Source organism: Streptomyces sp. TLI_55 (assembly GCF_900206255.1).
Lineage (GTDB): Bacteria > Actinomycetota > Actinomycetes > Streptomycetales > Streptomycetaceae > Streptomyces > Streptomyces aquilus.
The window spans coordinates 1,938,329-2,165,509 of record NZ_OAOJ01000001.1 but is presented as its reverse complement, the minus strand read 5'-3'; the positions used below and the strand labels follow the sequence as shown (position 1 = coordinate 2,165,509).

Below are 227,181 nucleotides of genomic sequence, written 5' to 3'. Positions count from 1 at the left end.
CCGCCGTCGCCTGGGCGGCCTCGCCCTCCTGGGAGCGGGAGGCCGGTGAGCACCGCGAGATCCTGCGGCTCGCCCTCGACGGTGACGCCGACGGCGCCGCCCGCGCCCTCCACGCGCACATCGCCTCGTTCGTGCAACGGGCCTTCCCGGACGCCGAGTCCGAGGTCCAGGGAGAGGACGGTCCGGCATGACGACGACGTTCGAGACCCAGCGGGCCGCCCTGGCCGACGTGGTCGCGATCCCGGTGACCCCCTTCGCCGAGGACGGCTCCGTCGATCAGGACGCCCATCGGGCCCTGCTGCGTCGTCTGTTGGATGGAGGGATCGGGACGCTCACCCCCAACGGGAACACCGGCGAGTTCTATGCCTTGGCCCCGGAAGAGCGGCGGCTTGTCACCGAGATGACGATCGACGAGGCCGGTGAGCGTGCCGTGATCCTCGTCGGTGTCGGTCATGACGTGCCCACTGCTGTCGCCTCCGCTCGTCATGCCCGGGAGCTGGGCGCTGCCATGGTGATGGTCCATCAGCCCGTCCATCCGTATGTCTCCCAGGGCGGCTGGGTCGACTATCACCGCGCCATCGCCGAGGCCGTGCCCGAGCTGGGGGTCGTGCCGTACATCCGTAATGCCCAGCTGAGTGGGGTGCGGTTGGCCGAGCTGGCCGACTGCTGTCCGAACGTCATCGGGGTGAAGTACGCCGTTCCGGACGCTTCCAGGTTCGCCGGCTTCGCGCGGGACGCGGGGCTCGATCGATTCGTATGGGTCGCGGGGCTTGCCGAGCCGTATGCGCCTTCCTATTTCTCGGCGGGTGCCACCGGGTTCACCTCGGGGCTGGTGAATGTCGCCCCGGCCGTTTCGCTGAACATGATCGAAGCGCTTCGATCCGGTGACTATCCGGGGGCGATGAAGGTCTGGGAGCAGATCCGGCGCTTCGAGGAGCTGCGTGCGGCGAATGGGTCCGCCAACAACGTCACCGTCGTCAAGGAGGCCCTTGCCTCTCTGGGGTTGTGTCGGCGCGATGTCCGGCCGCCGAGCAAGTTGCTGTCCGAGGACGAGCGGGACGAGGTCGCCGCCATCGCCGCCGGGTGGTCGATATGACGGAGGGCAGAGAGCGGTTGAGCGCGGAGCAACTCCGCAGCCATCAGTGGTACGGCACCGAAGGGCAGTTGCGCACCTGGTCGCACAACGCCCGGATGCGGCAGCTCGGTTACGAGGCGGAGGAGTACCGGGGACGTCCGGTCATCGCCGTTCTCAACACCTGGTCCGATATCAATCCCTGCCATGTGCATCTGCGCGAACGCGCCGAGGCGGTCAAGCGGGGGGTGTGGCAGGCCGGGGGGTTCCCGCTCGAATTCCCGGTCGCCACCCTGTCGGAGACCTATCAGAAGCCGACCCCGATGCTCTATCGCAACCTGCTCGCGATGGAGACCGAGGAGCTGCTGCGGTCCTATCCGATCGACGCCGCTGTGCTGCTTGGTGGTTGTGACAAGTCGACGCCGGCTCTGCTCATGGGGGCTACCTCGGCTGACGTGCCGTCACTCTTTGTTCCTGCCGGGCCCATGCTGCCCGGGCACTGGCGCGGGGAGACGCTCGGGTCCGGTACCGACATGTGGAAGTACTGGGACGAGCACCGTGCGGGCAATCTGACGGACTGTGAACTCCGGGAACTCCAAGGGGGGTTGGCGCGGTCTCCCGGTCACTGCATGACCATGGGTACGGCGTCCACCATGACCGCGGCCGCCGAGGCCCTCGGGATGACACTGCCCGGTGCCTCCTCGATCCCGGCCGTCGACTCCGCGCACGAGCGGATGGCCGCCGCCTCCGGGCGCCGGGCCGTGGAGCTCGCCTGGACCGCGCTGAAGCCGTCCGAGATCCTCAGCCCTGCGGCCTTCGAGGACGCCGTCACCACCGTGCTCGGGCTGGGCGGCTCCACCAACGCCGTGATCCACCTCATCGCGATGGCGGGCCGGGCCGGCGTCGAGCTCACCCTCGACGACTTCGACCGCATCGCCCGTACCGTCCCGGTGCTGGCCGACGTGCGGCCCGGTGGCCGGACGTACCTCATGGAGGACTTCTACTTCGCCGGCGGCCTGCCCGGCTTCCTGTCGCGGATCACCGACCTGCTCCACCTGGACCGGCCGACCGTCAACGGCACGCTGGGGGAGCAGTTGGAGGGCGCGGTCGTCCACAACGACGATGTCATTCGTGGCCGGGAGAACCCGGTCGCGGATGAGGGCGGGGTCGCCGTGCTCCGCGGCAACCTCTGTCCGGACGGTGCCGTCATCAAGCACATCTCCGCCGAGCCGCACCTGCTCAAGCACACCGGTCCCGCGGTCGTCTTCGACGACTACAAGACCATGCAGCGGACGATCAACGACCCGTCGCTCGGCATCACCGCCGACAGTGTGCTCGTGCTGCGCAACTCCGGGCCCAAGGGCGGGCCCGGCATGCCCGAGTACGGCATGCTGCCCCTCCCCGACCACCTGCTCAAGCAGGGCGTGCGGGACATGGTCCGGATCTCCGACGCCCGGATGAGCGGCACGAGTTACGGCGCCTGCGTGCTGCACGTGGCGCCCGAGTCGTACGTCGGCGGACCGCTCGCCCTCGTGCGCGGCGGCGACCTGATCACGCTGGACGTCGAGGCGCGTTCCCTCCATCTCCATGTGGAGGAAGGGGAGTTGGCGCGTCGGCGAGCCGAGTGGACGCCGCCGCCCGTGCGTGACGAGCGGGGCTACGGCGCCCTCTACAACGAGCAGATCACGCAGGCCGACACCGGCTGCGACTTCGAGTTCCTCGCCCGGAAGGGCATCGTGCAGGACCCCTACGCGAGCTGATCCCGAGCACCACGGGCCTTCTTCTTCCTGGCCTTCGCATCACTCTGCACCTGGAGAAAGCGCTTCCCGCACCGCGTACCGAACCGATCGGAGAACAGTCATGGCCCAAGCCGCAGCCGTGGCGAAACCGCCCGCGCCACCCCGGCGGCGCCGTGCCTCCGCCACCCCGCGCAGGCTTCCTTACCTGTTGATCGCACCGGCCGCCCTGCTCATGCTGGGCTTCATCGCCTACCCGGTGATCAGCGTCTTCTACTACAGCCTGCAGCACTACAACCCGACCAAGCCGTGGCGCAACGGCTACGCGGGCTTCGACAACTTCACGAAGATCTTCACCGACGACCCGGCCTTCTGGGACACCCTGACCTTCAGCGCCAAGTGGGTCTTCGTCGAGGTCGGCCTCCAGCTGCTGTTCGGGCTCGCGCTGGCGCTCATCGTCAACCAGACCTTCGTCGGGCGGGGGCTCGGCCGGGCGATGGTCTTCTCGCCGTGGGCCGTCTCCGGCGTGCTGACCTCCGCGATCTGGGTGCTGCTCTACAACTCCCAGACCGGGATCACCCGTTACCTCGCCGACCTGGGCATCGGGTCGTACGGCACGAGCTGGCTGTCGGACACCTCGACCGTGTTCCCGGCGGCGATCGTCGCCGACCTGTGGCGCGGGGTCCCCTTCTTCGCGATCCTCATCCTCGCCGACCTCCAGTCCGTCTCCAAGGACCTGTACGAGGCCGCCGAGGTCGACGGGGCGAGCCGCCTCAAGCAGTTCTGGCACATCACGCTGCCGCACCTGAAGGACGCGATCGTGCTGTCCACGCTGCTGCGCGCGGTCTGGGAGTTCAACAACGTCGACCTGCTCTACACCCTCACCGGCGGCGGCCCGGCCGGTGAGACGACGACCCTGCCGCTCTACATCGCCAACACCTCGGTCGACGCCCACAACTTCGGCTACGCGTCCGCCCTGACCACGGTGGCGTTCGTGATTCTTCTCTTCTGCTCGATGGTCTATCTGCGCCTGAGCAAGTTCGGAGGCGAGGACAAGTGAGCGTCAAGGAAGCCACCCCGGTCGTGTCCGCGGCCCGCACGGCTCCGCCGCCGCCCCGCCCCAAGGCCGGGCAGCGCGCCTGGGACGACGTGCCCCGCTGGCAGATCTACCTCCCGCTGTCGATCTACCTGCTCTTCACCCTGATCCCGTTCTACTGGATCCTGCTCTTCGCGCTCCGCCCGACCGGGTCCACCTCGCTGGTGCCCTGGCCCATGACCTTCGACCACTTCGAGAAAGTGTGGACCGACCGCGAGTTCGGCACCTACTTCCAGAACAGTGTCCTCGTCGGTGTCGCCACCCTGGTCATGACGACCCTGGTCGCGCTGGCCGGTGGCTACGCCCTCGCGCGGTTCGACTTCAAGATCAAGCGGGCGTTCATGCTGGGGCTGCTGTGCTCCCAGTTCGTGCCGGGCGCGTTGCTGCTGGTGCCGCTGTTCGAGATCTTCGCCAAGATCCAGATGATCAACTCGCTGGGCAGCGTGATCATCGCCGAGACGGTCTTCCAGCTGCCGCTGTCGATCATCCTGATCAGCAACTTCATCAAGAACGTGCCCCCTTCCCTGGAAGAGGCGGCCTGGGTGGACGGCTGCAACCGCCTCACCGCGTTCCGGATCGTCGTGCTGCCGCTGCTGCGGCCCGGTCTGATCGCCGTCGGCTCCTTCGCCTTCGTGCACTCCTGGAACCATTTCCTGTTCGCCCTGATGTTCCTCAACAACCCCGAGAAGCAGACCATCCCGGTCGGCCTCAACACCCTGATGGGCGCGGACAGCGTCGACCTCGGCGCGCTCGCCGCGGGCGGCATCATCGCGGCCGTACCGGTGGTCCTCGTCTTCGCCTTCATCCAGAAGTGGCTGATCACCGGCTTCAGCGCGGGGGCGGTGAAGGGATGATGAGGATCCGTCAGATGTGCGTCGGCGCGGGGGCGTCGGGGCTGCCGGGTGTGCCCGCGCACGCCGACGCCGGGGACATCGGCCGAGACGCCCTTTCCGCGAACGACGGCCGGGCCTCGGAAGGCACGGGCATCACCGGTGGCTCCGCTGTTGCTGCCGACCCCGCCTACGGCGGCCACCTGAGCCGCGCCGACCACGCGACGGACGGCTACGACGGCGACACGTACCTCGCCACCCATGACCCCCGCGCCTGGGGTTCCGCGGCCGGCCGGACGCCTACTCTGCACGCAAAGATCGACAACGCCGACGCGGCCCACCGACCGGTGGCGCGCGGCGCGGGCGCGGGGAGGCTTCCATGAGCACCGTAGACATCGTCCTGGCGGGCGCGCGCGGCCATGGCCGCTGGCATCTGGAGAACATCCGCCGGCTCCAGGACAAGGGGATCGTGCGGCTCGCGGGCATCTGCGAGCTGACCCCGCTGGAGGCCACGGAGGTCCCGGAGGGGCTCGGCACGCCCGAGCAGTCCGCCGACTTCGGTGCCCTGCTCGACTCCACCGGCGCCCGGATCGCGGTGATCTGCACGCCGATCCCGACCCACACGGACCTGGCGCTGGAAGCGGCCCGGCGGGGTGTGCACCTCCTGCTGGAGAAGCCGCCGGCGCCGTCGTACGCGGAGTTCCGGCGGATGGCCGACGGGGTCGCCGCGGCCGGGGTCGTCTGCCAGATCGGCTTCCAGTCGCTCGGCTCGCACGCCGTGCCCGCGATCCGGCGGCTGATCGCCGAAGGCGCGATCGGGGAGATCTCCGGGATCGGCGGCGCGGGCGCCTGGGCCCGCCCGGAGTCCTACTACCGGCGCGCCCCCTGGGCCGGCAAGCGGCGCCTGAACGGCGTCGACGTCGTCGACGGCGCGCTCACCAACCCCCTCGCGCACGCCGTCGCCACCGGGCTCGCCCTGAACGGCTCCACGCGCGCCGAGGACGTCACCGACATCCGGACCGAGCTGCTGCGCGCCAACGACATCGAGTCCGACGACACCTCGTGCGTCCGCGTCACCACGGCACAGGGCCGCCCGGTCACCGTCGCGGCGACGCTGTGCGCCGAGCACCCGGGCGACCCGTACGTCCTCGTGCACGGCAGCCGCGGCCGGATCACGTTCTGGTACAAGCAGGACCGCGTCCTGCTCCAGCGCGCGGGCCACGGGCCCGAGGAGTACGAGTACGGCAGCACCGACCTGCTGGAGAACCTCGTCGACCATCTCACCGACGGCACCGACCTGCTCGTCCCCCCGGACGAGACCGGTGCCTTCATGAAGGTCGTCGAGGCCATCCGCACCGCCCCCGACCCGGCCCCGCTGCCCCGCGCCGCCTGGCACCTGGTGGCCGACCGCCGGGTCGTCCCCGGCGTCGACGGCCTGGTCGCGGCCTCCGCCGACACCCTCGCCCTGTTCTCCGAGCTGGGCGCCCCCTGGGCGCCACCGAGAGAGGTGAGCACCTGATGACGGCCAACGACACCCCGGTCCTGCGCGTCGCGGGCCGCCCGGTCGGCCGCTGTGTCACCCGGCCCGAGCTGTCCCCCCGGCTCTCGCCGCGCCCCTACCTCCACCCGGTCACCACCCTGGCCGGCACGGCGGTCACCGAGCTCAGCCCCGCCGACCATCCGCACCACCTCGGCGTCGGTGTCGCCGTTCCCGACGTCGAGGGGCACAACTTCTGGGGCGGCCGCACCTACGTCCGCGACCAGGGTCCCACCGAGCTCGACAACCACGGCGCCCAGCGGCACACCGCGTTCCCGCTGCGCGACCCGGACGGCTTCGTGGAGGAGCTGCGCTGGGTCGCCGCGGGCGGCGAGCTGCTGCGCGAGCGCCGGACCGTGACGGCCACCGAACTCACCGACACCGCCTGGGCGTTGGACTTCGCCTTCGCGCTCACCAACGTCACCGACCGCCCCCTCTCGATCGGCAGCCCGGCCACCAACGGCCGCCCCGGAGCCGCGTACGGCGGCTTCTTCTGGCGGGCCCGCAAGGAGGAGCGGGCGCCGGACGTCTTCACCGCCGACACCGAGGGCGAACCCGAGGTGCACGGCCGGAGCGCCGACTGGCTCGCCCTCGCCGGCTCCACCTGGACGCTGGTCCTCGCCGGGGCCACCGAGCGGACCCGCCGCGACCCGTGGTTCGTGCGCACCGCCGAATACCCGGGCGTGGGCTCGTCGTTGGCGCACACCGAGCGGGTGCCGATCGCCGCCGGTGACACCCTCGTACGCCGGATCGTCACCGTCGTCGCCGACGGCCGCCTCGACCGGCACGGCGCCGCCGCGCTCGTCCGCAAGGCGGTGAGCCGGTGACCGCGACCTACACCAACCCGATCCTCGACGCCGACTGGTCCGACCCGGACGTCCTCCGCGTCGGCGACGACTTCTACCTCATCGCCTCCAGCTTCGGCCGCGCTCCCGGCCTGCCGCTGCTGCACTCCCGCGACCTCGTCCACTGGACCCTGGTCGGCCACGCCCTCGAACGCCTGGTGCCGGAAGCCGAATTCAGGACGCCGCGGCACGACTGCGGCGTCTGGGCACCGTCCTTGAGGTATCACGACGAACGCTTCTGGATCTTCTGGGGCGACCCCGACCAGGGCATCTTCCAGATCAACGCCCCCGAGATCAGGGGCCCTTGGACCCGCCCGCACCTGCTGAAGGAGGGCAAGGGCCTCATCGACGCCTGCCCGCTGTGGGACGAGGAGACCGGCGAGGCCTACCTCGTGCACGGCTGGGCCAAGTCCCGCTCCGGCGTCAAGAACCGCCTCACCGGCCACCGTATGTGCCCCGACGGCACCGAACTCCTCGACGAGGGCAAGGTGATCGTCGACGGCGACCGGATACCCGGCTGGTTCACCCTGGAAGGCCCCAAGCTCTACAAACACGACGGCTGGTTCTGGATCCTCGCCCCCGCCGGGGGAGTGGAGACCGGCTGGCAGGGCGCCTTCCGCTCGCGCGGGTTCTTCGGGCCGTACGAGGAGCGCGTCGTCCTGGAGCAGAAGGACACCGACGTCAACGGCCCGCACCAGGGCGGCTGGGTGCGCACGCCGTCCGGTGAGGACTGGTTCCTGCACTTCCAGCAGCGCGGCGCCTACGGCAGGGTCGTCCACCTCCAGCCGATGCGCTGGGATGCGGACGGCTGGCCGGTCCTCGGCGACGAGGGCGCCCCCGTCGCCGTACACCGCAGGCCGGATCTGCCGCCGCAGCCGTCCGCCGCGCCCGCCACCGACGACGACTTCCCCGGCGGACGCTTCGGCCGCCAGTGGAGCTGGACCGCCAAACCCGAGGACGGCTGGGCCACCCAGCACTCCGGCGACGGCCTCCGGCTGACCTGCGTCCGCTCGGCCGACGCGCACGACCTGCGCACACTGCCGAACGTCCTCACCCAGCGACTGCCGGGCACACCGTCCGCCGTCGAGGTCGAACTCCGCCTCGACAGCGAGGAACCGGGCGCGCGGGCCGGGCTGGTGGTGCTCGGGGACGCGTTCAGCTGGATCGGCCTGGAACGAGGCTCCGACGGCTCGGTCCAGGTCGTGCACCGGTTCGCCGAGGGCGTCGCCGAGCGCGAACGCGACGCCGCCCACCCGCGTCCCGCCCCCGAGGGACGGGTGGGGCTGCGGATCGAGATCGGCGCGGGCGCCCGCTGCCGCTTCTTCTACGACACCGGCGCCGGCCCGCACCCCTCGGGCCCCGTCTTCGCCGCCACCCCCTGGCGCTGGGTGGGTGCCCTGCTCGGCCTCGTCGCCCTCGCGCCGACCGGGCACGGGCCCGCGGGCACGGCAACGTTCACGCGGTTCAGGATCACCTCCCTGTAACTCACCTCGTACGCACGCCTCCATGACGCACCTCCAAGGCAAGCGCTTGCCGAGACCGGAAGTCCCGGTCGAAGAAGTGTCTGATCCAGCAGAAGAGAGCCGACCCATGAAGATCAACATCCGCAGAAGCAGGCGCGCCGCCGTGGCCGTCGCCCTTGGTTCCGTCCTCGCCCTGACCGCCACCGCCTGCGGTGACGACGGCAGCGGCACCGGCGGTGACAAGGGCGACGAGGGCAGCGGCAAGGGCAAGATCGTCTTCTGGGACAACAACGGCGGTGTCCGCACCGACGCCTGGAAGGCGATCATCGCCGACTTCGAGAAGGCCAACCCGGACATCGACGTCGAGTACGTCGGCATCCCCTCCGCGGACTACCAGTCCAAGGTCGAGACGGCCATCCAGGGCGGCGGTCTGCCGGACGTCGGCGGTGTCGGCGCGGCGATGATCGCCAGCTTCTCCGCGCAGAAGGTGCTGGAACCGGTCGACGACCGGCTCGCCAAGTCCTCCCTCGACGGCAAGCTCAACGAGGACATGCTCACCTCGCTGAAGGCGGCCGGCGGCGTCGACGACACGCTGTACTCGGTGCCGACCTCCGCGAACAACGGTGTGCTGTACTACCGCACCGACCTGTTCAAGAAGGCGGGCCTGGACGAGCCGACGACCTGGGACAAGTTCTACGAGGCCGCGGGGAAACTGACCAACGCCAAGAAGAACGAGTTCGGTTACACCATCCGCGGCGGCGCCGGCTCCATCGCCCAGGCACTGGACGCGATGTACGGGCAGAGCGGCATCACGTCCTTCTGGGACGGCGACAAGACCACCGTCAACGACCCGAAGAACGTCGAGGCGCTGGAGAAGTACGCCGCGCTCTACAAGAAGGACACCCCGTCCGCGGACCTCAACAACGACTTCACCAAGATGGTCGCCCAGTGGGATTCCGGCACGATCGGAATGCTCAACCACAACCTGGGTTCGTACCAGGACCATGTGAAGTCGCTCGGCGTCGGCAAGTTCCGCGGAATTCCGCAGCCGATCGGCCCCTCCGGCAAGCGTGTGCAGGTGTCCAACCCCGTCGACGGCATCGGCCTGTTCAAGAGCTCCAAGAACAAGGAAGCGGCCTGGAAGTTCATCGAGTTCGCGGTCTCGCACGCGGCGAACTCGAAGTTCAACGAGTCCGCGGGGCAGGTCCCGGCGAACAACGAGGCCGCCGAGGACGCGTGGATCTCGAAGGCCGAGCCCACGAAGCTGGCCGCCGCCGCGCTGACCGACGGGTCGACCACCATCGTTCAGCTGCCGTACTACCTGCCCGACTGGGGGACCATCTCCAAGGCCGACAACGAGCCGAACTTCCAGAAGGTGCTGCTCGGGAAGATGAGCGCGAAGGACTTCCTGGACACGCTGGCCGACCAGTTGAACGACGCCCAGGCGGAGTGGAATGCGCAGAAGGGCTGATCAGTGAGGTCGTTTCGGTACGAAGGGCATCGCATGTCAATTTCGCGCCGTCGGGTCACGGCGGCAGCTCTTGCCGCCGTTCCTCTCGCCCTCGCGGCCACCGGTACCGCTCAGGCCGCCTCCCGTCATCGCACTCTCTACATCGCCGGTGACTCCACCGCCGCACAGAAATACGCCGACGCCGCTCCCGAGACCGGGTGGGGCATGGCCCTTCCCTTCTTTCTGCACAAGGACCGGCCCGTCGCCAACCACGCGGTGAACGGGCGGAGTTCGAAGAGTTTCGTGGACGAGGGCCGACTCGACGTGATCCTCGCGGCCCTTCGGCCCGGGGACTTCCTCCTCGTCCAGTTCGGGCACAACGACGAGAAGTCCGCCGACCCGACCCGGTACACCGAGCCGTGGACGACGTACCAGGACCATCTGCGGCTGTACGTCGACGGTGCCCGCGCCCAGGGTGCGCGGCCCGTCCTCGCCACCCCCGTCGAGCGGCGGAAGTTCGACGCGGCCGGCAAGGCCCTGCCGACCCACGGCGACTACCCGGCGGCAATGCGCGCGCTGGCCCGGGAGGAGGGCGTGGCGCTGCTCGACATCCAGGCGCTGTCCCTCGCCCTGTGGCAGCGGCTCGGGGTCGAGGAGACCAAGACGTACTTCAACTGGACCGCGACCGAACAGGACAACACGCACTTCAACCCGCCGGGCGCGATCGCCGTGGCGCGGCTGGTGGTGCGGGAGCTGCTGCGGACGCGGGTGCTGCGTCCGCAGGACGTCCGCCGCCTGGACGACGAGATCCCCACGTCCTGGATCACCTGGCCCGAAGCCGCCGGGTAACCGGCCCCACCACTTGAGAAAAGAGAGCCGCACCATGAACACACAGAAATGGCATGGGCATGTCACAGTGACGTCGGTCGCGCGCGCTGCCGCCGCCGTGGTCGGCTGCACGGCCCTCGTCCTCGTCCTCGCCGTCACCGGCCCCGGTGCCCAGGCACAGGGACGGGACCTCGCCCGGCAGACCCTGCCGGCCGACGACGGCTGGGCCTCGTACGGCACCGGCACCACCGGCGGCGCCAAGGCCGACGCCGACCACGTGCACACCGTCTCCACCTGGGCCGAGTTCAAGGCCGCCCTCGCCGCCGACGGTGACGCGCCGAAGATCATCAAGGTCAGGGGGACCATCGACGCCGTCTCCGAGGGCTGTGACTCCTTCGCCGCCGAGGGGTACGACTTCGACGCCTACCTCGCCAAGTACTCACCGGAGGCCTGGGGCCTCGACACCGACCTGTCGGCCGAACCCACCGACAGTCCGGAAGGGCTGCGGGCGGCTTCCGCCGCCAATCAGAACAAGGTCATCAAGGCCGCCGTCCCCGCCAACACCACCATCGTCGGCATCGGCAGGAACGCCGGCTTCAAGGGCGCCAGCCTCCAGATCACCGGCGTCGACAACGTCATCGTCCGCAACCTGACCTTCGAGAGCCCCGTCGACTGCTTCCCGCAGTGGGACCCGACCGACGGCGACAAGGGCAACTGGAACTCCGAGTACGACACCGCCGTCGTCTACGGCTCCACCCACGTGTGGATCGACCACAACACCTTCACCGACGGCTCCCACCCCGACAGCGCCGCGCCCACCTACTTCGGCATGCTCTACCAGCAGCACGACGGTGAGCTGGACATCGTCAAGGGCGCCGACTACGTCACCGCCTCCTGGAACGTCTTCGCCGACCACGACAAGACGATCCTCATCGGCAACAGCGACAGCGCCGCCACCGCGGCGATCGACCGGGGCCACCTGAAGGTGACGTTCCATCACAACCTGTTCTCGAACCTGGTCGAGCGCGCGCCGCGCGTCCGCTTCGGGCAGGTCGACTCGTACAACAACCACTTCGTGGCGAACGGCGACTACGTCTACAGCTTCGGCATCGGCAAGGAGTCCCAACTCGTCACCGAGCACAACGCGTTCACCCTGCCGGACGGGATCAGCGCGGCCAAGGTGCTCAAGCGGTGGAACGCGTCGCCGCTGACCGCCGCCGACAACACCGTGAACGGCCGGGTCACCGACCTGATCGCCGTCCACAACGCGGAGCTCCCGGCCGAGACCCTGGAGTCCGGCGCCGGCTGGACGCCGACCCTGCGCACCAAGGTCGACCCGGTCAGGGCCGTCCCGGCGATCGTCGACCACCGCGCGGGCGCGGGCAACGCCTGCTGACGTCTGCCGGCTGCTCGCCACCTGAACGGCCGGGGCGGACCGCGTCGTGCTCACATCCCGAGCGCGTCCGCCCCGGCACCCCCCACGCGAGGAAACCCCCTGCCGAGCCGCACTCGCCCTCCCAAGGAGCACCCGCATGTCCTCGCCCCACGCTCAACTCCCCCTGTCCAGAAGGGGATTCCTGCTGGCGGGCACCGGCGCGACCGCCGCCCTCGCCCTCGCCCCCACCCCCGCCCCCGCCCTCGCGGGCCCCCGCCCCTTCGGCCGCTTCGGCTCCCCGGCCAGACGCCTGACCCCGCGCACGCTCTACGTCGACACCCGGGGCCGCGGCGACCACACCACCGTCCAGGCCGCTGTCGACGCCACCACCGGCAGCGGCTGGACCCTGGTCATCGCGCCGGGCACCTACCGGGAGACCGTCAGCCTCGACGCCACTCGCACCGAGACCACCTGGATCGGCGCCTCGGAGGACGCCCGCGACGTCGTCATCGTGTACGACAACGCGGCCGGCACCCTGAAACCCGACGGCTCGGGAACGTACGGCACGACCGGCTCGGCCACCACCACCCTCCGGGCCGACGGCTTCACCGCGCGATGGATCACCTTCGCCAACGACTGGCTGCGCGCCGACCACCCCGACATCACTGGCACCCAGGCGGTCGCCCTCAAGGTCATGGGCGACCGCTCCGCCTTCCACCACTGCCGCTTCCTCGGCCACCAGGACACCCTGTACGCCGACTCCCTCGCCCTGACCGTCTTCGCCCGCCAGTACTTCTCCCACTGCTACGCCGAGGGGGACGTCGACTTCGTCTTCGGCCGGGCCACCGCGGTCTACGAGCACTGCCACTTCCGCACCCTGGACCGCGCCGACCTGGCCGCCGCCCCGTACGGCTTCGTCTTCGCGCCCTCCACGGCCCGCGCCAACCCCTACGGCTACCTGGTCACGGGGAGCCGTGTCAGCAGCGAGGCCCCGGACGCGTGCTACAAACTGGCCCGCCCCTGGGTGCCGAGCTCCGACGCCACCGCTCGGCCCGGCCTCACCGTCCGGAACACCCACCTGGGTGCCGGCATCGACGCGGTCGCGCCCTACACGAACATGTCCGACTCCTCTCCGTGGCAGAACCAGCGCTTCGCCGAGTACCGCAACGCCGGCCCCGGCGCCGAGATCACCGTCCCCGAGAACCGGCCCCAACTCACCGACGAGCAGGCCGAGTCGGCGACCCGCGAGGCCTGTCTCGGCGACTGGCGGCCCTGGAAGGAGGCGTGCTGACATGCGTCGACGCACCCTGCTGACGGGCCTGACCGCGGGCCTCCTGGGGGTCGGCTCCGCCGACGCCCTCGCGGCCGGCCGACGCGTCCTGCACGTCCGGCCCGGTGACTCCGTGCAGGCCGCGGTGGACGCGGTGACCGGCCCCGGCCGGACGATCGTCGTGCACCCGGGGACGTACCGCGAGGTCGTCGACGTACCCGCCGACAAGGCCGAGTTGACGATCCGCGGTGCCTCGCGCGACCCGCGCGACGCCGTCATCGTGTACGACAACGCCAACGGCACGAAGAAGCCCGACGGGACGACCTACGGCACCGCGGGCTCCGCCACCTTCACCTCGGCGGCCCCCGGCCTCACCGTCCGCGACCTCACCCTCGCCAACGACTGGCTGCGCGCCGACCACCCCGAGATCACCGGCACCCAGGCGGTCGCGGCCTGCACCTACGGCGACCGCACCCACTTCGAGAACGTCCGGCTCCTCGCTCACCAGGACACCCTCTTCGTCGACACGACCGCGCTGACCTCCTTCGACCGGCAGTACTTCCACCGCTGCCACATCGAGGGCGACGTCGACTTCGTCTTCGGCCGGGCCACCGCCGTCTTCGAGGACTGCCACTTCCACACCCTGCAACGGGAGGTCACCTTCACCCCGAAGGGCATGGTCTTCGCCCCCTCCACCGCCCGGGCCAACCCGTACGGCATCCTCGCCGTCCGCTCCCGCATCACCTCCGGTGCCGAGGACGCGGCGTACAAGCTCGCGCGACCCTGGGTACCGTCGTACGAGACCACCGCCTGGCCGTCCCTCGTCGTCCGGGACACCCGCATCGGCCCCGGCATCGACCCGGTCACTCCGTACACCAACATGCGGGAGCAGTACCCCTGGCAGACCATGCGCTTTCGGGAGTACCGCAACTCCGGCCCGGGCGCGGTGATCACGGTCCCGGAGAACCGGCCTCAACTCTCATCGGACGAAGCCGAGTCGCACACCAAGGAGGCCTACCTCGGCGACTGGCGTCCCAGGAGGCCGTATGGGCACTCCTGACCGTCTCTACGAGGACCTGAAGAAACACCTCGACTTCCCCCTGGCCTGGGGGACTTCGCCGATCAGTGACTTCCGGGAGTGGCGGCGGACGGCCCGCGCGACGGTCGAGGCGCACCTGCTCGTGGAGCGGCAGGACGAGACGCCGTACGCACCCGAGTACGGCGACCGGGCTCAAACCGACGCCTACACACAGGAGTTGGTCACCCTCTCCCTCACCCGGCACGAACGCGTCCGTGGCGCCCTGCTCACCCCGCACGGCCCCGGTCCGTTCCGTGCGGTGCTGCTCCTGCACGATCACGGGGCCAGGTTCGACATCGGCAAGGAGAAACTCGTCCGGCCCTGGTACGACGGCACCCGGCTCGCCGCCGCACAGGCCTGGGCCGACCAGTACTTCAGCGGACGCTTCGTGGGCGACGAACTCGCCCGGCGCGGCTGCACGGTCCTCTGTCTCGACGCGCCGGGCTGGGGCGACCGCGGCCCGATCACTTACGAGGGCCAGCAGGCCCTCGCCTCCACCTACTACCACCTCGGCTGCTCCCTCGCCGGACTCATGGCCCGCGAGGACGCCCGCGCCGCCGGCTTCCTGGCGGGCCTGAACCGCGGGCGCGGTGTCGCCGCCGTCGGCTTCTCCATGGGTGCCTTCCGCGCCTGGCAGACCGCCGCGCTCAGCGACGCCGTCTCCGCGACGGCCGCCGTCTGCTGGATGACCGGCCTCAAGGACCTGCTGGTGCCCGGCAACAACACGCTGCGCGGGCAGTCGTCGTACTACATGCTCCACCCCGGGCTGCCCCGGTTCCTCGACTTCCCCGACGTGGCGAGCATCGCCGCACCCAGGCCGATGCTCTTCTTCGACGGCGGGCTCGACCCGCTGTTCCCCGCCGACGGCGTCCGGATCGCGTACGACAAGCTGCGCGCCGTCTGGCACTCCCGCCACGCCGAGGAGCGGTTGCACCTCAGGACCTGGCCCGAGCTCGGCCATGTCTTCGCCGACCGCATGCAGGACGAGGTCTTCGACTGGCTCGACCACGTCCTGTGATCCCCCCATCCCCGCAGTACGAGAAAGGACCCGCACTCCATGTCTCGTCGTACCGCTCTCCTCGCGACGGCCGCCCTCGCCCTCGGCTCCGGCATCGCCGTCCTGCCCACCCAGGCACAGGCCGCGACGGTGGTCGTCGCCAACTCCACCGACCTGTCCAACGCCCTCAAGAACGCCACCGCCGGCACCGTCATCCAGGTCCGCGGCGGCACCTACTACCCGACCGCGACCCTCCAGTCCACCGCCAACGGCACGTCGTCGAGCCCGATCCAGCTCACCGCCTACGGCAGCGAGACCGTGAAGATCGACGGGTCCTCGCTGCCCGACGGCGACTGGATCTTCAAGCTGACCGCGGACTACTGGAACGTCTCCAACCTCACCTTCCAGAACTCCCCGGACAGCGCGGTCGTCTGCCAGTCCTGCACGGGGACCAACTGGAACAACATCAAGACCATCAACGGCGGCGACTCCGGCTTCACGCTCACCGGCGACGGCACCGTGAACAACACCGTCAAGAACATCGACTCCTACGGCAACTACGACGCCGCCAACCATGGCGAGAACGCCGACGGCGTCGCCGTGAAGTTCGGGTCCGGCACCGGCAACCTGATCACCGGCGCCCGCCTCTACAACAACAGCGACGACGGCATCGACCTCTGGTCCTTCTCCTCGCCCGTCACCATCGAGCACACCTGGTCCTTCGGCAACGGCGTCAACCGCTGGTCCGACTCCGCGTTCGCGGGCGACGGCAACGGCTACAAACTGGGCGGCGACGGCGAGGTCGTCGCGCACGTCGTCAACAACTCGGCCGCCTGGGGCAACGCCGGCAACGGCTTCACCGAGAACTCCAACACCGGCGCGATCGTCATCAACCGCACCACCGCCTACGCCAACAGCAAGTGGGGCTACTACTTCGCCACCGGCTCCGCGAAGCTCGGCAAGAACCTCGCGGTGAGCAACGGCAGCGGCCGGGTCAGCAAGGGCTCCTCGGTGACCTCGGCCGGCAACAACTGGGACTCCGGGGTCCCGACCCCGTCCTTCCTCTCCACCGACGCGTCGACGACGTACAACGCCCGTAGTGCGAGCGGCACTCTGCCCGCGACGACGTTCCTCACGACCGGCTCGACGTCCATCGGCGCCACGATGAACTGACGGCCCTTTCCCACGACCGGGGCGCTTGACCCGTTTTTTGCCCGGGGATGAGGTATCGATCGGGCAACGGGTCTCGCGCCCGCCGTGGTGACGCGCGTAGAACTTTGTCATGCATAAGCCACTGCGTATCGCGGCCATCGCCGCCGCGTGTGCCGTCGCCGGCGCCGGCCTCTACGGGGCCGGTGCGGCCACCGCCGGTCAGTCGACGGCGAACAGCACCCACGAGCCCTACAACATCGGGCTCCTGGTCAAGGACATCGACACCTACTACGGCACCGCGCTCGACGCCAATGGTGTCTACCAGGCGTCCCCGGACAGCCAGTACGCCAAGGACCTCGCGGCTCTCGACAAGTCCGCGCGCAAGTACATAGACCAGGCGGCCCGCAAGGCCCACCACAAGGGCGAGAAGCCCGCGGTCGTCTTCGACATCGACGACACGCTGCTGCTCAGCCTCGACTACGAGAAGCGTTACAACTACACGTACAACTCGGCCACGTGGGCCGACTACGTGAACAAGGCCGACCGCCCGGGTGTCTTCGGCAGCGCCGAGCTGGTCCAGTACGCCGCGTCCAAGGGCGTCGAGGTCTTCTACAACTCCGGTCTCTCCGAGGCGCAGCGCACCGCGGCCGTGGCGAACCTGAAGAAGATCGGCGCCGATGTGAACCTCGACACCGACCACGTGTTCCTCAAGGACAAGGCGAACCCGCCGGCCTACCTGAGCGCGTGCGCCACGCCGGGCACCTGGACCTGCACGACCGTGCAGTACAAGGGCGGCACCCGCAAGCACATCGAGGACGACCTCGGGTACGAGATCATCGCCAACTTCGGCGACCAGTACTCGGACCTGGACGGCGGCTACGCCGACCGCACCTACAAGCTGCCGAACCCGACGTACTTCGTCAGCTGATCCCCGGGTCGGAAACGCCCCCGTCAGTCGTCACTGACGGGGGCGTTCGCGTCGCCGGCCGAGGGGGGCTCTGCCGGCGGCTGCTGACCGAGGGGGGCTCAGGTCAGCAGGTCTGTGTACTGCTTTTGACGTTGAAAGCGACCGAAAGGTTGTTCCCTCTGCATGAATCAGATGATCCTTGCGCCTTCTGGTCGCCACGGGTGGCGAAAAGGTTGCCGCGTCTTTGGGATTTTTTGCGAACCCCTGCGCGGCGGGGCCTACGAGCTGCCGTTGTCCGCCGTGAAGTCGCCCTTCACCGCGAGCTGTGCGCCGCCGGCCGTACCGGTCGCCGTGTAGGCGTCGTCGCCCGCGTCCCGGCCGTCGCGCCCCTTGTTGTACTGGCCCGCGAACACCCACTCGCCCTGGGGGACCTTGCGGCCCTCCTTGAGCGTCCAGGTGTAGACGAGGAAGCCGTCCTGCTCCTCGGTGGTGAGGGTGAAGTCGTCCTCCGGCAGCGTGCGCCAGGCGCCCGTCGAGGCCACCCCGCCGGTCTGCGCGATCTTCAACCGCACGGTGAGCGCGGTCAGTTCCTCGGAGGTCTTCAGGGTGAGGTTGCTCTGCGCCCAGAAGTCGTTGCTGTGCGGGTCGACCGCACCGTCCGACCACAGGGGGCCGTCCTCCGCGCCGGGGGCGGTGACCGGCGGCTTCGCGGTCGCGGAGGGCGCCTTCGCGGTGGGGGTCGTACGCGGCTTCTCGGTCCTCCGGGTCTCGCCCGGCTGCGAGGCCGACGGATGGATCGGTGCCCGGGTCGTCGCGTCCGGGGACGGCTCGGGCGTGGCCGTGGTCGCGACCGTCTGCTCCGGGGCGTCGTCCTTCACGGCCGAGGCGACCGCGTAGCCCCCGAGGCCGAGCACACAGGCGACCGCGGCCGTCGCGGAGACCACCCGCACCCAGCCGAGCGCCGGCGGCCGGGTGGCCCGGTGGTCGGGCTGGGTCTGCCCGGCCATGCCGCGCTCGACCCGCGCCAGGATGCGCGCCCGGTCCGGCTCGTGCTGCCCGGCCGCCTCCTGCAGTCGGGCGCGCAGTTCGTCGTGCACGTCCTGCTGCCTCATCGGTTCCGTCCTACGCTCTCGCCGCCGCGCGCCATCGCCACGTGCGCCTTCCGGGGTGCGTCCGCGGAGCCGAGCAACCGCTGGAGTTCGGCCATGCCCTTGGACGTCTGGGACTTAACCGTACCCACGGAAACACCCAGGGCGAGAGCGGTCTCCTTCTCCGACAGGTCGAACGCGTGCCGGAGCACCACGCAGGCCCGTTTGCGGAACGGGAGCCGGCGCAACGCCTCCTGGACGTCCACGACTCCCGCTATGTCCGGGTTCTCGGTTCTCTCCTCGCGCTGGGACCAGAACAGGGCGATCCGCCGCCGCTCCCGCACGGTGCCGCGGATGCGGGTGCGGGCCAGATTGGCGACGACGCCACGGGCGTAGGCCACCGGTCGGTCGGCGGCGCGCACCCGGTCCCAGCGGTTCCAGAGCGCGAGCAGGGCGTCGGCCGCCAGGTCGTCGGCGGCGTCCGACTCCCCGGTCAACAGATGGGCGAGACGCGACAGTTCGGCGTAGTGGCGTTCGAAGAAGGCATGGAACTCCGCGGAGGCTGCGTCGTCGACGACCGTGCCCACGGGCGAAACCTCCCTGTGCCTGCCATGTGAATGACATGTGATCATCCGGAGGTGCCCGGATGAGATCCGGAAGCGTAGCAGTGGTGACCAGCGTGATTCGTACGGGGCTTCGAACGCAGTCTGGCGGGCCGACCCCGATTCCGTAACACGGTGAAAACCTGAAACGGGTTCAACGCGGGAACAATCCAGCCTGCATCCGCGCACCGAACATTCAGGCAACAAGGAGCACAGTCATGTCCGAGACGAAGCAGGCGACTGACCGGCCAACCGCCCCACCGCAGGGAGCGAACGGCGTCGACCGGTACTTCAGGATCTCCGAGCGGGGGTCCACCTTCGGCCGGGAGATACGCGGCGGCTTCGCCACGTTCTTCACGATGGCCTACATCCTTGTCCTGAACCCCATCATCCTGGGCAGCGCGAAGGACAAGTTCGGCCACCACCTCGACGCCGTCCAACTCACCACCGCCACCGCCCTGGTGGCCGCGGTGATGACGATCATCATGGGCGTCGGCGGCAACCTGCCGCTCGCGCTCGCCGCCGGCCTCGGGCTGAACGCGGTCGTCGCCTTCCAGATCGCCCCGCTGATGAGCTGGGACGACGCGATGGGCCTGGTCGTCCTGGAGGGCCTGCTCATCTGCGTATTGGTGGTCACCGGGCTGCGCGAGGCCGTGATGCACGCGATCCCGCAGCCGCTCAAGCAGGCGATCAGCGTCGGCATCGGCCTCTTCATCGCGTTCATCGGCTTCGTCGACGCCGGGTTCGTCAGCCGCATCCCGGACGCCGCGAACACCACGGTTCCGGTGCAGCTGGGCGGTACCGGCTCGCTCACCGGGTGGCCCGTCCTGGTCTTCTGCCTCGGCGTGCTGCTGACCATCGGACTCCTCGCCCGCAAGGTCAAGGGCGCGATCCTCATCAGCATCGTGACGATGACGATCCTCGCGATGATCATCAACTCGGCCGCGGACGTGAAGAGCTGGGGGCTGACCACGCCGGAGTGGCCGGACAAGCTGGTCGACACCCCCGACTTCGGACTGATCGGCCACTTCAGCCTGTTCGGCGCGTTCGACGCGGCGGGGGTCGGCATCGTCACCGTCGTCCTGCTGATCTTCACCCTCGTGCTGTCCGACTTCTTCGACACCATGGGCACGGTCGTCGGCATCAGCGCGGAGGCGGGCCTGCTCGACGAGGAGGGCAAGGTCCCGAACCTCGGCCGCGTGCTGCTCATCGACGGGGCGGCGGCGGTCGCGGGCGGCGCGGCGTCCTCCTCCTCCGCGACGTCCTACATCGAGTCGGCGGCGGGCGTGGGCGAAGGCTCGCGCACCGGCTTCTCGAACCTGATCACCGGCGGGCTGTTCGGGCTCGCGCTGTTCCTGACCCCGCTGCTGACCATCGTGCCGCTCCAGGCCGCCGCGCCCGCGCTCGTGGCCGTCGGGTTCCTGATGATGACCCAGGTCAAGAACATCGACTGGGACAAGTACGACATCGCGATCCCGGCGTTCCTGACGATCGCGGTGATGCCGTTCACGTACTCGATCACCAACGGGATCGGCGCCGGGTTCCTGGCGTACGTGGTGATCAAGGTCGTGCTCGGGAAGGCGAAGGAGATCCACTGGCTGCTGTGGGGGGTTTCGGCCTTGTTCCTCGTCTACTTCGCCATTGACCCCATTGAGCAGGTTCTCGGGGCCAAGTAAGCAACGGGACGTCTCAGTTCTTGACGGCCGCCTCCATCATGGCCTTGGCCACGGGGGCGGCCAAGCCGTTTCCGCTCACCTCCGAGCGGGCCGCGTTCGACTGCTCCACCAGCACCGCCACCGCGACCTCCTTGTCCCCGTTCTTGGCGTACGAGGTGAACCAGGCGTACGGCGTCTCGCTGTTGTTCTCGCCGTGCTGGGCCGTGCCCGTCTTGCCGCCCACCGTCACGCCGGCGATCCGCGCGTTCGTGCCCGTGCCGTCCTCGACGACCGTCTGCATCGCCGACTGGAGCTGCTCGGCGGTGCCGGAGCTGACGACCTGCTCGGTGGACGTGTCGTCGTCGTAGTCCTTCAGCATGTCGCCGCCGCTGTTGGTGAGCTGCGAGACCATGTGCGGCGAGACCAGCTTGCCGCCGTTGGCGATGGCCGCGGAGACCATGGCCATCTGGAGCGGGGTCGCGGTGACGTCGAACTGGCCGATGCCGGTGAGGGCCGTGGACGACTCGTTCATGTCCGAGGGGTAGACGCTGGTGTAGGCGCGGACGGGTACGTCCTGCTCCTTGTCGTTGAAGCCGAACTTCTCCGCCATCGCCCGCAGCTTGTCCTGCCCGAGGTCGTGCGCCATCTTCGCGAACACGTTGTTGCAGGAGTACCGCAGCGCCGTGCGGATCGAGGCGTCCTCGCAGGGCGCCGACCTGTTCTCGTTCTCCAGCTTGGTGACCGTGCCCGGCAGGGTGTACGGGTCGGGGCTGTCGGTGTGCTGGTCCACCGACGAGTACAGGCCGTCCTCCAGCGCCGCCGCCGCGACGACCAGCTTGAACGTCGAACCCGGCGCCACCGGCTGCCGCAGCGCGCGGTTGGTGAGCGGTTTGTCGGAGTCCTTGTTCAGCTTCTTCCACGCCGATCCGGCGGTGTTGGCGTCGGTCAGCGAGGACGGGTCGTACGACGGCGTGGACACCACCGCGAGGATCTGGCCGGTCTTCGGGTCGATCGCGACGGCCGCGCCCTTCTTGTCGCCGAGCGCGTCATAGGCGGCCTTCTGCACGGCCGGGTCGATCGTGGTGACCACGTTGCCCGGCTCGGCGCGCTGGTTGGTGAGGGTGTCCATGACGCTCTTCAGCCGACTGTCCGTGCCGTTGAGGAGGTCGGCGTAGATGCCCTCCAGCTGGGTCGGCGCGTACGCCTGCGAGGCATAGCCGGTCACCGCCGCGTACAGCTCGCCGTCCTTGTACGTGCGCTTGTACTTGAGGTCGCTCCCTGTCGTCCTCGCGGAACCGGTGATCGACTTACCGGCCACGATGATGTTCCCCAGCGGAGACGAGTACGTCTCGATCGCGTTCCGCCGGTTGTCGCTGTCGTCCGCCAGCGCCTGGCCCTCGTAGAACTGCACCCAGGTCGCCCGCAGCAGCAGAGCGAACACCAGCAGCAGCGCGAAGACCGACGCGCGCCTGATCGTCTTGTTCATCCCGCACTGGTAGACGAGCGGGCCGGAGCGAATCGTTCCCTTGCGTCCGGGTTTCTCATCGGACGTTCATCTGCGGCGCCCTCAGGCGTCCAGCCGCAGCACGACCTCGTCGATCTCCTCGCCGCGGGCGTGCGCGAAGCCCCGGTCGTGCGCCGACAGCCGGAAACCGCACTTCTCCAGCACCCGCCGCGACCCGGCGTTGTCCGCCGCCGCACGGGCGTACAGCGGGCGTTCGGTGATCTCGGCGAGCAGCGCCCCGAGGGCGGCCGTGGCGATCCCGCGTCCCCAGTACGCGCGGTCGATCCAGTAGGTGACCTCACGCTCACCGGGCTCCCCGTACACCGCCGCGCTGCCCACCACGTCACCGTCGACGAGGACGGTGCGGTTGACGGCGTCGGAGGCGAGGACCCGTTTCCAGTGGGCGTCGAACGCCTCGCGGTCGGCCGGGTCCCTCGGGACGAAGGCGGCCATGTGCAGGGACTCGGGATCGTTCATCTGCCGGAAGAAGACCGGCAGATCACTGTCGTGGACCTCTCGGAGCGCGATCTGCATGCCTCAGAGCCTACGGGTGGCCAGTGTCAGCCGGTCCCGGGCGTCGAACAGCGCGTCCTTGACCATCTGCTCATGGGCCGGCGTCAGCCGTGCCACCGGCACCGAGCAGCTGATCGCGTCCCGGGCCGGGGTGCGGTAGGGGATGGCCACGCCGAAGCAGCGCAGGCCCAGGGTGTTCTCCTCGCGGTCCACGGCGAAGCCCTGCTCACGGACCTGGTGCAGCTCCTCGATGAGCTTCTCCCGGTCGGTGATGGTGTTCTCGGTGAGCGCCGGGAGGGTCTCCGGGAGCATCTTGCGGACCTGTTCGTCCGAGTACGTGCTCAGCAGCGCCTTGCCGAGAGAGGTGGAGTGCGCGGGGAGGCGGCGGCCGACCCGGGTGAACGGGCGCAGATAGTGCTGGGACTGGCGGGTGGCGAGGTAGACGACGTTGGTGCCGTCGAGCCGCGCGAGGTGGATGGTCTCGGTGGTGTCGTCCGACAGCCGGTCCAGCGTGGGGCGCGCCGCCGCGACCACCTCGTCGCCGTCGATGTAGGAGGTGCCGACCAGCAGGGCGCGGACGCCGATGCCGTACCGCGTGCCCGTCGCGTCGGTCTCCACCCAGCCCAGCTCGACCAGGGTGCGCAGCAGCATGTAGAGGCTGGACTTCGGATATCCGACGGCCTCCTGGACCGCCGCGAGGGAGTGCATACCGGGGCGTCCGGCGAAGTACTCGAGCAGTTCAACCGTCCGTACAGCGGACTTGACCTGCGCGCCGCCCCCCGTCTCGCCAGCCGACATCGCCCTTGACCCCTTCGTTCGGCGGGAAATAGTCTCCAACAGCATATTCACCATCAGGGACAGCGTTCAGTATATCGAACAACCCTGGTGGATGACCAAGGAACTCTGTGGAGGGACCCGCGGTGGCAGCAGCACCAGTCTGGAGTGTCGACCCCCGAACCGGGAAGCAGCGTGAACAGGTTGCGGTGGAGGCCACAGCCCAGGAGGTGGACGCCACCGTCCGCGCCGCGCACGACGCCCGCGCCTCCCTCGCCGACCGCACGGTCCGCGCCGCGTTCCTGCGCACCGCCGCCGACAAGCTGGAGGCCGCCAAGGACCAGCTCGTCGAGGCCGCGGACGCCGAGACCGCGCTCGGCCCGGTCCGCCTCACCGGCGAACTCGCCCGCACCTGCTACCAGTTGCGCGCCTTCGCGGGCATCGTCGACGAGGGCGCCTTCCTCGACGTCGTGATCAACCACCCCGACGACACCGCGACCCCGCCGATCCCGGACCTGCGCCGTTACAAGGTGCCCCTCGGCGTCGTTGCCGTGTACTCGGCCTCCAACTTCCCCTTCGCCTTCTCCGTCGCCGGCGGCGACACCGCGAGCGCGCTCGGCGCCGGCTGCCCGGTCGTCGTCAAGGCCCACCCCGACCACCCCGGCCTGTCCGAGCTGGTCGCTGCGGTGCTGCGCTCGGCGGCCGCCGAGCACGGCATCCCGGCCGGCGTCGTCGGTCTCGTCCACGGCTTCGAGGCGGGCGTCGAGCTGGTCAAGCACCCGCTGGTCGCGGCGGCCGGCTTCACCGGTTCCATCCGCGGTGGCCGCGCGCTGTTCGACGCGGCGGCGGCCCGCCCGGTCCCGATCCCCTTCCACGGCGAGCTGGGCTCCCTGAACCCCGTGGTCATCACCGAGGCCGCCGCCGCCGAGCGCGCGGAGGCCATCGGCGCCGGCCTCGCCGGCTCGATGACGCTGGGCGTCGGCCAGTTCTGCGTGAAGCCGGGCCTGGTGCTGGTGCCGGCCGGCGCCGCGGGCGACGGCCTGGTCAAGTCCCTCACCGACGCCGTCAGCGACACCGACGCCGGGGTCCTGCTCGACCACCGCATGCGGGACAACTTCATCGCGGGCGTCGCCGAGCGCGTCGAGCTGCCCGACGTCGAGTCGCCGGTGACGCCGGGCGCGGGCGGCGAGCACACCGTCAGCGCGGGCTTCCTCACGGTCGCCGCCGACAAGCTGACCGAGGAGGGCGCCTACGACCTGCTCCTGGAGGAGTGCTTCGGCCCGGTGACGGTCGTCGCCCGCTACGAGGACGACGACCAGGCCCGTGCCGTGCTCTCCCGGCTGCCGGGCAACCTCACGGCGACGGTTCATCTGTCGACCGAGGAGGCCGCCGGCGAGGGCCGCGGCGCGGAGATCCTGGCGGAGCTGACGCCGCTGGCCGGCCGCGTGCTGGTGAACGGCTGGCCGACGGGCGTGGCCGTGGCAGCGGCCCAGCATCACGGCGGCCCCTATCCGGCCACGACGTCCACGTCGACTTCCGTGGGCGGTACGGCCATTGAGCGGTGGATGCGGCCTGTGGCCTACCAGGGCGCGCCGGAGGCGCTGCTTCCGCCGGAGCTGCGGGACGACAACCCGCTGGGGCTTCCCCGCCGTTTCAACAACCACCTCGAACGCTGAACCCCCGGGGCCGCACGGAGAAAGGGAAGCTGGGAAACTCTGAGCATGGACGTGGAACTTCCTGAACTTCCTTTCTCTCTCCGGACTTACGGCCCCGACGGCCACTGGTCGTACGAGGACAGAGTCCTCACCGGTTGGGCGGGCGCGCGGCAGGACCGCTTCGTCCCGCCCACCGACGAGGCCCTCGACCCCGCCTCCGACGCTCCGCGTCTTCTCGGCGCGCCGGAAGGGGACTTCCAGCTCATAGCCCGGGTCACCGTCGGGTTCGGCGCGTCCTTCGACGCTGGGGTGCTCTACGTCCATGTCGGGGACCGGGCCTGGGCCAAGCTCTGCCTGGAGTACTCCCCGGACGTGCCCACCGTCTGCACGGTGGTCACCCGGGGGCACTCCGACGACGCCAACTCCTTCACGGTGGAAGGCAGTTCGGTCTGGCTGAGAGTGAGCCGGACCGGGCGGGCGTTCGCCTTTCACGCCTCCCGGGACGGCAAGCGGTGGACCTTCGTCCGGCTCTTCACCCTCGGCGAGGAGAAGGAGACCGGCGCAGCCCTCGTCGGCTTCATGACCCAGTCGCCGATGGGGGAGGGGTGCGTGGTGACGTACGACCACCTGGAGTTCCGCCCCAACTGGATGCAGGACCTGCGAGACGGAAGCTGAACAGCCAGGTCACCGCGAACAGCGCGGCGCCGATCCCCAGGCTCATCCGCATCCCCGCGACGAACCCGCCCGACACCAGCGCCCCGAACACGGCGATCCCCAGCCCGCCGCCCACCTGCCGCGCCGAGTTGAGGACCCCGGCCGCGAGACCGGCCCGCTCGGCCGGCACCGCCTCCATCATCACGGCGGTCAGCGGCGGGACCGTCAGGGCGCAGCCGAGCGCCATCGGTACGAGGAGCAGGGCCACCAGCACCGGAGGAGTGTCCGCCCCGACCGACAGCAGAAGCAGCAGCCCAACGACCGCCACGCCCTGCCCGATCAGCATCGGCAGCCGTGGCCCGTACCGGCCCGCCAGCTTGCCGGAGACCACGTTCGTCGCCCCGATCAGCGCGCTCATCGGCAGGAACAGCAGCCCGGCGTAGAGCGCGGAGCGGCCCTGGACCTGCTGGAAGAAGAGCGAGAAGACGAACACCACGCCGTAGAAGGCCACGCTGCACGCCGTTCCCGCCGCGACCGCCACGGAGATGTTCCGGCTGCGGAAGAGTCCGAGCGGGACGACGGGATGAGGCTGGCGCCGCTCGATCCGCAGGAAGAGCAGACCGGCCACCACGGCAACCACCAGCGCCACGAGCCCGGTTGCGCCGCCCTCGATCACCGCGAACGTCAGCGCGGTCAGCGTCACCACCGCCGCCACCTGCCCCGGCAGATCGAGGGGCGCGGGCCGCGGCCGTGAGCGGGGCGCCCGGACCAGCAGCGCCAACGCCACCGCGCCCAGCGGCAGGTTGACGAAGAAGATGCCCCGCCAGTCCCAGGCCGTCGTCAGCGCACCGCCCGCCACCGGGCCGAGGGCCACCGCGACCGAGCCGCCCGCCGCCCAGACGGCCACCGCCCGCGCCCGTCGCGCGGGGTCGTCGTACGCCTGCCGCACGAGAGCCAGCGACGCCGGCAGCACGACCGCCGCCGCGACGCCCTGCACCACCCGCGCGCCGATCAGGGCCGCCAGGTTCGGGGCCAGCCCGCAGGCCGCCGAGGCGAGGCTGAAGAGGGCGATACCGAGCGCGTACGCCCGACTCGCCCCGACGCGGTCCGCGAAGGCGCCCGTGGAGAGCATCAGGGCGGCGAAGGCGAGGGTGTAGGCGTCGACGACCCACTGGAGCCCGGTCATGCCGCCGCCCAGCGAGGAGCCGACGGCGGGGAGGGCCACGTTCACCACGGACGCGTCCAGGGTGATCAGCGCGAAGCCGAGGAGGGCGGCGGTGAGGGCGAGGGTGGGCGCGGGCTTCATGGGAGGCGGGTCCCCCGGCCGCGCGGGGAGGTGATGTTGCTTGGCCGGATGATGGCTCGACTGTTGACTCGGCATGACCTCATGCTGCGGATCTTCGCCGTCGTACAGTAGTGGCCTGAATGCCATGCACCCGGAGGTTCTGGCCATGCCGCAGCCGCAGTCGTGGGCACCGCACCGCATCGTCGTCATCGCGCCGTCGCCGGTGTCGATGTTCAACCTCGCCATCCCGGAGCTGCTGTTCGCGAAGGTGGAGATCGACGGGGCGCCCGGCTACGAGGTCACCGTCTGCACCCCGGACCCCGGCCCCGTCACCACCACCGGCGGCCTCGACCTGCACGTCGCCCGTGGCCTCGACGCCGTGGAGTCCGCCGACACCGTCCTGGTCGCCGGTACCGGGGTGCAGGACACCCCGGACGCCCGCACGGTCGCCGCGGTCCGCGCCGCTGCCGCCGCCGGCCGGCGGGTCACCTCCATCTGCAGCGGCGCCTTCGTGCTGGCCGAGGCGGGCCTGCTGGCGGGCCGCAGCGCGACGACGTACTGGCAGCTGGCGGACGAGCTGCGGGACCGCTACCCGGCGCTCGACCTCAAGGGCGACGTCCTCTATGTGCAGGACGGCCAGATCCTCACGTCCTCCGGCTACGCGGCGGGCATCGACATGTGCCTGCACATGATCCGCACCGACTACGGCGCGGCCGTCGCCAACGAGGTGGCGCGCCTGGCCCTGGTGGCCCCCGTACGCCCCGGAGGCCAGACCCAGTTCACCCAGACCCCCCTCCCGCCCGAACGCGGCACGGCCTGCGCCGACACCCGGGGCTGGGCCATGCGCAACCTGGACAAGCCCCTCACCCTCACGGACCTGGCCCGCCACGCGGGCGTGTCGGTGCGCACCCTCACCCGCCGCTTCCACGCCGAGAGCGGTGTCAGCCCCCTCCAGTGGCTCCTCCACCAGCGCATCGAGCGGGCCAAGGAACTCCTGGAGACCACCACCCTCCCCATGGACCGCATCGCCCAGTCCTCAGGTCTCGGTACCGCGGACTCCCTCCGCACCCACCTGGTCCGCCGCACCGGCCTGACCCCGACGGCGTACCGCACACAGTTCAGCCGCCTGGGAGCCGACGTAGTCGCCCAGGGGGCCCGGGAATGAACCTCGCTGCTTGAATGTTCACCCATTAACCGGAGGAAGTCTCCGCACCCCGCCCCCCGACCTGGAGAGAGCCGAGAACATGCGCGTCGAGATCTGGAGCGACATCGCCTGCCCGTGGTGCTACGTGGGCAAGGCCCGCTTCGAGAAGGCGCTGGAGGCCTTCCCGCACCGTGACGGCGTCGAGGTGGTGCACCGCTCCTTCGAGCTGGACCCCGGGCGCGCCAAGGGCGACGTCCAGCCCGTGATCAAGATGCTCACCAAGAAGTACGGCATGAGCGAGGCCCAGGCCCAGGCCGGCGAGGAGAACCTCGGCGCCCAGGCCGCCGCCGAGGGGCTGGAGTACCGCACCCGCGACCGCGACCACGGCAACACCTTCGACATGCACCGCCTGCTCCACCTCGCCAAGGAGCACGGCAAGCAGGACGACCTCATCCAGGCCTTCTACCGGGCCAACTTCGCCGAGGAGCGCTCCGTCTTCAGCGAGGGCGACGAGCGCCTCGTGGACCTGGCCGTCGGCGCCGGTCTCGACGAGGCCGACGTCCGCAAGGTCCTCGCCGACCCCACCGCGTACGCCGACGACGTCCGCGCCGACGAGCGCGAGGCCGCCGAGCTCGGCGCGAACGGCGTGCCCTTCTTCGTCCTCGACCGCAAGTACGGCGTCTCCGGCGCCCAGCCCGCCGAGGTCTTCGCCCAGGCGCTGACCCAGGCCTGGGGCGAGCGCTCCCCGCTCCAGCTCCTCGACCAGGGCGACGCTGAGGCGTGCGGCCCCGACGGCTGCGCGGTCCCGCAGCGGTAAGAACCGCAGGTCGGGGGCGATCTATAAGCAGCGCTTGGCGAAACCACGTAGAAATCGGCAATGGACGGGGAGTTCCCGGAGTCCCACAGTGGACGCATGGAGACCTTCGAGAGCCTCGTCCGTGCCGAGTTCGCCCCGAAGAACACCTACCTCAACACCGCGAGCACCGGCCTGCTCCCGGCCCGCACCGTGACCGCGATGCGCGTCGCCGTGGAGTCGGCCGCCGCCGGCGACCCCACCGACATGTTCGGGGACGTCGAGGCGAGCCGCACCGCGTACGCGCGCCTCGTCGGCGTGCCGGACAGCCGCGTCGCGGCCGGCGCCTCGGCCGCCGTCTACAGCGGCCTGATCGCCGCCTCCCTCACCGAGGGCGCCGAGGTCCTCACCGCCGAGGGCGACTTCAGCTCACTCGTGAACCCCTTCCACGTCCGCCCCGACCTCAAGGTCCGCAGCGTCCCCCTGGAACGGCTCGCCGAGTCCGTCCGCCCCGGCACCGCCCTGGTCGCGGTCAGCGCCGCGCAGTCCGCCGACGGCCGGATCGCCGACCTGGCCGCGATCCGCGAGGCCGCGCGGCGGCACGGCGCCCGCACCTACGTCGACGCCTCCCAGGCCACCGGCTGGCTGGACTTCGACGCGGACGCCCACGACTACTCCGTCTCCGTCGGCTTCAAGTGGCTCCTCTGCCCGCGGGGCGTGGCCTTCCTCGTCGTACCGGCGGACCTCGGCGGACTCACCCCGCTGTTCGCCGGCTGGGTGGCGGGGGAGCGGCCCTGGGACGCGTGTTACGGCCCCATCGCCGAACTCGCCCACTCCGCACGCCGGTTCGACGAGAGCCCGGCCCTGTTCTCCTACGCGGGCGCCCGGCGCTCCCTCGAACTCCTGGCGGAACTCGGCGTGGACACCGTCCGCGCCCACGACCTCGCCCTCGCCGACCGCTTCCGCACCGGCCTCGCCGCACTGGGCCACATCCCCGTGTCGTCCCCGGGCTCACCGATCGTCTCCGTGCCCGGACTCGGCCACCGCCAAGGCGAGTTGAGCGCGGCCGGGATCGAACTCTCCGACCGGGCGGGCAACTTGCGGACGGCGTTCCACCTGTACAACACGACCGACGACGTCGACCGGCTGCTGGACGCCCTGGCGTCCTGAAACGCCGACGACGCGGCCCTCGTACGCAAGGTACTGGCCGCGTCGCCGGCGTGGCGGTGACTGCGATGGGGGAGGTCAGCGCACCGGGGTGAAGTCCCTGGCGCCAATGAACTCCGGCCGTCGTACCGGTGCCGCGAACGGCTCCACGGCCGCGTTCTCCACGCTGTTGAACACGATGAAGACGTTGCTGCGCGGGAACGGCGTGATGTTGTCGCCGGAGCCGTGCATGCAGTTGCAGTCGAACCAGGTCGCCGAACCGGCCTTGCCCGTGAAGAGCTTGATGCCGTACTCGCTCGCCATCTTGGTCAGCGCCTCGTCCGACGGCGTGCCTGCGTCCTGCATCTGCAGCGACTTCTTGTAGTTGTCCGTCGGCGTGGCCCCCGCGCACCCGAGGAAGGTCCGGTGCGAACCGGGCATGATCATGAGCCCGCCGTTGGTGTCGTAGTTCTCGGTCAGCGCGATCGAGACGGACACCGTCCGCATGTTCGGCAGACCGTCCTCGGCGTGCCAGGTCTCGAAGTCCGAGTGCCAGTAGAAGCCGCTGGCCCCGAAGCCCGGCTTGACGTTGATCCGCGACTGGTGGACGTAGACGTCCGAGCCGAGGATCTGCCGGGCCCGGCCGACGACCCGCTCGTCCCGCACCAGCTTCGCGAACACCTCGCTGATCCGGTGCACCTCGAAGACCGAACGGATCTCCTTGGACTTCGGCTCGACGATCGAGCGTTCGTCCTCCCGGATCGCCGGGTCGTTGACCAGCCGCTCCAACTCCTGCCGGTAGACGGCGACCTCGTCCTCGGTGATCAGTTCCTCGATGGCGAGGAAGCCGTCCCGCTCGTACGACTGGAGGCCGAGGGAGGTGATCGGGCCGGGGGTGTCCGGGGCGCCCCAGACGACGGGGTCCTGGCGCGGGACGGTGACCTCGGCGGCGCCTCGGCTCGGGTACAGATCGGTGATGGTGGTCATCGGGCTCAGCCCTCCTCGGTCAGCAACGGGTACACCCCGTTCTCGTCGTGGTCCTCCCGGCCGGTCACGGGCGGGTTGAACACACAGATGCAGCGGAAGTCCTCCTTGATCCGCATCGTGTGCCGCTCGTGACCGTCGAGGAGGTACATGGTCCCGGGCGTGATCGTGTACGTCCGCCCGGTCTCGTCGTCGGTCAGCTCGGCCTCGCCCTCGACGCAGACGACGGCCTCGATGTGGTTCGCGTACCACATCGACGTCTCCGTACCCGCGTAGAGGATCGTCTCGTGGAGGGAGAACCCGACCTTCTCCTTGGCGAGGACGATGCGTTTGCTCTCCCAGGTGCCGGACGCCGACTTCACATGGCGGTCGGTGCCTTCGATGTCCTTGAACGATCGGACGATCACGTGCTGAACAGCTCCTCTTCTCGGGCGGTTTCGGGCAGGGATTCTCAGGCGGTCTCGCGCACGGCGCGGGCGAGGATGCTCAGGCCCTCGTCCAGCTCGTCCGGGGTGATGGTGAGCGCCGGGAGCAGCTTGACGACCTCGCTCTCCGGCCCCGACGTCTCGATGAGCAGCCCGAGTTCGAAGGCGCGCGCGGCGACCCGTCCGGCCCGCGCCTTGTCATGGAACTCCAGGCCCCACACCAGACCCCGGCCCCGGTACTCGCGCACATCGGCGAGGTTCTCCTCCGTGATGGAGATGAGCCCCTGCTCGACCTGCTCGCCGCGCGTCCGGGTCTGCTTCTCCATCGCCGACCCGTCGGCCCAGTACGTCTCCAGGGCCGCGGTCGCGGTGACGAACGCGGGGTTGTTGCCGCGGAACGTGCCGTTGTGCTCGCCGGGCTCCCAGATGTCCAGTTCGGGCGTGAACAGGCACAGCGACATCGGCAGCCCGTAGCCGCTGATGGACTTGGAGACGGTGACGATGTCGGGCGTGATGCCGGCCTCCTCGAAGGAGAAGAACGCGCCGGTGCGCCCGCAGCCCATCTGGATGTCGTCGACGATGAGCAGCATGTCCTGCCGCTCGCACAACTCCTTGAGCGCGCGCAGCCATTCGGGCCTGGCGACGTTGATGCCGCCCTCGCCCTGCACGGTCTCCACGATCACCGCGGCGGGCTTGTTGAGCCCGGAGCCCTGGTCCTCCAGGAGCCGCTCGAACCACAGGAAGTCGGGCACGGTCCCGTCGAAGTAGTTGTCGAACGGCATGGGCGTGCCGTGGACCAGCGGTATCCCGGCCCCGGCCCGCTTGAAGGCGTTGCCGGTCACGGCCAGGGACCCGAGGGACATCCCGTGGAAGGCGTTGGTGAACGACACGATCGCCTCGCGCCCCTTCACCTTCCGCGCCAGCTTGAGCGCGGCCTCCACGGCGTTGGTGCCCGTCGGACCCGGGAACATGACCTTGTACGGCAGATCGCGCGGCCGCAGCACCAGGTCCTGGAAGGTCTGCAGGAAGGAACGCTTGGCGGTGGTCGACATGTCGAGCCCGTGCGTGACGCCGTCCCGCTCCAGGTAGTCGATCAACGCCCGTTTCAGGACGGGGTTGTTGTGGCCGTAGTTCAGCGAACCGGCGCCGGCGAAGAAGTCCAGGTACTCGTGGCCGTCCTCGTCGTACATGCGGCTGCCGCGCGCGCGGTCGAAGACGGTGGGCCAGCCGCGGCAGTAGCTGCGCACCTCGGACTCGAGGGTCTCGAAGACGCTGAGGTCGGGCTGGGTGATGGTCACGACGAATCGCTCCTCGATAGGCGTGGGGGGAGTGCGGGGGGTCGGCAACGGTGGGGTCAGGGGGAGAGGGGACCGATGCGGTAGAGGACTTCGGGGTCGTGCGGCCCGTCGGGGAACAGCCGGGTGTCGAAGAGGACCTCGCGCTCCACCGTCGCGCCGTGCCGCTCGGCGAACGCGGCGAAGAGCCGCTCGGAGGCGGTGTTGCCCGGCGTGATGGTGGTCTCGAGGGAGGTGATCCGGTGCGCGGCGGTGGTCCGCGCGACCAGCCCGTCGAGCAGCGTGCCCGCGAGCCCGCGTCCGCGGTGCGACGCGTCCACGGCCACCTGCCAGATGAGCAGGGTGCGCGGACGGTCGGGCCGCACATAGCCGGTGACGAACCCGACCGGCTCCCCGCGCCCGTCCCGTGCGACGGCCGACGTGGCGGCGAAGTCACGGCACCACAGCAGATAGCTGTACGACGAGTTCAGGTCGAGGGCCTTCGAGTCCCTCGCTATCCGCCACAATGCGGCGCCGTCCGTCACGGACGGGCGGTCGATTTGTAGTTCGGTCTGCGGGTCGGCTTGCAGGTCTGCTGGTGAGGCAGTCATGCGAATTGAATTTACCGAGGGAAATTAAAAAATGCATGGCCGGGAGGGGTTACATGGCGCGCCCTGATGTGTTATCGCGCGGGCGCGTGCGGTTGCGCGAGGGCGGTGTTGTATGCCCCGATATGACCGGCATGAAATGCGCAAAACGGTCGTGCTGTGTAACGCGTCACAGCCATGTAACCCCCGCGAGATCTGCCCGAATTACCCCTCTTGTCGTTCGCGAAATCTTTGCGTTTAGGTCGGAGGAGAGCGGGCAGAAGAATACGGGAAGCTACCCTGAAATGAATTCCCGAATTAGTGAGGAATTAGGCGCCGGTTACCCCGTCGATACGTTCCCGCAAAAGGTCCGCGTGCCCGTTGTGCCGGGCGTACTCCTCGATCATGTGGAGGAGCACCCACCGCAGACTGACCTCGGTGCCGGTGAAGGGCGCCTCCACCATCCGTCCGGTGTCGTCGAGCGACCATCCGACGTACAGCTCCCGCCCGCGCCCGATCGCACTTCAGCGCGAGCGTGGCCCGGTGGAAGTCCAACCAGCTTTCCAGCATGGGCAGTTCGGGCCCGGTCATGAGGGGGACGGGCCGGCCGTCGGGGGGGGTGTGGGGGGGTGTCGGTGGTCATGCGGGCGGCATGGCACGGGGGTCTGACACCTCAGCCCGCGTCATGCTGCCCGTCGTCCGAGGAGGAGGCCCGCCTGCCGCCGCCCCCTACCGCCACTCACCCTCCACCGCCCGCAACGCCCCCTCCGCATCCACACCCAGCCCCCGCTCGGCCAGCGCGGCGCCGAGCGCCGCCAGGCTCGCCCGTACCGCCCCCGGCGTGGCGTCCGCCCCGTAGTGGTTCACCCGGATCATCTCCTTGGCCAGCGCACCCCCGCCCGCGGCCAGCGGCAACGCCGGGTCCGAGGCCAGCGCCCGGGCCACCAGCTCCGACGCCACCACCCCGGCCGGCGCCCGCAGCGTCGTGGCCACCGGCGCTGCGTCCCGGGCCTCGTACACGTACGGCTCAAGCCCGCCACCCAGCGCCACGGCCCCCGCCCGGGTCGCCGCCGCGGCCGAGGCGTGCCGGGCCATCACCGCGTCAAGGCCGACCTCCTCGATCCGCTCGACACACGCCTCGAGCGCCAGCATCTCCAGCTGCGCGGGCGCGTGCAGGAGCGCCTTGCGGCCGCCGTCGACCCACCGCTCCTTCCAGTCCAGCAGCGACAGGTACGACCGCCGCGGCGCCCGCGGGTTCGCCGCCATCCGCGCCCACGCCCGCTCGCTCACCGAGACCGCCGACACCCCGGCGGGCCCGCCCATCGCCTTCTGCGCCCCGATCACGCACAGGTCGACGCCCCACGCGTCCGGCAGCACCGGCTCCGCGCCGATCGAGGCGACCGCGTCCAGGTAGAACAGCGCACCGTGTTCCCGTACGACCTCGCCGATCTCCGCGACCGGGTTGGTGTTGCCGGTCGCCGCCTCCGCGTGCACCAGCGACACGAAGTCGATCGACGGGTGCTCGGCGAAGGCCTCCCGGATCTGCTCGGCCGTGACGGCGGTGTGGAACGGCACCGCGAGGTCGATCACCGTCGCCCCGCAGTCCCGCAGCCAGTCCCCGAAGGTCTGCCCGTAGGGGCCGGTGATGACATTCAGCGCGACGGTCCCCGGACCCGCCGTCGCCCGGATCGCCCCCTCCAGGGGCAGCAGCGCCTCGCCCTGCATGATCACGACGTCCTGCCCGGTGTCCAGCAGCCGCGCCACGCGGTCCTCGATCGACGCGAAGTGCGCGGCGCTCAGCGGGGCCAGGTCAAGGAACGGATGCGTCACAGCGGTGCTCTTTCGCTCACTGGGGTAGAGGTGATCGAGGGTAACCGCCCCACGCCGACCCCCGCTGACCACCGCCGACCGGTGCTTCTTAGGCTGAACGGCCTCGGAACCATCGCTTTGATTTGAGAGACCCAAACCTTTCCTTATAATCGGAACCCACAGTTCCCTCACAGGAGGCTCCCCCGTGAAGACGATCCTCGGGCGCCGGACCCGCATCCTGGCCGCCACCACCGCGACGGCCGGGCTCCTGCTCGTGGCCGGCTGCTCCTCGGACGACGACGGAGGCAGCGGCACCAAGACCGCCGCCGGTGGCGTCGAGCTCGTCAAGGCGGGGCAGCTCACCACCTGCACCCACCTGCCCTACCCGCCCTTCCAGTCGGAGATCGACGGCAAGGTGCAGGGCTTCGACGTCTCGCTGATCGACCTGGTCGCCGACGACCTCGGCGTGAAGCAGGAGATCCTCGACACCCCCTTCGAGAACTTCAAGACGGGCGCCTTCCTCAACTCCGGCGCGTGCGACCTCGCCGCGGCCGGCATGACCATCACCGAGGAGCGCAAGAAGAACGTCGACTTCTCCGACCCGTACTTCGACGCCACCCAGGCCCTGCTCGTCGACAAGGACAGCGGGATCACCTCGCTCGCCGACGCCAAGGCCAAGAAGGTCAAGCTCGGCGCCCAGGCGCAGACCACCGGCGAGGACTACGCCAAGAAGCAGGGCTTCGACCCGGTCTCCTTCGAGTCCTCCGACGCCGTCCTCAACGGCATGCGCTCCGGCCAGGTCAAGGCCGTCATCATCGACTACCCGGTCGTCCAGGGCTGGCTGAAGGACAAGGCCAACTCCGACGCCTTCAAGGTCGCCGAGCAGCTCAACACCGGTGAGCAGTACGGCTTCACGGTGAAGAAGGGCAACACCAAGCTCCTCGCCGCCATCAACAAGGCCCTCGCCGACGCCAAGGCCGACGGCACGTACAAGAAGCTGTACGAGAAGTGGATCGGCCCGTACGACGCCTCGGCGGCCTCCGCCTCCCCGTCCGCGTCGGCATCCTGACCCCATGGCCGATACAGACGTACCACTCCAGCCCAGGAAGAAGGGCCTGACCCGGCGTCAGAAGCGCAGCCTCTCGCGCGGCGCGCAGTACGTCGTGTTCGTCGGCGCCGTGATCGCCTTCGCGGTGTCGGCGGACTGGGACCGGCTGAAGAACCAGTTCGCCCAGTGGGACATCGCGCAGCAGATGTTCCCGGACGTCATCACGCTGGCGCTCAAGAACACCGTGCTGTACACGCTGTCCGGGTTCGCCTTCGGACTCGTGCTCGGCATGGTCATAGCGCTCATGCGGCTGTCGTCGGTGGGCCCGTACCGCTGGTTCGCCGGTGTCTACATCGAGATCTTCCGCGGCCTGCCCGCCCTGCTGATCTTCATCTTCATCGGCGTGGCCGTACCGCTCGCCTTCCCGGGGACCGAGATCCCCGGCGGCACCTACGGCAAGGTCGCGCTCGCGCTCGGCCTGGTCGCGGCGGCCTACATGGCGGAGACGATCCGCGCCGGCATCCAGGCGGTGCCCAAGGGGCAGCTGGAGGCGGCCCGTTCACTGGGCTTCTCGCCCGCGCGGGCCATGGTCTGGATCATCATCCCGCAGGCGTTCCGCATCATCCTGCCGCCGCTCACCAACGAACTCGTCCTGCTCTTCAAGGACTCCTCGCTGGTGCTGTTCCTCGGTGTCACCCTGGAGGAACGCGAACTGTCCAAGTACGGCCGCGATCTGGCCAGCCAGACCGCCAACTCCACGCCGATCCTCGTCGCCGGCCTGTGCTATCTGCTGGTGACGATCCCGCTCGGCTTCGTCGTCCGCCGTATGGAGGCCAAGGCCCAGGAGGCGGTCAAGTGACGAGCACGGCAGAGATCCAAGTCCGGGGCCTGCACAAGTCGTTCGGCGACAACGAGGTCCTCAAGGGCATCGACCTGGAGATTGGGCGCGGCGAGGTCGTCTGCGTCATCGGCCCGTCCGGCTCCGGCAAGTCCACGCTGCTGCGCTGCGTGAACCTCCTCGAAGAGCCCACCCAGGGCCGGGTCTTCGTCGGCGGCACCGAACTCACCGACCCGGACGTCGACATCGACGCCGTACGCCGCCGGATCGGCATGGTCTTCCAGCAGTTCAACCTCTTCCCGCACCTCACCGTCACCGAGAACCTCACGCTGCCGCAGCGCCGGGTCCTCAGGCGCGGCAAGGCGGAGGCGGCGAAGGTGGCCGCCGAGAACCTGGAACGCGTCGGCCTGTCGGAGAAGGCGGACGCCTACCCGGCCTCCCTCTCCGGCGGCCAGCAGCAGCGCGTCGCCATCGCGCGGTCGCTGTCCATGGGCCCCGAGGTGATGCTCTTCGACGAGCCGACCTCCGCGCTCGACCCCGAACTCGTCGGCGACGTCCTCGCGGTGATGCGCATGCTCGCCGACGAGGGCATGACCATGATGGTCGTCACCCACGAGATGACCTTCGCCCGCGAGGTCGCCGACCGGGTCGTCTTCATGGACGGCGGAGTGATCGTCGAGGACGGCGTCCCCGCCCAGGTCATCGGCAACCCGAGCCACGAACGCACCCGCCACTTCCTGTCCCGCCTCCTCGACCCGGCGATGGCGGACGTGGAGGAGGAGAGGTCCGACCAGGTGGGCGGCAAGACCGACTGAAGAGGGCCGCCGCTAAGGTGCGAGGCATGAACGATCGCGCGGTGCTGCACGTCAAGGGACGGATCCTGGTCGGACCCGAGGAGGTCCGCGACGAGTTGTGGATCATCGACGGCCGGATCTCCTACGACCGTCCCGCTGGCGCCCGTGACATCCGCTCCGTCGTCGGCTGGGCCCTGCCGGGCCTGGTCGACGCGCACTGCCATGTCGGCCTCGGCCCGCACGGCCCGGTCCCGCAGGACGTCGCCGAGAAGCAGGCGCTCACCGACCGCGAGGCCGGCACCCTGCTGATCCGGGACGCCGGTTCGCCGTCCGACACCCGCTGGATCGACGACCGCGAGGACCTCCCGAAGATCATCCGCGCCGGCCGGCACATCGCCCGCACCCGCCGCTACATCCGCGGCTACGCCCACGAGATCGAGCCGGACGACCTGGTCGCGTACGTCGCCCAGGAGGCCCGGCGCGGCGACGGCTGGGTCAAGCTGGTCGGCGACTGGATCGACCGCGAGCTCGGCGACCTGTCCGCCCTCTGGCCGCGGGACGCCCTGGACGCGGCCATCGCCGAGGCCCACCGCCTCGGCGCCCGGGTCACCGCCCACTGCTTCTCCGCGGACTCCCTGCCGGACCTGGTCGGCGCCGGCATCGACTGCGTCGAGCACGCCACCGGGCTGACCGAGGAACTGATCCCGCTCTTCGTCGAGCACGGCGTGGCGATCGTCCCCACCCTGGTCAACATCGCCACCTTCCCGCAGCTCGCGGCGGGCGGCGAGGCCAAGTTCCCGCGCTGGTCGGCGCACATGCGGCGACTGCACGAGCGGCGCTACGACACCGTGCGCTGCGCCTACGACGCCGGCATCCCGGTGTACGTCGGCACCGACGCCGGCGGCACCCTGCCGCACGGCCTGGTCGCGGCCGAGGTCGCGGAACTCGTCACCGCCGGCATCCCGCCGGTCGAGGCCCTCGCGGCGACCACCTGGAAGGCCCGGACCTGGCTCGGCCGCCCCGGCCTGGAGGAGGGCGCCCCGGCCGACCTCGTGGTCTACGCGTCCGATCCGCGCGCCGACGTACGCGTGCTGGCGGACCCGCAGCGGGTCGTCCTCGACGGCCGGGTCACCGCCTGAGCCGCGTTGACGGAGCGTAACCGGCGAGCGGCCTGGCTCGTTCTGCACTCCCGCTCACGCGCCGCCCCGTCAACGCACGCGCTCGCACAGAAGGGGGTACGGGGGTGACTTCGAGGAACACCCGTGCCGCATGAATCGAAAAGGTTCACGGGAACACCACGTTGGGGTGAACTCCCGTCGGACCGCTGACTGTTCACTCTCAGTGCGTAATTCTTGCCGAGTCCCGAGCAAGTCTCCTCTGAGGGGTCCCCACCTTGAACGGCAAGAACTTCCGTATGCCCGCACGCCGTCTCGCGACCGTCGCGACGGCCACCGCCCTGGCCGCCGGTCCCGCGGCCCTGGCGGGCGCGGGTTCCGCCCACGCCACCGGCGACGAGGGCCGCGCGAGCGCCGTCGTCCTGCGCACCGGGCTCGACGTGTCCCTGCTCAACAAGACCGTGAACGTCCCGCTCGCGGTCTCCCTGAACGAAGTGCAGGCGCCGCAGAGCGCCGAGAAGACCGCGCTGACCGCCGAGTTGAACGGCGTGAACAACGGCCAGGCCTTCAGCGTGCTGAACGCCGAGGTGGCGTCGGCGAAGGCGGACGTCACCGCGACCAAGGCCGAGGCCTCGACCCACCTCGCCCACGCCAGGCTCCACGTCCCCGGCCTGCCGCTGCTCTCGGTCGTCGAGCTCGGCACGGTCAGGTCCGAGGCGGTCTGCGAGGCCGGGAAGCCGCCGGTCGCCCGGTCCAACGTGCTCGGTGACGTCACCGTGCTCGGCAAGAAGGTCACGCTGAGCGCGGGCGGACCGACCGAGGTGAAGGTCCCGGGCGTGGGCGAGGTCCGCCTCGACCTGTCCAAGCGCGAGACCACCTCGCGCACGGCCGCCGCCACCGCCCTCGAACTCACCGTCTCCGTCAACCCGTTGAAGCTCAACGTGGCCGAGGTCGAGGGCACCCTGACCCTGGCGAAGGCCACCTGCGAGGCCCCGGCGGCACCCGCCGCCACAGCGCCCTCCGAGGACCCGGCCGGCGGCGACGTGAAGCCCCAAGGCGCCCCCGCCGAGGCCGGGTTGGCCGAGACCGGCGGCAACTCCATGACCCCGTACATCGCGGGCGGCGCGATCGCCCTGATGGTCGCGGGCGGGGGAGCGGTCGCGGTGGCGCGGCGCGGCAGGAACTGAGCGACGGCGACCGACAGATGTGTGGCGCCGGCGCGTTCTGCTCGCGCCGGCGCCGCCGCTCAGTGCTGTGACAGCACCATCGCCTGGTCCAGCGCCTGGAGGAACGAGTTGACCGTCGTCCGGTCCCGCACCGCGAGCCGCAGCCACTCCTCGTCCAGGCCGGGGAACGTGTCCCCGCGCCGCACCGCGAAACCGAGGTCGCGCAGATGCCGGCGCACGGCGGCGGCCCGGGGCAGACGTACGAGGACGAAGGGGCCCTGAGCCGGTTCGGCCACCGTGAGTCCGTCCGGGGCGAACTCCCGCAGCCCGGCGACGAGATGGGCCCGGTCGGCGGCGATCCGGTGCGCCGCGTGGGCCGCCTCGGCCAGGGCCTGCGGCTGCACGCAGGCCCGCGCCGCCGCGAGCGCCGGGGTGGACACCGGCCACAGCGGCTGGGCCCGCTCCAGTTCCTCGATGGTCTCCGGCGCGGCGAGGACGTACCCGATGCGCAGTCCGGCCAGCCCCCAGGTCTTGGTCAGGCTGCGCAGGACGACGAGCCCGGGGACGTCGGTGCGTCCCGCCAGCGCCTCCCGCTCGCCCGGCACCGCGTCCATGAACGCCTCGTCCACCACCAACGTCCGCCCGGGACGGGCGAGTCGGGCGATCGTGCCCGCCGGGTGCAGGACCGACGTCGGGTTCGTCGGGTTGCCGATCACCACCAGGTCGGCGTCCTCGGGGACGGCCGCCGGGTCGAGCCGGAAGCCGTCCTCCGCGCGCAACAGCAGCCGGTCGACGGTGTGCCCCGCGTCCCGCAGCGCCGCCTCCGGCTCCGTGAACTGCGGGTGCACGACCAGCGCACGACGGGGCTCCAGGGCGCGGGCGAGCAGCACGAAGGCCTCCGCCGCACCGGCGGTGAGCAGCACCCGCTCCGCGGGCAGACCGTGCCGGGCCGCGACCGCCTCCCGCGCCTCGCGGCCGTCCGGGTAGGCGGCCAGCCCGGTCAGCGACTCGGCGATCCGCTCCCGCAGCCACCTCGGAGGCGTGTCCGCGCGGACGTTCACGGCGAGGTCGGTGAGCCGCGCCCCGTCGTCCCGAACCTCCGCGTCACCGTGGTGCCGCAGGTCGTGGCTGCCGGTGTCCTGTCTGTCAGTGTGCATGGGAGTGGGAGCCGTGGTGGTGGTGTCCGTGGCCGTGGTGATGGTGGCCGTCGTCGTCGGGGTGGAAGTGCGGCTGCTGCGGCAGGCCCACCTTGTCCTCGAAGCCGGGCAGCGCGATGCGGTACACGCACGAGTCGCAGTTCATCCGCAGATCGCCCTTGATCGCCTCCTCGTACCGCTCCATCACCAGGTCGAGCAGCTCCGGCTCAGGACCGATGACGTCCGCCGAGCGCACCTCGACCTCCGGGTGGGCGGCGGCCCAGCCCTCGGTCTGCTGCCGGACGCGGTCCGGGAGGATGCCGGTGAACAGGAAGTACGGCAGGACGACGATCCGCCGCGCGCCCAGCTTCACACACCGGTCCAGGCCGCTCGGCACGTCCGGAGCGGCCAGCGACACGAACGCCGTCTCCACGCCCGCGTACCCGCGCCCCTCCCACAGCAGCCGGGCCGCCTTGTGCACCTCGGCGTTGGCGTCCGGGTCGGTGGAACCGCGCCCGACGAGCAGCACGGTCACGTCGGCGAGGTCGCCGGGCGCGCGCCCCTCGGTGCCGAGCGCCTCCTCCAGCCGTCGCTCCAGGACGTTCAGCAGCGACGGGTGCGGGCCCAGCGGACGCCCGTAGGTGTACGAGATCCCCGGGTGCCGTTCCTTCTCGCGGGCCAGCGCCGCCGGGATGTCGCCCTTGGCGTGCCCGGCGGAGACCAGCATCAGCGGCACGGCGGCGAACCGTCGTACGCCTCTGTCCACCAGCTCGGTGACGGCCTCACCCAGCGGCGGCGGGGACAGTTCGATGAAGCCGCCCGCGACGGGCAGTTCGGGGTGGCGGCGCCCCAACTCCCGTACGAAGGCGCGGAACGCCTCGGCCCCGGCCTCGTCCCGGGTGCCGTGGCCGGCGATGAGCAGAGCGGGCTTGGGGGCGGTCACGATGTCTCCTCGGAATGCGAAACAGGGTGGTACAGGAGGGCGTTGAGCGCGGCCGACGCGACGGCCGACCCGCCCTTCTCGGACACGTTGCTCACGGCGGGCAGCCCGCTCTCGCGCAGCGCGGCCTTGGACTCGACCGCGCCGACGAAGCCGACGGGCAGACCGATGACGAGCGCCGGGGCGGCGTCCAGGGTGAGCAGTTCCTCCAGCGCGGTCGGCGCGTTGCCGATCACCCACAGGGCGCCGGGGCCGACCTGCTCGTAGGCGAGCCGGATCGCGTGCGCGGAGCGGGTCAGCCCCGGCCCGGCCACGGCATCGCGCAGCCGGCAGACGGTCTCGCGCCGGGTGATGCCGGCCGCGACCATCTCGACGTCCACGACGACCGGCGCCCCACCGTGCAGCGCGGCATGCGCCTTCTCCAACTCGCCCTCGTCCATGACGAGATCGTCGGCGTACGCCAGGTCGGCGGCCGAGTGGATGACCCGCTCGACCACCGCCCGGGTCAGCGGCGGGAAGTGCGAGGTGTCCAGGCGGGCCCGCAGCCGCCGGTAGGACTCCTCCTCGATGGGGTGGACCTCTCGGATCACTTGGCGCCCTCCTCTGCGGTCTGCCAGCGGTAGCCGCGCGGCGTCACCATGCGCCCCGCGATGTCCCGGGTCGCCGTGTTGCCGACGGTCACGACCGTCATCATGTCGACCGTCGCCGGATCCAGGGACCCCAGTGTCGTGAGCCGACTGGACTCGTCCGGCCGCGAGGCGTTCCGCACGACCCCGACCGGCGTGGCCGGCTCCCGGTGCTCGGCGAGGATCGCCAGCGCCTTCGGCAGCTGCCAGTCACGGCCCCGGGAACGCGGGTTGTAGAAGGTGACCACGATGTCCGCCGCGGCCGCCGCCCGCACCCGCCGCTCGATGACCTCCCACGGAGTGTGCAGGTCGGACAGGCTGATGGACACATGGTCGTGGCCCAGCGGCGCGCCCAGGATCGCGGCGGCGGCGAGCGCGGCGGTCACCCCGGGCACCCCGACGACCTCGATGTCGTCGGAGGCCTCGGCGAGCGCGGGGGAGGCCATGGCGTACACGCCCGCGTCCCCGCTGCCGATCAGCGCGACGGCCCGCCCCTTGCGGGCCTCCGCCACGGCTGTCCGGGCCCGCTCCTCCTCGGCCCCGAGCCCCGACTCCAGGATCCGGGTGCCGGGCCGCAGCAGGTCGCGGATCTGGTCGACGTACTGGTCGAGACCGACCAGCACGGCGGCGCTTTGGAGTTCGGCCTTCGCGCGGGGCGTGAGTAGATCCCGGGCGCCGGGCCCGAGCCCGACCACCGCGAGCCGGCCGCGCGCGGGACGCCGTACGACGGCACAGGTCGCCATCGAGGCGTGGCCGTCCGCCCGCGAGGACTTCCGCTTGGGGACGAGGAGTTCACCGCCCCCGACGAGCGCGGCGGCCTCGGCGACCGAGGGCGTGCCCACGGCGGCCAGCGGAGCGTCGGAGGGGTTGGGCACCTCGACGGCCGCGAGGTCCGCGGCGGCGTGGGTGACCAGCGGGACGCCCAGTGCGCGGGCGGCCTCGACGATCCCCGGCTCCTCGGCCTTGGCGTCCACGGTGGCGAGTTCGGCGAGGGACGCCTCTGACAGCCCGGCGTCCCGCAGCGCGTCCCGCACCAGCTCCAGCACCTCGTCCACCGGCGCCCCCTTCGAGGCGCCGACCCCGACGACGAGGGACGGCGGCCGCAGCACGACCTCCCGCTCGGCGGCGTCGACGAGCCGGTCGGTGACCCGCACGACATGGGAGCCGTCCTCGGTGACCTTCAGCGCGGGCAGTGGCCACGCCAACTCCGCCTTCAGGGCGACCGGTTCACCATCGAGGAGCGCCCGCGACACGGCGGCGACATCGCCCTCGACGGGGAAGCCGAGCGTGTCGAGCCCCGGCAGCCCCACCGCGTCCGTCGCGGTCGTGATCACCGGCTCCGCGCCCAGCAACTCCCCGACCTCACGGGCCAGTTCATTGGCGCCGCCGCCATGTCCGCCGACCAGCGACACGGCGAACCGCCCCGCCTCGTCGACGCACACCACACCCGGGTCGGACGTCTTGTCGCCGAGCAGCGGCGCGACGAGCCGCACCACGGCCCCCGTGGCGAGGAAGCACACCAGCTGCTCGCACTCCGCGAACGCGGCCCGTACGGCGTCCCCGACGGGACCTTCGTACACGCGCGTCCGCTCCGGCCACGCCGCGGCCAGCCGGTCGCGCGCAGCCGCGCCCGCCGCGGTGGCGGAAATGAGGCCGATCACAGGGCAACTCCCTCATGAGACACGGGGGTTCGGTACCCCCACAGCAGAAAAACAGGGTTGGTCGCCGCGAGCCGGGTCACGTCCCCGGGCAGCGGCGCCAGCCGCGACGACTGCAACAGCACGCCGTCGCAGGAGAACCCGGCGCCGGTGAGCGCCTCGCGCACGGCCGGCACCCGGTCGAGCGCGGCCATCGCCACGACGACCGTCCGCCGGGCGCGCCGCGCGCACGCGGTGACGATCGCGGGCAGCTCGCGCCCGCCGCCGCCGACGAACACGGCGTCGGGGTCTTCGAGATCGGACAGCACCGCGGGCGCGGCCCCGTGCACGGCCCGCACGTCGACCCCGTGCGCGACCGCGTTGGCGCGCACCCGCTCGACGCCGTCCGGGGTCTTCTCGACGGCGGTGACGGCGGCACCGAGCCGCGCGCACTCCACGGCGACGGAACCGGAGCCCGCCCCGATGTCCCAGACATGGTCGCCGAGTCGTGGGCCGAGCCGGGCCAGCGCGAGGGCCCGTACCTCGAACTTGGTGATCATCGAGTCGCGGTGCGTGAACTCGTCCTCGTCCAGCGCCCATCGGCCGGGGCCGACGTCGGCCCCGGCGACCGTGCGCGCGGCGGCGCCCAGCAGCCGCGTCTCGTCCAGGCACAGCACCACGCTGACCGACGTCCCCCAGTCACGGGCGGCGGCCTCGGCAGGCGTCACCCGCTCGACGCGCTCCTCGGCGGAGCCCAGCGCGGAGGCGACGACCAGGACCCGGGCGTCGGCCCGCAGCGCGGCCCCCAGCTCGTTGGGCCCGGCACCCGGCCCGGTCAGCACGGCGACCTTGGGCCGCGCCCGGCACACGTGGACGGCCGTCCGCAACTCCCGCCCGTGTGCGCTGACCACGACCGCGTCGTCCCATGTCAGCCCGAGCCGCGCGAACGCGGCGGCGACGGACGACACCCCTGGCCGTACGTCCAACCGCTCGGAGCCGAACCGCTCGGCCAGCGCCCGCACGATCCCGAAGAACCCGGGATCACCCGAGGCGAGCACGACCACCGGGCTCTCCGCCTTCAGATGCCGCTCGATGACGTCCAGCGCGGGCGCGAGCGGCCCGAGGACGACCTGCTCGGCGTCGTCGGGCACGGGCGCGGACGCCAGATGACGCCGGCCGCCCACCACCAGCCGGGCCCCGGCCAGCACGTCGGCGGGAACCGGCGCCCCCGTCCCCGTACCGAAGACCGTGATCACGTACTCGCACCCCGCGCGCGCAGGGCCCGGCGGGCCTCCGGGTCGGCCTTGCGGTAGCCGTGGAAGTGACCGGGGTGGTACAGGTGCGAGCGGGTGCCCTCGGCGTCGAGCGCGGGCCCGACCAGGAAGAGGGTGTGCTTCCAGAGCTTGTGCTCCTTCACCGTCTCCTCCAGCGTCTCGATCGTGCACCGCACGACGAGCTCCTCGGGCCAGGTGGCCTGATAGGCGACGACCACCGGCGTTGACGTCGGATAGCCGCCCTCCAGCAGCTCCCGCACCAGCTGACCGCTGCGCGCCGCCGACAGGAAGATCGCCATGGTGGTGCCGTGCTTGGCGAACTCCCGCACTTCCTCGCCGGGCGGCATCGGCGTCTTGCCGCCACCGAGACGCGTGAGCACCACGGACTGCGCGACCTCGGGAATGGTCAGCTCGCGCTGCGCGAGCGCGGCCACGGCGGAGAACGCGGAGACACCGGGGACCACTTCGGTCGCGATGCCGATCCGCGCACACCGGTCGAGCTGCTCCTGCGTACCGCCCCACAGGGCGGGGTCGCCGGAGTGGATACGGGCGACCTTCAACGCGTGCTGATGTGCCCGCTCGTACACGGCCACGACGTCCTCCAGCGACATCGTCGCCGAGTCGAGGATCTCCGCGCCCTCCCGGGCATGCTCCAGGACCTCGGCCTGGACCAGGCTCGCCGCCCAGATCACGACGTCGGCCTCGGCGATGGCACGCGCGGCACGGAACGTCAGCAGGTCGGCGGCGCCGGGTCCGGCACCGACGAAGGTCACCTTGCCGGTGGGGGCGTCGGCCATGGGTTCGGGTCCTCTCGTACGAAGAATCACTGGGGGAGCTGGTGGCACCGCTGGTGCCGGATGTGCGTGAACGGGCCTTCATCGGATACGAAGGGCCCATGGCGGTGTTCGTCGCGCTCGGCGCGTTCCTGATGACACTGGCCGGCGGCTGGACGGCGCAGCGGGTGACCGACCGCCGTCACCTGGTCCTCGGCCTGGCCGGCGGCCTGATGCTGGGCGTGGTCGGCCTGGACCTGCTGCCGGAGGCGCTGGAGGCGGCGGGCACCGAGGTGTTCGGCGTCCCGGCGGCCCTTCTGCTGTTCGTGGCGGGCTTCCTGGCGGCCCATCTGGTGGAACGTCTGCTGGCGGTACGGCAGGCAGCGCACGGCGCCGAGGAACACAACGGCAGGGTCCCCGAGGTGGGCCTGACGGCCGCGGCGGCGATGGTCGGCCACAGCGCCATGGACGGTGTGGCGATCGGCGCGGCCTTCCAGGTGGGCGGCGGCATGGGCACCGCGGTGGCCCTCGCGGTCATCGCCCATGACTTCGCGGACGGCTTCAACACGTACACGATCACGAGCCTGTACGGGAACGCCCGCCGCCGGGCGATGGCGATGCTGGTCGCGGACGCGGCGGCACCGGTCGTGGGCGCGGCGTCGACCCTCCTCTTCACCATCCCGGAGAAGCTGCTCGGCGGGTATCTCGGCTTCTTCGGCGGCGCGCTCCTCTATCTGGCGGCCGCCGAGATCCTCCCCGAGGCCCACCACGAACACCCCGCCCGCTCGACCCTGCTGTGCACGGTCGCGGGCGTGGCGTTCATCTGGCTGGTGGTGGGCATCGCCGACTGACGCCCCGAGGGGCGAGGTCACAGCTTGCCGCCCCGCCCGCCGTCACGCCGGGCGGGCGCGATGAGCGTGGAGAGGTAGGGGAGCGGGGCGCCGTCGAGCTCGGCCGCCGGCCGCACGGACTCCTCCGGCAGCCCGAGCGCCGACCCCCACACGGCGTCGTCGAGCCGCCCGGTCTCCCGCAGCGCCTCGGCGACCTCCTGGGCCTGCCGCCCGAACTTGTACGCCACGACCGTCCCCGGCCCGGCGAGGGCGTCCTTGAGCGCCTGGGCACCGGCGGTGACGGGCACCAGCGTCAGCGGCTCGGTGCCCTCGGTGAGGACGGCCCCCGACCGCGCGGCGAGATCCTGCATGGCGGTGATGCCGGGCACGGTCTCCACGAGGGTCCCCGGCACCAGCTCGGCGATGGTCTGCGCGAGATAGGTGAAGGTGGAGTAGACGTTCGGATCGCCGATGGTGGCGAAGGCGACGGTGCCGTGCGCACCGAGCAGCTCGGCTACCCGCGCCCCGGCGGCGTCCCAGGCGGCCTCCCGCCGCCCCCGGTCGGTCCGCTCGTTCAGCGCGAACACCACCCGGACGACCTTCTCCTGCCCGACGTAGTGCAGCACGGTGGCCTCGGCCCGCCCGCGTTCCCCCGTGTCCATCACGGGTACGACGACCACATCGGCGGCACGCAGCGCGTTGACGCCCTTGACGGTCACCAGCTCCGGATCGCCGGGACCGACCCCGACTCCGATCAACCTGCTGCTGCTCATGACGTCCGGCACCTCTCCACGAACCTACGGGCCACATCGGGCTGCGACGCCCAGTGCGTGTGCAGATAACTCGCGTGCACACCTTGTTGTACGAAACCTTCGACGCGCCGGGCAGGGGCGCGCACCCCCCATGCGGGAGCCGCCCCGGCACCGGGCTCCACGACGGTCCGATGGAACTCGTGCCCCCGCATCCGGGTCCCGGCGACGGCGAGGGAACTGTCGCCGACGGCCACCGCGTCCCGGTACCCGAGCGTGAGCCGCTCGCTCATCCGCGCGGACGCGTCGAGCACGCCGCACATGGGAAGCCCGTCGAGCTCACGACAGAGGTAGAGCAGCCCGGCACATTCGGCGGCGACGGGGGCGCCACTGAGGGCGAGCTCACCGACGGCCTTGCGCAGGGGTTCGTTGGCGGACAGCTCGGAGGCGTACACCTCGGGAAAGCCACCGCCGATGACCAAGCCGCGGGTGCCGGGGGGCAGTTCCTCGTCACGCAGGGGATCGAAGGTGACGACCTCGGCGCCGGCGGCGGTGAGGAGCTCGGTGTGCTCGGCGTAGGAGAAGGTGAAGGCGGGGCCACCGGCGACGGCGACGACGGGACTTGGCCTTTCGACCAACCGAGACGGGTGGTGGGTGGGCGAGGTGGGGGTCCAGGGGGCGGAGCCCCCTGGTACGGGACCGGCAGCGCGGGCAAGCGCCTCCAACGCGTCCAGATCGCATCCTTGAGCAACCTGCGCACCCATAGCCGCCACAGCCTCAAGCGCCGCCCCCCGCCGCTCGGCAACGGGCACCAACCCCAGATGCCGGGAAGGCGTATCCACCTGAGCCGCCCGCCGCAACACCCCCAGCACCGGCACCCCGGCCGACTCCAACGCCTCCCGCAGCAGCTCCTCATGCCGGTCGGACGCGACCTTGTTGAGGATCACACCCCCGACCCGCACCTCCGGATCCCACGAGACGAACCCGTGCACCAGCGCAGCCACCGACCGCGACTGCGAAGAGGCGTCGACGACAAGAACCACCGGCGCCCGCAACAGCTTCGCGACATGAGCGGTGGACGCCAGTTCACCCTCCCCCGCGGCCCCGTCGTACAGCCCCATCACACCCTCGACGACGGCGATGTCACACCCGCGCGCCCCGTGCGCGAACAAGGGCCCGATCAACTCCGGCCCGCACAGGTACGCGTCGAGATTCCGCCCCACCCGCCCCGTGGCGAGCGAGTGATACCCGGGGTCGATGTAGTCCGGCCCGACCTTGTGCGGAGACACGGCGAGCCCCCGCGCGGCGAACGCGGCCATCAACCCCGTGGCAACGGTGGTCTTGCCGCTCCCGGAAGAGGGCGCGGCAATGACCAACCGAGGAACGGAAACGGACGAGGAGGACATCACCACTCGATACCCCGCTGCCCCTTCTGCCCGGCGTCCATCGGATGCTTGACCTTGGACATGTCGGTGACGAGATCGGCGAAGTCGACGAGCTTCTCGGGAGCGTTCCGCCCGGTGATGACGACGTGTTGCGTGCCCGGCCGATCCCGCAGCACGGCGATCACCTCATCGGTGTCCACCCACCCCCAGTGCATGGGGTAGGCGAACTCGTCGAGCACATACAGCTTGTACGTCTCGGCGGCGAGGTCCCGCTTGACCTGCTCCCAGCCCTCCCGGGCCTTCTCCTCGTTGTCCATCTGGGCGTCCCGCTGAACCCAGGACCACCCCTCGCCCATCTTGTGCCAGTCGACGGACCCGCCCTCGCCGGACGCGCCGAGCACCCGCAGCGCGTTCTCCTCGCCGACCTTCCACTTCGCCGACTTGACGAACTGGAACACCCCGATGGGCCACCCCTGGTTCCAGGCCCGCAAGGCAAGCCCGAACGCAGCGGTGGACTTGCCCTTCCCCACCCCGGTATGCACGACCACCAGCGGACGATTACGACGCTGACGGGTCGTCAGACCGTCGTCCGGCACCACACTCGGCTGCCCCTGCGGCATTACGCGGCCCTCCTCTGTACGTCCTTGACCAGCCCGGCGATGGAGTCGGCCCGCAACTCGTCGAGCGTCACCGCCGTACCCCCCAACTCACCCGCCAACTGCCCGGCGAGCCCCAGCCGCACGGGCCCGGACTCGCAGTCGACGACGACGGAGGCGACCCCGTCGGCGGCGAACAACCGCGCCGCCCGCTGCGACAGCGCGACCGGCTCGGGCCCACCCGTGGCCCGCCCGTCGGTCACCACGACGACCAGCGCCCGCCGCGCCGGGTCCCGCAACCGCTCGACCCGCAGCACCTCGTGCGCCTTCAGCAGCCCGGCGGCGAGCGGCGTACGCCCACCCGTCGGCAGCGACTCCAACCGGGCCGCGGCGGCATCCACGGACGACGTCGGCGGCAGCGCCACCTCACCCGCCGTCCCCCGGAACGTCACCAGCCCCACCTTGTCCCGCCGCTGATACGCGTCCAGCAGCAGCGACAGCACGGCACCCTTCACGGCGCTCATCCGCTGCCGCGCGGCCATGGACCCGGAGGCGTCGACCACGAACAGCACGAGATTCCCCTCGCGCCCCTCCCGCGTCGCCTGCCGCAGATCGTCCCGGCGCAGTACAAGCCCCGGACCGGACCGGCCGCGCGCCCGCTGATGCGGCGCCGCCGCCTGCACGGTGGCCGCCAGATGCAGCTTGGTCAGCGCACCCCGAGGGCGCCGCGCGCCCGTGGTCCGCCCGTGCTCGGTCCGCGCCCGCGAACGCCGCCCCGCGGCACCGTCCCCGAGCCCCGGCACGCTGAGCACCTTGGTACGGAAGGGCTCCGCAGCCCGTACGGCGGACTGCTCGCCGCCACCGGCACCGCCGGCCTGCGGCTCCCCGCCCTCCCCGGCCTCGGGCTGCGCCGCGCCCCCGGAGTCGCCCTGCGACCCGTCGTCCGGCGTCGGCTGCCCGCCACCCCCACCGGGCCCGTCCGGGTCGGGATCGTCCTCGCCCTCGCCGCTGAACTCCTCCAGCGTCTGGTCGAGCTTGTCCTCATCAAGTCCCGGCGCGTCAAAGGGGTTACGGCGCCTGCGATGCGGCAGCGCGAGCAGCGCGGCCTGCCGTACGTCCTCGGCGAGCACGTCGGTCCGCCCGGCCCACGCGGCCAGCGCGGTGGCGGTACGCGCCATCACGATGTCGGCCCGCATGCCGTCCACCTCGAACGCGGCACAGGTCGCCGCGATCTGCCGCAGCGCCCCGTCCCCGAGCCGCACCGACGGCAACAACTCCCGCGCGGCGACGACCCGTTGACGTACAGCGGCCTCTTCCTCGGCCCAACGCGCCGCGAAACCCGCCGGGTCGTCGTCGTACGCGAGCCGCCGCCGGACGACCTCCACCCGCTGGTCGGGCTCCCGCGAGGCGGCCACCTCGACGGTCAGCCCGAACCGGTCCAGCAACTGCGGCCGCAGCTCACCCTCTTCGGGATTCATGGTCCCGACGAGCAGGAACTTCGAGGCATGCCGCACGGACACGCCCTCGCGTTCCACGTACGAGGCGCCCATCGCGGCGGCGTCGAGCAGCAGGTCGACGAGATGGTCATGGAGAAGATTGACCTCGTCGACGTAGAGGATCCCGCGGTGCGCGTCGGCCAGCAGGCCGGGCTCGAAGGCCTTCACGCCCTCCGCGAGCGCCCGCTCGATGTCGAGGGCACCGACGAGCCGGTCCTCGGAGGCACCGACGGGGAGTTCGACCATGCGGGAGGGACGCGAGGTGCCGGGACCCGGCTCGTGCGGGCCGTCCGGGCAGCCGGGGTCGGGCCGGGCCGGGTCACAGGAGAACCGGCAGCCGGGAACGACCGCCACCTCCGGCAGCAGCGCCGAGAGCGCCCGCACCGCCGTCGACTTGGCGGTGCCCTTCTCACCGCGCACCAGCACACCGCCGACCGCCGGTGACACGGCGTTCAGCAGCAGCGCGAGCCGCAGGTCGTCCTGGCCGACGACGGCCGTGAACGGAAACGGGGTACTCACTGGTCGTCGCCCTCCAGATCGCCTTCGAGCTCCAGGTACGTGGCGCGCAGCCGCTCCAGCGTCTCCGCGTCCGGCTCCGCCCACAGCCCGCGCTCGGCGGCCTCCAGAAGCCGTTCGGTGATGCCGCGCAGCGCCCATGGGTTGGACTTCTTCATGAAGTCCTGGTTCTCCGGGTCGAAGACGTACTCGGCGCTGAGCTTCTCGTACATCCAGTCGTCGACCACGCCCGCCGTGGCGTCGTAGCCGAAGAGGTAGTCGACGGTCGCCGCCATCTCGAAGGCGCCCTTGTAGCCGTGCCGGCGCATGGCCGCCATCCAGCGGGGGTTCACGACACGCGCCCGGAACACCCGGTGCGTCTCCTCGCCCAGCGTGCGGGTCTTCACCTGGTCCGGGGTGGCCGAATCGCCCACGTAGGCCTCGGGGTTGGCGCCCGTGAGGTGGCGGACCATCGCGACCATGCCACCGTGGTACTGGAAGTAGTCGTCGGCGTCGACGAGGTCGTGCTCGCGGGTGTCGACGTTCTTCGCGGCCACGTTGATCCGCTTGAACGCCGTCTCCATGTCCCCGCGCGCCGCCCGCCCGTCCAGCCCGCGCCCGTAGGCGTAACCGCCCCACACCGCGTACACCTCGGCGAGGTCCGCGTCGCTCCGCCAGTTCCGCGCGTCGATCAGCGGCAGCAGACCGGCGCCGTACGCGCCCGGCTTGGAGCCGAAGATACGGGCCGTCGCGCGCCGCCGGTCACCGTGCTCGGCGGTGTCCACGTCGGCGTGCGCCTTCACGAAGTTGCGCTCGGCGGGCTCGTCCAGCTCGGCCACCTTGCGCACCGCGTCGTCGATCAGCCCCACCACGTGCGGGAACGCGTCCCGGAAGAACCCGGAGATGCGGACGGTGACGTCGATGCGCGGCCGCCCCAGCTCCTCCAGCCCGATGATCTCGAAGCCGGTCACCCGGCGCGACGCCTCGTCCCACACGGGACGGCAGCCCAGCAGCGCCAGGATCTCGGCGATGTCGTCGCCCTGGGTGCGCATCGCGGACGTGCCCCACACCGTCAGCCCGACGGACTTCGGGTACTCGCCGGTGTCGGCCAGGTACCGCTGGACGAGCGAGTCGGCGAGCGCCTGCCCGACCTCCCAACTCAGCCGGGAGGGAATGGCCTTGGGGTCGACCGAGTAGAAGTTCCGCCCGGTCGGCAGCACGTTGACCAGACCGCGGGTCGGCGAACCGGACGGGCCCGCCGGGACGTAACCGCCGTCGAGCGCCTTGAGGATGTGGTCGATCTCGTCGGTGGTGCGGGCGAGCCGCGGCACCACCTCGGTGCAGGCGAACTCCAACACGGCGACCCCGTCCGGGAGTTCGATCCCGAGCACACCGCGCAGCACGGCCGGGGCGACCGCGACGTCCCAGTCCCGCGCCTCCATGCCCTCCGCTACCCGTCGGCACAACTGCTCCAGCAGGTCGATCGCGTCGGCGGCGCTGCGGGCCGGACCCTCGACCAGCTCCGTCAGCTCGACCGGCACCTTCAGGGGTGCCCCCGGCTCGGCGAGCAACTCCTTCTCCACCAGCCCGAAATGGGCCGCGAAGGAAGCCCGGAGCCCCGGCAGCGCGTTCGCCTGCCCGCCCCACACCTGCGAGGCCCGCAGCACGGCGAGCACGAGGTTGACCCGTGCCTCACCGACCGGCCCGCCGCCCAGGATGTGCAGCCCGTCGCGGATCTGCACGTCCTTGATCTCGCACAGATAGCCGTCGATGTGCATGACGAACTCGTCGAAGTCATCGTCGTCCGGCTGGTCCTCGACATGCAGGTCGTGATGGAGCTCGGCCGCCTTGACCAGCGTCCAGATCTGCGCCCGCACGGCCGGCGCTTTCGTCGGGTCCAGGTCCGAGACGAGCGCGTACTCGTCGAGGAGCTGCTCCAGCTTGGCGAGGTCGCCGTAGGTGTCGGCCCGCGCCATCGGCGGCACGAGGTGGTCGACGACGGTGGCGTGCCCGCGGCGCTTGGCCTGGGTGCCCTCGCCGGGGTCGTTGACGATGAACGGGTAGATGAGCGGGAGGTCGCCGAGCACGGCGTCCGGGGCGCAACCGCCGCTCAGCCCGAGCCCCTTGCCCGGCAGCCACTCCATCGTGCCGTGCTTGCCCATGTGGACGATGGCGTCGGCGCCGAACGAGTTCTCCAGCCAGCGGTAGGCCGCCATGTAGTGGTGCGACGGCGGCATGTCGGGGTCGTGGTAGATCGCGATCGGGTTCTCCCCGAAGCCGCGCGGCGGCTGGATCATCACGACGACGTTCCCGAACTGGAGCGAGGCGAGCACGATGTCGTCCCCGTCGACGTAGAGGCTGCCCGGCGGCTCGCCCCACGCCTCCAGCATGCCGTCCCGCAGCTCCGGGTCCAGCTTGTCGAACCACGCCCGGTAGTCGGCCAGCGGCACCCGCGCGGGCGCGGCGGCCAGCTGCTCCTCGGTGAGCCATTCCACGTCGTGGCCACCGGCGTTGATGAGCCGGTGGATCAACTCGTCGCCGCCGGAGGGGTATTCGGTGAGCGAGTACCCCGCCCGCTTGAGGGCGTCCAGCACCCGCACCGCCGAGGCCGGGGTGTCGAGGCCGACCGCGTTGCCGACCCGCGAGTGCTTGGTCGGGTACGCGGTGAAGACGAGCGCGAGCTTCTTCTCGGCGTTCGGCTTGTGCCGCAACCGCGCGTGCCGTACGGCGATCCCGGCGACGCGCCCGGCCCGCTCGGGGTCGGCGACGTACACGGGGACGTCGTCCGGCCCCTGCTCCTTGAAGGAGAACGGAACGGTGATGATCCGCCCGTCGAACTCGGGGATCGCGACCTGCATCGCCGCGTCCATGGGGGAGAGGGCGGCGTCGGACTCGTCCCAGGCCGCCTTGGACGACGTAAGGCAAAGTCCTTGCAGCACCGGCACGTTGAGCTCGGCGAGCGCGCCGATGTCCCAGGCTTCCTCGTCGCCGCCCGCCGACGCCTGCGAGGCGTGGGTGCCGCCGGCGGCGAGGACGGTGGCGACGAGGGCGTCGGTCTTCGCGAGGATCTCGTACAGTCCGGCGTCGGCGCCGCGCAGCGAACCGCAGTACACGGGAAGGGCGTTGGCGCCGCGTGCCTCGATCGCGTCGCAGAGGGTGTCCACGAAGGCGGTGTTGCCGCTGAGTTCATGGGCCCGGTAGAAGAGCACGCCGACACTCGGCCGGCCCTCGACGAAGGCACGTTCGCCGTGGACGCCGTACTCCGGCATCTTCTGCGGCTCCAGGAACCCCTCACCGGTCAGCAGCACGGTGTCGGACAGGAACCGGGCGAGCTCGGTGAGGTTGGCGGGTCCGCCCTCGACGAGGTACTTCAGCGCCTCCGCGACCACACCGGCCGGCACCGACGACTCGGCCATCAACTCGGCGTCGGGCACGGCCTCGCCGCCAAGGAGCACGGTCGGCACACCGGACGCCCTCAGCGCGGCCAGCCCGTCCTCCCAGGCCCGCTTGCCACCGAGCAGCCGTACGACGGCGATGTCGGAGCCCTGGATCAGCCCCGGCAGCTCCGCCGCCACGTCCACGCGGGTCGGGTTGCCGATCCGGTAGTCCGCACCCGAGGCGGCCCGGGCCGCCAACAGGTCCGTGTCGGCGGTCGACAACAACAACACAGTGCTCATGCGGGCGCTCCCGGTGGAATGAAAGGCAGTCCTTGCGGCGCGCCCGACTCGATGAGCCGCCAGAGCGCGTCGGTGTCCGCGTGCTGTTCGATGAGGTCGCCGAGCCGGTCGAGCTGCTCCTCGCGCAGCGCGGCGAACGAGGTGTCGGGCGCCGGCACGAACCGGCGGCCCGTGGCGGCGGCCACCTCGCGCAGGAAGGCCCGCCGGAAGCCGTCCGACTCCAGCGAGCCGTGCCAGTGGGTGCCCCAGGTCTGGCCGACCCGGCAGCCGTCCAGGAAGGGGACGCCGCCCGTGACGTCGGCGACGCCGTGATGGATCTCGTACCCCGCGACCCGTTCCCCGAGTGCCTCCCCCTCCGGCCGGGTAAGGATCTTCTCGGGGGCGAACCAAACCCTTAGGGGCAGCACCCCGAGGCCTTCGACCTGCCCTTGCCGGCTCTCGACCTCGTCCTCGATGTGCTCGCCGAGGACCTGGAAGCCGCCGCAGATGCCGAGGATCGGCCGCCCTTCCGCGGCCCTTCTGACGAGCGCGGCGGCCAGCCCCCGCTCCCGCAGCCACTCCAGGGCCCGCACCGTACCGCGCGTCCCCGGGATCACCACGAGATCGGCGTCGGCGAGCTCCTCCGGCCGGTCCACGAACCGCACGACGACACCCGGTTCGGCGGCGAGGGCGTCGACGTCGGTGAAGTTGGACATGAGGGGGACGGCACAGACGGCGACCCGCAGCACGTCCTCCCCGACGGGAGGGGCCGTGTTCGACTCCCGGACGGTCCCGCGCAGCGACACCCGCAGCCCGTCCTCCTCGTCGATCCCGAGCCCGTGTTGGAAGGGCAGCACGCCGTACGTCCGCCGTCCGGTGAGCCCGTGCAGCATGTCGAGCCCGGGTTCGAGCAGGGAGACGTCCCCCCGGAACTTGTTCACGAGGAACCCGGCGACCAGCTTCTGATCCTCTTCGGACAGCAGCGCGACGGTCCCGAAGAAGGACGCGAAGACACCGCCCCGGTCGATGTCCCCGACCACCAGCACCGGGAGCCCGGCGTTGCGGGCGATCCCCATGTTGACGATGTCGGTTCGCCGCAGATTGATCTCGGCCGGGCTGCCGGCCCCCTCACAGATCACCGCGTCATACGTGCCCCGCAGTTCGGCGAGACAGTCGAGCACGGTCCCGAGCAGCTTCTGCTGCCGCCCCCCGTGATACCCGCGCGCGCTCATCTCGCCGACGGGCTTGCCCATCAGTACGACCTGACTGCTCTGCTCCCCGCCGGGCTTGAGCAGCACGGGATTCATGAGCGCGGTCGGCTCGACCCGACAGGCCTGCGCCTGCATGGCCTGAGCCCGCCCGATCTCGGCACCCTCCCGCGTCACGAACGAATTGAGGGACATGTTCTGCGCCTTGAAGGGCGCGACCTTGACCCCCTGCCGCACCAGCCACCGGCAGATCCCGGCGGTGACGACACTCTTGCCGGCGTCGGAGGTGGTCCCGGCGACGAGCAGCCCGCCCCCACTCATGAGGCACGCCCTTTCCGCTTCGTCAGAGCCCGCGCGGCGACCGAGACGCCGAGCGCGAGCAGTCCGACGCGCCGGGACAGCCGTACGGCGCGCTCGATGTCGTGGGCGGCGACGGCCCGCCCGGCCTGATTGAGGACGGGCCGGTGCTCGACCCGCCCCGCGTACGACAAGGTCCCCCCGAGCCGCACCCCGAGCGCCCCCGCGAACGAGGCCTCGACGGGCCCGGCGTTGGGACTCGGATGCTGGGCGGCATCCGACCGCCAGGCGCGCAGGGCACCCCGCGGATCACCACCGCTCACGGTCGCGAGTACGGCGGTGAGTCGCGCCCCCGGCCAGCCGGCGAGGTCGTCGAGGCGGGCGGAGGCCCACCCGTACCGCCGGTACCGCTCGGACTTGTGCCCGACCATGGCGTCAAGGGTGTTGACGGCCCGGAACCCGAGCAGCCCCGGCACGCCGCCGAGCGCTCCCCACACCAGCGCGCCGACCACGGCGTCGGAGGTGTTCTCGGCGACGGACTCCACGACGGCCCGGGCGATCCCGTCGGCGTCGAGGGCCTGCGGATCGCGCCCGCACAGATGCGGCAGCCGAGCGCGAGCGCCCTCGACGTCACCGGCCTCAAGGGCCCGCCCGATGCCCCGCGCCTCCCGCGCGAGCGAGGTCCCCCCGACGACGGCCCAGGTGGCGACGCCGGCCAGCACGACGGAAGCGGTACGGGAAGGACGTACGACTCTCTCGGCAACGGCACCCAGCCCCACGGCACCCCCGACACACACGGCGGTGTGCAGCGCACCCCACCCCCGGTGATCCCGCCACAGAACCTTTTCCACGGCATCGGCGGCCCGCCCGAACGCGGCGACCGGATGCCCACGGCGCGGATCACCGAGCAGCAGATCCCCGACGAGCCCGGCGGCGGCGCCGTACGCGAAGACGCGATCGGCACGCATCGGCTCAGCCGGCCGTGGGGTCGGGCAGCGACCTGGTGCTGTACCTCAAACGGCAGGCGAGCATGGCGATATGTCCTCACTCAGGGTGTCCACGCCCTGGTTCGACGAGACCGGCGGTGGGAGTTCCTGGCTCCCGGGGCTACCTACCCCGGTGACAGTGGCGGGACCGCGCCGGATTCACACCGGACTTCCTCCCTGGCCGCCGTACTTGGCCCCGGCAGTCCACCACGGGCCCGGAAGAGCCGTCAACTCGCTGTTGACCTGCGAGAGCGGAGTGTGCAGAACCCCACATCGGCGGCCCGGCGGACCCGCGATCCGAGGCCGGGAACGCGAGAACGCCCTGTCCCGGAAACCCCCTTCAGAGGGCCCGGAACAGGGCGCGAACGCGTCGCGGCGGGTGTTACGCCACGATCAGATAGATGCCGTACCCCACCGCCGCCGCACACGCGGCGAAGCAGGCGTACGCGCCGGTCACGGCGAGGGCGGCCGAGCCGCCCGCCGCCGAGGCCCGCTCCTGGCGGGAGAGGCCCATGATGCCGAGGGTGAAGAGGGCCACGAGGGCCACGGTGACGACGAGGCTGACGCCGAAGACGGAGCCCAGTGCTTGCCAGTCGATCTTCATGCTGCTTGCTTTCCTTCGTCGCTGGGGCTCAGACCGCGGCGGCCGGCGGTGCGGCCGGCTCCGTGGTGGCCGCTGCCGGGGCGGGGATCGTGGCGGTCAGGTCGTCCGGCACCGTGCCCGCCGGGGGCGGGGTCACGGCCGCGATCGCCGTGGTGACGACGCCGGCCGGCTCGTCGGTGTCGTTGACGTTCGACGCGTCCACGACCTCGCGGCGCGAGATCTTCCAGATGGCCGCGCTGGACGCGATCAGGAAGACCGCGACGACGGCCGTGCCCCAGTCGCCGAGGTCGCACACGGACTCGGCCAGCGCGCCCACCAGGGCGGCCGCCGGGAGCGTGAGACCCCACGCCACGAACATCCGCGTCGCCGTCGACCAGCGGACCACGCCGCCCTTGCGGCCGAGGCCCGCGCCCATCACCGAACCGGAGACGGAGTGCGTGGTGGAGAGGGAGAAGCCGAGGTGCGAGGAGGCCAGGATGACCGTCGCCGCGCTGGTCTGGGCGGCGAAGCCCTGCTGCGGCTGGAGGTCGGTCAGGCCCTTGCCCATGGTGCGGATGATGCGCCAGCCGCCCAGGTACGTGCCGAGCGCGATGGCCAGACCCGCGGAGAGGATGACCCAGGTGGGCGGGTCGGAGTCGGGCGCGACGGCGCCGCCGGCGACGAGGGCGAGGGTGATGATGCCCATCGTCTTCTGCGCGTCGTTCGTGCCGTGGGCGAGGGACACCAGGCCGGCTGAGGCGATCTGGCCGGCACGGAAGCCCTTGGCGGCCGACTTGCCGTCCGCCTTCTTGCCGAGCGTGTAGGACAGCCGCGTGGCCAGCATGGCCGCGATGCCCGCGACCAGCGGGGCCGCGACCGCCGGGATCAGGACCTTGGTGACCAGGGCGTCACCGTGGACCGCGCCCGTGCCCGCCGAAGCGATGGTGGCGCCTATCAGACCGCCCATGAGGGCGTGCGAGGAGCTGGAGGGGAGTCCGACCAGCCAGGTCAGCAGGTTCCAGAGGATCGCGCCCACCAGGGCCGCGAAGATCACCTCTGGACGTATGCCGCTCTCGTCGACGAGACCCTTGGAGATCGTGTTGGCGACCTCCACGGAGAGGAAGGCGCCCACAAGGTTGAGCGCGGCGGACATGGCCACCGCGACCTTGGGCTTGAGCGCACCGGTCGAGATGGTCGTGGCCATCGCGTTGGCGGTGTCGTGAAAACCGTTCGTGAAATCGAACGCGAGTGCGGTTACCACCACAATCGCGAGGATCAGCGAGAAGTTTTCCATTTACCCAGGCAATCGTTCGAGCGTCATTGGCGCGTTGAACGTAGGTAACCAGGGTGAACGGAAGATGAACTGGGGCGGGCCGCACGGTGTCTGGAACCGAGGGTTTTCCCTCCGATCCGGGCGCCGCCCACCGCACGGCCCGTGTGCCGCACGGTCACGAGCCCCGGGCGAACTTCTTCAGCTGTGCCGCCGAGCCGTTGAAGAGATTCTGATCACCCGGCAGGTCGCCGCTGTTGTCGTACTGCCAGATCGTCCAGAACGACCATCCGTTCGGCAGTGATCCGGCGTCCGCCGCGTCGTAGCGGGCCACCCACAGCGCGTGATCGGCGGCGAAGGCGCGGCTGCCGCCGGTGCAGACGTTCCACCAGTGGGCCGTCGTGTAGATCACCGGGCGCCGGCCGGTGAGCCGCTTGATCTCGTTGCTGAAGGACTTGATCCAGCTGACCATCGCGGCCTTCTTCAGGCCGTAGCACCGGTGCTTGCCGTCGTACGGGTTGTATTCGATGTCGAGCGCCGGCGGCAGGGTCCAGCCGTCCGCGCTCCAGCCGCCGCCGTTGTTCACGAAGTACTGCGCCTGCGCCTTGCCCGACGACTTGTCCGGCAGTGCGAAGTGGTACGCGCCGCGGAGGAGTCCCGCGGCGCGCGATCCGTCGTACTGCTGGCCGAAGTACGGGTTGAGATAGGTCCGGCCCTCGGTCGCCTTGACGTACACGAACTTGGCGCCCTTGGCCTTCGCGCTCTGCCAGTCGACGTTCTTCTGGTGCGAGGAGACGTCGTGCCCCTTCGGCTTGCCCGCCGCCGCGGCCGGGAACTCGGCCAGTGCGGTTCCCGAGAGGGCGAGCGCGGCCACGGAGGCCGCGAGGACGCGGGCGCGGTGGCGGGACGGTTTGCGATCACGAGCCATATTTCCCCCCGGAATGGCGACGTGCACGACAAATCAGGCAGCGAGATTACTGGAAGATCAGGGAACGTTCGGTGATGTCTGGCCAAGCTGCGCAAGAGGGTGATGTATCCGTATATGCGCACTTCCGGACGCCGCGCCTCCGCCCTAAAGTGCCCTGGCCCGGCGGTGCGTCGGAGCCCTGCCTGGCAGGATCGCGACATGGCTGAGCAGCGGCAGGAGCAGCGGGACGGACGGGACGCCCGGGAGGACGCGCGAACCGTGGGCGAACCGTGGGGGCGCGGTGTGCGCGAGGAGGAGGCCCGCGCCTGGGAGCAGCTCGTCGCCACCGCCCGCCGCACCGTCACCGACGGACTCGTCGTCGGCACCTCCGGCAACGTCTCCGTCCGCGTCGGCGACACCGTGCTGGTCACGCCGTCGGGAGTGCCGTACGACCGGCTGACACCGGACGACATCACCGGCGTCGACCTCGACGGCCGGCAGGTCCTCGGCACGCTGGTCCCGACCAGCGAACTGCCCATGCATCTCGCCGTCCACCGCGCCACCGACGCCCGCGCCGTCGTCCACACCCACGCCGTCCACGCGACGGCCGTCTCCACGCTCGTGCCGGAGCTTCCCGCGGTCCACTACATGTCCGGCGCGCTCGGCGGCGCCGTCCGGGTTGCCCCGTATGCGACGTACGGCACCGAGGAGTTGGCCGAGAACATGCTCCACGCCCTCGCCGACCGCACCGCCTGCCTCCTCCAGAACCACGGCACGATCACCTACGGCGACACCCTCGACCAGGCCTTCGACCGCACCGCCCAGCTGGAGTGGATGTGCCGCTTGTGGCTGACGGCGTCATCGGTACCGGACCTGACCCCGAGCCTGCTGTCGCCGGAACAGGTGGCGGAGGCGGGGGAGAAGCTGCGGGGCTACGGGCAGCGCGGCTGACGGACGGCGGCCATGGACGCGCCCCCTCCCGGTACCGCGCGTCACCCTCACCCGCCCTCCCACTGGCCCCCGCCCCGCTCCACCCGGACACTGGACGGGTGCGCACTGTCAAAGCGACGGCCGCCGCCGTCACCGTGGCCCTGGCCGCCGGAGCCGCGAGCGTTGCCGCCGGGCGGCTCGCCAGCGATGCCGCTCTCAAGGCGCCCCCGGGCCGGCCCCTGCCCAGCGAACCCCGGCTCACCGTGCACGCCACGGCCGCCGGCCAGATCGCCCTGACCCGCGACCTGGCCGCCCTGCGCCCGGGTACGTACGGCCTCGCCGGCGATGGCGTCCACGCGGTCGTCGGCCCCGTGCTCGGCACCGCGTCCCACTCCGCCGACACCGTCGTGCGCCGCCTCGAACGCGTCACGCACGGCACCCTCGAACCCGGCGACAAGGTGTGGCTCACCCCCCAGCTGCACGCCGGTGACCCACGCTCCGCCCTCGGCCTCGACCACGCCGACGTCGAGATCCCCGGTGAACTCGGCACCCTGCCCGCGTGGTTCGTGCCCGGCGTCCGTGACACCTGGGTCATCGCCGTCCACGGCCTCGGCACCACCCGAGAACTCGCCATGAACGTCATGCGGTTCCTCGTCGGCCAGCGCTTCCCGGTGCTCGCCCTCGGCTACCGCGGCGACCTCGGCGCCCCCCGGCAGCCCGACGGCCTCAACCACCTCGGCGAGACCGAGTGGCGCGACCTGGACGCCGCGATCCGCCACGCCCTGCGCAACGGCGCCCGGAACGTCGTCCTGCTCGGCTGGTCCACCGGCGCCACCATGGCCCTGTGCGCCGCCGCCCACTCCGGCGTCCGCGAGCGCATCAAGGGCCTGATCCTGGACTCCCCGGTGCTCAGCTGGGAGACCACCCTGCGCGCCCTCGCCTCGGCCAACCGCACCCCGGGCGCCCTGCTGCCCCTCGCCGTCCGCGCCGCCCAGGGCCGCACCGGACTGCACGGCGACCGCCTCGCCGAAGCCGTCGACCCCGACCTGCTCAAGGTGCCCACCCTGATCCTGCACGGCCCGGACGACACCGTCGCCCCCTGGTCCCTCTCCCGCCGCCTCGCCGCCACCCGCCCCAACCTCGTCGCCCTCCACACCGTCCCGCACGCCCCGCACGGAGCCATGTGGAACGCCGACCCGACGGGCTACGAAGAGGCGCTCCGCCGTTTCCTGACACCGCTGATGTAACGGCGTCCGCCGCCGGTCGCGAAGGTTCCGTTTAAGGCCGTACCACTGGCCTGATCCCGGTCCCCGACCGCTCGCCGCGACCCGTGCGTTGGCCATCCCCGTAGCCCGCCGTCACATTCCGTTTGGGTTTTCGGACCGTCAACCGGAAGACTGCACCCGTGACGTCCCGTATCCCGCGCGACTCCAGGCTTCGACTCGTCCGCACGCGACCCCTGGCCGCCGCCCCCCGAGCGATGAACCAGCGGCGCTCGCGCCGCCCCGCACCCCGCCCCCCGGAGGGCACCCCGGCACAGGCCGAGTTGGCCAGAATGGCTCGCTCCGGCCTCGCCGGCGCGGCCCGCGTCGCCCACTGGGCCGACGCCGCCCTCGGCCCCGGCCGGGACGGCGGCCGAGCCGACGGCAAGGCCACCCTCGCCGAGGAGACCGCCGAACGGGCCGCCGCCGACCTGGGCCTGACCCCGGCTCAGATCCGCGCCGACTGGGACACCGCCCGCCTCGCCGGCCTCGTCGAGGTGCACGGCGACAGCGCCCGCCCCGGCTGGCGCCTGCGCGCCTGGGACCGCGACGACAGCGCCGTCCTGCGCGGCTGGGTCGCCCTCTTCGACGCCTGGTCGCTCGCCTACCCCGAACCCGCGGACCACGAGCCCGCCGCCGTGGCCGAGGTCGTCTCGGCCATGCCTCAGGTGCTCTCCTTCCTTCAGCTCTCCGCCGGCCCCGTGCCCGTGGAACAGCTCCTGGACCTCCTGGAGCAGCGCGTCACCGAGCTGCGCACCGAACGCTGCGAGATCCCCTACGGACCGCAGCCCGACCCCGCCACCCAGCCCCAGCCGCCGGAGACCGAGGACGCCCCCCTCGAACCGCTCCTCGACTGGGCCCTGCACGCCCTGGCCTCCGTCGGCGCCCTCACCTACGGCGACGGCCAGGCCACGCTCACCCCGCTGGGCAGCTGGGCGGTGTGGGTCAAGCTGGAGCAGATCTGCGTCGCCGCGCAGAGTCCCGCCGGCAACATCGAGGTCGGCGCCGAGGAGATGCTCCGCGGCTGCTCCCAGCTGCGCCCCAACGCCGCCCGCGCCGAGTACCGGGCCTGGCTCGCCGCCCGCACCGTCGGCAGCGCCGTCACCGAGCTCATCGACGCCGCCCGCGGCGAGGACGCCCTGCTGCGCGGCCTCGCCTTCGAGGCGCTGCGGGTCGTCGGCGCCCCCGCCGAGCCCGACGTCCGCGCCGTGGCCGACGAGCCGACGCTGCGGCCGTACGCCCTGCTGTGGCTCGCCGAGCACGACGGCCACGACCCGGAGGACGCCCACGAGGTGCTCACCCGGGAGGAGGCCACCTGGCTGTGGGTCGACACCGCGGCCGCCGTCGCCGACCACGGCGAGGCCCCGCTGCTGGTGCGGCACCTGGAGTCCGCGGTGCAGCCGACCGTGCCCATGCTCCTCGACGAGGTACGGGCCGTCGGCCACCCCCGCACGGTCCAGGTCCTGGTCGCCCTGGCCGCCGCCCACCCCGACCCCGCCCTGGCCAAGGCGGTCCGCCGGGCGGCCTTCCAGGTCCACACCGGCCGCAGCTGAGGCAGGGACCTAGCCGCCTATCTCCGGCGTATAGGTCCCGAAGCTCCAGATGTTGCCCTCGACGTCACGGGCCATGTAGTCCCGCGCTCCGTAGTCCTGGTCCGTCGGGGGCATCAGGATCTCCGCGCCGTGCTCCACGGCGTGCCGGTGGTGTGCGTCGACGTCGGCCACGGCGACGTACACCCCGGTCGTGCCCGCGTCCTTCATCGCCGCGTCGAAGAGACCGCCACGCCCCTTGGAGCCGACCATCACCGCGCCGTTGCCCTGCACCAGCTCGGCGTGGAGCACCGAACCGTCCTCACCCTCGTACACCGACAGCTCGGTGAACCCGAACGCCTCCGTCAGCTGCCGGATCGCCGCCTTGGCGTCCGCGTACAGCAGCGTCGGATAGATGCTGGGCCGCCCACCGCTCGTGCCTGCCATGCCGATCACTCCCTCGTGATCAAATGCTGGAAATCTGACTCACGACCAGTCTTGCAGCGACCACCGACAACGGGCCCTGACCAGCGAGAATCCCCAAAAGGGCAGCTCAGCTGAAGGTGTTGCACCGCGCCATGTCCCCGCTCTCGTACCCCGTCCGGAACCACCGCTGCCGCTGCTCCGCCGAGCCATGCGTCCACGACTCCGGCGTCACCCGCCCCTGGAACCGCTCCTGGATCCGGTCGTCGCCCACGGCCGCCGCCGCGTCCAGACCGTCGGCGATGTCGGCGGCGGTGAGGCTGGTGATGAGGGGACGCCCGGTCGACTCGTCCTTCGTGGTGGTCGCATGGTGCGCCCACACCCCGGCGTAGCAGTCCGCCTGGAGCTCGACCTTGACCGCGTTGCTGCCCGCGCCCGTGCGCCCGTCCTGGGACCGGCTCAGCGTGCCCATCAGGTCCTGCACGTGATGCCCGTACTCGTGCGCGACGACGTAGGCCTGCGCGAAGGCGCCGCCGCTCGCGCCGAACTTCGACCGCAGCTCGTCGAAGAAGCCGAGGTCCAGATAGACCTTCCGGTCGCCGGGGCAGTAGAACGGCCCGACCGCGGAGGTCGCCGACCCGCACGCCGTGCCGACCCGCTGACTGAAGAAGACGGTGGGGGAGCGGGAGTACGAGCCGCTGCGCCGCGCGAACTCCTGGTCCCAGTAGTCCTGCACGCTGTTGACGACCGCGAGCATCCGGCAGTCGTCCCGGGTGTTGGCGTCCTGCCCGGTCCGGCAGCTCTGCTGGACCTGCGCGAAGGGGGATGCCGTGGCGACCGGCTGCCCCCCGTCGCTGTCGCTGAGCCCCAGCTGGTCGGGTCCCACCCCCAGGAACAGCCCCAGCAGCAGCGCGATCAGCCCGGCGATGCCCCCGCCGACGGTCGCCCGGCCTCCGGGGATGCGGCTGCCGCGCACGTCCTGGACCTCGGAGGTGTCCAGTTTGGCGTCGTCGTCGAACTGCATGCCGTCATCGTGATCCAGGGCTCCGGCACCCGCACCCGGAACAGCCCGCGGCCCTCGAACACCCGCACCCAGAAAAAGTGCTTGCACGCCCCCGTTAGACTTGGCCCATGGCCATTCTCCTCGCGCATTAGACGGCGGGAACGTCCTCAGCCGCCCACAACCGTCATACACACGCCCTGGAGTCTGTCCGTGATCTCCGCCACCGGTATCGAGCTGCGCGCCGGCGCCCGAGTCCTCATCGAGTCCGCCACCTTCCGTGTCGCCAAGGGCGACCGCATCGGCCTGGTCGGCCGCAACGGCGCGGGGAAGACCACCCTCACCAAGTGCCTCGCCGGCGAGGGCATCCCCGCCGCCGGCCAGATCACCCGCTCGGGCGAGGTCGGCTACCTCCCGCAGGATCCCCGCACCGGCGACCTCGACATCCTCGCCCGCGACCGGATCCTCTCCGCGCGCGGCCTCGACGTACTGATCCGCAAGATGCGCGAGAACGAACAGCGGATCGCCAACGGCCAGGGCGCCACCCGCGAGAAGGCGATGAGGCAGTACGAGCGCCAGGAGACGGAGTTCCTCACCAAGGGCGGGTACGCCGCCGAGGCCGAGGCCGCCACCATCGCCGCCGCGCTCAACCTGCCCGACCGGGTGCTCGGCCAGCCGCTGCACACCCTCTCCGGCGGTCAGCGCCGCCGTATCGAGCTGGCCCGCATCCTGTTCTCGGACGCCGACACGCTGCTGCTCGACGAGCCCACGAACCACCTCGACGCCGACTCGATCGTCTGGCTGCGCGACTACCTCAAGACCTACCGCGGCGGCTTCATCGTGATCTCCCACGACGTCGACCTGGTCGAGACGGTCGTCAACAAGGTCTTCTACCTGGACGCCAACCGCGCCCAGATCGACGTCTACAACATGGGCTGGAAGCTCTACCAGCAGCAGCGCGAGGCCGACGAGAAGCGGCGCAAGCGCGAGCGGCAGAACGCCGAGAAGAAGGCCGCGGCCCTGCACTCGCAGGCCGACAAGATGCGCGCCAAGGCCACCAAGACGGTCGCCGCGCAGAACATGGCCAAGCGCGCCGACAAGCTTCTGTCCGGCCTGGAGGCGGTCCGCCAGCAGGACAAGGTCGCCAAGCTGCGCTTCCCCGAGCCCGCGCCCTGCGGCAAGACCCCGCTGATGGCGGAGGGTCTGTCGAAGTCGTACGGCTCGCTGGAGATCTTCACCGACGTCGACCTGGCCATCGACAAGGGCTCCCGCGTGGTCATCCTGGGCCTCAACGGCGCGGGCAAGACCACCCTGCTGCGCCTGCTCGCCGGCACCGAGCAGCCGGACACCGGCGCGGTCGTGCCCGGCCACGGCCTCAAGCTCGGCTACTACGCCCAGGAGCACGAGACCCTCGACCCGGACCGCACGGTCCTGGAGAACATGCGCTCGGCGGCCCCCGACCTCGACCTCGTCGAGGTGCGCAAGACGCTCGGCTCCTTCCTGTTCTCCGGCGACGACGTCGACAAGCCCGCCGGTGTCCTCTCCGGTGGTGAGAAGACCCGGCTCGCCCTCGCCACCCTGGTGGTGTCGTCGGCCAACGTGCTGCTCCTGGACGAGCCCACCAACAACCTCGACCCCGCCAGCCGCGAGGAGATCCTCGGCGCGCTGCGCACCTACAAGGGCGCCGTCGTCCTCGTCACCCACGACGAGGGCGCCGTCGAGGCGCTCCAGCCGGAGCGGATCATTCTGCTGCCGGACGGCGTCGAGGACCTGTGGGGTGCCGACTACGCGGATCTGGTCGCCCTGGCTTGATCGAATGCGTGATCCACGGCGTATGGATCATTCGGCTTACCGGTGATCCATCATCTGTGTGAGATCTCCTCGTACCGGGGTGTGTCCTACATCCATTTCGCGGCCGATCCCTTTGTCGACAAGGGGTCGGCCGTCGCACGTCTCTGACCTGCCCGTTCACAAATGAACCCGTTCGGCGGTACGAACGCGCCGACGTGGAATCCCTGATTCCGTATGTGGGGATGCGCTCCTGTCGTCACAACCTTGTCTTACGGACCTTGCCGAATGGGTGGCCAGGAAGCCCGGGAGGGGTGATCATGAGGAGACCAGAGCGCACTTCCCATGAGGAGGCACGGGTGGCCGAGACTCTGAAGAAGGGCAGCCGGGTGACCGGCGCCGCGCGCGACAAGCTCGCGGCAGACCTGAAGAAGAAGTACGACTCCGGTGCGAGCATTCGGGCGCTGGCCGAAGAGACCGGCCGCTCGTATGGCTTCGTACACCGGATGCTCAGCGAGTCGGGCGTCACGCTTCGTGGGCGTGGCGGCGCGACCCGCGGCAAGAAGGCCGCGTCGTCCTGATTCCGGGCGGCCCCTCGGCTTCGATGGTGGCCACCCGGTCGGTCGACTGACCGTCCGGGTGGTTACTGTGCAGTCACTTAGCCGTGCCGTGTGGCACGGCGGATGACCGCACTCATCGGAGGCGCCCCATGGGCCAGGAACTCGTTCCCCTGCTCGACAAGGACGGCGTACGGCTCACCGTCGAGGACACCCTCGCCACGGTGACGCTGACCAACCCGGCCAAGCTCAACGCGCAGAGCCCCGCTCTGTGGCGGTCGCTCGCCGAGGCGGGTCGGCTGGTGCCGGGCTCCGTCCGGGTCGTCGTGCTGCGCGGTGAGGGCAAGTCCTTCTCCGCGGGGCTCGACCGGCAGATGTTCACGCCGGAGGGGATCGAGGGCGAGCCGTCGTTCATCGACCTCGCCCGCAGTGGCGACGCCGAACTCGACGCTGCCATCGCGGAGTTCCAGGAGGGCTTCACCTGGTGGCGGCGGAGCGACATCGTGTCCATCGCCGCCGTCCAGGGGCATGCCATCGGGGCGGGCTTCCAGCTCGCGCTCGCCTGCGACCTTCGCGTCGTCGCCGACGACGTGCAGTTCGCCATGCGCGAGACCGGCCTGGGCCTCGTCCCGGACCTCACGGGTACGCACCCGCTCATCTCCCTCGTCGGCTACGCCCGTGCGCTGGAGATCTGCGCCACCGGGCGCTTCGTCCTGGCCGAGGAAGCCGTCAACACCGGCCTGGCCAACATCGCCGTCCCCCGGGACCAGCTCGACGACGCCGTGAGCGACCTCGCCGGCGCCCTGCTGGCCGCGCCGCGGGACGCCGTCATCGAGACCAAGGCGCTGCTCCGCGGCGCCCAGGACCGCACCTACGACGAACAGCGCGCCGCCGAGCGCGCCGCACAGGCCCGCCGCCTGCGCGACCTGGCCGGCATCGGCGAGTGACGGCCACCCGACAGACGTGACCACCCCGCGGCGGCCACGCCGTCACCTGACGGCGGTGACCCGGTAGTGGCCACGTCGTCACCCGGCCGCGGTGACCCGGTGTTGGCCTGCGATCGTCACCCGGCCGCGGTGGCCCGGTGTTGGCCTGCGATCGTCACCCGGCCGCGGTGGCCCGGTGTTGGCCCGCCGCCGTCACCCGGCCGCGGTGACCAGCACCGTCACCGTCGGATGACCGGGGAGCGCCCTCCCCACCCGCTCGCGGACCGCCCGGGCCACGTCCAGCGCCCGGTGGTCCGCGTCGACCGCCACCTCCACCCGGACGTGCCCTCGCGGCAGGGCCGCCTCGCTCCGCACCGCCTGCCCCAGCGCGGCGGTGATCCCCACGACGCCGGGCACGGTGAGGGCGGCGGCCGCCGCGGGATCGTCGGCCACCACGGCCGACGGCGGCTCGGGCGGTCGTACCGCGGCGGCCTCCGGCTCCTCGTCCAGCAGCGCCGTCACCTTCAGATCGACCTCCGCCACCGCCAGCCCCAGCAACTCCGTGGCTGCGGTCGCCAGGCCCGTCCGCAGCCGGTCCGCCGTCGTCGGCAGCGGCTCCCGCGCGGTCGCCGCGAACTGCGCCGAGATCCGCAACGGCCCCGGCGGCAGGGCGCTCGGCGGCGGCGGTACGACGGGCTCGTACGCCGTCTCCGGATCGGCGAGCGCGATCCGCAGCGACTCCAGGCGTACGCCGCGCACCCCCCGTACGGCACGCCGCAGCACCGCCTCGGCCGCCTCCTCCGCGATCCACGCGCCGTCGCGCGCGCCACCCAGCGGCAGCAGCCTGCCGAGGCCGAGCTGATGCCGTACGGACTGTGTCAAACGGTCGGTCATTGCTCCAGCGTGCCGCATCTCGGGCGCGCGAGTGCGCAACCCAACTTACGGTGGTTCAAGGACGACGATCGAAAGGGATGTACGGCGATGACTGAGCAGACGCAGACTCCCGACGCAGAGACCGCCGCGCAGCCGCGCAAGACCGTCAGGCGAGGAGGCGGTGACCCGGCGAGCCGGGGACGGACCACCATCGCCGACGGGGTCGTGGAGAAGATCGCCGGGATGGCGGCAAGGGACGTCCTCGGCGTGCACGCCATGGGCAGCGGGCTCTCCCGCACCTTCGGGGCCGTCCGCGACCGGGTGCCCGGCGGCTCGAAATCCGTGACACGCGGCGTGAAGGCCGAGGTCGGCGAGGTGCAGACCGCGCTCGACCTGGAGATCGTCGTCGACTACGGCGTGTCGATCGCCGACGTGGCCCGGGCCGTCCGGGAGAACGTCATCGCGGCGGTGGAGCGGATGACCGGCCTGGAGGTCGTCGAGGTCAACATCGCGGTCAGCGACGTGAAACTGCCCGAGGAAGAGGACGACGAGCCGGAGCCCCGGATCCAGTGAAGGGTCTCCGGACGGCTGAGGGGAGTGCGGCATGAGCATGGCCGTGGTCGGCATGATCGCCGGTATGGCGCTGGGCTTCGCCGGGTACTTCGGCGGGTTCGGGGCCTTTCTGCTGGTGGCGGCCCTGGGCGCGATCGGGTTCGTCGTCGGCCGCTTCATGGAGGGAGACCTGGAGATCGGCGACTTCTTCCGTACCCGTGACGAACGCCGCGACCGGCGGGGACCCAGATGACCGCCGAGGCCGGTGAGCTGCGCAGGCCTCTGACCGTCGTACCGCCCGGCGAACGCGGTGCGACGCGGATCGCCGACCGGGTCGTGGCGAAGATCGCCTCGCAGGCGGCCCGCGAGGTGATCGGGGAGGTCCCGGACGAGGCCGCGCCCGCGCACGCCACCGTGGTGGTGCACCACGACACCGCGCGCGTCCACGTCCACCTCGAACTCGGCTACCCCACCGACATCGGCGCCCGTTGCGCCCGGGTGCGTCGACATGTGGTGGAGCGGGTACGCGCGTTGGTGGGAATGGAGGTGTCGGAGGTCGCGGTCCAGGTCGAGCGGCTGCATCTGACCCCGGCGCACGGCGCGGCACAGGGGAGGACGCGATGAGCGAGTCCCAGGGCTCCGAGGGCACGACGCAACGACTGCCGGTTCTGGAGAAGCCGACCGAACCGGACCCCGCACCACCACCGGTCCTGGAAGATGCCGGCGGCACCGGCCGTTTCTGGTCGCCCCGGCGCGTCCCCGCGGCCGTCGCCGCGGTGCTGCTCCTCGCCGTCGCCGGACTCTTCCTCTACGACATCGCGGCCGTCCGCGCCCATCAGCCGGCCATGCGCTGGCGCCGCGAGCTGGCGACCCAGCTCGCCGAGCGGCCCCTGGACGACGCCTGGGTCCTCGTCGGCGCCGGCGTCGCCGCCGCCCTCGGCCTCTGGCTGATCGTCCTCGCCGCCACCCCCGGCCTGCGCGGCATCCTGCCCATGCGGCGCACCCACGCCGACGTACGGGCCGGCCTGTACCGCGAGGCCGCCGCCCTGGTCCTGCGCGACCGGGCCGTCGAGGTCGCCGGCGTGCAGTCCGTGCGGGTCCGGCTGTCCCGCACCAAGGCCGACGTCATGGCGGTCGCGCACTTCCGTGAACTGGACGACGTACGCGCCGACCTGGACGCCGTGCTCGGTGACGCGATCCGCGGACTGGGGCTGGCCCGGCCGCCGTCGCTGTCGCTGCATGTGCGGCGGCCCGGGAAGAAGGGGTGAGGGCCGTGCTCAGGGTCGTCAACCGGGTCCTGCTGGGCCTGATCGGGCTGGTGCTGGTCGTCGTGGGCGGCGCGGTGCTGGCCGTCGGGCTGGGCGCGAACCCGCCCTCCTGGTGGATCCACGACAGCCGTCACGACGTACTCCTCGACACCGCCGAACGCACCCGCTGGCGGGACGCGGGCTGGTGGTGGCCGACGGTCCTCGGCGTGCTCGCGCTCCTCGTGCTGCTCGCCCTGTGGTGGCTGGTCGCGAACCTGCGCCGGCACCGCCTCACCGAGGTCCTGATCAACACCGGCGACGGCGAGGGCGCGCTGCTGCGCGGCCGGGCGCTGGAGGGCGTACTGGCCGACGAGGCCACGCGGCTGGACGGCGTCTCCCAGGCCCACGTGCATCTGACGGGCCGGCGCGACGCCCCGGAGACCCGCGTACGGCTCCTGCTGGAACCGCACGTGGACCCCGGGACGGCGCTGACTCACGTGACGGCTGAGGCCCTGACGCACGCGAGGAACTCGGCGGGCCTGGAGTCTCTGCCCTCGGAGGTCCGCATGAAGGCGGTCAAACACAGGGCAGAGAGGGTGAGTTGAGGTTTGTCTTGGGGGCGCGGGGCTGTATCGATTTGCGGCTCCGCCGCGCGGGCGCGCTCAACCCCCACCGGCCCGCAGCTCAGAACCCGTGCCGCATCCCCCCATCAACAGGAACCATGATCCCGGTCAAGTAAGAAGCAGCCGGCGACAAGAGGAACGCAGCCGTACGCCCGAACTCCTCCGGCGTCCCGTACCGCCGCAAGGGAATCCGCGCCTCATTGGCGGCCCGAGTCGCCTCCGGGTCGGCGGACAACCCGTCCAGCTCGCGCACGCGATCCGTGTCGATACGCGACGGCAGCAGGCCTACGACACGAATCCCGCGCGGCCCCAGCTCGTCCGCGATCGATTTCGCGAACCCGGCGAGCCCCGGCCGCAGCCCGTTGGAGATGGTCAGCCCCGGGATCGGCTCGTGCACCGAGCCCGACAGCACGAACCCGATGACACCCCCGGCCTCCAGTTCCTCCGCCGCGGCACGCGCGAGCCGTACCGCACCCAGGAACACCGACTCGAACGCGCTGGTCCACTGCTCGTCCGTGTTGTCCGCGACGAACCCCGGCGCCGGGCCGCCCACGCTGATCAGGATGCCGTCGAAGCCGCCGAAGCTCTCCCGCGCGGCCGCGATCAGCCGGGCCGGGGCCTCCGGGTCGGCGTTGTCGACGGCCAGCCCGATGGCGTTCGGCCCCAGCTCGGCCGCCGCGTCGGCGACCCGCTTCTCGTCCCGTCCGGTCAGTACCACCTTCGCCCCGTCGGCGACCAGCTCGCGTGCGGACGCGTTGCCGAGACCGCGGGTGGCCCCGGTGACGACGTACACCCGGTCCTTCAGTCCAAGATCCATGGCCCCTATCCTGCCTCCTCGTCCCCGAACAGGGCGAGGGCGGTGTTCACCAGTCCGATGTGGCTGAACGCCTGCGGGAAGTTGCCGAGCTGGCACTCGTGCGCCGGGTCGTACTCCTCGGACAGCAGCCCCACGTCGTTGGCCAGCCCCACGAGCCGCTCGAACAGCTCGCGGGCCTCCTTCGTGCGGCCCGTCATGTGCAGTGCGTCCGCCAGCCAGAACGAGCACACGAGGAACGTGCCCTCGTCGCCCGGCAGCCCGTCGACCGTCGTGCTGTCGGTGCTGTAGCGGCGCAGGAAGCCGGCGTGGCCCAGCTCCTCGCGGATCGCGTCGACGGTGCCGATCACGCGCGGATCGTCGGGCGGCAGGAAGCCGACGCGGGGGATGAGGAGCAGGGAGGCGTCGAGCTCGCTCGAACCGTAGGACTGGGTGAAGGTGTTGCGCTCGGGGTCGAAGCCCTTCTCGCACACCTCGCGGTGCACCTCGTCGCGCATCTTCCGCCAGCCGTCGATGTCGCCGTCCAACTCGGGGTTCTCCTCCGCGGCGCGCACGGCCCTGTCGGCGGCCACCCACACCATCACCTTGGAGTGGACGAACTGACGGCGCCCGCCGCGCACCTCCCACAACCCCTCGTCGGGCTGGCGCCACGCCCCGCGCAGGAAATCCATCAGGGCGCACTGGATGGACCAGATGTGCGGCTTGGCGGACAGCCCCGAACTCCGGGCCAGCGAGAGGGAGTCTATGACCTCGCCGTACACGTCCAGTTGGAGCTGCTTCACGGCCTCGTTGCCGATCCGCACCGGCGCCGAGCCGCGGAACCCGGTGAGCCACGGCAGCTCGAACTCGGGCAGCCGCCGCTCGCCCGCGAGGCCGTACATGATCTGGAGGTCCGCCGGGTCGCCCGCGACCGCGCGCAGCAGCCAGTTGCGCCAGGCCTCGGCCTCCTCCTGGTAGCCCGCCGACAGCAGCGCGCCGAGGGTGAGCGTGGAGTCGCGCAGCCAGCAGTACCGGTAGTCCCAGTTGCGTACGCCGCCCAGCTGCTCCGGCAGCGAGGTGGTGGCGGCGGCGACGATGCCGCCGGTCGGGGCGTAGGTGAGGGCCTTGAGCGTGATCAGGGAGCGCAGGACGACGTCCTTGTAGGGGCCGTCGTAGCGGCAGCGGTCCGACCACGCCTGCCAGTCCTCGACGCTGGTGCGCAGCGCGTCGAGCGGGTCGGTCTCCGGCGGACGCGGCTCGTGCGAGGGATGCCAGGTGAGGACGAACGACACCTTCTCGCCCTTCTTGACGGTGAACTCCGAGTGCGTGCCGAAGTCCTCGCCCCAGGTGCGCACCTCGGGTTCGCTGCGCAGCCACGCCGAGTCCGGTCCGGCGACGGCGACCCGGTGCCCGTCGGTCCTGCGCATCCACGGCATGATCGAGCCGTAGTCGAACCGCAGCCGGAGCGTGCTGCGGACGGTGACCTCGCCGCTGAGGCCTTCGACGACGCGTACGAGGTCGGGGGCGCGGTCGCGCTGGGGCATCAGATCGGTGACCCGCACCGAGCCGGTGTCGGTCTCCCACTCGGTGTCCAGGACGAGGGTGCCGGGGCGGTAGGCGCGGCGGGCGCACCGGTCCGGGCCGTCGCGGGGCGCGATGCGCCAGTGGCCGTTGTTCTCGTCGCCGAGCAGCCGGGCGAAGCAGGCGGCCGAGTCGAACCGGGGCAGGCACAGCCAGTCGACGCTGCCGTCCTTGCCGACCAGGGCCGCGGTCTGTTCGTCGCCGATGAGGGCGTAGTCCTCGATACGGGGGTGCACGGGATGCGGGTTCCCGGAGGGGTGGCGGGGCAATCCGGGGTGGAGCCGCCCGAGTGATTTCGAACGGCCGGCCTCAGACGGCGGCCGGCCGGCTTCAGACCGTGGCCGGTTCCGTCTCCTCCGACTCCGCGCCCGACTCCTTCTCCGCCTTCTCCCGGCGGTCCCGCGTCTCACGCCGCACCAGCACGACCCAGCCGATCGGCACGGCCGCGGCGAACAGCCACCACTGGTAGGCGTACGCGAAGTTCAGCGCGGCGTTCTCCATGCCGGGCTTGCTGCCCATCAGCTCCGGGGTGTCGCCCTTGGGTTCGGGCGCGGTCTGGGCGATGTAGCCGCCGAGGACGTCGGCGCCGAGCCGCTTCGCCTCCTGCGCGCTGTTGATCAGCATGATCTGGCGGTCGGGCAGGCCCTTGAGGTCCTTGATGCCGCTCGCCCGGGTCGTCTCGTCGGGCATCAGCCGCCCGGTGACGGTGATCTCGCCGCGCGGGGGAGCGGGGATCTTCGGGAACGCGGTCTGGCTCGGGCCGTCCGCGGCGATCCAGCCCCGGTTGACCAGCAGCACCTTGCCGTCGTTCAGGACGAACGGGGTCAGGACGTGGTAGCCGACCTCGTCGTCGGAGTTGGTGCGGCGGCGGACGACGACCTCGTGGTCGGTGTCGAACCGGCCCTTCGCGGTCACCGAGTGGTACCGCTCCTTGCTGGTCACGGTGTGCCCCGGGGACGTCAGCGTCTCCACGGGCACCGGCTTCGCGCCCAGCGCGTCGGAGACCAGCTGGTTGCGGGCGGTGCGCTCGTCGTAGCGGTGCATCTGCCAGATGCCCAGCCTGATCATCGTGGGGATGAGAAGGAGGGCGACCAGCGTGAGGATCACCCACTGCCGGGACAACAGGAAGCGGTACACCCCACGACGGTACAACTCGGGCCGTGGGGTGTTCGCACAGGGGTGTGCCGGATCGGGTCGACCCGGTGGTCAGACCCGGTCGACGATGCCCACCTTCCCCTCCGCGCGGGCGCAGTGCGCACCGCAGAACCAGTGGCCCTCCACCTCGACGCCCTGGCCGATGATCTGGACCCGGCAGTGCTCGCAGATCGGGGCCATGCGGTGGATCGCGCAGGAGAAGCAGTCGAAGACGTGGACCGCGCCCTGGGCGTGCACCTCGAAGGTCATGCCGTAGTTGTTGCCGCAAACTTCGCAAGTCGCCATGCGCCACAGGGTGAGCCGTCCGTACGGCGCGGGCGAGCGGGCGGCGGGCGAGTCGCGGCGCAATCACCCGTCCGTACGGTCGCCCCTACGGTCATGCCTCCGACGCCGGTGCCACGTTGCCCAGGAGCTGGCCGAACGCCGCCTCGTCGACGACCGGGGTGCCGTACTGCCGGGCCTTGACGACCTTCGACGTGCCCGAGTCGGGGTCGTTGGTGACGAGGAGGCTGGTCAGCCGGGAGATGCTCGTGGCGACGTGCAACCCCGCCTCGATCGCGCGGTCCTCCAGCAGGTCGCGCTCGGTCGAGGTGTCCCCGGAGAACGCGATACGCATGCCCTGCTTGAGTGGTTTGCCCTCTTCGTAACGGCCCGGGTTGGGATAGGGGCATGCGGGCCTTTTGCGCGCGGGGCGCCAACTGGTCGGCCGGTAGCTGCTGTACGAGGACTGCTGCCGGGGCACGGCGGCCCGGTCCGTCCACTCCGTCAGGGGCCGGCACTCGTGCAGCGGCAGCCGGATGCTCTGCGAGGCCGCCGCTCTGAGGCTCGGCCGGAACGCCTCCGCCAGCACGCGCGCGTCGTCGAGCGCGTGGTGCGCGCGCTGCTGGACGACGCCGAAGTGGGCGGCCAGCGACTCCAGCTTGTGGTTGGGCAGCGGCAGCGCGAGCTCCTTGGACAGCGCGATGGTGCACAGCCGCTGCCGCACCGGCGCCTCGCGCTCCGCGCGCGCGTACTCCCGGGCGATCATCTGCCAGTCGAAGACCGCGTTGTGCGCGACGAGCACCCGGCCCTCGAGCCGGGCCGAGAACTCCTCGGCGATGTCGTGGAACAGGGGCGCGCCCTCCAGCACGTCGCTCGTCAGACCGTGGATCCACACCGGGCCCGGGTCGCGCTCCGGGTTGACCAGCGTGTACCAGTGGTCCTCGACCTCGCCGCGCGCGTCCAGCCGGTAGACGGCCGCGGAGATTATCCGGTCGTCGCGGGCCAGTCCGGTGGTCTCCACGTCAACGACCGCGTATCCCTTCGGATACGCGGCCGGCCACTGGGTGGGGGAGGACGCTTCGGCGGTACGGTCTTCGAGCATGGTCCCTGAGGATACGGGCCCCCACTGACAGTCCCGCGCCCACCCGCCCCGCAACCCTGTTCCGGTGCCGGGCACTTCAGCGCTCCTCCAGCGGGCCTCGAACTCTCAGCCCAGCGCCGCCACCAGATCCCCCGCGGCCAGCGCTTCGAGCCCGCAGCCGTCGACCGGCCCCGGCAGCAGCCGGTACGCCGATCCGGTCGCGCTCGCCGGTGCCACGCCCCCGTGCACGAGCGCCAGGAACACGTGGCGGTGTGACGCGGCTTCACCCGCGAGGGCGTCGGCCGTCTCGGAGGGTTGCCGCTCCTCGGGCGGTTCGAGGTCGCGCACGCGCGCGGCGAACGCGGTGTCCGGCTCCCCTTCGTGCCGCCGGTAGCGCCACAGTTCGTCCAGGGCGCGCGGATGCGGTGCGCGCCGTATCACCGAGACCTCGTCGCCGCGCGCGGCCGCCCGCCACACCGCCAGGTCCCACAGCGTCGTACGGCCCGACGCGAAGTACTGATGCAGGTCCTGGGCGACCCGGCCGAGGTCGGCGCCGTGCCGGTACAGGCTGTGGAAGCCCTCGTCGGCCGGGAGGTGGAGGTCGGTCCACAGGAACGTACGGCGGTCGAGGTCGACCAGCATCGGGACGTGGATGCGCGAGTCGCCCACCAGGTCGTAGCGCTGACGGACCGTACGCGGGTCGTACGACGCGTTCCGGTCCTCCTCGGCCGCGGAGGGCAGCGCCATGAAGCCGGCGAAGGCGTCCAGGAGGTCGTCGAACGCGATGTCGTTGAAGCTGAAGACGACCGGCAGGGCGTAGCGCACACCGCGCTCCGCGAGTGCGGCCAGGTCGAGGTCCACGTACTCGGTCGCCCCGTCCGGCGCGGGCGCCGACACCAGGTCGCCGGAGTGGACGGCCGAGCGGTCCTCATGGACGAGGTTGGTGTAGTCGCACAGGCCCGCGAAGTTCCACTCGGCGTCGTACATAGCCACCGACAGGTCGAGGTCCACGCGCTGCTTGGCGGGCTCCATCCAGTGCAGGAAGAGCCGCAGCACCTCACCCTCGGGCAGGGGTTGTGTGCTGCCGCGCGGGACGGTGACGAGGGCCTTGCTGGCGGCGGTCTCGGCGGCGGGCACCGCGAGGCCGGTGAGTGCCGAGTCGAGCACGGACAGGTCGAGACGGGGCTCGTCGTGCCGGCGGAGGCGGCGCAGTGCCTCCGCCTCCAGCAGGTCGCAGACCGCGTCCGTCACCTTCGGCGACAGCGGCACGCGCGTGTCGTCGATCGTGAACGAGTGCGTCACCTGGCCGCGCGGGAAGAACACCCGCCGCCCGCCCGGCAGATGACGGATGCGCATCCGCCCGAGCACGGCGAGCAGCGGCCCGGGACCGGCCTTGGGCAGCACCCGGCGCAGCGTGTCCCCGAACCCGTCCGGCAGTACGTCGAGTTCGCGCAGCCGCAGCAGATGGTCGAGGCGGCGCAGCAACTCCCCGGGGCGCTGGGCGAGCAGGTCGAGAGCGGCCTCGAAGTCGCCTTCGTGCAACGCCTGTTCGACACGTGCGGCCCAGGTGGCGGGCTTGATGCGGGTTCCGGTCGCCAGCGCTTGGCCGGGGTCTCCCGCGCCCGTCCGCGCTCCGGCAGGCTGCTCCGCGCCGGTCCGGGCTTCGGCGGGTTGTTCCGCGCTCGTCGGGGCTTCGGTGGGTTGTTCCTCGGCGGTCCGTGCTTCGGCGGGTTGTTCCGCGCTCGTCGGGGCTTCGGTGGGTTGTTCCTCGGCGGTCCGGGCTTCGGTGGGTTGTTCCGCGCCCGTCCGTGCTTCGGCGAGTTGTTCCCTGGCCGCCCGCGCCTCGGCGGGCTGTTCCTCGGCCTCCCGCGCCTCGGTGGGCTGTTCCCTGGCCGTCCGCGCCTCGGCGATCTGTTCTGCGGCCGCCCGTGCCTCGGCAGGGTGCTGCCCGGCCGTTCGCGCCTCGGCAGGGTGCTCCCCGGCCGTCCCCGCCCCATCGCCCCGAGTCACCCGCACCGCGTCGGGATGCTCCGCCGCAGTCCGCAGCAGTGCCTCGCCGAGGGCGCCCTCGGAGACGTCCGTGGCGCGCAGGACCGCGAAGGCGAGCGCGGCCTTCGGGTGGCGGGCGTGCTGCTCGTACGGGTGCAGGATCTCGGCGGCGCGCTTCCAGGCGCCCGGGTGCCGCAGCACGTCCTCGACCAGCGACGGCATCGCCAGTGCGTCGAGGATGCCGAGCAGCCGGCGCCGCAACGCGCGCGGGAGCGAGCGCATGCGCGGCGGCTCCAGCAGGTCGCCGTCGCCGCCGGACCACACGCACAGCAGCCGCAGCACGTCCGTCGCGGTCGTCAGCTGTGTGTCGAGCAGCCCGGTGGCCGCCACGCGCGTGTGCCGGTCGAGCAGCAGCATGCCGAGGGCCAGCGCCTTGGTCTGGCGCACCGGGATGTCGTCGGGGAACCAGCCCAGGTCGGCCGGGGCGTGCGCCAGCAGGATCTTCACGTCGTCGCGGTCCTGCGGCGGCAGTGGGGTCCGCCGGGCCAGCAGCCGCAGCAGCGCCCGCACCGCGTCCGCCCGGGAGTCCTTGCCGAGCGTGAGCAACTTCAGCGGGCCCACGGCGACTTCACGCGCGTGACGCGGTGGCGCGGGCTTCAGGAAGGGGTCGTCGCGGTCGATGCGGCGATGGCAGATCGGGCAGCCCGCGTAGTCCGCGCCGTCCCAGCACTCCCGGCACACCAGATGCGCGCACGGGGACACGGGGTGCACGCTGCCGACCGTGCCGCACAGCACGCACGGCTGCTTCGGCCATTGGAGCAGCAGGGTGAAGACCCGGTCGACGAACAGCTGGAAGGTGTCGTCGGGCACCGAGGCCGGGAAGCTGCGGAACATCGGCATGTGGGTGCGGTCCGCGCCCAGTTCGGCGTCGATGTGCCGGACGAGCTGCTTGCCTGCGTCCGCGAGCCCGGCGGGCCCCAGCCAGGCGAGCGCCGCGTGCAGCTCCGCCGTCGGCGCGAATCCCCGGTCCAGCAGCTCGGCTTCGAGCGCTACGAGCCCTGGCGCCGTCGACGGGTCGCCCGGGCGCGGCCCGGCCTGGTCGACGTAGACGGTACGGAGGCGGCGGAGCAGCACGGACGACAGTACGGACAAGCGGAAGCCCCCTGGGGGAAGGTGGAGAGAAGTCTCAGAGGCGGGGACGGAGAGTGGGCGCGCTGTCGTTGTCATAGGAAAGAGAGAAGGAAGCACGCGGCGGAGCCGTCCCCGCGATCACGACTGTAGGAGGACGGTGTCGGCGGGCGCCACCGAATTTATCGCCGAGCGGCTTCTTCTCCTTTCCGAGCGGCTTCCTCGCTGCTGAGCAGCGACTGCGTGAGGGCCCGTACGGACGTCACGAACAGCCGTTCCTCGTCGACGGGCCGGGCGAAGGCGCGGGCGAGCGCGGGGTCGTCGTAGCGGTCCTCCGTGGGCTGCTGCGCGGGCGCCCGTTCACGGTTGCGCTCCACGAGGACGAAGCCCACGACCTGGAACTGCACGGCCCGCACCGCCTCCGCCGCGCGGGCGCCCCGCAGCCCGGCCGCGTGCACCTCGCGCACCAGCGCCTGCTGGGCGGGCAGGAACATCCGCTCGGTCAGGCCGCGTTCGTGGACCATCGCGACGAGGTGCGGATGCTCGCGCAGCCGCCGGCGCAGGATGCGGGCCACGGACACGACCCGCTCGGCCGGGGTGCGCCCGGCGGGCCTGATCTCGCCGAGCTCGGCCACGGTCCGCCGTACGAGGGCGTCCAGCAGGGACTCGCGGTTGCCGACGTGCCAGTAGATCGAGGTGACGGCGGTGCCCAGCTCGGCGGCGAGCCTGCGCATCGTCAGCGCCTCGGGGCCGTGCTGCTTCACCAGGTTCGCGGCTGTGTCCAGGACGTCGTCCCTGGTGAGCGACGCTCTCGCCATGCTGCCCCCAAGTCCCGTGCGTGCACGCGTATTTACCCCGCCGGAGGTCTGCTGTAACTGTGTTACAGGTGACGGCCCATCAGAAGAAGGGCGGTACGGCATGGCACGCGTACGGTACGGCGCGCGGACCGAGGCGGAGATCGCGGCCGCGCGCACCGCGAGCGCGAGGCTTCCCGACATCTGGTCCACCGGGGTGGTGGCCGTCTGGGAGACCGACCCCGACGCGGTCGCGGCGGTCCTGCCGCCTCCCCTGAAGCCCACGGGCAGGCCGCTGGCCCGGGTGAACATCAGCAAGGTCGACCTGCCCGGATACCCGCTCGGCGCGGGCTCGTTCGCGGTCGCGGCCTCGCATGACGGCGTCGACGGCTGGTACCCGCTGGTCATGCCGATGACCCACGAGCGGGCCCTGATCGGCGGCCGTGAGGTGTTCGGCGAGCCCAAGAAGCTCGGCGAGGTCGTCGTGGAGCGCGAGGGCCTGGTCGTCCGCGCCTTCCTCGCCCGGCACGGCATCGCCTTCGTGGAGGTGCGCGGCGCGGTCGCCGGTGCGCTGCCGCTGCCGGAGCCCGCCCAGAAGACCGACTTCTACTTCAAGTTCCTTCCCGCGGTGGACGGTTCGGGCTTCGACGGCGACCCGGTGCTCGTGCACTGTCTGCGCAACGAGAAGGTGCGCCGCCTGGAGCGGATCACCGGCGACGTCGTCCTGCGCGAGTCGATGTACGACCCGGTGGCCGACCTGCCGGTGCGCCGGCTGGTGGAGATCACCATCGGTGAGAAGACCAGCGACCAGCGCGGCAAGGTCGTCGAACGGGTGGACGCGCGGGCGTTGCTGCCGTACGTCCATCAGCGCTACGACGATCCGGCGCAGGTGCTGGACGGCCCTCCGGAGGGGAGCGCCTGATGGATCTCCTTCCCGGTCAGGTCGCCGTCGTCACCGGTGCCGCGAGCGGCGTCGGTCTCGCGATGGTCCGCCGGTTCGCCGCCGAGGGGCTGAAGGTCGTCCTCGCCGACGTCGAGCGACCGGCGCTGGACGCGGCCGTCGCGGCGCTCCGCGCGGAGGGCGCCGACGTGCACGCGCGCGTGGTCGACGTCGGCGAGCGCGAACAGGTGCTGGAACTGGCCGACTTCGCTTACGAGACGTACGGCGCCGTCCATGTGCTGTGCAACAACGCCGGGGTCGGCTCGGGCGCCGAGGGGCGGATGTGGGAGCACGAACCGAACGACTGGAAGTGGGCGTTCTCCGTCAATGTGTGGGGCGTCTTCCACGGTGTCCAGGCGTTCGTCCCGCACATGATCAAGTCGGGTCGACCCGGTCATGTGGTCAATACATCCTCCGGCGACGGCGGCATCGCCCCGCTCCCCACCGCCTCCGTCTACGCGGTCACCAAGGCGGCCGTGGTGACGATGACCGAGTCCCTGTACGCCCATCTGAAGGCCGAGCACGCGCGCGTGGGCGCCTCGGTGCTCTTCCCGGGACCGCACATGCTGCGCACCGGCCTGTGGGAGTCGCACCGCAACCGCCCCGAGCGGTACGCCAAGGAGCGGCCCCGCAGGACGCCGTACCGCAGCCTCGACCAGTGGGAGGCCGCGATGCGGGAAGCGGGCCGGGAGGTGCGCTTCACGCCCGTCGAGGAGGTGGCCGAGACCGTCGTGGACGGCATCCGCGCGGACCGCTTCTGGATGCTGCCGCCGAGCGAGCACAGCGACGCGCAGATACGCGCGCGTGCCCAGTCGATGCTGGACCGCGCGAACCCGGCGTACCTGGAGAACTTCATTCTCGACTGAGGGGGTCGACGTGACCGACCAGGAGCCCTATCTGATCATCTCCTCCGACTGCCACGCCGGGCTGCCCACCGAGGAGTACCGGCCCTATCTGGACGCCCGCTTCCACCGGGACTTCGACGACTTCCTCGCCGGTCGCGAGCGGCGCCGCGAGGAGATGACCCGGCTCGGCATCCGCAACGAGGCGTTCGCGGCCAAGTGGTTCCAGGACAACGAGGAGGGCCTGCGCGGGGGCTGGGACACCGCGCAGCGGCTCAAGGAGCTGGACGGCGACGGGGTGGCCGCCGAGGTCGTCTTCCCGGACGCCGACGCGGTCGACAGCCAGACGGCGGCGCCCTTCGGGGTGGGCCTCGGGCTCTCCGGCGACCAGGACCCGGAGCTGGGCATGGCCGGCGCGCAGGCGCACAACCGCTGGCTGGCCGACTTCGTGTCCGAGCACCCCGAACGGCACTGCGGGGTCGCCCTGTTGCCGGTCACGGCCCCGGCCGAGCGGGTCGTCGCCGAGGTGTACCGCGCCAAGGAGTCCGGCCTCGGCGCCCTGATGATCCCGTCCATGTGGGTCGACAAGGAGCCGTACCACGACCGCCGTTACGACCCGGTGTGGGCGGCGGCCGCCGAGTGCGCGATGCCGGTGCTCACCCACTCGGGAGCGGCCCCGCGCCATGAGTACGGCGACCATCTGGGCATCTACGTCAGCGAGGTGACCTGGTGGCCCGCCCGGCCGCTGTGGTTCCTGCTCTGGTCCGGCGTCTTCGAACGCCACCCCGGGCTCAGGTTCGGTGTCGCGGAGTCGGGCTGCTGGTGGCTGCCGAACCTGCTGTGGTTCATGGACCGCCTCTATCTCGGCGCGCACGGCGGCAAGAAGCTCTCCCCGTTCCAGGAACTGAAGCGCCCGCCGCACGAGTACCTCGACCGGCAGGTCTTCGTCTGCGCCACCAACACCAAGCGCCGCGAACTCGCCCAGCGTTACGAGATCGGCGTCGACAACATCCTCTGGGGCAGCGACTTCCCGCACCCCGAGGGCACCTGGCCCGACACACGCGCGTGGCTGCGACGCACCTTCCACGACATCCCGGTCGCGGAGACCCGCCGCATGCTGGGCCTCGCCGCGGCCGACGCCTTCGGCTTCGACGTCGAGAAACTGACCCCGCTCGCCCACCGCATCGGCCCCACCCCCGCCGACCTCGGCCAGAGTGCCGACCAGACGGCCGTGGAGGCGTCCTGGGCGCGCTCGCGCGAGGTGGGCCGGCACTGGCTGACCGACCACGACTTCCCTGTCCTGGGGGCATCCTCATGACCGACCGCTACACGGTGATCTCGGCCGACTGCCACGCGGGCGCCGACCTCCTCGACTACCGGCCCTACCTGGAGAAGCGGTACCACGACGAGTTCGACGCGTGGGCGGCGACCTACGTCAACCCGTACGAGGACCTGCTCGCCGACACCGCCGACAGGAACTGGAACTCCGAGCGGCGGCTCGCGGAGCTGGAGGCGGACGGGATCGTCGCGGAGGTGGTGTTCCCGAACACGGTCCCGCCGTTCTTCCCGTCGGGTTCGCTCATGGCGCTCGCACCCACCGCGGAGGACTTCGAGCGCCGCTGGGCCGGTCTGCGCGCCCACAACCGCTGGCTCGCGGACTTCTGCGCCGCCGCGCCCGGTCGCCGCGCGGGTGTCTTCCAGATCCTCCTCAACGACGTCGAGGAGGCCGTCGAGGAGGTCCGGTGGGCCGCCGAAGCGGGCCTCAAGGGCGGCCTCCTGCTCCCCGGCACGCCGCCCGGCTCGGGCCTGCCCGAGCTGTACTCGTCGGCGTACGACCCGCTCTGGGCGGTCTGCGCGGAGCTCGGCGTCCCCGTCAACCACCACGCGGGGTCGGCGTCCCCGCCGCTCGGCGACGAACCGGCCGCCCGCGCGGTCTTCATGGTCGAGACGACCTGGTTCTCGCACCGGGCGCTGTGGCACCTCGTCTTCGGCGGCGCCTTCCGCCGCCATCCCGAGCTGAAGCTGGTCCTCACCGAGCAAGGCTCGGGCTGGATACCCGGCGTGCTGGACATGCTGGACTACTACCACGGGCGCCTGGTCGCGGCGGCGACGAAGGCCTCCACCGCGGAGTCCAAGTTCGGCGCCGGACTCGCCGCCCGCATGGGCGCCGCGCCCTCACAGGTCTGGCGTGACAACTGCTTCGTCGGCGCCAGTTTCATGCGCCCGCACGAGGTGCCGCTGCGGGACCGGATCGGCGTCGACAAGATCATGTGGGGCAGCGACTACCCGCACGACGAGGGCACCTACCCGTACACGCGCGAGGGCCTGCGCCACGCCTACGCGCGCGTGCCCCGCGACGAGGTCGCGGCGATGATCGGCGGCAACGCCGCGCGCGTGTACGGCTTCGACCTCGACCTCCTCGACCCGATCGCGGCGAAGGCGGGACCCACGGTGGAGGAGATCGCGGAGCCACTGGAGGAACCGCCGGCGGACGCGACGAGCCCGGTGTTCGCGAAGGGGGCGTCGGTACGGGTGTGGTGAGCGTCGGTGCCGGGCCGCCGTCCCCCGGGATGCCATCCTCCCGTCCATGACCGAACCCACGCATGACGAGACCCACGGCGGTGCCCTCGGTGAGCGGCTGAACTGGCTGCGGGCCGCCGTCCTCGGCGCCAACGACGGCATCGTGTCCACCGCGGGCCTCGTCGTCGGCGTGGCCGGCGCCACCGATGACCGCTCCGCCCTGCTGACGGCGGGTCTGGCCGGACTGCTCGCCGGGTCGATGTCCATGGCGGCCGGCGAGTACGTGTCCGTCTCCACCCAGCGCGACTCGGAGAAGGCGGCCCTGGCGCTGGAGAAGCGGGAGCTGCGCGAGCAGCCGGAGGCCGAGCTGGAGGAGCTCACCGGGCTGCTGGAGGGACGCGGCCTGTCCCGGGAGGTGGCCCGCGAGGCCGCCGAGCAGCTCACCGCGCGGGACGCCCTGCGCGCCCACGCGCGCGTGGAGCTCGGCATCGACCCCGACCAGCTGACCAACCCCTGGCACGCCGCCTGGGCGAGCTTCCTGGCGTTCACGGCGGGCGCCCTGCTCCCGCTGCTGGCGATGGTCCTGCCCCCGGCCGGCTGGCGCCTCGCGGTCACCGTGGTCTCCGTCCTCGCCGCCCTCGTCCTCACCGGCTGGAGCAGCGCCCGCCTCGGCGCGGCCGACCCGGGCCGGGCGATGCTGCGGAACGTGGCGGGCGGTGCGCTGGCCATGGGCGTCACCTACGCGGCGGGGGCACTGCTGGGCGCGGCCGGAGTCTGAAACCGCCCGTGCAGACTTTGGCGGAGATCACCAACAAGTAAGCGCGTACCGCCGGTAATACTTGTGAGTAACAACGTCTAGTCGCGGCCGACCAGCGGTTCTACGGTGCGAGCATGCCGAACCTGCCCGATGTCGTGCTGTGGTCGATACCCGCCTTCGTGCTGCTCACCGTGGTCGAGATGATCAGCGTCCGCATCCATCCCGAGGAGGACGCCGCCGGATACGAGACGAAGGACGCCGCGACCAGCGTCGGTATGGGCCTGGGGAGCCTCGTCTTCGACTTCCTGTGGAAGATCCCGATCGTCGCGATCTACACCGCGGTGTACGCACTCACGCCCCTGCGCGTCCCCGTGCTGTGGTGGACCGTCCCGCTGATGCTGCTCGCGCAGGACTTCTTCTACTACTGGTCGCACCGCGGCCACCACGTCATCCGCATCCTGTGGGCCTGCCACGTCGTCCACCACTCCAGCGAGAAGTTCAACCTCACCACCGCGCTGCGGCAGCCCTGGACCTCGCTGACGGTCTGGCCGTTCTACCTGCCGCTCATCGCCGCCGGTGTGCACCCGGCCGCCCTCGCGTTCTGCTCCTCGGCGAACCTCGTCTACCAGTTCTGGATCCACACCGAGCGCATCGACAAGATGCCCCGGTGGTTCGAGTTCGTCCTCAACACGCCCTCCCACCACCGGGTCCACCACGCCTCGCAGGGCGGCTACCTGGACCGCAACTTCGGCGGCATCCTCATCGTCTGGGACCGGCTCTTCGGCTCGTTCGTCGCCGAGACCGACCGGCCCGTCTACGGGTTGACCAAGAACATCAACACGTTCAACCCGATCAAGGTGGCCACCCACGAGTACATGTCGATCGCCAAGGACATCAAGGCGGCCCGAAGGTGGCGCGACCGCGCGGGGATCCTCTTCCGGGGTCCGGGATGGAAACCCGCTACCGCCGCGGAGCCGGCCAAGGAGATCATCGCCGCGTGACACGCCTCCTCCTCAGGGCCTTCGCCCTCACCGCCGCCGTGGACCTCGCCTCCCTGGCCGCCGGGTGGGACATCGGGCACCTGGTCGCCAAGCCCCTGCTGATGCCGCTCCTGGCCGCGTACGCGGCGTCCAGAGGCGCGCCCCGCCTCCTGATCGCCGCCCTGCTCTTCGGCTGGGGCGGCGACGTCCTGCTGCTCTTCGACGCCGACCCGGCCTTCCTCGCGGGGATGGCCTCCTTCGCGGCCGGACACGTCTGCTACATCGTGCTGTTCCAGAAGTACGGCACGGACATCGCGACGGTACGCGCGCGGGGCGGCTTCCTCTCCGTCATCTACGTCGTCGTGCTGGCGACCACGATCCAGTCCCTCTGGCCGGACCTCCCCGCCGACCTGCGCGTCCCCGTCGCCGGCTACAGCGTCCTGCTCACGGTCATGGCGTACCTCGCCGCCGCCCGCATGGGCCGCGTGGCTGGGATCGGGGGTGTGCTCTTCGTCCTCTCCGACACGCTCATCGCGAGCGGTGTCGCCGACTGGGACCAGCTGCCGCGCCCCGACCTGTGGATCATGCTGACCTATGTGGCCGCGCAGTACCTGCTGGTCACTGGTGCCCTCGGCGAGCGACGGCTGCCCGGGGCGGCGTACGGTGAAGTGCGCTCGACCACCCCCTGAGCGCACGTACCACCCCGGACGAGAAGGACCCTCGCATGCGCGCCACCACCATCCACGCCCCCTTCGACATGCGCGTGGAGGACGTGCCCGACCCGGTCGTGCAGCTGCCCACCGACGCCGTGGTGCGCGTGCTGCGCGCCTGCATCTGCGGCAGCGACCTGTGGGCGTACCGCGGGCAGGCCGCCCGGCAGCCGGGGCAGCGCATCGGGCACGAGTTCCTCGGCATCGTCGAGGAGACCGGCTCCGAGGTGGACACCGTGCGGCGCGGAGACCTGGTCGTCGCGCCCTTCATGTGGTCCGACGGCGTCTGCGACTACTGCCGCGAAGGCCTGAACACCTCCTGCGAGCACGGCGGTTTCTGGGGCTCCGTCGGCTACGACGGCGGCCAGGGCGAGGCCGTGCGCGTGCCCTTCGCCGACGGCACCCTCGTGCAGCTGCCCAAGGAGGCGGCCTCCGACGACCACCTGCTGTCCGCCCTGCTGACCCTCTCCGACGTCCTGGGCACCGGCCACCACGCCGCCCTCGGTGCCGGTGCCCGCGCGGGTGCCACCGTTGCAGTCGTCGGTGACGGGGCCGTCGGCCTGTGCGCGGTCCTCGCCGCCAAGCGGCTGGGCGCCGAGCGGATCATCGCGCTGGGCCGCCACGAGGCCCGCACCGACATCGCCCGCCGCTTCGGCGCCACCGACGTCGTCGCCGAGCGCGGCGACGCGGCCGTCGAGGCCGTCCGTGAACTGACCGGCGGCCAGGGCGCGCACGCCGTCGTCGAAGCCGTCGGCACCGAGCAGTCCATGCGCACGGCGGTCGGCATCGCCCGCGACGGCGGCACCGTCGGCTGGGTCGGCGTCCCGCACGGCAGCGGCACCGGGCTCGACCTCGGCGTCATGTTCGACCGGAACATCGGCCTGCGCGGCGGCGTCGCGCCGGTCCGCGCGTACATCCCCGAGCTGCTGCCCGACATCCTGGACGGCAGCATCGACCCGTCGCCCGTCTTCGACCTGACCGTCGGCATGGAGGGCGTACCGGGCGGCTACAAGGCGATGGACGAGCGCACGGCGCTCAAGGTCCTGGTCACCGGCTGAGCCTCGCGCCCACCAGCGGAACACCGGCTGAGCCTCGCGCTCACCAGCGGATCGGCAACGGCAGCGCCGTCAGCAGCCCCGACACCACGACCACCACGCCCAGCAGGGCGACCTCCACCCGCGCGGGGGAGCAGGCGGTCAACGGGTCGGGCGCCCGGCGCAGCCGGAGCCGCGCCCACAGGGCGAGCGCGGCGACCGCGGCCACCAGCAGCACCTTGGCGAGCAGCACGCGCCCGTACGCGGTCGTCGTCAGCTGGTCGAGGATCGTCTCCGGCGGCATCCGGCGCAGGGTGCTCCACACCCCGGTCGCCGTGATCGCGGCCAGCAGTACGGCGGCCACGCGCGCGTAGAGCCCCAGCAGGGCCGAGCCCGCCTCCGACGCCCCCCACCCCCGGAGCGTCCGCAGGGCGTACAGCAGTCCGCCCACCCACAGCGCCGCACAGGTCAGATGAACGAGCGTCAGCCCCGACCCGACCAGCGGTTCGTGCTCGGTCGTCGGATGGGCCCGCAGCGCCTCGGCGACCACGACCGCGGCCAGCGGCCAGGCCTGGGAGGCCGGGCGGGTGGAACGGGCGCACAGCCCCGCCACGAGGAACGCGTTGACCTCGACGAGCGCGAGCTTGCCGTCCCGGGAGTCGTACAAACCGCCGATGTCGATCTCGGCGAAGCTGTGCGGCACGAGGTTCCCGGTCGACACGACCGAGGCCAGCCCCAGGGCGGCCACGAGACCGGCGCACGCGGCGTACACGGCCCAACTGCGCGGCATGGCCCGGGGAGCGCCGGGCACCGCGCGGGCCAGCCGGGTCACGAACAGCTCGCCCACCGGAACGCAGAGCGCGGTGAACAGCACCGCCCGCAGCAGCGCGATGCCGCTGTCGCCGGGCGCCGCCGCCTCCCCGGTGCCGTGCAGCGCGGCGGACGGACCGAGCAGGGGTATCAGGGCCCCGAGGGCCACCAGGACGAGAACGGCGACGGCGCGGGCGGTGCCGGACCGGCGCGGCAGCGGTCCGCCGGCGTCCGGCGCCCCGGTGCTGGGTCTTATCAAGGTCACCTCAAGATGTTCACCAGCCGTCGCAGAACCGGGCAAGTCCAGAAAGACAACTGGCGCTACGCCATTCCGCCCAGGAGTACGTTTTCCGGCCGCCCGCCGCTCACGCCCACCGCGCGGGATCGGCGCCCCAGGGCCCCGGCGGCCGCGCCCAGCCGACCGGCCCGCCGGCGAAGGACACCGGCGACCGGGCGTACCGCAGCCGCCCGACGCCGCTGTCGGTCTCGGCGAGCCAGGCGTCCGGGCCTTCGTAGGCGGCCTGTACGCCCTGCCCGGCCGCCCCTTCACGCCCGGCCGCACCGGTCGCGCCGCGCCCCCCGACCCCTCCGGCGGACTCGTCCGGGACGCCTTCCAGCAGCCATTGCGCCGTCCGGGCGAGCGCCAGCCGCACGCACCGGCCGCCACCGTCGTACGACTGCTCGCGCACCGCCCGCAGCACCTCCGCCGCCAGCAGATACCCCGTCCCGTGGTCCAGCGCCTGCGCAGGCAGCGCGCCGGGCTGCTCCGGCGACCCCTCGACCGCCGCGATCCCGGTCGCCACCTGCACCAGGCTGTCGAAGCCCCGCCGCTCGCTCCACGGCCCGTACGCGCCCCACGCCGACAGCTGCGCCACGACGATCCCCGGCCGCCGCTCGGCCAGCGCCTGCGCCGACAGCCCGAACCGGTCGAGGGCGCCGGGCCGGTAGCCGGTGACGACCACGTCGGCCACCGCCAGCAACTCCTCGAAGGCATCCCGATCGGCCGCCAGGTCCAGCGTCGCGGACCGCTTCCCGAAGCCCGTGTCGGCGTGCTGGTCCGGGAGCTCGGGCATCCGGGGCGGATCGACGCGCAGGACGTCGGCGCCCAGCAGGGCGAGCGTGCGCGTGGCGACCGGGCCCGCGATGACCCGGGTCAGGTCCAGGACCCGCAGTCCGGCGGCGGGCAGCAGGGGAGTGCCGTCGACCGGCGCGAGCACGCGCGCGGGAGCGGAGTCGAGGCGCTCGCGCTCCACGAGCGGCCGCTCGGCCAGCTCCACCGCCTGTTCGTGGGCCGCCCACTCCTCGGGCGTCCGCAGGGCGACGGCGAGGCCCCCGGCCGCGTACACGGCGTCCTCGACCTCCAGAGCGGACCGCTCGGCGAACGCCGCCGCCAGCGAATCGGCCGGGCCCATCACCTTGAGCAGCCGCTCCCGGTGGTGCGGGTAGTTGGCGTGCGTGCGCACCCACCCGTCGGCGGTCCGCCAGAACCTCGACAGGGGCGCGAAGTTGACCGGCGCCCGCCCATTGATCAACAGATGCCGCTCACTCGTGAACGCGGTGGCGACGGCCCCGTCGTCCACCCACACATCCGGCACCGTGTCGAGCCCGGCCCGCCGCGCGCCGAGCTCGGCAGCGGCCCGCGCACACGCGCCGACGCAGGACCGCGCCAACTCCCGCACAGGAAGCCGCGCCTGAAGAGCACCCTCGCGCACCACGTCGGTCATGACTTCACTATGCAGTATTGATTCAATCAACCTGAGATCAACTCATGACGCGGCGGACCACCAGAGCCGCACCTCCTTGCGCACGTCGGTGGGCCGCAGCTCCCAGCCCTGGGCGAGGGCGACCTGGGCGACGTACGCACCGCCGACGCCACGGTAGTCGCGCAGCGGTATCGCGCACTCGACCGGCGGCCGCGGCTTACCGGCCTTGCGCGGGACAGAGGCTCTCTTGGTCCAGCGGCCGACCTTCTTCTCCACCCGCGCCCTGTAGTAGGCGGCGTCGCCCTCGTGTCGCAGCTCCGGCCAACTCACGCACCAGGAGGGCCATTTCGCCAGCGGGTCCAGTACCCGGTCCATGGCCTTGAACAAGCCCTGTTCGTACGAGGTGCTGAACACGGTGATGATCTCTGTGGCCAGCCCGACGACCAGGAAGGCCGCCAGGGCCACGAGCCACAGCACGATCTGCACGGGGGTGTACAGGACCGTGAGTACGAATCGGACTGCCAACTGCCCCTTGGGCCTCGGCCGTTCAGGCGCCCACGTCGCGGGATCTTCGTACACATCCATGGCCGTAGATCATCCCTTACACGCAAAGGGGCCGGGGACCCGGTCCCCGACCCCTTCACAAACGCGTGCCCTTACTTGGTGACCGCGTCCAGTGCGTCAGCCGTGCCCCAGCCGTAGAAGCCGTTGTAGTTCTTCGACCCCTCGCACACCGCGTCGGCCTTGCCGTCGCCGTCGATGTCGTACGGGTCGGTGCACGGCGTGGCGTCGGCCTCCGCGTACAGCAGCGCCTTCACCAGGGCCGGAGGGGCCTTCGGGTGCGTCGACTTGATGAGCGCCGCCACGCCCGCGACATGCGGCGTGGCCATCGACGTACCGGCCATGTAGCCCCAGCCGCCGCCCGGCAGCGTGCCCAGGATCAGACCGCTGGTGGCCGGCGGGGCCGGGGTCTGGAAACGGGTCGAGTCGCCGCCGGGAGCGGCGATGTCGATGACGCCCAGACCGTGGTTGGAGAAGGACGACTTGATGCCCTTCGCGCCGGTCGCCGCGACCGTCACGACACCCGGCAGCTGGGTCGGGATGTCGAAGCACTCGGAGGGGTCGATGACCCGGTCCGAGGGCGTGGCGTCGTTGGGGGAGACCGGGTCGGTGATCTCGTCGGCGGCGAGGTCGTAGTTCTCGTTGCCGGCCGCCGCGACGTTGACGGCGCCCTTCTTCTCCGCGTACCGCGAGGCCCGGGAGACGGCGTCGACGAGCGCCTTCTGGTCCGGGTCGTTATTGCAGTTGAAGTACCACGGGTCGGTGTAATAGCTGTTGTTCGTGACGTCGACGCCGTGCTCGGCCGCCCACACGAAGCCGCAGACCACGGCCTCCGTGTAGAAGTAGCCGGCCGTCGTGGACACCTTGATGCCGGACACCTTCACGCCGGGCGCGACACCCGTCATGCCGACGCCGTTCTTGGCGGCCGCTATCTCACCGGCGACGTGCGTGCCGTGCGGGCTCTCGCCCGTGGTCGGCCGCCACGCCCCGTCGGTCGTGTCGGGCTTGCCCGTCACGCAGTTGACCGACGCGGCCCGGTCGAAGTTCGGCGCGATGTCCGGGTGGGTGTCGTCGACGCCGGTGTCGATCACGGCGACGGTCACCTTGCTGCTGCCGAGCGACTTCTCGTGCGCCTTGTCCGCCTTGATGGCGGGCAGGTCCCACTGCAACGGCTCCAGCGGGTCCTGTCCCTCGGCGGCCTGGACGGCCGCGAGGTCCTCGGCGTCGAGCACCTTGGGGGTGCCCACGTCGGTCGTCGACTGGGCGGGCAGCGGCGCGTTGCGCGTGTTGCCGGCCGACTGGACCCCGGGCACGGTGCGCAGGATCTTCGCGAAGTCGGGGTTCGCCGAGTGGACGACGACGACGCCTATCTGGTCGTACGACGTCAGGATCGTGCCGCCGGCGTCGGCTATCGCCTTCGTGACGTGCTTCGAAGGCCCGTGCCCGGGGCTGACGTTGACGACATAGCTGAGCGCGGTCGCCTCGGCGGCCGGGGACTCCTCCGCCGCCGATGCCGTGACGTTCGGCAGGAACGCGAGAGCCGTCGCCATGGCCATCCCGACCGGGACGGCCATCACTCGGCGGAAGCGCGGGTGCGGCGCTGTCATTCAGGATCTCCAGTTCGTTCGCGGTACCAGCGGTACGAGCGGACCGTGCGGGTGCTGTACGGGGCTGCCCGGCCGCGGTTACTTGACCGCGCGCAGCGCGTTCACGATGCCGAAGCCGTAGAACCCGTTGACCCGCTTGCCGCCCACGCAGGTCGCGTCCTGCGTGCCGTCGCCGTCCTGGTCGTAGGAGGCCGGGCAACCGGGGTTGTCCGCCTGCGCCTTCATCAGCGCCTGCAGCTGCGCCGGGCTCGCCCACGGATGCGTCGACTTCAGCAGCGCGGCGACACCCGCGGCGTGCGGGGACGCCATCGAGGTGCCCTGGAGGAATCCGTACGAGTTGTTCGGCAGCGTCGACAGGACGCGGCCGTTCTTCGACGGGGTGTCCGGGATCTGGTAGAGCCGGTCGCCGCCCGGCGCCGCGATGTCGATGACACCGTAACCGTACGACGAGTAGTACGACTTGAGGTTGTTGACGCCCGTCGCGCTGACCGTGACGACACCCGGCAGCATGGTCGGCACGTCGAAGCACTCGTGCGGGTCGACGGTACGGGTGACCGGAGTCGAGTCGTCGGGGCTGGAGTCGTCGACGAGGGCGTCGGAGTCCAGGTCGTCATTGGAGTTGCCCGCCGACGCCAGGTTGAGCGTGCCCTTGTGTTGAGCGTAGAGGGACGCCCTGTTGACCGAATCAACAATGGCCCGCTGGTCAGGGTCGTCAAGGCAGTTGTACAGCCATGGATCAACGTAGTAGCTGTTGTTCGTGATCTCCACGCCGTGATCGGCGGCGAAGACGAACGCACAGACGACGCTCTCCGGGTAGAAGAGGCCGTTGCTCGGGTCGGTCACATTGATGGCCGCGACCTTCACACCCGGCGCGACACCGGCGACACCGATGCCGTTGCGGGCGGCGGCGATCTCACCGGCCACGTGGGTGCCGTGGTAGTCCTCCGCGGTGTACGGCCGCCAGGCGCCCTCGGTGGTGTCGGGGACACCGCCGTCGCAGTTGGCGGACTGGGACGCGGAGAAGTTCGGGGCGATGTCCGGGTGGGTGTCGTCGACGCCGGTGTCGATCACGGCGACGGTGACCTTCTTGCTGCCCGGGTTGATCTGCGCGGCCTTGTCGGCGCCGATCGCCCGCAGGTCCCACTGGTCGGCCTCGAGAGGCTCGCTCCCGGCGTCGGCGGCCGAGGCCTTCTCGACCTTCTCGGCCTGCTCCTTGGTGAGCACCTGCACCGCGCCCTCGTCCGTGGTGGCGGCCGGGGTCAGCGCCGAGGTGCGGGTCGCGCCCGCCGACTGCACGCCGCGGACCTTGCGTATCTGGGGCCCGAAGTCGGGGTTGGCCGAGTGGACGACGATCACGCCGATCTTGTCGTACGTGATGACGACCGTGCCGCCGGCCGCCGCGATCGCCTTCTTGACCGACGCGATCGTGTGACGGTCCACCTTGGTGTTGACGACGTAGGACAGGTTCGGTGCGTCCGCTGTCTGCGCGGTGGGCTCCGCGTAGGGGGCGGCCGACGCGGCCGCCGGCAGGAAGCCGAGCGAGGCGGTCAGCGAGAGCACGACAGGTACGGCAAGGGCGAGCCGACGTCTGGAACGCAGACGGGACATGGGGTCTCCACATCATCCGGAAACGAAACCGCCCGAGACACAGGTGGTGCTCGGGCAGGTACATGACGGGTGGTGCAGGCCCGAAGTTATCTCTCGCAGTCACTGGCCAGCAATGACCTTCCCGAGATGACTTCAAGAAGAAGCAAACCCAGTTGAACCGGTCCTCGCGTGCCGCCGTGACCTTGGGCAGGGAGCGCGAGGACGATCGAGCCCCCTGACGAACCGCGAGGAACAGAGCCGCCCATGTCCGTCGTACCGAACCCGTCCCCCACCCCCGAACAGCCCCCGTCCGCCGTGGCAACAGCGCCCGCAACGCGAGGAGACTCCGTGGCTACCGACGCACCGCCCCCCTCGACAGAGCAACACAAACTCCCCAGCACCGAGGAGTTCACCGCGGTGCAGCAGAGCGCGGAGTTCGGTGAACTGCGCCGCTCCTACCGCAACTTCGCCTTCCCGCTCACCGTCGGCTTCATCGCCTGGTACCTGCTGTACGTCCTGCTGTCGAACTTCGCGGGCGACTTCATGGGCACCAAGCTGTTCGGCAACATCAACGTCGCCTTCGTGTTCGGCATCGCCCAGTTCATCACCACGTTCCTCATCGCCTGGTGGTACTCGCGGCACGCCGCCGCGAAGCTCGACCCCAAGGCCGAGGCCATCAAGTCCCGGATGGAGGGCGGCGCATGAGCCCCGCGATCACCCTGGCCGCAGGCGAGGCCAGCGAGCACCGGCCGCTGATCATCACCCTGTTCGCCGTCTTCGTCGTCGCGACCCTCGTCATCACCGTCTGGGCGGGCCGCCAGACCAAGGACGCCGCCGACTTCTACGCCGGCGGCCGCCAGTTCAGCGCCTTCCAGAACGGCCTCGCGGTCTCCGGCGACTACATGTCGGCCGCGTCCTTCCTCGGCATCGCCGGCGCCATCGCCCTGTTCGGCTACGACGGCTTCCTGTACTCCATCGGCTTCCTGGTCGCCTGGCTCGTCGCCCTGCTGCTGGTCGCCGAACCGCTACGGAACTCCGGCCGCTACACCATGGGCGACGTCCTCGCGTACCGCATGCGCCAGCGCCCGGTCCGCACCGCGGCCGGCACCTCCACGATCGTCGTCTCGATCTTCTACCTGCTCGCGCAGATGGCCGGCGCCGGCGTCCTCGTCTCGCTGCTGCTCGGCATCACCTCCGACGCGGGCAAGGTCGGCATCGTCGCCCTCGTCGGCCTCCTGATGATCGTGTACGTCTCCATCGGCGGCATGAAGGGCACCACCTGGGTCCAGATGGTCAAGGCGGTGCTGCTGATCACCGGCACCATCCTGATCACCTTCCTGGTGCTGCTGAAGTTCGACTTCAACATCTCCGACCTGCTCGGCAAGGCCGCCGAGAACAGCGGCAAGGGCACCGCCTTCCTGGAGCCCGGCCTCCAGTACGGCGCGACCGGCACCTCCAAGCTGGACTTCATCTCGCTCGGCATCGCCCTGGTCCTCGGCACCGCGGGCCTGCCGCACATCCTGATCCGCTTCTACACGGTGCCCAACGCCAAGGCCGCCCGTAAGTCCGTGAACTGGGCCATCGGCATCATCGGCGGCTTCTACCTGATGACCATCGCCCTCGGCTTCGGCGCCGCGGCGCTCATCAAGCCCGACGAGATCATCGCGTCCAACCCGTCCGGCAACACGGCGGCGCCCCTGCTCGCGCTCCATCTGGGCGGCGTCGACTCGACGTGGGGCGCGATCCTGCTGGCCACGATCTCCGCGGTGGCCTTCGCGACGATCCTCGCGGTGGTGGCGGGCCTGACCCTCGCCTCCTCGTCCTCGTTCGCGCACGACATCTACGCCAACGTCATCCGCAAGGGCAAGGCGTCCGGCAAGGAGGAGGTCCGCGCGGCCCGCTGGGCGACCGTCTTCATCGGCATCGTCTCCATCGGCCTGGGTGCCCTCGCCCGCGACCTCAACGTGGCCGGCCTGGTCGCCCTCGCCTTCGCGGTCGCCGCGTCCGCCAACCTGCCGACGATCCTCTACAGCCTGTTCTGGAAGCGGTTCACCACCCAGGGCGCCCTGTGGTCGATCTACGGCGGTCTGATCGTCGCCACCGGCCTGGTGCTGTTCTCCCCGGTGGTCTCCGGCGACCCGAAGGCGATGTTCCCGGACGTCGACTTCGCCTACTTCCCGCTGAAGAACCCGGGCATCATCTCCATCCCGTTCGGCTTCCTCATGGGCTTCCTCGGCACCGTCCTGTCCAAGGAGGAGCCGGACGCCGGCAAGTACGCGGAGCTGGAGGTCCGATCCCTGACCGGCACCGGCGCCCACTAGACCCTCTTGGGGCGATCCTCTGAGCGGCCGCGTCGTAGGGAACTACGACGCGGCCGCTTCGTACCTCGTGGGATCGGGCACTGTCGATGTCAGTGCGGTCACGTAGGCTCGCAAGTGACGGAAAATGAATGATCCGCGATGATCCACAGCGTTCCGCGACGAGGGAGGGGGCCCACGTGCTCATCGACACCTACGGCCGGCAGGCCACCGACCTGCGCGTGTCGCTGACCGACCGGTGCAATCTGCGCTGTACGTACTGCATGCCCGAAGAGGGCCTGCAGTGGCTGGCCAAGCCCGACCTCCTCACGGACGACGAGATCGTCCGCCTGATCGACATCGCGGTCACCTCCCTCGGCATCGAGGAGGTCCGCTTCACCGGCGGCGAGCCGCTGCTGCGCCCGGGCCTGGTCGGCATCGTGGAGCGCGTCGCCGCCCTCGCACCCCGCCCCCAGATGTCGCTGACGACCAACGGCATCGGCCTCAAGCGCACCGCGGCGGCCCTGAAGGCCGCGGGCCTGGACCGGGTCAACGTATCCCTGGACACCCTCCGCCCGGACGTCTTCAAGACCCTGACCCGCCGGGACCGCCACAAGGACGTCATCGAGGGCCTGTACGCCGCCCGCGAGGCCGGCCTGACCCCGGTGAAGGTCAACTCGGTCCTGATGCCGGGGCTCAACGAGGACGAGGCCCCCGACCTCCTCGCCTGGGCCGTCGAGCACGACTACGAACTGCGCTTCATCGAGCAGATGCCCCTGGACGCCCAGCACGGCTGGAAGCGCGACGGCATGATCACGGCAGGGGACATCCTCACCTCCCTGCGCACCCGCTTCGAGCTCACCGAGGAAGGCTCGGAGAAGCGTGGCTCGGCCCCGGCGGAGCGCTGGATCGTCGACGGCGGCCCACATGTGGTGGGTGTCATCGCCTCGGTCACCCGCCCGTTCTGCGCGGCCTGCGACCGCACTCGCCTGACGGCCGACGGCCAGGTCCGCACCTGCCTGTTCGCCCAGGAGGAGACGGACCTCCGCGCGGCCCTGCGCTCGGGCGCCCCGGACGAGGAGATAGCGAACCTCTGGCGGACGGCGATGTGGGGCAAGAAGGCGGGCGCGGGCCTGGACGACCCTACGTTCGTACAGCCGGACCGACCGATGTCCGCAATCGGCGGCTAGGGACCGGCCCTAGGCGCCCTCGGGGGCTTCCCATTCCTTGAGAAGGACCACGTCCTTGAGGAACCCCCGCACCCCGAGGAACTGCGACAGATGCTCACGGTGTTCGTCGCACGCGAGCCAGGTCTTGCGCCGCTCCGGCGTGTGGATCTTCGGGTTGTTCCACGCGAGCACCCACACCGCGTCGGCCCGGCACCCCTTCGCCGAACAGATCGGCGCGGTCTCTTCACTCACTGGTCCGTCTCACAAACTGCGCTGAACAAGGCGACGCCGAGCAGCCACGGGGGGAGCTGCCCGGCGTCGGTCTGTCGCTCCGACGGGGGATGCGGAGCGCGTTGGAAGTATGTCACGGGTAACCCGTCGCACGGCACTGGAACAACATGATTGATCTGAGCTTTTCTTGAGCTTGGTCCGGAGGTGACGTCCGGTTGCAAGCCCTCCGCCGAGCGTCACATCCGCTCGTGAGGCTCGCTGCGCACACCCGCCGCCGGACCGCTCGCGGCGTCTTCCGGGACGGATTCCGCGAAGGGCTCATCAGCCGGCGCGGCCGAGATCATCGGCCGCATCGGAGCGGCCACGAAGGTGGACGGCAGACCCGGCGCGTTCTCCCGCCCGGCGTTCGCGATCACCACCGCGATGTAGGGAAGCAGCGCCCCCAGCACCAACGCGACGATCGCGACGTGCCGTTCGACGTTCCACAGGGTGGCCGCGAGGATCACCGACAGCGTGCGCACCGCCATCGAGATCACGTACCGCCGCTGCCGGCCGCGCACGTCTTCCTGAAGGCCCGCACGGGCTCCGGTGATCCGGAACACCTGGGCGCCGCCGCCTGCATGCTGCTTCCGCATCACATTCCACCATCCGCCCGCATCGGACTCTCCCCGGCCCGTTCCCGCTCCGCTCCCGGCACGAGAACCGGTCCCGGACACGTCCTACGTTACGCCGCACCTGCGCCGCCTACGAGACCGGGGCACCTCCCGCGAAGGCGAACGACCTGCGCTTCGGCACGTACGGGCCCCTCGACATGCGGCGTACGGCGCATGGGCCGACACTGACGGTAATGCTCACGTCGAGCCGTACAAGGAGGCAGCCATGGGCTGGTTGTGGGCGATCATCGTGGGATTCGTCCTGGGCCTGATCGCGAAGGCGATCATCCCGGGCAAGCAGCACAGTCCGCTCTGGCTGACGACCATCTTCGGCATGCTCGGCGCCCTCGTCGGCAACGCCATCGCCCGCTGGGCGGGCGTCGACGCCACCTCCGGCATCGACTGGAGCCGCCACGCCTTCCAGCTGATCGCCGCGATCATCATCGTGGGCGTGGGCGACATGCTGTACATGGCGACGCTGGGCAAGCGGAAACAGCGAGCGTGACCGGAGAGTGTGTACGACGACGGGGGCGGCCCTCTCGATGAGAGCCGCCCCCGTCGCGCTGACTACGCGTCGGTCACCTCGACCGCGGCCAGGTTCTTCTTCCCCCGCCGCAGCACCAGCCACCGCCCGTGAAGCAGGTCCTCCTTCGCGGGCACCGCGTCCTCGGACGCGACCTTGACGTTGTTCACGTAGGCCCCGCCCTCCTTCACGGTCCGCCGCGCCGCCGACTTGCTGGCCACGAGACCGACCTCGGCGAACATGTCCACGACCAGGCCGAGCTCGGCGACCTGGATGTGCGGCACCTCGGACAGCGCCGCCGCCAGCGTCCTGTCGTCCAGCTCCGCCAGCTCGCCCTGACCGAAGAGGGCCTTGGACGCGGCGATCACGGCCGCCGTCTGGTCGGCGCCGTGCACCAGCGTCGTCAGCTCCTCGGCCAGCGCACGCTGGGCGGCACGGGCCTGGGGGCGCTCCTCGGTCGCCTTCTCCAGCTCCTCGATCTCCGCACGGGACTTGAAGCTGAAGATGCGCAGGAACTTGGAGACGTCCCGGTCGTCCGCGTTCAGCCAGAACTGGTAGAAGGCGTACGGCGTGGTCATCTCGGGGTCGAGCCAGACCGTGCCGGACTCCGTCTTGCCGAACTTGGTGCCGTCGGCCTTGGTGATCAGCGGGGTGCCGAGCGCGTGCACCACGGCCTCCGGCTCGACCCGATGGATCAGGTCGGTGCCCGAGGTGAGGTTGCCCCACTGGTCGCTGCCGCCGGTCTGCAGGGTGCAGCCGTACCGCCGGTACAGCTCCAGGAAGTCCATGCCCTGCAGGATCTGGTAGCTGAACTCGGTGTAGCTGATGCCCGCGTCGGAGTTGAGTCGCCGGGAGACGGCCTCCTTCGCGATCATCTTGTTGACCCGGAAGTGCTTGCCGACGTCCCGCAGGAACTCGATGGCCGACAGGCCCTGCGTCCAGTCCAGGTTGTTCACCATGACCGCGGCGTTCGGCCCCTCGAAGTCCAGCAGCGGGGCGATCTGCGCGCGCAGCCGCTCGACCCACTGGCCGACGATCTCCGGGGCGTTGAGCGTGCGCTCGGAGTTCGGCTTCGGGTCACCGATCAGACCCGTCGCACCACCGACCAGGCCCAGGGGACGGTTGCCCGCGTCCTGGATCCGGCGCATCGTCAGGATCTGCACGAGGTTGCCGAGGTGCAGGCTGGGCGCGGTCGGGTCGAAGCCGCAATAGAACGTGACGGGACCGTCCGCGAACGCCTTGCGCAATGCGTCCTCGTCAGTGGAGAGGGCGATCAGCCCACGCCACTTCAGCTCGTCGACGATGTCCGTCACGGTTCTCGCGTCTCCTTGATGATCTTCGGGCAGCCGAGTGACTACCGGCTACGAGGTTATACGCCCCGGCTGACAGAGCTCATATTGAAGTCCGGCACCCGCAGGGCCGGCATCGCAGCCCTAGTGAACCAGTCGCTCCACTCCCTCGGCAGCGTCTTTTCCGTGCGCCCGGCCTCGGTGGCCCGGCCCAGCAGGTCCACCGGCGACTCGTTGAACCGGAAGTTGTTGACCTCGCCGGTCACCTCGCCGTTCTCGACGAGATAGACGCCGTCCCGGGTCAGCCCGGTCAGCAGCAGCGTCGCCGGATCGACCTCGCGGATGTACCACAGGCAGGTCAGCAGCAGCCCGCGCTCGGTGTTCGCGACCATCTCCTCCAGGGACCGGTCGTCGCCGCCGTCGAGGATCAGGTTGTCGATGGCCGGCGCCACCGGCAGCCCGGTCAGCCCGGCGCTGTGCCGGCTGGTGAGCAGGTTGCTCAGCTCGCCCTCGCGCATCCACTCGGTGGCCGTCAGCGGCAGCCCGTTGTCGAACACCGAGGAGTCCCCGCCGGAGGAGTGCGCGAGCACGAACGGCGCGGACTCCAGACCCGGCTCGTTCGGGTCGCTGCGCAGCGTCAGCGGCAGCTCGGTGAGCTTCTCGCCGAGCCGGGTCCGGGTGTCGCCGCCCGGCTTGGAGAACACCGTGCGGCCCTCGAACGCGTCCCGGCCCGACGCCGACCACATCTGGTAGATGAGCAGGTCCGCGACGGCGGTCGGCGGCAGCAGCGTCTCGTACCGCCCGGCGGGCAGATCGTGCTTGCGCTCGGCCCAGCCCAGGCGTACGGCGAGTTCGGCGTCCAGCGCGGCCGGGTCGACGTCCTTGAAGTCCCGGGTGGAGCGGCCCGCCCACGCCGAGCGCGTACGGTCCGGGGATTTGGCGTTCAGCTCGAGCGTGCCGTTGGGCTGGTCGTGACGCAGTCGAAGACCGGTGGAGGTGCCGAGGTAGCTGGAGACCAGCTCGTGATTGGCGAAACCGTACAGCTCGCGGCCGCCCGCACGCGCGCGTGCGAAGGATTCACCGAGCGCCGGGGCGAAGTCCGCGAAGACGGCGGAGGTCGTCTCGGAGGGCGCGTCCGTGAAGTCGGGGGAGGCCGGTACGGCCGTCACGAGCGGCTGCGCGTCCTCGGCGGGCGCGGCCCCGCGCGCGGCGGCCTCCGCGGCCCGCACCAGCGACTCCAGCTCGTCCACGGTGACGGCGGCCCGGGAGACGACACCCGAGGCGGTGCCCTCCTTGCCGTCGACCGTCGCGATCACGGTGAGGGTGCGCGAGCGCGTGACGCCGTTGGTGGTGAGCGCGTTGCCGGCCCAGCGCAGGTTCGCCGTGGACTGTTCGTCGGCGATGACGACACAGCCGTCCGCGCGGGACAGCTCCAGGGCGCGCTCGACGATCTCGTGCGGCTTGTTCGTACGAGAGCTCATCGACCGGCCTCCTGGGTGGTGTTCAGAATGTTGACGCCCTTGAAGAGGGCCGACGGGCAGCCGTGCGACACGGCGGCGACCTGGCCCGGCTGGGCCTTGCCGCAGTTGAAGGCGCCCCCGAGGACATAGGTCTGCGGACCGCCGACGGCGGCCATGGAGCCCCAGAAGTCGGTGGTGGTCGCCTGGTAGGCGACGTCCCGCAGCTGGCCGGCGATCCGGCCGTTCTCGATCTTGAAGAAGCGCTGGCCGGTGAACTGGAAGTTGTAGCGCTGCATGTCGATGGACCAGGAGCGGTCGCCGACGACGTAGATGCCGCGGTCGACGCCGCCGATCAGGTCCTCGGTCGACATGCCGGCCGGGTCGGGCTGCAGGGACACGTTGGCCATGCGCTGCACCGGCACATGGCCGGGGGAGTCGGCGAACGCGCAGCCGTTGGAGCGCTCGAAGCCGGTCAGCTTCGCGATCCGCCGGTCCAGCTGGTAGCCGACGAGCGTGCCGTCCTTCACCAGGTCCCAGGACTGGCCTTCGACGCCCTCGTCGTCGTAGCCGATGGTCGCGAGGCCGTGCTCGGCGGTGCGGTCACCCGTGACGTTCATCAGGTCGGAGCCGTAGCGCAGCTTGCCGAGCTGGTCGAAGGTGGCGAAGGAGGTGCCGGCGTAGGCGGCCTCGTAGCCGAGGGCGCGGTCCAGCTCGGTGGCGTGGCCGATGGACTCGTGGATGGTCAGCCACAGGTTGGACGGGTCGACGACCAGGTCGTACACCCCGGACTCGACACTCGGCGCCCGCATCTTCTCGGCGAGCAGCTCGGGGATCTGCGCCAGCTCGCTCTCCCAGTCCCAGCCGGTGCCGGTGAGGTACTCCCAGCCCCGGCCGACCGGCGGCGCGATGGTCCGCATCGAGTCGAACTCGCCGCTCGACTCGTCGACCGAGACCGCGGTCAGCGCCGGGTGCAGCCGCACCCGCTGCTGGGTGGTCACGGTCCCGGCGGTGTCGGCGTAGAACTTGTTCTCATGGACGGTGAGCAGCGAGGCGTCGACGTGGTTGACGCCGTTCGCCGCCAGCAGCCGCGCGCTCCACTCCGCGAGCAGCCCGGCCTTCTCCTCGTCGGGCACGGTGAACGGATCGATCTCGTACGACGAGATCCATGTCTTCTCGGCGTGCACCGGCTCGTCGGCCAGCTCGACCCGCTCGTCGGAACCGGCCGCCTTGATCACCTGGGCGGACAGCTTCGCCATGGCCACCGCCTGCGAGGCGACCCGCGCCGCCGCGTCCATGGTCAGATCGACGCCGGACGCGAATCCCCAGGTCCCACCGTGCACGACCCGCACCGCGTACCCGAGGTCGGTGGTGTCCGAGGACCCGGCGGGCTTGGCGTCCCGCAGCCGCCAGGACGCGCTGCGCACCCGCTCGAACCGGAAGTCCGCGTGCTCGGCACCCAGCGCACGCGCGCGTGCCAGCGCGGCGTCGGCGAGGGCGCGTAGCGGAAGCGCTGTGAAGGCTTCGTCGATGGTATGAGGCACCGAGGTATCTCCCTGCTGTCGTGACCTGTGGACTCCGATCATGTCGCGTGGGCGGGTCCAGGGGCCATACGTTTCCGACCGGAGCGCGCGTCCTTCTGTAGAGACCCGACAGTGAGTCCCCTTCGCCACTGTCGCTGCCCGATTGTCCGCCGGAGGCCGGGGACCGATAGATTTCCCAGGAAGCCGCCTGTCATCCAGGTGTTCGGGCGGGTATTCAGACCGCTATCGAAAGGGTGATCCGTTGAGCCGCTCGGTTCTCGTCACCGGAGGCAACCGGGGCATCGGCCTCGCCATTGCCCGCGCTTTCGCCGACGCCGGCGACAAGGTCGCGATCACGTACCGCTCGGGCGAGCCACCGACCGGCTTCCTCGCCGTCAAGTGCGACATCACCGACACCGAACAGGTGGAGCAGGCCTACAAGGAGATCGAGGCCGAGCACGGCCCGGTCGAGGTCCTGATCGCCAACGCCGGCATCACCAAGGACACGCTCCTGATGCGGATGTCCGAGGAGGACTTCACGTCCGTCCTCGACACCAACCTCACCGGCACCTTCCGCGTCGTCAAGCGCGCCAACCGCGGCATGCTGCGCGCCAAGAAGGGCCGTGTCGTCCTGATCTCGTCGGTCGTCGGGCTGTACGGCGGTCCGGGGCAGGCCAACTACGCCGCCTCCAAGGCCGCCTTGGTCGGTTTCGCGCGCTCGCTCGCGCGGGAGCTCGGCTCGCGCAACATCACGTTCAACGTCGTCGCCCCCGGCTTCGTCGACACCGACATGACCAAGGTGCTCACCGAAGAGCAGCGCGCGAACATCGTGCAGTCCGTGCCGCTCGGCCGCTACGCAAAGCCGGAGGAGATCGCCGCGACGGTGCGGTTCCTCGCCTCCGACGACGCCTCGTACATCACTGGAGCCGTCATCCCGGTTGACGGCGGACTGGGAATGGGTCACTGACACCATGGCTGGAATCCTCGACGGCAAGAAGATCCTCATCACCGGTGTGCTGATGGAGTCCTCCATCGCCTTCCACACCGCCAAGCTGGCCCAGGAGCAGGGCGCGGAGATCATCCTCACCGCCTGGCCGCGGCCGACCCTGACCGAGCGCATCGCCAAGAAGCTGCCTCAGCCGGAGAAGGTCAAGGTCCTGGAGCTCGACGTCTCCAACGACGAGCACCTCGCCCGCCTGGAGAGCCAGGTCCGCGAGCACCTCGGCGACAAGCTCGACGGCGTCGTGCACTCCATCGGCTTCGCGCCGCAGGACGCGCTCGGCGGCAACTTCCTGAACACGCCGTTCGAGTCCGTGGCCACCGCCATGCACGTCTCCGCCTTCTCCCTGAAGTCGCTGACCATGGCGCTGCTGCCGCTGATGACCGAGGGCGGCTCCGTCGTCGGCCTCACCTTCGACGCTCAGTTCGCCTGGCCGCAGTACGACTGGATGGGCCCGGCCAAGGCCGCCCTGGAGGCCACCAACCGCTACATGGCGCGTGACCTCGGCAAGCACGACATCCGCTGCAACCTGATCTCGGCGGGTCCGATCGGCTCCATGGCCGCCAAGTCCATCCCGGGCTTCTCCGAGCTGGCGGCCGTCTGGGACAGCCGCTCCCCGCTGGAGTGGAAGCTGGAGGACCCGGAGCCGGCCGGCAAGGGCGTCGTCGCCCTGCTGAGCGACTGGTTCCCGAAGACCACCGGTGAGATCGTCCACGTGGACGGCGGTCTGCACGCCATCGGTGCGTGATCTTTCCTACGGTGTGAGGGCCCGCGTTCTCCGGAACGCGGGCCCTCACCCGTTCGGCCCAACCGGCCGGGCGGGGGAGCGGCACAACTGGGCACTCTGGATTACGCGTTCACCGCTTCCCTCCCCAGCACGGCCGAGGAGGTCCCCCTTGTGCGCCTGTCCCGCAGCCTGGCCCCGATAGCCGTCGCCGCCGTCCTGCTGATGTCCCTGCCGCACGAAGCGTCGCCCCACGCGCGTGAGGACAAGGCACCGGACCTGTTCGGCGCCGCGTGCTACAGCAAGATCACCGGCTCCCGTGTGACCGCCTACTGCCACAACCCCTATCCCGACGTCGACGCGGTCCGGCTGCACATCGAGTGCGACCGCTGGTGGGACGTGGACAGCGACGGCGCCCCCGTGGAGGCCGGGCCCGCGCAGACCGTACGGCTCGACGGCCGCTGCTGGAAGGAAGTCCGCTCGGCGTGGGTCAGCCACCAGAAGGTGTGAACAGCCCCGGCCGGCACTGGAACGGATAGCCGGCCGCCCGCGCCGCGGCCGCCTCCGCGTCGCCCGCGCGGATCGCGTCCACCACCCCGGAGTGGTCCAGATACGACTCCGGCGTCATCTCCTCGCCGACGTCGTCGCGCAGCCAGTCCCGCAGCACCTCACCCAGGTCCGCGTACATCGCCGTCATGACGTCGTTGTGGGACGCCGACACCACCGCCAGGTGGAAGGTCGCGTCCGCCGCCACGAAGGCCTCCTTGTCCCGCGCCTCCCAGGCCTCCTCACGGCGTACCAGGAGCGCGTCGAGCTGCTTGAGGTCCTTCTCCGTACGCCGCCCGGCGGCCAGCTTCGCGGCGGCCGACTCCAGCGTGGAGCGCAGCTCGGCGATGTGCCGGGGGTCGGCGTCGGCGAACCGGCGCTGCATCACCCCGGCCAGCTCGCTGGTCGCCACGACGTATGTGCCGGAGCCCTGGCGGATGTCCAGCAGGCCGTTGTGCGCGAGCGCGCGGACGGCCTCACGGACCGTGTTGCGAGCCACCCCGAGCTGGTCGACCAGCTCCGGCTCGGTCGGGATGCGTGAGCCGACCGGCCACTCACCGGAGGTGATCTGCTGCCGCAGCGCGGCGATGACCTGCTCGGACAGCGCCGATCGACGGGGGTGGCTCAGAGGCATGGCACACCTTCGCACGGGACGGGCGCCCGGAGGCGGCCGGGGGATGGACAACCAATCATCCAATGATTCTATGATGGACGGCATGGCAAGCGAGGAAACCCGGACGACGACGTCCCCGCACATACGAAGCTCGGCGACCGGCGAGACCCCCGAACCGGCCACGCGCGCGTGGACGACACGGCTGCTCGTGCTCGGCATCGTGCTGGCCGCCGTCAACCTCCGCCCCGCCATCACCAGCCTGGGCGCCCTCCTGGAGGAGGTCCGCGACGGTCTCGGGATGAGCGGCAGCGTCGCCGGGATCCTCACCTCCGTGCCCCCGCTGTGCTTCGCCGTCTTCGGCGTCATGGCCCCGCGCCTCGCCCGCCGTTTCGGCCCGGGCGCGGTCGTCTGCGCCGGCATGGCCGCCATCACCGCGGGCCTGCTGGTCCGGCCCTACGTCGGCGGCACCGCCGGCTTCCTGGCCGCCAGCGCCCTCGCCCTCATGGGCATCGCCGTCAGCAACGTCCTGATGCCGGTCATCGTCAAGCGCTGGTTCCCCGACCGGGTCGGCTCCATGACCGGCCTGTACTCGATGGCCCTGGCCCTCGGCACCGCCACGGCCGCCGCGGCGACCGTGCCGATGACGGACCTGCTGGGCGGCAGCTGGCAGACCGGGCTCGCCGTGTGGGCGGGCCTGGCCGCCGTCGCCGTACTGCCGTGGATCCCGTTCGTACGGCAGCGGGACGGCGTACGTCAGGACGACGGGGTACGACAGCAGGGCGGCGTACGGCAGCAGGGCGGCGTACGGCAGCAGGACGGCGTACCGCAGCAGGGCGCGGCCCCCGCCGGGCAGGCGTCCGCGCGTGAGGCGCGGCCCGCGCTGCGGATCACCCGGAGCCGCACCGCCTGGGCGCTCGCCGTCTTCTTCGGCCTCCAGGCCACCGCCGCCTACATCACGATGGGCTGGATGCCGCAGATCTTCCGGGACGCGGGCGTGCCCGCGAGCACGGCGGGACTGCTGCTGGCCGTGACGATGGTGATGGGCGTACCGCTCGCCTTCGTCATCCCGCGCGTGGCCGGCCGGCTGCCGCACCAGGGCCCGATCGTGCTCGCGCTCGGCGTCTGCGGCCTCGTGGGCTACGCCGGGCTGTACCTCGCGCCGGCCGCCGGAGCGTGGGTCTGGGCCCTGCTCCTGGGCATCTCCAACTGCTCCTTCCCGCTGGCCCTCACCATGGTCGGGATGCGGGCCAGGAGCGGCGCGGGCGTCGCCCAGCTGTCCGCGTTCGCGCAGAGCACCGGCTATCTCATCTCCATCCCCGGGCCGCTCCTCGTGGGCGTGCTCTACCAGCACAGCGGCGGCTGGGGGCTGCCGATCGCCCTCATGGCCGGGCTGATGATCCCGCAGATGGTCGTGGGCGTGCTCGCCGGACGCGATCGCACGGTCGAGGAGGAGGCGGCCCGCTGACCCCACCCCCACCGGGGCGTCGGCGGACAGGGGTGCGAGACTTGCCGCATGCCAGTGCTCGACCCGAACCCCCAGAACGGCCAGAAGAAGATGCTGCTCGTCTTCGGCTCGTTCCTCGCCATCTTCGTGATCATCGCCGTCATCGCGACCATCGCCTCGCCGTGACCCCGTCCGCCTCCCGGGGGCGGGGGTGGGGTTATCCCCCGGTCCCCTAGGGGGCGAGTCTCAGGGTCAACTGGGTGGATCACCGGATGGGTTGGGGACCGCCGGATCCGTACCTTCGAGATGTGGCCGCGACCGAGCGGACCACCGGCCCACTCGGAGAGACGCGGAGGCACCCATGTCGGCCCCATCGCACACCCCGCCCCACCCGGCGACCCGGGGTCGCGCCGACATCCGGCTGCCCTGGTGGGCCCTCGCCCTGCCGACGCTCGCCTTCATCACCCTGCTCGCGCTGATACTCAACCCGGCCGACGCACAGGCCGCCGGGGGCGACCCGGCGATCACTCATCTCTTCGAGCGTATACAGCAGCTGGCCGCGCGCTGACCGGCCCGGACTCCCCGGCCCGCGGTGATCGTCCGGCACCGTCGCGGCCGCATGTCAACTCCCTGCGCCCCATGGCCTGTTTCATGCGAAGCTGGGTTCCATGAGCGTCGCAGAACCCCGCAGGATTGTCCTTTTCCGGCATGCGAAAGCCGACTGGCCACAGGTGTCCGACCATGAGCGACCGCTTGCCGAGCGGGGACGCATGGACGCGGCCGTGGCAGGGCGGAAGCTGGCCGACTCCGACATCACCCTCGACCTGGCCCTGTGCTCCACGGCGATCCGCACCCGTGAGACCTGGAAGCTCGCCGTGCACGAACTCGCGCACCGGCCGAAAACCGTCTATGAGGAGCGGGTCTACGAGGCCTCTCCCGGCGAGCTCATCGCCGTGCTCAACGAGACCCCGGACGACTCCCAGAACGTCGTCCTGATCGGCCACAACCCCGGGGTGCAGGGTCTCGCCGAGATCCTTGCGGGCTCGGCCGAGGGCGACGCCCGCGAGCGGATGAGCCGCCGCGGCTTCCCCGCCGCCGCGTTCGCGGTCCTGTCCTTCACCGGTTCCTGGAAGAGCCTGGAGCCGGGCGTGGCCACCCTCCTCGACTACTGGGCACCGTCGGAATGATCCGCACCGAGGCATGAGGACGGCAGGGGCCCGGCACCGTCACGGTGCCGGGCCCCTGCCGGATCCTCCGAGCGCTCAGAGCTGGTCGTCGTGGGTGTCCGCCGCCTCGACCTCTTCGCGGGTGACACCGAGCAGATAGAGGACGGTGTCCAGGAACGGCACGTTCACCGCGGTGTGCGCGGCCTCCCGCACCACCGGCTTGGCGTTGAAGGCGACGCCGAGGCCGGCCGCGTTCAGCATGTCCAGGTCATTGGCCCCGTCACCGATGGCCACGGTCTGCGACAGCGGCACCCCCGCCTCGGCGGCGAACCGGCGCAGCAGCCGCGCCTTGCCGGCCCGGTCCACGATCTCGCCGGTGACCCGCCCGGTCAGCTTGCCGTCGACGATCTCCAGGGTGTTGGCCTGGGCGAAGTCCAGCCCGAGCCGCTCCTTCAGATCGTCGGTGACCTGGGTGAAACCGCCGGAGACGACGCCGACTTGGTAGCCGAGACGCTTGAGGGTGCGGATGAGGGTGCGGGCGCCGGGGGTCAGCCGTACCTCGGTGCGCACCTTCTCGACGACGGACGCGTCCAGCCCCTCCAGCAGGGCCACGCGCGCGTGCAGCGACTGCTCGAAGTCCAGTTCCCCGCGCATCGCGGCCGCCGTCACCTCGGCGACCTTGTCCTCGCAGCCGGCGTGCGCCGCGAAGAGCTCGATGACCTCGTCCTGGATGAGGGTGGAGTCCACGTCCATGACGACGAGCCGCTGAGCGCGCCGGTGCAGGCCCGCCGCGACGACGGCGACGTCCACGCCGAGTGCGGCGGCGTCGGTCACCAGCGCGGTGCGCAGCGGCGCGGTCTCGACACCGGACACCGCGAACTCCACGGCCGTCACCGGGTACTTGGCGAGCCGGAAGATGCGGTCGATGTTGCCGCCGGCCTTGGTGATCCGGGCGGCGATCGCGGCCGTGGCCTCCGCGGTGAGCGGGTGGCCGAGCACGGTGACCAGGGAGCGGCCGAGGCCACGGGGGCGGTTGTCGCCGAGGCCGGAGATGATCTCCGCCTGCATCTTCACCGACTCCGCCCAGCTGTGGACGGTCGACCGCAGATCGCCCTCGAGCCCGCGCGGCGGCTCGGTCACGAGCGCGCACAGCACCATCCGGCCACGGGTGACGACCTGCTCGATGTCGACGACGTCGACCGAGTAGGCGGCGAGGGTGTCGAAGAGACCGGCCGTGATGCCCGGCTTGTCCTTGCCGAAGATCTTGACGAGAAGAGTGGGTACGTCGGAGGTCTGCGAAGCGCTCATGGTGTACCCACCGTATCCGGCACGCAGTGCCTTGCGCCCCTGAGGTCCGCCTGGCGGACAGGGAACACTCGGTGTCTTTCAGATGGAGCGGATCTTACGCACCGCCCCACGGCCCCCGCGCAGTCACCTCCGTCCCTTGGGCCTGCCGGGCGGGGGAGGAGGCGGGGGCGGCGGAGGCGGCGGCTGAATCGGCCGCACCATGGTGGGCGCGCCGTACATGTCGTTCCCGGCAGGGGGCGACTCGTCGGGCGGGTCCCCGTCGTCGGACCCGCGCGAGCCATCGTGCCGACCAGGGTCCCCGGTCTGCCCGGCATCGTCGCCCGGCTCTCCGGGACGTGAACGTTCAGGTCCGGGCGGTGGGTTGTACTGCGGTCGTGAGTCCTCGGGCGGTGGTTCGTACCGCGGTCGTGAGTCTCCCGGCGGGGCGCCCGCCGTCCCCGCTTCACGCCGGTCGGACGGACGTGCGTCCTGCGGACCTCGCAGCTCCTCCGGTACGCGCAGATACGGATTGGTGTCGGGATTCGGCGGCCGGTACGGCGTACCCGGCACATACGGCCCAGCCTCCTCCGAGGCTCCGCCGCGTCCCGTATCCGAAGCTCCACCCTGACCCACAGGTCCAGCCCAGCCCTCACCGGCATCCGGCCCACCCCCGCCTCCGCGCGACCACTCCCCGCGCTCACCGGCATAAGGCGCAGCCGGGCCTTCACCGGCGTACGGCCCAGTCCAGGAGCCGTCTCCCTGCGACCCAGCCCAGGAGCCGCCTGCGTGCGGCTCAGCCCAAGCCCCGCCCCCCTGCGACCCAGCCCCCGACCGCCCGGCATACGGCCCAGGCCCACCGCCCGAACCCACCGAGACCCCAGAGCCACCCCCGCCCCCCGAACCCCCAGCGACCCCCGCAGCCCCCGCCAAGTCACCCAGTGCCAAAGCAGCCGCCCGCCGCCCGGCCGCCCCCGTCGCCCGGGCCAGCAAGGCACCGGCTGCGCCCGCGCCCGCGCCCCACAGGGCGCCCAGGAGCAGGGCCATGCCGAGGTGGCCGTGGAGTTCGATGCCGGCGCCGAACGCGTCGAAGCCCAGTACCGACAGCGAGGCGTCCACCGACACCTCCGTCAGCCAGGCCAGCAACGGCAGCGCCAACGCGGTCACCAACCCCAACCGCAGCGCACAGCGCCCGGCGAAGCCGAGGGCGCCCGGATCACGTACGTACGAGGCACCCGGGCCCGAACCCGGCCCCGCGCCCCTCACCACCACCCCCACCGGCGTCCGCACCGCCGCCAACACCCCCGCCAGCAGCATCATCACGGCCGCCGCGACCGCCAACAGCCAGACCCGGCTGTCGAGTTCGGCGAGGCGGGAGAGGGAGACGGACTCGTCGCGTTGGGAGCTGAGCAGATCGTCCAGGGGAGCAGGGAGGAAGGCGGTCAGGGGGCCCGTCGCGCGGCCGTCCCACGGGACGAACAGGCCGATCGGGATGCCCAGCCAGGTGCCGTTGGGCGTGCCCAGCAGCGCCGCGCCCGCGATCCGCTTCGGGTGGTCGTCGCCGATCGCCGCGTACGCCGCCGCCGCGAGCCCCGCCGCGACCGCGACCAGCAGCACGGCGACGAGGGCCGACACCGCCGGGCGGACCATCCGGTGCAGGGCTTCCCAGCCGCGCGGCAACGGCGTACGGCGGGACGCCAGCAGGGCGATCAGCAGGATGCCGGCCGACCAGCCCAGCCCGCCCAGCAGCGTCGGCACCGTGTCCACCGTGAAGCCGACCGCCGCCTTCGCGTCGACCAGGTTGCCGATCTTGTCCGGCAGCAGCCCTCCGATGTTCCCCACGTCACCTAGCCCGGGGATCTTCAGGCCGCCGCCACCCCCGCCTCCGCCGCCGGGCAGCTTGTCCAGCCCGAGCGCGCCGCCGTCGATGGTGATGACGTCGTGCCCCGCCCAGGCCAGCCCGCCCAGCGTGGCCACGAAGAGGACGACCACCGCGCCCGCGCGCGCGAGGAGTTCGGCCGGTGCGATCACAACTCCCGCCGACCGCAGGGATCGTAGAAAGAACCATGACAAAAGGAGCGCGCCGACCAGGCTCACCCCCAGTGGCGTGATCTCGATGGCGGTCGCCGCTTCCGCGCCGGTCAGTCCGAAGGCGGACACATCGCCGGACGGCGTCACCGAACCACCCGCCCCAAGCGCCACCACCGCCGCGGTCATCGGGCCCAGCGAGGCCGTCGCGTCCGCGCCCAGCAGATGCAGTCCGAGCGCTGCGACGCCGGCCATGCCGATCAACGCCCAGCTCACGGCGACGATCGCGGTCAGCAGGATGTCTCCCCACGGCGGCTTCGCGCCGTACTTCGTGGGCTCGACGTTCCTGGACGCACTCATGGCAGACCCCCCGATCCGCGGCGCGGCGATCGCCGCGCATGTCCCCCTCGCGTGGATTACCACTCTCCGGGTCGGTTTCAACCCCGTCAACGGGACCGGTCGATGCGTACGTACGTGGTCTTCACAAGGCCCGACTTTCGGTCAGGGGGCCGAGCCTGAAATAGTTCCCGACGATGTTCGACATCCCTAGACTCCCTGTGTTGGGGGTAACTCGGGGGACTACTCATGGGGCATGGAGTGCCGGAACTCGTACTGGAATTGAATGGACGTACCTGGACGCTCGACCCGTCCAGGCCCTACACCCTCGGACGCGATCCGCAGGGTGACCTCGTGCTGGACGACGCCAGGGTGTCCTGGCGTCACGCCACGATCAGCTGGAACGGCCGCAGTTGGGTCATCGAGGACCACGGCTCGACCAACGGCACCTTCGTGCAGGGCCAGCGGATCCACCAGCTGGAGATCGGCCCTGGCACGGCGGTGCATCTCGGCAACGCGACCGACGGACCGCGCGTGAGCGTCTCCGGCGCCGCCGTGGCTGTCACGCCGCAGCCCCAGCAGCAGCCGTACGCCGCTCAGGGCGCGGGCCCGGGCTGGGCCCAGGCGCCCCAGCAGCAGGCACCACACCAGCAGGCGCCTCACCAGCAGGCACCGGCGCAGCAGGCCCCGCAGGCCGGCTGGCAGCAGCCGCAGCAGGCCGCCGCGAACATCCCGCCGCAGCAGGGCGGCCCCGGCGTCGGCGCGGGGGCGCCGCCGGTCTACGGCGACCGCAGCCCGACCACGTTCCACCAGTTCTCGATCGGCCGCGTCATGCGCATCGGTCGTGCCCTGGAGAACGAGCTGGTCGTCTCCGACCTCCAGGTCTCCCGTCTGCACGCCGAGTTCCGCTCGACGCCCGACGGCCGCATGGAGATCCGCGACCTCGGCTCGCACAACGGGACGTACGTCAACGGCCAGCCGATCGCCAAGGGCGGCTCGCAGCTGCTCGGCCCGGCGGACATCGTCGGTGTCGGTCACTCGACCTTCCGGATCGTCGGCGACCGGCTCGAGGAGTTCGTCGACACCGGTGAGGTCTCCTTCTCGGCCCGGCACCTGACCGTCACGGTCGACGGCGGCAAGCAGATCCTCAAGGACGTCTCCTTCGGCGTCCCGGAGAAGTCGCTGATCGCGGTCATCGGACCGTCCGGTTCCGGCAAGTCGACGCTGCTCAAGGCGCTGACGGGCTACCGGCCCGCCAACCAGGGCGACGTCCTCTACGACAACCGAAACCTCTACAAGCAGTTCGCCGAGCTGCGTCAGCGCATCGGTCTGGTCCCGCAGGACGACATCCTGCACAAGGAGCTGACCGTCAAGAAGGCCCTCAAGTACGCGGCCAAGCTCCGCTTCCCCGCCGACACCACCGGCGCCGAGCGCGAGGCCCGCATCAACGAGGTGCTGCGCGAGCTGAAGCTGGACATCCACAAGGAGAAGAAGGTCACCTCCCTCTCCGGCGGCCAGCGCAAGCGCGTCTCGGTGGCCCTGGAGCTGCTCACCAAGCCGTCGCTGATCTTCCTGGACGAGCCCACCTCGGGCCTCGACCCGGGCATGGACCGTGACGTCATGCAGCTGCTGCGCGGCCTCGCCGACGACGGCCGCACGGTCCTCGTCGTCACCCACTCGGTGGCCGAGCTGGCGATCTGCGACAAGCTCCTCGTGATGGCTCCCGGCGGCGCGGTCGCCTACTTCGGCCCGCCCGAGGAGGCGCTGAACTTCTTCGGCTACGACAGTTGGGCCGACGTCTTCTCCGCCTTCGAGAACTACCGCGACTACGACTGGGCCGGACGCTGGAAGGGCTCGCAGCACTACCAGATGTACGCCGCGGACATCGACGCCGTTGCGCCGCAGTCCGTACAGATGCCGCCGATGCAGGCGATGAAGCCGCCGAAGCCACAGGGCTGGATGTCGCAGTTCGGCACGCTGGTGCGCCGCTATGTCTCGGTGATCGCCTCCGACAAGGGCTTCCTGGCCCTGTCGATCATCCTGCCGCTCGTCCTCGGCTCGGTGAGCCTGCTGATCGACTCCGGCAAGGACCTGCTCGTCAACACGGAGATCAACCCGAACACCGGCAAGCCCGTCGCCAACGGCACGGCCCTGACGGTGCTGCTGATCCTCGCGGTGGGCGCCTGCTTCGCCGGCGCCGCGAACTCCGTCCGTGAGCTGATCAAGGAACGGGTCATCTACGAGCGCGAGCGCGCCACCGGCCTGTCGCGCTCGGCGTACCTGATGTCCAAGGTCTTCGTGCTGGGCCTGGTCACCATGCTCCAGGGCCTGCTGGTCGGCATCATCGGCTTCTCCAGCCGCACCATCCCGGACAAGGGCCTGATCTTCGGCAGCCAGATCCTGCTGGAACTGTGCATCCCGATCATGGCGCTGGGCTTCACCGCGATGATGTTCGGCCTGATCATCTCGGCCCTGGTGAAGACCGCCGAGAAGACCATGCCGCTGCTGGTCATGTTCGCGATCGTCCAGGTCGTCTTCACCGGCTGCCTGTTCCCGCTGGCCAACTCGGTGGGCGTCAACCAGCTGTCCTACCTGATGCCGTCGCGCTGGGCGGTCGCCGCCGCGGGTGCCACGCTCGACTTCAACAAGATCAGCCCGCCCGCCAAGGGCGACAGCGACGACCCGCTGTGGGCCCACTCCGTCGGCGCCTGGGGCATGGACATGTTCGCCCTGATCGTCCTCGGTGTGATCTGCGGCTTCCTCGTGGCCCGCTTCCTGCGCCGCCACGAGCCGGAGGTCATGCGCAAGTAGTCGCGGTCGTACGACGCCGAAGGGCGGCACCCCGTCAGATGGGTGCCGCCCTTCGGCGTGCTCGGTCGATGCAGCGGTCCAGCGGTGTACGAGAGGTCCGCGCGGCCTCAGTACGCGCTGTTCACGTTGTCGATCGAGCCGTACTTGTCGGCCGCGTAGTTCGCGGAGGCGACGATGTTGGCGACCGGGTCGTACTGGCTCCAGGACGTGCCCGCGACGTGGTACGCGTCGAAGGTCGGCTTGATGATCTGCAGCAGACCGATCGACGGGGTGCCGTTGATCGCGTTGACGTCCCAGTTGTTGATGGCGCTCGGGTTGCCCGAGGACTCCCGCATGATGTTGCGGTACAGACCGTTGTACGTACCGGGGATGCCCTTGTCGTCCATGATGTCGAGGGCGTGCTTGATCCAGCCGTCGAGGTTGTTGGCGTAGGCCTTGGGGGCGGCCTTGGGGGCGGCCTTGACCGCGGCACGCTTGGCGGACCGGCTCGCGGCCTCCTTCGCCTTGCGCTCCTGGGCGGCCTTCTGCGCCGCCTTCTGAGCGGCCTTCTTCTTGGCGGCGGCCTCGGCGGCCGCCTTCTTCTTCGCCGCGGTCTCCACGGCGGCCTTCTTCGCGGCGGCGGCCTCGGCGGCCTGGGCCTGGAGGCTGGTCGAGGCGAGCTGCTCGCTGACGCCGGACCGGAGGTCCTTGAGCTGCTCGGAGCTGTAGGCGACCTTGGCCGAGGGAGCGGCCTCGCTCGTGGTCGTGTCCGCGTTGCTGGGCACCGCGGAGAACGCGAGGGCGGCGGCGCCGAGCGTGGCGACACCGGCGATGGCGATCTTGTGGCGCTTCGTCAGCGCGCGACTATGACCACGGGTGGGGTTCTGCGACATGCGAGTGGACCTCTTCGAATAGCGCGGAGTCGCTCTGCGTCCTTGCGGCACAAACGCCGCGGGCGGAACCCGCGGCGCTGAGCGACGGCAGCCATTCTTAGCGGCCGCAAAAATGTGTGGCAAAGATGTGACGTACGATCCCGGGTAGTGGATCAGGGAAGGGCAAAACGGGACAGACAGGAACGTCTTTCCCGCTCACCGTGGACCTGTTTATCTCCTATGCGCCTTCGTACGTGATGTGCGCCCTATGCGCGGGCTCACATCGGGCCCGTAACAGTCTCACCGGCAGTTGCTGAAGCAATGCTCTGCGTGAGGGCCCTCTGTTCCGGCCTCCGCCGGGAGGAGGAGATGCACGTCCCCGAACTCGTGCCACAGATAGAGCCCGCGCACCGCCTCCTCGTAGCCGCGCTCGACCGCCGCCGTTCCGGCCACCGCCCGGAGCATCAGCAGATGCGAGGCCTCCGGCTCGTGCAGCCCGGTCAGCAGCCCGTCCACGACCCGCACACCGCGCTCCGGGGTCACCACGAGGTCGGTCCACCCTTCACGCGCGCGTACGACGCCGTCGGCGCCGGCCGCCGACTCCACGGCCCGCACGGCGGTCGTCCCCACGGCGACGACCCGGCCGTCCCCCGCCTTCGCCGCGTTGATCAGCCGCGCCGACGCCTCCGGCACCGCGAACCGCTCCGGATACGGCGGCTCATGCGCCTCCGCCGACGCCACACCCGTGTGCAGCGTGATCGGCGCGAACCGCACCCCCCGGCTCACCAGCTCCGCCACCAGCCGCGCCGTGAAGGGCCGCGCCGCGCTCGGCATCTCCGCACTGCCGGCCCCGCCGGGCTGCGGCAGCGCGAACACCGTCTGGTAGGCGGACAGCGGCTGGTCGCGCTCCGTATAGGAGTAACGGATCGGCCGCCCGTACTCCCGCAGCAGCCCGGGCACCCCCGCCCCGGCCACCCGGGCCCACCACAGCCGCTCGCCCCGCGCGCTCAGCGGCTCCTCCAACGTCAGCCGCACCCCCTCGGGCAACCGCACCTCCGTCCCCGCGGGCCCTCCCGCACGCGCGCGTGTGGTGCCCCGCCCGTCGGGCTCCCGCAGCTCGACCGCCCAGCGTCCGTCGTCCCCGCGCGTGGAGAAGTGCACCACCACGCGCGCGTGCCCGACCCGCCCGTCCACGGCCGCCGCCAGTGTCGGCGAGGTGTTCACGACCAGCAGGTCACCGGCCCGCAACAGACACGGCAGCTCGGGGAACGCGTGATGCGACACCTCCGTACCGCGCGACACCAGCAGCCGTACGGCGTCCCGGTCCAGGCCCGGGCCGCGTTGCTCGGCGGGGACCCGGGCCGACAGCTCCTCCGGGACACGCAGCGCCAGGGTCACCGTGCCTCCAGCAGCGCGGCGGCCGTGTACCGGCCGCTTGCCGGACGCCGCTCGAGGAGCCGCACGAAGGCGGGGGCGATGTCCGCGGGCGCCGGCGTCCCCGACAGGTCCTCGTCGGGCTCCGCGGCGGCCAGCATGTCGGTGCGCATGCCGCCCGGGTCGACCCACCAGACCCGCAGCCCCGGCTCCTCGACCGCCAGCACCGCCGACAGCTGGTCCAGCGCCGCCTTCGTCGCCCCGTACGCCCCCCAGGTCCGGTACGCCTCCGCGCCCGCGTCCGAGCTCACGTTGACGACCGCCCCCGGGGGAGCCGCGCGCAGCTCGGGCAGCGCCTCCTGGAGCAGCCCCAGCGGCGCCACGACATTGACCTCCAGGGCCGCGCGGAAGCCGTCGAGGGAATGCTCGCCGAGCGGCACCAAGGGCTCGGCGCCCAGCACCCCGGCGTTGTTCACCAGCAGATCGAGACCGCCGAGCTCCCGCGCCGCCGCCACCAGCGCGGCCCGGTGCCCCGCGTCCGTGACGTCGCCCGGCAGCGCCGTCACGCGCGTGCCGTACGCCCCGACGTCGGCCGCCGTCTTCCGCAGCACCTCGGCGTTCCTGGCGTCGAGCACCAGATCCCAGCCCCGCGCGGCCAGCGCCTCGGCGAGCGCCCGCCCCAGCCCCCGCGAGGCCCCCGTGATGATCGCTACCGGCATGACACGTCCCCTCGTCGTCACTTCGATGTGGCCTCGACGCAGGAAGGGTGAGGTCACTTGGTGTGGCCTCAACGTAGGAACGGGACGGCCCCGCGCGCGTCGGACGCGGGTCGCGAACAGGTGGGGTCCTTCGCCCTAAGCCCCCGGTCCGGGCCCTTGGCCCTAGGCCCACCGCCCTAGGCGGCCGCCACCACAGGTCGGATACGGACTGTCACACCCCGCCGGTACCGTGAGGGCATGAGTCAAGGCCCCAGGTCCGGTCTGGCCGCGGTGAGTTCCGCGTTGCTGGCCATGAGCAGGCATCTGGAGGTGCGCGACGTCCTCAAGACGATCGTCGCCTCGGCCCGCGAGCTGCTCGACGCGCAGTACGCCGCCCTCGGCGTCCCCGACGACCACGGCGGCTTCGCCCAGTTCGTCGTCGACGGCGTCAGCGACCAGCAGTGGAAGGCCATCGGCCCGCTCCCCAGGCAGCACGGCATCCTCGCCGCGATGCTCCAGGAGGCCAAGGTCGAGCGCCTCGCGGACGTGCGCAGGGACCCCCGCTTCGAGGGCTGGCCCTCGGCCCACCCCGACATGTCCGACTTCCTGGGCCTGCCGATCAAGGACGGCGACGAGGTCATCGGCGCCCTCTTCCTGGCGAACAAGAACTGCAGCAAACCCGACGGCAGCTGCGGCTTCACCGCCGAGGACGAGGAACTCCTCTCCATCCTCGCCCAGCACGCCGCCATCGCCCTCACCAACGCCCGCCTGTACGAGCGCAGCCGCGAACTGACCATCGCCGAGGAACGCTCCCGGCTGGCCCACGAACTGCACGACGCGGTCGCCCAGAAGCTGTTCTCCCTGCGCCTGACCGCCCAGGCCGCCGCCGCCCTCGTCGACCGCGACCCCTCACGCGCCAAGGGCGAGCTGCAACAGGTCGCCGCCCTCGCCGCCGAGGCCGCCGACGAACTGCGCGCCGCCGTGGTCGAGCTGCGCCCCGCCGCCCTCGACGAGGACGGCCTCGTCGCCACCCTCCGCACCCAGATCCAGGTCCTCGACCGCGCCCACACCGCGCGCGTGACCTTCGACAGCCGCGGAGTGCGCGCCCTGCCCGCCGCCCAGGAGGAGGCCCTCCTGCGCGTCGCCCAGGAGGCCCTGCACAACGCCCTGCGGCACTCCGGGGCCGCACACGTCGAGGTGACCCTGGCCCGTCGCGGCTGTGGAGCCGTCCTGCGCGTCACCGACGACGGCAACGGCTTCGACCCGCAGCAGACCCGCCGCGCGGGACGCCACCTCGGCCTCGTCTCCATGCGGGACCGGGCGAGCGGGGTCGGCGGCGCGCTGACCGTGGAATCGGCGCCCGGCAAGGGCACCACGATCGAGATGGAGGTCCCTGGTGGCTGACGCAATCAAGGTGCTGCTCGTCGACGACCACCAGGTGGTCCGCCGCGGCCTGCGCACGTTCCTCGAAGTGCAGGACGACATAGAGGTCGTCGGCGAGGCCTCGGACGGCGCCGAGGGCGTCGCCCGCGCCGAGGAACTGAAGCCCGACGTCGTCCTCATGGACGTCAAGATGCCGGGCATGGACGGCGTCGAGGCGCTGCGCAGACTCAGGGAGCTGAACAACCCCGCGCGCGTGCTCATCGTCACCAGCTTCACCGAGCAGCGCACGGTGATCCCGGCCCTGCGCGCCGGAGCCGCCGGATACGTCTACAAGGACGTCGACCCCGACGCCCTCGCCGGCGCCATCCGCTCCGTCCACGCCGGCCACATCCTGCTCCAGCCCGAGGTCGCGGGCGTCCTGCTCTCCCAGGAGGAGGCCAACTCCGGACAGGGCCGGGCGGGTTCGCTCACGGAACGGGAGCGCGAGGTGCTCGGCCTGATCGCCGACGGCCGCTCCAACCGTGAGATCGCCCGCGCCCTCGTCCTCTCCGAGAAGACCGTCAAGACCCACGTCTCGAACATCCTGATGAAACTCGACCTGGCGGACCGCACCCAGGCCGCGCTGTGGGCGGTACGTCATGGAGTGACCGGTTGATCCACCACGCGGTCGGCAATACGGAGGGTTCCGCTCCGGAGTGAGATTCATACCGTCGTGGGAATGTCACCCGGACGGCGCATCCTTCATGGATCTCCACCGTTCTCCAGTGCGTGCTGCGGCGACTGCCGCGGCGATCACCAGGAGGGCTCAGAAGTGAAGAACCTGAAGAAGGCAGCGGCCGTGACGATGGTGGCCGGCGGACTGATCGCCGCCGGTGCCGGGATGGCCTCCGCCACCGACGCGCACGCCGACGGCAAGGCCGTGGGTTCGCCGGGCGTCGCCTCGGGCAACCTCGTCCAGGCCCCGATCCACATCCCGGTCAACGCGGTGGGCAACAGCGTGAACGTCGTGGGCATCCTGAACCCCGCGTTCGGCAACCTCGGCGTCAACCACTGACCTCCGCCTCAGGAGCGGCAGTGACCTCCGGCCTCCCGGGCGCTCCCGGGAGGCCGGTCAGTTTTTCGTGGCAATGATCCGAATGGGCAGTTGAAGTCTGATTCCCGTACCGTTCGCGTTCGCCTCCGCGTTGATCAGGCACGACCCGCGGCCGGGTCGGACACGCAAACGCAGGAGGAACGCTTTTCATGAACATCGCCAAGAAGGCTGCCGTGGCCCTCACCGTCGCCGGTATCGCCACGGGTGCTGCCGCCGGTGCCGCTGTCGCCGACGCGAGCGCTGACGGCGCGGCCGTGAAGTCGCCGGGCGTCGGCTCGGGCAACCTCGTCCAGGTCCCGGTCCACATCCCCGTCAACGTCGTGGGCAACACGGTCAACGGCATCGCCGGCCTGAACCCCGCCTTCGGCAACACCGGCGTGAACGACTGACGTCGGGTCTGAGCCGGTGGGGCCTCTCAAGTCAACGGCGACTTGAGGGGCCCTTCGTCATGACGTCGTACCTGGCTCCGCTCAGCGCACCCCCCGCTCCCGCTCCTCCACATACGCGTTGTACGCCGCGACCTGCGCCCGCCGAGCGGTCCGCTCCACCGGGCGCAACGCCTCCGTACGCGCCGCCATCTCGCCCGCCGTCACCGCACCCCCAGGCCCGTTCTCATAAGCCACGGAGATCAACAACCCCACCCGCTGCGCAAGCTCCAGCACCCGCACCGCCCGCGGCGGATACCCCGGCGCCAACACCTCCCGCCCCCGTTCGGCCCGCGCCCGATACGCGTCGATCGCCGCCTCCGCCACCGGCCCCGCCCCGGCCACATCCAGCCGCGTCAGCACCTCGGTCGCCTCCCGCAGCGCCTCCGCCAGCTCCCGCTCCGCCTCACCCAGCGACGGCACATCGGCCGGCGGCGCCTCCCGCACCGGCAGCACATGCCACACCACCTCGACATGCACATCACCCGCGGGCCCGGCCTCGTACACCTCGGGCACCAGCCCCAGCGCGGCCCCGTGACAGATCACCGCCTCCTCGGCCTCCAACGCCCGCGCGTTGAACTCCGGCGGCCCGCTCAGCCCCAGCGGATGCCCCGGCGCCGGCAGCGCCACCCGCAGCCCGGTCACCCCGAGCGCCCGCAACCGCCCCAGCGCGAGCGTCAGCCCGACCGGCCCCGACTCACCGGGCAACCCCTCCACCCGATGCACCGCGTCGTCCCCGACAACGGCGAGCACGGCGTCGTCAGGTGACACAAGTCCGGCCAAAAGGGCGTTTCCCCAAGCGGCAAGGCGTCCAGAGCGAGGTTCCGAGAGCATGCCCCCACCCTAAGGACCGGACCGATGGAATGGACCGCCCGACCGGTGGCGTAGATTTCCTTGAGGACTGCGCCCACCACGCGCACGCGCAGCCGAGACGCCGAGACCGGTCACACTGCAAGGGGAGACAACGCGCTCATGAGCGATGTTCTGGAGCTTCAGGACGTATCCGTGGTCCGTGAGGGCCGGGCTCTGGTGGACCAGGTCTCCTGGTCGGTCAAGGAGGGCGAGCGCTGGGTCATCCTCGGCCCCAACGGCGCCGGCAAGACCACCCTCCTGAACGTCGCGTCCAGCTACCTCTACCCCAGCAAGGGCACCGCGACCATCCTCGGCGAGACCCTCGGCAAGCCCGGCACCGACGTCTTCGAACTGCGCCCCCGCATCGGCGTGGCCGGCATCGCCATGGCCGACAAGCTCCCCAAGCGCCAGACCGTCCTGCAGACCGTGCTCACCGCCGCGTACGGCATGACGGCCGGCTGGCAGGAGGAGTACGACGAGATCGACGAGCAGCGCGCCCGTGCCTTCCTCGACCGCCTCGGCATGAGCGACTACCTGGAGCGCAAGTTCGGCACCCTCTCCGAGGGCGAGCGCAAGCGCACCCTCATCGCCCGCGCCCTGATGACCGACCCCGAGCTCCTCCTCCTCGACGAGCCCGCCGCCGGCCTCGACCTCGGCGGCCGCGAGGACCTCGTACGCCGACTCGGCCGCCTCGCCCGCGACCCGATCGCCCCCTCGATGCTGATGGTCACCCACCACGTCGAGGAGATCGCCCCCGGCTTCACCCACGTCCTGATGATCCGTCAGGGCAAGGTCCTCGCCGCGGGCCCGCTGGAGCTCGAACTCACCTCCCGCAACCTCTCGTTGTGCTTCGGCCTCCCGCTCGTCGTCGAGCAGGTCGGCGAGCGCTGGACGGCGCAGGGCCTGCCGATGGCCTGACGCCCTCGCGCCCTGTCCGCGGCACGACCCGCGGACCTACCATGACCATGTGAACGACATCGACGCATGGGTGTGGTGGCTCATCGGCGCGGCCGCGCTCGGAATCCCCCTCGTGGTGACGGCGATGCCGGAGTTCGGCATGCTCGCGGTGGGCGCCGTCGCCGGCGCGATCCTCGCAGGTCTGGGCTTCGGCGTCGTCGTGCAGGTGCTCGCCTTCGTCGTCGTCTCGGTCGCCCTCATCGGCGTCGTACGGCCCATCGCCGCCCGGCACAGCGCGCAACGACCCCAACTCGTCTCCGGCGTGGAGGCGTTGAAGGGCAAACAGGCGGTCGTACTGGAACGGGTGGACGGCTCCGGCGGCCGGATCAAGCTGGCCGGAGAGGTCTGGTCGGCCCGCGCTCTCGACGGCGGCCGCGCCTACGAAGTAGGACAAGAAGTGGACGTCGTGGAGATCGAGGGAGCGACCGCGATCGTCATCTGACCTCGTACGACTCAACTGAACCGAACAGCCCGCGAGTTGCTCGACGGTCTGTCAGACTCGTCCAGCAAGATCTTCATCAACCATAAGATCTTCCGAAAGCACCGAGGCGGAGAAGGGTACGGGGAAGCGACGATGGAACCGGTCATCATCGTCTTGATCATCCTGGTGGTGTTGGTCTTCATCGCCCTGATCAAGACGATCCAAGTCATCCCACAGGCCAGCGCGGCCATCGTGGAGCGCTTCGGCCGTTACACGCGGACACTCAACGCGGGCCTCAACATCGTCGTCCCGTTCATCGACACCATCCGCAACCGCATCGACCTGCGTGAACAGGTCGTCCCGTTCCCGCCCCAGCCGGTGATCACCCAGGACAACCTGGTCGTGAACATCGACACGGTCATCTACTACCAGGTGACGGACGCGCGGGCGGCCACCTACGAAGTCGCCAGCTACATCCAGGCCATTGAGCAGCTGACGGTCACCACGCTCCGCAACATCATCGGTGGCATGGACCTGGAGCGGACCCTGACCTCCCGCGAGGAGATCAACGCGGCCCTGCGCGGTGTTCTCGACGAGGCCACCGGCAAGTGGGGCATCCGCGTCAACCGCGTGGAGCTGAAGGCGATCGAGCCCCCGACCTCCATCCAGGACTCGATGGAGAAGCAGATGCGCGCCGACCGCGACAAGCGCGCCGCGATCCTCACCGCGGAAGGCACGCGCCAGGCGGCCATCCTCACCGCCGAGGGTGAGAAGCAGTCGCAGATCCTGCGCGCCGAGGGTGAGGCCAAGGCCGCGGCCCTGCGCGCGGAAGGCGAGGCCCAGGCCGTCCGTACGGTCTTCGAGGCGATCCACGCCGGCGACCCCGACCAGAAGCTGCTCTCGTACCAGTACCTCCAGATGCTCCCGAAGATCGCCGAGGGCGACGCCAACAAGCTCTGGATCGTCCCCAGCGAGATCGGCGACGCCCTCAAGGGCCTGTCCGGCGCCATGGGCAACTTCGGCCCCATGGGCGGCGGTTCGGGAGGCGGCGGCTCAACGGGCAACGGTGGCACGGACCGCAGGGAGAAGCCGCAGATCGACTGAGTCCGGCATCACTACGACGGGGCTCGCCTTCCTCAAGAAGGCGAGCCCCAAAGTCTTTGCCGGCAACGGCGTTACGCGGCGTCCATGGCCAACCAGTCCGGCAGCGCCTGGAAGTCGTCGGCCCCCAGCGACAGCAGCATCGCATCGGCCGGCGTCGGCTCGAACGGCTGCCTCAGCAACGGCATCCCGGCCTGCTCCGGAGTCCGGTCCGCCTTGCGGTGGTTGTCCTCCGCGCACGATGCCACCGTGTTCAGCCACGAGTCCTGACCACCCTGCGCGCGCGGCACCACATGGTCCACGGTCGTCGCCCTGCGCCCGCAGTACGCGCACCGGTGCCGGTCCCTGACCAGCACCCCCCGCCTGGACCACGGAGCTTGTCTTCGGAACGGCACCCTTACGTACCTGCACAGCCTGATCACCCGGGGCGCCGGTATGTCGACCGCGGCTCCGCGCATGCGCAGTTCGGGGTGAGACTGCTCGACGACGGCCTTGTCCTGCAGCACCAGAACGACGGCTCGGTTCAACGTCACCGTCGACAGCGGCTCGAAGCTCGCGTTCAGTACCAGCGTGTCCCGCATGACCAGCCCACCTCCTGCGCTCACCCGCCCACCTCCTTGGCGGGCTGGGATCAACTTTGGCCGGGCACGCCGAGATGGACAACGAAATAAAAGTGCCCGCCCCTGATCACTTCCAAGACCAGGGGCGGGCAAACGTTCCATGAACGCTCGGATCGCTCAGCTCTGTTCGGGGTTCTCGAACTCACCGACCAGCTGGGCACGCGCGATCGCGTGGAACCGCAGATTGAAACCGACGACGGCGGGAGAGACGTCGGCATCCGGACCGAGCTTCTCCTGATCGACGGCGTACACCGTGAAGACGTACCGGTGCGGCCCGTCTCCGGGCGGCGGCGCGGCGCCACCGAAGTCCTTGCTGCCGTAGTCGTTGCGCACGTGTACGGCGCCCTCCGGCAGCCCCTCGAACTTGCCGCTGCCCGCACCCACCGGCAGCTCGGTCACCGAGGCGGGGATGTCGAACAAGACCCAGTGCCAGAACCCGCTGCCCGTGGGCGCGTCGGGGTCGTAGCAGGTCACGGCGAAGCTCTTGGTCTCGGGCGGGAAGCCCTCCCACCGCAGGTGCGGCGAGGTGTTGCCCGCCGCGTAGACCTGAGCGTCCTTGAGCGTCGCCCCTTCCTCGATGTCGTCACTCGTCACCGTGAACGACGGGACGGGCGGGTGGAAGTCGTGGGGGAGAGGCCGCCGCTTGAGCTCGGACACCTCGGTACCTCCTGATCGATTGCCGGAATCAGCAGTTCCGAGCCTAGAACCAGTTGCGCTTGCTGCCGACCTCGGACAGCCACTGGTTGAGGTAAGCCGCCCAGTCGGTGCCCTGGTAGTCGTTGAGCCCCACCTGGAAGGACCGGAAGGTGTCACTGCCCTCGCTGAACAGCCCCGGCTTCTTGTCCATCTCCAGGACGACGTCCATGACGCTCTGATCGGCCACGAAGCTCAGCTCGACCTGGTTCAGACCCCGGTACTGCTGCGGCGGGAAGAACTCGATCTCCTGGTAGAACGGCAGCCGCTGCCGCGTACCCCGGATGTGACCGCGCTCCATGTCCGCGCTCTTGAAGCGGAAGCCCAGCTGGATGAAGGCGTCGAGGATCGCCTTCTGCGCCGGCAGCGGGTGCACGTTGATCGGGTCGAGGTCACCGGAGTCCACGGCACGCGCGATCGCCAGCTCGGTCGTCACACCGATGTTCATCCCGCGCAGCGTCTGACCGTCGATCATCGTGATCGGCGTCTCCCACGGGATCTCAAGGCCGAACGGCACCGCGTGCACGGCCCCGGCCTGGAGCTCGAAGGCACCACCGAGCCGCACCTTGGTGAACTCGATGTTCTGCTTGTACTCCTCGTCGCCGCTCTCGACCTCGACCTTGGCCTGCAGCCCGACCGACAGCCCCTCGATCTCCTGGTTGACGGACCCGCCCTGGATCCGCACCTCACCCTGGACGACACCACCCGGCACGACGTTGACCTCGGTCAGCACCGTCTCGACCGAAGCCCCGCCGGCACCCAGGCTCGCGAGCAGCTTCTTGAACGCCATGACTCTCCCTATACGTCGTCCTGCTTCACGCGCGTGCCACGCGCGCGTAGATCCTCGATCCCTACAAACGCGATCCGACCGTGGCCGGTTCCGCGCCCTCACCCTTGCAAGGCGAACGCCCCGTGACCACCCCGTCGCGGCGACCTGTCTGCACTACCCTCGGACGGCATGATCGCGACCCCCGACCGTACGCCCCTCCCCCGCGAGTTCTTCGACCGCCCCGTACTGGAGGTCGCCCCCGACCTTCTCGGCCGCATCCTCGTACGCACCACCCCGGACGGTCCGATCGCCCTCCGCCTCACGGAGGTCGAGGCGTACGACGGCCAGAACGACCCCGGCTCCCACGCCTATCGCGGCCGCACGGCCCGCAACGGCGTGATGTTCGGTCCGCCCGGTCATGTGTACGTCTACTTCACCTACGGCATGTGGTTCTGCATGAACCTGGTGTGCGGTCCGGACGGCACCGCGAGCGCGGTCCTGCTCCGCGCCGGCGAGGTGGTCGAGGGCGCCGAGCTCGCGCGCAAACGTCGACTCTCGGCCCGAAATGACAAGGAACTGGCCAAAGGGCCCGCACGGCTGGCCACCGCCCTGGGCGTGGACCGATCCCTCGACGGCACGGACGCGTGCACCTCCGCCGACACCCCTCTGAGGATCCTGACCGGCACCCCGGTCCCCTCCGACCAGGTACGCAACGGCCCACGCACCGGCGTCTCCGGCGACGGAGGCGTCCACCCCTGGCGCTTCTGGATCTCCAACGACCCGACGGTGAGCCCTTATCGGGCCCATACGCCGAGGCGTCGCTCAAGTTGACGCGCCGTTGCGGGGTGCGTAATGTAGCCCGAGCCGCTTGAACCGGGTACGGCGATCGCCAGCAGCCGGAAGCGGCCAAACCACTACCTACGACATCCTCTTCGCGAGGGTGAATTCGACGTGCCTGCATGCTCGAATTCAAACTCTCGGAACTCGATTATGAGTTGGCCGGGGGGATGGGCTAACGTAGTGAATGTCGAAAGGCCGACGGGCGAAAGCCAGAAGCCTCCGGCAAATCCCGCCGACAGGGAATCGGACGCCGAAAGGATCTGATAGAGTCGGAAACGCAAGACCGAAGGGAAAAGCCCGGAGGAAAGCCTGAGAGAGTCTCTCGGGTGAGTACAAAGGAAGCGTCCGTTCCTTGAGAACTCAACAGCGTGCCAAAAATCAACGCCAGATTAGTTGATACCCCGTCTCCAGCCGATCGGTTGGGGCGAGGTTCCTTTGAAACAACACAGCGAGGACGCTGTGAACTGCCGGATTATTCCTCCGGTGGTTCCGCTCTCGTGGTGTTCATCCCGATTACGGGAAAACATTCACGGAGAGTTTGATCCTGGCTCAGGACGAACGCTGGCGGCGTGCTTAACACATGCAAGTCGAACGATGAACCACTTCGGTGGGGATTAGTGGCGAACGGGTGAGTAACACGTGGGCAATCTGCCCTTCACTCTGGGACAAGCCCTGGAAACGGGGTCTAATACCGGATATCACTTCCACTCGCATGGGTGGGGGTTGAAAGCTCCGGCGGTGAAGGATGAGCCCGCGGCCTATCAGCTTGTTGGTGAGGTAACGGCTCACCAAGGCGACGACGGGTAGCCGGCCTGAGAGGGCGACCGGCCACACTGGGACTGAGACACGGCCCAGACTCCTACGGGAGGCAGCAGTGGGGAATATTGCACAATGGGCGAAAGCCTGATGCAGCGACGCCGCGTGAGGGATGACGGCCTTCGGGTTGTAAACCTCTTTCAGCAGGGAAGAAGCGAAAGTGACGGTACCTGCAGAAGAAGCGCCGGCTAACTACGTGCCAGCAGCCGCGGTAATACGTAGGGCGCAAGCGTTGTCCGGAATTATTGGGCGTAAAGAGCTCGTAGGCGGCTTGTCACGTCGGGTGTGAAAGCCCGGGGCTTAACCCCGGGTCTGCATTCGATACGGGCTAGCTAGAGTGTGGTAGGGGAGATCGGAATTCCTGGTGTAGCGGTGAAATGCGCAGATATCAGGAGGAACACCGGTGGCGAAGGCGGATCTCTGGGCCATTACTGACGCTGAGGAGCGAAAGCGTGGGGAGCGAACAGGATTAGATACCCTGGTAGTCCACGCCGTAAACGGTGGGAACTAGGTGTTGGCGACATTCCACGTCGTCGGTGCCGCAGCTAACGCATTAAGTTCCCCGCCTGGGGAGTACGGCCGCAAGGCTAAAACTCAAAGGAATTGACGGGGGCCCGCACAAGCAGCGGAGCATGTGGCTTAATTCGACGCAACGCGAAGAACCTTACCAAGGCTTGACATACACCGGAAACGGCCAGAGATGGTCGCCCCCTTGTGGTCGGTGTACAGGTGGTGCATGGCTGTCGTCAGCTCGTGTCGTGAGATGTTGGGTTAAGTCCCGCAACGAGCGCAACCCTTGTCCTGTGTTGCCAGCATGCCCTTCGGGGTGATGGGGACTCACAGGAGACCGCCGGGGTCAACTCGGAGGAAGGTGGGGACGACGTCAAGTCATCATGCCCCTTATGTCTTGGGCTGCACACGTGCTACAATGGCAGGTACAATGAGCTGCGAAACCGTGAGGTGGAGCGAATCTCAAAAAGCCTGTCTCAGTTCGGATTGGGGTCTGCAACTCGACCCCATGAAGTCGGAGTTGCTAGTAATCGCAGATCAGCATTGCTGCGGTGAATACGTTCCCGGGCCTTGTACACACCGCCCGTCACGTCACGAAAGTCGGTAACACCCGAAGCCGGTGGCCCAACCCCTTGTGGGAGGGAGCTGTCGAAGGTGGGACCAGCGATTGGGACGAAGTCGTAACAAGGTAGCCGTACCGGAAGGTGCGGCTGGATCACCTCCTTTCTAAGGAGCACTTCTAGGCAGCCGCAAGGTTGTCCAGAGGCCAGTACATCGGCGAATGTCCGATGCTGGTTGCTCATGGGTGGAACGTTGATTATTCGGCACTTTCAGTCATCTCGGGCTGCCAGTACTGCTCTTCGGAGCGTGGAACGCTGATCATGAGTGGCGAGGGTGTCGGGCACGCTGTTGGGTGTCTGAAGTAGCGGCCGTATGGCTGTACTTCGATGCCGGCCCCAGTGAACTCGCCGAGTGTGGCGGGGTGATGGGTGGCTGGTCGTTGTTTGAGAACTGCACAGTGGACGCGAGCATCTGTGGCCAAGTTTTTAAGGGCGCACGGTGGATGCCTTGGCACCAGGAACCGATGAAGGACGTGGGAGGCCACGATAGTCCCCGGGGAGTCGTCAACCAGGCTTTGATCCGGGGGTTTCCGAATGGGGAAACCCGGCAGTCGTCATGGGCTGTCACCCATACCTGAACACATAGGGTATGTGGAGGGAACGCGGGGAAGTGAAACATCTCAGTACCCGCAGGAAGAGAAAACAACCGTGATTCCGGGAGTAGTGGCGAGCGAAACCGGATGAGGCCAAACCGTATGCGTGTGAGACCCGGCAGGGGTTGCGTATACGGGGTTGTGGGATCTCTCTTCCACGGTCTGCCGGCCGTGGGACGAGTCAGAAACCGTTGATGTAGGCGAAGGACATGCGAAAGGTCCGGCGTAGAGGGTAAGACCCCCGTAGTCGAAACGTCAGCGGCTCGTTTGAGAGACACCCAAGTAGCACGGGGCCCGAGAAATCCCGTGTGAATCTGGCGGGACCACCCGCTAAGCCTAAATATTCCCTGGTGACCGATAGCGGATAGTACCGTGAGGGAATGGTGAAAAGTACCGCGGGAGCGGAGTGAAATAGTACCTGAAACCGTGTGCCTACAAGCCGTGGGAGCGTCGGATATGTGCTTGCACATATCTCGTGACTGCGTGCCTTTTGAAGAATGAGCCTGCGAGTTTGCGGTGTGTTGCGAGGTTAACCCGTGTGGGGAAGCCGTAGCGAAAGCGAGTCCGAATAGGGCGGTATAGTAGCGCGCTCAAGACCCGAAGCGGAGTGATCTAGCCATGGGCAGGTTGAAGCGGAGGTAAGACTTCGTGGAGGACCGAACCCACCAGGGTTGAAAACCTGGGGGATGACCTGTGGTTAGGGGTGAAAGGCCAATCAAACTCCGTGATAGCTGGTTCTCCCCGAAATGCATTTAGGTGCAGCGTCGTGTGTTTCTTGCCGGAGGTAGAGCACTGGATAGGCGATGGGCCCTACCGGGTTACTGACCTTAGCCAAACTCCGAATGCCGGTAAGTGAGAGCGCGGCAGTGAGACTGTGGGGGATAAGCTCCATGGTCGAGAGGGAAACAGCCCAGAGCATCGACTAAGGCCCCTAAGCGTACGCTAAGTGGGAAAGGATGTGGAGTCGCACAGACAACCAGGAGGTTGGCTTAGAAGCAGCCACCCTTGAAAGAGTGCGTAATAGCTCACTGGTCTAGTGATTCCGCGCCGACAATGTAGCGGGGCTCAAGCGTACCGCCGAAGTCGTGTCATTGCAGCAATAGGGCCAACGCCTGCTGTGATGGGTAGGGGAGCGTCGTCTGCCGGGTGAAGCAGCCGCGGAAGCGAGTTGTGGACGGTTGACGAGTGAGAATGCAGGCATGAGTAGCGATTCACACGTGAGAAACGTGTGCGCCGATTGACTAAGGGTTCCTGGGTCAAGCTGATCTGCCCAGGGTAAGTCGGGACCTAAGGCGAGGCCGACAGGCGTAGTCGATGGATAACCGGTTGATATTCCGGTACCCGCTGTGAAGCGTCAAACATCGAGCATCGTGATGCTAAGGCCGTGAAGCCGCCCTGATCTCTTCGGAGTTGAGGGGAGTGGCGGAGCCGCCGAACCAAGCGGTTAGTAGGTGAGTGATGGGGTGACGCAGGAAGGTAGTCCATCCCGGGCGGTGGTTGTCCCGGGGTAAGGGTGTAGGACGCAGGGTAGGCAAATCCGCCCTGTACATAGTCTGAGACCTGATGCCGAGCCGATTGTGGTGAAGTGGATGATCCTATGCTGTCGAGAAAAGCCTCTAGCGAGTTTCATGGCGGCCCGTACCCTAAACCGACTCAGGTGGTCAGGTAGAGAATACCGAGGCGTTCGGGTGAACTATGGTTAAGGAACTCGGCAAAATGCCCCCGTAACTTCGGGAGAAGGGGGGCCATCACTGGTGAGAGGACTTGCTCCTCGAGCTGGGGGTGGCCGCAGAGACCAGCGAGAAGCGACTGTTTACTAAAAACACAGGTCCGTGCGAAGCCGTAAGGCGATGTATACGGACTGACGCCTGCCCGGTGCTGGAACGTTAAGGGGACCGGTTAGTGACCTTTCGGGGTTGCGAAGCTGAGAACTTAAGCGCCAGTAAACGGCGGTGGTAACTATAACCATCCTAAGGTAGCGAAATTCCTTGTCGGGTAAGTTCCGACCTGCACGAATGGCGTAACGACTTCTCGACTGTCTCAACCATAGGCCCGGTGAAATTGCACTACGAGTAAAGATGCTCGTTTCGCGCAGCAGGACGGAAAGACCCCGGGACCTTTACTACAGTTTGATATTGGTGTTCGGTTCGGCTTGTGTAGGATAGCTGGGAGACTGTGAAGCTCGGACGCCAGTTCGGGTGGAGTCGTCGTTGAAATACCAGTCTGGTCGTGCTGGATGTCTAACCTGGGTCCGTGATCCGGATCAGGGACAGTGTCTGATGGGTAGTTTAACTGGGGCGGTTGCCTCCTAAAGAGTAACGGAGGCGCCCAAAGGTTCCCTCAGCCTGGTTGGCAATCAGGTGTTGAGTGTAAGTGCACAAGGGAGCTTGACTGTGAGACCGACGGGTCGAGCAGGGACGAAAGTCGGGACTAGTGATCCGGCGGTGGCTTGTGGAAGCGCCGTCGCTCAACGGATAAAAGGTACCCCGGGGATAACAGGCTGATCTTCCCCAAGAGTCCATATCGACGGGATGGTTTGGCACCTCGATGTCGGCTCGTCGCATCCTGGGGCTGGAGTCGGTCCCAAGGGTTGGGCTGTTCGCCCATTAAAGCGGTACGCGAGCTGGGTTTAGAACGTCGTGAGACAGTTCGGTCCCTATCCGCTGCGCGCGCAGGAATATTGAGAAGGGCTGTCCCTAGTACGAGAGGACCGGGACGGACGAACCTCTGGTGTGCCAGTTGTTCTGCCAAGGGCATGGCTGGTTGGCTACGTTCGGGAGGGATAACCGCTGAAAGCATCTAAGCGGGAAGCCTGCTTCGAGATGAGTATTCCCACCCACTTGATGGGGTAAGGCTCCCAGTAGACGACTGGGTTGATAGGCCGGATCTGGAAGCACGGTAACGTGTGGAGGTGACCGGTACTAATAGGCCGAGGGCTTGTCCTCAGTTGCTCGCGTCCACTGTGTTAGTTCTGAGGCAACGACCGTTGCCGGTTTTTTGAGCAGAACGCATCACTAATAACTACAGAGTGTGCTTGTTCGCTCGAAACCATTAGGGTTTCGGTGGTCATAGCGTGAGGGAAACGCCCGGTTACATTCCGAACCCGGAAGCTAAGCCTTACAGCGCCGATGGTACTGCAGGGGGGACCCTGTGGGAGAGTAGGACGCCGCCGAACAATCTTTGGAAGGACCCCTGGTCCCAGCGTTCAGCTGGGACCAGGGGTCCTTTTGTTTTTACAATGCTTGCAGTACCGAGACAGGAGTCACCCATGTCCACCAACTCTCCCGACGACCGACCGGAGCGCGACCAGCGGCGACGGGACAGTGGTGACCGCGGCGATCGCGGTGACCGTGGCGGATACCGCGGCGGCGACCGCGGTGACCGAGGCGACCGCGGTGGCTTCCGGCGCGACAACGACCGAGGCAGTGACCGCGGTGGGGACCGTGGTGGCTACGGCCGGCGCGACGACAACCGTGGCGGCGACAACCGTGGCGGTGACAACCGTGGCGGTGGCTATGGTCGGCGCGACGACCGACGTGACGACCGTCGAGGCGATGACCGTGGTGAACGCGGTGGCTTCCGGCGTGACGACAGCCGTGGCGGCGACAACCGCGGTGGCTTCCGACGCGACGACAACCGTGGCGACAACCGGGGCGGTGGCTACGCCCGGCGTGACGATCGACGCGATGACCGGCGTGGCGACGACCGGGGCGGTGGCTACGCCCGGCGTGACGATCGACGCGATGACCGGCGTGGCGACGACCGTGGGCCTCGCCCGGCGTTCCGACGCGACGATCGTCCCAGCGGCCCGCGTCGGGACGACCGGGATCGCGGCTTCCGCCGTGACGGCGACCGGGACCGCCCCGCCTTCCGCCGTGACGACCGGGACCGGGGAGAGCGGCGCGACGACGACCGCGGCTCCCGCCCGGCGTTCCGGCGTGATGACAGCCGTGGCGACAACCGCAGCGACAACCGCGGCGGCGGTTACGGCCGGCGTGACGACCGAGGCGACCGCGGTGGGTTCCGGCGTGACGACAGCCGTGGTGACAACCGCGGCGGCGGCTCCTACGAGCGTCGCGACGACCGGGGTGGCTTCCGTGGACGGGACGACCGGGACCGTGACCGCGGATTCCGTGGTGACGACCGAGGCGACCGTGGTGGCTTCCGGCGCGATGACCGGGGTGACCGCGGGGATCGTGGCGGCTTCCGCCGGGACGACAACCGGGGCGGCGGCTCGTACGAGAGGCGTGACGACCGACGTGACGACCGTCGAGGCGATGACCGTGGCGACCGCGGTGGGTTCCGCCGTGACGACAGCCGTGGTGACTTCCGGCGTGACGACAACCGTGGCGACAACCGGGGCGGCGGCTCCTACGAGCGTCGCGACGACCGGGGTGGCTTCCGTGGACGGGACGACCGGGGTGGCTTCCGCGGCGGGCCCCGTCGCGACGACCGCGGCGGGCGGCCCGGCGGTTTCCGTGGGCGCGACGACCGGCGTGATGACAGCCGTGGCGGCTACGGCCGTGACGACCGGCGTGGCGGCTTCCGTGGGCGCGACGACCGGGACCGGGACCGTGAGCCGATCAAGCGGCTGCCGATCCCCGAGGACGTCACGGGCGACGAGATCGACGGCGACGTACGCCAGGAGCTGCTGAGCCTGCCGAAGACGCTCGCGGAGGACGTGGCCAGGAACCTGGTGATGGTCGCCCGGCTCATCGACGAGGACCCGGAGGGCGCCTACGCCTACTCCAGGATCGCGCTGCGGCTCGCGTCGCGTGTCGCCGCCGTACGGGAGGCGGCCGGGTTCGCGGCGTACGCGAACCAGAAGTACTCCGAGGCGCTCGCCGAGTTCCGGGCCGCGCGGCGGATGACCGGCAGCGCGGAGCTGTGGCCCGTCATGGCCGACTGCGAGCGTGGGCTCGGGCGGCCGGAGAAGGCGCTGGACATGGCCGGCGCCCCCGAGGTGAACAAGCTGGACAAGGCCGGTCAGGTCGAGATGCGGCTCGTCGCGGCCGGTGCCCGGCGTGACATGGGGCAGCTGGACGCGGCCATCGTGACGCTGCAGAGCCCCGAACTGGCCTCCAACTCGGTGCAGCCGTGGACCGCGCGTCTGCGGTACGCCTACGCCGACGCGCTGCTCGCCGCCGAGCGTGAGGGCGAGGCCCGGGAGTGGTTCGCCAAGGCCGTCGAGGCCGACCGGGACGGCAGCACGGACGCCTCGGACCGGCTCGCCGAGCTGGACGGTGTCGAGTTCGTCGACGCCTTCGACGAGAACGAGGCCGAGGCTGACAGCGAGGTCGAGAGCGGCGGTGACGTCGAGGTCGTAGAGGTCGAGGACGACGTGGACGACGCGGACGACGTCCCCTCCGTCTCCTCGAAGGACGACGACAAGGACTGACGTACACATACGAAAGGGCGGGACCCCGGCATCGGGGTCCCGCCCTTTCGTATGTTCAGAGTTCCAGCGTGCGCAGGACCAGGCCGGAGGCCGGCTTCGGGCCGAAGGACGTCGACTTGCGGGGCATCGTGACGCCCTGGCGGGCCAGGTCGCGGACGACCTCCTCGCGGATCGGGTGCATGAGGACGGCCGTACCGCCGTCGCGTTCCGCCTTGCGGACGGTGGCGGCGGTGTCGTGGATGTAGGCGATGCGGGTGGGGTCGTTCTCGGGGATGTGCCAGACGTGCGGGAGGAGCGTGGCGTGCAGGACGGTCGCGTCCAGGGTGCGCCAGGCCGCCGGGCGGTCGGCGGGGATCGTACGGGCGAGGAGGTCCGGGTCCGGGCGGTCGACCAGGTGGAAGGCGCCGTCGCCGGCGAGGAGGAAGGCGTTGCCCGCGCAGGCGGCGTCGGCGAGGACCTCCAGGGCCTCGGGGAGCGGGCCGTCCAGGCGTCGTACGCGGAAGAGGCCGTCGAGCGAGGCCAGGGCGTCCGCCACCGGCAGGCCGTGCAGGAGGCGGTGGATGGCGCGGACGCGGAGGGGGTAGCGGGCCGTGTCGACCAGGAGGACCAGGCCGTAGTCCCAGGGGCTGGGGGAGCCGTGCTCCGCGCGGAGGCGGCGGTAGGTCGCCCAGCGGTGGTGGCCGTCGGCGATGAGGGCCTGGTGCCGGGCCAGGTCGGACTGGATGCGGGCCAGGTCCGCCGGGTCGGTGATGGACCACAGGCGGTGGCTGTAGCCGTCCTCGGTGGTGGTGGAGAGGAGCGGCTCCTGCCCGGCCGTACGTTCGACCACGGTCGTGGTGTCGGCGGCGGTGCCGTTGCCGCGGTACGTCAGGAGCAGGGGCTCCAGGTTCGCGGAGGTGGCGCGCATGAGGGCCGCGCGGTCGGCCACGACGTGCGGCATGACGTCCTCGTGGGGCAGGACCACCTGGTCCGCGGGGTCCGAGACGCGCAGGGCGCCGATGATGCCGCGTTGCAGCATGCCGGCGCCGTCGCGCTGCTCGTAGACGTACAGACCCGGCACCGGGTCGGCGGCGAGGACGCCCTCGGCGAGCCAGCGGTGCAGGGTCGCGGCGGCCTGTTCGTTGCGGGCGGCGGGGCTGGTGGCCTGGGGGAGGATCAGGCGGACGATGTTGTGCGGGTCGTTGGACTGCAGGTGGTGCAGGCCGTCGGGGCGTACGACGACGTCGTACGGCGGTGATGTCACGGCGGCCAGGCTGCCGACCCGGTCGGGGTCGTAGCGAAGGCCTCGGAACGGGGTGAGTTCCAGGCCCCGGCGCGCCGTTGCTTCCGAGTGACCTGCGGTGTTCATCCCGGCATCGTACGTGTGTCAGTGGCGTGCGAGATGATCGGGGGAAAGCCGTCGAGCGAGGAGCGATGTGGAATGAGCCAGAGCGTCAGGACGAGGCCCGAGGGCAGTGGCCAGGCCCTGAGCGAGGCGTACGACACCGCGCTGCTCGACCTCGACGGGGTGGTGTACGCGGGTGGGAAAGCGATCGTGCACGCGGTCGAGTCGCTGGCCACGGCTCGGGCCGGTGGGATGCACCTCGCGTACGTCACCAACAACGCGCTGCGGACGCCCGACACCGTGGCGGAGCATCTGACCGAGCTGGGGATACCGACCGGTGCCGATGACGTGATCACGTCCGCCCAGGCCGTGGCGCGGCTGATCAGTGAGCAGGTGCCGACGGGGGCGCGGGTGCTGGTGATCGGCGGTGAGGGGCTGCGGGTCGCGTTGCGGGAGCGGGGGCTCGTGCCGGTGGAGTCGGCGGACGACGATCCGGCGGCCGTGGTGCAGGGGTTCGGCGGGCCCGACCTGCCGTGGGGGCGGTTCGCCGAGGCTTCTTACGCCGTCGCGCGCGGGGTGCCCTGGTTCGCGTCCAACACCGACCTGACGATCCCGAGCGGGCGGGGCATCGCGCCGGGCAACGGAGCCGCGGTGGAGGTCGTGCGGATCGCGACCGGCGCCGAGCCGCAGGTCGCGGGGAAGCCGCTGCCTCCGATGCACCGGGAGACGATTCTGCGGACCGGTGCCGTACGGCCGTTGGTGGTGGGGGACCGGCTGGACACGGACATCGAGGGTGCGTTCAACGGGGAGGTCGACTCGCTTCTCGTACTGACCGGCGTGACGGACGGGCCGCAGCTGCTGGCCGCGCCGCCGCAGCACCGGCCGACGTATGTCGACGCCGATCTGCGGGGGTTGCTGACCGGGCAGCCCGAGGTCGTCGAGGCGGACGGCGGCTTCCGGTGCGGCGGGTGGACCGCCACGGCCGGTGCCGAGCGGCTGGAACTGGACGGTGACGGGGAGGCGTTGGACGGGCTGCGGGCGCTGTGCGCGGCGGCCTGGACGGCGGCGAGGGAGGGGACGTGCGAGCTGGACGGGGGGAAGGCGCTGGCGCGGCTGGGGTTGTAGGCGGAGGCTCCCGGTGAAGCCGGGCAGCGGGAGCGTGGCCGGGTTCGTCCTGGAAACTCCGGGCAGAGGGAGCATGGCCGGGTTCACCATGCGGACTCCCGGCCGAGGGAGCGTGGCCGGCGTCTCCCTGGAAACCCCGGGCAAGGGGAGCGTGGCCGGCGCCTCCTTGGGAACCCGCGCGGCGGGAGCGTGGCCGGAGCCGCCGGGATCGTGGGTGGAGTGGAGGGTAGGCTAACCTAACTGCGTGTTGGTCGACAGTCCTCCCGAACAGCGCGCGGGAACCGCCCCCGCGCCCCCAACCCGCCGGGCGACACGCGCGCTTGGGTTGGTCGTGTCCGTCGTGATCCTGGTGCTCGTCGCGCTGGCGAGCATCGCGATCGGGGCGAAACAGCTGTCGATGGGGCAGGTGTGGCACGGGCTGTTCGAGGACTCGGGGACGTACGGCGACGTCGTCGTGACCGAGCGGCTGTGGCGGACCCTGCTCGGGCTGCTGGCCGGGGCCGCGCTCGGGCTCGCCGGGGCCGTTCTCCAGGCGCTCACCCGGAATCCGCTGGCCGACCCGGGACTGCTCGGCATCAACGCGGGCGCGTCCGCGGCGGTCGTCACCGCCATGACGTACTTCGGGGTGACGAGCCTGAGCGGGTACGTGTGGTTCGCGTTCTTCGGCGCGGCCGCGGTCGGGGCGTTGGTCTGGTTCCTCGGCGGCAGCCGGGGAGCGACGCCGGTGCGGCTGGCGCTCGCCGGGACGGCGATCAGCGCCGCGCTCTACGGCTATCTCCAGGCCGTGATGATCACGGACCAGGCGGCGCTCGGCAAGATGCGCTTCTGGACGGTGGGTTCACTGACCTCCGCGAGCGAGTCGACGATCCTCCAGGTCCTGCCGTTCCTCGCGGGCGGCACGATCCTCGCCCTGGCGCTCGCCCGGCCGCTGAACGCCATGGAGATGGGCGACGACACCGCGCGATCCCTCGGCGCCAACCTCAACCGGACGCGGGCGCTGTCTATGCTGGCCGCCGTCGTGCTGTGCGGGGCGGCGACCGCGGCCTGCGGGCCGATCGTGTTCGTCGGGCTGATGGTGCCGCACGCCGTGCGCTCCTTCACCGGGCCCGACCTGCGCTGGATCCTGCCGTACGCGGCGATCCTGTCGCCGGTGCTGCTGCTCGGCGCCGATGTCATCGGCCGGGTGGTCGCCCGGCCCTCGGAGCTTCAGGTCGGCATCGTGACCGCGATCATCGGTGGTCCGGTCTTCATCTTTCTCGTACGACGGCGGAGGACGGCACAGCTGTGAAGACCAACCGTGCCGAGCGCTCCCCGCGCGCCAACCGTGCCGTCCGGACGCCCGGCGGGCTGTCGGTCCGGCTCGACGTCCGGGCCTTGGTCGTCGTACTCCTGCTGCTGGCCGCCGCGCTGGCCGCGAGCGTCGTGCTGATCGGCACCGGCGACTTCCCGATCTCGTCCGGGGACGTGCTCAAGACGCTGATGGGCGACGGGAACGCGGGGCAGGAGTTCATCGTCCACGACCTGCGGCTGCCGCGGGTGCTCGTCGGACTGCTGGTCGGGGCCTCGCTCGGGCTCGGCGGGGCGCTGTTCCAGGCCGTGTCGCGGAATCCGCTGGGCAGCCCGGACATCCTCGGGCTCGGGCAGGGGGCGACGGCCGGGGCGCTGACCGTGATCGTGCTGTTCTCCGGGAGTGCCGGTGAGATCACCGCCGGGGCGCTGGTGGGCGGGCTGGGGGCCGGGGTCGCCATCTATCTGCTCGCCTGGAAGCAGGGGGTGCACGGATACCGGCTCGTGCTGGTCGGCATCGGGGTGTCCGCGATCCTCACGGCCGTCAACGGCTATCTGCTGACCAAGTCCACCATCACCGAGGCCGCCCAGGCCGTCGTCTGGATGACCGGGTCGCTCAGCGGGCGGGACTGGGAGCAGGTCTGGCCGCTGCTGTGGCTGTGCGCCGTGCTGGTCCCGCTGGTCCTCGGCAACGCGCGGGCGCTGCGGATGATGGAGATGGGCGACGACGTGTCCAACGCCCTCGGCGTGCGCGTCGAGCGCACCAGGGCGCTGCTGATGGTGGCCGCCGTCCTGCTCACCGCGGCCGCGACCGCCGCCGCGGGGCCGGTCAGCTTCGTGGCGCTCACCGCGCCGCAGCTCGCCCGGCGGCTGACCCGCTCGCCCGGCCCGAACCTGCTGCCGTCGCTGTGCATGGGCGCGGCCCTGCTGGTCGCGGCCGACCTGCTGTCGCAGAAGGTCTTCGGCGCCGACCAGATGCCGGTGGGGGTCGTCACCGGTGTGCTCGGCGGCGTGTATCTGCTGTGGCTGCTGGTCACCGAGCGGAAGGCGGGCCGGATATGAGCGCCGCAGGCCGCCCCGACCGCACCCTGGACAACCGAAGGAGCACCGTGAACCGCCTCTCCGCCGAGGACGTCACCCTCGCCTACGACCAGCGCGTCATCGCCGAGCAGCTGTCGGTGGAGATCCCCGACAACTCCTTCACGGTGATCGTCGGCCCGAACGCGTGCGGCAAGTCCACACTGCTGCGGGCGCTGTCACGGATGCTGAAGCCGAGTCAGGGCCGGGTGCTGCTCGACGGGCAGGTCATCCAGTCGATGCCCGCGAAGAAGGTCGCCCGGACCCTGGGGCTGCTGCCGCAGTCGTCGATCGCGCCGGACGGGATCACCGTCGGCGACCTGGTGGGCCGCGGCCGGTACCCGCATCAGGGGCTGCTGCGCCAGTGGTCGACCGAGGACGAGCGGGTCGTCCAGGAGTCGATGGCGCAGACGGGCGTCGCCGAGCTCGCCGACCGGTATGTGGACGAGCTGTCCGGCGGTCAGCGGCAGCGTGTGTGGATCGCCATGGCGCTCGCCCAGCAGACGCCGCTGCTGCTCCTCGACGAGCCGACGACCTATCTGGACATCCAGCACCAGATCGACGTCCTCGACCTGTGCGCCGAGCTGCACGAGGAGCAGGGGCGCACGCTGGTGGCCGTTCTGCACGACCTCAACCACGCCGCGCGCTACGCCACCCATCTGATCGCCCTCAAGGGCGGCAGTGTCATCGCCGAGGGCGCGCCGAACGACATCGTCACGGCCGAGCTGGTCGAGGAGGTCTTCGGGCTGCGCTGCCAGGTCATCGACGACCCCGAGACGGGGACTCCGCTGGTGGTGCCGGCGGCGCGGAAGGCGCGCGCGGTGGTCAGAGAAGCTTCCTGAGCTGGAAGAGGTCCTTGAGGCCGGCCTCCAGCTTCACCCTGCCCGAGCCCCAGGCCTTGGCGAAGTTCAGCTCGCCGTTGACCAGCGCGACCAGGTCGTCGCCCTTCATGGTCAGTCTGATCTGGGCCTTCTCCTCGGGCGCGCCCTGGATCGTGTCCTGGACGACGATCCGCCCGCCCGTCATACGGCCCACGAAGGTGATGTCGAGGTCGGTGATCCGGCAGCTCACCGAGCGGTCCAGGGCGGTCGCGGCGGCGACGTCCCCTTCGGCGTGCTGCATGTTGTCCGAGAGCTTTTCGAGTGCGGCACGGCACTCTTCGATCGTGGCCATCGCGATCGACGGTACAGCAGCCCTTCGGGGTAGCGTCGGGGCATGAGTGACGCAGCCCCGGAGACGGAGACCCTCCAGGAGCCGGAGTACGATCCCGCCGCCCCGGCCCCCCTGAACGTCCCCCGCACCCCCACCGGCAACGCCGAGGTCGACGCCCAGCTGGAGCGGCTGGCCGATGCCGACCACCTCGCCACGGACGGGCACGTCGAGGTGTACGAGGATGTACACCGGGGGCTGCGTGACGCGCTGACCGCGCTCGACGCCCGCCCGGGACCTCCGGCGCCCTCACCGTCGTACCAACAGCCGTACCAAAACAGGAGCTGAACCGAACGTGGCAGGAGTCGCACGTCGTCGTCTGGACGCGGAGCTGGTCCGCCGGAAGCTCGCGCGCTCGCGTGAGCACGCCAGCCAGCTGATCGCGGCCGGGCGGGTCACCGTCGGCAAGACCGTGGCGACCAAGCCGGCGACGCAGGTGGAGACCGCGGCGGCGATCGTGGTCCAGAGCGACGACAACGACCCCGAGTACGTCTCCAGGGGCGGGCACAAGCTCGCGGGCGCGCTGGCGGCGTTCGTGCCGCAGGGGCTCGTCGTCGAGGGGCGGCGGGCGCTGGACGCGGGCGCGTCCACCGGCGGGTTCACCGATGTGCTGCTGCGGAACGGGGCCGCGCACGTCGTCGCCGTGGACGTCGGTTACGGACAACTCGCGTGGACTCTCCAGAGCGATGAACGCGTCACCGTCAAGGACCGTACGAACGTACGCGAGTTGACGCTTGAAGCGATCGATGGGGAACCTGTGGATCTTGTCGTGGGGGATCTGTCCTTCATCCCGCTCGGGCTGGTGCTGCCCGCCCTGGCGCGGTGCGTGAAGCCGGACGCCGACCTGGTGATGATGGTCAAGCCGCAGTTCGAGGTGGGGAAGGAACGGCTGGGCAGTGGGGGAGTCGTACGGAGTCCGCAGCTGCGGGCGGAGGCCGTGCGCTCAGTCGCCGAGAAGGCGTGGGAACTGGGGCTCGGGGTGAAGGGTGTCACGGCCAGTCCGCTGCCCGGACCCTCGGGCAATGTCGAATACTTTCTGTGGCTGCGTGCCGGGGCGCCCGCCCTGGAACCGGCCGACGTTGACCGTGCAGTGGCGGAGGGGCCTCGTTGACACAGAACCGAGCTCGTACTGTTTTCCTGCTCGCCCACACCGGCCGGCCTGCGGCGATCCGCAGCGCCGAGCTGGTCGTGAAGGGGCTGCTGCGCGAGGGCATCGGCGTGCGGGTGCTGGAGTACGAGGCCGCTGATTTGCCGCTTCCGGAGGAAGTGGAGCTCGTCAAGGAGGCGACTCCGCAGTGCCTCGACGGGTGCGAGCTGCTCATCGTGCTGGGCGGGGACGGGACGCTGCTGAGGGGCGCCGAGTTCGCCCGGGCGTCCGGGGTGCCGATGCTGGGCGTCAATCTCGGGCGGGTCGGGTTCCTCGCCGAGGCCGAGCGGGATGACCTCGACAAGGTCGTCGACCGGGTGGTCACGAAGTCGTACGAGGTCGAGGAGCGGATGACCGTTGATGTGGTGGTCCACAGCAACGGGGACATCGTGCACACCGACTGGGCGCTGAACGAGGCGGCGGTGCAGAAGGCCGGCGCCGAGAAGCTGCTGGAAGTGGTGCTGGAGATTGACGGACGGCCGGTCACCGGGTTCGGGTGCGACGGCATCGTGCTGTCGACGCCGACCGGGTCCACCGCGTACGCGTTCTCCGCCGGCGGGCCGGTGGTGTGGCCCGAGGTCGAGGCGTTGCTGATGGTGCCGATCAGTGCGCACGCGCTGTTCGCGAAGCCGCTCGTGACCTCGCCGAATTCCGTGCTGGCCGTGGAGGTTCTGCCGCACATTCCGCCGGGGGTGCTGTGGTGCGACGGGCGGCGGACGGTCGAGCTGCCGCCGGGGGCACGGGTGGAGGTGCGGCGGGGGGCTGTGCCGGTGCGGTTGGCCCGGCTGCACCATGCGTCATTCACCGACCGGCTGGTGGCTAAGTTCGCGTTGCCTGTTTCCGGGTGGCGGGGGGCTCCGCACTAGAGCTCGGGTGTTCGAGGTGCGTTGGCGGGTGCGGGTGATTTGTGGCTTGTCGCGCAGTTCCCCGCGCCCCTGAAGGTGGGTCCACTCGCCCGGGTGACAGGGGGCCTCGCACTTGGGCGGATGGACCTCGTAAGGTCTTCACCGTGCTGGAAGAGATGCGGATACGGTCGCTCGGAGTCATCGACGATGCCGTCGTCGAGCTGTCGCCCGGGTTCACCGCTGTCACCGGTGAGACGGGTGCGGGCAAGACCATGGTGGTCACCAGCCTGGGGCTGCTGCTCGGTGGGCGGGCGGACCCGGCGCTCGTGCGGATCGGGGCCGACAAGGCGGTCGTGGAGGGGCGGATCACCGTCCCCGCGGACGCCACGGCCGCCGTACGCGCCGAAGAGGCCGGGGCCGAGCTGGACGACGGGGCGCTGCTGATCAGCCGTACCGTTTCCGCCGAAGGGCGCTCCCGGGCGCACCTGGGCGGGCGGAGCGTGCCCGTGGGTGTGCTCGCCGAGCTCGCCGACGAGTTGGTCGCCGTGCACGGGCAGACCGATCAGCAGGGTCTGCTGAAGCTGTCCCGGCAGCGGCAGGCGCTCGACCGGTACGCCGGGGACGCGGTCGCCGTGCCGCTCGCGAAGTACAGCGAGGCCTACCGGCGGCTGCGGGCCGTCTCCGCCGAGCTCGACGAGATCACCACACGCGCGCGTGAACGGGCCCAGGAGGCCGACATGCTGCGCTACGGGCTCGACGAGATCGCCGGGGTCGAACCGCGCGCGGGTGAGGACGTCGAGCTGGCCGAGGAGGCGGAGCGGCTCGGGCACGCCGAGGCGCTGTCGTCCGCCGCCACGGCCGCACACGCGGCCCTCGCCGGGAATCCCGAGGACCCCGAGGGCATCGACGCCACGACGCTGGTGGCGGGCGCGCAGCGGGCTCTGGACGCCGTACGGTCGTACGACCCCGCCCTGGCCGCGCTCGCCGACCGGATCGGCGAGGTCGGGATCCTGCTGGGGGACGTCGCCGGGGAACTGGCGGGGTACGCCGACGATCTCGACGCCGATCCCCTGCGGCTGGCGGCGGTCGAGGAGCGCAGGGCCGCTCTCACCGCGCTGACGCGGAAGTACGGCGAGAACGTCGCCGCCGTTCTGTCCTGGGCCGAGCAGGGGGCCGCGCGGCTCATCGAGCTGGACGGGGACGACGAGCGGATCGGGGAGCTCACCGACGAGCGGGACGCGCTGCGGGCCGAACTGGGTGGGCTGGCGCAGGCGTTGACCGACGCGCGGGCGGAGGCGGCCTCGCGGTTCGCGGCCGCCGTGACCGCCGAGTTGGCGTCGCTGGCCATGCCGCACGCGCGGGTGTCCTTCGACATCCGGCAGACCGAGGACGCGGACGGCGTCGAGGTCGGCGGGCGGACCGTCGCGTACGGGCCGTCGGGTGCGGACGAGGTCGAGCTGCTGCTCGCGCCGCACCCCGGTGCCCCGGCGCGGCCCATCGCCAAGGGGGCCTCCGGTGGTGAGCTCTCGCGCGTGATGCTGGCCGTCGAGGTCGTGTTCGCGGGGACCGATCCGGTGCCGACGTATCTCTTCGACGAGGTCGACGCCGGTGTCGGCGGCAAGGCGGCGGTCGAGATCGGGCGACGGCTCGCGAAGCTGGCCAAGTCGGCGCAGGTCGTCGTCGTGACGCATCTGCCGCAGGTCGCCGCGTTCGCCGACCGGCAGCTGCTGGTCGAGAAGACCAACGACGGGTCCGTCACCCGGTCCGGTGTGAAGGTGCTCGAAGGGGAGGAGCGGGTACGGGAGTTGTCCCGGATGCTTGCGGGCCAGGAGGACTCGGAGACGGCCCGGGCCCACGCGGAGGAGCTGTTGGCGGCGGCGCGGGCGGACGCGTAGGGCCGTGTGGGGGTCGGTTCACCCGTGTGGGTGACCCGCCCGACCTCCACCCCGAACCCGCACACCCTCGGCGTTCCCGGAACACCCGTACGTGCTGGCATCCTTGGGGGAGCACGTAGTACGCGTAGGAAGCGCGCGGTCCACCCCTCCGCTCGATACCTTCTGTACGTTTCCTCGTGACCGCCCGACGCCGAACCAGGAGCCCCGGCCACGTGAGCCCCGTGAGCAGCCACTCACCGCACGGTCAGTCGCCGTTGCGCACCGTGCAGGTGCTCGGCGGCGGCAACGCCGGTAGCAGCGCGCATGTGCGGTCGTTGGCCTCCGGGCTCGTCGCGAGGGGCGTGAAGGTCACCGTGTGCGCCCCCGTCGAGGCGGATCACATCTATGACTTCACGGGGGCCGGCGCCGAGCACGTGCATGTGCCCAGGAGCAGCGATCCGGGGTCCGTCGCCGCGCTGCGGGCCGCCTGCGCGGACGCCGATCTGGTGCACGCGCACGGACTGCACGCCTCGTTCCGTGCCGTCCTCGCGCTCAGCGGGCGGCGCACTCCGCTCGTCGTGACGTGGCACGACCGGGCGCGCGCCGAGGGCGCGCGGGCCCATCTCGTGCGGCTGTTGGAGCGGCGGGTCGTGAAGGCCGCCTCCGTGGTGCTGGGGGCCACCTCCGCCCTCGTCGACCGGGCCCGCACCACCGGCGCCCGGGACGCGAGGCTCGCCGCCGTCGCCCTGCCCGGGCCTCGCCGCACCGTCCGGCTGGAGGACCCCGAGCGGCTGCGCCCCAAGGTGCGGGCCGAACTCGGCGCCATCGGACGGCCGTTGCTGATGGCCGTCGGCTCGCTGGACCGGCATCGCGGGTACGACACACTGCTGGACGCCTCGCGCGCGTGGCGGGCGCTCGACCCCGTGCCGCTCGTCGTGATCGCCGGAGAAGGGCCGCTGCGGGCCGAGTTGCAGAGCAGGATCGAGGACGAGGAGCTGCCGGTCCGGCTGATCGGCTGGCGCGACGACATCGCCGACCTGCTCGCCGCCGCCGACCTCGCGCTGCTGTCGAGCAGTTGGGAGTCGCGTTCCCTGCTGGCCCAGGAGGCCCTGCACGCGCGCGTGCCGCTCGTCGCGACCGACGTCGGCAGCATGCCCGAACTCGTCGGCGACGCCGCCGAACTCGTGCCGTACGGGGACGCCCAGGCGCTCGCGGACGCGGTCGTACGACTGCTCGGTGACCCCGCGCGGTGCGAGGAGCTGCGCGACAAGGGCGTACGGCAGGCGGCGACTTGGCCGACGGAGGACGAGACCGTCGCCCAAGTGCTCAGTGTCTACGACGAGTTGACCCAGCCGCGCCCGTTGATCTAGGGCACGTGCCTGCGCGCCCGCAGCGCCAGGCTCAACGCCAGGACCGTCTGCGGGTCGTCGAGGTCCGTGCCCAGCAACTCGCCGATCCGCGCGAGGCGGTTGTAGAGCGTCTGGCGGTTGAGGTGGAGCTCGCGGGCCGTCTCGGCCTTGCGGCCGGCGTGGGCGAGGTACGTCTCCAGGGTCGGCAGCAGCGGCGGCTTGGAGCGGGCGTCGTGGTCCCGTACCGGCCCGATCGCCCGGTCCACGAACGCCGCCAGGTCCGGATGGTCGCGCAGCCGCCACAGCAGCAGGTCGATGTCGAGGCGCCGGGCGTCGTACCAGGGGCGGTCCGACAGGCCCTGGGCCGCCGTCGCCGTCTCGGCCGCGTGCCGCAGCCCTGCCGAGGCCGCCGCCCAGCTGCCCGCGACGCCCACCACCACGACCGGGAGCTGGGCGCCGGGCCGCTGCATCCCGGCCCGTTCCACCCCGGCCCGCAGCGCCGCCGCGACCCGGTCCGCGACCGCCGACCGCTCCGACTCCGAACGCAGGCCCAGCAGAACGAGAACGCGGCCTTCGAGGGGGCGTACGCCCAGCAGGACCGGGACCCCCACCGAGGCCAGTTCCTCCGAGACCGCCCTCGCCAGGACCGCCCAGCCGCCGCCCGGGGACAGCGTGTCGCCCAGCCGCATCACCACCGGCAGCAGGGGGCTGCTCCCCGGCTTGAAGCCCAGCACGCGTGCCTGCGCGGGCGCGTCCTCCGCGGTGATCCGGCCCTCCGCGAGGTCGGTCAGGAAGTCGCCGCGGCCCCGCGCGGCCAGCTCCTCCTCCTGGCGGGCCTGCATCAGCACGACGGCGAGGATGCCCGCCGCCCGCTCGGCCGCCATCCGGTGCACGGGGACGAGGGGAGCGCGGACCGGGAGCAGGACCAGGCGGGCCCGTACCGACCCGGTGCCGGGCCCGCCGCCAGGTACGTCGACCAGCACGGACCCGGCCGGCGGGGCGTCCTTGTGCTGGCCCCGCAGCCCCTCCCACACCTGGAGCGGGTCCGCGCCCTCGGGCCCGGCACCGGCCGCGTACAGGAGCTGGCCGTCGGTCGTCTCCAGGAAGACCGGGTTGTCGCTGAAGTCGGCCAGGATGCCGAGGACCTGGGGGACCCCGCCGCCGCCCAGCAGGGCCTCCGTACATCGGCGGTGGACCTCCTCGGCCCGCTGGAGCAGTGCGTAGTGGCCGTTGACGATCTCGGTGTGGATCTCCTCCGTGACCGTCACGAACGGCACCTCGCGGTGGAGTTGGACGAGGGGGAGGCCGGTCGCGCGGGCCGTGTCGACGAGGGCCGCGGGGAGGCGGGTGAAGCGGGGGCCGAGTTCGATGACGAGGGCCGCGATGCCGCGCTCGGCGAGGGTGCGGACGAACGCCCGCTGCTCGGCCGGGCGGGTGCCGAGCCCGTAGCCGGTGGTCAGCAGAAGCTCGCCGCCCTTGAGCAGGGACGCGATGTTGGGTACCTCGCCCGCGTGCACCCAGCGCACGGACCGCCCGAGCCGGTCGGCGCCCGCGAGGATCTCGGGCAGACCGCTGCGCAGGCCGGGCAGCTCCAGCGCCCGTTGAACGGTGATGCCGGCGCCCTGGCTGTCGAATCTGCTGTCCATGAGCCGGACGCTACCTGCGCGGATGCTTCGACGACATCTCCGGACGCCGACGTTCCCCGCCGGAGCTCACGCAGGGCTGATGTTGTGGTTGAAGCGGAAGACGTTGTCCGGGTCGTACCGCCGTTTCAGGGCCGCCAGCCGGTCGGTGTTCTCCGCGCCGACCCCGGCCACGACCCGGTCGTCGCCCTCGTCGCCGATGAAGTTGAGGTAGACCGCGCCGGTGCTCCACGGCCGGGCGTCCTCGCGGACGTCCCTGACCCACTGGATCACCCGCTCGTCGTCCGCCGGGTCCTCCCACATCGCGAAGGGATGCACGGCCCACGGCGCGTCCCGGTACGGCACCGGGTACTCGCGCGGCCCGTCGGCGATCGCCCCGCCCTGCGGGAACAGGACATGGATGGTGCCGGTGGGCACCGGCATGGATGCCGCCCGCGCGCAGTAGACGTCCAGGAACGCGTCCGGCGCCTCCCTCAGATACTCCGCCGACCAGTAGTTCCGCATCCCCGGCGGATCGTCGAGCATGCACTGGACGTCCGCGTACGGCATCGCCCCGACGACCTCCGTCTCGTGCGGCAGCGCCAGCAGCGGCTCGGCGACCTTGCGCATGTCCGCCTCGGAGCCGGCGTACGTCAGCAGCGCACCGCACAGCAGCGTGCCGACCAGGTGCGGCGGCACGAACTCCTCGGGCGGGCCGGTGAGATAGATGACGCCGCCGCTGGCCTCGTTCGGGGCGGTGGCGATGATGTCGCGGTAGGTGCGGGTGACCTCGGGGCCGTACTCCGGGAGGAACAGCAGGAGCGCCATGGCGAACTCGGGCAGTTCGTGCAGCCTCAGGGTGAGCGCGGTCGCGATGCCGAAGTTGCCGCCGCCTCCGTGCAGCCCCCAGAACAGCTCCGGCTCGTCCTCGGCGCTCGCGTGCACCCGACGGCCGTCGGCGGTGACCAGGTCGACGCCGAGGAGGTTGTCGACGGCGAGCCCGCACCAGCGGTCCAGCCAGCCGGTGCCGCCGCCGAGGACGAACCCGCCGACGCCGGTGGTCGAGGCCCGGCCGCCGGTGGTGGCCAGACCGTACGGCTGGCAGGTCCGGTCCAGGTCGCTCATCGTGGCGCCACCCGCGATCCGTACCGCCGGTGCCGTGGGGTCGACGGTGACCGCGCGCATATGGCGCAGGTCGATCACCAGACCGCCGTCGTTCAGCGCCATCCCCGCCACGCTGTGGCCGCCGCCGCGTACCGCGATCGGCAGGTCCAGGTCCCGGCCGAAGCGCACCGCCCGGACGACGTCGGCTTCGTCGACGCACTGGGCGATCACCGCCGGACGCCGGTCGATCATCGCGTTGAAGACGGTACGGGCCTCGTCGTAGCCCGTGTCCCCAGGGGCGAACACGTCGCCGACCAGTTCCTCGCGCAGCGCGGCGAGAGCCGTGCCGGCCTTTGATGGGGAGGCCATTGGGGCGCCCCCTTTCGTGCAGGGGCAGGTGGTTCCAGCGTAGGCGGGGTGGGGGCTTCGGTCCTGCCAGGCGGGGGGACGTTCCCGAATGGTCACAACCGGGGCGTGCCGCGCCGCGCTGCGGCAGGCGCGGCACGCCCGTGACGCGTCGGTCAGCCCCCGTACGCCCCCGACGCCGTCAGCCGCAGGGCCGTGTCGATCAGCGGGACGTGGCTGAAGGCCTGCGGGAAGTTGCCCACCTGGCGCTTCAGGCGCGGGTCCCACTCCTCGGCGAGCAGTCCGAGGTCGTTGCGCAGCGCGAGGAGCTTCTCGAACAGCTTGCGGGCCTCGTCGACGCGGCCGATCATCGCGAGGTCGTCCGCCATCCAGAACGAGCAGGCCAGGAAGGCCCCTTCGTCACCGGGGAGGCCGTCGACGCCCTCGCTGTCGCCCTCGGTCGGGTAGCGCAGGATGAAGCCGTCCGGCGTGGACAGCTCGCGCTGGATCGCTTCGATGGTGCCGATGACCCGCTTGTCGTCCGGCGGCAGGAAGCCCATCTGCGGGATCAGCAGCAGGGAGGCGTCCAGCTCCTTCGAGCCGTACGACTGCGTGAACGTGTTGCGCTCCTTGTCGTAGCCCTTCTCGCACACGTCCCGGTGGATGTCGTCGCGCAGTTCGCGCCAGCGGTCCAGCGGGCCGTCCGCGTCGCCCGACTCGATGAGCTTGATGGTGCGGTCCACCGCGACCCAGGCCATGACCTTGGAGTGCACGAAGTGGCGGCGCGGGCCGCGCACCTCCCAGATGCCCTCGTCCGGCTCGTCCCAGTGGTCCTCCAGGTAGCGGATGAGCTTGAGCTGGAGCAGGGACGCGTAGTCATTGCGGGCCAGGCCCGTCATGTGGGCCAGGTGCAGGGCCTCGGTGACCTCGCCGTACACGTCGAGCTGGAGCTGGTGGGCCGCGCCGTTGCCGACCCGCACCGGCGCGGAGTTCTCGTAGCCCGGCAGCCAGTCCAGCTCGGCCTCGCCCAGCTCCCGCTCGCCCGCGATGCCGTACATGATCTGAAGGTTCTCGGGGTCGCCCGCGACCGCCCGCAGCAGCCACTCGCGCCAGGCACGGGCCTCCTCGCGGTAGCCGGTGCGCAGCAGCGAGGAGAGCGTGATCGCGGCGTCGCGGAGCCAGGTGTAGCGGTAGTCCCAGTTGCGGACGCCGCCGATGTCCTCGGGCAGCGAGGTCGTCGGGGCGGCGACGATGCCGCCGGTCGGGGCGTACGTCAGCGCCTTCAGCGTGATCAGCGAGCGGACGACGGCCTCGCGGTAGGGGCCGTGGTACGTACAGTGCTCCACCCACTCGCGCCAGAAGTCCTCCGTGGCCTGAAGCGATGCTTCCGGCTCCGGCAGCGCGGGCGGCTGCTTGTGCGAGGGCTCCCAGGAGATCGTGAACGCGATCCGGTCACCCGGGGCGACCGTGAAGTCGGAGTACGTGGTCAGCGACTTGCCGTAGGTCTCGCAGTCGGTGTCGAACCACACCGAGTCGGGGCCCGCCACCGCGACCGTGCGCCCGTCGTGCTTGTGGACCCACGGCACGACCCGCCCGTACGAGAAGCGCATCCGGAGGGCCGAGCGCATCGGGACCCGGCCCGAGACGCCCTCCACGATCCGGATCAGCTGCGGCGCGCCGTCACGCGGCGGCATGAAGTCGGTGATCCGGACCGTGCCGCGTGAGGTGTCCCACTCGGACTCCAGGATCAGCGAGTCGCCGCGGTAGGTGCGCCGGGCCGCGGTGGGCGGCTCGGCGTCGGCGGCATGCGCGGGCCCCAGGCGCCAGAAGCCGTGCTCCTCGGTGCCCAGCAGGCCGGCGAAGATGGCATGCGAGTCGAAGCGGGGCAGGCACAGCCAGTCCACTGTGCCGTCCCGGCAGACCAGGGCGGCGGTCTGCATGTCTCCGATGAGTGCGTAGTCTTCGATGCGCCCGGCCACGTGCAACTCCAGTCGAACGGCCACGTCACCCCCTGGGAAAAAAGGGGGCTGTCGCTAGTGCGGTCAAGGGGTCGTTGTAATACGTCGTTGAGCGGTCAAGCAAAACAGTCGTTGTGCCGCTGGGCAAAACGACGATCTCTTCTCAACGAACTGACGAGCTCACGTTGTTCCGGGGCTTACGGGCGGGGGGTGGTGCCGTGTTGCCGGGCGCGCTCGGCAGTGAATGTCCGAGCAGGATACGACGCACGTAGATGATCTGTGTGCCGCTCCGGGCAACGCGGGTGGGCCGAACGGGTGAGCAGCCGGTAAGAAACCCGTGACGGGTGAGCGTCTGTGTCGACGTGTGCGCGGAGCGTGGTCGGAAGCCATCCCCCCGAGGCGCTGATACCCTGGTAGCCCGTGGACCGGTGGTGGACAAAACCCCCGACCGCAGCGACGGCGACGCCGGGAATCTCCGGTCACAGCGCCGCCCCGCACCCCAGATCGCGACCACGGGAGCCCCCTCTTGGCCATGCCGCCGAAATCTACGACGACCAAGCACATCTTCGTCACCGGGGGTGTCGCCTCCTCTCTCGGCAAGGGCCTGACGGCCTCCAGCCTGGGGATGCTGCTCAAGGCCCGGGGCCTGCGCGTCGTCATGCAGAAGCTCGACCCGTACCTGAACGTCGACCCCGGCACGATGAACCCCTTCCAGCACGGAGAGGTCTTCGTCACCAACGACGGCGCCGAGACCGACCTGGACATCGGACACTACGAGCGCTTCCTCGACCGTGACTTGGACGGCAGCGCCAACGTCACTACAGGCCAGGTCTACTCCACGGTGATCGCCAAGGAGCGGCGCGGCGAGTACCTCGGCGACACCGTGCAGGTCATCCCGCACATCACCAACGAGATCAAGCACCGCATCCGCCGCATGGCCACCGACGAGGTCGACGTGGTCATCACGGAGGTCGGCGGTACGGTCGGCGACATCGAGTCGCTGCCGTTCCTGGAGACGGTCCGCCAGGTCCGTCACGAGGTCGGCCGGGACAACGTCTTCGTGGTCCACATCTCCCTCCTTCCGTACATCGGCCCGTCGGGAGAGCTGAAGACGAAGCCCACCCAGCACTCGGTTGCGGCCCTGCGGAACATCGGTATCCAGCCAGATGCGATCGTGCTGCGCTGCGACCGCGAGGTCCCCACCGCGATCAAGCGGAAGATCTCCCTGATGTGCGACGTCGACGAGGCCGCCGTGGTCGCCTGCCCCGACGCCCGCTCGATCTACGACATCCCGAAGACCGTGCACGGCGAGGGCCTGGACGCCTACGTCGTCCGCAAGCTGGACCTGCCGTTCCGCGACGTGGACTGGACGACCTGGGACGACCTGCTCGACCGCGTCCACAACCCCGACCACGAGATCACCCTCGCCCTGGTCGGCAAGTACATCGACCTGCCGGACGCCTACCTCTCGGTCACCGAGGCGCTGCGCGCGGGCGGCTTCGCCAACAAGGCCCGCGTGAAGATCAAGTGGGTCACCTCCGACGACTGCAAGACCCCGGCCGGCGCCGCCGCGCAGCTCTCGGACGTCGACGGCATCTGCATCCCGGGCGGCTTCGGCGACCGCGGAGTGCTCGGCAAGGTCGGCGCGATCCGCTACGCCCGCGAGAACAAGATCCCGCTGCTCGGTCTCTGCCTGGGCCTGCAGTGCATCGTGATCGAGGCCGCGCGCAACCTGGCCGACATCCCGGACGCCAACTCCACCGAGTTCGACTCCGCCACCGCCCACCCGGTCATCTCCACCATGGCCGAGCAGCTCGACATCGTCGCCGGTGAGGGCGACATGGGCGGCACCATGCGGCTCGGCATGTACCCGGCCAAGCTGGCCGAGGGCTCGATCGTGCGCGAGGTGTACGACGGCAAGGAGTACATCGAGGAGCGCCACCGCCACCGCTACGAGGTGAACAACGCCTACCGCGCGGAGCTGGAGAAGAAGGCGGGCATCCTGTTCTCCGGCACGTCGCCCGACGGCAAGCTCGTCGAGTACGTGGAGTACCCGCGGGACGTGCACCCTTACCTGGTCGCCACGCAGGCGCACCCTGAGCTGCGCTCCCGTCCGACCCGCCCGCACCCGCTGTTCGCCGGCCTGGTGAAGGCGGCCGTCGAGCGGAAGACCTCGAAGTAACACAACAGTTGTACGGTGGCCGGGGCGTTCGCATTCAAAAGGCGGCGCCCCGGCTTCTCTTTGAGCACGTGCGGAAGGACTGGGCATGACGATCAAGGACACCCCGGAGGAGTGGGAGATCCGGGGGACGGAGACCCCCTTCGTGGGCAACAAGACCTCCGTGCGCACCGACGACGTGGTGATGCCCGACGGCAAGGTCGTCCGCCGTGACTACCAGGTCCACCCCGGCTCGGTCGGTGTGCTCGCCCTGGACGACGAGGGCCGGGTCCTGCTGATCAAGCAGTACCGCCACCCGGTCCGGCAGAAGCTGTGGGAGATCCCGGCCGGCCTGCTCGACGTGCCCGGCGAGAACCCGCTGCACGCGGCGCAGCGCGAGCTGTACGAGGAGGCGCACGTCAAGGCCGAGGACTGGCGGGTGCTGACCGACGTCTACACCACTGCCGGCGGCTGCGACGAGGCCGTGCGGATCTTCCTGGCCCGCGATCTGTCGGAGGCCGAGGGCGAGCGCTTCGAGGTGGAGCACGAGGAGATCGACCTGGAGTACGCGCGCGTGCCCCTCGACGAGCTCGTGCGGGGCGTGCTGGCGGGCGAGCTGCACAACAACTGCCTGGTGGTGGGCGTGCTTTCGCTGGTCGCCGCGCAGGCCTCCGGCGGTTTGGACAGCCTGCGCCCAGCGGACGCGGCTTGGCCTGCTCGCCCCTTCGAGGCGTGACGTTTGCGAGGTGCGCCCTTGCCGAGCCCGGTCGTTGCGCGGTGCCGGTCGTGTGGTGGCTGGTCGCGCCCGCGCGGCGGCAGCCGCAGAATCGACGCAGCCTCGCGCCCCTTTGCGGCGTTGCCAGGCCGTCGGTCCTATGATCCGTTGATCCGATCGAGGGAGTCTCGATCCGTCGCCGCCGCGCTCCTCCCGGAACGTTGCAGAGCGTGAACTAGGCTCTGAAAATGCCCGAACCGGAGTCCCGGCGGGCTTTGCGCGTGCGGTGGGACGGGAGTGTGGCCCGTGACGGATCAGGCGGTGGACACGAGCGGCGTTCAGCTGTCGGCCGAGGGTCAGTTCCTGGGCCGGACACGGGAGTTGAAGGAACTCCGCGCCGACATCGAGCGGGCGGGCCTGGACACCCTCTCCGGCAAGAAGGCGCCACGCGCGCGCGTGCTGCTCATCGCGGGCCGCCCCGGCTCGGGCCGCACCGCGCTCGCCGAGGAGCTCGTACGCCAGGTCGCGGACCGTTACGACGGGGTGTTCAAGGCCCGCCTCAGCGAGCCCGACGGCACCCCCGTCCCCGTCGAGCGCGCCGCCCGGGAACTGCTCACCGCCCTGGACCGCCCCACCCCGGCCGGCGCCGCCGAGGACGACCTCACGGCGGCGCTCCGCGAGGCCCTCGCCGACCGCAGCGCGCTGCTCCTGCTCGACGACGCGGTGACCGCCGACCAGGTCGACGCCCTCCTCCCGGACACCCCGGAGTGCCTGGTCGTCGCCGTCTCCGACGGCCCGCTCACCGGCATCTCCGACGTCCGCCCCTGCACGCTGGGCGGCCTCGACACCAAGTCCGCCCTGGAGCTGCTCACCCGGCACACCGGCTCGGTCCGCATCACCGTCGACCCCCGGGCCGCCGAGGGTCTCGTCGAGGAGTGCCAGGGCCACCCCGCCGCCCTGACGCTGGCCGGCGGCTGGCTCGCCGCCCGGCCGAAGGCCGCCGTCGCCGACCTCGCCAAGCACCTGCACGCCGAGAGCGACGAGGGAACGCCCCTGACCCGGGTCTTCCGCCTCGCCTACGGCTCCCTGCCCAGCCCCGCCGCCCGGATACTGCGGCTGCTCTCCCTCGCCCCGGCCGGCCTGGTCGACCCGCACACCGCCTCCGCCCTCGCCGGCTGCTCGGTGGGCGGCGCCCGCACCACCCTGGACGACTTCGTCGCCCTCGGCCTGCTGCACGCCGTGGAGTCCCCCCTCCCGCAGTACGAGGTGCCGGCCTGTCTGCACCCGTTGCTGAAGTCCCTCGCCGAGTCCCAGGACCGCCCCGCCGAGCTCCAGCTGGCCCGCGCCCGGATGCTGGAGCGGACGCTACGGCTGCTCCAGTCCTGCCGCGCCATCACCGAGACGGACAGCGCCGAGGCCCGGGAGAAGCTCCAGGGCATGCCCCGCTCGCTGCGCTTCCCCAGCCCCCGGGCCGCCGAGGACTGGCTGCGCATCCGCAGGCCCGCCCTGCTGGCCTCGGCCCGCCTCGCCGTCGCCGACGGGGAGCTCGACACCCTGGCCAGGCGGCTGATGTCCCAGCTGGTCAGAGCGATGGTCGCGCACTTCGGCACCCAGGCAGCCGCCCCCGACCTGTACGGCATCCACCGGCTCGTCCTGGACGTGGCCGAGCGCCGGGAACTGCCCCGGGAGAAGGCGGCGGCGCTGCTGAACCTGGGGGACCTGGACGCGCAGACCGGGCGCACGACCGACGCGCTGGCCCGCTATCGGGCCGCGCTGGACGCCGGACGCCAGGCAAATGACCCGTATGCGACCGGCCGCGCGATGGAATCCGTAGGCGGCGCGCATCTGGAGCTCGCGGACTACGACCGGGCCGCCGACTGGTTCGGCCGCGCCCTCGCCCAGCGCCTGGCCCGGGGCGAGCGCGCGGACGCCGCCCGGCTCTACGGCCGTATCGCCGCCGCGCACACCTACGCGGGCCGGTACGGCGAGGCGCTGCGGGGCTGGCGGGCCGCGGTCGCCGGATATCGCAAGGAGGGCGATGTCCCCGCCCACGCGCGGGCGTTGAGCGAGCTGGCGCGGGTCCAGGAGTACGCCGGACGCCCCGAGGAATCGCTGCGCACCTGCCAGGAGGCGGTGGAGTGGGCGCGGCGCGCGGAGGACGTACGGCTGCAGGCGGCGCTTCAGCTGAGGCTCGCCGACACGCTGGATCACCTGGGCGATCCCACCGCGGCGGCGCTGCACCGGGGGGCCGCGGAGCGGCTGCTGGGGGAGGAGGTTGCGGAGCCGGAAACGGAACCGGAGCGGCCTGATCCTTCGAAACAAGACGCTGATGCCTGCGAAATCCGTAGTACACCCGCAGAAGATTGATGCAATGAAAGGCTAGACAGCGGGAACACCTTCATTAGACTGGCTCTGCCGCACCTTCTCCTGCGGTGTCTCCCGGTGTGCTCATGCATGCCTGGGTATGTGTTGTATTGCCCCACATCCACTGAGCCAAGGACCGTGATCGACGTGAAGGTCGGCATCCCCCGCGAGGTCAAGAACAACGAGTTCCGGGTGGCCATCACCCCGTCCGGCGTGCACGAGCTGGTGCGCCACGGCCACCAGGTCGTCATCGAGCAGGGCGCCGGTGTCGGCTCGTCGATCCCGGACGAGGAGTACATCGCCGCCGGCGCCACGATCCTCGGCACCGCCGACGAGGTGTGGGCCGCCGCCGACCTGCTGCTGAAGGTCAAGGAGCCCATCGCCGAGGAGTACCACCGCCTCCGCAAGGACCAGACGCTCTTCACCTACCTGCACCTGGCCGCCTCCAAGGAGTGCACCGACGCGCTCATCGAGTCCGGCACCACCGCCATCGCCTACGAGACCGTCGAGCTGCCGAACCGCGCCCTGCCGCTGCTCGCCCCGATGTCCGAGGTCGCGGGCCGCCTGGCCCCGCAGGTCGGCGCCTACCACCTGATGCGCTCGGTCGGCGGCCGTGGCGTCCTGCCCGGCGGCGTCCCCGGCACCCAGCCCGCGCGTGCCGTCGTCATCGGCGGCGGCGTCTCCGGCTGGAACGCCACCCAGATCGCCGTCGGCATGGGCTTCCACGTCACGCTGCTCGACCGCGACATCAACAAGCTCCGCGAGGCCGACAAGGTCTTCGGCACCAAGGTCCGGGCGATCATGTCCAACTCCTTCGAGCTGGAGAAGGCCGTCCTCGACGCCGACCTCGTCATCGGCGCGGTGCTCATCCCGGGCGCCAAGGCCCCGAAGCTGGTCACCAACGAGCTCGTGGCCCGGATGAAGCCCGGAAGTGTCCTTGTCGACATCGCGATCGACCAGGGCGGCTGCTTCGAGGACTCCCACCCGACCACGCACGCCGAGCCGACCTTCCAGGTCCACAACTCGGTCTTCTACTGCGTCGCCAACATGCCCGGCGCGGTGCCCAACACCTCCACCTACGCGCTCACCAACGCGACGCTGCCCTACATCGTCGAACTCGCCAACCGCGGCTGGGTGGAGGCGCTGCGCCGCGACCCCGCGCTCGCCAAGGGCCTCAACACCCATGAGGGCAAGGTCGTTTACCGCGAGGTCGCCGAGGCGCACGGACTGGAGCACGTGGAGCTCGAGACGCTGCTCGGCTGAGCCGCTGACCTCGACGAACGGCTAAGTCACCTTTTCATAAAGGCGATACGTCAACATGGCGTGTCAACGACGCGCACCCGGCCGGACCTTGCCCGACAAGGTCCGGCCGGATGTGTGTATGGTCACTTTGCGGCTCTCGGTCAACTCGCCTCGAACGTAACCCTTTGGTCGATTCGCACACCGGTGAAACCTGCTGTGCGACGGCCGTACGCCCTTGACAGAGAGATGTTTCATTGCCGACACATCCGGCCGGGTCCGGCGGATTGTGTTGCTGCGGACGCCCGACACGCCATAGAGTCGCCGACTGTCGGCATGGTGCCACGCTGACCTGTCTAGAAGTTTCCTGGTCACCAAGGAGGTAAGACGACTTGTGAATGAGTCGACATTTACTCCCGGGGGTGGTCAACCAGGAATGCCGGTACGGGACCAGGGTCCCGCGGGGTTCGAGGCTGTCGGCTCCGTGGCGGTGCGCACCTTCGCAGCCCACCAGAGTCACCAGACGACAGGGACGACTCTGTCAGCACACCAGAGCATGGATGGCCATCACGTGAACGCCATGGCCGGCGACGGAAGTGGCGCGCCCCACAACCACTTCGCCGACTACGACGAACTGCCCGAGGGGCACTTCTACGACCCCGACGCCGAGTACGAGCCGGATCCCGAGTACGCGGCCACGCTCGCTCCCGACGCTGCCCGTCAGCGCCGCGAGCGCATCGGCCCGACCGGTCGCCCGCTGCCGTACTTCCCGATCCCGGGCCCGCTGACCGACCACGGCCCCGCGAAGATCATCGCGATGTGCAACCAGAAGGGCGGCGTCGGCAAGACCACGTCGACCATCAACCTGGGTGCCGCGCTCGCGGAGTACGGACGCCGGGTGCTGCTCGTGGACTTCGACCCGCAGGGCGCGCTGTCGGTGGGTCTCGGTGTCAATCCGATGGAGCTCGACCTCACCGTCTACAACCTGCTCATGGAGCGGGGCATGGCGGCCGACGAGGTCCTGCTCAAGACCGCGGTCCCCAACATGGACCTGCTGCCGAGCAACATCGACCTGTCGGCGGCGGAGGTCCAGCTGGTCTCCGAGGTCGCCCGCGAGTCGACGCTGCAGCGGGCCCTGAAGCCGCTCATGGCCGACTACGACTACATCGTGATCGACTGTCAGCCGTCACTCGGTCTGCTGACCGTGAACGCGCTGACGGCCGCGCACAAGGTGATAGTGCCACTGGAGTGTGAGTTCTTCGCCCTCCGTGGTGTCGCCCTGCTCACGGAGACCATCGAGAAGGTCCAGGAGCGGCTCAACCCCGAGCTGGAGCTCGACGGCATCCTCGCCACGATGTACGACTCGCGCACGGTGCACAGCCGAGAGGTCCTGGCCCGCGTGGTCGAGGCGTTCGACGACCACGTCTACCACACGGTCATCGGGCGCACGGTCCGCTTCCCGGAGACCACGGTCGCCGGTGAGCCGATCACCACGTACGCCTCCAACTCCGTCGGTGCCGCCGCCTACCGCCAGCTCGCCAGGGAGGTGCTCGCCCGGTGTCACGCCGAGTGAGTCTGCCGGGGGCCGACGAACTCTTCCGTACGACAGGGGGAATGGCGCTCCAGCCGTCCACTCCGCGGCGGGGGGTCAACGGCGACGCCAGGGTGCCCGCTCCCGCCGGCGAGAGCGACGCAGCGGCGGCGGCGGAGGACGCACCGCAGTCCGTGCCCGCGCAGGGCGGGGACGGCGACGGGGCGGAGCACGTGGCCACGGAGCCGGCCGAGGCCGGTGAGTCCCGCAGCCGGGGCACCGCGGCGGAGCGCTCCACGCGACGTCAGGACGAGCAGGAAGGTTCTGCCGCCGCCGCACCGCGCAAGCAGCGGGGCGGCGGCAGCAGGGCGGCCGCGCGCCGGCCCAGCGGCCGGGAGCGGCACGACGAGAAGATCACCGTGTACGTCTCCGCCGAGGAGCTCATGGATCTGGAGCACGCGCGTCTGGTGCTCCGCGGCGAGCACGGGCTGGCCGTCGACCGCGGGCGCATCGTCCGCGAGGCGGTCGCCGTGGTGCTGGCCGATCTGGAGTCCCGCGGGGACGCGAGCATCCTCGTACGACGGCTGCGCGGGCGGTAGCGGTAGCCTGCGGGGGCCATGACCTCGAACGACGCTCCCGTCCCCGCCGGCGCCGCTGCCGGCCGTCGGCGTGCGCTGGGGCGGGGGCCGGGGGCGCCCGAGGCACCTGAGGTGGCTGAGCTTCCTGAGACGCCTGAGGTTTCTGAGCCGGTCGCGAAAGAAGCGGAAGAACCCGACGATGGCGTCTTCAAGGTCCGCCTCGCCAACTTCGAAGGCCCCTTCGACCTGCTCCTCCAGCTGATCTCCAAGCACAAGCTGGACGTCACCGAGGTCGCGCTGTCCAAGGTCACCGACGAGTTCATGGCGCACATCCGGGCCATGGGACCGGACTGGGACCTGGACCAGACGACCGAGTTCCTGGTCGTCGCCGCGACCCTGCTGGACCTCAAAGCCGCCCGGCTGCTGCCCGCCGCCGAGGTCGAGGACGAGGCCGACCTGGCCCTGCTGGAAGCCCGTGACCTGCTCTTCGCCAGGCTCCTCCAGTACCGCGCGTACAAACAGATCGCGGACATCTTCAACCAGCGCCTCGACGAGGAGGCCCGCCGCTACCCCCGTACCGTCGGCCTGGAGCCGCACCACGCCGAGCTGCTGCCCGAGGTCGTCATCAGCATCGGCGCGGAGGGGTTCGCGAAGCTCGCCGTGAAGGCGATGCAGCCCAAGCCCAAGCCGCAGGTGTACGTCGACCACATCCACGCCCCGCTGGTCAGCGTGCAGGAGCAGGCCGGGATCGTCGTCGCCCGGCTCAAGCAGCTCGGCGAGGCCAGCTTCCGCGCGCTCGTCGAGGACACCGACGACACCCTCACCGTCGTGGCGCGATTCCTGGCCCTCCTGGAGCTGTACCGGGAGAAGGCCGTCGCCCTCGACCAGGAGACCGCGCTCGGGGACCTGATCGTGCGGTGGACCGGCGGCGAGGGCGACGAGACGCCGAAGGTGACCGACGAGTTCGACCGACCGCCCGAGCCGCCCAAGGAGGACAAGGCGTGAGCGAGCAGACCACCGACGTACCGGCCGGGCTGCGTACCGTCGCCGACCTCGCACTCAAGCCGGCTCTGGAGGCCGTCCTCATGGTCGTGGACGAGCCCGCGACCGAGGAGCACCTGGCGAAGATCCTCCAGCGGCCCAAGCGGCAGATCGGCGACGCGCTGCGGGAGCTGGCCGACGAGTACACCGTGCAGGGGCGCGGCTTCGAGCTGCGGCTCATCGCCGGGGGCTGGCGTTTCTACTCCCGGCCCGAGTTCGCGGCGGCCGTCGAGGGCTTCGTCCTGGACGGTCAGCAGGCCCGGCTCACCCAGGCGGCGCTGGAGACGCTCGCGGTCGTCGCCTACCGTCAGCCGGTCAGCCGCAGCAGGGTCTCCGCGGTGCGCGGAGTGAACTGCGACGGTGTGATGCGCACCCTTCTGCAGCGGGGTCTGGTCGAGGAGGCGGGCACGGAACCCGAAACAGGTGCGATCCTGTACACGACGACGAACTACTTTCTGGAGCGGATGGGCCTGCGCGGTCTGGACGAGCTCCCGGAGCTCGCGCCCTTCCTCCCGGAGGCGGAGGCGATCGAGGCCGAGACACTGGAAGGGGTTCCGTCGTCCGATCCGGACGCTCCTGACGCGCCGGACGGCCAGGACGCAGACGACTAGACGGAAATTTGATGCGAAGCAGCAGCGGCAGGAACAGCAGCGGAAACAACGGCGGGAGCCGTGGTGGCAACAGCGGCGGCCGCGGCGGGAACAGCGGTGGCCGCGGGAATTACCGCGGCGCCGGCAACTCCCGTGACGACAAGCAGGGCGGCCGGCCGAAGAAGCCGCGCCCCGAGGAGCGCCAGTACGACGTGGGCCCCGGCGCCTCTCCGCAGGGTCCGAAGTCCGGGCGCGGCGCTTCGGCGCGCGGCGGCGCCAAGGGCGGGCCGAAGCAGGGTGGCACCGGGCGCGGCCGTTGGGTGCCGGCGACCTCCCGTGAGTACGAGGCGCGGGCCGAGGAGCGCAACCGGGAGCGGTACGCGAACAAGAAGGACGTGAAGCTCCCCAAGACCTTCCCGGGCGCCGAGCAGGAGGGCGAGCGGCTCCAGAAGATCCTCGCGCGCGCGGGCTACGGCTCGCGGCGGGCCTGCGAGGAGCTCATCGAGCAGGCGCGGGTCGAGGTCAACGGCGAGATCGTCCTGGAGCAGGGCAAGCGCGTCGACCCGGAGAAGGACGAGGTCAAGGTCGACGGCCTGACCGTCGCGACCCAGTCGTACCAGTTCTTCTCGCTGAACAAGCCCGCCGGTGTCGTCTCCACCATGGAGGACAACGAGGGCCGGCAGTGCCTCGGCGACTACGTCACCAACCGGGAGACGCGGCTCTTCCACGTCGGGCGGCTGGACACCGAGACCGAGGGCGTCATCCTGCTCACCAACCACGGCGAGCTGGCCCACCGGCTGACCCACCCCAAGTACGGCGTGAAGAAGGTCTACCTCGCGCACATCGTGGGCCCGATCCCGCGTGACCTGGGCAAGCGGCTCAAGGACGGCATCCAGCTGGAGGACGGGTACGCGAAGGCGGACCACTTCCGGGTCGTCGAGCAGACCGGAAAGAACTACCTCGTCGAGGTCACCCTGCACGAGGGCCGCAAGCACATCGTGCGCCGGATGCTGGCCGAGGCCGGCTTCCCGGTCGACAAGCTGGTGCGCGTGGCGTTCGGCCCGATCACCCTGGGCGACCAGAAGTCGGGCTGGCTGCGCCGGCTGTCCAACACCGAGGTCGGCATGCTGATGAAGGAAGTCGACCTCTAGACGCTCCTGAGCGATGCGTTTTCGCTCCCTCGCCGGTCTGTACTCATGACCGGCGAGAGGAGTGGCCATGGGCGCGACGACGGACCGCGACGAGTTCGTGCGGCTCACCGACCCGTACCGGCGCGAGCTGCTCGCGCACTGCTACCGGATGACGGGCTCGGCCGACGAGGCCGAGGACCTGGTGCAGGAGACCTATCTGCGGGCCTGGCGGTCCTACGACGGCTACGAGGGCCGGGCGTCCCTGCGCACGTGGCTGCACCGGATCGCCACCAACACGTGTCTGACGGCCCTGGAGAGCCGTACGCGGCGTCCGCTGCCCACGGGGCTCGGCGGCCCGTCAGAGGCGCCTGAGGAGCCGCTGAGGGCCCCTGCGACGGACGTCCCGTGGCTCCAGCCGCTGCCGGACGCGCTGCTCGACCCCGCGACGGTCGTGGCCGCGCGGGGCAGTCTGCGGCTCGCCCTGGTCGCCGCGCTCCAGCATCTGCCCGCACGGCAGCGGGCCGTGCTCATCCTGCGGGACGTGCTCGCCTGGCGGGCGCCCGAGGTCGCGGCCCTCCTCGACACCTCCACCGCCGCCGTGAAGAGCAGCCTCCAACGCGCGCGTGCCCACCTCGACGAGGTCGCGCCCGACGAGGATCTCGTCGTGGAACCCGACGGCGCCGCCGACCGCGAGGTGCTCGACCGGTACATGGCCGCCTTCGAGAACGCCGACATGGACGCCCTCCTCGCGCTGTTGCGGGACGGCGTCGAACTGGAGATGCCGCCCTACCTCGAGTGGTTCCGCGGCCAGAAGGACGCGCTGCGCTTCCTGGAGCCACGCGCGCGTGCCAAGCGCGGGCTGCGGATGCTGCCCACGCGCGCGAACGGGCAGCCGGCGGCGGCGATGTACGAGCGGGGCGTCGACGGCGTCCTGCGCGCGCACTCCGTACAGGTGCTCACGCTCCACGGCCGGGAGATCGGGCGGATGACGGTCTTCCTCGACCCCTCGCTGTTCGCCTCCTTCGGGCTGCCGGAGGCGCTGTCGTGAACGCGGGGGAGCTGCTGGAGCGTTCGCTCGCCTATGCGCTCGGAAGCGTCGCCGGGGCGGAGTCCATGGGGCTCGGCCGGGGCACGCCGTGCGCCGAGTGGGACCTGGGGGAGCTGCTCGGCCATCTCGACGACTCCCTCGACGCGTTGTACGAGGGGCTGACCGGCGGCCGGATCGGACTGCTGCCGCAAGCCGACCGGGAGTGCGGCTTCCGCACGCGCGCGTGCGCCGTGCTCGGCGCCTGGGCGGCCGGCGCCGAGGGCCAGGTGCTGGTCGGCGAACGGCCGCTGGACGTACAGGTGATGGGCGCGGTCGGCGCCGTCGAGATCGCCGTGCACGGCTGGGACGTCGCCCAGGCCTGCGGCAGGGCCCGCCCGCTGCCGGTGGCCCTCGCGACCGATCTGCTGCCCGTCGCCCGGTGCGTGGTCGCGGCGGAGGACCGGGGAGTGCGGTTCGGGGAGCCGGTCGCGGTGGCGGTCTCCGCGCCGCCCGACATCCGGCTGCTGGCCTTCCTGGGCCGCCGCGATTCCTTTCCACGATGAGCCCGGTCTGCCTTCCGTGAACGACACTCACGGAAGGCACCACGATGACCGAAGCGACCGAAGCACTCGCAGTCCCCCTCCGGGAAACCCATGCCCCACCCGCCCCACCCCATCGCGTCTGGACCGTCGCCCTCGCCGGGCTCGGCGCCCTGCTGTGCGCCCTCGACATCGTGGTCGTCTCCACCGCGCTGCCCGCGCTCCAGGCCGACTTCGGGGCGAGCCTGTCCGAGCTGGAATGGACGATCAACGCCTACAACCTCGTGTTCGCCTGCCTCACCCTGACCGGCGCCGCGCTCGGCGACCGGTTCGGGCGGCGGCGGATGTACGTGGCCGGGCTGGCCGTCTTCACGCTCGCCTCGGCCGCCGCGGGCCTCGCCGGCGGCTCCGGCCAGCTCATCGTCGCCCGCGTCGTGCAGGGCGCCGGCGCCGCCGTGCTCCTGCCCCTCACCCTCACCCTGATCAGCGAGGCGTTCCCGGCCGAGAAGCGGGGCGTGGCGATCGGCGTCTGGGGCGGGGTCACCGGGCTCGGCGTGGCCGCGGGACCCCTGCTGGGCGGGGCCGTGACCGAAGGCCTGTCCTGGCAGTGGATCTTCTGGCTGAACGTGCCCCTCGGGCTGGTGATGCTGCCCCTGGCCGCCCGCAAACTCACCGAGAGCTTCGGGCCGCGCCCCCAACTCGACATCGTGGGCCTGGTGTTGGCGGCGGTCGGGCTGACCGGCCTCGCCTGGGCGCCGGTGCGGGCCCCCGAGGCGGGCTGGGGGAGCGCCGAGGTCCTCGTCTCGCTGGCCGTGGGGATCGTCTTCGTGGCCGCCTTCCTGAGGTGGGAGCACAAGGGCGCCCGGTATCCGATGCTGAGGCTCGCCCTCTTCAAGAACCGCCGGTTCTCCACGGCCAACGCGGCGGCTTTCCTGGGCTTCGCCTCGCTGATCGGTGCCCTGTTCATGATCACGCAGTTCTTCCAGACCGGGCTCGGCTACGACCCCCTGAAGGCGGGCGTGCGCATCCTCGTCTGGACCGCCACCCCGCTGCTGATCTCCCCGATCGCGGGTGCCCTCGCCGACCGGTTCGGCACCCGGCCCTTCATGCTGGCCGGCCTGCTCCTCCAGGGCATCGGGCTCGCCCTGCTGGCCTGGCAGGTGGAACCCGGCGTCGGCTACGGCAGCCTCGTCGGGCCGCTGATCGTCGCGGGCGTCGGCATCTCCATGGTGTTCCCGAGCGTGGCCAACGCCGTGACCTCCGCCGTCCCCTTGGGCGACGCGGGCGTGGCGGCCGGCGTCAACAACGCGCTGCGCGAGCTCGGCGGGGTCTTCGGTGTCGCCGTGGCCGCCGCGGTCTTCACGACGTACGGCGGCTACGGCTCGCGGACCGACTTCCTCGACGGCTGTGGACCCGCGCTCTGGGCGGCGGCCGGCATCGCGGCGGTCGGCGCCGTGGTGGCGGTGTTCGCGCCGTCCCGGGCCGCCGTGGAGTGAGTCTCCTGTGCCGCCGGGACGCGGCCGTCCTGTGCCAGCAGGCGCCGCATGGTCTCGGCGGCACGGACGGCCGCGGTGCCGCAGCAGTTGTTGAAGAGCACGTGCAGCGCGTCGACCCGCCCGGCCAGGGAGCGCAACCGGGGCAGCCACTCGGCGAGTTCGGCCTCCCGGTACTCCCACCGGAACCGGTCCTCCTTGCTCCCCGTGCCCCAGGACGCGCTGCGGCCGTGGAAGCGGACCACGGACAGCCGCCGTGAGGTGACGGGGGCGACGGGCGGGATCGAGGAGGGGAGCGTCTGCGTCATGTCGACGGCCACCGCCGCCATGCCGTACCGGGCGAGCAGGGCGGCGGTCACGTCCGCCCACTCGCTGCGCCACCAGCCGGGATGCCGGAACTCCACGGAGACGGGCCAGCCGGCGGTCCGCTCGGCGCACTCCCGCAGGAACGCCCCGGCCCGCTGCCCCGGCCGGAACCAGGGCGGGAACTGGAACAGCACCCCGCCGAGCCGCCCGGCCGCCCGCAGCGGCTCGATCCCCTCGGTGAAGCGCGCCCACACCGCGTCGAGCACCGCCGGGTTCCCGGGGTCGGCGGGCAGCCCGCCCGGCATCACCGCACTCCGGGTCGGATGACCGGTGAGCAGCGAGAACGCCTTCACGTCGAAGACGAAGCCGGCCGGCGTCCGCTCCGCCCACAGGGCGCTGGTGCGGGCGTCCGGCAGCGCGTAGTACGCCGAGTCGACCTCGACGACCGGGAACCGCTCGGCGTAGTGCCGCAGCCGCCCCTCGGCGTCCCGCCGCCCCGGCGGATACCAGCCGCTGCCGGTCAACGCCCGGTCCGTCCACGAACACGTGCCTACGAGGATCTCGCCCATGCGGATGCGGTTACCCGGGTTGTGCGAACTCACCCGGCCTCTTTATAGTCTGACTGACTATTAAGAGAGGTGGGGGTGGATGTGGCCGAGTACGACAAGTACGCCTACGAACCCTTCGCCGTCACCGTCGACCTCGCCGTCCTCACCCTCCGCGCGGGTGCCCTGCATGTCCTGCTCGTCGAGCGCGGACAGGAGCCGTACGCCGGACACCTGGCACTGCCCGGCGGCTTCGTGCAGCCCGCCGAGTCCGCGGAGACGGCCGCCCGGCGCGAACTCGCCGAGGAGACCGGCCTGTTCGACGTCTCCGGGCTGCACCTGGAGCAACTGCGCACCTACAGCGAGCCCGACCGCGACCCCCGGATGCGGGTCGTCTCCGTCGCCTTCGCCGCGCTGCTGCCCGACGCACCCGAACCGCACGGCGGCAGCGACGCGGCCGACGCCCGCTGGGTGCCGTACGACACGGCCCGGCCGCTCGCCTTCGACCACGACCGCATCCTCGCCGACGCCCACGAACGGGTCGGCGCCAAGCTGGAGTACAGCTGCCTCGCCACCGCCTTCTGCCCGGCCGAGTTCACCCTCGGCGAGCTCCAGCAGGTCTACGAGACCGTCTGGGGCACCACGCTCGACCGGCCCAACTTCCGCCGCAAGGTGCTCGCCACGCCCGGCTTCGTCGAACAGGTCCCCGGCGCCGCCCGGTTGACCGGCGGCCGCGGCAAACCGGCCGCCCTCTACCGCGCGGGACCGGCCACCGCCCTGCACCCGCCCCTCCTCCGACCGTCCCGGGAAGGACGTCCCGCATGACCGCCACCACCGTCAAGAAGCGCGCCGCGACCGGCACGCTGATCGGGCTCGCCCTGGGGGACGCGCTCGGATTCCCGACCGAGTTCAACGACGTCCCGTCGATCCTCGCCAAGTGCGGGCCGTGGCGGGAGATGCCGCTGCCGACGAAGGCGTTCGTCTCGGACGACACCCAGATGACGCTCGCTCTCGGGCGCGGGCTGCGGACCGCGATGGACCGCGGGCTGCTCGGGCCGCTGCGGCTGGAGCGGCCGCTGCGCGAGGAGTTCGTGGACTGGTACCAGTCCCCGGAGAACAACCGGGCGCCGGGACGCACGTGTCTGACCGCCTGCGAACTGCTGAAGGACGAGAGCCGGCTCTGGCAGGACGCCAGCCAGATCCACTCCAAGGGCTGCGGCGCCAACATGCGCGTCGCCCCCCTCGGACTCGCCCCCGGACTGAGCGACGAACAGCGGTCCGGCGCCGCCCAGTTGCAGTCCGCGCTGACCCACGGGCATCCCACCGCGCTCGCCGCCTCCGACCTCACCGCGCACGCCGTACGGCTGCTCGCGCAAGGGGCCGAGCCGACCGGGCTGATCGGGCTGCTGCGGTCGTACGCCCTCGACAACCGCACCCGCTACCAGGAGCGTTGGCTCGGCGACCTGTGGACGCGGAGTCAGGACCCCACGCCCGAGCACTTCATCGCGCGCGGCTGGGACGAGTGCCTCGCGATCCTGGACCGGCTGCGGGACGCCGTCCGTACCGCCTCGCCGGAGACCGACCCCTGCCTGGCCACCGGCGCGGGCTGGATCGCCGAAGAGGCCCTGGCGACCGGGCTGTTGTGCTTCCTGCTCTTCGTCGACGAGCCGGTGACGGCGCTGCGGCGGGCCGCGTGCAGCTCGGGCGACTCCGACTCGATCGCCTGTCTGACGGGCGCGTTCGCGGGGGCGTACCACGGGGCCGACGCCTGGCCCGTGGAGTGGGCGGACCGGATCGAGTACCAGAGCGAGCTGGTGACGCTGGGCGCCCTGTGGGATTAGGCGAGCCGGATCGAGTCGCCCTCGACCGTGATCTTCTTCTCGGCCAGCGGCTGGGTCGCCGGCGGGTGGGCCACCGAGCCGTCCTTGATGCTGAACTTGCTGCCGTGGCAGTTGCAGTTGATGGTGCCGCCCGAGACGCTCGCCACCGGGCACTGCTGGTGGGTGCAGATGTTGGTGAAGGCCTTGAACTCGCCCTTCTCCGGCTGGGTGACGACGACCTTCTCGTCCTTGAAGATCTTGCCGCCGCCGACCGGGATGTCGCTCGTCCGCGCCAACTCGGTACCGGGGGAGGCCTCGACGGTGTCGGAGCCTGAGTCGTTCTCGTTGCCGTACTCGCTGCACCCCACGGTGAACGCCGCCGCGCCCGTCGCGAGGAGCACCGAACGCCGCGTCGGGCCTTGCATCGTCATGTCGTCACTCCGAAAGTGCGGAAGAACCAGAGGGCGGAGGTCAGCCAGATGATCGTGAGCACGGCGAAGACGAGCCCGCCGACGATCGGCAGCAGCCAGTTGGGGAGGCGCTCCGAGCGGAGCAGGAGCATCTTGGCACTGAAGGCCCCGAAGAAGAAGCAACCCAGGAGGGAGTGCCAGAAAACGCGCGTTTCGTACGTCTGATAGCCGAGCGCGTAGAGGCAGTGCACCGCCACCGGCACCGCCACCAGGAAGGCCGCGCGGCCCGACCAACGGTGCAGCGTGCCCGACCAACTCGGGCCGGGCAGCTTGCCGTACATCATCAGCGCCGAGGTGAGCTGGACCAGCGCGAAGAAGATCGCGACCGTCGCCAGCCAGGACTTCACGGCTCCCGTGCTGCTGAAGCCGGCGAGGTTGAAGGCGGTGCCCGCCGGGTCGTGGACCTTGCCGTACACGCCGAGGCCGACCGCCACCGCGGCGGCGACCAGGGCCGGGACCAGATAGCGGGCCGCGCTCGGCCGGTGATGGTCGGGGGGCGGACTCGGGAATCCCTGTGTGGCGGAGTTCGGGTCGACGGTCATGGTCGGCTCCCTGGGACGGGCTGGCTGGCGGTCAGGGCGTGACGGGGCGGGCCGTGAGCTGCTGTCCGTCGACCGTCACCGCGCCGGTCTCCGGGTCGATCTCGGGTGCGGGGGAGGGCTTGCCGTTCTTCGTGAGGATGCCGACCTGGGTGCCGTCCTTCAGCACGATCCAGCCGCCGTCGAACTTCGCGCTCCGCACGGTCGCCGTCGCCCGGTACAGACCGGACGGCTTGATCGCCTTGTCCGCGGTGAACGAGTAGTGCCCGCCGCCGATGTCGACCGTTCCGCTGATCCGCTTGCCCTGCTTGAGTGTGCCGTTCAGCTCGGCGCCGGCCTTGCCGGTGAGCTTCATCGTGCCGTCGTCCTCGACGTCGCCCTTGAGCCACGACTCCTTGTCGTGGCCGTCGCAGAAGTACGCGATCGCCCGGCCGTCCCGCAGGGACACGGCGACCGCGGAGGAGTCGTCGTCGGTGCGGCCGGCGTAGTCGGCGTTCGGGATCGGCGACTTCGAGGGCGACGGTGAGGGCGAGGGGGACCGGGTCGTGGGCGGCGGTGAGGCCTTGGGGCTCGGTGACTTCTCCACATACGACGAGGGTTTCTTCTCACCCGTCGTCGCGTTGAGCGACAGCATGAACAGGCCTAGCAGCAGACCCGCGAGAAGAGTGAGCAGCGGTCCGGAACGCTTCATGAAAGGGGCCTCCCCCGAGGCGGGTTTCCTGTCATGAGAGCGGAACACCGGCCCCGAGTCCAGGGGCGCATCGGTGTGTTTTCTCCCCAAGTAGCGGAGCTGTGACATTCGGGTGACATTGTCAGGGTCCGCACTCCCGAAAGGCTTTTGATCATGGCGGGAAACGATCTCGGTGGCCTGCTGGGCACTCTGCTCGGCTCGGGCAACAGCTCCGACGGGGGCAACATCCTGGGCGCGCTGCTCTCCGCCCTCGGCAAGCAGGGCGGCAACGGCGGCAACCCGCTGGGCGGCCTGCTCGACACCCTCGCCAAGTCCGGCCTCGCCGAGCAGAAGGAGTCCTGGCTCGGCAGCGGCGAGAACAAGGCGGTGACCGGCACCCAGATCCAGCAGGCGCTTCCCGACGACACCCTCCAGCAGGTCGCCAAGGAGGCCGGTGTCTCCCCGGACCAGGCCGCCGACGCGCTCGCCCAGGAACTGCCGCAGGCCGTCGACCGGCTGACCCCGAACGGCGAGGTGCCCGCGTCTCTGGAGGAGCTCATCCAGCAACAGTCGCTGTGAATCGGTCCCGGGTGTCTCAGGGGGCGGGCGCCACGCACCCGCCCCCCGCGGGCTGACTAGGCTGGATGCACCAAGAGCCGTACATCAGCAAGGAGCATCGCCGTGGCGGTACGAGCGGTCCGGGGCGCCGTCCAGCTCGAACGGGACGAGGCCGGTCACATGGACGAGCAGGTCGGAGCCCTTCTCACCGCCGTCCTGGAGCGGAACGACCTCACTGCCGACGATCTGATCAGCGTCTGGTTCACGGCCACACCGGACCTGCACAGCGACTTCCCGGCCGCCGCGGCCCGCAAGCTCGGCGCCGGATTCGCCGACGTACCGCTGATCTGCGCCCAGGAACTCGACATCGAGGGCGCCATGCCCCGGGTCGTACGGATCCTCGCGCACATAGAGTCCGACCGGCCCCGCGCCGAGATCAACCACGTCTACCTCGGTGCCGCCGCCGCTCTGCGCAAGGACATCGCCCAGTGAGGACCGCACTCGTCATCGGCACCGGACTCATCGGCACCTCCGCCGCGCTCGCGCTCGTCAGCCGGGGCGTCACGGTCCACCTCGCCGACCACGACCCCGAGCAGGCCCGTACCGCCGCCGCGCTCGGCGCCGGCACCGACGAGGCGCCCGAGGGGCCCGTCGACCTCGCGATCGTCGCCGCCCCGCCCGCTCATGTGGCCGGCGTGCTCGCGGACGCCATGCGGCGCGGCCTCGCCCGCGGCTACATCGACGTGGCCAGCGTCAAGGGCGGTCCGCGCCGCGAGCTGGAGGCGCTGGGCCTGGACCTCACGTCGTACATCGGCACGCACCCCATGTCCGGCCGGGAGAAGTCCGGCCCGCTGGCCGCCACCGGCGACCTCTTCGAGGGCCGCCCCTGGGTGCTGACGCCGACCCGGGACACCGACACCGAGGTGCTGAACCTCGCCCTGGAGCTGGTCTCGCACTGCCGTGCCGTGCCGGTGGTCATGGACGCCGACGCCCACGACCGCGCGGTGGCGCTGGTCTCCCACATGCCGCACCTCGTCTCCAACATGGTCGCCGCACGCCTGGAGAACGCCGAGGAGTCCGCCGTACGGCTGTGCGGGCAGGGCATCCGTGACGTGACCCGGATCGCCGCCTCCGAGCCCCGGATGTGGGTCGACATCCTGTCCGCCAACCCGGGGCCGGTCGCCGACCTGCTCTCCGACGTCGCCGCCGACCTGGAGGAGACGGTGCAGGCCCTGCGGGCGCTGCAGTCCTCCGACGCGGACAAGCGGGACGTGGGCGCCGTCGGCATCGAGGACATCCTGCGGCGCGGGAAGGCCGGCCAGGTGCGGGTACCCGGCAAGCACGGCTCGGCGCCGCGGGCGTACGAGGTCGTGGCCGTCCTCATCGACGACCAGCCCGGTCAGCTGGCCCGCATCTTCGCGGACGCGGGACGGGCCGGGGTCAACATCGAGGACGTACGCATCGAGCACGCGACCGGGCAGCAGGCGGGCCTGGTGCAGCTGATGGTGGAGCCGCAGACGGCGCCCGTCCTGTCGGCGGCGCTGCGCGAGCGGGGCTGGTCCATCCGGCAGTGAGCGCCCCGGCCCTCCGCCCGTAAGGAGGCCTCTGGCGAGCCAGTACCCTTGTGCGGGGCCCTCGAGCGCCCCGCAACCCCACCACACCGCACCAGGAAGGTGTCCTCCCGTGGAAAACGGCGCCGCCCAGCCCGTGATCGTCGCCATCGACGGTCCCTCCGGCACCGGCAAGTCGAGCACGTCGAAGGCCGTCGCCGCGCAGCTCGGTCTGAGCTACCTGGACACCGGCGCCCAGTACCGGGCGATCACGTGGTGGATGGTGACCAACGGGATCGACATCGAGGACCCGACCGCGATCGCCGCCGTGGCGGGCAAGCCCGAGATCGTCTCCGGCACCGACCCGGCGGCCCCGACGATCACCGTCGACGGCACGGACGTCGCCGGACCGATCCGCACCCAGGAGGTCACCTCCCAGGTCAGCGCGGTCAGCGCGGTGCCGGAGGTGCGGGCCCGGATCACCGAGCTGCAGCGCTCGATCGCCGCCGGCGCGGAGCAGGGCATCGTCGTCGAGGGCCGGGACATCGGCACCACCGTGCTGCCCGACGCCGACCTCAAGATCTTCCTCACCGCCTCGCCGGAGGCGCGCGCCGCCCGCCGCAGCGGTGAGCTCAAGGGCGCCGACGTCAACGCCACCCGCGAGGCCCTGGTCAAGCGGGACGCGGCGGACTCCAGCCGGAAGACCTCGCCGCTCGCCAAGGCGGACGACGCGGTCGAGGTGGACACCACCGAGCTCACCCTCGCGCAGGTCATCGAGTGCGTCGTCACCCTCGTCGAGGAGAAGCGGGCCGGGAAGTGACCGCACCTTCACTACGCGGCGCCGAGGTCGGGCGCCGTATCGGCGTCGGCCTGATGTACGGGCTGTGGAAGCCGCGCGTGCTCGGCGCCTGGAAGGTGCCCGCGTCCGGCCCGGTGATCTTCGCCGTCAACCATTCCCACAACATCGACGGCCCGATGGTCATGGGCGTCGCGCCCCGGCCGACACACTTCCTGATCAAGAAGGAAGCGTTCATCGGCCCGCTCGACCCGTTCCTGCTCGGTATCGGCCAGGTCAAGGTCGACCGCTCGGGCACCGACCGCACGGCCATCACCCAGGCCCTGGACGTGCTGTCCGCCGGGGGAGTCCTCGGCATCTTCCCCGAGGGCACCCGCGGCGAGGGCGACTTCGCGGCGCTGCGCGCCGGGCTCGCCTACTTCGCCGTCCGCAGCGGCGCACCGATCGTCCCGGTCGCCGTACTGGGAAGTTCCGACAAGCGCGGACGGTTGATAAAGGGGCTGCCCCCGCTGCGCAGCCGCGTCGACGTGGTCTTCGGTGACCCGTTCGAGGCGGGCGACGGCTCGGGGCGGCGCACCCGCAAGGCGCTCGACGAGGCGACCGAGCGCATCCAGAAGCAGCTCACCGCGCACCTGGAAAACGCCAGGCGACTGACCGGTCGCTAGGCGACACTGAGTAGTGGACCAGCCCGGAGAAACCGGATGGTCCACCGATCACCACGATGAACGACGAGGTACCGACTTCATGAACGACCACATCCACTCCGACGGCTCGGGCGAGCAGCACGACCACGGAGCGCTTGGCGACGCCGAGTACGCGGAGTTCATGGAGCTCGCCGCGGAAGAGGGCTTCGATCTCGAGGACGTCGAGGGCGCGATCGAGGAGGCCGGTCACGGCCCGCTGCCCGTCCTCGCCGTCGTCGGCCGCCCGAACGTCGGCAAGTCGACCCTGGTGAACCGCATCATCGGCCGCCGCGAGGCCGTCGTCGAGGACAAGCCGGGCGTCACCCGCGACCGCGTCACCTACGAGGCCGAGTGGGCGGGCCGCCGCTTCAAGGTCGTCGACACCGGCGGCTGGGAGCAGGACGTCCTCGGCATCGACGCCTCCGTCGCCGCCCAGGCCGAGTACGCGATCGAGGCCGCCGACGCCGTCGTCTTCGTCGTCGACGCCAAGGTGGGCGCGACCGACACCGACGAGGCGGTCGTACGACTGCTGCGCAAGGCCGGCAAGCCCGTGGTGCTGGCCGCCAACAAGGTCGACGGGCAGAGCGGCGAGTCCGACGCGGCCTACCTGTGGTCCCTCGGCCTCGGCGAGCCGCACCCCATCTCCGCGCTGCACGGCCGCGGTACCGGCGACATGCTGGACGCCGTCCTGGAGGCCCTGCCGGAGGCCCCCGAGCAGACCTTCGGCACCGCGATCGGCGGCCCGCGCCGCATCGCCCTCATCGGCCGCCCGAACGTCGGCAAGTCCTCGCTGCTGAACAAGGTGGCCAACGAGGAGCGCGTCGTCGTCAACGAACTCGCGGGCACCACCCGGGACCCGGTCGACGAGCTGATCGAACTCGGCGGCGTCACCTGGAAGTTCGTCGACACCGCCGGTATCCGCAAGCGGGTCCACCTCCAGCAGGGCGCCGACTACTACGCCTCGCTGCGCACCGCGGCCGCCGTCGAGAAGGCCGAGGTGGCGGTCATCCTGATCGACGCCTCCGAGAACATCTCCGTCCAGGACCAGCGCATCGTCACCATGGCGGTCGACGCGGGCCGCGCGATCGTCCTCGCCTACAACAAGTGGGACACCCTCGACGAGGAGCGCCGCTACTACCTGGAGCGGGAGATCGAGACCGAGCTCGGCCAGGTCGCCTGGGCGCCCCGGGTCAACGTCTCGGCGCGCACCGGCCGGCACATGGAGAAGCTGGTCCCCGCGATCGAGACGGCGCTGGCGGGCTGGGAGACGCGCGTCCCGACCGGTCGGCTGAACGCCTTCCTCGGTGAGCTGGTCGCCGCCCACCCGCACCCGGTCCGCGGCGGCAAGCAGCCCCGCATCCTCTTCGGCACCCAGGCCGGCACCAAGCCGCCGCGGTTCGTGCTCTTCGCCTCCGGCTTCATCGAGGCCGGCTACCGCCGCTTCATCGAGCGCCGCCTGCGCGAGGAGTTCGGCTTCGAGGGCACCCCGATCCATATCTCGGTGCGGGTGCGCGAGAAGCGCGGCGCCAAGAAGAAGTAGGCGCGGCAGGCGTACGACATGCCGAAGGGCGGCCCCCGTGGAGACGGGGGCCGCCCTTCGTGCTCGCTTCCTCACAGGCCCCGGCGCTGACCCGGTGGCAGCGCCGGCACGTGCTGCACCATCGTGCCGTGCTGGCCGACCTGGCCGACGCGCTGCCACTGCGACTGCTGCCCGACCCGGGCGCTGTGCGCCCCCGCGCTGTAGGCGCTGTACGAGCTGCTGAACGACCCGGGCCGGTACCCGCCGTACGACTCCGAGCCCTGTGGGAGGTTCCCGAAGGCCGTGAAGTCCAGCTCGTCCTCGCCGCTGCGGTCACCCGGCAGAGTCCGGAAGGACCTGACGTACTCGGCGTAGAGCGCGTCGTAGATCGGCGTGGCCGATGGGCCGCTCAGCGGGTCCGGGGCCGACCGCGACGACGGGATCGACTGGAAGGGCGGGCGGCGGGGAACCTCGTATGCGTGCACGTATGTCCAAACGACCGCGGTGTTCAGGAGATGCGGTCGCGTTCAGGCGCACGGAGGGGCGTCGGGCTCAGGTCCCCGCGAGCGGGAGGGCCGAGGCGACCAACTTGCCGTTGGCCGCGGCCTTGTCGATCGCGCCCCGCAGCAGGTCCTCGCGCGGCTGACGGCCGATCGACCCCACCGGTGCCGCGAACATCAGCACCTGCTGGTGCTTGTTGGCGGCGGCCCGCCAGCCCTCGGTGACCTGCAACGGCTGGTGCGCCTGCCACCAGGCCACCGGCTGGCCGCCGTTCGCCGACGGCTGGAGCACCGCGTGCAGCTGGCCCATGGCGAGCAGCACCGACCAGCCGTGCAACACCGGGGGCACCTCGGACAGTTCGGTGACCGGCATGAACCCCTGCTCGATGAGGAGCGGCAGGAAGTCGTCGCCGACGCCGGTCGCGCCCGGGCGCACGATGGGGCCGGTCGGCTCGACGACGAGCGCCGGGTGCAACTCCCCGGCGATCAGCACCAGTCCGCTGGTGACGCCGAGCACCGCCTGCTCGGGGACGACCTTGTCGGGCTCCAGGTCGACGCTGTCGCCGGTGATGGACCGCACGGCTCCCTGGAGCTGCTCCTCGGTGACCTGGACGACCTGCGAGGGCAGGCAGGTGGCGTGGGCGAAGGCGAGGACCGCGGTCTCGTCGCCGATGAACAGGACGGTGCTGGTGCGCTCCGCTTCGGAGTCGCCCGGGGTGCGGCAGGACGTGCAGTCGTAACTGCCGGGGGCGTTGTCTCCGGCGAGCAGCCGGTCGGCTTCTTCGTCGCCGATCTCGGCGCGAACTTCGTCGCTGACGTCGAGCAAGCGCGGCACGGGTGACTCCCTCAGGAAGCGGTGCCCGGGTGGGTCCCGGGCTCATGAAGAAGACAACGGGTGATCTGTGGCGGGAGTCACGCTCCAGAGCGAACGGAATCGAACCATCCGGCGCAACGGGTCACCGGCGGGCCGGAATCCGGCACTCAGGGTCAAGTACTCGGAAATCAGAGGAAGTTGGTTGCGTGAAGTGGGTCACAGATCGTCGAGCCGATTGGTCGACAAATCAGGAAATCGGTGAATGAAGTGGGTGGCCGAAAAAAGTCGATACCGGGGGTAACGGTGAACTGGCCTGGAATGACAAGCAGTTGGTTGATACCGGGCGGTCACCCTCTCTACATTCCTCCGCCGTGTGCAACGAGTACCGGTACTGCGAGAGGGAACTTCATGTCCGAATGCGCCGATACCACGCACGACAACGCTCGTAAGACTCCGGTCCGTACGACGGCGGTCCTCGCCGGGGCGGCCCTGCTCGCCCCGCTCGGACTGCTCGCCGCGACCGGCAACGCCGCAGCGGCGGACGACGGAGTCTGGGACCGCATCGCCCGGTGCGAGAGCGGCGGCAACTGGCACATCAACACCGGCAACGGCTACTACGGCGGGCTCCAGTTCTCCGCCGGCACCTGGCGCGCGTACGGCGGCACCGCCTACGCGGCGACGGCCGACCGGGCCACCAAGACCCAGCAGATCGCGATCGCCACCAAGGTCCAGCGCGCCCAGGGGTGGGGCGCCTGGCCGACCTGCTCCGCCCGGGCCGGGGCGCACGGCAGCGCCCCCTCGGCCACCACCCAGTCCGCCCCCGCCAAGCCGTCGAAGACGCCGGCCCGTTCACAGAGCCACACCGGCCGCGGCGCGTCCCGCGGCGACTACACCGTCCGCGCGGGCGACACGCTGAGCACGATCGCCGCCCGCCACGGGACCACCTGGCAGCGTCTCTACGCCGCCAACAAGGCCGTCATCGGCGGTGATCCCGACCTGATCGTGCCCGGGCAGCGACTCGAACTCTGAGCCGCTCCCCCCCTCCTGGGCACGGGGCTCCACCCGGACGGTCCGCCGACCGGGTGGGGCCCCTGATCGCGCCGGTCGCGTAGCGACGGCCGCACGGGGCGAGCCGCTTAGCGTGGGCCGATGTACCGCAAGCTTCTCGCCGTGGCCTGTCTGCTGACCGCGCTCGCCCCCGCCCTCGCGCACGCGGCCCCACCGCCCCCGATGCCCGGCCCGCCCCCGACGACCGTGCCGTACGACTGCGCCCGCGACGGCTGGCCCTGGAGCTGCGTCGCCGAGTGCGAGAGCGGCGGCCGCTGGCACGTCAACACGGGCAACGGCTTCTACGGCGGACTCCAGTTCTGGCAGCCCACCTGGGAGGAGTTCGGCGGGCTGACGTACGCCCCGCGCGCGGACCTCGCCACGCGGGCGCAGCAGATCGCCGTCGCCCAGGAGGTGCTGGCCGTGCAGGGCTGGGAGGCCTGGCCGGTCTGTGCGCGCCGCTACGGGCTCCAGGGCCGGATGCACACGGTGAAGCCCGGCGACACCCTCTTCGGGCTCGCCCGCGAGTACGGCGTCGCGGGTGGGTGGCGGGCGCTGTACGAGGCCAACAAGGACATGATCGGGCGCTCGCCGGGGCGGCTGAACCCGGGGACGTTGCTGGTCATTCCGAAGGGTTCGGGCGGCGCGCAGAGCGCGGGCCGGGCTGTGGCCGTGTTCGGGGCGCCTCTCGCCCCGGTTCCCGTTCGGCCGCCTCTCCGCTGAACACGACCGCGCCGCGGCGCAGTTCGTAGGCGAGGACGGGCGCGTGCGCGGCTGTGCCGTCGCGCAGGGCCGGTGGCAGGCGTTGTTCCGCTACGACCACACAGGCGTCGAGACCGGCCAGCAGGGCGTACGTGCGGGCGGCGACCGTGGGGGACATGCCCTGCGTGGGCTCGTCGACGAGGAGTACGCGCGCGCGGGTCAGCAGGGCACGGGCGAGGGCGAGCATGCGCTGCTCGCCGCCGGAGAGGGTGCCGGCGCGGCGCGGGAGGAGGGCCTCCAGCTGGGGGTACGCCTCGAAGGCGGGGGCGTGGGCGGGCGCGGCCAGTTCGAGGTTCTCGCGGACGGTGAGGGAGCCGAACACCGCCTGGCGCTCGGGGACCAGGCGCAGCCCGCGGCGGGCGCGTTCGTGGGCGGGGACGCGGGTGATGTCGATGCCGTCCCAGACGACGGCACCGGCCGACAGGGGGACAGTGCCGGCGAGGGCGCGCAGGGTGGTGGTACGGCCGGAGCCGTTGCGGCCGAGGAGGACGGTGAGGCCGGGGGCCGGGGCGGCGAGGGTGATGCCGTGGAGGGCCTCCAGGGGGCCGTAGCGCACGCGCGCGTGGCGTAGGGCGAGGGTGGTCATGCGGAGGGCTCCTGCGCGGCGAGGGTGTCCAGGACGTGTTCCGGTGGGCCGGAGGCGATGATGCGGCCCGCTGCCATGACATGGACGACGTCCGCGAGGTCGGCCACGAGGTCGAGGTCGTGCTCGACGACGAGCAGGGCGGTGCCGTCGGCGGCGAGGGCCTTCAGGACGCGGGCCAGCGCGGTCACCTCGGCGGTGTCGAGGCCGGCGGCGGGTTCGTCGAGGAGGAGGACGCGGGGGTTGCCGGCCAGGGCTCTGGCGAGTTCCACGCGGCGGAGGGTGCCGGTGGGGAGGTCTGCGGCGGGGAGGGTGCTGAGGGGGCCGTCCAGGGCGAGGAGTCTGAGGGCCTGGTGGGTGGCGGTGGCCGGGTCGGGGGTGTGGGTCTGTTCGGCGCCTACCCGGACGTTCTCGGTGACGGTGAGGGTGGGGAAGACGGCGAGTTGCTGGAAGGTGCGGGTGATGCCGAGGCGGGTGCGTTCGTGGGCGGGGAGGTGCGTGATGTCCCGGCCGGCGTAGCGGATCTGGCCGTGGGTGGGGTGGTGGGTGCCGGCTAGGCAGTTGAAGAGGGTCGTCTTGCCGGCGCCGTTGGGGCCGATGACAGCGGTGATGCGGCCGGGGTGGAGGGTGAGGTCGATGCCGTCGAGGGCGGTGAAGGTGTCGTAGCGGGCTTGGAGGCCGTGGGTGGTGAGCACGCGGCCTGCGGCCGCGTGGGGTTTCCCGCCCGCACCGACCGTGCGGCTTTCGTGGTCGGGTGCGGGGGGCCCTGGTGGGGGCGGAGCGCCTTCGGCGGGTGCGGGTGTGGGTGCACCTTGGCTCTTGTCTGTGTCGCTCATGTTGGCTTTCTGGTCAGGTGCGGCAGCTCGGGGATCGGTTGAAACCGTTTGTTGTCGCGTTGTCCTGACCCGTTTCCGTACCTCCACCCCCATCGCCGTCAACCGCACCCCCCTCCGCAACCGCAGCCGCCCCGCCCCCCTCCTCAGCGCCTCGTACGGTCCTCCCGGGAACCGGCCCACCAACACTGCCAGCACCCCGATCAGGGCCGCCGCCACCCCGCCCCTCGCCCCCGCGTCCAGACCGACCAGCAACGCCGCCGCGGTCAACGCGCCCAGCGTGCTGTCGGCGCCCAGGACCGTGACCGCGGCGAACCAGAGGAGGCCGCGGACGGGGTCGAAGGCGCCGGGGTCGAAGGCGCGTACGCCGATGCCGAGCATGCCGCCGCCCAGGGCCGCCAGCGCCGCGCCCGCGACGAACGCCAGCAGTTTCAGGCGCGGTACCCGGACGCCCGCCGCCGACGCTCCCGCCTCGTGGTCCCGCATCGCGGCCAGGGCCCTGCCCGTACGGCCCGTGCGGAGCAGGCGGGTTGCCCACAGGGCCGCCGCGAGGAGAACCAACTCCAGGACGTAGTAGGCGCGGTCCCCCTCGAAGCCCGCCGGGCGGCCCAGCGTCAGGCCCGCCGTGGCGTACGGCTGGGCGAAGACGAAGCGGCTCACCCCCACGCCCACCGCGAACGTCGCCAGCGCCAGGGCCAGGCCGCGGCGGGTGATCGCCGGCCAGCCGGTGAGGAGCCCCAGGGGGGCCACCAGGAGCACCGCCAGGGCCAGTGCCGCGAGTTCGGGGAGCCGCGGCAGCCCTGGAAAGCGGCCCGTCGCCAGCAGCGCCGTGAACAGGGCGCCCAGGCCCGCGTACGCCGCCTGGCCGAGTGAGATCTGGCCGCCTCGGCCCGTGACCACGACCAGCGACAGCAGCACCACGCCCAGCGCCGGCACCTGCACCGACGTATGCAGGTCCGAGCCCGCGAAGCCCAGGGGGAGGAGGAACAGCACCACGGCCACGATCCACGCGCCCGGCGGCGTCGGCACGCGCGCGGTCGCCGTGCGGGGCAGCGCGTCCCGGGTGCCGATGCCCGGGAGAGCCAGGGCTGCCAGCAACAGGGCCACCACGAAGAGGTTCGCGCCCAGCGCCTGGAGCAGTTGTTCGGCCCAGCCGGAAGGGTGCAGTCGGGTCAGCTGACTCTGGCTCACTCCGATCGCGAGGGCCACCAGGACCGCCACCGGCAGGCTGCGCATCCGCGCCGCCACCGCCACCGCGACGACCTCCATGACCAGCAGCGGCAGACCGTACGGGTCCAGGCGGACGTACGGCGCCAGCAGCACGCCCGTCAGACCCGCCGTGAACGCACCGAACGCCCAGCCCGCCGCCGCCACCCGGTCCGCGTCGATCCCGCCCAGCACGGCCAGCCCGCGGTCGTCCACCACCGCGCGCAGCTCACGGCCGAAGCGCGTCCAACGGATCACCGCCCCCACACCCGCCGCCAGCACCAGCACGACCGCCAGCTGGCCCCACGGGTCCGACGACACCAGCTCCGGCGCGTCGTCCCGCGCGCCCTGGCCCCACAGCAGCGCCGCCCCGCCCACCAGCAGCACGAACACCCCGATGGACGCCACCAGGGTCTGGGCGGGGTCGCCGCCCAGGACCGACAAGGGGCGGAAGACGAAACGTTCCAGGACCACCCCGAGCCCCGGCGCCAGCAGCAACAGCGTCACCGCCGCCCCCGCCCACAGCGGCCAGCCCCACTCCACCACGCACTGCCGCAGCACATACGCGCACACCATCGCGATCGCCCCGTGCGCGAAGTTGAGGACACCCGTCGCGTGGTACGTCACGATCAGGCCGATCCCGGTCAGCGCGGCGGCGCTGCCCACCGAGAGGCCGGCGAGCGTCAGGTCGTAGGTGAGGGACGACATCGGCCGCGGGGCTTCAGTCGGTCTCTTCGGCGGGCTCGCAGATGGGGCAGGCGGCCAGCTCGCCGCTCGCCACCAGCTTCGCGTCAACCGGCACGGCCTCCACCTTCCCGGCGACCAGGGGGCAGTCCGCGCGGTGCCACAGCGTGCCGCCCGGCACCATCAGCAGGTCCCCGCTGATCGCGAGGGGAGCCGTCGCCGGCTCCGCGGGAGTCTCCGGCTCGGCGGCCACCAGGAGGCCGTACAGCTCTTCCACGCGCGCGGCGGCGATCGTGTCCCGGCCGTGCGCCAGCAGGACCGCGCCCGCGACGATCAGCGCGGCGCCGGGGACCGTGCAGGAGGCCAGGTAGGGGAGCTGGCGTTCGGCGAACCGCTCGCCGGAGACGCCGTACCAGCCGAGGACGCACAGCACCGCGCCCGCGGCGAGCGCGGCCCAGCCGGCCCACTGGGCGGGGTGCACGGTCCGCAGTCGGGCTGTCCGCATCTCCGGCTCCCACATGTCGCGTGCCTGTCCATGTCAGCCAATCTTTTGCACTATGCACTCTGGAAGCTGACCCTGAAAGCACCGGGCGCACATGGCCCGGACCGACACCCGGTGGTGAGCCAGATGGTTCTCGGGAGCGACCGCACATGGGGGAACGGCAGCCGAGGGCTGGTGGCGGTGGTGTTCGTCCTCGCCGCGTCCCTCACGGCCTGCAGCGACGACAGCGGCGGCGGCAGCGACAGCCCGCCGCCCACCCCGACCCCGGAGAGGACGACGAGCGCGCCCGCCAGTCCCTCCGTGAGCGGGCCGGCCGACAGGGCGGCGGCCGAGAAGGAGGTCAAGGAGAACTGGCACAAGTTCTTCGACCCCAAGACGTCCACCAAGGAGAAGCAGGCCGTCCTGGAGAACGGCGACAAGATGGCGCCCGTCCTGGCTGCCTTCAACGGCGACGACCGCGGCGGACAGGTCGAGGCGCAGGTCACCAAGGTGCAGTTCAGCTCGCCGACCGAGGCGACCGTGACGTACACCCTCCTCCTGAACGGCGCCACGGCCCTGCCGGACGCCTCCGGGAAGGCGGTCGAGCAGGACGGCACCTGGAAGGTGTCGGTCACGACGCTGTGCGCGCTGGTCCAGTTGAGCGGGAATGCGTCGGCGTCGGCCCTGCCGGGCTGCTGAGGCCGCGGCCGCGGTGCTGCTGCTCGCCCTGACGGCGGCGTGCGGCAGCAGGCTCCCGGAGAGCGACTTCGAGCACCGTGGCGACCGGACCACCCCGGCCCAGGAGGCGACCCCCATCCGCGTGGGCATCGTCAGCAGCGTCACCAGCCCGGTCGGCGGCGACGCCTTCACCGGGCCCCGAGACGGCGCCAAGGCCTACTTCGACCGTCTCAACGCGCGCGGGGGCATCGACGGGCGCCCGGTCGAGGTGCGGGAGTGCGACGACGGCGGCAGCGGCGTCGGCAACAACACCTGCGTCCACCGGCTGATCGACGAGGACAAGGTCGTCGCCCTCGTCGCCACCACGTCCCTCGACTACGCGGGCGCCTCCCGCGTCTCCCACGCGCGCGTGCCCGACATCGGCGGCCAGCCCATCGGGAACGCCTACGACACCTGGCCGCACCTCTACGGCATCTACGGCAGCCTCGCGCCCCGCGACGGCACCACCGGCTGGGACGGGCGGCAGTACGGCGGCACCGAGGTCTACCGGTACTTCAAGCGCGAGCAGGGGGCCCGCACGGCCGCGGTCGTCTCGTACAACCAGGCCGCCTCCGCCGCCTACGCCCGGCTCGTCGTCCAGGGACTGAAGGCCGAGGGGTACGAGGTGGTCGACGAGCAGGTCGACTTCGCGCTGCCCAACTTCCGTGCCGTCGCGGCCGACCTGAAGGACCGCGGCGTCGACCTCGTGTTCGACGCCGTCGACACCCACGGCAACGCCCAGCTGTGCAAGGCGATGGACGACGCCGGCGTCCAGGTCACCGCCAAGGTCACCAACGTGCAGAACTGGACCTCCACCGTCGCCGACGACTACAAGGACTCCCCGCGCTGCCGCAACGCCCTGTGGGCCACCGGCTCCAGCCGGAACTACGAGGACACCGGCCAGGCGGCCGTACGGGAGTTCCGGGACGCCACCAAGGGCCTGGAAACCCACTCCCAGTGGCAGCTGGAGGGCTGGGCGGCGGCGATGTGGTTCACGGACGCCGCCACGGCGTGTGCGAAGGCCGGGAGCGGCGTCACGCGCGCGTGCGTCGACGACCGCATGAACCGCAGCGAGGACTACACCGCCGACGGGCTGCTGCTCCCGGTCCGCTTCGAACGGCTGGCCGAGCCGCCGAAGACCCGCCGGACCTGTCTGTCCGTGGCCCGCTGGCAGGACGGGAAGGGATGGGTCTCGCAGGGGGACATGAACGACACCTGCTTCGACGTGCCCCAGCTTTCCTATCGCCAGTAAGGCAACCATTGGGCAAAGTCGCGGGTCTGACGAGGCAGTACAGCCGAGGAAGGATCCGTACCGCATGACAACGTTGGCTCGGCCGACGGCACCCCTGCGGGCCGACTGCATCGCCGACTCCGCGGGCGGGCTGACCTTCGACGTCACGGTGGACGCAGGGGGCGGCGCCGCCCACCTCGTGCTGCGCCGGCGTGACGGGCACGAGGAGGTGTTCCTGCCGCTGACCCCGGTCGCCGACGGCAGACTGCGCGCGGCCCTGCCGAGCAGCGTCGGACTGCCGGAGGGCTACTGGGACGCCTACGCGCGCGTGGACGACGACGAGCGGCGGCTGATGCCCGGCCTGATGGATCTGCGGGCCGCCGACGGCCGGGTGCCGTACGAGACCCGGCACGGCAACCTCAGTCTGCGCTGCGGCCGGTAGAAGGCATTGCGGACAGCGGCTGTCCGCGGTCGCTGGCAGACTCGGCCCCATGTTGGAGACCTCGGCACGACTCCTACGCCTGCTCTCGCTCCTCCAGGCCCACCGCGAATGGTCCGGCGCCGATCTCGCCGACCGTCTCGGCGTCACCCCGCGCACCGTGCGCCGGGACGTCGACCGGCTGCGTGAGCTGGGCTACCCCGTCAACGCCAGCCCCGGCACCGGCGGCGGCTACCAGCTGGGCGCCGGCGCCGAGCTGCCGCCGCTGCTCCTTGACGACGACGAGGCCGTCGCCGTGGCCGTCGGCCTGCGCACGGCCGCCGGGCAGGGCATCGAGGGCATCGGCGAGACCTCCGTCCGGGCCCTCGCCAAGCTGGAGCAGGTCCTGCCGAACCGGCTGCGCCGCCGGGTGAGCGCCCTCAACGCCTTCACCGTGCCGATGCTGCGTGGCCCCCAGCCGTCCGGCGTCGACCCGGCGGTGCTGACCGAGCTCGCCCACCTGTGCCGGGACGCCGAGCGGCTGCGCTTCGAGTACAGCGACCACGGCGGCACGCCGACCCGCCGTACCGTCGAACCGCACCGCCTGGTGTGCACCGAGCGCCGCTGGTACCTGGTCGCCTGGGACCTCGACCGCGACGACTGGCGGACCTTCCGCGTCGACCGCATCACCCCCAAGCCGCCGCACGGCCCCCGTTTCGCCCCGCGCACCCCGCCCGCCGACGACCTCGCCGCGTACGTCTCCCGAGGCGTCTCCACGCGCGCGTACGCCGCCCATGCCGTCGTCCGGCTGCTGGTGCCCGTCGAGGAGGCCGCCGAGCGGATCTCACCGAGCGCGGGACAGCTGGAGGCGGACGGACCCGACGCCTGCATCCTGCGCACCGGGGCCGCCAGCCTCGACGTGATGGTCATTCACGTGATGATGACCGGCTTCGAGTTCGAGGTGCTGGAGCCCGCCGAGCTGACCGAGGCGATCAGGACGGCCCACGGCCGGCTTGCTCGCTCTCTGGCTCGGGCTGCGGAGTCTGCGCCGCGTACTCGGGATGGTGCAGATCGAACGCAGGGGACTCGGAGCGGATCCGCGGCAGCGCCGTGAAGTTGTGCCGCGGGGGCGGGCAGGCCGTCGCCCACTCCAGCGAACGGCCGTAGCCCCAGGGGTCGTCGGTGTCGACCTTCTCGCCGTACTTGGCGGTCTTCCACACGTTGTAGAGGAACGGCAGCGTCGAGATGCCGAGCAGGAACGCGCCGATCGTCGAGATCGTGTTGAGGGCGGTGAACCCGTCGGCGGCGAGATAGTCGGCGTACCGGCGCGGCATGCCCTCCGCGCCCAGCCAGTGCTGCACCAGGAACGTGGTGTGGAAACCGACGAACAGCGTCCAGAACTGGATCTTCCCGAGCCGCTCGTCGAGCATCTTGCCGGTGAACTTGGGCCACCAGAAGTAGAAGCCGCCGAAGATCGCGAAGACGACCGTGCCGAACACGACGTAATGGAAGTGGGCGACGACGAAGTACGAGTCGGAGACATGGAAGTCCAGCGGGGGTGACGCCAGGATCACCCCGGTCAGACCGCCGAACAGGAACGTCACCAGGAAGCCGCACGCCCACAGCATCGGCGTCTCGAAGGACAGCGAGCCCTTCATCATGGTGCCGATCCAGTTGAAGAACTTCACGCCCGTCGGCACGGCGATGAGGAACGTCATGAACGAGAAGAACGGCAGCAGCACCGCGCCCGTGACGAACATGTGGTGCGCCCACACCACGATCGACAGACCGGTGATCGCCATCGTCGCGCCGACCAGCGTCAGATAGCCGAACAGCGGCTTGCGGCTGAAGACCGGCAGGATCTCCGTGATGATCCCGAAGAACGGCAGCGCGATGATGTAGACCTCGGGGTGCCCGAAGAACCAGAACAGGTGCTGCCACAGCAGCGCCCCGCCGTTGGCCGACGCGAACACCTGCGAGCCGAACCGGCGATCCGCCTCAAGGACCAGCAGCGCCGCCGCCAGCACCGGGAACGCCATCAGGATCAGGATCGACGTGAACAGCGTGTTCCAGGTGAAGATCGGCATCCGGAACATCGTCATGCCGGGCGCCCGCATCCCGATGATCGTGGTGATGAAGTTGACCGCGCCGAGGATCGTGCCGAAGCCGGCCAGCGCGAGCCCCATGATCCACAGGTCGGGGCCGACGCCCGGCGAGCGTTCCATGCTGTTGAGCGGCGCGTAGGCGAACCAGCCGAAGGCGGCAGGCCCGGACGGCACCAGCAGCGAGCCCATCACGATCAGCCCGCCGAACAGGAAGAACCAGTACGACAGCATGTTCAGCCGCGGGAAGGCCACGTCCGGCGCGCCGATCTGAAGCGGCATCAGCTCGTTGGCGAAGCCCGCGAAGCTCGGCGTCGCGAAGAGGAGCAGCATGATCGTGCCGTGCATCGTGAACAACTGGTTGAACTGCTCGTTGTCGAGGAGCTGCAGCCCCGGCCGGGCGAGTTCGGCGCGCATCAGCAGCGCCATCACGCCGCCGGCCAGGAAGAACACGAACGACGTGATCAGGTAGAGATGACCGATCTTCTTGTGGTCGGTGGTGGTCAGCCAGTCGACGACGACCCGGCCGTGGTTCCTGCGCCGCACGGGTCGCACCGTCGTCTGCACGGTCTCGGTACCCATCGCTCGCTCGCCCCTTCGCTCGTCGCGTCCCGGGTAGCCGTCATGATGCTCGCGTCGCCGCGCACCGCGACAGGGGGCTGCGTGGGTTCTGTGCGGGAAGCGTGTTTTCCTATGTGGCGTCAGCTTCCGTGGCCCCGTGCCGAATCGGAATGGAAAGGCCCCGGAGGTACATCTCCCGGAACCTTTCCGTCTCGCTATTCGAGGAGCGTCCGCGACACGCGGGAATTACGTTCGATTACGCGCGGAAGGCCTAGGGAACCGCTCGTACGTGTGAAGCGAACCCGGGGAAACGACTGTCGGGATCTTGTGACAGAAGCGTGACCGGAGCCGGATCAGTAGCCTAGCGTGGCCGTATGGCACCGATACCGACACCGCCCGCCGAACCCCACGACAACCCGGACGCCTATGTAGGTCTGGAGCAGGGCCGCGCCGAGCGGCTCGCGCGCGAGAAGGGCTGGTCGACGGTCCGCTCGCTGCCGCCCGGAGCGATCATCACGATGGAGTACCGCAGCGGTCGCCTGAACTTCGAGGTGAAGGACGGGCGCGTGGCGCGCTCCTGGAAGGGCTGACCCACGACGACGGGAAAGGCTGACCCACGACGACGGGAAAGGCTGAGCCACGACGACGGCCCCCACTCGGTGAGGAGTGGGGGCCGTCGCTGCGGGGTGGGTGTGTGCGTACCGTCCCCGCTGTCCGCCGGTGGCCTATCCGCCTGTCAGGGGGCGGGCCGCCGAGGCTGTGCCGCGTGCGACGCGGTCGGGATGGGGTGGCCGGCGCGGGCCGACCGGGGTGACCGGGGTGCGCTCCGAGCGGGTCGTGTGCGGGCCCGGGGCCAGGTAGGCGGGCGCCCGGCCGGAGCGGGCCGCGGGCTCGCTCTGCGGCGTGGTGCGCGGCTTGAGGGGTACCGGGACCTCGACCGGCTTGACGGCCGTGGGGACCGCGCGGCGGGCCCGCCAGCGGTCGCGCAGGTCGAAGATGGCCGTCTCGGCGCGGGTGATGAGGGGCTCGCACCAGGGCAGGGCCAGCAGGACCAGCAGACCCGCGGTCCAGCCGAGCATGACGTCGCTCAGCCAGTGCGTACCGAGGTAGACGGTGGCGAGGCCGACGCCGAGCGAGGTCACCGCGGAGACGGCGGACAGCCATCTGCGGGCTCTCGGGGTGGAGGCCAGATAGGCCAGGATTCCCCAGGTCACCACGGCGTTCGCGGTGTGGCCGCTGGGAAATATATCGCCGCCCAGACCCATCTCGTTCGAGCCGATGGTGGTCGCGTAGTGCGGTCCGAGGCGGCCCATGCCGAGCTTGGCGGCGCCCACCGTGATGTTCAGCAGGAGCAGCGAGGCACCGAGGGTGAGCAGCGGGCGCAGGGTGTGCTGCCGCCAGGAGCGCCAGCCCAGCCAGGCCGCGACCATCACCGCGGTCGGGCCGCGCTGGCCGAGCACCACGTAGTAGTCCACGAACCAGTGGATCTCCGACCACTGCTGGTACGGCCGGAAGAACATGACCTGCCAGTCCAGCCGGACCAGCCACGACGTGTCCACCACGAGCCACACGATCGCCAGGTAGAACAGCAGCGTTCCGGCGAGCAGCGCGACCCGGTGCCGGGACATCCGCGGCACGTCGAGATGCGCCGGTCGTTCCGGCTCTCGGTCCAGCCTGGCGAACACCCGGTCCAGACGGGTGAGGTTTCGTTCGGTACGCACCCAATCGACGTTACAGCGAGTGAGCTCAGTTCCCGGTCGAATCCACGGCTTTGTGATGACGATGTGATGTGGGATTCCTCTCAGGAAGAGGTTTATTTCCGAGGAATCCACTATCGGGTCCCGCCCACCCCTTCAATTCCTTTGATCATTCCGGGTTCCGGTTTATTGGCGCTTATGAATTCGTTCACCGAATCATGGGGCGGAATTCTCCCGGCGCTCATCGGGCGCCGCGAGTCGATCATGGCGGGCCCGAGCCGTTCAGCCAGAACGCCCCGTAGACCGCCGAGGCCAGGGCCACGCCGGCCACCACCAGGGCCGCCCGGGACGTCCGCGACCGGGCCAGGGCCAGGGCGAGGGGCAGCAGCAGCGGGAAGGCGGGCAGCAGCAGGCGTGGTTTCGAGCCGAAGTAACTCGACGCGCACAGCGCGAGGGCGGTGACGACACCGGCGTACACCAGGAGCGGCAGCGGCTGGCCCTGGCGTACGCAGACGACGTACAGCCACACCACCAGCCCGACCCCGACGATCAGACCGACGCCGGCGAGAGCCGAGGGGAACGACGTGAACTTGTCGGCGACGAAGCGGGCGAAGGCGTAGCCGCCGTCGAAGCCGTTGCGCCAGCCCGCCTGGACGTCGAGATAGCCGAGGGGGCCCTTGCCGGTGCGGTGGCCGACCCACAGGACGTAGCCGGCGGCGCCGAGGGGGGCGAGGAGCATGCCGAGGGCGCGGCGCCAGGCCGGCGCGCCCCCTGCCGGCCCGTCGCCGGTGGGGGAGGGGGCGCGGGGCGTCTCCGGTGCGCTCTGCGCGGCGGCCGCGCTTCGGTCCCGCACGAACGAGGGAGCTCGGGAGGCGGCCCGGTCCCGCACGAATGAGGGAGTGCGGGCGGTGGCCCGGTCTCGTAGGAAGGCGGCGATGCCCGTCACCCACACCGCCGCGACCACCGCCAGCCCCACCGGCCGGGTCAGGCCGGCCAGCGCCGCCAGGGCGCCCGCCGTCAGCCAGCGGCCCGTCAGGACGGCGTACAGCGACCAGGCGGCGAGCGCGGTGAACAGCGACTCGCTGTACGCCATCGACTGCACGATCCCGACCGGCAGCACCGCCCAGACCAGCACGGCACAGACCCCGGCCCGGCGCCCGTAGACATGGTCCGCGACCGCGAAGATCCCCCAGGCCGCGGCGAGCGAGGCGAGCAGGCTGACGACGAAGCCGGCGTCGGCGTACGACAGCGGTGTCACCGCCGCGATGCCCCGCTCCAGCCACGGGAGGAGCGGGAAGAAGGCGAGGTTCGAGTGCACGTCGCCGTTGGGGAGGCGGACCTCGTAGCCGTACCCCAGCTCGGCGACCCTCGTGTACCAGAGGGCGTCCCAGCGTGCCGTCAGCAGCGTGTACGCGCTCTTGTCGCGCGCCGCGCTCCACAGGGCCAGCGTGAGCAGGCCCAGGGCGCGGACGGCCGCGTACCCGAAGAGGGCCGGGGCCGCGCGGCGCAAGGCGTTCCGGGGGGCCGCCGCGCGCGTCTCAAGATCGGTCACGGGCCCGATTATTGAACGCCCGGTGAACCGCGAGCGCCGCAGGGGCGTGTTCGGGAGTGAGGGAGAGTGGCGTACGCCACACGAGTTCTCCGCGGAGTGTGAGAGGTCCACCACTTGGCCGAGACGCGAACTCGCGTACGCTGACGTGTCACTCGCCTTCGTTGCGCGGGCCGGAGAACCACCGCTCCTCCGGCCGAGATCACGGGGAGTCCCCACCCCGTGTGCCCGCCGAACGCGAGGGAACATCTGGGAGGTACGTACATGTCCGGGACGACCACGGCCGCCGCAGCGCTGCGCCGTCGGGCGGCCGGGGCCGGTGCCAACCGCTGGGTCGTCCTCGTCGTCCTCTGTGTGAGCCTGCTCCTGGTCGCGGTCGACGCGACCGTGCTGCATGTGGCGGTCCCCGCCGTCACCGAGGACCTCAGGCCCGGCGCGATAGAGCTGCTCTGGATCGTCGACGTCTACCCCCTCGTCTGCGCCTCGCTGCTGATCCTCTTCGGCACGCTCGGTGACAAGGTCGGCCGCAGACGCGTCCTCCTGCTCGGGTACGCCCTCTTCGGCGTCGCCTCCGGGGTGGCCGCCCTCGCCGACAACGCGCAGGTGCTGATCCTCGCGCGGGCGCTGCTCGGGGTCGGCGGCGCGATGATCATGCCCGCGACGCTGTCGATCCTCCGCCAGGTCTTCCCCGACCGGCGCGAGCGGGCCCTCGCCATCGGCATCTGGAGCGCGGTGGCCGCAGTCGGCGCGGCGGTCGGCCCGCTGCTCGGCGGCTTCCTCCTCGAACACTTCTGGTGGGGCTCGGTCTTCCTGGTCAACATCCCGCTCATGCTGGTGAGCCTGCCGGTCGGGCGGTTGCTGCTGCCCGAGTCGAAGGGCAGCGGCCAGGGTCCGTGGGATGTGGTCGGCGCACTGATGGCCGCGGCCGGGCTGTTCGGGGTCGTGCTGGGCGTGAAGCGCCTCGGCGGCGGAGAGATCGACGAGATCACCGCGGTGCCGCTGGTGGTGGGCGCGGTGCTGCTGGTTCTTTTCGTACGACGACAAAGGCGCCGGACGCATCCGCTGGTGGACCTGCGGATGTTCGCGCGGCCCGCGTTCTCCACCTCCGTCTGCTGCATCGTGCTGGCGATGCTGGCCCTGGTGGGCCTGGAGCTGATCGCGGCGCAGTACCTCCAGCTGGTGCTGGGGCTCTCCCCGCTGGAGACGGGGCTGCGGCTGCTGCCGTTGACCGTCGCCGCGATGGCGTCCGGACTTGCCGGGGCGCGGATGCTGCGGCGGTTCGGGCCGCGGCGGATGGTGTGCTTCGGGTTCTGTCTGACGGCCGTCGCGGTGCTGACGCTGCTCGGGATGGGCGGCGAGGACAACGCGCCGTTGCTGTTGTTCGGGTTCGTGCTGCTGGGCTTCGGTCTGGAGACGACGCTGTTCGGGGCGTACGAGTCGATGCTGAGCGAGGCTCCGCCGGAGCAGGCGGGTGGGGCGGCGGCGATCGGGGAGACGTCGTACCAGCTGGGCGCCGGGATCGGCATCGCGCTGCTCGGCAGTGTGATGAACGCGGCGTACACGCCTGGGCTGTCGTCCGTGCAGGGGGTGCCGGCGTCGGCTTCTGCCGCGGCGGGGCATTCGCTGGGCGAGGCGTACGAGGTGGCCGGGCGGTTGGGTGGGTCCGCCGGGGAGGCCCTGCGTCGGACGGCTCGGGACTGTTTTGTGCACGGGCTGCATGTGACGTTGCTGGTGAGTGCGGGGTTGTTGCTGCTGGGGGCGGTGATGGCGTTGCGGTTGCCGCGGGTGATGCAGTGCGAGGCGGTGCAGGTCGAGGTGCCTGCGCCCCGGGACGTGATGGAGTCCCGCGTCTCTGCGTAGTTCTCCCACCCGCGCACCGCCCGTGACTGTCGGCTGGAGGGTGGGCGTTTCCTGTGGGGGTTTCGCGTCGTTGGCGGCTGCGGGTAACGTCGAGCACCAGTCCTGACTAGCGGTGCTAGTTTTCTGTGTCGGAGGGTGTTGTCATGTCTGGGGCCTCGAAGCTGCCGCCGTTCGATCCCGCCGATCCCCTCGGCATCGATGATCTGCTGGAGCCCGAGGACCTCGCCGTCCGGGACACCGTGCGCGCCTGGGCCGCGGATCGCGTGCTGCCGTATGTCGCCGAGTGGTACGAGAGCGGGGAGCTGCCCGGGATTCGGGAGCTCGCCCGGGAGCTCGGCGGGATCGGGGCGCTCGGGATGTCGCTGGACGGGTACGGGTGTGCCGGGGCCAGCGCGGTGCAGTACGGGCTCGCCTGTCTGGAGCTGGAGGCCGCCGACTCCGGGATCCGCTCCCTCGTCTCCGTGCAGGGGTCCCTCGCCATGTACGCCATCCACCGCTTCGGCAGCGAGGAGCAGAAGCAGACCTGGCTGCCCCGCATGGCCGCCGGTGAGGTCATCGGCTGCTTCGGGCTGACCGAGCCCGACCACGGGTCCGACCCCGCGTCCATGCGGACGTATGCGAAGCGCGACGGCACCGACTGGGTGCTCAACGGGCGGAAGATGTGGATCACCAACGGGGCGGTCGCCGGGGTCGCCGTCGTATGGGCGCAGACGGACGAAGGTATTCGCGGGTTCGTCGTGCCGACCGACTCAGCCGGGTTCTCCGCGCCCGAGATCAAGCACAAGTGGTCGCTGCGGGCGTCCGTGACCAGTGAGCTGGTGCTCGACGACGTACGGCTGCCCGCGGACGCCGTGCTGCCGGAGGTCGTCGGGCTCAAGGGGCCGCTGAGCTGTCTGTCGCACGCGCGGTACGGGATCGTGTGGGGCGCGATGGGGGCGGCGCGGAGCTGCTTCGAGACCGCGGTCGAGTACGCGAAGACGCGAGAGCAGTTCGGGCGGCCCATCGGCGGGTTCCAGCTGACCCAGGCCAAGCTCGCCGACATGGCGGTCGAACTGCACAAGGGGATTCTGCTCGCCCATCATCTGGGGCGGCGCATGGATGCCGGCCGCCTGCGTCCCGAGCAGGTCAGCTTCGGCAAGCTCAACAACGTGCGTGAGGCCATCGAGATCTGCCGGACCTCGCGGACCATCCTCGGTGCCAACGGGATCTCCCTCGAATACCCCGTCATGCGGCATGCGACGAATCTGGAGTCGGTGCTGACGTACGAGGGGACCGTCGAGATGCACCAACTGGTACTGGGCAAGGCGCTCACCGGGTTGGATGCCTTCCGGTGAACCCTGCGCGGGGCAGGGCCGGTGAGCGGCCCTGCCTCAGCTCTGGTTGAAGAAACCGTCCGTGCGGTGCGCGGCCGGGTCGCCGTTCACGATCTCCGTGTTGGCGGGGGTCAGCAGGAACACGCGGGTCGAGACACGCTCGATCGAACCGCGCAGTCCGAAGATCAGGCCGGCCGCGAAGTCGACGACGCGCTTCGCGTCGGCCGCCTCCATCGCCGTCAGGTTCATGATGACGGGAACCCCGTCCCGGAAGAGCTCGCCGATGGCGCGCGCGTCCCGGAAGCTGTCCGGGGTGACCGTCCCGATCCGACGGCCCTTCTCCTCGGCCACGTCCGAAGCCACCTTGACCCGGGGGTCGGTGACCCAGGCATCCCCGGCCTCGGTCCCTTCGGAGTATCCGTCGTCGTCGTAGTAACGCTCGTCATCGTTGTCGTCAACGAGGCCCAGCCAGGCACTCGCCTTGCGCACCGATCCCATGGACGCCTCCTCTCACAGCGGTCTGTTTTGCTTTCCGCATCCCTATGGTCATCCATGATGCGGACGTCGCGCCAAGTGGATAGACGCCGCGCGGGGGGTTTGTGACGGTACTGGTGCACAGCGAATCCGTACAGAGCCCGGGTGCCCCAAGGGTCGTTTCCCATACGGCTGCTGACTGTGAGTGAAATATGATTCTTCGCGGCGTATGGGTGAGGCACGGAGCGTACGGGTGAACGAGGCGGTCGGGCGCGATCGATACGATGCCGCCGCTGAACGTCGTACGCACCACGGGGGATCGCCATGTTCGGAATCGTCAGGCCCTGCCGCCATCGGCTCGGTGAGCATCTCAAGACCCAGTGGATGGCGCATCTGTGCGGGCTGTGTCTCGCGCTGCGCAAGGACCACGGGCAGTTCGCGCGGATCGTCACCAACTACGACGGGCTGCTGATATCGGTTCTGACGGAGGCTCAGACGTCGGCGGGCGGTGGTGGACGGCGTACGGCGGGGCCCTGCCCGCTGCGCGGAATGCGTACCGCGTCCGTCGCCGACGGTGAGGGGGCGCGGCTCTCCGCCGCCGTCTCGCTGGTGCTCGCCTCGGCCAAGGTCCGGGACCATGTCGCAGACGGGGACGGGCTGCTGGCCCGCAAGCCGGTCGCGCTCGCGGCGCGCCGGGTGGCGTCGAGCTGGGGTGCGGCGGGGGCCCGCAGCGGGTCGGCGGTCGGGTTCGACACCGCCGTGCTCGTCGACGCGGTCGACCGGCAGCTCGGCATCGAGACGCTCGCGGGGCCGGGCACGCCGATCCTGACCGTCACCGAGCCGACCGAGACCGCGACCGCCGCCGCCTTCGCGCACACGGCCGTGCTGGCCGGACGGCCCGGCAACGCGGCCCCGCTCGCCGAGGCCGGGCGGCTCTTCGGACGGCTCGCGCATCTGCTGGACGCCGTGGAGGACCGGGAAACTGACGCGGCGTCGGGTGCCTGGAACCCGCTCACCGCCACCGGAACCCCCCTTGCAGAGGCCCGGCGGCTCGCCGACGACGCCCTGCGCGGGATCCGGCTCGCACTGAGTGAGGTGGAGTTCGCCGACAGCGGGCTCGCCCACCGGCTGCTCGTGCACGAACTGCGTACCTCCGTCGACCGCGCCTTCGGTGCGGCCTCCTGCGCGCACGGGGCGCCGCCCCGGCGTGAACGGCGAGGGCTGCTCGCGGGCTGTGCGGTGTGGGTCGGGATGGCCTGCACGTGCCAGCTGTGCTGCGGAGAGTACGAGGACCCGTGGAGCCGTGAGCGCAAGGAGGGCCTGTGCAATGACTGCGACGACTGTTGCGATTGCTGTGACGGCTGCAATGGCTGCGGCGACTGCTGTGACGGGTGCGACTGCTGCGACTGCGGCTGCGACTGCTGATCCGGTACCGCAGGCGTCGTATACGGAATGCGCCGCGCGAAGTGGCCACCTGGCGCTTTCCGAAGATCCTGTGTCCACAACGTAAAAGAAGAAGATGATCTGGTGACCGGTGCCCCCGTGAGGTCGTTGGGCGGAAGCAGAACCATTTCTGCCTCTGTCCCGACTCGCCACCCACATAAGGCACTTCAGTGGACGTCACAGCAAAAGCGACCACCACCATTCGCACCAGGCTGCTGCGGATCCTGATCCTCGCCCTAGCGGTCCTGCTCACGCTGCTCGGCGTCGCGGCCGCCGAGCAGATCTCCGCCTATCGCAACGCATCGGCCACCGACAAGAACGCACGGCTGGAGATCACTCTCCAGGGCCTGGTCCACGAGCTGCAGAAGGAGCGCGGACTCACCACTGGATACGTGGGCGGGGTCGGGCAGTTCAAGGCCAAGCTGCCCGCCCAGCGCAAGGCCACCGACACCGCCCGCGCGGCGCTCGACAGGGCACTGGAGGGGCGCGACGACGCGGCCGCCGACTCCGTGCGCGAGTCCCTCGGACGGCTCGGCGGCCTCGCGGGCATCCGTGGGCACGCCGACGACGGGACCGGCGTCGTGAAGGACACCTTCAACTACTTCACCACCACCATCACCGTCCTCGACCGGCTCGATCTCGGCCTCGACGCGGTGCGCGACGGCACTCTGCGCGACGCCTACCAGGCGCTCCAGGTCCTCGGTAACGCCAAGGAGTTCACCGGTGAGGAGCGCGCCATCGTGCTCGGCTCGGTGCGCGCGTCCGGCGGCCGCTTCCGCGGTGACGACTACAGCCGCTTCATGCAGATCCGTGCGGGGCGTCAGGCCGCCCTCGCCGCCTTCCCGCGCTCGGCGACCGCCGACCAGGAACGGCGCGTGAACGAGGCCCTGACCACTCCGGACGCGGAGCGCATGCTGGCGTACGAGAGCGTCGCCGTGCACGGCGGCTCGAAGCTGAGTTCCTCCAGCATCCCCCCAATGGACTGGTGGGACACCGCGACCTCGACCATCAACGGGCTGCGGGCGGTGCAGATCTCCCTCGGCGCCGACGTCGAGCACCGCGCCGCCGCCCTGGAGAGCACCGCCCAGCGCGACCTGCTGCTGTTCCTGCTGCTCGCGCTCGGCACCGTCGCCGCACTCGGCGCGCTCGCCCTCGACTGTGTACGGTCCGTGTCCGCGCCGCTCGCCGAACTCGCCCAGCAGGCCCGGGAGGTGGCGGGCGAGCGGCTGCCGCGCGCCGTCGCCGCCGTACAGGACGTGGACTCCGGGGAGAGCCCCGAGCCACCCGCCCCGCTCGCGGTGAGCAGCAGGGCGGGCGCCGAGGTCCGGGAGGTCGTCGAGGCCTTCGACCGCGTCCAGCGGGCCGCCTTCGACCTTGCCACCGAACAGGCCGTGCTGCGCCGCAACGCCACCGACTCGCTGGTCAGCCTCGGCCGCCGCAACCAGAACCTGGTACGCCGCCAGATCAGCTTCATCAACAAGCTGGAGCACGAGGACGCCGACCCGGCCACCCTCGCCAACCTCTTCGAACTGGACCACCTCGCCACGCGGATGCGCCGCAACGCCGAAAGCCTCCTCGTGCTCGCTGGAGAGTCCAGCCCTCGCCCCTGGGCCACCCCGCTGGCCGTCACCGACGTGCTGCGCGCCTCGCTCGCCGAGGTCGAGGAGTACCGCCGGGTCAACCTGCGCCGGATCGAACCCGCGCACATCAGCGGCGCCGTCGTCGCCGAGGTCGCCCATCTGCTCGCCGAGTTGGTCGAGAACGCGCTGAGCTACTCGCCGCCGGACTCCGCCGTGGAGATCGAGGGGCGGCGCACCAGCGCCGGCTATCTCGTCGCGATCGTCGACAACGGCCTCGGCATGGACAACCAGGCGCTCGCCGAGGCGAACGTACGGCTGTCCGGCACGGCCAGCTTCATGGCGGAACCCACCCGCTTCCTCGGCCACTTCGTGGTCGGCGCGCTCGCCCGCAAGTGCGGGATCGAGGTACGGCTCGGCGAGGCGCCGGCGGCCGGAGTGGTCGCCCGGGTGCTGATTCCGTTGCAGCTGCTCACGGAGGCTCCGCAGGGCAAGGCCGCCGACAAGCCGGTGCTTCCCGCTCCCCGGAAGGAGAAGGACGTGGACGTTCCCCCCGCGGAGCTGGTGACGGTTCAGGCAGAGGCGAAACCTGCCGAGAACGCCGGCCACCAGGCCGCGGGCGGCAAGGGCACCTCCGCCGCGCGGACCCGCAACGGGCTGGTCAAGCGACCGCAGCGCAGCGCCATCTCCGACGCCGTCAGCGAGACCGACCGCCCCGAGCGCCCGGCCCCCGCCGAGCCCGCACCCGACCGCAGCCCGGAGGAGATCTCCGGGATGCTCTCCACTCTGCGCAGCGCCCATATGCGGGGCGGGATCAGCGCGGAGAAGGAAAAGGCGAAGGAGGGCGACAAGGACGACCACAAGGGCGCCGAGCAGAAAGAGGGTGACGCCAAGTGACCGCCGTCGACGCCCACAACGACTCGCAGACCTTCAACTGGCTGCTCGCCAACTTCGTCAAGAGCACCGACGGGGTACGGGACGCGGTCGCCGTCTCCTCCGACGGGCTGCTGATCGCCGTGTCCGACGGGCTCGGGCGGACCGAGGCCGACCATCTCTCCGCGATCGTCTCGGGGCTCAGCAGCCTGGCGCGCAGCGCGTCCAAGCGGTACGGCTTCGACGGGGTCAAACTCATCATGATCGAGATGGGGCGGGGTTTCCTGCTCGTCTCCGCGATCCGCGACGGCAGTTGTCTGGGTGTGCTGGCCGACAGCAGCGGTGAACTGGGGCTCGTCGGCTACGAGATGGCGGTCCTCGCGGAGCGGGCGGGCGATCTGCTCACGCCGACCCTCATCGCCGATCTGCGGCAGGCGTTGCCGCGGTGAACGGCGAAGAGCCCGTGGACGTAGAGCCTGTTGAGGACGCGACGTTCGTCCGGCCGTTCATCATCACCGGCGGCCGGGCCGAGCCGCTCCAGGCCGACCTGCGGCTGGAGACGCTGGTCGTCGCCGTCGGTGAACCCGACGAGTCGCTGACGTTCGAGCGGCGGCACATCGTCGCGGTGTGCGAGCAGCCGACGACGGTCGCCGAGGTGGCGTCGCGGGTCGGCATCCCGCTGGGCGTCGCCAAGGTGCTCGTGTCCGACCTCGTCGTCGCCGGCCGGCTCGACTGCCGGGAACCCGAGGAGCTGCCGCTCCACATGCTCGAAAGGATCAGGGACCATGTCCGGGCGCTCTGACAGGATCGTGCCGCTCGCCGTGAAGATCGTGGTGAGCGGTGGGCTCGGCGTCGGCAAGACCACCTTCATCGGGGCGATTTCGGAGATCGAGCCGCTGGACACGGAGGCCGCGATGACGCAGGTCTCCGTGGGGGTCGATTCGCTCGACGGGGTCGAGTCGAAGACGACCACGACCGTGGCGCTGGATTTCGGGAGGATCACTCTTGATCCGACGATCGCCCTCTATCTGTTCGGGACGCCCGGGCAGGACCGGTTCTCGTTCCTGTGGGACGACCTGGTGGAGGGGGCTCTGGGGACGGTCGTCCTCGTGGACACCCGGCGCATCGAGGAGTGTTTTCCGGCCGTCGACTACTTCGAGTCGCAGGGGGCGCCGTTCGTCCTTGCGGTGAATCGGTTCGACGGGGCGGAGCGGTTCGAACTGGATGAGGTGCGGGAAGCACTCGGTCTGGGGGCCGAGGTGCCGGTGCTGGAGTGTGATGCTCGGGAGCGGGGGTCTGTGCGGGATGTTCTGGGGGCGTTGATGGATCGGGTGATCGGGGTTCGGTCTCTTGCGCCCAAGAGGCGGGCGGCGATGGTGCGTTAGCGGGTGCGGGTGCGGGTGCGGGTGCGGGTGCGGGTTGGGTTGTGGTTGCTCGCGCCCACGCGGCGGAGCCGCACATCGACACAGCCCCGCGCCCCTTCAGGGGCGCGGGTGAGACCCTCTGGTTCTTCAGTTCCGGCGGAGACACCTGCGACTTCACAGGTGTTTCGGGCGCGCGAAGGCGTACGCATGGCGGGACGTCTCCTGTGAGCGAGAAAGAGCGCTGGGTGAGGGGAAGGCGCGTGTGAAGGCGGCGAAGGAGAAAGAAGAGGGTGGAGCAGGGGATGCGCAAAAGGCGCCCCGGTCCTCGGGGCGCGCAGGGGGTCAGCTCAACAGGAAGACGACCACACGCGACCGAGGTCGATGTGGGAGCGCTTGACCAGCCACTGCTGTGGATGCATGGGCCAAGTGGAACAGGCATCCGGTTGTGCGTCAACTGACCTGAGACGTACCGCTCACAGTGTGGACAGCCTTGACAGTGAGGGGAAACCGCCCCGTAGTCTCGAAGCGCGGTCCTGCTGAGGGGCTCGGCCGTATGTGAAGGCGCCCGTCCACACGGAGCTCCCGCATGTCCTCCGACACCCTCCCCCAAGCCCCCGCCGCCCCGGACATACCCGAGGACGCGGCTTCCCTGCGGATCGTCCCGCAACGCCTTCTCGATCAGCTGATCGGCACCCGCAAGGGCACCCGCTCGGAGACGGCGCGATGAGCCGGGGCACGCTGGTGATCGTCGGGGCCGGGCCGCGGGGGACCGGTCTGATCGAGCGGATCGCCGCCAACGCACCCGAGCTGTACGCCGGTTCGGAACTGTCTCGCGAAGGCTTCGACATCCATCTGGTGGACCCGTATCCGCCGGGCGCCGGACGCATCTGGCGGGAGGCGCAGTCGCCGCTGCTCTGGATGAACTCGCACGCCGAGGACGTCACCATGTTCACCGACGAGACGGTGACCATGGAGGGGCCCGTGCGCCCCGGGCCCACCCTGCACGAGTGGGCCGGCATCGACGGCGCCACCTTCGCCGACCGGCAGCTCCAGGGCGCCTATCTGCGCTGGGTGCACGAGCAGGCGGTGGCGGCGCTGCCCGAGGGCGTCCGCGTCCACCACCACCCGAGACGCGCCCTGCGGATCAGCGGTCCGCGCGACGGACGTCAGCAGGTGTGGCTGGAGGGCCGCCCGCGCCCGCTGCTCGCCGACCTGGTGGTGCTCTCCCTCGGCCACCTCGATGCCGAACTCGACTCCGATCAAGGTGAGTTGGCTGCCTACGCCGAGACGCACGGCCTCGTCCACCTCCCGCCCGACTTCACCGCCGACAGCGACCTGTCCGCGCTCGCGCCCGGCGAGCCGGTCCTCGTGCGCGGCTTCGGGCTGGCCTTCGTCGACCTGATGGTGCTCCTCACCGAGGGGCGCGGCGGACGGTACGAGGGGGACACCTATGTGCCCTCGGGGCGGGAGCCGGTGCTGTACGTCGGCTCGCGGCGCGGAGTGCCGTACCACTCGAAGATCGGGTACGAGTGGACCGGCGAACGCCCGCCGCTGCCCCGGTTCTTCGGGCCCGGCGAGGTGGAGCGACTGCTGGCGCGCCCTGACGGGTTCGACTTCCGGCGGGACGTGTGGCCGCTGGTGGAGAAGGAGTTGGGGTTCGCCCACTATCACCGGTTGTTCGACGTCCACCCCGAACGGACCTCCGGCGCCTGGGCGGACTTCGAGGAGAAGTACGCGGCGGCCGAGGGCGAGGCGGAGATCCGCGCGCTGGTGGCGTCCGCCGTGCCCGACCCCGCCGACCGGCTGGACCTGACCGCGCTCGACCGACCGCTGGAGGGGGTGCGGTACGGGTCGTACGAGGAGTTCCAGGAAGGGCTTCGCGGATATGTGGAGCGGGATCTGAGCAGACGTCACGATCCCTCGTACAGCCCGGACCTGGCGGTCTTCCTCGGACTGCTCTCCGTCTACGGGCAGTTGATCCGGCTCGGTGGCGTCCCGCCCTGGTGGCACGGGTTCTTCAGCTATCTGGCCTCCGGGCCGCCCGGACCCCGGCTGCGGCAGCTGCTGGCGCTGTCGCGGGCCGGTGTCCTCAAGTTCGTCGGCGCCGACATGAGCGTCAGCGCCGAGGGCGGGGTGTTCCGGGCGACGAGCGCGACCGTGCCGGGAGCCTTCGTCGAGGCGCGGGCGCTGGTCGAGGCGCGGCTGCCCGAGCCCACCGTCGGGCGGGCCAGGGACGCGCTGCTGCGGGAACTGCACGCCGACGGGGCCGCCGAGACGCCCGACGGGCTGCTCCGGGTCGACCCCGCCGACGGGCGGATCCTCGACCGGAGCGGCCGGCCGCACCCCCGGCGCTTCGCCCTCGGCCCCTACACCGACGGCCGCACCCCCGGCGCCTTCACCCGGCCCCGCACCGGCGGGCCCGCCTTCCGGCAGAACGACGCGACCGCGCGGGCGGCGCTGCTGTTCCTGGGGGCGCCGGCCGGACGTGCCGCGGCCTGAGTCCCCCGTCACTACGTTCGCGAGGAACCCCACCCATGACCGTCATGGTCGACATCAGGCCCGTCCACAAGAGCTTCGGCTCCCCGGAGGTGCTGTGATGCTGCATCTCTCCGCCGCCGTCGACCAGCCGTCCGTGTACGACGCCGCGTCCTACGTCGACCTGGCCCGCCTCGCCGAGCACGGCGTCCTCGACTTCGTGACGCTGGACGACACCTTCGCCCGGCCCGGGCTCGACGCGCTGTCCGTGCTGTCGCGGGTGGCGCCCGCCACCCACCGCGTCGGTCTCGTCCCGACCGTCACCACCACGCACACCGAGCCCTTCCATGTGCAGGCCGCCGTCGCCACCCTCGACTGGGTCAGCCGGGGCCGGGCGGGCTGGCGGCTCGACGTCTCCACCACCGAGGGCGAGGCCCGGCTCTTCGGCCGCCGGCACGCCGCCCCCGCCGAGGACCTGTGGCGGGAGGCCGGTGAAGTGGCCGACGTGGCCGCGCGGTTGTGGGACAGCTGGGAGGACGGCGCCGAGATCCGGGACGTGCCGACCGGCCGCTTCATCGACCGGCACAAGCTGCACCACGTCGACTTCGCGGGCTCGGGCTTCTCGGTCAAGGGCCCCTCGATCGTGCCCCGGCCCCCGCAGGGCCACCCCGTCCGGGTCGTCGACGCGACCGAGGGGTTCGCCCGGCGCACCGCCGCCCGGTACGCCGACGTGGCGCTGGTGCGGGTGGCGAACGCCGCGCAGGCCGGTGCCGTACGGGACCAACTCCGCGAGGACGCCGCCCGGTTCGGCCGGAACCCGGACGAGCTGCGGGTCTTCGCGAGCCTCCTCGCCGACCTCGGCGACGGCGAGCACGCGGCCGAGCCCGGCCATGGTGGCGGAGGGCCCCGGCAGACCGCGCAGGGCCCGCTGTACCGGGGCGGGCCCGTCGACCTCGCCGAGCTGATCGCCTCCTGGCACGGGTCCGGTGCCGTCGACGGCTTCCACCTCACGCCCGCCGCGCCGCGCCGCGACCTGGAGCGGCTCGTCAACGGCACGGTTCCGCTGCTCCAGCACCGGGGCCTGTTCCGCACGTTCTACCCGGGCAGCACGCTCCGGGACCACCTGGGTCTGGCGCGACCCGCCAACCAGTACGCGAGCGCGGGGGACGCCTCATGACGAAGCAGATCCATCTCGCCGCCCACTTCCCGGGCGTCAACAACACCACCGTATGGGCCGATCCGCGGTCGAGGTCGCAGATCGAGTTCTCCTCCTTCGAGCACCTCGCCCGCACCGCCGAGCGCGGCCTGTTCGACTTCTTCTTCCTCGCGGAAGGGCTGCGGCTGCGCGAACACAAGGGCCGTATCCACGACTTGGACGTCGTCGGCCGCCCGGAGTCCCTCACCGTGCTGAACGCGCTCGCCGCCGTCACCGAACGGCTCGGGCTTGCCGCGACGGTCAACGCGACCTTCAACGAGCCCTACGAGCTGGCCCGCCGGCTGGCCACCCTCGACCATCTCAGCGGGGGCCGGGCCGCCTGGAACGTGGTGACCTCCTCCGACGCCTTCACCGGCGAGAACTTCCGGCGCGGCGGCTTCCTCGACCGCGCCGACCGCTACACCCGGGCCGCCGAATTCGTCGCCACGGCACGGGAGTTGTGGGACTCCTGGACGCCGGAGGGGGTACCCCGGCCGTTCGCGCACCGGGGCCGGCACTTCGACATAGCGGGCGAGTTCACCGTGCCGCGCTCCCCGCAGGGACACCCGGTGGTCATCCAGGCCGGGGACTCCGACGAGGGCCGGGAGTTCGCGGCGTCCACCGCCGACGTGGTCTTCACGAGGCAGAGCTCGCTGGCGGCGGGGAAGGCCTTCTACGCCGATGTGAAGAGGCGGCTCGCCACGTACGGGCGCGCGCACGGCGATCTGAAGATCCTGCCCGGCGTCTCCGTCGTCCTGGGCGACACCCCGGCCGACGCCCAGGAGAGGGCCGCCGAGATCCGGCGCCAACAGACCTCCCCGCAGACGGCGTTGCTCACCCTGGAGCAGATCTGGGGCGCCGACCTGTCCGCGTACGACCCCGACGGACCGCTCCCCGACTTCGACCCCGTGCCGGACTCCGGCATCACCCAGGGGCGGACCCGGCGCGGCGACACGGTCGCGATCGCGGAGAAGTGGCGGGCGCTGGCCGAGGAGAAGGGGCTGTCGATCCGGGAGACCGTCATCGAGGCGGGCGGCCGGCAGTCCTTCGTCGGCACCCCGCAGGCGGTCGCCGCCGAGCTCGACGCGTTCGTGCAGGCCGACGCCGCCGACGGCTTCATCCTCGTACCGCACCTCACCCCCGGCGGACTCGACGAGTTCGTGGACCGGGTGGTGCCGCTGCTCCAGGAGCGCGGGGTGTTCCGCACGGAATACGAGGGCAGCACCCTGCGCTCCCACCTCGGGCTCGCAGAACCGGAACAGAAAGGCTGACCAAGATGACCTCGGACGCGTTCGACGCGTGGAAGCAGTGGCACGAGGAGCGTGTCGAGTCGGTGTCCGCGCCCTACGGGCCGCTCTCGCTCACCGGCACGCACTGGCTGGAGGACTATCCGGACGGTCGGCTTCCGGACATCCCCGGGACCTGGCGGATCGACCGCGACGCGGTGCTGCTGACGGCCGACGAGGCCGACGGACTGACCTTGGACGGGCGGCCGGTGAGCGGTGAGACGCGGCTCACCGCGGACGAGGGCCCCCTGGCGCTCGGCGAACGGCAGTTGGTGGTGCTGGTCCGCGAAGGGGTGTGGGGCGTACGGGACTTCGACCCCGCTTCCGAGGCGCGCCGCGCCTTCCGCGGCATCGAGGCCACGCCCTACGACCCGCGCTGGTCGGTGCCCGGGCGCTTCACGCCGTACGACGAGGACCGCACCGTACGCGTGCCGAACGCCGACGGCCGGGAGCGCGGTCTCGGGCTCGGCGGGGAGCTGGCGTTCACCCTCGACGGGCGGGACCGCACGCTCCAGGTGACGGTCGAGGCGGACGGCTCGCTGTGGGCTGTTTTCGGCGATACGACGAACGGGACGAGCAGCTTCCGATTCCGGTTCCTGCGGCCCGCCGCGCCGGACGCCGAGGGGCGTACGATGGTCGACTTCAACCGGGCGCTGCTGCCGCCCTGCGCCTTCGCCGACCACTTCATCTGCCCGTTCCCGCCGCCCGGGAACACCCTGGACGTCGCCGTCGAGGCGGGGGAGCGGAACCTGCTCTGAGGGATTGGCCAAGTCTTGGCCGGCACATGGGTGATTCACAGGTTGACGGCCGAAAGGCGCCCTTGCGTCTACCGGTCGTTCGGCCGAATACTCCCCCCAGCGCTTGTCAGGGGCACGGCTTGTTCGGAATCCGGACATACGGGCCCCTGGCTGCGCCTCACGGGCCCCGACCCCACGCGGGCCCCCGACTTCCCCTGTGGAGGAACGACAAGTGAGGATCAAGCGCACCACCCCCAGCGGCATTACGAGACGGACCCGGCTGATCGCCGTTTCCACCGGACTCGTGGCCGCCGCCGCGATCGCGATCCCCAACGCGAGCGCATCGGACGTGTCCACCTTCAGCACCACCCAGCTCAAGAGCGCCAGCAACTCGGTGCTCAAGGCCGACATCCCGGGCACCGCCTGGGCGGTCGACAGCAAGACCAACCGTGTCGTCGTCACCGTCGACAGCACGGTCTCCAAGGCGGAGATCGCCAAGATCAAGCGGCAGGCCGGCGCCGACGCCGGCGCGCTGACGATCAAGAAGACACCGGGCAAGTTCCAGAAGCTGATCTCCGGCGGCGACGCCATCTATGCGAGTAGCTGGCGCTGCTCGCTGGGCTTCAACGTCCAGGACAACAGCGGGAACTACTACTTCCTGACCGCCGGTCACTGCACCGACGGGGCGGGCACCTGGTGGTCGAACTCGTCCCACTCGACCACGCTCGGCACCACCGCAGGCTCCAGCTTCCCGGGCAACGACTACGGCATCGTGCGCTACACGAACTCGTCGGTCACCAAGTCGGGCGCCGTGGGCAGCCAGGACATCGCCAGCGCCGCCACGCCCTCCGTCGGCACCACGGTGTACCGCCGCGGCTCCACCACCGGCACGCACAGCGGCCGGGTCACCGCTCTCAACGCGACCGTCAACTACGGCAGCGGCGACATCGTCTACGGCCTGATCCAGACCACGGTCTGCGCCGAGCCCGGCGACTCCGGCGGCCCGCTCTACGGCGGCTCCGTCGCCTACGGCCTGACCTCCGGTGGCAGCGGCAACTGCTCCTCCGGCGGCACGACGTTCTTCCAGCCGGTCACCGAGGCGCTGAGCGCGTACGGGGTGCACGTCTACTAGACCCCGGCACACGGCTACCAGGCCCCGGCCGGTAGTCACCCCGCGTTCACGAGCCCCCGTGCGCTGCCCGCGTACGGGGGCTCCCCCTTGGTCGGGCGGCGGAGTTACCTTCGGACCACAGGCAGTACTCCCTGTGGACGCCCACGACGGACCCTGGGGGCCGTGATGGTCGAGGAGCTGGTGGCGGCGGGAGTGACCCTCGTGTCCGCCGGAGCGGTGTACGCGATGGCCGCGGCGCGGGTCGTCAAACAGTACGAACGAGGCGTGGTGTTCCGCCTCGGCAAGCTCCGCCCGGAAGTGCGCGGGCCGGGGTTCACGATGATCGTTCCGGGCATCGACAAGCTCCGGAAGGTCAACATGCAGATCGTGACGATGCCGGTGCCCGCGCAGGAGGGCATCACCCGGGACAACGTCACGGTACGGGTCGACGCCGTCGTCTACTTCAGGGTGACCGCGCCGGCCGAGGCGGTCGTACGGGTCGAGGACTACAAGTTCGCGGTCTCGCAGATGGCGCAGACCTCGCTGCGGTCGATCATCGGCAAGAGCGAGCTGGACGACCTGCTCTCCAACCGCGAAAAGCTCAACCAGGGGCTGGAGTTGATGATCGACAGCCCGGCCGTGGAGTGGGGCGTCACCATCGACCGCGTCGAGATCAAGGACGTCTCCCTGCCCGAGACCATGAAGCGCTCCATGGCCCGGCAGGCCGAGGCCGACCGGGAGCGGCGGGCCCGGGTCATCAACGCCGACGCCGAGCTCCAGGCGTCGAAGAAGCTCGCCGAGGCGGCCAAGGAGATGTCCGAGCAGCCGGCGGCGCTGCAACTGCGGCTGCTGCAGACGGTGGTGGCGGTGGCGGCGGAGAAGAACTCGACGCTGGTGCTGCCGTTCCCGGTGGAGCTGCTGCGGTTCCTGGAGAAGGCGCAGCAGGGGGTCGCGGCGCCGCCACCGGTCGCGCAACCGGTGCAGGAGCAACTTCCGGCTCCCCAGCCCCGCTTGGATCCGGACCCGGAAGGGTCGAATTCAAGACAGGACTAGACCTCACGGGCTGGTGGAGAGTTACTCGCTCGTAGTGTTTGCAGTGTGAATTTCCCTGGCCTGACTGTTCGCGGTCAAGTCCAAGGGGGCGCGCAACCGCGTTCTACGCGCGTCCGGAAGTCAACCTTGTGCACTCCCTGTGGGGTTCGGAAGAGTAGGCGCTCGTCAACCAGCCTTCCGGCCCACGAGGTCCCCACAACCGACCGGGCCGACCCCCCACAGGAGGACGCGAGTTGAAGCACCGACGCATACCCAGGCGGCGGGCCGCCGTGGCAGGTGCGGGTATCGCCGCACTGGTCGCCGCGGGAGTCACCTTCCAGACTGCGAACGCCAGCGAGCCCGCGAACGACCCCACGCCGAAGGTCCTTTCCGCCCTCGCGGCCGGAAACCTCGCCTCGTCGCTCGACAAGGAACTCGGCGCCGACGCGGCGGGAACGTACTACGACGCGAAGAGCAAGGCGCTCGTCGTCAACGTCCTCGACGAGGCCGCGGCCTCGGTCGTCGAGGAGGCCGGGGCCAAGGCCCGGGTCGTGGAGAACTCCCTCGCCGAGCTCAGAAGCGCCCGCACCACGCTCAAGGACGACGCGACCGTCCCGGGCACGTCCTGGGCGACCGACCCGACCACCAACAAGGTCGTCGTCACCGCCGACCGGACGGTCTCCGACGCCGAGTGGGCCAAGCTCACGAAGGTCGTCGACGGGCTCGGGGCGACGGCGGAACTCCAGCGCACGAAGGGGGAGTTCAAGCCCTTCATCGCCGGTGGCGACGCGATCACCGGCAGCGGCGGGCGGTGTTCGCTCGGGTTCAACGTCACCAAGGGCGGCGAGGCGTACTTCCTCACCGCCGGGCACTGCACCGAGGCGATCTCCACCTGGTCCGACTCGAGCGGCACGCAGATCGGCACCAACGAGGTGTCGAGCTTCCCGGACAACGACTACGGGCTCGTCAAGTACACCGCGTCCGTCGACCACCCGAGCGAGGTGGACCTCTACAACGGGTCCGCGCAGGCGATCACGGGGGCGGCTTCCGCGACGGTCGGGATGAAGGTGACCCGGAGCGGGTCGACCACCCAGGTGCACAGCGGGACCGTCACCGGGCTGGACGCCACCGTGAACTACGGCAACGGGGACATCGTCAACGGGCTGATCCAGACGGACGTGTGTGCGGAGCCGGGGGACAGTGGCGGGTCGCTGTTCTCGGGGAGCAACGCGATCGGGCTGACGTCGGGGGGTAGTGGTGACTGCACCTCTGGTGGGGAGACGTTCTTCCAGCCGGTGACGGAGGCACTGTCGGCTACCGGTACGTCCATCGGCTGACGGTTGGGTGTGGTGCGGGTGGTTTTGTTTTCCCACCCGCACCACCCGTACAACTTTTTTCGTCGTCGGGTGCGGGTGGCCCCTGTGGGGGTTGCCCGCCGTCGGCGGCCGCAGGGCCTACGGGAGGGATGAGCCCTCCCGTCTCTGCCGCAGTACCGACGCCCCCATCGTGATCGCGATCCCGGCCGCCGCCCATGCCGACAGGACCAGCAGGGACTCGGTCGTGTCGTTGCCCTTGAAGTACGCGATCGAGCGGGCCACCCAGGTGCCCGCGCCCGGCGGCAGTGCCGGGCCGATCGCCTTCCAGAACGGCGGCAGCATCGGCAGCGGGAAGGCGCCGCCCGCACTCGGGTTGCCGGCGATCACCACGAGCAGGATCGCCAGGCCGATGCCGACCACCCCGAACATGCCCTGGAGGGCGAGGGTCGCCGCCCCCACCGCGAAGGTGACCAGCGCGCCGAGCCCCCAGAGGGCCATGACGCTGCCGGGCAGCGCGTCCAGGATCGGCCCCACGATCACCGCGCCGCCGAGCCCGCCGGCGATCGACACCAGCGCCATCACGACCAGCCGGATCGCGGCCCGGCGCGGGTTGGCGGGCCGGGCGCCGGTGCTGATCGCGAGGATCGAGGCGGTCAGATAGCCGCCGACGCACCAGCCGACCACGACATAGAACGACGACAGTCCGTCGAAGTCGGTGGCGGAGGCGGGGGCCACGTCCACCGTACGGAGGCTCCGCTGCTGGGAGGCCTCCAGGGCGGTGAGGTACTTCTCCAGGGTGGTGGCGAGGACGGTGCCGCCGCCGCTCGCGACGAGGAGCGTGTCCTTCGGCCCGGTCACGTTGATGATCAGCGCCCCGTCGATGTCGCGGTTCATGATCTGCTTCCGGGCCGTCGCCTCGTCGGCCACCGTGCGCGGGTCCAGGGGCGAGCCGGGCAGCTGATCGAGCCGGTTCACCGCCTGCTGGGCGGCGGCCCGCGGCGCCACCACCCCGAAGGGCACGTCCTTCGGCTTCGGATCGTGCAGCGCCCCCACATAGGAGGCGATGAACAGCAGCTGGAGGGCGAGCGCCCCGAGGACGAGCAGCGTGGCCCGTGGTGTGACCGCGTCCTTCACCTCGGCGAGGAAACCGCTGTCCTGGGTGCCGTTCTGTGTCATGTCCCCACAGTCCGAGCCCGCGGGTGTTTTCGCAGGTGGGGGGCGGCCGAACGGTTATCGTACAGATGTTCGGGATTGGGGTATGGTGGGGGTGAGGCAGTTGGGAACTGATGTTCGAAAATGGAGGCGCGGGTGCCCGGGTTCACGCATCTGCACACCGTCTCCGGGTTCTCCCTGCGCTACGGCGCCTCGCACCCGGAGCGGCTCGCCGAGCGTGCCGCCGAGCGGGGCATGGACGCCCTCGCCCTCACCGACCGCGACACCCTCGCGGGCACGGTCCGCTTCGCCAAGGCCTGCGCCAAGGCGGGGGTGCGGCCGCTGTTCGGCGCCGAGCTGGCCGTCGAGGAGTACGAGCCGGTACGACAGGAGCGCCGCCGCGCCCCCGTCCGCGGCGGCGCCTTCATCGACGAGTCGACCCCCCGCGTCACCTTCCTCGCCCGGGACGGCGCCCGCGGCTGGGCCGACCTGTGCCGCCTGGTGACCGCCGTCCACACCGTCGCCGACACCCCCCTGCTGACCTGGGCCGGGAATCACGGTGACGGTCTGACCGTCCTGCTCGGCCCCGACTCCGACGTCGGCCGCGCCCTCGCCGCCGGACGTCCCGACCGGGCGGCCCGGCTCCTCGTCCCCTGGCGGGAGCGGTACGGCGACGCCCTGCGCCTGGAGGCCGTCTGGCACGGCCGCAAGGGAACCGGTCCGGGCTCGCTGCGGCTGGCCGCCCGTACCGTCGGCTTCGCCGCCGAACAGCGGGTGCGTCCCGTGCTCGGCAACGCCGTCCGGTACGCCGACCCCGGCCAGGGCCCGGTCGCCGACGTCCTGGACGCCGCCCGCCGGCTCGTCCCCGTCGGCGCCGCCAAGGAACTGGACTCCGGCGAGGCCTGGCTCAAGGACGCGCCCGCCATGCTGGCGGCGGCCGAGCGGATCGTGGAGGCCGCCGGCTTCCGGCGCGACACCGCGCACCGGCTCCTGGAGCAGACCCGGGCGACGGCCGCCGAGTGCCTGGTCGACCCCGAGGACGACCTCGGCATCGGCACCGTCCACTTCCCCGAGCCGCACCTCGTCGGCGCGGGCCGCCGCACCGCCCAGCGCACGCTCGCCTCCCGGGCGGCGGCCGGGATGGTGCGGAAGGGGTACGCGGGCCGGTACGCCTACTGGGAGCGGATGCATCAGGAGCTGGACATCATCGCCCACCACGGCTTCGCCTCCTACTTCCTGACGGTCGCTCAAGTGGTGGACGACGTACGGGAGATGGGTGTCCGGGTGGCGGCCCGCGGCTCCGGAGCGGGGTCCCTCGTCAACCACCTCCTCGGCATCGCCCACGCCGACCCGATCGAGCACGGGCTGCTGATGGAGCGGTTCCTGTCCAAACGGCGGCTCGTGCTGCCCGACATCGACATCGACGTGGAGTCCGCGCGCCGTCTGGAGGTCTACCGCGCGATCATCGGCCGGTTCGGCACCGAGCGGGTCGCGACGGTCGCGATGCCGGAGACGTACCGGGTGCGGCACGCGGTCCGGGACGTGGGCGCGGCCCTGTCCATGGACCCCGCCGACATCGACCGCATCGCCAAGTCCTTCCCGCACATCCGCGCCCGTGATGCCCGCGCCGCGCTGGAGGAGCTGCCCGAACTGCGGTCCCTGGCGGGGGAGAAGGACAAGTACGGGCGGCTGTGGGAGCTGGTCGAGTCCCTCGACGCCCTGCCGCGCGGCGTCGCCATGCACCCGTGCGGGGTGCTCCTGTCCGACGCGTCCCTGCTCGCCCGTACGCCGGTCATGCCGACCAGCGGCGAGGGCTTCCCCATGTCGCAGTTCGACAAGGACGACGTCGAGGACCTCGGGCTGCTCAAGCTCGACGTGCTCGGCGTGCGGATGCAGTCGGCGATGGCACACGCGGTCGCGGAGGTGGCGCGGGCCACGGGGGAGAAGGTCGACATCGACGCGATCGCCCCCGGCGACCCGGCGACGTACCAACTCATCCGGTCCACCGAGACCTTGGGCTGCTTCCAGATCGAGTCGCCGGGCCAGCGCGACCTGGTCGGGCGGCTCCAGCCGGCCACCTTCCACGACCTCGTCGTCGACATCTCGCTCTTCCGGCCCGGTCCGGTCGCCGCCGACATGGTGCGGCCGTTCATCGAGGCGCGGCACGGGCGGGCCCCCGTCAGATACCCGCACCCGGATCTGGAGGAGCCGCTGAAGGGGACGTACGGGGTCGTCGTCTTCCACGAGCAGATCATCGACATCGTCGACATCATGACCGGCTGCGGACGCGGCGAGGCCGACCGGGTGCGGCGCGGGCTGTCCGACCCGGAGTCGCAAGGGCGGATCAGGTTCTGGTTCGCGCAGCACGCGGCGGCCCGGGGCTATGACGCGGAAACGATTCAGCGTACCTGGGAGATCATCGAGGCCTTCGGCTCGTACGGCTTCTGCAAGGCGCACGCCGTCGCCTTCGCCGTCCCCACCTACCAGTCGGCGTGGCTGAAGGCGCACCACCCGGCCGCCTTCTACGCCGGGCTGCTCACGCACGACCCCGGGATGTATCCGAAGCGGCTGCTGCTGGCGGACGCGCGGCGGCGCGGGGTGCCGATCCTGCCGTTGGACGTGAACAAGTCGGCGGTCGCCCACCGTATCGAACTGGTGTCTGATTCAGGGGTGTGGGGGCTGCGGCTGGCGCTCTCCGACGTGCACGGCATCAGCGAGGCCGAGGCGGCGCGGATCGCGGACGGGCAGCCGTACGCCTCGCTGCTGGACTTCTGGGAGCGGGCGCGGCCCAGTCGGCCGCTCGCCGGGCGGCTCGCACAGGTCGGGGCGTTGGACGCCTTCGGCGCCAACCGGCGTGATCTGCAACTGCACCTGACCGAGCTGCACCGGGGTGCCCGGGGTGGCGGCGGGGGGCAACTCCCGCTGGCGGGAGGGCGGAAGACCGCGTCCGCCGGGCTGCCCGACCTCTCCTCGGCCGAGAAGCTCAGCGCCGAGCTGGGCGTGCTGTCCATGGACGCCTCGCGCAACCTGATGGACGACCACCGGGAGTTCCTGGCCGAGTTGGGCGTGGCCAGCGCGCGCCGGCTGCGGGAGGCACGGCACGGGGAGACGGTCCTCGTCGCCGGTGCCAAGGCGGCCACCCAGACGCCGCCGATCCGGTCCGGCAAGCGGGTCATCTTCTCCACCCTGGACGACGGCACCGGCCTGGTCGACCTCGCCTTCTTCGACGACTCCCACGACGCCTGCGCCCACACCGTCTTCCACTCCTGGCTGCTGCTGGTCCGCGGGACGGTGCAGCGGCGCGGCCCGCGCAGCCTCAGCGTGGTGGGCGCCGCCGCCTGGAACCTCGCCGAACTCGTCGAACTCCGCGCCGAGCAGGGCCTCGACGCGGTGGCGGCCCGGCTGGCGGAGCCGATGCCGGAAGCCGACGGGGACTCCACCGGCGGCCGGCGCATCCACCTGCCGACGGGATACGAACTGCATCCGTGGGCCGATCTGCGCCCTGCGGGTCAAGAGCCTTCACAGGTACGGAAGTTGTGGCACCAGAGTCCGGGGAGTGCGGGATGACCATCCTCTGCGTACGTTTCCAGCTGCCGCCGGCGCACGAGGCGGCCCTGCCGGGGCTGCTCGGCCTGCTCGAGGACTTCACGCCCGTCGTGGAGGCGCTGCCACCGGACCGGGCGCTGGCCGATCTGCGGGGCGCCGAACGGTACTTCGGGCGTGACGCCGTCGAACTGGCCTCGGTGATCCGGGTCCGCGCCCTCGCCCACCACGGCGTCGACTGCCTGATCGGCGCCGGTCCCGGCCCGATGCTGGCCCGCATGGCACTGCGCGACGCCCGGCCCGGGGTGACCCGCGCGGTGACCGAGGAGGAGGTCGCGGACTTCCTCGCCGAGCAGCCGGTGGCCGCGCTCCCCGGCGTCGGCACGGCCACCGCCCGCACCCTGTGCGAGTACGGCCTCGACACCCTCGGCCGGGTCGCCGCCGCCCCCCTGTCCACGCTCCAGCGCCTGGTCGGCGCGAGGGCGGGCCGCGAACTGCACGAGAAGGCGAACGGCGTCGACCGCGGCCGGGTGGTCCCGAACGGGGTCTCCCGCTCACTGGCCACCGAACGGCCCTTCAGCCGCGACGAGTTGGACCCCGACCGGCACCGCCGCGCCCTGCTCTCCGCCGCCGGTGAACTGGGCGCCCGGCTTCGCGCCCTGGACAAGGTCTGCGGCGCCCTCACCCTCACCGTGCGCTACGCCGACCGCTCCTCGACGACCCGCACCCGCACCCTGAAGGAACCGACCGCCCACTCGGCCGCGCTGACCAGGACGGCCTACGAGATGTACGAGGCACTCGGCCTCCAGCGGGCCCGGGTCCGGGCGATGTCCCTGCGCGCCGAGACCCTCGGCCCCGCCGAACAGGCCTCGCACCAGCTCACCTTCGACCCCACCGACGACAAGCTCCGCCGCATCGAGGAGGTCGCGGACCGCGTGCGAGCCAAGTTCGGCCCGCACGCGGTGATGCCGGGGACGCTGGCGGCGTAACTCTCCTTGAGAGAGGGCTAGTTGGACCAGGGCGGGGTGATGACCGTGCCATCCGCCATCGTCGCCGACAGGCCGATGGACGTGGTGACCCAGGTGACGGCGGTGTCGTCGGTCGGGTTCTCGACGCTCAGGGTCGCGCCGGGGTTGACGATCACGGTGTCGCCCGCGGTGACGCGGTGGGTGTCGCCGTCGAGGGTGATCAGCAGCTCGCCGGCGAGGAGATGGAGGATCTCCTCGCGGTTCACCGTGTGCGCCGGGGCCTTGGTCCCCGCCGGGATCTCTCCGCGCCAGGCGCACAGCTCCTTGCTGCCGCTGAGGGGAGTGGCGAACGAGACGAATCGGGCGCCGTGGATCTCATGGGTGACGGCTTCGGACGGGTGGACGACTGGCATGGGTACCCCCGGAGTGGACGGTCGAGACAGATGGTCAAGCAGCTTGACTATATGACCTATGGTCAAGCTGCTTGACCATTTCGTCAAGGGTGTTTCAATGCACGCGTGCAGAACTCCGAAGCCCTCGCCCTGACCGCCGTCCTGCTCGCCGCCGCGGGCGACCTGACGCAGCGCATCAACGACGGTGTCGTCGCGCGGGGGTTCGACGCACGGCCCGCCTACGGGTTCGCGTTCACCCGGCTCTCCGCGGGCGGCGCCACGGCCACCGAGCTCGCCGGGCATCTCGGGGTGACCAAGCAGGCCGCCAGTCAGCTCGTCGACGAGCTGGTGCGCAGGGGGTATGCGGAGCGAAAGGCGCATCCGGCCGATGCGCGGGCCCGGCTCGTGGTGCTGACCGAGCGGGGATGGGCGTGCACGCGGGCCGCCGAGGAGGCCGCCGCGGATGCCGTCCGGCCGTGGGTCGAACTGCTCGGCGAGAGTGAAGTGCGGGCGTTGCGTGATCAATTGGCGCGCATCGCGCCCTATGGTCCGATCAGGCCCGCCTGGTGACGGTTCATCTACAGCCCCGCTCGTCTTTGGCTAGCACTGGAAGTTTTTACTGACGCGTAACTTCACACTTCCACTACCCGTCCGTAACTTGACGAGTGAACAGCATCCTCGTGATCCGGATCACAGGGCGTAAAGCCGTCGCAACTCCCTTGAGCCGCAAGGAGATCACCCGATGCTGCCCTGGAAAAGACTGCTCAGACCCCTGACCGCGCTGCTGCTGACCGCCGCGGTCGCCGTCGTCCCCGCCACCACCGCCCGCGCCGCCGACGCTCCCCACTCCGGCTGGAACGACTACTCCTGCAAGCCCTCCACCACCCACCCCCGCCCGGTCGTCCTGGTGCACGGCACCCTCGGCAACTCCGTCGACAACTGGCTCGGCCTCGCGACCTACCTGAAGAACCGCGAGTACTGCGTCTACTCCCTCGACTACGGCCAGCTCCCCGGCGTCCCCGTCTTCAACGGCCTCGGCCCCATCGACAAGTCGGCCGAACAGCTCGCCGCCTTCGTCGACAAGGTCCTCGCCGCGACCGGCGCCGCCGAGACCGACGTCGTCGGCCACTCGCAGGGCGGCATGATGCCCCGCTACTACCTCAGGTTCCTCGGCGGAGCCGCCAAGGTGAACGCCCTCGTCGGTATCGCGCCCAGCAACCACGGCACCACCCTCAACGGCCTCACCCAGTTGCTGCCGTACTTCCCCGGCGCCGCCGACCTGCTCTCGGCCAACACCCCCGGCCTCGCCGACCAGGTCGCCGGATCACCCTTCCTCACCAAGCTCAACGAGGGCGGCGACACCGTCCCCGGCGTCAAGTACACGGTCCTCGCCACCAAGTACGACGAGGTCGTCACCCCGTACCGGAGCCAGTTCCTGAGCGGCACCGGCGTCCGCAACATCGTCCTCCAGGACCTGTGCCCGCTCGACCTCTCCGAGCACGTGGCGATCGGCCTGTTCAGCCTGATCGCCTTCCACGAGGTCGCCAACGCGCTCGACCCGGCCCACGCCACGCCGACGACCTGCGCCTCGGTCCTCGGATAACGCACGATCGGGGCTGCCCGGCCTGAGCCGCCGGACAGCCCCGCCCCCGTGGCTAGCGGCCCTGTCGGCCGCCGCTCACCGCACGCCGCCGCACCGATCCGAAGAGGATCGCCGCGCCGGCCGCGAGGACGGCCGCGCCGCCCATCGCGATGTACGCCGTGCTGCTGTCGCCGCCCGTCTCGGCGAGGTCCTGGGTGGCGCCGGCCGCCTTCACGTCGGTGACCGGGGTCGACTCCGGGGCCGGTGCCGTGGTCGTCGGCTCGGCCGACGTGGACGCGTCCTGGTCGCCGTGCCCGCCGTGCTCCACCGTCGACTTGTCCGCGCCGTCCTCGATCTGCTCCTCGGACGGGGCGGAGGCGCTGGGAGCGGGCGACTCGGTGCCGGCCGAACCCGAACCGCCGCCGTACGTCACGTCCGAGCAGGAGTAGAACGCCTCCGGGCTGTCCGAGCGCTGCCAGACCGCGTACAGCAACTGCGCGCCGGAGCGCTCCGGGAGGGTGCCGGAGAACCTGTAGTAGCCGTTCGCCGCCACCGGGTCGGTGGCCGTCGCCACCGGGTGCGCCAGATCCAGGTCGTCCCAGGCGAGCGGCCGCGTCGGGTCGTAGCCCTCCTTGGTCAGGTACACCTTGAAGGTGCCCTTGTGCGGGGCCGTCACGCGGTACTTGAAGGTGTACGACCCACTGCGCACGCTCGTCGCCGGCCAGTCCGCGCGGGCCAGGTCGAGGCCCTTGAACTCGTCGGCGTTCGCGCTGCACAGCTTGCCGTCCGGGATCAGCTTCTGGTGCTGCCCGTTCGCGTCGCCGATGCGGACGCCGTTCCAGTCGTAGAGCGCCTGCGTGCCTCCGGCCGCGACCGCCGCCTTGCACGCGGCCGACTTCGGGTTCTCGGGGCCCTCCGCGTAGCACTGGGCGACCCGGCTCACCGGATCGCCCAGTGTGCCGTGCGCCGACGCGGGCGCCGCGGCGAGCGCGGTGAGGGCGAGCGGGGCCAGGCCGAGAGCGGCGGCGGTGGCGGCCGTACGGCGTGCGGGCATGGCGGAACTCCTCGGAAGCGGTGCTGACGGGTGCCGGATCCAAGAAACCGTGAAATCCCGGGGTTGTGGCGGCCCGGAACGATCTTTATGGCCCGCTTAAGGGAGTGCTGAGGCTGAGATCAGGTAGGTAGCGTGCGCGCATGACGAACGAGGAGATCCGGCTCGCCGGCCCGGCCGACGTGCCGAGCGTGAAGGCCGTGACCGATGCCGCCTACCACCACTACATCGAGCGCATCGGTGTGGTGCCGCAGCCCATGGAGCGGGACCACGCCGCGGCCGTGGCGGCGGGGCAGGTGTACGTCACGGGCGATCCCGTGACCGGTCTGGTGGTCGTCGAGGAGCGCGCGGACCATCTCCACCTCGACAACATCGCCGTCCACCCCGACGCCCAGGGCACGGGCGTGGGAGGACGGCTGCTGCGGTTCGTGGACGCACACGCGCGTGCGCTGGGCCTGCCCGAGGTCAGGCTCTACACGAACGCGCTGATGTGGGAGAACCAGAAGATCTATCCGAAGTACGGCTACGAGGTCGTGGAACGCAGAGTGGATGGGCCCTATGACCGCATCCACTACCGCAAGCGACTGGGCTGAGGCCGCCGTCACCCGTTCGGCCACCAGGTGCGCGCGATGTCCTTTCGCACCTCCGGACGTCCTGCGGGGCGCTCTTCGGCCTCCTCGCGGATCCGGCGGGCGTCCGTCCTCTTCAGGGGCTTCTGCACGGTTGTACGGCGCATGGCTGCCTCCTTCAAGGCCCACCGAGTTCCGCGTTCTCACGGAGGTAGACCCTTTTGGGGAGACTTACTCATCGGCGGCGATCTGTCAGTGGCGGTCATCACGATTTCGACTGGCTTTCGAGCGATGTTCCGGCGCCGTCTGATTGTCAGTGGCGGATGCCAGGCTGGTGACCATGACCGATCACACTGCGGACGGGGTGGACTGGAACGCGCAGGCCGCCTCCTTCGACGAGGAACCGGACCACGGCCTGCGCGACCCGCGCGTGCGGGCCGCCTGGGCCGAGCGGCTGCGCTCCTGGCTGCCGGGCCGGGCCTGTGACGTACTCGACCTCGGCTGCGGCACCGGCAGCCTGTCGCTCCTCGCGGCCGAACAGGGACACCGCGTCACCGGAGTCGACAGCGCCCCGGCGATGGTGGATCTCGCCCGCGCGAAACTCGCGGGCCGTGACGCCGCGTTCCTCGTCGGTGACGCGGCGGCACCGCCGGTGGGGGAGCAGCGCTTCGACGTCGTCCTCGTACGGCATGTGCTGTGGGCGCTGCCCGACCCCGGCCGCGCCCTGCGCCACTGGCGGCAGCTGCTGCGCCCCGAAGGCCGGCTGGTCCTCGTCGAGGGCGTCTGGGGCACGGTCAGCCCGGTCGGCATACCCGCCGCCCGCCTCACCGCCCTCGTCGAGCCGCTCGCCGGACAGGTGCGGGTGGAGCGGCTGTCCGACGATCCGGTGCTGTGGGGGAGGGCGGTGGAGGACGAGCGGTACGTGGTGGTGGCGACGGCGGCCTAGGACTGGAGGAGCGCGTCGAAGCCCCCGCCGCGGGCCAGCTTCTCCAGTTCGTCCAGGGCCGCCACGGCCGCGGCCGCCGCCTCGGGGTCCCGCTCCGCCAGACCGCTCTCGGCGAACTCGTCCTCGTCCAGGCGCAGTACGTCCGTGCCGTCGGCCGAGCGCCACAGGTCGAGGTCGAGGTCCTCCACGACCAGTTCGGCGCCGTCGCGCACGGCCGGGCGGGTCACGTCGCAGTACCAGCCCTTGAGCGTGCCGTCGCCGGCGCGGACCTCCTTCACGGCATACCAGCGATCCCGCCAGTAGTGCTCCGTGAACACGTCCCCGGGTTCGAAGCGGACGAAGCCGAAGTCACGGACGCCCTCGCCCGCCCAGGGCGCGCGGACGGTGACGTGGTTGCCGTCGTCCAGCAGGAGCTCGCTCCGGTAACGGATCTTCGTCCGGCCCGCCTTGACCAGGACGACCTCCAACTCGCCCGCTCGTTCAGCCGAGTTCCCGGACATACCGCACCTCCGTCGCCGCCGTCTCGTACCCGAACCACTTGTTGATCGCGATCATGGGGCCGTTGCCCGCGTCGTTGCCGGTGACGGCCTCCGTGAACCCCGCGGCGCGGGCGCGGTGCAGGGAGTCGTTCTTGGCGAGCTTGGCCAGGCCCCGGCCACGGAAGTCACGGGCCGTGCCGGTCATGACGGTGCCGTAGCGGGCGCGCCCGTCGGTGCGGGCCAGGCTGAAGGCGGCGAGGCGGCCGTCGACGACGGCGACCGTGGTCAACTCGTGGTTGATCAGGGGGTGGTGCCAGGTCTCCCGCAGCCAGGCCTCGTAGTCGGTGAACTCGTTGTCGACGTCGCTCGGTTCGTCGGCCACGGTCGCCGCGTCCAGCTCGAAGAGGGGGCGGGGGTCGGCCGCGAAGTCGGCGCCGGTGCGCAGCTCGACGCCGGGCGGGGGGTCCTGCAACGGGGGCAGCGTGCCGTTCGCGAGGTCCAGGAGGAGGAAGTGCGCGGAGCGGCTCGCGCGGTAGCCGCGGCGTTCGGCGAAGGCGCGGTTGGCCGGTGCGTCGAGGACCCAGGCGTACAGCTTGCTCACGCCGAGCGCGGCGAGATGCTCCTCGGCGGCGTTCACCAGCAGCGTGCCGGCACCGCGGCCGGTCCGCTCCGGGTGCACGTACACGTTGACGTAGCCCTGGCCGGGCTCCGGGCTGTCGTAGATCAGGCCGACCTGTGCGGTGCCGATCACCTCGCCGTCCTCCTCGGCGACGAGGGGGCGGTAGTGGGCGTCGGGATGCATGTGGGTCAGGTCGTAGGCGAGGGAGTCCGGGGAGTACAGCATGAACGGGAGGGCCAGGTCACGGACCCGGACATAGGCCTCCAGGTCGGCTCGGGCGTCGGCGCGCAGCTCGCGCACGGTCACAGTCATGTGAGCGGACGCTACGGGTGAGGAGGGCCGGGCTGCCTCCCATTTTCCGGTGGGCTTGCGGCGGGGTGACGGGGCGGTGCGGAAGAATCGGGGGCGTGACCTTGAAGATCGACATCGACGACAGCGCGCCGTCGTACGAGCAGGTGCGGGCGCAGATCTCCGAGCAGGCCCGGTCGGGGGCGCTGCCGGTCGGGTACCGGCTGCCCACGGTGCGGGGACTGGCCGAGTCCCTGGGGCTCGCCGCGAACACCGTCGCCAAGGCGTACCGGGCGCTGGAGAGCGACGGGGTGATCGAGACGCGGGGGCGCAACGGGACGTTCGTCGCGGCGGCGGGCGCGGCGGCGGAGCGTGAGCTCGCGTCGGCGGCGCAGGCGTACGCCGAGCGGGCGCAGCGGCTGGGCGCGGACCGGGACGCCGCGCTGGCCGCGGTGCAGGATGCGTTGCGGGCGGGGTACGGGGAGGGCTGAGGGCGGTTCGGCACCGCCGGGACGCGCCGTCGGGCTGAGCGCCGCTGCGGCGGAGAAGAAAGGATCACCGGAGCAGGTGCTCGAAGGTCCGCGCGTTCTCCACCGCCGCCGCGTTCGGGTCGTTGTTGAAGTACGCGTACACATCCTCCTCGGCCGACCAGGTGTCCTCGATGCGGGCCGCCCAGGTCTCCAGTGAGCGCCTGCCGTAGCGCGGCCAGTCCTTCGCGCGGCCCTCGTGGAAGCGGACGTAGCCCCAGTCCGCCGTCCGCCACAGCGGGGTGACCGGGCGGGCGCGGACGTCGGCCCAGCACAGGGCGGCGGAGCGGGACTCCAGGACCTCGCGGACCTCCGGCGTCCACCAGGACGCGTGCCGGGGTTCGACCGCCACCCGCGTCCCCAAGGGGAAGCAGGCGAGGCAGGCGTCCAGCAGCTCCGCGTCGGCCTTCAGGGTCGGCGGGAGCTGGAGGAGCACCGGGCCGAGCCGGGCGCCCAGCCCTTCCGCGTGGCTCATCAGCCGGTGGACCGGCTCCTCGGGGTCCTTCAGGCGCTTGATGTGGGTGAGATAGCGGCTCGCCTTCACCGCGACCACGAAGTCCGCCGGCACCCGCTCCCGCCATGCCGCGAAGTTCTCCCGGGACGGCAGCCGGTAGAAGGCGTTGTTGATCTCCACGGTCGGGAAGTGCGCGGCGTACTCCTCCAGCCAGCGCCGCATCGGGCAGCCGGCCGGATAGAGGGCGCCGCGCCAGTCCTTGTACTGCCAGCCCGACGTGCCGACGTACCGGGTCATACGTCCATCAAAGCACCGTCACAGATACAGGCCCGCGTCCACCCCGTCCCGCGGCTCCGGCAGCGCGGTCGGGGAGGTGCCCCGGCGCAGCGCGTACAGCTCCGCCAGCGTGGCGCCGTCGCGGCCGACGCCCTCCTCGGAGCCCAGCCAGCCCACCGCCTCCGCCCGGGTCAGCCGCCCCACCTCGATCCGGGCCAGACAGCGGCCGGGGCGGACCACCGCGGGGTGCAGGCGCTCCAGGTCCTCGTTGGTGGTGACCCCGACCAGGACATTGCGCCCCTGGCCCAGTAGGCCGTCGGTGAGGTTGAGCAGCCGCGACAGGGCCTGGCCGGCCGTGTGCTTGGCCTCGCCGCGGATCAGTTCGTCGCAGTCCTCCAGGAGCAGCAGCCGCCAGCGGCCCTTGCCCGTCGCGTCGTCCTCGCCGATCGCGATGTCCATCAGATAGCCGACGTCGGAGAAGAGCCGCTCGGGGTCGAGGACGCAGTCGACCTGGCACCAGTCCCGCCACGAGCGGGCCAGGGTGCGCAGGGCCGAGGTCTTGCCGGTGCCCGGCGGGCCGTGCAGCAGGAGCAGCCGGCCCGCGATGTCCTCCGGGGTGGTCTTCATCAGCCGGGTCATCGCGTCCGCGACCGGCGCGGTGTAGTTCTCCCGCACCTCGTCCCACGTGCCCGCAGAGATCTGCCGGGTGGTGCGGTGCGGGCCGCGGCGCGGGGAGACGTACCAGAAGCCCATCGTCACGTTCTCCGGCTGGGGTTCGGGCTCGTCGGCCGCGCCGTCCGTCGCCTCGCCGAGCACCTTCTCGGCCAGCTCGGCGCTGGTCGCCGTCACGGTGACGTCGGCGCCGCGGTTCCAGCGGGAGATCAGCAGGGTCCAGCCGTCGCCCTCCGCGAGCGTCGCGCTGCGGTCGTCGTCCCGGGCGATGCGCAGCACCCGGGCGCCGGGCGGCAGCAGGGACGCGCCGGACCGCACGCGGTCGATGTTGGCCGCGTGCGAGTACGGCTGCTCGCCCGTCGCGAAGCGGCCGAGGAACAGCGCGTCGACGACGTCGGACGGTGAGTCGCTGTCGTCGACGTTGAGCCGGATCGGCAGAGCGTCGTGTGGGTTCGCAGACATGCTCGCCATGATCCGGCACGAGCACGCCGATCGCACCCGGTTTCCGTAGTGCGTCCGGAGTGTCGGATGGGACCTTTTGCTTCGCTTCCGTCCTGTTACACAGCTGTGCATTCACAAGGCCTGCCCCAGCTGCGCTTCCCGCGTCTACTGTTGCCCTCAATGGGACGTCATGGGTGGAATTCGGGGGCGCTGCGGTGGCGGCTCACCGCACTGCTCGGTGTGGGCGCGGCCGCTGTGGCCCTGGCCGTGACCCTCCTCAACACGCTGCCCGGCAACGGGGCGAGCACCGACGGCACCACGAGCAACGGCAGCAGGGCGCACGGCACGCCCACCAGCACACCGGACGCCGAGACCCCGGACGTCGGCTGGGGCTTCACCCACACCCAGCACAGCGCCGACGAGGGCAGCGCCACCGCCGTCGAGCGGGTCGAGGGGCGGATCGCGGACGTCGGCGGGCTGCCGCAGAACCAGCACCTCATGGGCTGGGGCGCCGACAACCCCGAGCCGGTCAAGGGGCGTTACGACTTCGCGGACATGGACCGGCGCATCGACTTCATCCGCGCCTCCGGCTCCACCCCGGTCGTCACGCTGTGCTGCGCCCCGGACTGGATGAAGGGCGGCGAGCCGGGCGTCGGCAACACCGACTGGAGCCAGTCCGCGCTGGAGACCGCCCCTCAGCCCGCGCACTTCAAGGACTTCGCCGCGCTCGCCGCGACCGTCGCCAAGCGCTACCCGGACGTCCGCCACTTCATCGTCTGGAACGAGTTCAAGGGCTTCTGGAACGACTCCGAGGCCCGCTGGGACTACGAGGGCTACACCAAGCTCTACAACCTCGTCTACCAGGCGCTGAAGAAGGTCAACCCGGCCATCATGGTCGGCGGGCCGTACCTCGTGATGGACAGCGTCGACCCGCGCTCGGAGGACGCGTCCCCGACCTTCAAGGGGCCGTGGGGCGCCATGGACCAGCGCATCCTCGACGCCTTCGACTACTGGAACAAGAACAAAGCCGGCGCCGACTTCGTGGTCGTGGACGGCTCCAGCTACACCAACGACGACGAGATGCTGCCCGACGAGTTCGCGGCGACCGACAAGTTCACCGCCGTCAGCCAGTGGGTGCGGCAGCGGACCGGCAATCTGCCGCTGTGGTGGGCCGAGTACTACGTCGAGCCCGCCGACGCCCAGGACGAGCGCGAGGGCTGGTCCGAGGACCGCCGCGTCGCCGTCCAGGCCGCCGGGATGATCGCCCTCGCCAAGGGCGGCACCACGTCCGCCCTCTACTGGAACCCGGAGAACGAGAAGGGCACGGACTGCGCGGGCTGTCTGTGGACGCCGACCGACGGGAAGGACGGCGGGCAGGAGCTGCCCATGTTCGACCTGGTCAGCCGGTTCGGCAAGGCGTTCGGGCCGGGCACCGACTTCGCGACGGTGTCGGTCGCGGCGGACGACGTGCCCAACGTCCGTGTCCTCGCCACCGACAAGACCGTCCTCGTGGTCAACACCCTGGACCGGCAGATCAGCGCGAAGGTCGACGGCAAGCGGTTCGACATGGCGGCCTATGAGGTCAAGTGGCTCACCCGGTAGCCCGGCTGAGCCACTGACCCCTCACTTCATCGTCAGGAACCGCTGCACCAGCGAGGCGAACAGCACCGCCAGCAGCGGCAGCGAGAACCAGAAGCTGCTCTGCAGCCAGCGCAGTTGCCGCACCCCCGGCCGCACCGCGACCCGGACCACCTCACGTGCGGTCAGCAGCACGATCAGCGCCAGCGCCGCGAGCCCGCCGACCACCGACCACGGCGTCCAGGTCACCTGCGGCCCGATCGGCCCCGGGTCCGCCTTCACGACCTTGCCCGCGGGCTGCTTGGCCAGCGCGTACAGGGTGACGTCCGCGTTGACGAAGACCTTCCTCAACTCGGTTCGCTGGTCGAGGTTCTCGACCAGCCGCGGCTCCCAGGACGTCGAGTAGCCGACGTCCATCTCCAGATATGTGACCTGACTGCGGTTGATCATCAGATACGAGTTCGGCCCCGCGTCCTTCAACGCCTTGACCAGGCTGGACACCAGCACCGGGTCGGTGGGCGCCAGCGTCGGCACGTACTCGACCTTCTCCATGTCCCGCGCTCCCCACGGCATCGCCGGTGTCACGTTGTCGACCGTGTCGTTGCTCAGCCACAGCAGCCGTACCGTCGGATCGTCGTGGGCGTACACGTACTCCATGGCGGTGACCTCGCCGGGCCTGATCCGCTCGAACGGTTCGTTGCCCCAACGGGCCACCAGGAAGCCGAACATGAGCAGCAGACCCGCCAGCACCGCGGCCAATGGCGCCAGGCTCACCCGGTCCTTGTCGCGTTCCTTCGCGGTGACGCCGGTGCGCGGGAACAGCGCGAGCCCCATGAGGAGGGCGGCGCCCGGCAGGGCGAACATGAAGACGCGCAGCGCCATCTCACCGCCGTACGACTGCATGCCGAAGCCGAGGAACGGTACGAAGGTCAGGACGAGCAGCGAGCGCTCCCGGTAGTGGTGGTCGCGCCGCCGCCACCAGCCCCAGCAGGCGAAGGCCAGCACGCCTCCGGCGAGGGCCACGCGCGTGTAGAGGACGAGCTTGTGCGAGGAACTGCCGCCCTCGATACGGCCCGACACCGACGACGACACATTGCCGCCGACGCCGCCGACCCCGCCGAACAGGTCGTCGAAGTGCCCCGACCAGTACGGCTCGGCCATGAAGCCCACCCACGCCGCCACCAGCACGGCGAACAGGATGGGCAGGCCGCGCAGTTCGGACCTGCCGGTCAGGACCAGGGCCGCCAGCACGCCCAGCATCACGAACGGGGTGAGCTGGTGGGCCGGGACGC

At 70.9% G+C, this 227,181-nt stretch carries 211 protein-coding genes, 3 rRNA genes, 3 pseudogenes and 1 riboswitch (2 of these 218 only partly in view); of the genes and pseudogenes, 132 read left to right on the top strand and 85 right to left on the bottom strand.

What is annotated here, in order from left to right; all coding sequences use genetic code 11:
- The 17 genes from CRP56_RS10095 to CRP56_RS10015 form a co-directional block, all read left to right on the top strand.
- Positions 1 to 191 carry the 3' end of a GntR family transcriptional regulator gene (locus tag CRP56_RS10095; RefSeq protein ID WP_097262402.1) on the top strand. It extends 478 nt beyond the left edge of the window, so 191 of the gene's 669 nt are visible here — the last part of the coding sequence; its start codon lies beyond the left edge, outside the window; it ends in the stop codon at positions 189 to 191.
- Positions 188 to 1,096, top strand: a complete 909-nt coding sequence (locus CRP56_RS10090; RefSeq protein ID WP_097262400.1) for a dihydrodipicolinate synthase family protein — start codon at positions 188 to 190, stop codon at positions 1,094 to 1,096. The genes CRP56_RS10095 and CRP56_RS10090 overlap by 4 nt, the downstream gene beginning before the upstream one ends.
- On the top strand, positions 1,093 to 2,832 hold the full coding sequence (gene araD, locus CRP56_RS10085) for an L-arabinonate dehydratase (RefSeq protein WP_097262398.1): 1,740 nt from the start codon (positions 1,093 to 1,095) through the stop codon (positions 2,830 to 2,832). Before CRP56_RS10090 ends, araD begins: the two co-directional genes overlap by 4 nt.
- Before the next feature lie 100 nt (positions 2,833 to 2,932).
- The gene (locus CRP56_RS10080; RefSeq protein ID WP_097262396.1) at positions 2,933 to 3,868 is read left to right on the top strand and encodes a carbohydrate ABC transporter permease; all 936 of its coding nucleotides are present in this window, start codon (positions 2,933 to 2,935) and stop codon (positions 3,866 to 3,868) included.
- Positions 3,865 to 4,758, top strand: a complete 894-nt coding sequence (locus CRP56_RS10075) for a carbohydrate ABC transporter permease (protein ID WP_097262394.1) — start codon at positions 3,865 to 3,867, stop codon at positions 4,756 to 4,758. Before CRP56_RS10080 ends, CRP56_RS10075 begins: the two co-directional genes overlap by 4 nt.
- Complete coding sequence (locus CRP56_RS10070) at positions 4,755 to 5,117, top strand: hypothetical protein (protein ID WP_143664894.1); 363 nt, start codon at positions 4,755 to 4,757, stop codon at positions 5,115 to 5,117. Before CRP56_RS10075 ends, CRP56_RS10070 begins: the two co-directional genes overlap by 4 nt.
- A complete protein-coding gene (locus tag CRP56_RS10065; protein ID WP_097262389.1) occupies positions 5,114 to 6,253 on the top strand; it encodes a Gfo/Idh/MocA family protein in 1,140 nt (379 codons plus the stop codon). The genes CRP56_RS10070 and CRP56_RS10065 overlap by 4 nt, the downstream gene beginning before the upstream one ends.
- Positions 6,253 to 7,098, top strand: coding sequence for a PmoA family protein (locus CRP56_RS10060; protein ID WP_097262385.1), 846 nt, complete (start codon positions 6,253 to 6,255; stop codon positions 7,096 to 7,098). Before CRP56_RS10065 ends, CRP56_RS10060 begins: the two co-directional genes overlap by 1 nt.
- Positions 7,095 to 8,600 (top strand): glycoside hydrolase family 43 protein, encoded by a 1,506-nt coding sequence (locus tag CRP56_RS10055; protein WP_097262384.1) that lies wholly within the window; start codon positions 7,095 to 7,097, stop codon positions 8,598 to 8,600. The genes CRP56_RS10060 and CRP56_RS10055 overlap by 4 nt, the downstream gene beginning before the upstream one ends.
- A gap of 106 nt (positions 8,601 to 8,706) precedes the next feature.
- A complete protein-coding gene (locus CRP56_RS10050; protein ID WP_097262381.1) occupies positions 8,707 to 10,050 on the top strand; it encodes an ABC transporter substrate-binding protein in 1,344 nt (447 codons plus the stop codon).
- Between the two features lie 33 nt (positions 10,051 to 10,083).
- Positions 10,084 to 10,878 carry a rhamnogalacturonan acetylesterase gene (locus CRP56_RS10045; RefSeq protein WP_097262379.1) on the top strand — a complete coding sequence of 265 codons (795 nt, stop codon included), beginning with the start codon at positions 10,084 to 10,086 and terminating at the stop codon, positions 10,876 to 10,878.
- Positions 10,879 to 10,912: 34 nt separating this feature from the next.
- Positions 10,913 to 12,253: a pectate lyase family protein gene (locus CRP56_RS10040; protein WP_097262376.1), complete on the top strand. Its 1,341-nt coding sequence runs from the start codon at positions 10,913 to 10,915 to the stop codon at positions 12,251 to 12,253.
- A 136-nt stretch (positions 12,254 to 12,389) separates the two neighbouring features.
- Complete coding sequence (locus CRP56_RS10035; protein WP_097262374.1) at positions 12,390 to 13,523, top strand: pectinesterase family protein; 1,134 nt, start codon at positions 12,390 to 12,392, stop codon at positions 13,521 to 13,523.
- Between the two features lies 1 nt (position 13,524).
- Positions 13,525 to 14,562 (top strand): pectinesterase family protein, encoded by a 1,038-nt coding sequence (locus CRP56_RS10030; protein WP_097262372.1) that lies wholly within the window; start codon positions 13,525 to 13,527, stop codon positions 14,560 to 14,562.
- Positions 14,549 to 15,598, top strand: a complete 1,050-nt coding sequence (locus CRP56_RS10025) for a dienelactone hydrolase family protein (RefSeq protein WP_097262370.1) — start codon at positions 14,549 to 14,551, stop codon at positions 15,596 to 15,598. The genes CRP56_RS10030 and CRP56_RS10025 overlap by 14 nt, the downstream gene beginning before the upstream one ends.
- A 39-nt stretch (positions 15,599 to 15,637) precedes the next feature.
- Positions 15,638 to 16,750, top strand: a complete 1,113-nt coding sequence (locus tag CRP56_RS10020; protein ID WP_097262368.1) for a right-handed parallel beta-helix repeat-containing protein — start codon at positions 15,638 to 15,640, stop codon at positions 16,748 to 16,750.
- 109 nt (positions 16,751 to 16,859) lie between these two features.
- Positions 16,860 to 17,657: an HAD family acid phosphatase gene (locus CRP56_RS10015; RefSeq protein ID WP_097262367.1), complete on the top strand. Its 798-nt coding sequence runs from the start codon at positions 16,860 to 16,862 to the stop codon at positions 17,655 to 17,657.
- 257 nt (positions 17,658 to 17,914) lie between these two features.
- Here CRP56_RS10015 and CRP56_RS10010 read toward each other — a convergent pair whose 3' ends face one another.
- Together CRP56_RS10010 and CRP56_RS10005 are read right to left on the bottom strand one after the other, a co-directional pair.
- On the bottom strand, positions 17,915 to 18,748 hold the full coding sequence (locus tag CRP56_RS10010; RefSeq protein ID WP_097262365.1) for a hypothetical protein: 834 nt from the start codon (positions 18,746 to 18,748) through the stop codon (positions 17,915 to 17,917).
- Positions 18,745 to 19,311, bottom strand: coding sequence for a SigE family RNA polymerase sigma factor (locus CRP56_RS10005; RefSeq protein WP_097262363.1), 567 nt, complete (start codon positions 19,309 to 19,311; stop codon positions 18,745 to 18,747). Before CRP56_RS10005 ends, CRP56_RS10010 begins: the two co-directional genes overlap by 4 nt.
- Positions 19,312 to 19,544: 233 nt before the next feature.
- Between CRP56_RS10005 and CRP56_RS10000 the strand changes: the two genes are divergently transcribed.
- Positions 19,545 to 21,002 carry an NCS2 family permease gene (locus CRP56_RS10000; protein ID WP_097262361.1) on the top strand — a complete coding sequence of 486 codons (1,458 nt, stop codon included), beginning with the start codon at positions 19,545 to 19,547 and terminating at the stop codon, positions 21,000 to 21,002.
- Between the two features lie 13 nt (positions 21,003 to 21,015).
- Here CRP56_RS10000 and CRP56_RS09995 read toward each other — a convergent pair whose 3' ends face one another.
- From CRP56_RS09995 to CRP56_RS09985, 3 genes are all read right to left on the bottom strand, one after another.
- Positions 21,016 to 22,467 (bottom strand): peptidoglycan D,D-transpeptidase FtsI family protein, encoded by a 1,452-nt coding sequence (locus CRP56_RS09995; protein ID WP_097262360.1) that lies wholly within the window; start codon positions 22,465 to 22,467, stop codon positions 21,016 to 21,018.
- Positions 22,468 to 22,548: 81 nt separating this feature from the next.
- The gene (locus tag CRP56_RS09990) at positions 22,549 to 23,019 is read right to left on the bottom strand and encodes a GNAT family N-acetyltransferase (protein ID WP_097262358.1); all 471 of its coding nucleotides are present in this window, start codon (positions 23,017 to 23,019) and stop codon (positions 22,549 to 22,551) included.
- Between the two features lie 3 nt (positions 23,020 to 23,022).
- Entirely contained in the window at positions 23,023 to 23,796 is a 774-nt protein-coding gene (locus CRP56_RS09985) for an IclR family transcriptional regulator (protein WP_030956770.1), read from the bottom strand.
- A gap of 122 nt (positions 23,797 to 23,918) precedes the next feature.
- Between CRP56_RS09985 and CRP56_RS09980 the strand changes: the two genes are divergently transcribed.
- Together CRP56_RS09980 and CRP56_RS09975 are read left to right on the top strand one after the other, a co-directional pair.
- Positions 23,919 to 25,448 (top strand): aldehyde dehydrogenase (NADP(+)), encoded by a 1,530-nt coding sequence (locus tag CRP56_RS09980; protein WP_097273890.1) that lies wholly within the window; start codon positions 23,919 to 23,921, stop codon positions 25,446 to 25,448.
- 45 nt (positions 25,449 to 25,493) lie between these two features.
- The gene (locus tag CRP56_RS09975) at positions 25,494 to 26,102 is read left to right on the top strand and encodes a DUF1349 domain-containing protein (protein ID WP_097262357.1); all 609 of its coding nucleotides are present in this window, start codon (positions 25,494 to 25,496) and stop codon (positions 26,100 to 26,102) included.
- On the opposite strand, the gene CRP56_RS09970 is transcribed toward CRP56_RS09975, so the two are convergent.
- Positions 26,005 to 27,462: an MFS transporter gene (locus CRP56_RS09970; protein ID WP_097262355.1), complete on the bottom strand. Its 1,458-nt coding sequence runs from the start codon at positions 27,460 to 27,462 to the stop codon at positions 26,005 to 26,007. The genes CRP56_RS09975 and CRP56_RS09970 overlap by 98 nt on opposite strands.
- 70 nt (positions 27,463 to 27,532) lie before the next feature.
- Between CRP56_RS09970 and CRP56_RS09965 the strand changes: the two genes are divergently transcribed.
- From CRP56_RS09965 to CRP56_RS09955, 3 genes are all read left to right on the top strand, one after another.
- Positions 27,533 to 28,531, top strand: a complete 999-nt coding sequence (locus CRP56_RS09965) for a GlxA family transcriptional regulator (protein WP_257040433.1) — start codon at positions 27,533 to 27,535, stop codon at positions 28,529 to 28,531.
- A 79-nt stretch (positions 28,532 to 28,610) separates the two neighbouring features.
- Positions 28,611 to 29,327 carry a DsbA family oxidoreductase gene (locus tag CRP56_RS09960; protein ID WP_097262353.1) on the top strand — a complete coding sequence of 239 codons (717 nt, stop codon included), beginning with the start codon at positions 28,611 to 28,613 and terminating at the stop codon, positions 29,325 to 29,327.
- A gap of 96 nt (positions 29,328 to 29,423) precedes the next feature.
- Positions 29,424 to 30,473 (top strand): aminotransferase class V-fold PLP-dependent enzyme, encoded by a 1,050-nt coding sequence (locus tag CRP56_RS09955; RefSeq protein ID WP_097262351.1) that lies wholly within the window; start codon positions 29,424 to 29,426, stop codon positions 30,471 to 30,473.
- Positions 30,474 to 30,548: 75 nt separating this feature from the next.
- Here CRP56_RS09955 and thpD read toward each other — a convergent pair whose 3' ends face one another.
- The 6 genes and pseudogenes from thpD to CRP56_RS09925 all read right to left on the bottom strand — a co-directional run bounded on the left by thpD (position 30,549) and on the right by CRP56_RS09925 (position 35,549).
- The gene (gene thpD, locus CRP56_RS09950) at positions 30,549 to 31,436 is read right to left on the bottom strand and encodes an ectoine hydroxylase (RefSeq protein WP_097262350.1); all 888 of its coding nucleotides are present in this window, start codon (positions 31,434 to 31,436) and stop codon (positions 30,549 to 30,551) included.
- A 5-nt stretch (positions 31,437 to 31,441) separates the two neighbouring features.
- Positions 31,442 to 31,840 carry an ectoine synthase gene (locus CRP56_RS09945; RefSeq protein ID WP_097262348.1) on the bottom strand — a complete coding sequence of 133 codons (399 nt, stop codon included), beginning with the start codon at positions 31,838 to 31,840 and terminating at the stop codon, positions 31,442 to 31,444.
- 44 nt (positions 31,841 to 31,884) lie between these two features.
- Complete coding sequence (gene ectB, locus CRP56_RS09940; RefSeq protein ID WP_097262346.1) at positions 31,885 to 33,156, bottom strand: diaminobutyrate--2-oxoglutarate transaminase; 1,272 nt, start codon at positions 33,154 to 33,156, stop codon at positions 31,885 to 31,887.
- 56 nt (positions 33,157 to 33,212) lie between these two features.
- Positions 33,213 to 33,743 (bottom strand): diaminobutyrate acetyltransferase, encoded by a 531-nt coding sequence (ectA, locus tag CRP56_RS09935; RefSeq protein WP_097262344.1) that lies wholly within the window; start codon positions 33,741 to 33,743, stop codon positions 33,213 to 33,215.
- Positions 33,744 to 34,048: 305 nt separating this feature from the next.
- A pseudogene (locus tag CRP56_RS09930) lies at positions 34,049 to 34,310 on the bottom strand (mycothiol transferase).
- 138 nt (positions 34,311 to 34,448) lie between these two features.
- Positions 34,449 to 35,549 (bottom strand): pyridoxal-phosphate-dependent aminotransferase family protein, encoded by a 1,101-nt coding sequence (locus CRP56_RS09925; RefSeq protein ID WP_097262341.1) that lies wholly within the window; start codon positions 35,547 to 35,549, stop codon positions 34,449 to 34,451.
- Between the two features lie 184 nt (positions 35,550 to 35,733).
- On the opposite strand from CRP56_RS09925, the gene CRP56_RS09920 reads away from it, so the two are divergent.
- The 5 genes from CRP56_RS09920 to CRP56_RS09900 all read left to right on the top strand — a co-directional run bounded on the left by CRP56_RS09920 (position 35,734) and on the right by CRP56_RS09900 (position 40,510).
- Positions 35,734 to 36,597, top strand: a complete 864-nt coding sequence (locus CRP56_RS09920; RefSeq protein ID WP_097262339.1) for a transporter substrate-binding domain-containing protein — start codon at positions 35,734 to 35,736, stop codon at positions 36,595 to 36,597.
- A gap of 4 nt (positions 36,598 to 36,601) precedes the next feature.
- The gene (locus tag CRP56_RS09915; RefSeq protein WP_097262337.1) at positions 36,602 to 37,435 is read left to right on the top strand and encodes an amino acid ABC transporter permease; all 834 of its coding nucleotides are present in this window, start codon (positions 36,602 to 36,604) and stop codon (positions 37,433 to 37,435) included.
- Complete coding sequence (locus CRP56_RS09910; protein WP_097262335.1) at positions 37,432 to 38,229, top strand: amino acid ABC transporter ATP-binding protein; 798 nt, start codon at positions 37,432 to 37,434, stop codon at positions 38,227 to 38,229. Before CRP56_RS09915 ends, CRP56_RS09910 begins: the two co-directional genes overlap by 4 nt.
- Positions 38,230 to 38,255: 26 nt before the next feature.
- Positions 38,256 to 39,347 (top strand): amidohydrolase family protein, encoded by a 1,092-nt coding sequence (locus CRP56_RS09905; protein ID WP_097262333.1) that lies wholly within the window; start codon positions 38,256 to 38,258, stop codon positions 39,345 to 39,347.
- A gap of 254 nt (positions 39,348 to 39,601) precedes the next feature.
- On the top strand, positions 39,602 to 40,510 hold the full coding sequence (locus CRP56_RS09900) for an SCO1860 family LAETG-anchored protein (RefSeq protein ID WP_097262331.1): 909 nt from the start codon (positions 39,602 to 39,604) through the stop codon (positions 40,508 to 40,510).
- A 59-nt stretch (positions 40,511 to 40,569) separates the two neighbouring features.
- On the opposite strand, the gene cobC is transcribed toward CRP56_RS09900, so the two are convergent.
- From cobC to cobM, 6 genes are read right to left on the bottom strand one after another with little or no spacing between them, the layout of a single operon-like run.
- Positions 40,570 to 41,646: an Rv2231c family pyridoxal phosphate-dependent protein CobC gene (cobC, locus tag CRP56_RS09895; protein WP_097262329.1), complete on the bottom strand. Its 1,077-nt coding sequence runs from the start codon at positions 41,644 to 41,646 to the stop codon at positions 40,570 to 40,572.
- The gene (locus CRP56_RS09890; RefSeq protein ID WP_097262327.1) at positions 41,636 to 42,568 is read right to left on the bottom strand and encodes a sirohydrochlorin chelatase; all 933 of its coding nucleotides are present in this window, start codon (positions 42,566 to 42,568) and stop codon (positions 41,636 to 41,638) included. The genes cobC and CRP56_RS09890 overlap by 11 nt, the downstream gene beginning before the upstream one ends.
- Positions 42,565 to 43,155: a precorrin-8X methylmutase gene (locus tag CRP56_RS09885; RefSeq protein ID WP_097262325.1), complete on the bottom strand. Its 591-nt coding sequence runs from the start codon at positions 43,153 to 43,155 to the stop codon at positions 42,565 to 42,567. Before CRP56_RS09885 ends, CRP56_RS09890 begins: the two co-directional genes overlap by 4 nt.
- Complete coding sequence (gene cobJ / locus CRP56_RS09880) at positions 43,152 to 44,852, bottom strand: precorrin-3B C(17)-methyltransferase (RefSeq protein WP_097262322.1); 1,701 nt, start codon at positions 44,850 to 44,852, stop codon at positions 43,152 to 43,154. The genes CRP56_RS09885 and cobJ overlap by 4 nt, the downstream gene beginning before the upstream one ends.
- Positions 44,849 to 46,084 (bottom strand): precorrin-6y C5,15-methyltransferase (decarboxylating) subunit CbiE, encoded by a 1,236-nt coding sequence (gene cbiE, locus CRP56_RS09875; protein WP_097262320.1) that lies wholly within the window; start codon positions 46,082 to 46,084, stop codon positions 44,849 to 44,851. The genes cobJ and cbiE overlap by 4 nt, the downstream gene beginning before the upstream one ends.
- Positions 46,081 to 46,899, bottom strand: coding sequence for a precorrin-4 C(11)-methyltransferase (cobM, locus tag CRP56_RS09870; RefSeq protein WP_079308229.1), 819 nt, complete (start codon positions 46,897 to 46,899; stop codon positions 46,081 to 46,083). The genes cbiE and cobM overlap by 4 nt, the downstream gene beginning before the upstream one ends.
- Positions 46,900 to 46,997: 98 nt before the next feature.
- On the opposite strand from cobM, the gene CRP56_RS09865 reads away from it, so the two are divergent.
- Complete coding sequence (locus CRP56_RS09865) at positions 46,998 to 47,726, top strand: ZIP family metal transporter (protein ID WP_097273888.1); 729 nt, start codon at positions 46,998 to 47,000, stop codon at positions 47,724 to 47,726.
- Between the two features lie 17 nt (positions 47,727 to 47,743).
- Here CRP56_RS09865 and cobI read toward each other — a convergent pair whose 3' ends face one another.
- The 10 genes from cobI to CRP56_RS09815 all read right to left on the bottom strand — a co-directional run bounded on the left by cobI (position 47,744) and on the right by CRP56_RS09815 (position 61,354).
- Positions 47,744 to 48,490, bottom strand: a complete 747-nt coding sequence (gene cobI / locus CRP56_RS09860; RefSeq protein ID WP_097262318.1) for a precorrin-2 C(20)-methyltransferase — start codon at positions 48,488 to 48,490, stop codon at positions 47,744 to 47,746.
- Entirely contained in the window at positions 48,475 to 49,860 is a 1,386-nt protein-coding gene (locus tag CRP56_RS09855) for a cobyrinate a,c-diamide synthase (protein ID WP_097273886.1), read from the bottom strand. Before CRP56_RS09855 ends, cobI begins: the two co-directional genes overlap by 16 nt.
- Complete coding sequence (cobO, locus tag CRP56_RS09850) at positions 49,860 to 50,459, bottom strand: cob(I)yrinic acid a,c-diamide adenosyltransferase (RefSeq protein WP_097262317.1); 600 nt, start codon at positions 50,457 to 50,459, stop codon at positions 49,860 to 49,862. Before cobO ends, CRP56_RS09855 begins: the two co-directional genes overlap by 1 nt.
- Positions 50,459 to 52,450: a putative cobaltochelatase gene (locus CRP56_RS09845; RefSeq protein ID WP_097262316.1), complete on the bottom strand. Its 1,992-nt coding sequence runs from the start codon at positions 52,448 to 52,450 to the stop codon at positions 50,459 to 50,461. The genes cobO and CRP56_RS09845 overlap by 1 nt, the downstream gene beginning before the upstream one ends.
- Complete coding sequence (gene cobN, locus CRP56_RS09840) at positions 52,447 to 56,103, bottom strand: cobaltochelatase subunit CobN (protein ID WP_097262315.1); 3,657 nt, start codon at positions 56,101 to 56,103, stop codon at positions 52,447 to 52,449. Before cobN ends, CRP56_RS09845 begins: the two co-directional genes overlap by 4 nt.
- On the bottom strand, positions 56,100 to 57,611 hold the full coding sequence (locus CRP56_RS09835) for a cobyric acid synthase (RefSeq protein ID WP_097262314.1): 1,512 nt from the start codon (positions 57,609 to 57,611) through the stop codon (positions 56,100 to 56,102). Before CRP56_RS09835 ends, cobN begins: the two co-directional genes overlap by 4 nt.
- Entirely contained in the window at positions 57,608 to 58,555 is a 948-nt protein-coding gene (locus CRP56_RS09830; RefSeq protein ID WP_097262313.1) for a cobalamin biosynthesis protein, read from the bottom strand. The genes CRP56_RS09835 and CRP56_RS09830 overlap by 4 nt, the downstream gene beginning before the upstream one ends.
- 101 nt (positions 58,556 to 58,656) lie before the next feature.
- A riboswitch (cobalamin riboswitch) is annotated at positions 58,657 to 58,797 on the bottom strand.
- Positions 58,798 to 58,955: 158 nt separating this feature from the next.
- Positions 58,956 to 59,177, bottom strand: coding sequence for a hypothetical protein (locus tag CRP56_RS09825; RefSeq protein WP_059197252.1), 222 nt, complete (start codon positions 59,175 to 59,177; stop codon positions 58,956 to 58,958).
- A gap of 28 nt (positions 59,178 to 59,205) precedes the next feature.
- Positions 59,206 to 60,450, bottom strand: a complete 1,245-nt coding sequence (locus CRP56_RS09820; RefSeq protein ID WP_097262312.1) for an inorganic phosphate transporter — start codon at positions 60,448 to 60,450, stop codon at positions 59,206 to 59,208.
- 154 nt (positions 60,451 to 60,604) lie between these two features.
- Positions 60,605 to 61,354, bottom strand: coding sequence for a lysozyme (locus tag CRP56_RS09815; protein ID WP_097262311.1), 750 nt, complete (start codon positions 61,352 to 61,354; stop codon positions 60,605 to 60,607).
- Positions 61,355 to 61,552: 198 nt separating this feature from the next.
- Between CRP56_RS09815 and CRP56_RS09810 the strand changes: the two genes are divergently transcribed.
- The 3 genes from CRP56_RS09810 (at position 61,553) to CRP56_RS09800 (ending at position 65,078) form a co-directional block, all read left to right on the top strand.
- Positions 61,553 to 62,284 (top strand): class II aldolase/adducin family protein, encoded by a 732-nt coding sequence (locus CRP56_RS09810; protein WP_097262310.1) that lies wholly within the window; start codon positions 61,553 to 61,555, stop codon positions 62,282 to 62,284.
- Positions 62,285 to 62,382: 98 nt separating this feature from the next.
- Positions 62,383 to 63,510: an alpha/beta hydrolase family protein gene (locus tag CRP56_RS09805; protein WP_097262309.1), complete on the top strand. Its 1,128-nt coding sequence runs from the start codon at positions 62,383 to 62,385 to the stop codon at positions 63,508 to 63,510.
- A gap of 158 nt (positions 63,511 to 63,668) precedes the next feature.
- Positions 63,669 to 65,078 (top strand): hypothetical protein, encoded by a 1,410-nt coding sequence (locus CRP56_RS09800; RefSeq protein ID WP_179850976.1) that lies wholly within the window; start codon positions 63,669 to 63,671, stop codon positions 65,076 to 65,078.
- 9 nt (positions 65,079 to 65,087) lie between these two features.
- Here CRP56_RS09800 and CRP56_RS09795 read toward each other — a convergent pair whose 3' ends face one another.
- Together CRP56_RS09795 and ypfJ are read right to left on the bottom strand one after the other, a co-directional pair.
- On the bottom strand, positions 65,088 to 65,501 hold the full coding sequence (locus CRP56_RS09795; RefSeq protein ID WP_097273884.1) for a VOC family protein: 414 nt from the start codon (positions 65,499 to 65,501) through the stop codon (positions 65,088 to 65,090).
- A 106-nt stretch (positions 65,502 to 65,607) separates the two neighbouring features.
- Entirely contained in the window at positions 65,608 to 66,501 is an 894-nt protein-coding gene (ypfJ, locus tag CRP56_RS09790) for a KPN_02809 family neutral zinc metallopeptidase (protein ID WP_097262307.1), read from the bottom strand.
- Between the two features lie 189 nt (positions 66,502 to 66,690).
- On the opposite strand from ypfJ, the gene CRP56_RS09785 reads away from it, so the two are divergent.
- From CRP56_RS09785 to CRP56_RS09775, 3 genes are all read left to right on the top strand, one after another.
- On the top strand, positions 66,691 to 68,289 hold the full coding sequence (locus tag CRP56_RS09785; RefSeq protein ID WP_097262306.1) for an ABC-F family ATP-binding cassette domain-containing protein: 1,599 nt from the start codon (positions 66,691 to 66,693) through the stop codon (positions 68,287 to 68,289).
- Positions 68,290 to 68,624: 335 nt separating this feature from the next.
- Positions 68,625 to 68,846 carry a helix-turn-helix domain-containing protein gene (locus CRP56_RS09780; protein WP_004002281.1) on the top strand — a complete coding sequence of 74 codons (222 nt, stop codon included), beginning with the start codon at positions 68,625 to 68,627 and terminating at the stop codon, positions 68,844 to 68,846.
- Positions 68,847 to 68,974: 128 nt separating this feature from the next.
- Positions 68,975 to 69,769, top strand: coding sequence for an enoyl-CoA hydratase/isomerase family protein (locus CRP56_RS09775; protein WP_097262305.1), 795 nt, complete (start codon positions 68,975 to 68,977; stop codon positions 69,767 to 69,769).
- A gap of 192 nt (positions 69,770 to 69,961) precedes the next feature.
- Here CRP56_RS09775 and CRP56_RS09770 read toward each other — a convergent pair whose 3' ends face one another.
- Complete coding sequence (locus CRP56_RS09770; protein WP_097262304.1) at positions 69,962 to 70,642, bottom strand: nucleopolyhedrovirus P10 family protein; 681 nt, start codon at positions 70,640 to 70,642, stop codon at positions 69,962 to 69,964.
- 87 nt (positions 70,643 to 70,729) lie between these two features.
- On the opposite strand from CRP56_RS09770, the gene CRP56_RS09765 reads away from it, so the two are divergent.
- From CRP56_RS09765 to amaP, 5 genes are read left to right on the top strand one after another with little or no spacing between them, the layout of a single operon-like run.
- Positions 70,730 to 71,194 carry an Asp23/Gls24 family envelope stress response protein gene (locus CRP56_RS09765; RefSeq protein WP_097262303.1) on the top strand — a complete coding sequence of 155 codons (465 nt, stop codon included), beginning with the start codon at positions 70,730 to 70,732 and terminating at the stop codon, positions 71,192 to 71,194.
- Between the two features lie 31 nt (positions 71,195 to 71,225).
- Positions 71,226 to 71,426, top strand: coding sequence for a hypothetical protein (locus tag CRP56_RS09760; RefSeq protein ID WP_097262302.1), 201 nt, complete (start codon positions 71,226 to 71,228; stop codon positions 71,424 to 71,426).
- On the top strand, positions 71,423 to 71,797 hold the full coding sequence (locus CRP56_RS09755) for an Asp23/Gls24 family envelope stress response protein (protein ID WP_097262301.1): 375 nt from the start codon (positions 71,423 to 71,425) through the stop codon (positions 71,795 to 71,797). Before CRP56_RS09760 ends, CRP56_RS09755 begins: the two co-directional genes overlap by 4 nt.
- Positions 71,794 to 72,441: a DUF6286 domain-containing protein gene (locus CRP56_RS09750; protein ID WP_097262300.1), complete on the top strand. Its 648-nt coding sequence runs from the start codon at positions 71,794 to 71,796 to the stop codon at positions 72,439 to 72,441. Before CRP56_RS09755 ends, CRP56_RS09750 begins: the two co-directional genes overlap by 4 nt.
- Before the next feature lie 5 nt (positions 72,442 to 72,446).
- The gene (amaP, locus tag CRP56_RS09745) at positions 72,447 to 73,025 is read left to right on the top strand and encodes an alkaline shock response membrane anchor protein AmaP (protein ID WP_097273881.1); all 579 of its coding nucleotides are present in this window, start codon (positions 72,447 to 72,449) and stop codon (positions 73,023 to 73,025) included.
- Between the two features lie 79 nt (positions 73,026 to 73,104).
- Here the strand turns inward: amaP and CRP56_RS09740 are convergent, their stop codons facing one another.
- From CRP56_RS09740 to CRP56_RS09705, 7 genes are all read right to left on the bottom strand, one after another.
- The gene (locus CRP56_RS09740; protein WP_097262299.1) at positions 73,105 to 73,860 is read right to left on the bottom strand and encodes an SDR family oxidoreductase; all 756 of its coding nucleotides are present in this window, start codon (positions 73,858 to 73,860) and stop codon (positions 73,105 to 73,107) included.
- Between the two features lie 5 nt (positions 73,861 to 73,865).
- Positions 73,866 to 75,653: a glycoside hydrolase family 15 protein gene (locus tag CRP56_RS09735; protein WP_097262298.1), complete on the bottom strand. Its 1,788-nt coding sequence runs from the start codon at positions 75,651 to 75,653 to the stop codon at positions 73,866 to 73,868.
- A gap of 94 nt (positions 75,654 to 75,747) precedes the next feature.
- Positions 75,748 to 76,554 (bottom strand): SURF1 family cytochrome oxidase biogenesis protein, encoded by an 807-nt coding sequence (locus CRP56_RS09730; protein ID WP_097262297.1) that lies wholly within the window; start codon positions 76,552 to 76,554, stop codon positions 75,748 to 75,750.
- 69 nt (positions 76,555 to 76,623) lie between these two features.
- Positions 76,624 to 76,857 (bottom strand): hypothetical protein, encoded by a 234-nt coding sequence (locus CRP56_RS09725; protein WP_079083468.1) that lies wholly within the window; start codon positions 76,855 to 76,857, stop codon positions 76,624 to 76,626.
- Positions 76,858 to 76,948: 91 nt separating this feature from the next.
- A complete protein-coding gene (locus CRP56_RS09720) occupies positions 76,949 to 77,935 on the bottom strand; it encodes a DEDDh family exonuclease (RefSeq protein WP_097262296.1) in 987 nt (328 codons plus the stop codon).
- A 105-nt stretch (positions 77,936 to 78,040) separates the two neighbouring features.
- On the bottom strand, positions 78,041 to 81,055 hold the full coding sequence (locus tag CRP56_RS48325) for an MXAN_6230/SCO0854 family RING domain-containing protein (protein WP_257040402.1): 3,015 nt from the start codon (positions 81,053 to 81,055) through the stop codon (positions 78,041 to 78,043).
- Between the two features lie 158 nt (positions 81,056 to 81,213).
- On the bottom strand, positions 81,214 to 81,849 hold the full coding sequence (locus tag CRP56_RS09705; RefSeq protein ID WP_097262295.1) for a TetR/AcrR family transcriptional regulator: 636 nt from the start codon (positions 81,847 to 81,849) through the stop codon (positions 81,214 to 81,216).
- Between the two features lie 100 nt (positions 81,850 to 81,949).
- On the opposite strand from CRP56_RS09705, the gene CRP56_RS09700 reads away from it, so the two are divergent.
- The 8 genes from CRP56_RS09700 to CRP56_RS09665 all read left to right on the top strand — a co-directional run bounded on the left by CRP56_RS09700 (position 81,950) and on the right by CRP56_RS09665 (position 89,632).
- Positions 81,950 to 82,747: an acetoacetate decarboxylase family protein gene (locus CRP56_RS09700; RefSeq protein ID WP_097262294.1), complete on the top strand. Its 798-nt coding sequence runs from the start codon at positions 81,950 to 81,952 to the stop codon at positions 82,745 to 82,747.
- Positions 82,747 to 83,631 carry an SDR family NAD(P)-dependent oxidoreductase gene (locus CRP56_RS09695; protein ID WP_097262292.1) on the top strand — a complete coding sequence of 295 codons (885 nt, stop codon included), beginning with the start codon at positions 82,747 to 82,749 and terminating at the stop codon, positions 83,629 to 83,631. Before CRP56_RS09700 ends, CRP56_RS09695 begins: the two co-directional genes overlap by 1 nt.
- A gap of 10 nt (positions 83,632 to 83,641) precedes the next feature.
- Positions 83,642 to 84,925: an amidohydrolase family protein gene (locus tag CRP56_RS09690; protein ID WP_097262290.1), complete on the top strand. Its 1,284-nt coding sequence runs from the start codon at positions 83,642 to 83,644 to the stop codon at positions 84,923 to 84,925.
- Positions 84,922 to 86,148 carry an amidohydrolase family protein gene (locus tag CRP56_RS09685; RefSeq protein WP_097262288.1) on the top strand — a complete coding sequence of 409 codons (1,227 nt, stop codon included), beginning with the start codon at positions 84,922 to 84,924 and terminating at the stop codon, positions 86,146 to 86,148. Before CRP56_RS09690 ends, CRP56_RS09685 begins: the two co-directional genes overlap by 4 nt.
- A gap of 46 nt (positions 86,149 to 86,194) precedes the next feature.
- Positions 86,195 to 86,905 carry a VIT1/CCC1 transporter family protein gene (locus CRP56_RS09680; protein ID WP_097262285.1) on the top strand — a complete coding sequence of 237 codons (711 nt, stop codon included), beginning with the start codon at positions 86,195 to 86,197 and terminating at the stop codon, positions 86,903 to 86,905.
- 113 nt (positions 86,906 to 87,018) lie between these two features.
- Positions 87,019 to 87,885 (top strand): sterol desaturase family protein, encoded by an 867-nt coding sequence (locus CRP56_RS09675; RefSeq protein ID WP_097262282.1) that lies wholly within the window; start codon positions 87,019 to 87,021, stop codon positions 87,883 to 87,885.
- Positions 87,834 to 88,553, top strand: a complete 720-nt coding sequence (locus tag CRP56_RS09670; RefSeq protein WP_097262280.1) for a lysoplasmalogenase — start codon at positions 87,834 to 87,836, stop codon at positions 88,551 to 88,553. The genes CRP56_RS09675 and CRP56_RS09670 overlap by 52 nt, the downstream gene beginning before the upstream one ends.
- Before the next feature lie 35 nt (positions 88,554 to 88,588).
- The gene (locus CRP56_RS09665) at positions 88,589 to 89,632 is read left to right on the top strand and encodes a zinc-dependent alcohol dehydrogenase family protein (RefSeq protein WP_097262278.1); all 1,044 of its coding nucleotides are present in this window, start codon (positions 88,589 to 88,591) and stop codon (positions 89,630 to 89,632) included.
- A gap of 40 nt (positions 89,633 to 89,672) precedes the next feature.
- On the opposite strand, the gene CRP56_RS09660 is transcribed toward CRP56_RS09665, so the two are convergent.
- The 5 genes from CRP56_RS09660 to CRP56_RS09640 form a co-directional block, all read right to left on the bottom strand.
- Positions 89,673 to 90,683, bottom strand: coding sequence for a CopD family protein (locus tag CRP56_RS09660; RefSeq protein ID WP_097262276.1), 1,011 nt, complete (start codon positions 90,681 to 90,683; stop codon positions 89,673 to 89,675).
- A 100-nt stretch (positions 90,684 to 90,783) separates the two neighbouring features.
- On the bottom strand, positions 90,784 to 92,142 hold the full coding sequence (locus CRP56_RS09655) for a CoA transferase (RefSeq protein WP_097262273.1): 1,359 nt from the start codon (positions 92,140 to 92,142) through the stop codon (positions 90,784 to 90,786).
- A 42-nt stretch (positions 92,143 to 92,184) separates the two neighbouring features.
- Positions 92,185 to 92,646 (bottom strand): hypothetical protein, encoded by a 462-nt coding sequence (locus CRP56_RS09650; RefSeq protein WP_257040396.1) that lies wholly within the window; start codon positions 92,644 to 92,646, stop codon positions 92,185 to 92,187.
- Positions 92,647 to 92,777: 131 nt separating this feature from the next.
- Positions 92,778 to 94,289 carry a S8 family peptidase gene (locus CRP56_RS09645; protein ID WP_097262269.1) on the bottom strand — a complete coding sequence of 504 codons (1,512 nt, stop codon included), beginning with the start codon at positions 94,287 to 94,289 and terminating at the stop codon, positions 92,778 to 92,780.
- 78 nt (positions 94,290 to 94,367) lie between these two features.
- On the bottom strand, positions 94,368 to 95,897 hold the full coding sequence (locus CRP56_RS09640) for a S8 family peptidase (RefSeq protein WP_097262267.1): 1,530 nt from the start codon (positions 95,895 to 95,897) through the stop codon (positions 94,368 to 94,370).
- Positions 95,898 to 96,224: 327 nt separating this feature from the next.
- On the opposite strand from CRP56_RS09640, the gene CRP56_RS09635 reads away from it, so the two are divergent.
- From CRP56_RS09635 to moaA, 3 genes are all read left to right on the top strand, one after another.
- Positions 96,225 to 96,581, top strand: coding sequence for a DUF485 domain-containing protein (locus CRP56_RS09635; RefSeq protein ID WP_079308200.1), 357 nt, complete (start codon positions 96,225 to 96,227; stop codon positions 96,579 to 96,581).
- On the top strand, positions 96,578 to 98,197 hold the full coding sequence (locus CRP56_RS09630; RefSeq protein WP_097262265.1) for a solute symporter family protein: 1,620 nt from the start codon (positions 96,578 to 96,580) through the stop codon (positions 98,195 to 98,197). Before CRP56_RS09635 ends, CRP56_RS09630 begins: the two co-directional genes overlap by 4 nt.
- Before the next feature lie 176 nt (positions 98,198 to 98,373).
- Complete coding sequence (gene moaA, locus CRP56_RS09625) at positions 98,374 to 99,363, top strand: GTP 3',8-cyclase MoaA (RefSeq protein ID WP_373559635.1); 990 nt, start codon at positions 98,374 to 98,376, stop codon at positions 99,361 to 99,363.
- Positions 99,364 to 99,372: 9 nt separating this feature from the next.
- On the opposite strand, the gene CRP56_RS09620 is transcribed toward moaA, so the two are convergent.
- On the bottom strand, positions 99,373 to 99,594 hold the full coding sequence (locus tag CRP56_RS09620) for a hypothetical protein (RefSeq protein ID WP_097262261.1): 222 nt from the start codon (positions 99,592 to 99,594) through the stop codon (positions 99,373 to 99,375).
- Positions 99,595 to 99,809: 215 nt separating this feature from the next.
- Entirely contained in the window at positions 99,810 to 100,208 is a 399-nt protein-coding gene (locus CRP56_RS09615) for a DUF3099 domain-containing protein (RefSeq protein ID WP_097262259.1), read from the bottom strand.
- A 244-nt stretch (positions 100,209 to 100,452) separates the two neighbouring features.
- On the opposite strand from CRP56_RS09615, the gene CRP56_RS09610 reads away from it, so the two are divergent.
- A complete protein-coding gene (locus CRP56_RS09610) occupies positions 100,453 to 100,731 on the top strand; it encodes a GlsB/YeaQ/YmgE family stress response membrane protein (RefSeq protein ID WP_079308190.1) in 279 nt (92 codons plus the stop codon).
- A gap of 62 nt (positions 100,732 to 100,793) precedes the next feature.
- Here CRP56_RS09610 and tyrS read toward each other — a convergent pair whose 3' ends face one another.
- The 3 genes from tyrS to CRP56_RS09595 are packed head-to-tail and all read right to left on the bottom strand — an operon-like array spanning position 100,794 to position 105,039.
- A complete protein-coding gene (gene tyrS, locus CRP56_RS09605) occupies positions 100,794 to 102,062 on the bottom strand; it encodes a tyrosine--tRNA ligase (protein ID WP_097262257.1) in 1,269 nt (422 codons plus the stop codon).
- 56 nt (positions 102,063 to 102,118) lie between these two features.
- Positions 102,119 to 103,519: a metallopeptidase TldD-related protein gene (locus CRP56_RS09600; protein ID WP_097262255.1), complete on the bottom strand. Its 1,401-nt coding sequence runs from the start codon at positions 103,517 to 103,519 to the stop codon at positions 102,119 to 102,121.
- Complete coding sequence (locus CRP56_RS09595) at positions 103,516 to 105,039, bottom strand: TldD/PmbA family protein (protein ID WP_097262252.1); 1,524 nt, start codon at positions 105,037 to 105,039, stop codon at positions 103,516 to 103,518. Before CRP56_RS09595 ends, CRP56_RS09600 begins: the two co-directional genes overlap by 4 nt.
- A gap of 241 nt (positions 105,040 to 105,280) precedes the next feature.
- On the opposite strand from CRP56_RS09595, the gene fabG reads away from it, so the two are divergent.
- The 3 genes from fabG (at position 105,281) to CRP56_RS09580 (ending at position 107,252) form a co-directional block, all read left to right on the top strand.
- Complete coding sequence (gene fabG, locus CRP56_RS09590) at positions 105,281 to 105,985, top strand: 3-oxoacyl-[acyl-carrier-protein] reductase (RefSeq protein WP_097262250.1); 705 nt, start codon at positions 105,281 to 105,283, stop codon at positions 105,983 to 105,985.
- 4 nt (positions 105,986 to 105,989) lie between these two features.
- Positions 105,990 to 106,766, top strand: a complete 777-nt coding sequence (fabI, locus tag CRP56_RS09585; protein WP_097262248.1) for an enoyl-ACP reductase FabI — start codon at positions 105,990 to 105,992, stop codon at positions 106,764 to 106,766.
- A 150-nt stretch (positions 106,767 to 106,916) separates the two neighbouring features.
- Positions 106,917 to 107,252, top strand: coding sequence for a hypothetical protein (locus tag CRP56_RS09580; protein WP_097262246.1), 336 nt, complete (start codon positions 106,917 to 106,919; stop codon positions 107,250 to 107,252).
- Here CRP56_RS09580 and CRP56_RS09575 read toward each other — a convergent pair.
- Entirely contained in the window at positions 107,233 to 107,922 is a 690-nt protein-coding gene (locus CRP56_RS09575; RefSeq protein ID WP_097262244.1) for a FadR/GntR family transcriptional regulator, read from the bottom strand. The two genes, CRP56_RS09580 and CRP56_RS09575, sit on opposite strands and share 20 nt — an antisense overlap.
- A 70-nt stretch (positions 107,923 to 107,992) precedes the next feature.
- Between CRP56_RS09575 and CRP56_RS09570 the strand changes: the two genes are divergently transcribed.
- The 4 genes from CRP56_RS09570 to CRP56_RS09555 all read left to right on the top strand — a co-directional run bounded on the left by CRP56_RS09570 (position 107,993) and on the right by CRP56_RS09555 (position 110,532).
- Positions 107,993 to 109,366, top strand: a complete 1,374-nt coding sequence (locus CRP56_RS09570; protein WP_097262242.1) for a CynX/NimT family MFS transporter — start codon at positions 107,993 to 107,995, stop codon at positions 109,364 to 109,366.
- A 48-nt stretch (positions 109,367 to 109,414) separates the two neighbouring features.
- Complete coding sequence (locus CRP56_RS48320; RefSeq protein WP_097262240.1) at positions 109,415 to 109,531, top strand: SGM_5486 family transporter-associated protein; 117 nt, start codon at positions 109,415 to 109,417, stop codon at positions 109,529 to 109,531.
- Between the two features lie 175 nt (positions 109,532 to 109,706).
- Positions 109,707 to 109,913 (top strand): hypothetical protein, encoded by a 207-nt coding sequence (locus tag CRP56_RS09560; protein ID WP_097262237.1) that lies wholly within the window; start codon positions 109,707 to 109,709, stop codon positions 109,911 to 109,913.
- 100 nt (positions 109,914 to 110,013) lie between these two features.
- Positions 110,014 to 110,532, top strand: a complete 519-nt coding sequence (locus tag CRP56_RS09555) for a SixA phosphatase family protein (protein WP_097262235.1) — start codon at positions 110,014 to 110,016, stop codon at positions 110,530 to 110,532.
- 75 nt (positions 110,533 to 110,607) lie between these two features.
- On the opposite strand, the gene serB is transcribed toward CRP56_RS09555, so the two are convergent.
- Positions 110,608 to 111,819 carry a phosphoserine phosphatase SerB gene (gene serB / locus CRP56_RS09550; RefSeq protein ID WP_097262233.1) on the bottom strand — a complete coding sequence of 404 codons (1,212 nt, stop codon included), beginning with the start codon at positions 111,817 to 111,819 and terminating at the stop codon, positions 110,608 to 110,610.
- Between the two features lie 123 nt (positions 111,820 to 111,942).
- Positions 111,943 to 114,183 carry a streptophobe family protein gene (locus tag CRP56_RS09545; RefSeq protein ID WP_097273879.1) on the bottom strand — a complete coding sequence of 747 codons (2,241 nt, stop codon included), beginning with the start codon at positions 114,181 to 114,183 and terminating at the stop codon, positions 111,943 to 111,945.
- A 237-nt stretch (positions 114,184 to 114,420) separates the two neighbouring features.
- Here CRP56_RS09545 and CRP56_RS09540 point away from each other — a divergent pair, with 237 nt between their 5' ends.
- The gene (locus tag CRP56_RS09540) at positions 114,421 to 116,970 is read left to right on the top strand and encodes an ABC transporter ATP-binding protein/permease (RefSeq protein WP_097262231.1); all 2,550 of its coding nucleotides are present in this window, start codon (positions 114,421 to 114,423) and stop codon (positions 116,968 to 116,970) included.
- A 107-nt stretch (positions 116,971 to 117,077) separates the two neighbouring features.
- Here CRP56_RS09540 and CRP56_RS09535 read toward each other — a convergent pair whose 3' ends face one another.
- The 3 genes from CRP56_RS09535 to CRP56_RS09525 form a co-directional block, all read right to left on the bottom strand.
- On the bottom strand, positions 117,078 to 117,842 hold the full coding sequence (locus tag CRP56_RS09535; protein ID WP_097262229.1) for a transglycosylase SLT domain-containing protein: 765 nt from the start codon (positions 117,840 to 117,842) through the stop codon (positions 117,078 to 117,080).
- A 279-nt stretch (positions 117,843 to 118,121) separates the two neighbouring features.
- Entirely contained in the window at positions 118,122 to 119,219 is a 1,098-nt protein-coding gene (locus CRP56_RS09530; protein ID WP_097262227.1) for an S-adenosylmethionine:tRNA ribosyltransferase-isomerase, read from the bottom strand.
- Positions 119,216 to 119,914: an SDR family NAD(P)-dependent oxidoreductase gene (locus tag CRP56_RS09525; protein ID WP_097262224.1), complete on the bottom strand. Its 699-nt coding sequence runs from the start codon at positions 119,912 to 119,914 to the stop codon at positions 119,216 to 119,218. Before CRP56_RS09525 ends, CRP56_RS09530 begins: the two co-directional genes overlap by 4 nt.
- A 237-nt stretch (positions 119,915 to 120,151) precedes the next feature.
- On the opposite strand from CRP56_RS09525, the gene CRP56_RS09520 reads away from it, so the two are divergent.
- The 4 genes from CRP56_RS09520 (at position 120,152) to CRP56_RS09505 (ending at position 122,758) form a co-directional block, all read left to right on the top strand.
- Positions 120,152 to 121,297 carry a GAF domain-containing sensor histidine kinase gene (locus CRP56_RS09520; protein WP_097262222.1) on the top strand — a complete coding sequence of 382 codons (1,146 nt, stop codon included), beginning with the start codon at positions 120,152 to 120,154 and terminating at the stop codon, positions 121,295 to 121,297.
- Positions 121,290 to 121,931 carry a response regulator gene (locus CRP56_RS09515; protein ID WP_097262220.1) on the top strand — a complete coding sequence of 214 codons (642 nt, stop codon included), beginning with the start codon at positions 121,290 to 121,292 and terminating at the stop codon, positions 121,929 to 121,931. Before CRP56_RS09520 ends, CRP56_RS09515 begins: the two co-directional genes overlap by 8 nt.
- 156 nt (positions 121,932 to 122,087) lie before the next feature.
- Entirely contained in the window at positions 122,088 to 122,330 is a 243-nt protein-coding gene (gene chpE, locus CRP56_RS09510; protein ID WP_059197195.1) for a chaplin ChpE, read from the top strand.
- A gap of 188 nt (positions 122,331 to 122,518) precedes the next feature.
- The gene (locus CRP56_RS09505; RefSeq protein ID WP_097262218.1) at positions 122,519 to 122,758 is read left to right on the top strand and encodes a chaplin; all 240 of its coding nucleotides are present in this window, start codon (positions 122,519 to 122,521) and stop codon (positions 122,756 to 122,758) included.
- 81 nt (positions 122,759 to 122,839) lie between these two features.
- Here CRP56_RS09505 and CRP56_RS09500 read toward each other — a convergent pair whose 3' ends face one another.
- Positions 122,840 to 123,628, bottom strand: a complete 789-nt coding sequence (locus CRP56_RS09500) for a hypothetical protein (RefSeq protein WP_097262216.1) — start codon at positions 123,626 to 123,628, stop codon at positions 122,840 to 122,842.
- Positions 123,629 to 123,766: 138 nt separating this feature from the next.
- On the opposite strand from CRP56_RS09500, the gene CRP56_RS09495 reads away from it, so the two are divergent.
- From CRP56_RS09495 to CRP56_RS09485, 3 genes are all read left to right on the top strand, one after another.
- The gene (locus tag CRP56_RS09495) at positions 123,767 to 124,564 is read left to right on the top strand and encodes an ABC transporter ATP-binding protein (RefSeq protein WP_059197192.1); all 798 of its coding nucleotides are present in this window, start codon (positions 123,767 to 123,769) and stop codon (positions 124,562 to 124,564) included.
- Between the two features lie 49 nt (positions 124,565 to 124,613).
- The gene (locus CRP56_RS09490) at positions 124,614 to 125,045 is read left to right on the top strand and encodes an NfeD family protein (protein ID WP_059197191.1); all 432 of its coding nucleotides are present in this window, start codon (positions 124,614 to 124,616) and stop codon (positions 125,043 to 125,045) included.
- Between the two features lie 132 nt (positions 125,046 to 125,177).
- Positions 125,178 to 126,128, top strand: a complete 951-nt coding sequence (locus tag CRP56_RS09485) for an SPFH domain-containing protein (protein WP_097262214.1) — start codon at positions 125,178 to 125,180, stop codon at positions 126,126 to 126,128.
- A gap of 71 nt (positions 126,129 to 126,199) precedes the next feature.
- On the opposite strand, the gene CRP56_RS09480 is transcribed toward CRP56_RS09485, so the two are convergent.
- The 3 genes from CRP56_RS09480 to CRP56_RS09470 all read right to left on the bottom strand — a co-directional run bounded on the left by CRP56_RS09480 (position 126,200) and on the right by CRP56_RS09470 (position 128,228).
- Positions 126,200 to 126,706, bottom strand: coding sequence for an HNH endonuclease (locus CRP56_RS09480; RefSeq protein WP_097262212.1), 507 nt, complete (start codon positions 126,704 to 126,706; stop codon positions 126,200 to 126,202).
- A 156-nt stretch (positions 126,707 to 126,862) separates the two neighbouring features.
- Positions 126,863 to 127,402, bottom strand: a complete 540-nt coding sequence (locus CRP56_RS09475; RefSeq protein WP_097262210.1) for a YbhB/YbcL family Raf kinase inhibitor-like protein — start codon at positions 127,400 to 127,402, stop codon at positions 126,863 to 126,865.
- A gap of 43 nt (positions 127,403 to 127,445) precedes the next feature.
- Entirely contained in the window at positions 127,446 to 128,228 is a 783-nt protein-coding gene (locus CRP56_RS09470) for a sporulation protein (RefSeq protein WP_097262208.1), read from the bottom strand.
- Positions 128,229 to 128,396: 168 nt separating this feature from the next.
- Here CRP56_RS09470 and CRP56_RS09465 point away from each other — a divergent pair, with 168 nt between their 5' ends.
- From CRP56_RS09465 to CRP56_RS48010, 6 genes are all read left to right on the top strand, one after another.
- Positions 128,397 to 129,038: a DNA-3-methyladenine glycosylase gene (locus CRP56_RS09465; protein WP_097262205.1), complete on the top strand. Its 642-nt coding sequence runs from the start codon at positions 128,397 to 128,399 to the stop codon at positions 129,036 to 129,038.
- 535 nt (positions 129,039 to 129,573) lie between these two features.
- Positions 129,574 to 131,099 (top strand): 16S ribosomal RNA (locus CRP56_RS09455).
- 310 nt (positions 131,100 to 131,409) lie between these two features.
- A 23S ribosomal RNA gene (locus CRP56_RS09450) occupies positions 131,410 to 134,531 on the top strand.
- Between the two features lie 113 nt (positions 134,532 to 134,644).
- Positions 134,645 to 134,761, top strand: a 5S ribosomal RNA gene (gene rrf / locus CRP56_RS09445).
- The 16S, 23S and 5S rRNA genes sit together here, the layout of an rRNA operon.
- Positions 134,762 to 134,912: 151 nt before the next feature.
- Complete coding sequence (locus CRP56_RS48015) at positions 134,913 to 136,241, top strand: hypothetical protein (RefSeq protein WP_257041905.1); 1,329 nt, start codon at positions 134,913 to 134,915, stop codon at positions 136,239 to 136,241.
- Positions 136,178 to 136,984 (top strand): hypothetical protein, encoded by an 807-nt coding sequence (locus tag CRP56_RS48010; RefSeq protein WP_218878045.1) that lies wholly within the window; start codon positions 136,178 to 136,180, stop codon positions 136,982 to 136,984. The genes CRP56_RS48015 and CRP56_RS48010 overlap by 64 nt, the downstream gene beginning before the upstream one ends.
- A gap of 55 nt (positions 136,985 to 137,039) precedes the next feature.
- Here the strand turns inward: CRP56_RS48010 and CRP56_RS09435 are convergent, their stop codons facing one another.
- The gene (locus CRP56_RS09435) at positions 137,040 to 138,332 is read right to left on the bottom strand and encodes a DUF1015 domain-containing protein (protein ID WP_097262198.1); all 1,293 of its coding nucleotides are present in this window, start codon (positions 138,330 to 138,332) and stop codon (positions 137,040 to 137,042) included.
- Positions 138,333 to 138,404: 72 nt separating this feature from the next.
- Between CRP56_RS09435 and CRP56_RS09430 the strand changes: the two genes are divergently transcribed.
- The 4 genes from CRP56_RS09430 to CRP56_RS09415 all read left to right on the top strand — a co-directional run bounded on the left by CRP56_RS09430 (position 138,405) and on the right by CRP56_RS09415 (position 142,639).
- A complete protein-coding gene (locus CRP56_RS09430; protein ID WP_097262196.1) occupies positions 138,405 to 139,433 on the top strand; it encodes an HAD hydrolase-like protein in 1,029 nt (342 codons plus the stop codon).
- Between the two features lie 244 nt (positions 139,434 to 139,677).
- Positions 139,678 to 140,721, top strand: a complete 1,044-nt coding sequence (locus tag CRP56_RS09425) for a FecCD family ABC transporter permease (RefSeq protein ID WP_097262194.1) — start codon at positions 139,678 to 139,680, stop codon at positions 140,719 to 140,721.
- Positions 140,718 to 141,782, top strand: a complete 1,065-nt coding sequence (locus tag CRP56_RS09420) for a FecCD family ABC transporter permease (RefSeq protein WP_097262192.1) — start codon at positions 140,718 to 140,720, stop codon at positions 141,780 to 141,782. Before CRP56_RS09425 ends, CRP56_RS09420 begins: the two co-directional genes overlap by 4 nt.
- Positions 141,779 to 142,639: an ABC transporter ATP-binding protein gene (locus CRP56_RS09415; protein ID WP_097262190.1), complete on the top strand. Its 861-nt coding sequence runs from the start codon at positions 141,779 to 141,781 to the stop codon at positions 142,637 to 142,639. The genes CRP56_RS09420 and CRP56_RS09415 overlap by 4 nt, the downstream gene beginning before the upstream one ends.
- Here the strand turns inward: CRP56_RS09415 and CRP56_RS09410 are convergent.
- The gene (locus tag CRP56_RS09410) at positions 142,623 to 142,970 is read right to left on the bottom strand and encodes an SCP2 sterol-binding domain-containing protein (RefSeq protein WP_097262188.1); all 348 of its coding nucleotides are present in this window, start codon (positions 142,968 to 142,970) and stop codon (positions 142,623 to 142,625) included. The two genes, CRP56_RS09415 and CRP56_RS09410, sit on opposite strands and share 17 nt — an antisense overlap.
- Positions 142,971 to 143,012: 42 nt before the next feature.
- On the opposite strand from CRP56_RS09410, the gene CRP56_RS09405 reads away from it, so the two are divergent.
- The 5 genes from CRP56_RS09405 to CRP56_RS09385 all read left to right on the top strand — a co-directional run bounded on the left by CRP56_RS09405 (position 143,013) and on the right by CRP56_RS09385 (position 148,242).
- Entirely contained in the window at positions 143,013 to 143,294 is a 282-nt protein-coding gene (locus tag CRP56_RS09405) for a hypothetical protein (RefSeq protein WP_097262186.1), read from the top strand.
- Between the two features lie 7 nt (positions 143,295 to 143,301).
- Positions 143,302 to 144,117 (top strand): TlyA family RNA methyltransferase, encoded by an 816-nt coding sequence (locus CRP56_RS09400; RefSeq protein ID WP_097262183.1) that lies wholly within the window; start codon positions 143,302 to 143,304, stop codon positions 144,115 to 144,117.
- Positions 144,114 to 145,019 carry an NAD kinase gene (locus tag CRP56_RS09395; protein ID WP_097262181.1) on the top strand — a complete coding sequence of 302 codons (906 nt, stop codon included), beginning with the start codon at positions 144,114 to 144,116 and terminating at the stop codon, positions 145,017 to 145,019. The genes CRP56_RS09400 and CRP56_RS09395 overlap by 4 nt, the downstream gene beginning before the upstream one ends.
- Before the next feature lie 155 nt (positions 145,020 to 145,174).
- A complete protein-coding gene (gene recN, locus CRP56_RS09390) occupies positions 145,175 to 146,893 on the top strand; it encodes a DNA repair protein RecN (RefSeq protein WP_097273877.1) in 1,719 nt (572 codons plus the stop codon).
- A gap of 212 nt (positions 146,894 to 147,105) precedes the next feature.
- Positions 147,106 to 148,242, top strand: a complete 1,137-nt coding sequence (locus tag CRP56_RS09385; protein WP_097262179.1) for a glycosyltransferase family 4 protein — start codon at positions 147,106 to 147,108, stop codon at positions 148,240 to 148,242.
- On the opposite strand, the gene CRP56_RS09380 is transcribed toward CRP56_RS09385, so the two are convergent.
- The 3 genes from CRP56_RS09380 to CRP56_RS09370 all read right to left on the bottom strand — a co-directional run bounded on the left by CRP56_RS09380 (position 148,239) and on the right by CRP56_RS09370 (position 153,271).
- Positions 148,239 to 149,867, bottom strand: a complete 1,629-nt coding sequence (locus tag CRP56_RS09380) for a PucR family transcriptional regulator (RefSeq protein WP_097262177.1) — start codon at positions 149,865 to 149,867, stop codon at positions 148,239 to 148,241. The two genes, CRP56_RS09385 and CRP56_RS09380, sit on opposite strands and share 4 nt — an antisense overlap.
- A gap of 66 nt (positions 149,868 to 149,933) precedes the next feature.
- Positions 149,934 to 151,316, bottom strand: coding sequence for an FAD-binding oxidoreductase (locus CRP56_RS09375; protein ID WP_097262174.1), 1,383 nt, complete (start codon positions 151,314 to 151,316; stop codon positions 149,934 to 149,936).
- A 152-nt stretch (positions 151,317 to 151,468) separates the two neighbouring features.
- A complete protein-coding gene (locus CRP56_RS09370; protein WP_097262172.1) occupies positions 151,469 to 153,271 on the bottom strand; it encodes a glycoside hydrolase family 15 protein in 1,803 nt (600 codons plus the stop codon).
- A 511-nt stretch (positions 153,272 to 153,782) separates the two neighbouring features.
- Between CRP56_RS09370 and CRP56_RS09365 the strand changes: the two genes are divergently transcribed.
- The 12 genes and pseudogenes from CRP56_RS09365 to CRP56_RS09310 all read left to right on the top strand — a co-directional run.
- Positions 153,783 to 155,432 carry a CTP synthase gene (locus CRP56_RS09365; RefSeq protein WP_097262170.1) on the top strand — a complete coding sequence of 550 codons (1,650 nt, stop codon included), beginning with the start codon at positions 153,783 to 153,785 and terminating at the stop codon, positions 155,430 to 155,432.
- A gap of 85 nt (positions 155,433 to 155,517) precedes the next feature.
- Entirely contained in the window at positions 155,518 to 156,144 is a 627-nt protein-coding gene (locus CRP56_RS09360; protein ID WP_097262167.1) for an NUDIX domain-containing protein, read from the top strand.
- 285 nt (positions 156,145 to 156,429) lie between these two features.
- Entirely contained in the window at positions 156,430 to 158,490 is a 2,061-nt protein-coding gene (locus CRP56_RS09355) for a tetratricopeptide repeat protein (RefSeq protein WP_097262164.1), read from the top strand.
- A 135-nt stretch (positions 158,491 to 158,625) separates the two neighbouring features.
- Entirely contained in the window at positions 158,626 to 159,750 is a 1,125-nt protein-coding gene (ald, locus tag CRP56_RS09350) for an alanine dehydrogenase (RefSeq protein WP_097262161.1), read from the top strand.
- A 412-nt stretch (positions 159,751 to 160,162) separates the two neighbouring features.
- Positions 160,163 to 161,299 carry a ParA family protein gene (locus CRP56_RS09345; protein WP_059196697.1) on the top strand — a complete coding sequence of 379 codons (1,137 nt, stop codon included), beginning with the start codon at positions 160,163 to 160,165 and terminating at the stop codon, positions 161,297 to 161,299.
- Complete coding sequence (locus CRP56_RS09340; protein ID WP_097262159.1) at positions 161,284 to 161,856, top strand: hypothetical protein; 573 nt, start codon at positions 161,284 to 161,286, stop codon at positions 161,854 to 161,856. Before CRP56_RS09345 ends, CRP56_RS09340 begins: the two co-directional genes overlap by 16 nt.
- An 18-nt stretch (positions 161,857 to 161,874) precedes the next feature.
- The gene (locus tag CRP56_RS09335; RefSeq protein WP_097262157.1) at positions 161,875 to 162,840 is read left to right on the top strand and encodes a segregation and condensation protein A; all 966 of its coding nucleotides are present in this window, start codon (positions 161,875 to 161,877) and stop codon (positions 162,838 to 162,840) included.
- Positions 162,837 to 163,487, top strand: a complete 651-nt coding sequence (scpB, locus tag CRP56_RS09330; RefSeq protein WP_097262155.1) for an SMC-Scp complex subunit ScpB — start codon at positions 162,837 to 162,839, stop codon at positions 163,485 to 163,487. The genes CRP56_RS09335 and scpB overlap by 4 nt, the downstream gene beginning before the upstream one ends.
- An 11-nt stretch (positions 163,488 to 163,498) precedes the next feature.
- The gene (locus CRP56_RS09325; RefSeq protein WP_097262152.1) at positions 163,499 to 164,617 is read left to right on the top strand and encodes a pseudouridine synthase; all 1,119 of its coding nucleotides are present in this window, start codon (positions 163,499 to 163,501) and stop codon (positions 164,615 to 164,617) included.
- 67 nt (positions 164,618 to 164,684) lie between these two features.
- Positions 164,685 to 165,644 (top strand): sigma-70 family RNA polymerase sigma factor, encoded by a 960-nt coding sequence (locus tag CRP56_RS09320; protein ID WP_097262150.1) that lies wholly within the window; start codon positions 164,685 to 164,687, stop codon positions 165,642 to 165,644.
- A complete protein-coding gene (locus CRP56_RS09315) occupies positions 165,641 to 166,186 on the top strand; it encodes a TIGR03086 family metal-binding protein (protein ID WP_097262147.1) in 546 nt (181 codons plus the stop codon). The genes CRP56_RS09320 and CRP56_RS09315 overlap by 4 nt, the downstream gene beginning before the upstream one ends.
- Before the next feature lie 44 nt (positions 166,187 to 166,230).
- Positions 166,231 to 167,571, top strand: a pseudogene (locus tag CRP56_RS09310) (DHA2 family efflux MFS transporter permease subunit); the annotation flags it as partial.
- On the opposite strand, the gene CRP56_RS48315 reads toward CRP56_RS09310, so the two are convergent.
- A complete protein-coding gene (locus tag CRP56_RS48315; protein ID WP_097262143.1) occupies positions 167,538 to 168,530 on the bottom strand; it encodes a DUF72 domain-containing protein in 993 nt (330 codons plus the stop codon). The pseudogene CRP56_RS09310 and the gene CRP56_RS48315 overlap by 34 nt on opposite strands.
- An 81-nt stretch (positions 168,531 to 168,611) precedes the next feature.
- Here CRP56_RS48315 and CRP56_RS09300 point away from each other — a divergent pair, with 81 nt between their 5' ends.
- Positions 168,612 to 169,331, top strand: coding sequence for an NUDIX hydrolase (locus CRP56_RS09300; protein ID WP_097262141.1), 720 nt, complete (start codon positions 168,612 to 168,614; stop codon positions 169,329 to 169,331).
- Positions 169,328 to 170,347, top strand: coding sequence for an ADP-ribosylglycohydrolase family protein (locus CRP56_RS09295; protein ID WP_097262138.1), 1,020 nt, complete (start codon positions 169,328 to 169,330; stop codon positions 170,345 to 170,347). The genes CRP56_RS09300 and CRP56_RS09295 overlap by 4 nt, the downstream gene beginning before the upstream one ends.
- Here the strand turns inward: CRP56_RS09295 and CRP56_RS09290 are convergent.
- The 3 genes from CRP56_RS09290 to CRP56_RS09280 are packed head-to-tail and all read right to left on the bottom strand — an operon-like array spanning position 170,344 to position 172,026.
- Complete coding sequence (locus CRP56_RS09290; RefSeq protein WP_097262137.1) at positions 170,344 to 170,757, bottom strand: Rieske (2Fe-2S) protein; 414 nt, start codon at positions 170,755 to 170,757, stop codon at positions 170,344 to 170,346. The genes CRP56_RS09295 and CRP56_RS09290 overlap by 4 nt on opposite strands.
- A complete protein-coding gene (locus CRP56_RS09285) occupies positions 170,754 to 171,338 on the bottom strand; it encodes a DUF6529 family protein (RefSeq protein ID WP_097262135.1) in 585 nt (194 codons plus the stop codon). Before CRP56_RS09285 ends, CRP56_RS09290 begins: the two co-directional genes overlap by 4 nt.
- Positions 171,339 to 171,369: 31 nt before the next feature.
- Positions 171,370 to 172,026 (bottom strand): hypothetical protein, encoded by a 657-nt coding sequence (locus CRP56_RS09280; RefSeq protein WP_097262133.1) that lies wholly within the window; start codon positions 172,024 to 172,026, stop codon positions 171,370 to 171,372.
- 153 nt (positions 172,027 to 172,179) lie between these two features.
- Between CRP56_RS09280 and CRP56_RS09275 the strand changes: the two genes are divergently transcribed.
- The 6 genes from CRP56_RS09275 to der all read left to right on the top strand — a co-directional run bounded on the left by CRP56_RS09275 (position 172,180) and on the right by der (position 177,132).
- Positions 172,180 to 172,584, top strand: coding sequence for a YidB family protein (locus tag CRP56_RS09275; RefSeq protein ID WP_097262130.1), 405 nt, complete (start codon positions 172,180 to 172,182; stop codon positions 172,582 to 172,584).
- Positions 172,585 to 172,686: 102 nt separating this feature from the next.
- Positions 172,687 to 173,055: a chorismate mutase gene (aroH, locus tag CRP56_RS09270; RefSeq protein WP_079310578.1), complete on the top strand. Its 369-nt coding sequence runs from the start codon at positions 172,687 to 172,689 to the stop codon at positions 173,053 to 173,055.
- On the top strand, positions 173,052 to 174,137 hold the full coding sequence (locus tag CRP56_RS09265; protein WP_097262128.1) for a prephenate dehydrogenase: 1,086 nt from the start codon (positions 173,052 to 173,054) through the stop codon (positions 174,135 to 174,137). Before aroH ends, CRP56_RS09265 begins: the two co-directional genes overlap by 4 nt.
- Positions 174,138 to 174,246: 109 nt before the next feature.
- The gene (cmk, locus tag CRP56_RS09260) at positions 174,247 to 174,933 is read left to right on the top strand and encodes a (d)CMP kinase (protein ID WP_097262125.1); all 687 of its coding nucleotides are present in this window, start codon (positions 174,247 to 174,249) and stop codon (positions 174,931 to 174,933) included.
- Complete coding sequence (locus CRP56_RS09255; RefSeq protein ID WP_097262122.1) at positions 174,891 to 175,574, top strand: lysophospholipid acyltransferase family protein; 684 nt, start codon at positions 174,891 to 174,893, stop codon at positions 175,572 to 175,574. The genes cmk and CRP56_RS09255 overlap by 43 nt, the downstream gene beginning before the upstream one ends.
- A 79-nt stretch (positions 175,575 to 175,653) precedes the next feature.
- Positions 175,654 to 177,132 (top strand): ribosome biogenesis GTPase Der, encoded by a 1,479-nt coding sequence (gene der, locus CRP56_RS09250; protein WP_097262119.1) that lies wholly within the window; start codon positions 175,654 to 175,656, stop codon positions 177,130 to 177,132.
- 71 nt (positions 177,133 to 177,203) lie between these two features.
- Here the strand turns inward: der and CRP56_RS09245 are convergent, their stop codons facing one another.
- On the bottom strand, positions 177,204 to 177,596 hold the full coding sequence (locus CRP56_RS09245; RefSeq protein WP_097262116.1) for a hypothetical protein: 393 nt from the start codon (positions 177,594 to 177,596) through the stop codon (positions 177,204 to 177,206).
- A 67-nt stretch (positions 177,597 to 177,663) separates the two neighbouring features.
- Positions 177,664 to 178,446: a hypothetical protein gene (locus tag CRP56_RS09240; protein ID WP_097262114.1), complete on the bottom strand. Its 783-nt coding sequence runs from the start codon at positions 178,444 to 178,446 to the stop codon at positions 177,664 to 177,666.
- Between the two features lie 387 nt (positions 178,447 to 178,833).
- Between CRP56_RS09240 and CRP56_RS09235 the strand changes: the two genes are divergently transcribed.
- Together CRP56_RS09235 and CRP56_RS09230 are read left to right on the top strand one after the other, a co-directional pair.
- Positions 178,834 to 179,454, top strand: a complete 621-nt coding sequence (locus CRP56_RS09235; protein WP_097262111.1) for a LysM peptidoglycan-binding domain-containing protein — start codon at positions 178,834 to 178,836, stop codon at positions 179,452 to 179,454.
- A gap of 120 nt (positions 179,455 to 179,574) precedes the next feature.
- A complete protein-coding gene (locus tag CRP56_RS09230; RefSeq protein WP_097262109.1) occupies positions 179,575 to 180,195 on the top strand; it encodes a LysM peptidoglycan-binding domain-containing protein in 621 nt (206 codons plus the stop codon).
- Here the strand turns inward: CRP56_RS09230 and CRP56_RS09225 are convergent.
- The 3 genes from CRP56_RS09225 to CRP56_RS09215 are packed head-to-tail and all read right to left on the bottom strand — an operon-like array spanning position 180,095 to position 184,045.
- Positions 180,095 to 180,820, bottom strand: coding sequence for an ABC transporter ATP-binding protein (locus CRP56_RS09225; RefSeq protein ID WP_097262106.1), 726 nt, complete (start codon positions 180,818 to 180,820; stop codon positions 180,095 to 180,097). The two genes, CRP56_RS09230 and CRP56_RS09225, sit on opposite strands and share 101 nt — an antisense overlap.
- On the bottom strand, positions 180,817 to 183,564 hold the full coding sequence (locus CRP56_RS09220) for an ABC transporter permease subunit (RefSeq protein ID WP_097262103.1): 2,748 nt from the start codon (positions 183,562 to 183,564) through the stop codon (positions 180,817 to 180,819). Before CRP56_RS09220 ends, CRP56_RS09225 begins: the two co-directional genes overlap by 4 nt.
- Before the next feature lie 13 nt (positions 183,565 to 183,577).
- The gene (locus CRP56_RS09215) at positions 183,578 to 184,045 is read right to left on the bottom strand and encodes a hypothetical protein (RefSeq protein WP_097273873.1); all 468 of its coding nucleotides are present in this window, start codon (positions 184,043 to 184,045) and stop codon (positions 183,578 to 183,580) included.
- Between the two features lie 123 nt (positions 184,046 to 184,168).
- On the opposite strand from CRP56_RS09215, the gene CRP56_RS09210 reads away from it, so the two are divergent.
- The 4 genes from CRP56_RS09210 to CRP56_RS09195 all read left to right on the top strand — a co-directional run bounded on the left by CRP56_RS09210 (position 184,169) and on the right by CRP56_RS09195 (position 187,501).
- A complete protein-coding gene (locus CRP56_RS09210; RefSeq protein WP_257040351.1) occupies positions 184,169 to 184,720 on the top strand; it encodes a hypothetical protein in 552 nt (183 codons plus the stop codon).
- Entirely contained in the window at positions 184,689 to 185,990 is a 1,302-nt protein-coding gene (locus tag CRP56_RS09205; protein ID WP_097262098.1) for an ABC transporter substrate-binding protein, read from the top strand. Before CRP56_RS09210 ends, CRP56_RS09205 begins: the two co-directional genes overlap by 32 nt.
- 64 nt (positions 185,991 to 186,054) lie before the next feature.
- The gene (locus tag CRP56_RS09200; protein WP_097262096.1) at positions 186,055 to 186,411 is read left to right on the top strand and encodes a hypothetical protein; all 357 of its coding nucleotides are present in this window, start codon (positions 186,055 to 186,057) and stop codon (positions 186,409 to 186,411) included.
- A 49-nt stretch (positions 186,412 to 186,460) separates the two neighbouring features.
- Positions 186,461 to 187,501 carry a helix-turn-helix transcriptional regulator gene (locus CRP56_RS09195; RefSeq protein WP_097262093.1) on the top strand — a complete coding sequence of 347 codons (1,041 nt, stop codon included), beginning with the start codon at positions 186,461 to 186,463 and terminating at the stop codon, positions 187,499 to 187,501.
- On the opposite strand, the pseudogene ctaD reads toward CRP56_RS09195, so the two are convergent.
- Positions 187,500 to 189,071, bottom strand: a pseudogene (ctaD, locus tag CRP56_RS09190) (aa3-type cytochrome oxidase subunit I); the annotation flags it as partial. The gene CRP56_RS09195 and the pseudogene ctaD sit on opposite strands and share 2 nt — an antisense overlap.
- A 353-nt stretch (positions 189,072 to 189,424) precedes the next feature.
- Between ctaD and CRP56_RS09185 the strand changes: the two are divergent.
- Complete coding sequence (locus CRP56_RS09185; protein WP_097262091.1) at positions 189,425 to 189,640, top strand: I78 family peptidase inhibitor; 216 nt, start codon at positions 189,425 to 189,427, stop codon at positions 189,638 to 189,640.
- Between the two features lie 135 nt (positions 189,641 to 189,775).
- Here the strand turns inward: CRP56_RS09185 and CRP56_RS09180 are convergent, their stop codons facing one another.
- Together CRP56_RS09180 and CRP56_RS09175 are read right to left on the bottom strand one after the other, a co-directional pair.
- The gene (locus CRP56_RS09180) at positions 189,776 to 190,771 is read right to left on the bottom strand and encodes a phosphatase PAP2 family protein (protein WP_097262088.1); all 996 of its coding nucleotides are present in this window, start codon (positions 190,769 to 190,771) and stop codon (positions 189,776 to 189,778) included.
- Between the two features lie 238 nt (positions 190,772 to 191,009).
- Positions 191,010 to 192,299: a mannosyltransferase family protein gene (locus CRP56_RS09175; protein ID WP_097262086.1), complete on the bottom strand. Its 1,290-nt coding sequence runs from the start codon at positions 192,297 to 192,299 to the stop codon at positions 191,010 to 191,012.
- A gap of 261 nt (positions 192,300 to 192,560) precedes the next feature.
- Between CRP56_RS09175 and CRP56_RS09170 the strand changes: the two genes are divergently transcribed.
- On the top strand, positions 192,561 to 194,156 hold the full coding sequence (locus tag CRP56_RS09170; RefSeq protein WP_097262084.1) for an MFS transporter: 1,596 nt from the start codon (positions 192,561 to 192,563) through the stop codon (positions 194,154 to 194,156).
- Positions 194,157 to 194,299: 143 nt separating this feature from the next.
- Complete coding sequence (locus tag CRP56_RS09165; RefSeq protein WP_097262082.1) at positions 194,300 to 195,490, top strand: acyl-CoA dehydrogenase family protein; 1,191 nt, start codon at positions 194,300 to 194,302, stop codon at positions 195,488 to 195,490.
- Positions 195,491 to 195,526: 36 nt separating this feature from the next.
- Here the strand turns inward: CRP56_RS09165 and CRP56_RS09160 are convergent, their stop codons facing one another.
- A complete protein-coding gene (locus CRP56_RS09160; protein WP_059196663.1) occupies positions 195,527 to 195,967 on the bottom strand; it encodes a cell division protein SepF in 441 nt (146 codons plus the stop codon).
- Between the two features lie 300 nt (positions 195,968 to 196,267).
- On the opposite strand from CRP56_RS09160, the gene CRP56_RS09155 reads away from it, so the two are divergent.
- The 13 genes from CRP56_RS09155 (at position 196,268) to CRP56_RS09100 (ending at position 210,373) form a co-directional block, all read left to right on the top strand.
- Positions 196,268 to 197,368 (top strand): DUF5685 family protein, encoded by a 1,101-nt coding sequence (locus CRP56_RS09155; protein WP_097262080.1) that lies wholly within the window; start codon positions 196,268 to 196,270, stop codon positions 197,366 to 197,368.
- Positions 197,369 to 197,556: 188 nt separating this feature from the next.
- Positions 197,557 to 199,860: a sensor histidine kinase gene (locus CRP56_RS09150; RefSeq protein WP_097262078.1), complete on the top strand. Its 2,304-nt coding sequence runs from the start codon at positions 197,557 to 197,559 to the stop codon at positions 199,858 to 199,860.
- Positions 199,857 to 200,285 carry a roadblock/LC7 domain-containing protein gene (locus CRP56_RS09145; protein WP_097262076.1) on the top strand — a complete coding sequence of 143 codons (429 nt, stop codon included), beginning with the start codon at positions 199,857 to 199,859 and terminating at the stop codon, positions 200,283 to 200,285. The genes CRP56_RS09150 and CRP56_RS09145 overlap by 4 nt, the downstream gene beginning before the upstream one ends.
- Positions 200,282 to 200,638, top strand: coding sequence for a DUF742 domain-containing protein (locus tag CRP56_RS09140; RefSeq protein ID WP_097262073.1), 357 nt, complete (start codon positions 200,282 to 200,284; stop codon positions 200,636 to 200,638). Before CRP56_RS09145 ends, CRP56_RS09140 begins: the two co-directional genes overlap by 4 nt.
- Positions 200,622 to 201,221: a GTP-binding protein gene (locus tag CRP56_RS09135; protein WP_097262070.1), complete on the top strand. Its 600-nt coding sequence runs from the start codon at positions 200,622 to 200,624 to the stop codon at positions 201,219 to 201,221. Before CRP56_RS09140 ends, CRP56_RS09135 begins: the two co-directional genes overlap by 17 nt.
- A 565-nt stretch (positions 201,222 to 201,786) precedes the next feature.
- A complete protein-coding gene (locus tag CRP56_RS47490) occupies positions 201,787 to 201,927 on the top strand; it encodes a hypothetical protein (RefSeq protein ID WP_179850975.1) in 141 nt (46 codons plus the stop codon).
- On the top strand, positions 201,924 to 203,699 hold the full coding sequence (locus tag CRP56_RS09130; RefSeq protein ID WP_097262067.1) for an FAD/NAD(P)-binding protein: 1,776 nt from the start codon (positions 201,924 to 201,926) through the stop codon (positions 203,697 to 203,699). Before CRP56_RS47490 ends, CRP56_RS09130 begins: the two co-directional genes overlap by 4 nt.
- Positions 203,700 to 203,796: 97 nt before the next feature.
- Positions 203,797 to 204,852 (top strand): LLM class flavin-dependent oxidoreductase, encoded by a 1,056-nt coding sequence (locus CRP56_RS09125; RefSeq protein WP_097262065.1) that lies wholly within the window; start codon positions 203,797 to 203,799, stop codon positions 204,850 to 204,852.
- The gene (locus CRP56_RS09120) at positions 204,849 to 206,141 is read left to right on the top strand and encodes an NtaA/DmoA family FMN-dependent monooxygenase (protein ID WP_097262063.1); all 1,293 of its coding nucleotides are present in this window, start codon (positions 204,849 to 204,851) and stop codon (positions 206,139 to 206,141) included. Before CRP56_RS09125 ends, CRP56_RS09120 begins: the two co-directional genes overlap by 4 nt.
- A 5-nt stretch (positions 206,142 to 206,146) precedes the next feature.
- Positions 206,147 to 206,914 carry a DUF1684 domain-containing protein gene (locus CRP56_RS09115; protein WP_097262061.1) on the top strand — a complete coding sequence of 256 codons (768 nt, stop codon included), beginning with the start codon at positions 206,147 to 206,149 and terminating at the stop codon, positions 206,912 to 206,914.
- A 211-nt stretch (positions 206,915 to 207,125) separates the two neighbouring features.
- Positions 207,126 to 208,025, top strand: coding sequence for a S1 family peptidase (locus tag CRP56_RS09110; protein WP_097262059.1), 900 nt, complete (start codon positions 207,126 to 207,128; stop codon positions 208,023 to 208,025).
- Between the two features lie 165 nt (positions 208,026 to 208,190).
- Positions 208,191 to 209,057 carry a slipin family protein gene (locus CRP56_RS09105; RefSeq protein ID WP_097262057.1) on the top strand — a complete coding sequence of 289 codons (867 nt, stop codon included), beginning with the start codon at positions 208,191 to 208,193 and terminating at the stop codon, positions 209,055 to 209,057.
- Positions 209,058 to 209,290: 233 nt separating this feature from the next.
- Complete coding sequence (locus CRP56_RS09100) at positions 209,291 to 210,373, top strand: S1 family peptidase (RefSeq protein WP_097262055.1); 1,083 nt, start codon at positions 209,291 to 209,293, stop codon at positions 210,371 to 210,373.
- Positions 210,374 to 210,490: 117 nt separating this feature from the next.
- Here CRP56_RS09100 and CRP56_RS09095 read toward each other — a convergent pair whose 3' ends face one another.
- Positions 210,491 to 211,528: an ABC transporter permease gene (locus CRP56_RS09095; protein WP_097262053.1), complete on the bottom strand. Its 1,038-nt coding sequence runs from the start codon at positions 211,526 to 211,528 to the stop codon at positions 210,491 to 210,493.
- Between the two features lie 132 nt (positions 211,529 to 211,660).
- On the opposite strand from CRP56_RS09095, the gene CRP56_RS09090 reads away from it, so the two are divergent.
- Both CRP56_RS09090 and CRP56_RS09085 read left to right on the top strand, forming a co-directional pair.
- Positions 211,661 to 215,071, top strand: a complete 3,411-nt coding sequence (locus tag CRP56_RS09090; RefSeq protein ID WP_097273871.1) for a DNA polymerase III subunit alpha — start codon at positions 211,661 to 211,663, stop codon at positions 215,069 to 215,071.
- Entirely contained in the window at positions 215,068 to 216,036 is a 969-nt protein-coding gene (locus CRP56_RS09085) for a DNA polymerase Y family protein (protein ID WP_097262050.1), read from the top strand. Before CRP56_RS09090 ends, CRP56_RS09085 begins: the two co-directional genes overlap by 4 nt.
- Positions 216,037 to 216,053: 17 nt before the next feature.
- On the opposite strand, the gene CRP56_RS09080 is transcribed toward CRP56_RS09085, so the two are convergent.
- Positions 216,054 to 216,428: a cupin domain-containing protein gene (locus CRP56_RS09080; RefSeq protein ID WP_097262048.1), complete on the bottom strand. Its 375-nt coding sequence runs from the start codon at positions 216,426 to 216,428 to the stop codon at positions 216,054 to 216,056.
- Positions 216,429 to 216,533: 105 nt separating this feature from the next.
- Here CRP56_RS09080 and CRP56_RS09075 point away from each other — a divergent pair, with 105 nt between their 5' ends.
- Together CRP56_RS09075 and CRP56_RS09070 are read left to right on the top strand one after the other, a co-directional pair.
- The gene (locus CRP56_RS09075) at positions 216,534 to 216,977 is read left to right on the top strand and encodes a MarR family winged helix-turn-helix transcriptional regulator (protein WP_097262046.1); all 444 of its coding nucleotides are present in this window, start codon (positions 216,534 to 216,536) and stop codon (positions 216,975 to 216,977) included.
- A 172-nt stretch (positions 216,978 to 217,149) separates the two neighbouring features.
- A complete protein-coding gene (locus tag CRP56_RS09070; protein WP_097262044.1) occupies positions 217,150 to 218,010 on the top strand; it encodes an esterase/lipase family protein in 861 nt (286 codons plus the stop codon).
- Between the two features lie 52 nt (positions 218,011 to 218,062).
- Here the strand turns inward: CRP56_RS09070 and CRP56_RS09065 are convergent, their stop codons facing one another.
- Entirely contained in the window at positions 218,063 to 219,043 is a 981-nt protein-coding gene (locus CRP56_RS09065) for a lytic polysaccharide monooxygenase auxiliary activity family 9 protein (protein WP_097262042.1), read from the bottom strand.
- Between the two features lie 140 nt (positions 219,044 to 219,183).
- Here CRP56_RS09065 and CRP56_RS09060 point away from each other — a divergent pair, with 140 nt between their 5' ends.
- Positions 219,184 to 219,633 carry a GNAT family N-acetyltransferase gene (locus CRP56_RS09060; protein ID WP_097262040.1) on the top strand — a complete coding sequence of 150 codons (450 nt, stop codon included), beginning with the start codon at positions 219,184 to 219,186 and terminating at the stop codon, positions 219,631 to 219,633.
- An 8-nt stretch (positions 219,634 to 219,641) separates the two neighbouring features.
- On the opposite strand, the gene CRP56_RS48310 is transcribed toward CRP56_RS09060, so the two are convergent.
- Positions 219,642 to 219,776, bottom strand: a complete 135-nt coding sequence (locus CRP56_RS48310) for a hypothetical protein (RefSeq protein WP_097262037.1) — start codon at positions 219,774 to 219,776, stop codon at positions 219,642 to 219,644.
- A 173-nt stretch (positions 219,777 to 219,949) separates the two neighbouring features.
- Between CRP56_RS48310 and CRP56_RS09050 the strand changes: the two genes are divergently transcribed.
- Positions 219,950 to 220,555: a class I SAM-dependent methyltransferase gene (locus CRP56_RS09050; protein WP_097273869.1), complete on the top strand. Its 606-nt coding sequence runs from the start codon at positions 219,950 to 219,952 to the stop codon at positions 220,553 to 220,555.
- Here CRP56_RS09050 and CRP56_RS09045 read toward each other — a convergent pair.
- Positions 220,552 to 221,055, bottom strand: a complete 504-nt coding sequence (locus tag CRP56_RS09045) for a DUF402 domain-containing protein (RefSeq protein ID WP_097262035.1) — start codon at positions 221,053 to 221,055, stop codon at positions 220,552 to 220,554. The two genes, CRP56_RS09050 and CRP56_RS09045, sit on opposite strands and share 4 nt — an antisense overlap.
- Positions 221,036 to 221,965: a GNAT family N-acetyltransferase gene (locus CRP56_RS09040; RefSeq protein WP_097262032.1), complete on the bottom strand. Its 930-nt coding sequence runs from the start codon at positions 221,963 to 221,965 to the stop codon at positions 221,036 to 221,038. The genes CRP56_RS09045 and CRP56_RS09040 overlap by 20 nt, the downstream gene beginning before the upstream one ends.
- A 95-nt stretch (positions 221,966 to 222,060) precedes the next feature.
- Between CRP56_RS09040 and CRP56_RS09035 the strand changes: the two genes are divergently transcribed.
- Positions 222,061 to 222,432, top strand: a complete 372-nt coding sequence (locus tag CRP56_RS09035; RefSeq protein WP_179850974.1) for a GntR family transcriptional regulator — start codon at positions 222,061 to 222,063, stop codon at positions 222,430 to 222,432.
- Positions 222,433 to 222,496: 64 nt separating this feature from the next.
- Here CRP56_RS09035 and CRP56_RS09030 read toward each other — a convergent pair whose 3' ends face one another.
- On the bottom strand, positions 222,497 to 223,219 hold the full coding sequence (locus CRP56_RS09030) for a DUF72 domain-containing protein (protein WP_097262030.1): 723 nt from the start codon (positions 223,217 to 223,219) through the stop codon (positions 222,497 to 222,499).
- 18 nt (positions 223,220 to 223,237) lie between these two features.
- A complete protein-coding gene (locus CRP56_RS09025) occupies positions 223,238 to 224,332 on the bottom strand; it encodes a DUF5925 domain-containing protein (protein WP_097273865.1) in 1,095 nt (364 codons plus the stop codon).
- A gap of 159 nt (positions 224,333 to 224,491) precedes the next feature.
- Between CRP56_RS09025 and CRP56_RS09020 the strand changes: the two genes are divergently transcribed.
- A complete protein-coding gene (locus CRP56_RS09020; RefSeq protein ID WP_097262027.1) occupies positions 224,492 to 225,913 on the top strand; it encodes a GH39 family glycosyl hydrolase in 1,422 nt (473 codons plus the stop codon).
- Between the two features lie 21 nt (positions 225,914 to 225,934).
- Here CRP56_RS09020 and CRP56_RS09015 read toward each other — a convergent pair whose 3' ends face one another.
- Positions 225,935 to 227,181, bottom strand: the 3' end of a protein-coding gene (locus CRP56_RS09015; RefSeq protein WP_097262024.1) for a lipopolysaccharide biosynthesis protein. The gene runs 2,560 nt beyond the window's last position; only the last 1,247 of its 3,807 coding nucleotides appear in the window; the start codon falls outside the window, past its right edge; the stop codon is at positions 225,935 to 225,937.

Coding starts and splice junctions, on each gene's coding strand:
- CRP56_RS09655 (WP_097262273.1), bottom strand. CDS start 92,142: ATGACCGACGTGGTGCGCGAGGGTGCTCTTCAGGCGCGGCTTCCTGTG.
- CRP56_RS09905 (WP_097262333.1), top strand. CDS start 38,256: ATGAACGATCGCGCGGTGCTGCACGTCAAGGGACGGATCCTGGTCGGA.
- CRP56_RS09685 (WP_097262288.1), top strand. CDS start 84,922: ATGACCGACCGCTACACGGTGATCTCGGCCGACTGCCACGCGGGCGCC.
- CRP56_RS09750 (WP_097262300.1), top strand. CDS start 71,794: ATGAGCGAGTCCCAGGGCTCCGAGGGCACGACGCAACGACTGCCGGTT.
- CRP56_RS09275 (WP_097262130.1), top strand. CDS start 172,180: ATGGCGGGAAACGATCTCGGTGGCCTGCTGGGCACTCTGCTCGGCTCG.
- CRP56_RS09640 (WP_097262267.1), bottom strand. CDS start 95,897: ATGTCCCGTCTGCGTTCCAGACGTCGGCTCGCCCTTGCCGTACCTGTC.
- CRP56_RS09130 (WP_097262067.1), top strand. CDS start 201,924: ATGAGCCGGGGCACGCTGGTGATCGTCGGGGCCGGGCCGCGGGGGACC.
- CRP56_RS09280 (WP_097262133.1), bottom strand. CDS start 172,026: ATGAAGCGTTCCGGACCGCTGCTCACTCTTCTCGCGGGTCTGCTGCTA.
- CRP56_RS09225 (WP_097262106.1), bottom strand. CDS start 180,820: ATGACCACCCTCGCCCTACGCCACGCGCGCGTGCGCTACGGCCCCCTG.
- CRP56_RS10040 (WP_097262376.1), top strand. CDS start 10,913: ATGAACACACAGAAATGGCATGGGCATGTCACAGTGACGTCGGTCGCG.
- CRP56_RS09865 (WP_097273888.1), top strand. CDS start 46,998: ATGGCGGTGTTCGTCGCGCTCGGCGCGTTCCTGATGACACTGGCCGGC.
- CRP56_RS09600 (WP_097262255.1), bottom strand. CDS start 103,519: ATGAGCTCTCGTACGAACAAGCCGCACGAGATCGTCGAGCGCGCCCTG.
- CRP56_RS09535 (WP_097262229.1), bottom strand. CDS start 117,842: ATGTCGCAGAACCCCACCCGTGGTCATAGTCGCGCGCTGACGAAGCGC.
- CRP56_RS09465 (WP_097262205.1), top strand. CDS start 128,397: ATGATCGCGACCCCCGACCGTACGCCCCTCCCCCGCGAGTTCTTCGAC.
- CRP56_RS09135 (WP_097262070.1), top strand. CDS start 200,622: ATGTCCGGGCGCTCTGACAGGATCGTGCCGCTCGCCGTGAAGATCGTG.
- CRP56_RS09500 (WP_097262216.1), bottom strand. CDS start 123,628: ATGCTCTCGGAACCTCGCTCTGGACGCCTTGCCGCTTGGGGAAACGCC.
- CRP56_RS10010 (WP_097262365.1), bottom strand. CDS start 18,748: ATGAGGCAGCAGGACGTGCACGACGAACTGCGCGCCCGACTGCAGGAG.
- CRP56_RS09965 (WP_257040433.1), top strand. CDS start 27,533: ATGCCGCAGCCGCAGTCGTGGGCACCGCACCGCATCGTCGTCATCGCG.
- CRP56_RS09760 (WP_097262302.1), top strand. CDS start 71,226: ATGAGCATGGCCGTGGTCGGCATGATCGCCGGTATGGCGCTGGGCTTC.
- CRP56_RS09675 (WP_097262282.1), top strand. CDS start 87,019: ATGCCGAACCTGCCCGATGTCGTGCTGTGGTCGATACCCGCCTTCGTG.
- CRP56_RS09215 (WP_097273873.1), bottom strand. CDS start 184,045: ATGCGGACAGCCCGACTGCGGACCGTGCACCCCGCCCAGTGGGCCGGC.
- CRP56_RS10035 (WP_097262374.1), top strand. CDS start 12,390: ATGTCCTCGCCCCACGCTCAACTCCCCCTGTCCAGAAGGGGATTCCTG.
- CRP56_RS09960 (WP_097262353.1), top strand. CDS start 28,611: ATGCGCGTCGAGATCTGGAGCGACATCGCCTGCCCGTGGTGCTACGTG.
- cobN (WP_097262315.1), bottom strand. CDS start 56,103: ATGAGCACTGTGTTGTTGTTGTCGACCGCCGACACGGACCTGTTGGCG.
- CRP56_RS09415 (WP_097262190.1), top strand. CDS start 141,779: ATGAGCGCCGCAGGCCGCCCCGACCGCACCCTGGACAACCGAAGGAGC.
- CRP56_RS09975 (WP_097262357.1), top strand. CDS start 25,494: ATGGACGTGGAACTTCCTGAACTTCCTTTCTCTCTCCGGACTTACGGC.
- cobO (WP_097262317.1), bottom strand. CDS start 50,459: ATGCCGCAGGGGCAGCCGAGTGTGGTGCCGGACGACGGTCTGACGACC.
- CRP56_RS09855 (WP_097273886.1), bottom strand. CDS start 49,860: ATGTCCTCCTCGTCCGTTTCCGTTCCTCGGTTGGTCATTGCCGCGCCC.
- ypfJ (WP_097262307.1), bottom strand. CDS start 66,501: ATGCAGTTCGACGACGACGCCAAACTGGACACCTCCGAGGTCCAGGAC.
- CRP56_RS09755 (WP_097262301.1), top strand. CDS start 71,423: ATGACCGCCGAGGCCGGTGAGCTGCGCAGGCCTCTGACCGTCGTACCG.
- CRP56_RS10025 (WP_097262370.1), top strand. CDS start 14,549: ATGGGCACTCCTGACCGTCTCTACGAGGACCTGAAGAAACACCTCGAC.
- CRP56_RS10045 (WP_097262379.1), top strand. CDS start 10,084: ATGTCAATTTCGCGCCGTCGGGTCACGGCGGCAGCTCTTGCCGCCGTT.
- CRP56_RS09705 (WP_097262295.1), bottom strand. CDS start 81,849: ATGGCGAGAGCGTCGCTCACCAGGGACGACGTCCTGGACACAGCCGCG.
- CRP56_RS09230 (WP_097262109.1), top strand. CDS start 179,575: ATGTACCGCAAGCTTCTCGCCGTGGCCTGTCTGCTGACCGCGCTCGCC.
- CRP56_RS09360 (WP_097262167.1), top strand. CDS start 155,518: ATGACGATCAAGGACACCCCGGAGGAGTGGGAGATCCGGGGGACGGAG.
- CRP56_RS09560 (WP_097262237.1), top strand. CDS start 109,707: ATGTCGGCCCCATCGCACACCCCGCCCCACCCGGCGACCCGGGGTCGC.
- CRP56_RS09040 (WP_097262032.1), bottom strand. CDS start 221,965: ATGACTGTGACCGTGCGCGAGCTGCGCGCCGACGCCCGAGCCGACCTG.
- CRP56_RS09830 (WP_097262313.1), bottom strand. CDS start 58,555: ATGCGTGCCGATCGCGTCTTCGCGTACGGCGCCGCCGCCGGGCTCGTC.
- CRP56_RS09205 (WP_097262098.1), top strand. CDS start 184,689: ATGCGTCGGCGTCGGCCCTGCCGGGCTGCTGAGGCCGCGGCCGCGGTG.
- CRP56_RS09380 (WP_097262177.1), bottom strand. CDS start 149,867: ATGGACAGCAGATTCGACAGCCAGGGCGCCGGCATCACCGTTCAACGG.
- CRP56_RS09185 (WP_097262091.1), top strand. CDS start 189,425: ATGGCACCGATACCGACACCGCCCGCCGAACCCCACGACAACCCGGAC.
- der (WP_097262119.1), top strand. CDS start 175,654: ATGAACGACCACATCCACTCCGACGGCTCGGGCGAGCAGCACGACCAC.
- CRP56_RS09325 (WP_097262152.1), top strand. CDS start 163,499: ATGCGAAGCAGCAGCGGCAGGAACAGCAGCGGAAACAACGGCGGGAGC.
- CRP56_RS09170 (WP_097262084.1), top strand. CDS start 192,561: ATGTCCGGGACGACCACGGCCGCCGCAGCGCTGCGCCGTCGGGCGGCC.
- CRP56_RS09435 (WP_097262198.1), bottom strand. CDS start 138,332: ATGAACACCGCAGGTCACTCGGAAGCAACGGCGCGCCGGGGCCTGGAA.
- CRP56_RS09665 (WP_097262278.1), top strand. CDS start 88,589: ATGCGCGCCACCACCATCCACGCCCCCTTCGACATGCGCGTGGAGGAC.
- recN (WP_097273877.1), top strand. CDS start 145,175: ATGCGGATACGGTCGCTCGGAGTCATCGACGATGCCGTCGTCGAGCTG.
- CRP56_RS09235 (WP_097262111.1), top strand. CDS start 178,834: ATGTCCGAATGCGCCGATACCACGCACGACAACGCTCGTAAGACTCCG.
- CRP56_RS09995 (WP_097262360.1), bottom strand. CDS start 22,467: ATGAACAAGACGATCAGGCGCGCGTCGGTCTTCGCGCTGCTGCTGGTG.
- CRP56_RS09125 (WP_097262065.1), top strand. CDS start 203,797: ATGCTGCATCTCTCCGCCGCCGTCGACCAGCCGTCCGTGTACGACGCC.
- CRP56_RS09345 (WP_059196697.1), top strand. CDS start 160,163: ATGCCGGTACGGGACCAGGGTCCCGCGGGGTTCGAGGCTGTCGGCTCC.
- CRP56_RS09835 (WP_097262314.1), bottom strand. CDS start 57,611: ATGAGTGGGGGCGGGCTGCTCGTCGCCGGGACCACCTCCGACGCCGGC.
- CRP56_RS09155 (WP_097262080.1), top strand. CDS start 196,268: ATGTTCGGAATCGTCAGGCCCTGCCGCCATCGGCTCGGTGAGCATCTC.
- CRP56_RS09095 (WP_097262053.1), bottom strand. CDS start 211,528: ATGACACAGAACGGCACCCAGGACAGCGGTTTCCTCGCCGAGGTGAAG.
- ectA (WP_097262344.1), bottom strand. CDS start 33,743: ATGACTGCCTCACCAGCAGACCTGCAAGCCGACCCGCAGACCGAACTA.
- CRP56_RS09505 (WP_097262218.1), top strand. CDS start 122,519: ATGAACATCGCCAAGAAGGCTGCCGTGGCCCTCACCGTCGCCGGTATC.
- CRP56_RS09320 (WP_097262150.1), top strand. CDS start 164,685: ATGGGCGCGACGACGGACCGCGACGAGTTCGTGCGGCTCACCGACCCG.
- CRP56_RS09285 (WP_097262135.1), bottom strand. CDS start 171,338: ATGACCGTCGACCCGAACTCCGCCACACAGGGATTCCCGAGTCCGCCC.
- CRP56_RS09570 (WP_097262242.1), top strand. CDS start 107,993: ATGATGGACGGCATGGCAAGCGAGGAAACCCGGACGACGACGTCCCCG.
- araD (WP_097262398.1), top strand. CDS start 1,093: ATGACGGAGGGCAGAGAGCGGTTGAGCGCGGAGCAACTCCGCAGCCAT.
- CRP56_RS10015 (WP_097262367.1), top strand. CDS start 16,860: ATGCATAAGCCACTGCGTATCGCGGCCATCGCCGCCGCGTGTGCCGTC.
- CRP56_RS09020 (WP_097262027.1), top strand. CDS start 224,492: ATGGGACGTCATGGGTGGAATTCGGGGGCGCTGCGGTGGCGGCTCACC.
- CRP56_RS10030 (WP_097262372.1), top strand. CDS start 13,525: ATGCGTCGACGCACCCTGCTGACGGGCCTGACCGCGGGCCTCCTGGGG.
- CRP56_RS09915 (WP_097262337.1), top strand. CDS start 36,602: ATGGCCGATACAGACGTACCACTCCAGCCCAGGAAGAAGGGCCTGACC.
- CRP56_RS09740 (WP_097262299.1), bottom strand. CDS start 73,860: ATGGATCTTGGACTGAAGGACCGGGTGTACGTCGTCACCGGGGCCACC.
- CRP56_RS09770 (WP_097262304.1), bottom strand. CDS start 70,642: ATGACCGACCGTTTGACACAGTCCGTACGGCATCAGCTCGGCCTCGGC.
- CRP56_RS10065 (WP_097262389.1), top strand. CDS start 5,114: ATGAGCACCGTAGACATCGTCCTGGCGGGCGCGCGCGGCCATGGCCGC.
- CRP56_RS09195 (WP_097262093.1), top strand. CDS start 186,461: ATGTTGGAGACCTCGGCACGACTCCTACGCCTGCTCTCGCTCCTCCAG.
- CRP56_RS09725 (WP_079083468.1), bottom strand. CDS start 76,857: ATGGCGACTTGCGAAGTTTGCGGCAACAACTACGGCATGACCTTCGAG.
- CRP56_RS10020 (WP_097262368.1), top strand. CDS start 15,638: ATGTCTCGTCGTACCGCTCTCCTCGCGACGGCCGCCCTCGCCCTCGGC.
- CRP56_RS09615 (WP_097262259.1), bottom strand. CDS start 100,208: ATGCGGAAGCAGCATGCAGGCGGCGGCGCCCAGGTGTTCCGGATCACC.
- CRP56_RS09200 (WP_097262096.1), top strand. CDS start 186,055: ATGACAACGTTGGCTCGGCCGACGGCACCCCTGCGGGCCGACTGCATC.
- CRP56_RS09825 (WP_059197252.1), bottom strand. CDS start 59,177: ATGAAGATCGACTGGCAAGCACTGGGCTCCGTCTTCGGCGTCAGCCTC.
- fabI (WP_097262248.1), top strand. CDS start 105,990: ATGGCTGGAATCCTCGACGGCAAGAAGATCCTCATCACCGGTGTGCTG.
- CRP56_RS09365 (WP_097262170.1), top strand. CDS start 153,783: ATGCCGCCGAAATCTACGACGACCAAGCACATCTTCGTCACCGGGGGT.
- serB (WP_097262233.1), bottom strand. CDS start 111,819: ATGAGCGCTTCGCAGACCTCCGACGTACCCACTCTTCTCGTCAAGATC.
- CRP56_RS09610 (WP_079308190.1), top strand. CDS start 100,453: ATGGGCTGGTTGTGGGCGATCATCGTGGGATTCGTCCTGGGCCTGATC.
- CRP56_RS09695 (WP_097262292.1), top strand. CDS start 82,747: ATGGATCTCCTTCCCGGTCAGGTCGCCGTCGTCACCGGTGCCGCGAGC.
- CRP56_RS10050 (WP_097262381.1), top strand. CDS start 8,707: ATGAAGATCAACATCCGCAGAAGCAGGCGCGCCGCCGTGGCCGTCGCC.
- CRP56_RS10090 (WP_097262400.1), top strand. CDS start 188: ATGACGACGACGTTCGAGACCCAGCGGGCCGCCCTGGCCGACGTGGTC.
- CRP56_RS09050 (WP_097273869.1), top strand. CDS start 219,950: ATGACCGATCACACTGCGGACGGGGTGGACTGGAACGCGCAGGCCGCC.
- CRP56_RS09405 (WP_097262186.1), top strand. CDS start 143,013: ATGAGTGACGCAGCCCCGGAGACGGAGACCCTCCAGGAGCCGGAGTAC.
- CRP56_RS09645 (WP_097262269.1), bottom strand. CDS start 94,289: ATGACAGCGCCGCACCCGCGCTTCCGCCGAGTGATGGCCGTCCCGGTC.
- CRP56_RS09210 (WP_257040351.1), top strand. CDS start 184,169: ATGGTTCTCGGGAGCGACCGCACATGGGGGAACGGCAGCCGAGGGCTG.
- CRP56_RS09670 (WP_097262280.1), top strand. CDS start 87,834: ATGGAAACCCGCTACCGCCGCGGAGCCGGCCAAGGAGATCATCGCCGC.
- CRP56_RS10000 (WP_097262361.1), top strand. CDS start 19,545: ATGTCCGAGACGAAGCAGGCGACTGACCGGCCAACCGCCCCACCGCAG.
- CRP56_RS10070 (WP_143664894.1), top strand. CDS start 4,755: ATGATGAGGATCCGTCAGATGTGCGTCGGCGCGGGGGCGTCGGGGCTG.
- CRP56_RS48310 (WP_097262037.1), bottom strand. CDS start 219,776: ATGCGCCGTACAACCGTGCAGAAGCCCCTGAAGAGGACGGACGCCCGC.
- cobM (WP_079308229.1), bottom strand. CDS start 46,899: ATGGCCGACGCCCCCACCGGCAAGGTGACCTTCGTCGGTGCCGGACCC.
- CRP56_RS09120 (WP_097262063.1), top strand. CDS start 204,849: ATGACGAAGCAGATCCATCTCGCCGCCCACTTCCCGGGCGTCAACAAC.
- CRP56_RS09030 (WP_097262030.1), bottom strand. CDS start 223,219: ATGACCCGGTACGTCGGCACGTCGGGCTGGCAGTACAAGGACTGGCGC.
- CRP56_RS09335 (WP_097262157.1), top strand. CDS start 161,875: ATGACCTCGAACGACGCTCCCGTCCCCGCCGGCGCCGCTGCCGGCCGT.
- CRP56_RS09810 (WP_097262310.1), top strand. CDS start 61,553: ATGGCTGAGCAGCGGCAGGAGCAGCGGGACGGACGGGACGCCCGGGAG.
- CRP56_RS09720 (WP_097262296.1), bottom strand. CDS start 77,935: ATGCTCGAAGACCGTACCGCCGAAGCGTCCTCCCCCACCCAGTGGCCG.
- CRP56_RS09765 (WP_097262303.1), top strand. CDS start 70,730: ATGACTGAGCAGACGCAGACTCCCGACGCAGAGACCGCCGCGCAGCCG.
- CRP56_RS09525 (WP_097262224.1), bottom strand. CDS start 119,914: ATGCCGGTAGCGATCATCACGGGGGCCTCGCGGGGGCTGGGGCGGGCG.
- CRP56_RS09555 (WP_097262235.1), top strand. CDS start 110,014: ATGAGCGTCGCAGAACCCCGCAGGATTGTCCTTTTCCGGCATGCGAAA.
- CRP56_RS09060 (WP_097262040.1), top strand. CDS start 219,184: ATGACGAACGAGGAGATCCGGCTCGCCGGCCCGGCCGACGTGCCGAGC.
- CRP56_RS10060 (WP_097262385.1), top strand. CDS start 6,253: ATGACGGCCAACGACACCCCGGTCCTGCGCGTCGCGGGCCGCCCGGTC.
- CRP56_RS09430 (WP_097262196.1), top strand. CDS start 138,405: ATGAGCCAGAGCGTCAGGACGAGGCCCGAGGGCAGTGGCCAGGCCCTG.
- CRP56_RS09520 (WP_097262222.1), top strand. CDS start 120,152: ATGAGTCAAGGCCCCAGGTCCGGTCTGGCCGCGGTGAGTTCCGCGTTG.
- CRP56_RS47490 (WP_179850975.1), top strand. CDS start 201,787: ATGTCCTCCGACACCCTCCCCCAAGCCCCCGCCGCCCCGGACATACCC.
- CRP56_RS48315 (WP_097262143.1), bottom strand. CDS start 168,530: ATGGGCGAGATCCTCGTAGGCACGTGTTCGTGGACGGACCGGGCGTTG.
- CRP56_RS09080 (WP_097262048.1), bottom strand. CDS start 216,428: ATGCCAGTCGTCCACCCGTCCGAAGCCGTCACCCATGAGATCCACGGC.
- CRP56_RS09160 (WP_059196663.1), bottom strand. CDS start 195,967: ATGGGATCGGTGCGCAAGGCGAGTGCCTGGCTGGGCCTCGTTGACGAC.
- cobC (WP_097262329.1), bottom strand. CDS start 41,646: ATGCACACTGACAGACAGGACACCGGCAGCCACGACCTGCGGCACCAC.
- CRP56_RS10080 (WP_097262396.1), top strand. CDS start 2,933: ATGGCCCAAGCCGCAGCCGTGGCGAAACCGCCCGCGCCACCCCGGCGG.
- CRP56_RS09820 (WP_097262312.1), bottom strand. CDS start 60,450: ATGGAAAACTTCTCGCTGATCCTCGCGATTGTGGTGGTAACCGCACTC.
- CRP56_RS09630 (WP_097262265.1), top strand. CDS start 96,578: ATGAGCCCCGCGATCACCCTGGCCGCAGGCGAGGCCAGCGAGCACCGG.
- CRP56_RS09045 (WP_097262035.1), bottom strand. CDS start 221,055: ATGTCCGGGAACTCGGCTGAACGAGCGGGCGAGTTGGAGGTCGTCCTG.
- CRP56_RS09105 (WP_097262057.1), top strand. CDS start 208,191: ATGGTCGAGGAGCTGGTGGCGGCGGGAGTGACCCTCGTGTCCGCCGGA.
- CRP56_RS09065 (WP_097262042.1), bottom strand. CDS start 219,043: ATGCCCGCACGCCGTACGGCCGCCACCGCCGCCGCTCTCGGCCTGGCC.
- CRP56_RS09955 (WP_097262351.1), top strand. CDS start 29,424: ATGGAGACCTTCGAGAGCCTCGTCCGTGCCGAGTTCGCCCCGAAGAAC.
- CRP56_RS09815 (WP_097262311.1), bottom strand. CDS start 61,354: ATGGCTCGTGATCGCAAACCGTCCCGCCACCGCGCCCGCGTCCTCGCG.
- CRP56_RS09115 (WP_097262061.1), top strand. CDS start 206,147: ATGACCTCGGACGCGTTCGACGCGTGGAAGCAGTGGCACGAGGAGCGT.
- CRP56_RS09775 (WP_097262305.1), top strand. CDS start 68,975: ATGGGCCAGGAACTCGTTCCCCTGCTCGACAAGGACGGCGTACGGCTC.
- CRP56_RS09700 (WP_097262294.1), top strand. CDS start 81,950: ATGGCACGCGTACGGTACGGCGCGCGGACCGAGGCGGAGATCGCGGCC.
- CRP56_RS48320 (WP_097262240.1), top strand. CDS start 109,415: ATGCCAGTGCTCGACCCGAACCCCCAGAACGGCCAGAAGAAGATGCTG.
- CRP56_RS09295 (WP_097262138.1), top strand. CDS start 169,328: ATGACCGCCACCACCGTCAAGAAGCGCGCCGCGACCGGCACGCTGATC.
- thpD (WP_097262350.1), bottom strand. CDS start 31,436: ATGACCACCATCACCGATCTGTACCCGAGCCGAGGCGCCGCCGAGGTC.
- CRP56_RS09545 (WP_097273879.1), bottom strand. CDS start 114,183: ATGAGTGCGTCCAGGAACGTCGAGCCCACGAAGTACGGCGCGAAGCCG.
- CRP56_RS09680 (WP_097262285.1), top strand. CDS start 86,195: ATGACCGAACCCACGCATGACGAGACCCACGGCGGTGCCCTCGGTGAG.
- CRP56_RS09165 (WP_097262082.1), top strand. CDS start 194,300: ATGTCTGGGGCCTCGAAGCTGCCGCCGTTCGATCCCGCCGATCCCCTC.
- CRP56_RS09970 (WP_097262355.1), bottom strand. CDS start 27,462: ATGCCGAGTCAACAGTCGAGCCATCATCCGGCCAAGCAACATCACCTC.
- CRP56_RS09480 (WP_097262212.1), bottom strand. CDS start 126,706: ATGCGGGACACGCTGGTACTGAACGCGAGCTTCGAGCCGCTGTCGACG.
- CRP56_RS09470 (WP_097262208.1), bottom strand. CDS start 128,228: ATGGCGTTCAAGAAGCTGCTCGCGAGCCTGGGTGCCGGCGGGGCTTCG.
- CRP56_RS09795 (WP_097273884.1), bottom strand. CDS start 65,501: ATGGCAGGCACGAGCGGTGGGCGGCCCAGCATCTATCCGACGCTGCTG.
- CRP56_RS09375 (WP_097262174.1), bottom strand. CDS start 151,316: ATGGCCTCCCCATCAAAGGCCGGCACGGCTCTCGCCGCGCTGCGCGAG.
- CRP56_RS09220 (WP_097262103.1), bottom strand. CDS start 183,564: ATGTCGTCCCTCACCTACGACCTGACGCTCGCCGGCCTCTCGGTGGGC.
- CRP56_RS09985 (WP_030956770.1), bottom strand. CDS start 23,796: ATGTCGGCTGGCGAGACGGGGGGCGGCGCGCAGGTCAAGTCCGCTGTA.
- CRP56_RS09410 (WP_097262188.1), bottom strand. CDS start 142,970: ATGGCCACGATCGAAGAGTGCCGTGCCGCACTCGAAAAGCTCTCGGAC.
- CRP56_RS09575 (WP_097262244.1), bottom strand. CDS start 107,922: ATGCCTCTGAGCCACCCCCGTCGATCGGCGCTGTCCGAGCAGGTCATC.
- CRP56_RS09990 (WP_097262358.1), bottom strand. CDS start 23,019: ATGCAGATCGCGCTCCGAGAGGTCCACGACAGTGATCTGCCGGTCTTC.
- CRP56_RS09025 (WP_097273865.1), bottom strand. CDS start 224,332: ATGTCTGCGAACCCACACGACGCTCTGCCGATCCGGCTCAACGTCGAC.
- CRP56_RS09070 (WP_097262044.1), top strand. CDS start 217,150: ATGCTGCCCTGGAAAAGACTGCTCAGACCCCTGACCGCGCTGCTGCTG.
- CRP56_RS09485 (WP_097262214.1), top strand. CDS start 125,178: ATGGAACCGGTCATCATCGTCTTGATCATCCTGGTGGTGTTGGTCTTC.
- CRP56_RS09085 (WP_097262050.1), top strand. CDS start 215,068: ATGACCATCCTCTGCGTACGTTTCCAGCTGCCGCCGGCGCACGAGGCG.
- CRP56_RS09290 (WP_097262137.1), bottom strand. CDS start 170,757: ATGACGATGCAAGGCCCGACGCGGCGTTCGGTGCTCCTCGCGACGGGC.
- CRP56_RS09495 (WP_059197192.1), top strand. CDS start 123,767: ATGAGCGATGTTCTGGAGCTTCAGGACGTATCCGTGGTCCGTGAGGGC.